This is a genomic window from Rhizobium hidalgonense, assembly GCF_005862185.2.
Lineage (GTDB): Bacteria > Pseudomonadota > Alphaproteobacteria > Rhizobiales > Rhizobiaceae > Rhizobium > Rhizobium hidalgonense.
This window is the reverse complement of the sequence record NZ_CP054027.1, coordinates 4,043,655-4,269,400: the sequence shown is the minus strand read 5'-3', so window position 1 is coordinate 4,269,400 and position 225,746 is coordinate 4,043,655. Positions and strand designations below refer to the sequence as shown.

219 protein-coding genes, 3 tRNA genes, 1 other RNA gene and 1 pseudogene (2 of these 224 cut by a window edge) are annotated in these 225,746 nt (G+C 61.5%); 101 read left to right on the top strand and 123 right to left on the bottom strand.

Annotated elements, in window-relative coordinates; all coding sequences use genetic code 11:
* The 6 genes from FFM81_RS20800 to FFM81_RS20775 form a co-directional block, all read right to left on the bottom strand.
* Window positions 1–682 carry the beginning of a GNAT family N-acetyltransferase gene (locus tag FFM81_RS20800; protein ID WP_138386085.1) on the bottom strand. 971 nt of this gene lie to the left of the window's left edge, so the window shows 682 of its 1,653 coding nt (coding positions 1–682); it begins with the start codon at window positions 680–682; its stop codon lies off the left edge, out of view.
* Between the two features lie 259 nt (window positions 683–941).
* Window positions 942–1,433 (bottom strand): hypothetical protein, encoded by a 492-nt coding sequence (locus FFM81_RS20795; protein WP_003571334.1) that lies wholly within the window; start codon window positions 1,431–1,433, stop codon window positions 942–944.
* A gap of 124 nt (window positions 1,434–1,557) precedes the next feature.
* Window positions 1,558–2,907, bottom strand: a complete 1,350-nt coding sequence (locus FFM81_RS20790; protein ID WP_003571331.1) for an HlyD family type I secretion periplasmic adaptor subunit — start codon at window positions 2,905–2,907, stop codon at window positions 1,558–1,560.
* Between the two features lie 5 nt (window positions 2,908–2,912).
* Window positions 2,913–5,210 (bottom strand): type I secretion system permease/ATPase, encoded by a 2,298-nt coding sequence (locus tag FFM81_RS20785; RefSeq protein ID WP_138386086.1) that lies wholly within the window; start codon window positions 5,208–5,210, stop codon window positions 2,913–2,915.
* A 14-nt stretch (window positions 5,211–5,224) separates the two neighbouring features.
* On the bottom strand, window positions 5,225–7,276 hold the full coding sequence (locus FFM81_RS20780) for a hypothetical protein (RefSeq protein WP_138386087.1): 2,052 nt from the start codon (window positions 7,274–7,276) through the stop codon (window positions 5,225–5,227).
* 143 nt (window positions 7,277–7,419) lie between these two features.
* Window positions 7,420–8,382, bottom strand: a complete 963-nt coding sequence (locus tag FFM81_RS20775; protein WP_025417434.1) for a hypothetical protein — start codon at window positions 8,380–8,382, stop codon at window positions 7,420–7,422.
* Window positions 8,383–9,217: 835 nt separating this feature from the next.
* Between FFM81_RS20775 and FFM81_RS20770 the strand changes: the two genes are divergently transcribed.
* Window positions 9,218–10,000: a helix-turn-helix transcriptional regulator gene (locus FFM81_RS20770; protein ID WP_003571323.1), complete on the top strand. Its 783-nt coding sequence runs from the start codon at window positions 9,218–9,220 to the stop codon at window positions 9,998–10,000.
* Between the two features lie 60 nt (window positions 10,001–10,060).
* On the opposite strand, the gene FFM81_RS20765 is transcribed toward FFM81_RS20770, so the two are convergent.
* Window positions 10,061–10,381 carry a hypothetical protein gene (locus tag FFM81_RS20765; protein ID WP_025417435.1) on the bottom strand — a complete coding sequence of 107 codons (321 nt, stop codon included), beginning with the start codon at window positions 10,379–10,381 and terminating at the stop codon, window positions 10,061–10,063.
* A 389-nt stretch (window positions 10,382–10,770) separates the two neighbouring features.
* Here FFM81_RS20765 and FFM81_RS20760 point away from each other — a divergent pair, with 389 nt between their 5' ends.
* Genes FFM81_RS20760 through FFM81_RS20740 form a run of 5 tightly spaced genes read left to right on the top strand, consistent with a single transcriptional unit; the run spans window position 10,771 to window position 16,180 of the window.
* The gene (locus FFM81_RS20760; RefSeq protein WP_003571320.1) at window positions 10,771–11,793 is read left to right on the top strand and encodes a UDP-glucuronic acid decarboxylase family protein; all 1,023 of its coding nucleotides are present in this window, start codon (window positions 10,771–10,773) and stop codon (window positions 11,791–11,793) included.
* Between the two features lies 1 nt (window position 11,794).
* Entirely contained in the window at window positions 11,795–12,778 is a 984-nt protein-coding gene (gene galE, locus FFM81_RS20755; protein WP_025417436.1) for a UDP-glucose 4-epimerase GalE, read from the top strand.
* On the top strand, window positions 12,775–14,643 hold the full coding sequence (locus FFM81_RS20750) for a glycosyltransferase family 2 protein (protein WP_138386088.1): 1,869 nt from the start codon (window positions 12,775–12,777) through the stop codon (window positions 14,641–14,643). The genes galE and FFM81_RS20750 overlap by 4 nt, the downstream gene beginning before the upstream one ends.
* A 37-nt stretch (window positions 14,644–14,680) precedes the next feature.
* A complete protein-coding gene (locus FFM81_RS20745) occupies window positions 14,681–15,208 on the top strand; it encodes a DUF995 domain-containing protein (RefSeq protein WP_003571314.1) in 528 nt (175 codons plus the stop codon).
* A 3-nt stretch (window positions 15,209–15,211) separates the two neighbouring features.
* Window positions 15,212–16,180, top strand: a complete 969-nt coding sequence (locus FFM81_RS20740; protein ID WP_003571312.1) for a glycoside hydrolase family 26 protein — start codon at window positions 15,212–15,214, stop codon at window positions 16,178–16,180.
* A gap of 64 nt (window positions 16,181–16,244) precedes the next feature.
* On the opposite strand, the gene FFM81_RS20735 is transcribed toward FFM81_RS20740, so the two are convergent.
* The gene (locus FFM81_RS20735; RefSeq protein WP_138386089.1) at window positions 16,245–17,531 is read right to left on the bottom strand and encodes an ABC transporter substrate-binding protein; all 1,287 of its coding nucleotides are present in this window, start codon (window positions 17,529–17,531) and stop codon (window positions 16,245–16,247) included.
* A gap of 144 nt (window positions 17,532–17,675) precedes the next feature.
* Between FFM81_RS20735 and FFM81_RS20730 the strand changes: the two genes are divergently transcribed.
* Genes FFM81_RS20730 through FFM81_RS20720 form a run of 3 tightly spaced genes read left to right on the top strand, consistent with a single transcriptional unit; the run spans window position 17,676 to window position 21,576 of the window.
* A complete protein-coding gene (locus FFM81_RS20730) occupies window positions 17,676–18,707 on the top strand; it encodes a LacI family DNA-binding transcriptional regulator (RefSeq protein WP_097535329.1) in 1,032 nt (343 codons plus the stop codon).
* Window positions 18,708–18,712: 5 nt separating this feature from the next.
* The gene (locus FFM81_RS20725; protein ID WP_138386090.1) at window positions 18,713–20,569 is read left to right on the top strand and encodes a DUF2264 domain-containing protein; all 1,857 of its coding nucleotides are present in this window, start codon (window positions 18,713–18,715) and stop codon (window positions 20,567–20,569) included.
* A complete protein-coding gene (locus FFM81_RS20720) occupies window positions 20,566–21,576 on the top strand; it encodes a hydroxyacid dehydrogenase (protein ID WP_173883806.1) in 1,011 nt (336 codons plus the stop codon). The genes FFM81_RS20725 and FFM81_RS20720 overlap by 4 nt, the downstream gene beginning before the upstream one ends.
* 26 nt (window positions 21,577–21,602) lie before the next feature.
* Here FFM81_RS20720 and FFM81_RS20715 read toward each other — a convergent pair whose 3' ends face one another.
* The 5 genes from FFM81_RS20715 to FFM81_RS20695 form a co-directional block, all read right to left on the bottom strand.
* Window positions 21,603–22,880 carry a Gfo/Idh/MocA family protein gene (locus FFM81_RS20715; RefSeq protein WP_097535325.1) on the bottom strand — a complete coding sequence of 426 codons (1,278 nt, stop codon included), beginning with the start codon at window positions 22,878–22,880 and terminating at the stop codon, window positions 21,603–21,605.
* A gap of 41 nt (window positions 22,881–22,921) precedes the next feature.
* Entirely contained in the window at window positions 22,922–23,752 is an 831-nt protein-coding gene (locus FFM81_RS20710) for a sugar phosphate isomerase/epimerase family protein (RefSeq protein WP_138386092.1), read from the bottom strand.
* A 29-nt stretch (window positions 23,753–23,781) separates the two neighbouring features.
* Complete coding sequence (locus tag FFM81_RS20705; protein ID WP_003571304.1) at window positions 23,782–24,945, bottom strand: dihydrodipicolinate synthase family protein; 1,164 nt, start codon at window positions 24,943–24,945, stop codon at window positions 23,782–23,784.
* A gap of 2 nt (window positions 24,946–24,947) precedes the next feature.
* A complete protein-coding gene (locus tag FFM81_RS20700) occupies window positions 24,948–26,096 on the bottom strand; it encodes a Gfo/Idh/MocA family protein (protein ID WP_003571303.1) in 1,149 nt (382 codons plus the stop codon).
* A 136-nt stretch (window positions 26,097–26,232) separates the two neighbouring features.
* Window positions 26,233–26,910, bottom strand: a complete 678-nt coding sequence (locus FFM81_RS20695) for a TetR/AcrR family transcriptional regulator (protein ID WP_003571302.1) — start codon at window positions 26,908–26,910, stop codon at window positions 26,233–26,235.
* 204 nt (window positions 26,911–27,114) lie between these two features.
* Between FFM81_RS20695 and FFM81_RS20690 the strand changes: the two genes are divergently transcribed.
* The 7 genes from FFM81_RS20690 to FFM81_RS20660 all read left to right on the top strand — a co-directional run bounded on the left by FFM81_RS20690 (window position 27,115) and on the right by FFM81_RS20660 (window position 35,893).
* Window positions 27,115–28,401 (top strand): ABC transporter substrate-binding protein, encoded by a 1,287-nt coding sequence (locus FFM81_RS20690; protein ID WP_025417442.1) that lies wholly within the window; start codon window positions 27,115–27,117, stop codon window positions 28,399–28,401.
* 6 nt (window positions 28,402–28,407) lie between these two features.
* A complete protein-coding gene (locus FFM81_RS20685; protein ID WP_003571300.1) occupies window positions 28,408–29,367 on the top strand; it encodes a carbohydrate ABC transporter permease in 960 nt (319 codons plus the stop codon).
* Complete coding sequence (locus tag FFM81_RS20680) at window positions 29,360–30,247, top strand: carbohydrate ABC transporter permease (protein WP_025417443.1); 888 nt, start codon at window positions 29,360–29,362, stop codon at window positions 30,245–30,247. The genes FFM81_RS20685 and FFM81_RS20680 overlap by 8 nt, the downstream gene beginning before the upstream one ends.
* Complete coding sequence (locus FFM81_RS20675) at window positions 30,247–31,344, top strand: Gfo/Idh/MocA family protein (RefSeq protein WP_173883805.1); 1,098 nt, start codon at window positions 30,247–30,249, stop codon at window positions 31,342–31,344. The genes FFM81_RS20680 and FFM81_RS20675 overlap by 1 nt, the downstream gene beginning before the upstream one ends.
* A gap of 31 nt (window positions 31,345–31,375) precedes the next feature.
* A complete protein-coding gene (locus tag FFM81_RS20670) occupies window positions 31,376–32,452 on the top strand; it encodes an ABC transporter ATP-binding protein (RefSeq protein WP_138386093.1) in 1,077 nt (358 codons plus the stop codon).
* Between the two features lie 114 nt (window positions 32,453–32,566).
* Window positions 32,567–33,442, top strand: a complete 876-nt coding sequence (locus tag FFM81_RS20665) for a choline kinase family protein (RefSeq protein ID WP_138386094.1) — start codon at window positions 32,567–32,569, stop codon at window positions 33,440–33,442.
* Window positions 33,443–35,893 (top strand): GcvT family protein, encoded by a 2,451-nt coding sequence (locus tag FFM81_RS20660; RefSeq protein ID WP_138386095.1) that lies wholly within the window; start codon window positions 33,443–33,445, stop codon window positions 35,891–35,893.
* Window positions 35,894–35,967: 74 nt separating this feature from the next.
* Here FFM81_RS20660 and FFM81_RS20655 read toward each other — a convergent pair whose 3' ends face one another.
* Together FFM81_RS20655 and uxaC are read right to left on the bottom strand one after the other, a co-directional pair.
* Window positions 35,968–37,425, bottom strand: coding sequence for a mannitol dehydrogenase family protein (locus FFM81_RS20655; protein WP_138386096.1), 1,458 nt, complete (start codon window positions 37,423–37,425; stop codon window positions 35,968–35,970).
* Window positions 37,422–38,836 (bottom strand): annotated as a pseudogene (gene uxaC / locus FFM81_RS20650) (glucuronate isomerase). The gene FFM81_RS20655 and the pseudogene uxaC overlap by 4 nt, the downstream one beginning before the upstream one ends.
* Before the next feature lie 444 nt (window positions 38,837–39,280).
* Here uxaC and FFM81_RS20645 point away from each other — a divergent pair.
* Entirely contained in the window at window positions 39,281–39,490 is a 210-nt protein-coding gene (locus FFM81_RS20645; protein ID WP_025417449.1) for a SlyX family protein, read from the top strand.
* A gap of 45 nt (window positions 39,491–39,535) precedes the next feature.
* Here FFM81_RS20645 and FFM81_RS20640 read toward each other — a convergent pair whose 3' ends face one another.
* Both FFM81_RS20640 and FFM81_RS20635 read right to left on the bottom strand, forming a co-directional pair.
* Complete coding sequence (locus FFM81_RS20640; protein ID WP_003571285.1) at window positions 39,536–41,017, bottom strand: NAD-dependent succinate-semialdehyde dehydrogenase; 1,482 nt, start codon at window positions 41,015–41,017, stop codon at window positions 39,536–39,538.
* Window positions 41,018–41,080: 63 nt separating this feature from the next.
* The gene (locus tag FFM81_RS20635) at window positions 41,081–42,361 is read right to left on the bottom strand and encodes a 4-aminobutyrate--2-oxoglutarate transaminase (protein WP_025417450.1); all 1,281 of its coding nucleotides are present in this window, start codon (window positions 42,359–42,361) and stop codon (window positions 41,081–41,083) included.
* A gap of 166 nt (window positions 42,362–42,527) precedes the next feature.
* On the opposite strand from FFM81_RS20635, the gene FFM81_RS20630 reads away from it, so the two are divergent.
* From FFM81_RS20630 to FFM81_RS20620, 3 genes are all read left to right on the top strand, one after another.
* The gene (locus FFM81_RS20630; RefSeq protein WP_138386098.1) at window positions 42,528–43,340 is read left to right on the top strand and encodes a MerR family transcriptional regulator; all 813 of its coding nucleotides are present in this window, start codon (window positions 42,528–42,530) and stop codon (window positions 43,338–43,340) included.
* Window positions 43,341–43,521: 181 nt separating this feature from the next.
* A complete protein-coding gene (locus FFM81_RS20625; RefSeq protein ID WP_003571281.1) occupies window positions 43,522–44,148 on the top strand; it encodes a ribonuclease D in 627 nt (208 codons plus the stop codon).
* A gap of 230 nt (window positions 44,149–44,378) precedes the next feature.
* The gene (locus tag FFM81_RS20620) at window positions 44,379–45,944 is read left to right on the top strand and encodes a hypothetical protein (protein WP_138386099.1); all 1,566 of its coding nucleotides are present in this window, start codon (window positions 44,379–44,381) and stop codon (window positions 45,942–45,944) included.
* 69 nt (window positions 45,945–46,013) lie between these two features.
* On the opposite strand, the gene rpsA is transcribed toward FFM81_RS20620, so the two are convergent.
* Window positions 46,014–47,717, bottom strand: a complete 1,704-nt coding sequence (gene rpsA, locus FFM81_RS20615; protein WP_003571265.1) for a 30S ribosomal protein S1 — start codon at window positions 47,715–47,717, stop codon at window positions 46,014–46,016.
* A gap of 178 nt (window positions 47,718–47,895) precedes the next feature.
* Window positions 47,896–48,543, bottom strand: a complete 648-nt coding sequence (cmk, locus tag FFM81_RS20610; RefSeq protein WP_138386100.1) for a (d)CMP kinase — start codon at window positions 48,541–48,543, stop codon at window positions 47,896–47,898.
* Window positions 48,544–48,880: 337 nt separating this feature from the next.
* Between cmk and FFM81_RS20605 the strand changes: the two genes are divergently transcribed.
* From FFM81_RS20605 to FFM81_RS20585, 5 genes are all read left to right on the top strand, one after another.
* A complete protein-coding gene (locus FFM81_RS20605) occupies window positions 48,881–49,264 on the top strand; it encodes a TIGR02300 family protein (RefSeq protein ID WP_003571261.1) in 384 nt (127 codons plus the stop codon).
* A gap of 152 nt (window positions 49,265–49,416) precedes the next feature.
* Window positions 49,417–49,492, top strand: a tRNA-Ala gene (locus tag FFM81_RS20600).
* Between the two features lie 101 nt (window positions 49,493–49,593).
* Window positions 49,594–49,887, top strand: coding sequence for a GIY-YIG nuclease family protein (locus FFM81_RS20595; RefSeq protein WP_003571259.1), 294 nt, complete (start codon window positions 49,594–49,596; stop codon window positions 49,885–49,887).
* Window positions 49,888–50,047: 160 nt separating this feature from the next.
* On the top strand, window positions 50,048–50,770 hold the full coding sequence (locus FFM81_RS20590) for a YoaK family protein (protein ID WP_003571257.1): 723 nt from the start codon (window positions 50,048–50,050) through the stop codon (window positions 50,768–50,770).
* Between the two features lie 68 nt (window positions 50,771–50,838).
* Window positions 50,839–51,627 (top strand): YdcF family protein, encoded by a 789-nt coding sequence (locus FFM81_RS20585; RefSeq protein WP_025417453.1) that lies wholly within the window; start codon window positions 50,839–50,841, stop codon window positions 51,625–51,627.
* A gap of 3 nt (window positions 51,628–51,630) precedes the next feature.
* Here the strand turns inward: FFM81_RS20585 and FFM81_RS20580 are convergent, their stop codons facing one another.
* Window positions 51,631–52,104 (bottom strand): hypothetical protein, encoded by a 474-nt coding sequence (locus tag FFM81_RS20580; RefSeq protein ID WP_003571253.1) that lies wholly within the window; start codon window positions 52,102–52,104, stop codon window positions 51,631–51,633.
* 111 nt (window positions 52,105–52,215) lie between these two features.
* Here FFM81_RS20580 and FFM81_RS20575 point away from each other — a divergent pair, with 111 nt between their 5' ends.
* Complete coding sequence (locus FFM81_RS20575) at window positions 52,216–52,851, top strand: trimeric intracellular cation channel family protein (protein ID WP_003571250.1); 636 nt, start codon at window positions 52,216–52,218, stop codon at window positions 52,849–52,851.
* Window positions 52,852–52,864: 13 nt separating this feature from the next.
* Here the strand turns inward: FFM81_RS20575 and irrA are convergent, their stop codons facing one another.
* On the bottom strand, window positions 52,865–53,284 hold the full coding sequence (gene irrA, locus FFM81_RS20570; RefSeq protein WP_003571248.1) for an iron response transcriptional regulator IrrA: 420 nt from the start codon (window positions 53,282–53,284) through the stop codon (window positions 52,865–52,867).
* A gap of 300 nt (window positions 53,285–53,584) precedes the next feature.
* On the opposite strand from irrA, the gene fabA reads away from it, so the two are divergent.
* Genes fabA through fabI form a run of 3 tightly spaced genes read left to right on the top strand, consistent with a single transcriptional unit; the run spans window position 53,585 to window position 56,188 of the window.
* On the top strand, window positions 53,585–54,100 hold the full coding sequence (gene fabA, locus FFM81_RS20565; protein ID WP_025417454.1) for a 3-hydroxyacyl-[acyl-carrier-protein] dehydratase FabA: 516 nt from the start codon (window positions 53,585–53,587) through the stop codon (window positions 54,098–54,100).
* Window positions 54,101–54,144: 44 nt separating this feature from the next.
* On the top strand, window positions 54,145–55,377 hold the full coding sequence (gene fabB / locus FFM81_RS20560) for a beta-ketoacyl-ACP synthase I (protein ID WP_003571244.1): 1,233 nt from the start codon (window positions 54,145–54,147) through the stop codon (window positions 55,375–55,377).
* 4 nt (window positions 55,378–55,381) lie between these two features.
* On the top strand, window positions 55,382–56,188 hold the full coding sequence (gene fabI, locus FFM81_RS20555) for an enoyl-ACP reductase FabI (RefSeq protein ID WP_003571243.1): 807 nt from the start codon (window positions 55,382–55,384) through the stop codon (window positions 56,186–56,188).
* Window positions 56,189–56,280: 92 nt separating this feature from the next.
* On the opposite strand, the gene FFM81_RS20550 is transcribed toward fabI, so the two are convergent.
* The 10 genes from FFM81_RS20550 to rimP all read right to left on the bottom strand — a co-directional run bounded on the left by FFM81_RS20550 (window position 56,281) and on the right by rimP (window position 68,615).
* Window positions 56,281–57,297: a class I SAM-dependent methyltransferase gene (locus tag FFM81_RS20550; protein WP_097535303.1), complete on the bottom strand. Its 1,017-nt coding sequence runs from the start codon at window positions 57,295–57,297 to the stop codon at window positions 56,281–56,283.
* 131 nt (window positions 57,298–57,428) lie between these two features.
* Entirely contained in the window at window positions 57,429–59,567 is a 2,139-nt protein-coding gene (pnp, locus tag FFM81_RS20545; protein ID WP_097535301.1) for a polyribonucleotide nucleotidyltransferase, read from the bottom strand.
* A 353-nt stretch (window positions 59,568–59,920) separates the two neighbouring features.
* Window positions 59,921–60,190 (bottom strand): 30S ribosomal protein S15, encoded by a 270-nt coding sequence (gene rpsO / locus FFM81_RS20540; RefSeq protein WP_003571238.1) that lies wholly within the window; start codon window positions 60,188–60,190, stop codon window positions 59,921–59,923.
* A gap of 151 nt (window positions 60,191–60,341) precedes the next feature.
* Window positions 60,342–61,190 (bottom strand): alpha/beta fold hydrolase, encoded by an 849-nt coding sequence (locus tag FFM81_RS20535; protein WP_097535298.1) that lies wholly within the window; start codon window positions 61,188–61,190, stop codon window positions 60,342–60,344.
* 96 nt (window positions 61,191–61,286) lie between these two features.
* Complete coding sequence (gene truB / locus FFM81_RS20530; RefSeq protein ID WP_003571234.1) at window positions 61,287–62,219, bottom strand: tRNA pseudouridine(55) synthase TruB; 933 nt, start codon at window positions 62,217–62,219, stop codon at window positions 61,287–61,289.
* 13 nt (window positions 62,220–62,232) lie between these two features.
* Window positions 62,233–62,637 carry a 30S ribosome-binding factor RbfA gene (gene rbfA, locus FFM81_RS20525; protein WP_003571232.1) on the bottom strand — a complete coding sequence of 135 codons (405 nt, stop codon included), beginning with the start codon at window positions 62,635–62,637 and terminating at the stop codon, window positions 62,233–62,235.
* 154 nt (window positions 62,638–62,791) lie between these two features.
* The gene (gene infB, locus FFM81_RS20520; RefSeq protein WP_138386101.1) at window positions 62,792–65,551 is read right to left on the bottom strand and encodes a translation initiation factor IF-2; all 2,760 of its coding nucleotides are present in this window, start codon (window positions 65,549–65,551) and stop codon (window positions 62,792–62,794) included.
* 102 nt (window positions 65,552–65,653) lie between these two features.
* Entirely contained in the window at window positions 65,654–66,349 is a 696-nt protein-coding gene (locus FFM81_RS20515; RefSeq protein WP_003571226.1) for an RNA-binding protein, read from the bottom strand.
* Entirely contained in the window at window positions 66,346–67,950 is a 1,605-nt protein-coding gene (gene nusA, locus FFM81_RS20510) for a transcription termination factor NusA (RefSeq protein WP_003571224.1), read from the bottom strand. Before nusA ends, FFM81_RS20515 begins: the two co-directional genes overlap by 4 nt.
* A 59-nt stretch (window positions 67,951–68,009) precedes the next feature.
* Window positions 68,010–68,615, bottom strand: a complete 606-nt coding sequence (gene rimP / locus FFM81_RS20505) for a ribosome maturation factor RimP (protein ID WP_003571222.1) — start codon at window positions 68,613–68,615, stop codon at window positions 68,010–68,012.
* Between the two features lie 197 nt (window positions 68,616–68,812).
* On the opposite strand from rimP, the gene FFM81_RS20500 reads away from it, so the two are divergent.
* Window positions 68,813–70,492, top strand: coding sequence for an MFS transporter (locus FFM81_RS20500; protein ID WP_025417460.1), 1,680 nt, complete (start codon window positions 68,813–68,815; stop codon window positions 70,490–70,492).
* Between the two features lie 22 nt (window positions 70,493–70,514).
* Window positions 70,515–70,970 carry a GNAT family N-acetyltransferase gene (locus tag FFM81_RS20495; protein WP_128398455.1) on the top strand — a complete coding sequence of 152 codons (456 nt, stop codon included), beginning with the start codon at window positions 70,515–70,517 and terminating at the stop codon, window positions 70,968–70,970.
* A gap of 6 nt (window positions 70,971–70,976) precedes the next feature.
* On the opposite strand, the gene FFM81_RS20490 is transcribed toward FFM81_RS20495, so the two are convergent.
* Both FFM81_RS20490 and recR read right to left on the bottom strand, forming a co-directional pair.
* Window positions 70,977–72,248 (bottom strand): lytic murein transglycosylase, encoded by a 1,272-nt coding sequence (locus FFM81_RS20490; protein WP_025417462.1) that lies wholly within the window; start codon window positions 72,246–72,248, stop codon window positions 70,977–70,979.
* A 242-nt stretch (window positions 72,249–72,490) separates the two neighbouring features.
* The gene (recR, locus tag FFM81_RS20485; protein WP_003571213.1) at window positions 72,491–73,096 is read right to left on the bottom strand and encodes a recombination mediator RecR; all 606 of its coding nucleotides are present in this window, start codon (window positions 73,094–73,096) and stop codon (window positions 72,491–72,493) included.
* A gap of 57 nt (window positions 73,097–73,153) precedes the next feature.
* On the opposite strand from recR, the gene FFM81_RS20480 reads away from it, so the two are divergent.
* Window positions 73,154–73,771, top strand: coding sequence for an MOSC domain-containing protein (locus tag FFM81_RS20480; RefSeq protein WP_003571211.1), 618 nt, complete (start codon window positions 73,154–73,156; stop codon window positions 73,769–73,771).
* A gap of 50 nt (window positions 73,772–73,821) precedes the next feature.
* On the opposite strand, the gene FFM81_RS20475 is transcribed toward FFM81_RS20480, so the two are convergent.
* The 4 genes from FFM81_RS20475 to ffs all read right to left on the bottom strand — a co-directional run bounded on the left by FFM81_RS20475 (window position 73,822) and on the right by ffs (window position 77,018).
* Window positions 73,822–74,397, bottom strand: a complete 576-nt coding sequence (locus FFM81_RS20475; RefSeq protein ID WP_003571209.1) for a hypothetical protein — start codon at window positions 74,395–74,397, stop codon at window positions 73,822–73,824.
* Between the two features lie 256 nt (window positions 74,398–74,653).
* Window positions 74,654–74,977: a YbaB/EbfC family nucleoid-associated protein gene (locus FFM81_RS20470; protein WP_003571208.1), complete on the bottom strand. Its 324-nt coding sequence runs from the start codon at window positions 74,975–74,977 to the stop codon at window positions 74,654–74,656.
* Between the two features lie 20 nt (window positions 74,978–74,997).
* Window positions 74,998–76,875 (bottom strand): DNA polymerase III subunit gamma/tau, encoded by a 1,878-nt coding sequence (locus FFM81_RS20465; protein WP_003571207.1) that lies wholly within the window; start codon window positions 76,873–76,875, stop codon window positions 74,998–75,000.
* A gap of 46 nt (window positions 76,876–76,921) precedes the next feature.
* Window positions 76,922–77,018: signal recognition particle sRNA small type (gene ffs / locus FFM81_RS20460), an RNA gene on the bottom strand.
* Window positions 77,019–77,107: 89 nt separating this feature from the next.
* On the opposite strand from ffs, the gene FFM81_RS20455 reads away from it, so the two are divergent.
* The 5 genes from FFM81_RS20455 to FFM81_RS20435 all read left to right on the top strand — a co-directional run bounded on the left by FFM81_RS20455 (window position 77,108) and on the right by FFM81_RS20435 (window position 80,084).
* Complete coding sequence (locus FFM81_RS20455; protein ID WP_003571206.1) at window positions 77,108–77,518, top strand: HIT domain-containing protein; 411 nt, start codon at window positions 77,108–77,110, stop codon at window positions 77,516–77,518.
* Window positions 77,515–78,474 (top strand): NAD(+) diphosphatase, encoded by a 960-nt coding sequence (gene nudC / locus FFM81_RS20450; protein WP_003571205.1) that lies wholly within the window; start codon window positions 77,515–77,517, stop codon window positions 78,472–78,474. Before FFM81_RS20455 ends, nudC begins: the two co-directional genes overlap by 4 nt.
* Before the next feature lie 4 nt (window positions 78,475–78,478).
* Window positions 78,479–79,174 (top strand): helix-turn-helix transcriptional regulator, encoded by a 696-nt coding sequence (locus tag FFM81_RS20445; protein ID WP_003571204.1) that lies wholly within the window; start codon window positions 78,479–78,481, stop codon window positions 79,172–79,174.
* Window positions 79,175–79,316: 142 nt separating this feature from the next.
* The gene (locus tag FFM81_RS20440; RefSeq protein ID WP_003571203.1) at window positions 79,317–79,577 is read left to right on the top strand and encodes a hypothetical protein; all 261 of its coding nucleotides are present in this window, start codon (window positions 79,317–79,319) and stop codon (window positions 79,575–79,577) included.
* A gap of 138 nt (window positions 79,578–79,715) precedes the next feature.
* Window positions 79,716–80,084, top strand: coding sequence for a VOC family protein (locus FFM81_RS20435; RefSeq protein WP_003571202.1), 369 nt, complete (start codon window positions 79,716–79,718; stop codon window positions 80,082–80,084).
* Window positions 80,085–80,103: 19 nt separating this feature from the next.
* On the opposite strand, the gene FFM81_RS20430 is transcribed toward FFM81_RS20435, so the two are convergent.
* Window positions 80,104–80,958, bottom strand: a complete 855-nt coding sequence (locus tag FFM81_RS20430; protein ID WP_003571201.1) for a prephenate dehydratase — start codon at window positions 80,956–80,958, stop codon at window positions 80,104–80,106.
* 10 nt (window positions 80,959–80,968) lie between these two features.
* Window positions 80,969–81,724, bottom strand: a complete 756-nt coding sequence (locus tag FFM81_RS20425; RefSeq protein WP_138386102.1) for a 3-deoxy-manno-octulosonate cytidylyltransferase — start codon at window positions 81,722–81,724, stop codon at window positions 80,969–80,971.
* 154 nt (window positions 81,725–81,878) lie between these two features.
* Between FFM81_RS20425 and FFM81_RS20420 the strand changes: the two genes are divergently transcribed.
* Window positions 81,879–82,445 (top strand): c-type cytochrome, encoded by a 567-nt coding sequence (locus FFM81_RS20420; protein WP_003571197.1) that lies wholly within the window; start codon window positions 81,879–81,881, stop codon window positions 82,443–82,445.
* Between the two features lie 72 nt (window positions 82,446–82,517).
* Here the strand turns inward: FFM81_RS20420 and FFM81_RS20415 are convergent, their stop codons facing one another.
* On the bottom strand, window positions 82,518–83,465 hold the full coding sequence (locus tag FFM81_RS20415; RefSeq protein WP_003571195.1) for an AEC family transporter: 948 nt from the start codon (window positions 83,463–83,465) through the stop codon (window positions 82,518–82,520).
* Between the two features lie 416 nt (window positions 83,466–83,881).
* Between FFM81_RS20415 and FFM81_RS20410 the strand changes: the two genes are divergently transcribed.
* Entirely contained in the window at window positions 83,882–84,874 is a 993-nt protein-coding gene (locus tag FFM81_RS20410; RefSeq protein WP_003571192.1) for an adenosine kinase, read from the top strand.
* Here the strand turns inward: FFM81_RS20410 and FFM81_RS20405 are convergent.
* Entirely contained in the window at window positions 84,867–85,406 is a 540-nt protein-coding gene (locus FFM81_RS20405; protein ID WP_003571190.1) for an SH3 domain-containing protein, read from the bottom strand. The two genes, FFM81_RS20410 and FFM81_RS20405, sit on opposite strands and share 8 nt — an antisense overlap.
* 184 nt (window positions 85,407–85,590) lie before the next feature.
* On the opposite strand from FFM81_RS20405, the gene FFM81_RS20400 reads away from it, so the two are divergent.
* On the top strand, window positions 85,591–86,592 hold the full coding sequence (locus tag FFM81_RS20400) for a 2-hydroxyacid dehydrogenase (protein ID WP_003571187.1): 1,002 nt from the start codon (window positions 85,591–85,593) through the stop codon (window positions 86,590–86,592).
* Between the two features lie 12 nt (window positions 86,593–86,604).
* Here FFM81_RS20400 and FFM81_RS20395 read toward each other — a convergent pair whose 3' ends face one another.
* From FFM81_RS20395 to recF, 3 genes are read right to left on the bottom strand one after another with little or no spacing between them, the layout of a single operon-like run.
* The gene (locus tag FFM81_RS20395; protein WP_003571185.1) at window positions 86,605–87,093 is read right to left on the bottom strand and encodes a GNAT family N-acetyltransferase; all 489 of its coding nucleotides are present in this window, start codon (window positions 87,091–87,093) and stop codon (window positions 86,605–86,607) included.
* Complete coding sequence (locus FFM81_RS20390; RefSeq protein ID WP_003571183.1) at window positions 87,090–87,914, bottom strand: molybdopterin-synthase adenylyltransferase MoeB; 825 nt, start codon at window positions 87,912–87,914, stop codon at window positions 87,090–87,092. Before FFM81_RS20390 ends, FFM81_RS20395 begins: the two co-directional genes overlap by 4 nt.
* The gene (gene recF, locus FFM81_RS20385; protein ID WP_003571181.1) at window positions 87,911–89,035 is read right to left on the bottom strand and encodes a DNA replication/repair protein RecF; all 1,125 of its coding nucleotides are present in this window, start codon (window positions 89,033–89,035) and stop codon (window positions 87,911–87,913) included. The genes FFM81_RS20390 and recF overlap by 4 nt, the downstream gene beginning before the upstream one ends.
* Window positions 89,036–89,398: 363 nt before the next feature.
* On the opposite strand from recF, the gene FFM81_RS20380 reads away from it, so the two are divergent.
* Window positions 89,399–89,764, top strand: coding sequence for a helix-turn-helix domain-containing protein (locus FFM81_RS20380; protein ID WP_003571179.1), 366 nt, complete (start codon window positions 89,399–89,401; stop codon window positions 89,762–89,764).
* Window positions 89,765–89,809: 45 nt separating this feature from the next.
* On the opposite strand, the gene FFM81_RS20375 is transcribed toward FFM81_RS20380, so the two are convergent.
* The 7 genes from FFM81_RS20375 to FFM81_RS20345 all read right to left on the bottom strand — a co-directional run bounded on the left by FFM81_RS20375 (window position 89,810) and on the right by FFM81_RS20345 (window position 99,362).
* Window positions 89,810–90,010, bottom strand: coding sequence for a hypothetical protein (locus tag FFM81_RS20375; RefSeq protein ID WP_003544370.1), 201 nt, complete (start codon window positions 90,008–90,010; stop codon window positions 89,810–89,812).
* Between the two features lie 331 nt (window positions 90,011–90,341).
* Window positions 90,342–91,472 carry a molecular chaperone DnaJ gene (gene dnaJ / locus FFM81_RS20370; protein WP_003571177.1) on the bottom strand — a complete coding sequence of 377 codons (1,131 nt, stop codon included), beginning with the start codon at window positions 91,470–91,472 and terminating at the stop codon, window positions 90,342–90,344.
* Window positions 91,473–91,557: 85 nt separating this feature from the next.
* A complete protein-coding gene (gene dnaK, locus FFM81_RS20365) occupies window positions 91,558–93,477 on the bottom strand; it encodes a molecular chaperone DnaK (RefSeq protein ID WP_003571175.1) in 1,920 nt (639 codons plus the stop codon).
* A gap of 281 nt (window positions 93,478–93,758) precedes the next feature.
* On the bottom strand, window positions 93,759–96,095 hold the full coding sequence (locus tag FFM81_RS20360; protein ID WP_173883804.1) for a transglycosylase domain-containing protein: 2,337 nt from the start codon (window positions 96,093–96,095) through the stop codon (window positions 93,759–93,761).
* A 251-nt stretch (window positions 96,096–96,346) separates the two neighbouring features.
* Window positions 96,347–96,568 carry a hypothetical protein gene (locus tag FFM81_RS20355; RefSeq protein WP_003571171.1) on the bottom strand — a complete coding sequence of 74 codons (222 nt, stop codon included), beginning with the start codon at window positions 96,566–96,568 and terminating at the stop codon, window positions 96,347–96,349.
* Between the two features lie 357 nt (window positions 96,569–96,925).
* Window positions 96,926–97,612, bottom strand: coding sequence for an SH3 domain-containing protein (locus tag FFM81_RS20350; protein WP_138386104.1), 687 nt, complete (start codon window positions 97,610–97,612; stop codon window positions 96,926–96,928).
* A gap of 361 nt (window positions 97,613–97,973) precedes the next feature.
* Complete coding sequence (locus FFM81_RS20345; protein WP_003571167.1) at window positions 97,974–99,362, bottom strand: dipeptidase; 1,389 nt, start codon at window positions 99,360–99,362, stop codon at window positions 97,974–97,976.
* Between the two features lie 224 nt (window positions 99,363–99,586).
* Between FFM81_RS20345 and FFM81_RS20340 the strand changes: the two genes are divergently transcribed.
* Complete coding sequence (locus FFM81_RS20340) at window positions 99,587–101,953, top strand: bifunctional diguanylate cyclase/phosphodiesterase (RefSeq protein ID WP_138386105.1); 2,367 nt, start codon at window positions 99,587–99,589, stop codon at window positions 101,951–101,953.
* A gap of 6 nt (window positions 101,954–101,959) precedes the next feature.
* On the opposite strand, the gene FFM81_RS20335 is transcribed toward FFM81_RS20340, so the two are convergent.
* Window positions 101,960–102,376, bottom strand: coding sequence for a MarR family winged helix-turn-helix transcriptional regulator (locus FFM81_RS20335; protein WP_003571163.1), 417 nt, complete (start codon window positions 102,374–102,376; stop codon window positions 101,960–101,962).
* Window positions 102,377–102,802: 426 nt separating this feature from the next.
* On the opposite strand from FFM81_RS20335, the gene polA reads away from it, so the two are divergent.
* Window positions 102,803–105,802, top strand: a complete 3,000-nt coding sequence (polA, locus tag FFM81_RS20330; RefSeq protein ID WP_138386106.1) for a DNA polymerase I — start codon at window positions 102,803–102,805, stop codon at window positions 105,800–105,802.
* Between the two features lie 172 nt (window positions 105,803–105,974).
* The gene (locus FFM81_RS20325) at window positions 105,975–108,323 is read left to right on the top strand and encodes a DNA translocase FtsK (protein WP_138386107.1); all 2,349 of its coding nucleotides are present in this window, start codon (window positions 105,975–105,977) and stop codon (window positions 108,321–108,323) included.
* A gap of 30 nt (window positions 108,324–108,353) precedes the next feature.
* Here FFM81_RS20325 and FFM81_RS20320 read toward each other — a convergent pair whose 3' ends face one another.
* The 15 genes from FFM81_RS20320 to phnG all read right to left on the bottom strand — a co-directional run bounded on the left by FFM81_RS20320 (window position 108,354) and on the right by phnG (window position 120,982).
* The gene (locus FFM81_RS20320; RefSeq protein WP_138386108.1) at window positions 108,354–108,857 is read right to left on the bottom strand and encodes a GrpB family protein; all 504 of its coding nucleotides are present in this window, start codon (window positions 108,855–108,857) and stop codon (window positions 108,354–108,356) included.
* Window positions 108,858–108,877: 20 nt separating this feature from the next.
* Window positions 108,878–109,471: a phosphonate metabolism protein/1,5-bisphosphokinase (PRPP-forming) PhnN gene (phnN, locus tag FFM81_RS20315; protein ID WP_025417475.1), complete on the bottom strand. Its 594-nt coding sequence runs from the start codon at window positions 109,469–109,471 to the stop codon at window positions 108,878–108,880.
* The gene (locus FFM81_RS20310) at window positions 109,468–110,607 is read right to left on the bottom strand and encodes an alpha-D-ribose 1-methylphosphonate 5-triphosphate diphosphatase (protein ID WP_138386109.1); all 1,140 of its coding nucleotides are present in this window, start codon (window positions 110,605–110,607) and stop codon (window positions 109,468–109,470) included. Before FFM81_RS20310 ends, phnN begins: the two co-directional genes overlap by 4 nt.
* A gap of 13 nt (window positions 110,608–110,620) precedes the next feature.
* Window positions 110,621–111,316 (bottom strand): DUF1045 domain-containing protein, encoded by a 696-nt coding sequence (locus FFM81_RS20305; RefSeq protein WP_138386110.1) that lies wholly within the window; start codon window positions 111,314–111,316, stop codon window positions 110,621–110,623.
* 141 nt (window positions 111,317–111,457) lie between these two features.
* Window positions 111,458–112,801 (bottom strand): phosphonate ABC transporter, permease protein PhnE, encoded by a 1,344-nt coding sequence (gene phnE / locus FFM81_RS20300; protein ID WP_138386111.1) that lies wholly within the window; start codon window positions 112,799–112,801, stop codon window positions 111,458–111,460.
* A 7-nt stretch (window positions 112,802–112,808) separates the two neighbouring features.
* Entirely contained in the window at window positions 112,809–113,768 is a 960-nt protein-coding gene (gene phnE / locus FFM81_RS20295) for a phosphonate ABC transporter, permease protein PhnE (protein ID WP_138386112.1), read from the bottom strand.
* Window positions 113,769–113,833: 65 nt separating this feature from the next.
* Window positions 113,834–114,739, bottom strand: coding sequence for a phosphonate ABC transporter substrate-binding protein (gene phnD / locus FFM81_RS20290; protein ID WP_138386113.1), 906 nt, complete (start codon window positions 114,737–114,739; stop codon window positions 113,834–113,836).
* 86 nt (window positions 114,740–114,825) lie between these two features.
* Window positions 114,826–115,671 (bottom strand): phosphonate ABC transporter ATP-binding protein, encoded by an 846-nt coding sequence (phnC, locus tag FFM81_RS20285; protein ID WP_173883827.1) that lies wholly within the window; start codon window positions 115,669–115,671, stop codon window positions 114,826–114,828.
* Between the two features lie 117 nt (window positions 115,672–115,788).
* A complete protein-coding gene (locus tag FFM81_RS20280) occupies window positions 115,789–116,406 on the bottom strand; it encodes a DapH/DapD/GlmU-related protein (RefSeq protein ID WP_138386115.1) in 618 nt (205 codons plus the stop codon).
* On the bottom strand, window positions 116,403–117,110 hold the full coding sequence (gene phnL / locus FFM81_RS20275; protein WP_138386116.1) for a phosphonate C-P lyase system protein PhnL: 708 nt from the start codon (window positions 117,108–117,110) through the stop codon (window positions 116,403–116,405). The genes FFM81_RS20280 and phnL overlap by 4 nt, the downstream gene beginning before the upstream one ends.
* 31 nt (window positions 117,111–117,141) lie before the next feature.
* Window positions 117,142–117,918: a phosphonate C-P lyase system protein PhnK gene (gene phnK, locus FFM81_RS20270; RefSeq protein WP_138386117.1), complete on the bottom strand. Its 777-nt coding sequence runs from the start codon at window positions 117,916–117,918 to the stop codon at window positions 117,142–117,144.
* Window positions 117,915–118,790 (bottom strand): alpha-D-ribose 1-methylphosphonate 5-phosphate C-P-lyase PhnJ, encoded by an 876-nt coding sequence (locus tag FFM81_RS20265; RefSeq protein ID WP_138386118.1) that lies wholly within the window; start codon window positions 118,788–118,790, stop codon window positions 117,915–117,917. The genes phnK and FFM81_RS20265 overlap by 4 nt, the downstream gene beginning before the upstream one ends.
* A complete protein-coding gene (locus FFM81_RS20260) occupies window positions 118,787–119,893 on the bottom strand; it encodes a carbon-phosphorus lyase complex subunit (RefSeq protein WP_138386119.1) in 1,107 nt (368 codons plus the stop codon). Before FFM81_RS20260 ends, FFM81_RS20265 begins: the two co-directional genes overlap by 4 nt.
* 4 nt (window positions 119,894–119,897) lie before the next feature.
* The gene (gene phnH / locus FFM81_RS20255; RefSeq protein ID WP_138386120.1) at window positions 119,898–120,506 is read right to left on the bottom strand and encodes a phosphonate C-P lyase system protein PhnH; all 609 of its coding nucleotides are present in this window, start codon (window positions 120,504–120,506) and stop codon (window positions 119,898–119,900) included.
* A complete protein-coding gene (gene phnG / locus FFM81_RS20250; protein WP_003571132.1) occupies window positions 120,506–120,982 on the bottom strand; it encodes a phosphonate C-P lyase system protein PhnG in 477 nt (158 codons plus the stop codon). Before phnG ends, phnH begins: the two co-directional genes overlap by 1 nt.
* A gap of 118 nt (window positions 120,983–121,100) precedes the next feature.
* On the opposite strand from phnG, the gene phnF reads away from it, so the two are divergent.
* Window positions 121,101–121,838, top strand: coding sequence for a phosphonate metabolism transcriptional regulator PhnF (gene phnF / locus FFM81_RS20245; RefSeq protein ID WP_003571130.1), 738 nt, complete (start codon window positions 121,101–121,103; stop codon window positions 121,836–121,838).
* Between the two features lie 39 nt (window positions 121,839–121,877).
* Here the strand turns inward: phnF and FFM81_RS20240 are convergent, their stop codons facing one another.
* From FFM81_RS20240 to mepA, 6 genes are all read right to left on the bottom strand, one after another.
* Window positions 121,878–122,513, bottom strand: coding sequence for a 2,3-bisphosphoglycerate-dependent phosphoglycerate mutase (locus FFM81_RS20240; RefSeq protein ID WP_003571128.1), 636 nt, complete (start codon window positions 122,511–122,513; stop codon window positions 121,878–121,880).
* Window positions 122,514–122,534: 21 nt separating this feature from the next.
* Window positions 122,535–123,359, bottom strand: coding sequence for a 4-hydroxy-tetrahydrodipicolinate reductase (gene dapB / locus FFM81_RS20235; protein WP_003571126.1), 825 nt, complete (start codon window positions 123,357–123,359; stop codon window positions 122,535–122,537).
* A 16-nt stretch (window positions 123,360–123,375) separates the two neighbouring features.
* The gene (locus FFM81_RS20230) at window positions 123,376–125,163 is read right to left on the bottom strand and encodes an ABC transporter ATP-binding protein (protein ID WP_003571124.1); all 1,788 of its coding nucleotides are present in this window, start codon (window positions 125,161–125,163) and stop codon (window positions 123,376–123,378) included.
* A 150-nt stretch (window positions 125,164–125,313) separates the two neighbouring features.
* Window positions 125,314–126,339: a glucokinase gene (locus FFM81_RS20225; RefSeq protein WP_003571122.1), complete on the bottom strand. Its 1,026-nt coding sequence runs from the start codon at window positions 126,337–126,339 to the stop codon at window positions 125,314–125,316.
* Between the two features lie 17 nt (window positions 126,340–126,356).
* A complete protein-coding gene (locus FFM81_RS20220; RefSeq protein ID WP_003571120.1) occupies window positions 126,357–126,737 on the bottom strand; it encodes a methylglyoxal synthase in 381 nt (126 codons plus the stop codon).
* Window positions 126,738–126,822: 85 nt separating this feature from the next.
* On the bottom strand, window positions 126,823–127,899 hold the full coding sequence (gene mepA / locus FFM81_RS20215) for a penicillin-insensitive murein endopeptidase (RefSeq protein ID WP_003571119.1): 1,077 nt from the start codon (window positions 127,897–127,899) through the stop codon (window positions 126,823–126,825).
* 273 nt (window positions 127,900–128,172) lie between these two features.
* Between mepA and FFM81_RS20210 the strand changes: the two genes are divergently transcribed.
* The 7 genes from FFM81_RS20210 to pncB all read left to right on the top strand — a co-directional run bounded on the left by FFM81_RS20210 (window position 128,173) and on the right by pncB (window position 136,938).
* Entirely contained in the window at window positions 128,173–130,005 is a 1,833-nt protein-coding gene (locus tag FFM81_RS20210) for an extracellular solute-binding protein (protein WP_138386121.1), read from the top strand.
* 150 nt (window positions 130,006–130,155) lie between these two features.
* Window positions 130,156–131,244, top strand: a complete 1,089-nt coding sequence (locus FFM81_RS20205) for a microcin C ABC transporter permease YejB (RefSeq protein ID WP_025417489.1) — start codon at window positions 130,156–130,158, stop codon at window positions 131,242–131,244.
* Window positions 131,244–132,392 (top strand): ABC transporter permease, encoded by a 1,149-nt coding sequence (locus FFM81_RS20200; RefSeq protein ID WP_003571113.1) that lies wholly within the window; start codon window positions 131,244–131,246, stop codon window positions 132,390–132,392. The genes FFM81_RS20205 and FFM81_RS20200 overlap by 1 nt, the downstream gene beginning before the upstream one ends.
* A complete protein-coding gene (locus FFM81_RS20195; RefSeq protein ID WP_138386122.1) occupies window positions 132,389–134,026 on the top strand; it encodes an ABC transporter ATP-binding protein in 1,638 nt (545 codons plus the stop codon). Before FFM81_RS20200 ends, FFM81_RS20195 begins: the two co-directional genes overlap by 4 nt.
* 8 nt (window positions 134,027–134,034) lie before the next feature.
* The gene (locus tag FFM81_RS20190; protein WP_138386123.1) at window positions 134,035–134,994 is read left to right on the top strand and encodes a 2-hydroxyacid dehydrogenase; all 960 of its coding nucleotides are present in this window, start codon (window positions 134,035–134,037) and stop codon (window positions 134,992–134,994) included.
* An 86-nt stretch (window positions 134,995–135,080) separates the two neighbouring features.
* Entirely contained in the window at window positions 135,081–135,446 is a 366-nt protein-coding gene (locus FFM81_RS20185) for a hypothetical protein (RefSeq protein ID WP_172643043.1), read from the top strand.
* A gap of 187 nt (window positions 135,447–135,633) precedes the next feature.
* Window positions 135,634–136,938 carry a nicotinate phosphoribosyltransferase gene (pncB, locus tag FFM81_RS20180; RefSeq protein WP_003571105.1) on the top strand — a complete coding sequence of 435 codons (1,305 nt, stop codon included), beginning with the start codon at window positions 135,634–135,636 and terminating at the stop codon, window positions 136,936–136,938.
* Here the strand turns inward: pncB and FFM81_RS20175 are convergent.
* On the bottom strand, window positions 136,920–137,162 hold the full coding sequence (locus FFM81_RS20175) for a CrpP-related protein (protein WP_003571104.1): 243 nt from the start codon (window positions 137,160–137,162) through the stop codon (window positions 136,920–136,922). The two genes, pncB and FFM81_RS20175, sit on opposite strands and share 19 nt — an antisense overlap.
* 378 nt (window positions 137,163–137,540) lie before the next feature.
* A complete protein-coding gene (locus FFM81_RS20170) occupies window positions 137,541–137,750 on the bottom strand; it encodes a KTSC domain-containing protein (protein WP_003571103.1) in 210 nt (69 codons plus the stop codon).
* Between the two features lie 260 nt (window positions 137,751–138,010).
* On the opposite strand from FFM81_RS20170, the gene FFM81_RS20165 reads away from it, so the two are divergent.
* A complete protein-coding gene (locus FFM81_RS20165; RefSeq protein WP_128398434.1) occupies window positions 138,011–138,769 on the top strand; it encodes a hypothetical protein in 759 nt (252 codons plus the stop codon).
* Between the two features lie 234 nt (window positions 138,770–139,003).
* Here the strand turns inward: FFM81_RS20165 and FFM81_RS20160 are convergent.
* A tRNA-Ser gene (locus FFM81_RS20160) sits at window positions 139,004–139,093 on the bottom strand.
* A 230-nt stretch (window positions 139,094–139,323) separates the two neighbouring features.
* Between FFM81_RS20160 and FFM81_RS20155 the strand changes: the two genes are divergently transcribed.
* The 9 genes from FFM81_RS20155 (at window position 139,324) to deoA (ending at window position 148,025) form a co-directional block, all read left to right on the top strand.
* Complete coding sequence (locus FFM81_RS20155; protein ID WP_003571101.1) at window positions 139,324–139,641, top strand: hypothetical protein; 318 nt, start codon at window positions 139,324–139,326, stop codon at window positions 139,639–139,641.
* A 309-nt stretch (window positions 139,642–139,950) separates the two neighbouring features.
* Window positions 139,951–140,943 (top strand): BMP family lipoprotein, encoded by a 993-nt coding sequence (locus FFM81_RS20150; protein WP_003571100.1) that lies wholly within the window; start codon window positions 139,951–139,953, stop codon window positions 140,941–140,943.
* An 88-nt stretch (window positions 140,944–141,031) separates the two neighbouring features.
* On the top strand, window positions 141,032–142,543 hold the full coding sequence (locus tag FFM81_RS20145) for an ABC transporter ATP-binding protein (RefSeq protein WP_003571099.1): 1,512 nt from the start codon (window positions 141,032–141,034) through the stop codon (window positions 142,541–142,543).
* 7 nt (window positions 142,544–142,550) lie between these two features.
* Complete coding sequence (locus FFM81_RS20140) at window positions 142,551–143,654, top strand: ABC transporter permease (protein ID WP_003571098.1); 1,104 nt, start codon at window positions 142,551–142,553, stop codon at window positions 143,652–143,654.
* 10 nt (window positions 143,655–143,664) lie between these two features.
* Window positions 143,665–144,636, top strand: coding sequence for an ABC transporter permease (locus tag FFM81_RS20135; RefSeq protein ID WP_025417494.1), 972 nt, complete (start codon window positions 143,665–143,667; stop codon window positions 144,634–144,636).
* A 2-nt stretch (window positions 144,637–144,638) separates the two neighbouring features.
* Window positions 144,639–145,028, top strand: a complete 390-nt coding sequence (locus FFM81_RS20130) for a cytidine deaminase (RefSeq protein WP_025417495.1) — start codon at window positions 144,639–144,641, stop codon at window positions 145,026–145,028.
* Entirely contained in the window at window positions 145,025–145,825 is an 801-nt protein-coding gene (locus FFM81_RS20125) for a purine-nucleoside phosphorylase (protein ID WP_003571095.1), read from the top strand. The genes FFM81_RS20130 and FFM81_RS20125 overlap by 4 nt, the downstream gene beginning before the upstream one ends.
* A gap of 114 nt (window positions 145,826–145,939) precedes the next feature.
* Window positions 145,940–146,716 carry a deoxyribose-phosphate aldolase gene (gene deoC / locus FFM81_RS20120; RefSeq protein ID WP_003571094.1) on the top strand — a complete coding sequence of 259 codons (777 nt, stop codon included), beginning with the start codon at window positions 145,940–145,942 and terminating at the stop codon, window positions 146,714–146,716.
* A 1-nt stretch (window position 146,717) separates the two neighbouring features.
* Window positions 146,718–148,025 (top strand): thymidine phosphorylase, encoded by a 1,308-nt coding sequence (gene deoA / locus FFM81_RS20115; RefSeq protein ID WP_003571093.1) that lies wholly within the window; start codon window positions 146,718–146,720, stop codon window positions 148,023–148,025.
* A gap of 6 nt (window positions 148,026–148,031) precedes the next feature.
* On the opposite strand, the gene FFM81_RS20110 is transcribed toward deoA, so the two are convergent.
* The 7 genes from FFM81_RS20110 to FFM81_RS20080 all read right to left on the bottom strand — a co-directional run bounded on the left by FFM81_RS20110 (window position 148,032) and on the right by FFM81_RS20080 (window position 153,509).
* Entirely contained in the window at window positions 148,032–148,601 is a 570-nt protein-coding gene (locus FFM81_RS20110) for a TIGR02281 family clan AA aspartic protease (RefSeq protein ID WP_003571092.1), read from the bottom strand.
* Between the two features lie 126 nt (window positions 148,602–148,727).
* Window positions 148,728–149,357, bottom strand: coding sequence for a uracil phosphoribosyltransferase (gene upp / locus FFM81_RS20105; RefSeq protein ID WP_003571091.1), 630 nt, complete (start codon window positions 149,355–149,357; stop codon window positions 148,728–148,730).
* 117 nt (window positions 149,358–149,474) lie between these two features.
* Window positions 149,475–150,443, bottom strand: a complete 969-nt coding sequence (locus FFM81_RS20100) for an adenosine deaminase (RefSeq protein WP_003571090.1) — start codon at window positions 150,441–150,443, stop codon at window positions 149,475–149,477.
* Complete coding sequence (locus FFM81_RS20095; protein WP_003571089.1) at window positions 150,440–151,660, bottom strand: phosphopentomutase; 1,221 nt, start codon at window positions 151,658–151,660, stop codon at window positions 150,440–150,442. Before FFM81_RS20095 ends, FFM81_RS20100 begins: the two co-directional genes overlap by 4 nt.
* Window positions 151,661–151,767: 107 nt before the next feature.
* A complete protein-coding gene (locus FFM81_RS20090) occupies window positions 151,768–152,349 on the bottom strand; it encodes a TadE/TadG family type IV pilus assembly protein (RefSeq protein WP_003571088.1) in 582 nt (193 codons plus the stop codon).
* Window positions 152,349–152,984, bottom strand: a complete 636-nt coding sequence (locus FFM81_RS20085; RefSeq protein WP_138386124.1) for a TadE/TadG family type IV pilus assembly protein — start codon at window positions 152,982–152,984, stop codon at window positions 152,349–152,351. Before FFM81_RS20085 ends, FFM81_RS20090 begins: the two co-directional genes overlap by 1 nt.
* A gap of 114 nt (window positions 152,985–153,098) precedes the next feature.
* Window positions 153,099–153,509 (bottom strand): pilus assembly protein N-terminal domain-containing protein, encoded by a 411-nt coding sequence (locus FFM81_RS20080; RefSeq protein WP_003571086.1) that lies wholly within the window; start codon window positions 153,507–153,509, stop codon window positions 153,099–153,101.
* A gap of 378 nt (window positions 153,510–153,887) precedes the next feature.
* Between FFM81_RS20080 and FFM81_RS20075 the strand changes: the two genes are divergently transcribed.
* The 10 genes from FFM81_RS20075 (at window position 153,888) to FFM81_RS20030 (ending at window position 163,466) form a co-directional block, all read left to right on the top strand.
* A complete protein-coding gene (locus tag FFM81_RS20075; protein ID WP_003571085.1) occupies window positions 153,888–154,076 on the top strand; it encodes a Flp family type IVb pilin in 189 nt (62 codons plus the stop codon).
* Window positions 154,077–154,189: 113 nt separating this feature from the next.
* Complete coding sequence (locus FFM81_RS20070) at window positions 154,190–154,702, top strand: A24 family peptidase (protein ID WP_003571084.1); 513 nt, start codon at window positions 154,190–154,192, stop codon at window positions 154,700–154,702.
* A gap of 110 nt (window positions 154,703–154,812) precedes the next feature.
* A complete protein-coding gene (gene cpaB, locus FFM81_RS20065) occupies window positions 154,813–155,628 on the top strand; it encodes a Flp pilus assembly protein CpaB (RefSeq protein ID WP_003571083.1) in 816 nt (271 codons plus the stop codon).
* 12 nt (window positions 155,629–155,640) lie between these two features.
* Complete coding sequence (locus tag FFM81_RS20060) at window positions 155,641–157,140, top strand: type II and III secretion system protein family protein (protein ID WP_128398443.1); 1,500 nt, start codon at window positions 155,641–155,643, stop codon at window positions 157,138–157,140.
* Window positions 157,137–157,895 (top strand): CpaD family pilus assembly protein, encoded by a 759-nt coding sequence (locus FFM81_RS20055; RefSeq protein ID WP_138386125.1) that lies wholly within the window; start codon window positions 157,137–157,139, stop codon window positions 157,893–157,895. The genes FFM81_RS20060 and FFM81_RS20055 overlap by 4 nt, the downstream gene beginning before the upstream one ends.
* A gap of 14 nt (window positions 157,896–157,909) precedes the next feature.
* The gene (locus FFM81_RS20050) at window positions 157,910–159,187 is read left to right on the top strand and encodes a CpaE/TadZ family protein (protein ID WP_025417500.1); all 1,278 of its coding nucleotides are present in this window, start codon (window positions 157,910–157,912) and stop codon (window positions 159,185–159,187) included.
* A 77-nt stretch (window positions 159,188–159,264) separates the two neighbouring features.
* Entirely contained in the window at window positions 159,265–160,740 is a 1,476-nt protein-coding gene (locus tag FFM81_RS20045) for a TadA family conjugal transfer-associated ATPase (protein ID WP_003571079.1), read from the top strand.
* Between the two features lie 7 nt (window positions 160,741–160,747).
* Complete coding sequence (locus FFM81_RS20040; protein WP_003571078.1) at window positions 160,748–161,755, top strand: type II secretion system F family protein; 1,008 nt, start codon at window positions 160,748–160,750, stop codon at window positions 161,753–161,755.
* Between the two features lie 15 nt (window positions 161,756–161,770).
* Complete coding sequence (locus tag FFM81_RS20035; protein WP_003571077.1) at window positions 161,771–162,757, top strand: type II secretion system F family protein; 987 nt, start codon at window positions 161,771–161,773, stop codon at window positions 162,755–162,757.
* Between the two features lie 76 nt (window positions 162,758–162,833).
* Window positions 162,834–163,466 (top strand): LysE family translocator, encoded by a 633-nt coding sequence (locus FFM81_RS20030; protein WP_138386126.1) that lies wholly within the window; start codon window positions 162,834–162,836, stop codon window positions 163,464–163,466.
* Window positions 163,467–163,486: 20 nt separating this feature from the next.
* Here the strand turns inward: FFM81_RS20030 and FFM81_RS20025 are convergent, their stop codons facing one another.
* The gene (locus FFM81_RS20025; RefSeq protein WP_138386127.1) at window positions 163,487–164,317 is read right to left on the bottom strand and encodes a tetratricopeptide repeat protein; all 831 of its coding nucleotides are present in this window, start codon (window positions 164,315–164,317) and stop codon (window positions 163,487–163,489) included.
* A 145-nt stretch (window positions 164,318–164,462) separates the two neighbouring features.
* Here FFM81_RS20025 and FFM81_RS20020 point away from each other — a divergent pair, with 145 nt between their 5' ends.
* The 3 genes from FFM81_RS20020 to FFM81_RS20010 all read left to right on the top strand — a co-directional run bounded on the left by FFM81_RS20020 (window position 164,463) and on the right by FFM81_RS20010 (window position 167,248).
* Window positions 164,463–165,854: a leucyl aminopeptidase family protein gene (locus FFM81_RS20020; protein ID WP_025417503.1), complete on the top strand. Its 1,392-nt coding sequence runs from the start codon at window positions 164,463–164,465 to the stop codon at window positions 165,852–165,854.
* A 174-nt stretch (window positions 165,855–166,028) separates the two neighbouring features.
* Window positions 166,029–166,379 (top strand): MarR family transcriptional regulator, encoded by a 351-nt coding sequence (locus tag FFM81_RS20015; RefSeq protein WP_003571073.1) that lies wholly within the window; start codon window positions 166,029–166,031, stop codon window positions 166,377–166,379.
* Window positions 166,380–166,390: 11 nt separating this feature from the next.
* Window positions 166,391–167,248, top strand: coding sequence for a C40 family peptidase (locus tag FFM81_RS20010; protein WP_025417504.1), 858 nt, complete (start codon window positions 166,391–166,393; stop codon window positions 167,246–167,248).
* On the opposite strand, the gene FFM81_RS20005 is transcribed toward FFM81_RS20010, so the two are convergent.
* From FFM81_RS20005 to FFM81_RS19955, 11 genes are all read right to left on the bottom strand, one after another.
* Window positions 167,249–168,112: an ABC transporter permease gene (locus tag FFM81_RS20005; RefSeq protein WP_138386128.1), complete on the bottom strand. Its 864-nt coding sequence runs from the start codon at window positions 168,110–168,112 to the stop codon at window positions 167,249–167,251.
* Between the two features lie 3 nt (window positions 168,113–168,115).
* Window positions 168,116–169,063, bottom strand: coding sequence for an ABC transporter permease (locus FFM81_RS20000; RefSeq protein ID WP_097535243.1), 948 nt, complete (start codon window positions 169,061–169,063; stop codon window positions 168,116–168,118).
* A gap of 313 nt (window positions 169,064–169,376) precedes the next feature.
* Complete coding sequence (locus FFM81_RS19995; RefSeq protein ID WP_138386129.1) at window positions 169,377–170,906, bottom strand: ABC transporter substrate-binding protein; 1,530 nt, start codon at window positions 170,904–170,906, stop codon at window positions 169,377–169,379.
* A gap of 132 nt (window positions 170,907–171,038) precedes the next feature.
* The gene (locus tag FFM81_RS19990) at window positions 171,039–171,959 is read right to left on the bottom strand and encodes a LysR family transcriptional regulator (RefSeq protein ID WP_097535239.1); all 921 of its coding nucleotides are present in this window, start codon (window positions 171,957–171,959) and stop codon (window positions 171,039–171,041) included.
* Between the two features lie 108 nt (window positions 171,960–172,067).
* Window positions 172,068–173,063: a P1 family peptidase gene (locus FFM81_RS19985; RefSeq protein WP_097535237.1), complete on the bottom strand. Its 996-nt coding sequence runs from the start codon at window positions 173,061–173,063 to the stop codon at window positions 172,068–172,070.
* Window positions 173,064–173,191: 128 nt separating this feature from the next.
* Window positions 173,192–173,386 carry a hypothetical protein gene (locus FFM81_RS19980; protein WP_003544544.1) on the bottom strand — a complete coding sequence of 65 codons (195 nt, stop codon included), beginning with the start codon at window positions 173,384–173,386 and terminating at the stop codon, window positions 173,192–173,194.
* Window positions 173,387–173,906: 520 nt separating this feature from the next.
* Window positions 173,907–176,828 carry an aminotransferase gene (locus FFM81_RS19975; RefSeq protein WP_138386130.1) on the bottom strand — a complete coding sequence of 974 codons (2,922 nt, stop codon included), beginning with the start codon at window positions 176,826–176,828 and terminating at the stop codon, window positions 173,907–173,909.
* 123 nt (window positions 176,829–176,951) lie between these two features.
* Window positions 176,952–177,836 carry a formyltetrahydrofolate deformylase gene (gene purU / locus FFM81_RS19970; RefSeq protein WP_003571064.1) on the bottom strand — a complete coding sequence of 295 codons (885 nt, stop codon included), beginning with the start codon at window positions 177,834–177,836 and terminating at the stop codon, window positions 176,952–176,954.
* 308 nt (window positions 177,837–178,144) lie between these two features.
* Window positions 178,145–179,161 (bottom strand): acyltransferase family protein, encoded by a 1,017-nt coding sequence (locus FFM81_RS19965; RefSeq protein WP_138385371.1) that lies wholly within the window; start codon window positions 179,159–179,161, stop codon window positions 178,145–178,147.
* A gap of 46 nt (window positions 179,162–179,207) precedes the next feature.
* Entirely contained in the window at window positions 179,208–180,476 is a 1,269-nt protein-coding gene (locus FFM81_RS19960) for a hypothetical protein (RefSeq protein WP_138385372.1), read from the bottom strand.
* A gap of 2 nt (window positions 180,477–180,478) precedes the next feature.
* Window positions 180,479–181,525: a glycoside hydrolase family 5 protein gene (locus FFM81_RS19955; protein ID WP_138385373.1), complete on the bottom strand. Its 1,047-nt coding sequence runs from the start codon at window positions 181,523–181,525 to the stop codon at window positions 180,479–180,481.
* A gap of 136 nt (window positions 181,526–181,661) precedes the next feature.
* On the opposite strand from FFM81_RS19955, the gene FFM81_RS19950 reads away from it, so the two are divergent.
* Together FFM81_RS19950 and FFM81_RS19945 are read left to right on the top strand one after the other, a co-directional pair.
* Complete coding sequence (locus FFM81_RS19950) at window positions 181,662–183,281, top strand: GumC family protein (RefSeq protein WP_128399779.1); 1,620 nt, start codon at window positions 181,662–181,664, stop codon at window positions 183,279–183,281.
* A gap of 58 nt (window positions 183,282–183,339) precedes the next feature.
* Entirely contained in the window at window positions 183,340–183,672 is a 333-nt protein-coding gene (locus tag FFM81_RS19945) for a hypothetical protein (RefSeq protein WP_138385374.1), read from the top strand.
* 5 nt (window positions 183,673–183,677) lie between these two features.
* Here FFM81_RS19945 and FFM81_RS19940 read toward each other — a convergent pair whose 3' ends face one another.
* From FFM81_RS19940 to rfbF, 8 genes are all read right to left on the bottom strand, one after another.
* Window positions 183,678–184,352: a GNAT family N-acetyltransferase gene (locus FFM81_RS19940; RefSeq protein WP_003571052.1), complete on the bottom strand. Its 675-nt coding sequence runs from the start codon at window positions 184,350–184,352 to the stop codon at window positions 183,678–183,680.
* Between the two features lie 24 nt (window positions 184,353–184,376).
* The gene (locus FFM81_RS19935) at window positions 184,377–185,135 is read right to left on the bottom strand and encodes a cephalosporin hydroxylase family protein (protein WP_025417515.1); all 759 of its coding nucleotides are present in this window, start codon (window positions 185,133–185,135) and stop codon (window positions 184,377–184,379) included.
* Window positions 185,136–185,167: 32 nt separating this feature from the next.
* Window positions 185,168–186,316, bottom strand: a complete 1,149-nt coding sequence (locus FFM81_RS19930) for a DegT/DnrJ/EryC1/StrS family aminotransferase (RefSeq protein ID WP_003571048.1) — start codon at window positions 186,314–186,316, stop codon at window positions 185,168–185,170.
* A 76-nt stretch (window positions 186,317–186,392) separates the two neighbouring features.
* Window positions 186,393–187,631 (bottom strand): glycosyltransferase family 2 protein, encoded by a 1,239-nt coding sequence (locus tag FFM81_RS19925; RefSeq protein ID WP_003571047.1) that lies wholly within the window; start codon window positions 187,629–187,631, stop codon window positions 186,393–186,395.
* Window positions 187,628–188,170 (bottom strand): dTDP-4-dehydrorhamnose 3,5-epimerase, encoded by a 543-nt coding sequence (gene rfbC / locus FFM81_RS19920; RefSeq protein WP_003571044.1) that lies wholly within the window; start codon window positions 188,168–188,170, stop codon window positions 187,628–187,630. The genes FFM81_RS19925 and rfbC overlap by 4 nt, the downstream gene beginning before the upstream one ends.
* The gene (locus FFM81_RS19915; protein ID WP_003571041.1) at window positions 188,167–189,402 is read right to left on the bottom strand and encodes a class I SAM-dependent methyltransferase; all 1,236 of its coding nucleotides are present in this window, start codon (window positions 189,400–189,402) and stop codon (window positions 188,167–188,169) included. Before FFM81_RS19915 ends, rfbC begins: the two co-directional genes overlap by 4 nt.
* A complete protein-coding gene (gene rfbG, locus FFM81_RS19910) occupies window positions 189,399–190,463 on the bottom strand; it encodes a CDP-glucose 4,6-dehydratase (protein ID WP_138385455.1) in 1,065 nt (354 codons plus the stop codon). Before rfbG ends, FFM81_RS19915 begins: the two co-directional genes overlap by 4 nt.
* Entirely contained in the window at window positions 190,454–191,227 is a 774-nt protein-coding gene (gene rfbF / locus FFM81_RS19905; RefSeq protein WP_003571038.1) for a glucose-1-phosphate cytidylyltransferase, read from the bottom strand. The genes rfbG and rfbF overlap by 10 nt, the downstream gene beginning before the upstream one ends.
* Before the next feature lie 330 nt (window positions 191,228–191,557).
* Between rfbF and FFM81_RS19900 the strand changes: the two genes are divergently transcribed.
* Window positions 191,558–191,854 carry a DUF982 domain-containing protein gene (locus tag FFM81_RS19900; RefSeq protein ID WP_003571037.1) on the top strand — a complete coding sequence of 99 codons (297 nt, stop codon included), beginning with the start codon at window positions 191,558–191,560 and terminating at the stop codon, window positions 191,852–191,854.
* A gap of 145 nt (window positions 191,855–191,999) precedes the next feature.
* Here the strand turns inward: FFM81_RS19900 and FFM81_RS19895 are convergent.
* Window positions 192,000–192,086 (bottom strand) — tRNA-Leu (locus FFM81_RS19895).
* Window positions 192,087–192,254: 168 nt separating this feature from the next.
* Between FFM81_RS19895 and FFM81_RS19890 the strand changes: the two genes are divergently transcribed.
* Window positions 192,255–192,671: a BA14K family protein gene (locus FFM81_RS19890; protein WP_003571036.1), complete on the top strand. Its 417-nt coding sequence runs from the start codon at window positions 192,255–192,257 to the stop codon at window positions 192,669–192,671.
* 10 nt (window positions 192,672–192,681) lie between these two features.
* Here the strand turns inward: FFM81_RS19890 and FFM81_RS19885 are convergent, their stop codons facing one another.
* Window positions 192,682–192,975: an Rdx family protein gene (locus FFM81_RS19885; protein ID WP_003571034.1), complete on the bottom strand. Its 294-nt coding sequence runs from the start codon at window positions 192,973–192,975 to the stop codon at window positions 192,682–192,684.
* Window positions 192,976–193,100: 125 nt separating this feature from the next.
* On the opposite strand from FFM81_RS19885, the gene FFM81_RS19880 reads away from it, so the two are divergent.
* The 3 genes from FFM81_RS19880 (at window position 193,101) to FFM81_RS19870 (ending at window position 194,938) form a co-directional block, all read left to right on the top strand.
* Window positions 193,101–193,838, top strand: coding sequence for a type 1 glutamine amidotransferase (locus tag FFM81_RS19880; protein WP_003571031.1), 738 nt, complete (start codon window positions 193,101–193,103; stop codon window positions 193,836–193,838).
* 11 nt (window positions 193,839–193,849) lie between these two features.
* The gene (locus tag FFM81_RS19875; RefSeq protein ID WP_138385375.1) at window positions 193,850–194,398 is read left to right on the top strand and encodes a sugar O-acetyltransferase; all 549 of its coding nucleotides are present in this window, start codon (window positions 193,850–193,852) and stop codon (window positions 194,396–194,398) included.
* Window positions 194,399–194,485: 87 nt separating this feature from the next.
* A complete protein-coding gene (locus FFM81_RS19870; protein ID WP_003571028.1) occupies window positions 194,486–194,938 on the top strand; it encodes a GFA family protein in 453 nt (150 codons plus the stop codon).
* Window positions 194,939–194,940: 2 nt separating this feature from the next.
* On the opposite strand, the gene FFM81_RS19865 is transcribed toward FFM81_RS19870, so the two are convergent.
* The 4 genes from FFM81_RS19865 to tenA form a co-directional block, all read right to left on the bottom strand.
* Window positions 194,941–195,240 carry a CcdB family protein gene (locus FFM81_RS19865; RefSeq protein WP_003571026.1) on the bottom strand — a complete coding sequence of 100 codons (300 nt, stop codon included), beginning with the start codon at window positions 195,238–195,240 and terminating at the stop codon, window positions 194,941–194,943.
* The gene (locus tag FFM81_RS19860) at window positions 195,240–195,470 is read right to left on the bottom strand and encodes a type II toxin-antitoxin system CcdA family antitoxin (RefSeq protein ID WP_003571025.1); all 231 of its coding nucleotides are present in this window, start codon (window positions 195,468–195,470) and stop codon (window positions 195,240–195,242) included. The genes FFM81_RS19865 and FFM81_RS19860 overlap by 1 nt, the downstream gene beginning before the upstream one ends.
* A gap of 58 nt (window positions 195,471–195,528) precedes the next feature.
* Window positions 195,529–197,361: a translation elongation factor 4 gene (gene lepA / locus FFM81_RS19855; protein WP_003571022.1), complete on the bottom strand. Its 1,833-nt coding sequence runs from the start codon at window positions 197,359–197,361 to the stop codon at window positions 195,529–195,531.
* A gap of 77 nt (window positions 197,362–197,438) precedes the next feature.
* The gene (tenA, locus tag FFM81_RS19850; protein WP_138385376.1) at window positions 197,439–198,137 is read right to left on the bottom strand and encodes a thiaminase II; all 699 of its coding nucleotides are present in this window, start codon (window positions 198,135–198,137) and stop codon (window positions 197,439–197,441) included.
* A gap of 137 nt (window positions 198,138–198,274) precedes the next feature.
* Here tenA and FFM81_RS19845 point away from each other — a divergent pair, with 137 nt between their 5' ends.
* The gene (locus FFM81_RS19845; protein ID WP_003571018.1) at window positions 198,275–198,844 is read left to right on the top strand and encodes a helix-turn-helix domain-containing protein; all 570 of its coding nucleotides are present in this window, start codon (window positions 198,275–198,277) and stop codon (window positions 198,842–198,844) included.
* A gap of 23 nt (window positions 198,845–198,867) precedes the next feature.
* Window positions 198,868–199,386, top strand: a complete 519-nt coding sequence (locus FFM81_RS19840) for a GNAT family N-acetyltransferase (protein WP_003571016.1) — start codon at window positions 198,868–198,870, stop codon at window positions 199,384–199,386.
* 15 nt (window positions 199,387–199,401) lie between these two features.
* Here FFM81_RS19840 and FFM81_RS19835 read toward each other — a convergent pair whose 3' ends face one another.
* Window positions 199,402–200,013 (bottom strand): HAD-IA family hydrolase, encoded by a 612-nt coding sequence (locus tag FFM81_RS19835; protein ID WP_003571013.1) that lies wholly within the window; start codon window positions 200,011–200,013, stop codon window positions 199,402–199,404.
* Window positions 200,014–200,146: 133 nt separating this feature from the next.
* Between FFM81_RS19835 and FFM81_RS19830 the strand changes: the two genes are divergently transcribed.
* The 3 genes from FFM81_RS19830 (at window position 200,147) to FFM81_RS19820 (ending at window position 202,721) form a co-directional block, all read left to right on the top strand.
* Window positions 200,147–201,172: a histone deacetylase family protein gene (locus tag FFM81_RS19830; protein WP_003571012.1), complete on the top strand. Its 1,026-nt coding sequence runs from the start codon at window positions 200,147–200,149 to the stop codon at window positions 201,170–201,172.
* 9 nt (window positions 201,173–201,181) lie between these two features.
* On the top strand, window positions 201,182–201,733 hold the full coding sequence (gene recX / locus FFM81_RS19825) for a recombination regulator RecX (protein ID WP_003571010.1): 552 nt from the start codon (window positions 201,182–201,184) through the stop codon (window positions 201,731–201,733).
* 94 nt (window positions 201,734–201,827) lie between these two features.
* Window positions 201,828–202,721, top strand: a complete 894-nt coding sequence (locus FFM81_RS19820) for an EamA family transporter (RefSeq protein ID WP_003571009.1) — start codon at window positions 201,828–201,830, stop codon at window positions 202,719–202,721.
* Between the two features lie 3 nt (window positions 202,722–202,724).
* Here the strand turns inward: FFM81_RS19820 and FFM81_RS19815 are convergent, their stop codons facing one another.
* A complete protein-coding gene (locus FFM81_RS19815; protein WP_003571007.1) occupies window positions 202,725–203,192 on the bottom strand; it encodes a group III truncated hemoglobin in 468 nt (155 codons plus the stop codon).
* Window positions 203,193–203,363: 171 nt separating this feature from the next.
* Between FFM81_RS19815 and mbfA the strand changes: the two genes are divergently transcribed.
* On the top strand, window positions 203,364–204,347 hold the full coding sequence (mbfA, locus tag FFM81_RS19810) for an iron exporter MbfA (RefSeq protein ID WP_003571005.1): 984 nt from the start codon (window positions 203,364–203,366) through the stop codon (window positions 204,345–204,347).
* Window positions 204,348–204,581: 234 nt separating this feature from the next.
* Here mbfA and FFM81_RS19805 read toward each other — a convergent pair whose 3' ends face one another.
* Window positions 204,582–205,151, bottom strand: coding sequence for a transglutaminase-like cysteine peptidase (locus FFM81_RS19805; RefSeq protein ID WP_244597478.1), 570 nt, complete (start codon window positions 205,149–205,151; stop codon window positions 204,582–204,584).
* Here FFM81_RS19805 and FFM81_RS32790 point away from each other — a divergent pair.
* Window positions 205,081–205,227, top strand: a complete 147-nt coding sequence (locus FFM81_RS32790) for a hypothetical protein (RefSeq protein WP_244597479.1) — start codon at window positions 205,081–205,083, stop codon at window positions 205,225–205,227. The two genes, FFM81_RS19805 and FFM81_RS32790, sit on opposite strands and share 71 nt — an antisense overlap.
* Before the next feature lie 107 nt (window positions 205,228–205,334).
* Here the strand turns inward: FFM81_RS32790 and FFM81_RS19800 are convergent, their stop codons facing one another.
* Complete coding sequence (locus FFM81_RS19800) at window positions 205,335–206,159, bottom strand: alpha/beta hydrolase (protein WP_003571001.1); 825 nt, start codon at window positions 206,157–206,159, stop codon at window positions 205,335–205,337.
* Between the two features lie 178 nt (window positions 206,160–206,337).
* Between FFM81_RS19800 and infC the strand changes: the two genes are divergently transcribed.
* From infC to pheT, 5 genes are all read left to right on the top strand, one after another.
* Window positions 206,338–206,874: a translation initiation factor IF-3 gene (gene infC, locus FFM81_RS19795; protein ID WP_012559640.1), complete on the top strand. Its 537-nt coding sequence runs from the start codon at window positions 206,338–206,340 to the stop codon at window positions 206,872–206,874.
* Window positions 206,875–207,198: 324 nt separating this feature from the next.
* Window positions 207,199–207,402: a 50S ribosomal protein L35 gene (gene rpmI, locus FFM81_RS19790; protein WP_003570998.1), complete on the top strand. Its 204-nt coding sequence runs from the start codon at window positions 207,199–207,201 to the stop codon at window positions 207,400–207,402.
* Window positions 207,403–207,440: 38 nt separating this feature from the next.
* Complete coding sequence (gene rplT / locus FFM81_RS19785; protein ID WP_003570995.1) at window positions 207,441–207,845, top strand: 50S ribosomal protein L20; 405 nt, start codon at window positions 207,441–207,443, stop codon at window positions 207,843–207,845.
* 144 nt (window positions 207,846–207,989) lie between these two features.
* Window positions 207,990–209,072 carry a phenylalanine--tRNA ligase subunit alpha gene (pheS, locus tag FFM81_RS19780; protein WP_003570993.1) on the top strand — a complete coding sequence of 361 codons (1,083 nt, stop codon included), beginning with the start codon at window positions 207,990–207,992 and terminating at the stop codon, window positions 209,070–209,072.
* Between the two features lie 16 nt (window positions 209,073–209,088).
* A complete protein-coding gene (gene pheT, locus FFM81_RS19775; protein ID WP_003570992.1) occupies window positions 209,089–211,512 on the top strand; it encodes a phenylalanine--tRNA ligase subunit beta in 2,424 nt (807 codons plus the stop codon).
* 54 nt (window positions 211,513–211,566) lie between these two features.
* Here pheT and FFM81_RS19770 read toward each other — a convergent pair whose 3' ends face one another.
* Both FFM81_RS19770 and FFM81_RS19765 read right to left on the bottom strand, forming a co-directional pair.
* Window positions 211,567–211,926 carry a nuclear transport factor 2 family protein gene (locus tag FFM81_RS19770; RefSeq protein WP_003570990.1) on the bottom strand — a complete coding sequence of 120 codons (360 nt, stop codon included), beginning with the start codon at window positions 211,924–211,926 and terminating at the stop codon, window positions 211,567–211,569.
* A gap of 107 nt (window positions 211,927–212,033) precedes the next feature.
* Window positions 212,034–213,029, bottom strand: coding sequence for an aldo/keto reductase (locus FFM81_RS19765; RefSeq protein ID WP_003570987.1), 996 nt, complete (start codon window positions 213,027–213,029; stop codon window positions 212,034–212,036).
* Between the two features lie 148 nt (window positions 213,030–213,177).
* Here FFM81_RS19765 and FFM81_RS19760 point away from each other — a divergent pair, with 148 nt between their 5' ends.
* The gene (locus FFM81_RS19760) at window positions 213,178–214,065 is read left to right on the top strand and encodes a LysR family transcriptional regulator (RefSeq protein WP_003570986.1); all 888 of its coding nucleotides are present in this window, start codon (window positions 213,178–213,180) and stop codon (window positions 214,063–214,065) included.
* 48 nt (window positions 214,066–214,113) lie between these two features.
* On the opposite strand, the gene FFM81_RS19755 is transcribed toward FFM81_RS19760, so the two are convergent.
* Complete coding sequence (locus FFM81_RS19755; RefSeq protein ID WP_003570984.1) at window positions 214,114–214,611, bottom strand: YciE/YciF ferroxidase family protein; 498 nt, start codon at window positions 214,609–214,611, stop codon at window positions 214,114–214,116.
* A gap of 147 nt (window positions 214,612–214,758) precedes the next feature.
* Between FFM81_RS19755 and FFM81_RS19750 the strand changes: the two genes are divergently transcribed.
* On the top strand, window positions 214,759–215,376 hold the full coding sequence (locus FFM81_RS19750) for a hypothetical protein (RefSeq protein ID WP_003570982.1): 618 nt from the start codon (window positions 214,759–214,761) through the stop codon (window positions 215,374–215,376).
* Here FFM81_RS19750 and FFM81_RS19745 read toward each other — a convergent pair.
* Complete coding sequence (locus FFM81_RS19745; RefSeq protein ID WP_003570980.1) at window positions 215,366–215,809, bottom strand: GNAT family N-acetyltransferase; 444 nt, start codon at window positions 215,807–215,809, stop codon at window positions 215,366–215,368. The two genes, FFM81_RS19750 and FFM81_RS19745, sit on opposite strands and share 11 nt — an antisense overlap.
* A gap of 11 nt (window positions 215,810–215,820) precedes the next feature.
* Window positions 215,821–216,768 (bottom strand): aldo/keto reductase, encoded by a 948-nt coding sequence (locus tag FFM81_RS19740; protein ID WP_138385377.1) that lies wholly within the window; start codon window positions 216,766–216,768, stop codon window positions 215,821–215,823.
* A 178-nt stretch (window positions 216,769–216,946) separates the two neighbouring features.
* On the opposite strand from FFM81_RS19740, the gene FFM81_RS19735 reads away from it, so the two are divergent.
* Entirely contained in the window at window positions 216,947–217,933 is a 987-nt protein-coding gene (locus tag FFM81_RS19735; protein ID WP_025417541.1) for a Gfo/Idh/MocA family protein, read from the top strand.
* Window positions 217,934–218,037: 104 nt separating this feature from the next.
* On the opposite strand, the gene FFM81_RS19730 is transcribed toward FFM81_RS19735, so the two are convergent.
* Both FFM81_RS19730 and FFM81_RS19725 read right to left on the bottom strand, forming a co-directional pair.
* On the bottom strand, window positions 218,038–218,415 hold the full coding sequence (locus FFM81_RS19730) for a GtrA family protein (protein WP_025417542.1): 378 nt from the start codon (window positions 218,413–218,415) through the stop codon (window positions 218,038–218,040).
* A complete protein-coding gene (locus tag FFM81_RS19725; RefSeq protein ID WP_138385378.1) occupies window positions 218,412–219,419 on the bottom strand; it encodes a glycosyltransferase in 1,008 nt (335 codons plus the stop codon). Before FFM81_RS19725 ends, FFM81_RS19730 begins: the two co-directional genes overlap by 4 nt.
* A gap of 161 nt (window positions 219,420–219,580) precedes the next feature.
* Here FFM81_RS19725 and FFM81_RS19720 point away from each other — a divergent pair, with 161 nt between their 5' ends.
* Window positions 219,581–221,422, top strand: coding sequence for a hypothetical protein (locus FFM81_RS19720; protein WP_138385379.1), 1,842 nt, complete (start codon window positions 219,581–219,583; stop codon window positions 221,420–221,422).
* 23 nt (window positions 221,423–221,445) lie between these two features.
* On the opposite strand, the gene FFM81_RS19715 is transcribed toward FFM81_RS19720, so the two are convergent.
* Window positions 221,446–221,694, bottom strand: a complete 249-nt coding sequence (locus FFM81_RS19715) for a hypothetical protein (protein WP_003570968.1) — start codon at window positions 221,692–221,694, stop codon at window positions 221,446–221,448.
* A 319-nt stretch (window positions 221,695–222,013) separates the two neighbouring features.
* On the opposite strand from FFM81_RS19715, the gene xseA reads away from it, so the two are divergent.
* Window positions 222,014–223,594 (top strand): exodeoxyribonuclease VII large subunit, encoded by a 1,581-nt coding sequence (xseA, locus tag FFM81_RS19710; protein WP_128398633.1) that lies wholly within the window; start codon window positions 222,014–222,016, stop codon window positions 223,592–223,594.
* Between the two features lie 2 nt (window positions 223,595–223,596).
* Entirely contained in the window at window positions 223,597–224,190 is a 594-nt protein-coding gene (locus tag FFM81_RS19705) for an NAD(P)H-dependent oxidoreductase (RefSeq protein WP_138385380.1), read from the top strand.
* Here FFM81_RS19705 and FFM81_RS19700 read toward each other — a convergent pair whose 3' ends face one another.
* Window positions 224,191–224,688 (bottom strand): MarR family winged helix-turn-helix transcriptional regulator, encoded by a 498-nt coding sequence (locus tag FFM81_RS19700; RefSeq protein ID WP_025417547.1) that lies wholly within the window; start codon window positions 224,686–224,688, stop codon window positions 224,191–224,193.
* An 81-nt stretch (window positions 224,689–224,769) separates the two neighbouring features.
* Between FFM81_RS19700 and FFM81_RS19695 the strand changes: the two genes are divergently transcribed.
* Window positions 224,770–225,681, top strand: coding sequence for an EamA family transporter (locus FFM81_RS19695; protein WP_003570962.1), 912 nt, complete (start codon window positions 224,770–224,772; stop codon window positions 225,679–225,681).
* On the opposite strand, the gene FFM81_RS19690 is transcribed toward FFM81_RS19695, so the two are convergent.
* On the bottom strand, window positions 225,629–225,746 hold the end of the coding sequence (locus tag FFM81_RS19690; RefSeq protein ID WP_138385381.1) for an aminopeptidase. Its footprint extends 1,136 nt past the window's final position; the window shows 118 of its 1,254 coding nt (coding positions 1,137–1,254); its start codon lies beyond the right edge, outside the window; it ends in the stop codon at window positions 225,629–225,631. The two genes, FFM81_RS19695 and FFM81_RS19690, sit on opposite strands and share 53 nt — an antisense overlap.

Below are 225,746 nucleotides of genomic sequence, written 5' to 3'. Positions count from 1 at the left end.
TGGTCCGCCAGAGATCGAAGAGAATGTCGAGGTCGCGATCAATGGTCACGGGGGTCGCCATCGTGATGCGGTAGATGTCGTCTCCTTCGACCTTGCGCAGGAACCTCCTGAGCTTCTGGCGCGTCTGGCTGCTCATGCGCTGTTCTAGATAATCGTCGAAGCTTGCCGGCAGGGGAACGATCGGGCAGATCGTATTGTCGATGTTCTTACTGTTTCTGGGCGAACTGTCGCGAAACATCACCTTCGGCCCCTTCAGCGCCTCGATCATCTTCTCGCGCCGCCCGGCGGGACCGCTGAAATATTCGAGCTTCAGATCGGTCCAGTTCTGATGTTTGAGAAACGAAGCAAAGCCGGCAATGGCATGATGCTCATAATCCGGCCTGACGATGAAGCCGGTATAATCGGCTGCAAAATTCCCAGCCATGATGATCTCGTCGTAGAAGAGCCCGGTCTTCTCGTTCAGGTGCGTAATGAGGCGCAAGGGAAAAAAAGCAACATAGGGTGCTTCGGGATCGCGTTCGCGGAGCGCCAGTATGAACCAGCGCCGCCGCCGCGAAAGATAATTCTTCAGCCATATCCAGGAGAGGAAATGCTGCGCATCGGGATCTTCCATGAAGACCTGATCCCAGTTGTCGCGCACCGCATCGAACCCGGCAATGGTGTCGATAATATCTATGCGCATGGCCGCCCCCCAATACCCCATACGTTACTCGGGAGCTTTCATTCTAATGGGAAACACCGATCTTCAAATAAACCGTCCGGATGATTTGCTGCGCTTAAATAGGATTAATTGTGAGCCGGCAAATAACCCACAATTGGAAACTGTTTCTGATGAAAATTCAAAGGCATGGATCTAACCGCGCTGCGTGGAGAGCGACGCTTCAATTCATGTCGCGTGAAAGTGTGCAACCGTTGGCAACACCCCATCCATACGGATTAGATCAGAGTTCGCCGGAAATCCGCGGGCTCGCATGGATGAAGGCCCAGAGCGCTCGGCTGATGTCGACGATTTCGGCAATCGACTTCTCCAGAAGGTCGATCTCGCGTGCATCCATCTGCTCGATCTTGCCGTAGCGGATCTCCTTGTCGTCCTCGACCAGCCGCATCAGCTGGGTGCTCGAGATCTCTCCCTTCTCGTCGAAGGAATAGATGCAGTGATTGTATTTGTTGCGGGTCTTCGATTCCTTCTTCAGCCGCGCCATGGCTGAAAGGATCGCCTTCCGGTCGGAAGCCGAGGTCGAGGCGAGTTTTGCAAGCCGTTCGATCAGATCCATCCGTGCGCGGGTCGTGTTGAGTGTCAGGAAGACGACGATTGCCGCCTCCTTTTCGACCCGCAGGAGATGGGCAATGATGTAGATCAGCAGGCTTTCGGTGTTCGTCCAGACATAGTTCAAGCGCCCGACCCGCAGCAGAACATCGGACATCGCCGCCATGCTCACCCTCTTCTTCCCCTAAGGGGATGTTCCATCCCGAAGGAATGATAGATGCCGATATCATATCAGCATAACGCCCAAATATTTTCTCTCCAGCGGACCGCCGTCGTCTGCCGCGCTCCGATCAGCGTTCCTTGAAAGCCCGGGACATGCTGTCGGTGATCGGTTTGCTGATATATTCGAAGAAGGTGCGTTCCGACGTCTGGATCAGCACTTCGGCCGGCATGCCGGGAACGGGATGGAAATTATGCACCCGCGCAATTTCGGAATCCGGTATTTGGACGCGGACGATATAGACGTCCTTGACCGAAACCCCCGAACTTTCCTCGATCGAGTCGGCCGAAACGTAGAAGACCCTGCCCTGCAGGACCGGCGTCGTCCGCCGATTAAGCGCCGTCAGCCGGATCGATGCCGTTTCTCCCTCACGCAACTGGTCGATCGAGGTGCGCAGCACCTGCGCTTCGAGGATCAGTGGCACATGCGCCGGCAGGATTTCCATGATCGGCTTGCCTGTGGTGATGACGCCCCCGGCGGTATGAAAATAGGAGCGTACCACGGTGCCGCTCACCGGTGAGCGGATGGTGGTGCGTTCGAGCACGCCGGCCGCCTCGCGCATTTGTTGGCGCACGCTGTCCAGATCGGATTCGGCGGTCTCGAGCGCATCGAGCGCCGCCTGCTTATTGGAGTTGACGGCGATGATGGCTTCCTGGCGGAATTTGGCAACCTCTGCCTCGCTCTCATTGAGTTCGCCGTTCAGGCGAGAAATGTCGCCCATCGCATCGGCGATCGCCCGCTCGATCGCCAGCAGATCGGTTTTGCGCATATAGCCGACCTTGACCAGCCGGGCCTTGGAATCGCGTTCCTCGGTCAGCAGCGACAATTGCCTTTCAAAGGATTCTCGCTGGCCTTTATAGCCGGCGAAACGGTATTCCAGCGACTTGATGTTCTTCTCGATCAGATTGAGCTGCTCTTCGAGTTTGATCTGCTTGCTGTGGAAGACGACGTTCTGGCTCTGGATGATCGCGTTGATGTCTGGGTCACCTGCCTCTTTCGTCACGATGTCGGGAACGTGGAATTCGCGTAGGCCCTGCGCTTCGGCCCTGAGCCTTGCGACGACGGCTTCCAGGCGCAGGCGGCGAAGCTGCAGCATCCGTTCGTTCGAGCGGGATGCAGTGGGGTCGAGGGTCAGCAGGACATCGCCTTCCTTCACCGTGTCGCCTTCGCTGACGCGCATTTCCCTGATAATGCCGCCTTCCAGATGTTGGACGATCTTGTTGTTGCCCGTTGCAACGAAGCTTGCCTGGGCGATGACGGCGGAGGCAAGCGGTGCGGTCGCTGCCCAAAAACCGAAGCCTCCGAACGAGGTGAAGAGAACCGTCAGGCCGACGATGCTGTGCATCCGGATCGAGCGCGGCACGTCGCTATACCATTCGAGCTGCGCCGGAGCGGATGTCTCCTGATTTTTCCGTCCCATGTCGTTCACCCTTCGATGCGTGGTGCTTGTTGAGCACTATTGCCGTTGCTCTTGGAAAGCGCCTGCAGCACCTCGATCCTTTCTCCGAACATGGCGACAGTGCCGTCCTTGAGGACGAGGATCTTGTCGACGCATTGGAGGAGAGCCGGGCGCTGGGTGATGGTCACGGTGGTGATGCCCTGCTTCTTGGCGTGGATCAGCGCCTTGGCCAGCGCCGCCTCGCCCTGGGTATCGAGGTTCGAATTCGGCTCGTCGAGGACCACGAATTTGGGATTGCCGAAAAAGGCGCGGGCAAGCGCGATGCGTTGCTTCTGGCCGCCCGAAAGCGGAGCACCGTCGGCCGCGACGATGGTTTCGTAGCCCTGCGGGAAGCCCGCGATGAGTTCGTGCACGTCGGCCAGCACCGCGGCCTCGTAGATCTGGCGATCCTCGACGTCGTCGCGCATGCGGCAGATATTGGCCTTGATCGTGCCTGGAAAGAGCTGCACGTCCTGCGGCAGATAGCCGATGCTTTCGCCGAATTGGCGCTGGTCCCAATTGCGCAGATCCATCAGGTCGAGGCGCACATTTCCCGATGTGGGCACGATCGAGCCGACGAGCATCTTGCCGAGCGTCGTCTTGCCGGAGCCGGAATTGCCGATTATCGCCAGCGATTCTCCCTTCTTGAGCGAGAAGGAGATGCCGTTGAGAACGACCTTCTTCTGCGGCGGCGGGACGAAGAGAATGCGTTCGACATCAAGCCGGCCCTCGGGGTTGGGAAGGCGCAGGCGCGGGAAGTTCAACGGCGAGTTCAACAGCAGGCTCTTGATCCGGGAATAGGCGGCTGCCGACCGGTTGAACTGGTGCCAGCCTTCGATGGCGCCTTCGATCGGCGCCAGCGCCCGTCCCGAGATGATCGATGACGCGATCACCATGCCGCCGGTCAGCTCGCCGGAGAGCGAAAGATGCGCGCCCCAGCCGAGCAGAGTGACCTGAGTGATCATGCGGCAGGCTTTCGATATGCCGGAAAAGATGATGTTGCGGTCCTGCGCCTCGACCTGCGATTTTAGCGAACCCGCCGTCTCGCGGCCCCACATCTTCACCGCCTCGGGGATCATCGCCATTGCGTTGATGATCTGCGAATTGCGCGACATGGAATCGAGGTGGAAATTCGCCCGGCTGAGATAGCCGTTGGATTCGGCAAACTGTCGGGCGGTGAATTTCTGGTTGAGATAGGCGATGACGAAAAGCACCGCGCAGCAGGTCATGATGATGATGCCGAGATGCGGATGCACGAAATAGACGACGACGACGAAGAACGGCATCAGCGGCGCATCGAGAAACGCGATCAGCGTGCCTGACGTCAGGAAGCCGCGTAAGAGCTGCAGGTCCTGCAGCGTCTGATAGTCCTTGCCGCTGCCATGCAGCGAAGCCCGCGCCGCTGCGCTGAGGATCGGCGCGCCGAGCTGCACTTCGAGTTCCACCGCGGTGCGCATCAGGATGAAGCGCCGCACCGAATCCATGAAGGCCTGCAGCAGCACCGCGCCGAGCACGACGATCGACAGCATGACGAGCGTGTCGATCGAGCGGCTGGTCAGCACCCGGTCGGATATCTGGAAGAGATAGAGCGGGATCGCCAACAGCAGCACGTTGATGGCAATCGTGAACATCATGACGACCACCATGTTGCGTCGTACGGCCGCCATCCCGCGCGAGAGGCTGGCGGCGAAATTCACAGGCTCGCTGCGCTTGTGAAATCCGCCGCCGCTTCCGCCGCCCCCACCGCCCCCGCCGCCACGGGGATCGGAATCCTTGCCGTTTCCGCCGCCGCCGGTGCGCAGCCGCCGGTCGGTCTCGCTGATCGGGCCACTATCGCCTTCGATGGTCTTGCCGAAGGGTACCGTCGGGCTCGATTTGAGCTCGGTCGTCTCCTTCGGTAATTCGGGCACCGCCCGCGCTTCGGTCTGCGGCTGGGCCGCTGCGACCGGTTTTGCTTCTACCGCCGATGCAGGAGCCGCCGTTTCTGCCTTCAAGACGTTCGGCGAAGCTTCCGGCATCGCTGTCATTTGCGCGAGGGCCTGCACTGTGCCTGCGCGCGCCATCTCGGCAGCTGCAGCTTCGGTCGTCCCGCGGCGATCGGCAGAAGGCGATGCAGACGGAGCCGCGCCGCCGCTGAGCCGGCGAAGGTTCTCGACTGCCTCGTCGATCGCGGAGAGGCGCAGATCGGCCGTCTTTACTTCCGAATGAGCGGCGGCGGGAATATTGCCCGACTTGAGATCGAGGGCGCTGCCGGCTGCAAAGATCTGTTTGGATATCTGGTTCATCGTGATTCCTCCGGTCACGCGACCATGGCTTGCATGACGTCGGGATGCCCCGACGACCATGAAAGGTCATGCCCGGCATTGATGATGCCATCAGCGGAATCGCCGCCCGCGAGATCGTCGTCATCGAGGAAGGCGATGATTTCGTTGGCAAGTCTGTCGCCGGCCGCTTGCGGTTGTGTCGTATCGTGCTCCACCAGCCCGCCCTGAATGAGGATGGCGTCCGAATAGAGCTGGCCTGCCAGATAGGTCGTCGCGCCGAAACTGTCGTAGTCGACGATCTCGGCGATGTTGATGAGCGCATTGCTGCCAGTGTCGATCGTCACCGCTGCATTGGGATTGTTCTCGAGGAGCGTCGATGCCGCGAGGGTCACATCATCGGAATCACCGAGGATGCTCACCTGTTTAATAACAGTCATGTCGTAGAGATTGCCGGTGATGTAGAGCACGTTGAGACCGGCATATCCCTGGAAGTTCGCATCGAAGGACAGCCCTTCCGGCATATTGGGATCGCGGTCTTCGATCCCTTTCTGCGCTTCGACCATATAATCCGGCATCGCCTCGAACGAGATGCCCGTCCCGACATTGTGAATCGAGGCGAAATTCCAGATCAGGTTGTTGCCGGTCTCGATGTCGGCGCCGGGATCGGCGCCGTCCTCCGCCCGCACCCGGTCATTGTCGTAGAGCAGCGAGATCTGCGTGATGCTGTTGATGTCGAGCACATTGCCGCCGATGATCACCAGATCATACTGCATGCCCATGCCGAAAAAGGAGGAGAAGTTGATGGAGGTGTTGCCGCCTGTCAGAATCGTGGTTTCGGATCCCGAGGTGATAACCGTCATCGTGTCGTTGTCGCTGACGAAGTGATACTGCTCGACCCATTGTACGAAGGAAACGTCGCCGTCGATGACACTGACGCGCCAACTGGTGGGAAACGTCGGATCGGCCGCGTCAGGCTCGGCGTGGCTCGATGCTTCGAAGGTGCTTTGCTGGAAGACGGCGATATTTTTGGCGACTGTCCCGGCTTCCTCGGCCGAATAGCCGGAGGAGCGCAGCGCCGAGGCGATCTCGTCATTGTCGCTGTAGACAAAGGATTGGGAAACCGCGTCGACCTGGTGGTAATCGCCCATGACGGCGGTGACCGAGGCGATGACGCCGGTATTGATCACCGAGGCGACGTTGACGACGAAGTTCGCACCGGCGGTCACATCAAGGCTGTTGCCGCTCGGGTCGGTCTGCTCGACGGATGAACTGCTGTCGTCGGGCTCTTCCGGGATCTTGGCGAGACCGCGGTCGGGCAGCAAGTCATGGAGCGCGGGGATATCGGCCTCGACCTTGCCGTTGATGTAGACGGCGCCGTTGACCTCGGGATCGATGCGGATGAAATCATGCGAAGCGTCGGCGCCAGGCGACGTTTCTTCGCTGTCCCCGCTGTTTTCGCTGTCCTCGGTATTCTTGGCATTCCGGATATAGTTTTCGAGATCCTGGGCGATCTTCAGCGCGCCGTCATAGCTATCGGTTCGGTGGAGATCCGCAAAAGGCGTGAAGATCTCGGCCTTGGTGCTGAACTCCGCCAGTCGCTCGATGACGAAGCTCGTGTCCCGGGGAGCATGGATGCCGTCCGTCATGTCGAGATAGTCGTCGTCGTCAAGCACGTTGACCTGGAGGACATGACTGATTGCCGAGCCAGGCCCGGCAAAGACACCCAGTTCAGGCTCATCCGACAGCACGATATCCGTAGCTTCGCCGAAATGCGGTAGCGGGATATCCCTTGCGGCAATCGCCGCCAGCTTCTCCACGCTCTCTTCGAAGATGCGGCCCAAATGACGCGCCGGACCGCTGTCGATCTCGTAACTGCCGCTTTTGTAGGTGATCCCGGGATCGTAGTCCTTGAGCTGCAGATTGGAGGCGAAACCCGCGCTAGAGGCGTCCTGATCGGGCAGAACCGGTCGATCTTCGCCGGGCCCTGCGCCTTCGGTATATTTGGCGCGCGCCCTCATCTCTTCGGTGGTCATCTCGAAGAGACCGATGAAGTGCGCAATGATGTCCGAAATCTTCTCGATATGCATGGTTCGGCCTCCCATTCGAAATGACGATCGGCCTTGAAATCGGCCCCTCCGGGAGCCGTGGTGTGGTCGTCAGATCGTTTTCAAACAGTCAAACTGCACCAGCGCCAGCCGATGCAGTTCGTCTTGGTCGTTGGAGGTCAGTGTCAGGTGCCGGTATCCTCGCCGACGTCGGAGGCATGAGAATTGCCGCCGATGACGCTGGAGTCGACGGTATTGCTGAGCAGGTTCGCGCCCTGAACGAGCTCGAGGTGGAAGCCGGAATTGGCAAGGATCGCCGAAGCATCGGCTGTGCTCGAGCCGCTGGCATCGTCGCCGGCCTTGAGATCCCAGCCCCGGCCGTCCATCTCCATGCCTTCTGCGCTGTCGGCGGTGCCGGCATTGGCATTCAGGTAGTTCTGAGCGCCTTCGTTCTCCATCTTGATGTTCCAGGCGCTATCCTGGTCGGCTAGATGGTTCGCCTGAACGGCGCTGAAGCCGCTGTCGTTGCCCGCACCGCTCAGCGAATTGTTCAGAATGCTGTCGACGTCGAGTGTGAAGGAGAAATCGTCGCCGAGATTGAAGGTGAGGTCGCCGCCGGCAATGCCGAGATTGTCGAAGTCCTTGACGTCTTCGAGCACGGCGAAGTCGGTGTCCGTCTTGTTGAAGCTGTCAGCCGTGTTGTTGCTGTCGGAGACCGTCTTGGTGTCCGTATCGGTAACGGTCTTGATATCGGTGTCGGTGACGGTCTTCGTATCGGTGTCGGTGATCGTCTTGGTGTCGTTGTCGCTGTACGACTTGCTGTCATAGCTCCAGTCGTAATCGTTTCTGGTGTCGGTGATCGTCGTGGTCTTGGTGCTCGTGTCGTCGTCGGACTTGTAGCTCCAGTCGTAGTCGTTGTCGCGATTGTCGCCGTTGTTGGCGGAGAGTTCGGCCGTGATGTCGACGTCGACGCTGTTGTCGGTATTGCCACGATTGTCGCCATTGGCGACGCCGCCGACATAACCGGTCGAGCCGTCGTCGACTTCAGTTGAATTGATGGCGCTGTTGGCAAAGCCGTCGGCCAGTGCGCCGACCTTCGTGATATCGTCGCCCGAAGATTTCGGGTCGTGCTTGTAATCATCAGACATTCCGCGGAAACTCCAGAAAAAAACCGGAGCAGCTTTTCGAAATCCCTCTCATCTCAAATGGGATTTTGCTCGCGCTCGCTCCGATGCGGTTAACATCGGCAGATGTATTCGGTACCAGTCATCTGCGGTTACGTCGCGACTTGTTGGATCAAATCGTTAGTATTGGGAGCGCACGTACTCAGTACAAGGCCGCACATATCCAGCTCATCATCCTGGACGGGATAAGGAGTATTCAGGCGTTGTTTTTGTTGAGTTGCCATGAGTGGAGGCCGTGTATCAAAAACGCACGCCGATACCTGGCTTTTCCATGTCGCCACTTGGCCGACGATCAGAGATTGCTGTAAAAAATGTGGATCCGATAGATGCTAATTCGGGCTAAGGCGGACTGGCCCCGTTTGGGTAGCCCTATCGCTGGAGGGGCGAGACGCCTTGCCTGGGGCGTCGGTGAGCGCAAACAATCCAGAATTTCCAGCATTCGCGGCTAGGTTGAGGGGAGCCTTCCGTCGCTCGCCTGTCTCAAATCAGGCATTTCGCGCAGGCCGAAAATATAACAATCTGTACTTAAATATTACATTTGACTCTTATCTATAGTGAGAGCAAATATAACCTTGAAGTATCCATCCTGCCTAAAATGCAACCAACGCTTTGTAACATATCGCTTTTTGCCCCCGAAAACTAATCACTTTGGGCCATTTCCTTCCTTCTCAATCCGTATTAACATTATTAAGAAATGTCTAAAAAATAAAAGCGGGACATCCGGGGCCGACATTTCATACTATCCAATACCCGCTATCGCTCCACGTTTGAGTAAAGTGTAACGCAAGGGGAGGCGTATATGTTCATGGCAGGCTCAGGAATTGAGAATACCGACCAAGGTACCAAGTTGGGTTCGTCAGGAAATACTATACTGGTAGTGGCCAAACCGGATCTGTTTTCGGAATGCATGGTGGAAGCACTGGCCAAGAAATTTCCGAATTGTGATGTAGCAAGCATAACGAGCACAAAGCCAATGCTGGAAAAAGATACCAGCGATATAAAACTCGTTTTATTCTATCATATACCTGCGCCCGAGCTTCATGAGGCGCTGCAGGCTGCCCGCGAAAACCACCCCGAGACCTCTGTCGGGCTTGTCGTCGAAGCGATCGACATGCTCGAACCCTATGTCAGCCGCCTGGTGGAGGCAAGGATCATCGATGGTGTCCTGCCGCTCAACCTGCGGCTCGATGTCTTCATGGCCGCAGTGGATCTGCTGATGAAGGGCGGCGAGCATTTTCCGTCAGCCCTTCTCAATCGTCTCACCAACAAGAACACCCAGCTGGAGCCTTCGCTCTATCAGACAAAATCGGTCGATGCGGCGCGCACCAATGCGCTGAAGCTGAGACGCGACAGCATCTCCTCTTTGACCACGCGCGAGGTTCAGATCCTGGATCTCATATGCAAGGGCACGCAAAACAAGATCATCGCCGACAAGCTGCATCTGTCCGAAAACACCGTGAAGGTTCACGTCCGCAACATCTACAAGAAGATGAACGTCCGAAACCGCACGGAAGCTGCATCCCGTTTCTTCAACGAGCATCCCGCCGGCGAAGACGACATGTCCGGCCGGTGGCGCAACTGATCCGGCGCGCCGCGCGTCTATTCAGATGCGCAAACAACGCCGTAGCGGTTGATTGCTCCGTCAGATGGGCGGACGTGCAAAGCAGCGCGACTTCTGGCCGAAGCCGCTCGGAGAACAGATATAAGGCGCTGAGCCGTGATAGGCGACGCGAACCGTTGGCGCAGCCGGGCGTTCGGGCCGATTTGCCGGATAGGCAAAGGCTTTCGAGACACGCGGCGCCTCGACCACGACGACGTTCTTTTTCGCGACCAGGGCTAAGTCGTCGTTAACGACGGTACAGGCCGTCGTTCCGATCGCAAGAAACGTCGCCCCCCCGGCAAGCATCGCAAAATGAAATCGACGCCAGCCCTTCGGCCGCGCTCCAGCTTGTTTTTTCAACATGGCCAAAACCCCTCGCATATGGCGCTCCCGGATGCAAGGCCGGTCGCCCCCAGTCCAGCGCGGCCGATCTTCCCCATTACTTCTAGACCAGCTTCATTGAGTGAAGCTTGACCAATATCCGGATACTCGTTCTAAGGGAAAAATAGATAGAAAATGATTAATCATTTGTTATTTTAAAGAATAATTGCGTAGTCATTTTGGATGGTTGCAATTTTTAAAGTTGACCTTGGCTGTTATCATCTTATCATTTAAATATTAATTCTCTTATCCAAAGAATAACTCAAAAGTTATTCGTGTTGTAATGGTCGGAAGACGAATATCAGCAAGGATAAGAAAGGCATGCAGTGCATCAATAAATTAAAAGACTAAAACATGGGAAGGGGTTTGTAATGCGTAGTTTCGTTCCCAGCGAAGGCTATTCTGAAGTATCGGGCAAACCGGTGCCCCAGGGGTTACGCACCGTCCTGGTAAACGGTGGGGCCGGGTTCCTCGGCTCGCATCTCTGCGAAAGGCTTCTACAGCGCGGCGACAGAGTCATCTGCCTCGATAATTTTTCGACCGGCCGGCGCGTCAATGTCGATCACCTTGCATCGAACGCCCGTTTTCACCTCGTCGAGCACGATGTTCGCCAGCCCTTCGATATCGAAGCCTCGCTCATCTTCAACTTCGCCTCGCCCGCCTCTCCGCCCGACTATCAGCGGGATCCTGTGGGAACGCTGCTTACCAACGTGCTTGGCGCCGTCAATACCTTGGATTGCGCCTGCAAGACCGCTGCGGTCGTCGTTCAGTCGTCGACATCGGAAGTCTATGGCGACCCGAACCAGAGCCCGCAGCCCGAATCCTATTGCGGCAATGTCAATCCGATCGGACCGCGCGCCTGTTACGACGAAGGCAAGCGCAGCGCCGAAACCTTGTTCTTCGACTATCACCGGACTTACGGCGTCGACATCAAGGTCGGCCGCATCTTCAACACCTATGGGCCGCGCATGCGTCTGGATGACGGCCGGGTGGTCTCCAATTTCATCGTGCAGGCCTTGCGCAATGCAGATCTGACGATCTATGGCGACGGTCATCAGACCCGCTCCTTCTGCTATGTCGACGATCTCGTCGAGGGCTTCCTGCGTTTCTCGGCCGCCGGCAGTGCCTGCCACGGCCCGATCAACCTCGGCAATCCGGCCGAGATCACCGTTCGCCGCCTGGCGGAGATCGTTCGCGACCTCACCAATTCGCGCTCACGCATCGTTCATCTGCCGGCGGTTATCGATGATCCCCGCCAGCGACGGCCGGATATCTCCAGGGCCATGGCCGAACTGGGCTGGCAACCCCGCATCGGCCTTGAAGCCGGTCTGGCGCGCACCGTCGGTTATTTCGACAGCTTGCTTGCCGGCGCCGAGAAGGCGGAGGCCGTATGAGATGCCCCGCTACATTTTGGTTACCGGCGGCGCCGGTTTCATAGGCAGTCATATCTGCAAAACGCTGGCGCGCGCCGGCATGGTCCCGGTCACCTACGACAATCTCTCGACGGGGCATGCCGACAGCGTCCGCTGGGGACCGCTCATCCGGGCGGACCTCGCCGATGCAGCCACACTGCGCCGGACCCTCGCAGAGTTTTCGCCCGATTGCGTCATCCATTGCGGCGCCAATGCCTATGTCGGCGAATCCGTCGAGATGCCCAGGAAATATTACCGCAACAACGTCGTCGGCAGCCTGACGCTGCTCGAGGCCTGCCTCGACCAGGAGATCGACCGGATCGTCTTCTCGAGCAGCTGCGCCACTTACGGCGTCCCCGCCTCGTTGCCGATACGCGAGGAAACGCCACAGCACCCGGTCAATCCGTACGGCCGCACCAAGCTGATCTTCGAGATGGCGCTCGAGGATTTTGCCGCCGCCTATGGCATCCGCTTCGCCGCGCTACGTTATTTCAACGCGGCCGGCGCCGATCCGGACGGCGAGCTTGCCGAACGCCACCAGCCGGAAACCCATCTTATCCCCCGCGCCCTTCTCGCTGCCGCCGGCAGGCTGGAGCGGCTCGATATCTTCGGCACCGATTATCCCACCGAAGACGGAACCTGCGTGCGTGATTATATTCACGTCAGCGATCTCGCGCAGGCGCATCTTGCCGCCGTCAATCATCTGATCGCCGACGGCGGCTCGCTCAGCGTCAATCTCGGCTCCGGCCGCGGCACCTCGGTGCGCGAGATCCTCGAAGCCATCTATCGCGTGACCGGGCGTGAAGTCCCCGTCCGCTATCGCCCCCGCCGGGCCGGCGATCCGCCGATCCTCTTTGCCGACACGGCAAAAGCGAGGGCGGAACTCTGTTTTGTGCCCGCTCTCTCGGATATCGATACGATCATCCGCACCGCCGGTCCCACTTTCGGGCTGGAGGTGAAGGCATGAGCATTGGTTCGCAAATCGGTCAGCGTGCCAGGACGGCGAAAGCCGCCTCCGCGGAGGCATTCGATCCTGTCTTCGCCGGCTGGAACCGCGTCGTTTACGGCTTCGGCATACTCTGCTGGCTGGCGACACTCGGCAATTTCTGGATCTGGTGGTGCCAGTCGGCGCACATCATTTCCGGGACCGCCTTCGTGCTCATTACCCTCGTGCTGGGCTGGATCACCCTTGTGCCGGCCTATTTCATCCTGATTTTCCTCGACGCTCGGACCGTCAGCCCTCATGTGCGGCTGCCGGAAGGGCGGGTGGCGATGGTGGTCACCAAGGCGCCGTCCGAGCCATTTGCCGTTGTCCGCGCCACGCTGCAGGCGATGCTCGACCAGATCGGCGTCGATTTCGATGTCTGGCTGGCCGACGAAGATCCTTCGCAGGAGACCCGGCGCTGGTGCGCGGAGCACGGCGTGCTGATCTCCACCCGAAAGGGGGTGGCGGATTACCATCGCGCGACCTGGCCGCGCCGGACGCGCTGCAAGGAAGGCAATCTTGCCTATTTCTACGACCATTTCGGCTATGCGCGTTACGATTTCGTCGCCCAGTTCGATGCCGATCACGTGCCGACGCCGACATATCTCCGCGAGGTCCTGCGTCCCTTCGCTGACCCTGGTATCGGTTATGTCTCCGCGCCCAGCATCTGTGATGCGAATGCCGCGACGAGCTGGGCGGCGCGCGGCAGGCTCTATGCCGAGGCCAGCCTGCACGGTTCGCTGCAGACGGGTTACAACAATGGCTGGGCGCCGCTTTGCATCGGCTCGCATTATGCGGTTCGCACATCGGCGCTTCGCGAGATCGGCGGCCTCGGTCCGGAACTCGCCGAAGACCATTCGACGACACTGATGATGAATGCCGGCGGCTGGCGTGGCGTGCATGCCGTCGATGCGATCGCCCATGGCGACGGCCCGGCGAATTTTGCCGATCTCGTCGTCCAGGAATTCCAATGGTCGCGCAGCCTCGTCACTATTCTGCTGCAGCATTCCAGCCGTTACATCGCGCATCTGCCGTGGCGGCTGAAATTTCAATTCGTATTCTCGCAGCTGTGGTATCCGCTGTTTTCCGCCTTCATGGCGGTGATGTTCCTGCTGCCGGTCGCCGCCTTGCTGACGGGCCATGTCTTTATCAACGTCACCTATCCGGATTTCCTGCTGCATTTCTCGCCGATATCGATCGTGCTGACACTGTTTGCCCTCTTCTGGCGGGCAACGGGAACTTTCAGGCCGCATAATGCGAAACTGTTCGGCTGGGAGGGGCTGGCCTTCATCTTCCTGCGCTGGCCGTGGTCGCTCGCCGGAACCCTGGCAGCCTTGCGCGATCATATCTCCGGCTCCTTCGTCGATTTCCGGATCACGCCGAAAGGAAGGCAGCAGCAGCAGTCTCTGCCGCTGCGCGTGGTCGCGCCCTATATCGCGCTCGCCGGGCTTTGCGCCGTCGCCATGGCGCTGGCCAGCGAGGCCGCTGCCGCCCAGGGCTTTTATATTTTCACCGCGATGAACCTCTCGATCTATCTGTCGGTGACGGTGCTGATCGTCGTTCGCCATGCAATCGAGAACGGTCTGCCGATGCTGCCGCAATCGCACGGGCTGCGGCTCGCGACCGCCATGGGGCTAGCGATCTGGGTTACCGGCGGCATGCAGCTCGGCAGCCATGGTCTCCGCAGCCTCGAAGCGCTTTCCCATGGCCAGCCATTCGTCAGCTTCACCGAAACGCAATTCGCCGTGGCCGGCGCCGGCCTCGGCGGCGGCAAGACCAAGATTACGAAATTCCGTCTCAAATGGAATGGGTTCGGCAACATGGGACGGGACCAACAGGGTGTCTGAGCCGGCGCAACCGGCAAGTGTCGAACAGGAGGATGTAATGCGTATCGGACCGAAACTTTATGGAGCGGCGCTTGCTCTCAGCCTGTGTCTGCCAATGGCGGCACATGGCGCGGAGGCAGCCGGCAAGAAAGCGCCGGCGCCGACGCCGCTGAGCGCCTATGAGCTCTATCGCCTCTACGGCGACAAGACCTGGATCTGGAACACCGGCGGCGGCCGTTTCTCGGATGACGGCCGGCGCTTCGTCGCCTGGGTGAACGACAAGGGCAAGCAGTCTTTCGCCGAAGGCAGATGGGTGGTCGACGATCTCGGCCAGCTCTGCATGCGTGCCACCTGGACCAATGCCGAGGGCGCGGCCCGCGCCAGCACCTGTTTCGGCCACCGCAAGATCGGCAGCACGATCTATCAGCGGCGCCAGCCGGACGGCAAATGGTACGTCTTCCGCCATGGATCGGGACGCGAGGATGACGAGGTCAGCAAGCTCGTTCCCATGGATACGGTCAGTGCCAAGGCGCATGACCTGAAACAGATCCTGCTCGGTCAGGAAGTAACCCGAAAAGGAGGGTGAGCCATGAAGAAGCTGGTGAAAAACAAACTCTCGACCGCTGCGATGGCGCTGCTTTTCTTATGCGTCGCGGATCTGCCGGGCCGCAGCGAAGTGCAATATGCCGGCATTGCCCCGAACCCGGCGGCGGGCGTGCGGTCGATCATCGATAAACGCCCGGTCCTTCATGCCGACGGCATCAAGTTCGGCGCCTACGATCCGCATGGCGATTTCGGCGCGCAGGCGAATGTCTCGACCGAAGCCCTGTTTCTGCCCTGGGAGGACGTCGACCTCGAAACCCTGCGTGTTGCCGACGCCTATGCGCTGGCCCGAGGCCGCAACCTGTTGATCTCAGTGGAACCCTGGTCCTGGGACGTCGACTGGCGACTGACCGCCGCCCAGCTTCGCGCAAAGGTTCTGCGCGGCGACTACGATGTCAACATGCGTGCGATCGCACAGATGATATCGCAGCTGAAAAGCCCGGTGATCGTCCGCTGGGGACAGGAGATGGAGGACAAATCGGGGCGGTTTTCCTGGTCCGGCTGGAACCCGCAGGATTATATCACCGCCTATAAGCGGATGATGGACATCATCCGTCAGGAGGCGCCCGGCGCCGAACTCATGTGGTCCCCGAAGGGAGAACCGGGCTTGCAGAACTACTATCCCGGCGACGATTATGTCGACCTAGTCGGGCTCTCAGTCTTCGGCCTACAGCGCTACGACGAACTTGCCTACAATGGGCACCGGACATTCTCGGAAGCATTGAAGCAGGGCTATGATCTCGTCGCCGGCTACGGGAAGCCCATCTGGGTGGCGGAGCTCGGTTATGAAGGCGGCGACGCCTATATCAGGCCGTGGATCGAAACTGCGACGCTGAAACAGGGCGCCTTCCCCAATCTGCAGGAGGTGGTTTATTTCAACGACCGGGATGTGCACGCCTGGCCCTTCGATCTCGGCCGGCCGGACTGGCGCGTGGCCCGGAACCTGGGCAACTGACAGCCTGAAAACGAGAAAGGCCCGCCGGGGTTTGCGGGCCTCTCCTCTCCTGTCAGGCGATCGATCATCCCTTGATCGTCGCCTTACCCTCTTCGATGAGCCGGGTCGCCGCATCAGCGGGCGAAATCCGTTCGAAGGCGAGTTCGTCGCAGATCGGGCGCAGCACGCGTTGGTCGAACTGGGTCGCGCCCATCGGCACCGGCGGCGGATACTCGCCGACCTGATCCTTGAGAAGGTTGACGTATTTGACCGTTTCCTGCTCCGTCGGGTTGAGCTGCGGCAGGATGGCCGCGCGCACCGTCGGCGACATCGGCACGCCGCGCTCGACGCCGAGGATTTTGCCGGCCTCGATATCGTTGACGAAAAAGTCGATGAATTTCGCGGCCGCTTCGCCGTTCTTCGTCGTGGCGCCGAGACTCCAGATCAGCGCCGGACGGTAGTAGTGGCCCGACGGCCCGCCTTTCTTTTCGCGCGGCAGCATGGTGATGCCGAGCTTGTTCTTGATGATCAGCTGATAGCCGATCATCTGGTTGGAATAGGCCATGCCGATCACCGATTTGCCGAGACCGAGGCAATTGGTGTCGATGGTGTTCTGATCGAGCGTCTGCACGTCGGCGGCAACGGTGCCGCCGGCCTTGCGCAGCTTCTCCCAATAGTCGAACCATTCGGTGGCGTCGTCGGCCGTGAAGCCAAGCCCGACGCTTTCCTTTGCAAAAAGGCTCTTGCCGCGCTGGCGCAGCCAGGCGTCGAACACATAGGCGTAGCGGGCCGCATAGGGGCCGCCGCTCTTGCCGGAAGATTTTGTGAGTTCCACGGCGAGCTTGGCGTACTCCTCCCAGGTTAGGTCGGGTGTCGGCAGCGGGATGCCGGCCATTTCGAATTCGACCGTGTCGAAAAACATCGAGAAGGAGTTGAGGCCGAGGCCGACACCATAGAGTTTGCCGTCGATGGTGGTCAGCTTCAGCATGTCGGGGCCGAAGGACTGGACCTTCAGTGCCGAGGGGACGAATTCGTCGAGCGGAAGGCAGGCGCCACGCTTGGAATAGTCGGAGATCGTTCCCGGTTCGAGTTGGAAGACGTCGGCGATCGAGCGGCCGGCCATCTGGGTTGCGAGCTTCGTCCAGTAGCCGTCGCCGGACAGCGATTCACCGACGATCGTGACGCCGGGTGTCTTCGATTGATAGAGTTTGGCGACGTCGAGTGTACGCTTGGCGCGGTCGTTCGACCCCCACCACATGGCACGCAGCGAGGCGTCCTCGGCAAAAGCCGGAATAGCGCTTCCCGCGCCAAGGGCAAGGCCGGCGGCTGCTCCGGCTGATCCCATCAGAAATGAACGGCGGTTGACCTGCATAATATCCTCCTTGTCCCAATATGCCTGCTGCCATCCTCCAACGGCGTTTGCGAGCATTTCGTCACAAAGAGTACGCAAAAAAAAATTTATTGCAAGAAATAATGATTATCTTGCAAATTTGCATAAATTGCATAAACTTTACATATGAACGAACAAAAAAGCAGACGGCCGCGCCAGGCCGATATCGCCACATTGGCCGGCGTCTCCGTTTCCACGGTGTCGCGCGTGCTCGCCAACGAACCCGGCATCAGCGAAACCGTGCGCCGCCAGATCTTGAAGGTGGCTGCCGAGCACGGCTATCCCGTCAAGGCTGCGACTGAAGCCGTTGCTGGCGGGCTGGCGCTGATCGCCAGCGACGGCGTCACCGGCGGCCTCAGTGTCTTCTACGAAGCGATCGTCGAGGGACTGCGCGCCGGCGCTGCCGAAGCGGGCATGCCCTTTGAAATCCGTATGGTTCGCGAGGATCGCACTACGCCGGATGCTGTGCGCGACTATATGCAGGCCGCGGGCGCCGAAGGGCTCTTTCTTGTCGGCCTTGATCCGAACGAGATGCTGCGCGGTTGGCTGCGCGACACCCTGACGCCGGCGGTTCTCGTCAATGGTACCGATCCCATGATGCAGTTCGATGGCGTTTCGCCGGCCAATTTCTTCGGTGCTTATCAGGCCACCAACCGGCTGATGCAGGCTGGCCATCGTCGAATTCTGCATATGAGCGGTTCCCATCGCCAGACGATCCGGGAGCGCATCCGTGGTTTCGAGGCGGCGATTGCTGCCGTTCCCGGCGCCGAGGGCCGTTTCGTCTCGATGACGCTGAAGGGCAGCGCCAGCGGCGAGGCCCACGAACGCACGGCCGCGATCCTTGCCGAGAATGCCGGTTTTACCGCCGCCTTCTGCATGAATGATTTCATCGCGGTCGGTGTGCTCGAGGCGGTCACCGAGGCCGGTCTGCGTGTGCCGGAGGATTTTGCGATCGTCGGCTTCGATGATCTGCCCTGTGCGCTGATGACCAATCCGCAGCTTTCCACCATGCGTGTCGACCGCGCCGCCCTCGGGCGCGAGGCCGTTTCGCTGATGCTGTCCCGTTTCCGCAACAGGACGGCGCCGGCGCGCCACATCTGCCAGGCCGTCGTTCCCGTTCCGGGAGGGACCGTTCCGAATGCTGAAACCCGTGAGTGATGCCGATGACCTATGATCCCGCCAGCGCCAACCCGCTTGCAGGCAATCCGCTGGAAACCCGTGCGGATATGAGCCGTGCCCTGCTTGATCTCTTCGATCCGCTGCTTGCCTGTTTCTCAAAAGGCAATGCCCGCGTCAGGCTGAGCGGCGCCGCCGCCCATTTCGACCGGGCGGCGGCCGATCTCGAGGGCTTTGCCCGCCCGCTCTGGGGCTTGGCGCCGCTTGGCGCCGGCAAGGGCGACTTCGCCCATTGGCATCGCTTCGCCGAGGGCCTTGCAAACGGCACCGATCCCGCCCATCCGGAATATTGGGGTACGGTCAACGGTCGCGATCAGCGCATGGTCGAGCTTGCCGCTGTCGGTTTTGCGCTGGCGCTCGTGCCGGAAAAGATCTGGGAACCGCTTGATACGCGCGCCCGCAGCAATGTCGTCGCCTATCTCAAACATGCCAGGCAATTCGACTATGCCGACAACAACTGGAAATTCTTCCGCATCTTCGTCGACATCGGGCTCGACCGTCTCGGCGCCGATTTCGATCGCAGCCTGACCCGGCAATATCTGCAGGAGCTCGAAGGCTTCTATATCGGCGACGGCTGGTATCGCGATGGAAACGTCCGCCGCATCGACCACTACATTCCCTTCGCCATGCATTTCTATGGCCTGATCTATTCCAAGCTCGTCGACGACGACTACGCCAAACGCTACCGCGAGCGCGCGGTCCTCTTTGCCCAGGATTTCCGCCACTGGTTTGCCGCTGACGGCGCGACCATCCCCTTCGGCCGCAGCCTGACCTATCGTTTCGCCTGCGCCGGCTTCTGGTCGGCGCTTGCCTTTGCCGATCTCGAGGCTTTGCCCTGGGGCGAGGTCAAGCATCTCTGCCTGCAGCACCTGCGCTGGTGGAAGGACAAGCCGATTGCCGATCGCGACGGCGTGCTGTCGATCGGTTTCGGCTATCCGAACCTGCTGATGTCGGAAAGTTACAATTCCGCCGGCTCGCCCTACTGGGCGCTCAAGGCCTTCCTGCCGCTGGCAGTCGCCGAGGATCATCCGTTCTGGACCGCTGAGGAAAAGGCGCCGGAACCGGCGCCCTCTGTCATCCCCCAGCGTCATCCCGGCATGGTGATCATGCGGGCGGGCGGCGATGTCGTGGCGCTGTCATCAGGCCAGGAAAACCTGCAGATGCGTTTCGGCACCGAAAAATATGCGAAATTCGCTTATTCCACCCGCTACGGTTTCAGCGTCGAATCCGACGAACGCGGTTTTGCGCTGGCCGCCTTCGATTCGATGCTGGCCTTCAGCGATGACGGCCTGCACTACCGCGTGCGCGAAACGAATGAGGAAGCCCGGCTCGCGGGCGACGTGCTTCATGCGAGATGGTCGCCCTTCCCCGATGTCGACGTCGAAACTTGGCTCGTGCCCGCTGCCCCCTGGCATATCCGCCTCCACCGGATCACGTCGGGCCGGCCGCTGCGGATTGCCGAAGGCGGCTTTGCTATCGGCCGCCGCGACTTCGAGCAGGATAGGCTGTCGGCCTCGGAGGGGGCAGCCTATGCGATTGGCGAAGGTGATTTTACCGGGATTCTCGATCTCGGCTCTTCGGTCAAACGCGTCGGACTGACCCAGAAGGCACAGCCCAACACCAATGTGATCGTCGCCAAGACTATCGTGCCGCAGCTGCGCGGTCGGATTCCGGTTGGCGAGACGATTCTGGTGACGGCGGTGCTGGCGCTGGATGATCCGGCTGCCGCCTCGTCTGCCTGGACGCGTCCGCCGAAAGCGCCTGATATTGCGGCGCTGCAGGCCTTGGTGCGGGAAAAGGGCGTCACCGTCAGCGCCATCGAAGCGCCGGGACAGATGCCATGAGCCGTCCGGCCATCGTGCTTGCCATGGAGCCGTCGCGTACCGAGCATGTTCTGCCCGATGAGATCCTGGGCCGCCTCGACACGATCGGCCGCCTGCTGGATCCCGAGCCGCTGCAGCGGTTGGACGATGCGCGCGCAAGACGCCTGCTTTCAGAAGCGGAAATCCTGATCACCGGCTGGGGTGCGCCCTATGTCGGACCGGAGATTCCCGCTGCCGCGCCGCGGCTGCGCCTCGTCGTCCATGCGGCGGGCACGGTCAAGGGCATCATCGACGATGCCATTTTCGCAGCGGGGATAGCGGTCAGCCATTCGGCCGAGGCCAATGCCGTGCCGGTTGCCGAATTCACGCTCGCTGCGATCCTCTTCGCCGGCAAACGCGCCTTCCGTTTCCGCGATCTCTACGTCGGCGACCGCAACCGCGATCGGACCTATCCGATGCAGCGGGAAGCGATCGGCAACTATGGACGAACCCTCGGCATCGTCGGCGCCTCGCGCATCGGCAGGCGGGTAATCGAACTCTTGAAACCCTTCGACTACAGGCTGCTGCTGTTCGATCCCATGCTCGATGCCACTGATGCCGCCGGACTCGGAGCGGAAAAGGTCGATCTCGACGAGTTGATGCGGCGAGCCGATATCGTTTCACTGCATGCGCCATCGCTGCCGTCGACACAGCATATGATCGATGCGCGAAGACTATCGCTGATGAAGGACGGGGCGACGCTGATCAACACCGCGCGCGGCATCCTCATCGATGAGGCAGCCCTGCTTTCGGAGCTGAAGACCGGCCGCTTCGACGCGATCATCGACGTGACCGAGCCGGAGATCCCCGAGCCGGACTCTCCGTTTTACGATCTCCCGAATGTCTTTCTGACCCCGCATATCGCCGGCGCGATCGGGCTGGAACGGGCGCGTCTCGGTGCGATGGCGGCCGATGAAGTCGAGCGTTTTGCGGCCGGTCGGCCGCTGCTCTACCAGATCCGCCGGGAGAATCTTGAAAACATTGCCTGACGCGTGCCGCGTCGAGCTGCCGTTTGTCAGCGTGGTGTTCTCAACGAATTGGGCGAACCGTCATTGGCAAGTTCGGGCATCAGATCGGCGATGTCGACGACCTTGCCGGTGCGCGAACTCGTCAGCGCGGCAATGCCGCAAAGCACGGACATGGCGCCCGCCCGCGTGCCGGCGCGCTGGCCAAGCCGGTCTTCCATATCGGGTTTGAAGATCATGTTGCGCATCCGATCGTCGCCGCCGTAATGGCCGCCGGTGAAATGCGGAACGGTGATGCGTTCGACAGCTTCCTTGCCGTTCGGGAAATTGCGGATCAGCAGGATCGTGTCCTGTTTCGGCTCTTCCCAGGGCTGCGCCTCATATTGGCGAAGCTCGATGCGTCCCTTGGTGCCGTTGAAAGCAAGGTGATGGCCTTCGATCGGCTGGAAGGTATTCAGCGAATAGGAGACATGGACATTGTTGCGGTAGCGGAGACTGACCACCATCGTATCGGGAATGTCGATATCCTCGCGGAAGACGCAGCCGTCGCGGAAATAGCCGTCAATCTTCGAAGGGTCTTCGTAGAGCTGATCGAGGAAGGGATCTTTTTCCAGATCGAGATAATAGTCGCATTCCTGCGCATGCGGACAGAGCTTGCAACGCGGCCCGCGGAACGGGCCCTTGCGGCCGTAGTTCTGCAGGTCGGCGAAGGAGGTGACGGCCTCGGGATCGCTGTCGAGATACCAGTTCAGCAGATCGAAATGGTGGGTGGCCTTGTGGACGAACAGGCTGCCCGAATTTTCGGTATAGGCATGCCAGCGGCGGAAATAGTCGGCGCCGTGCTTGGTGTTGAGATACCAGTGAAAATCGACCGAGGTGACCCGGCCGATCTCGCCGGCATTCAGCAATTCCTTGATCTTCGCCGCCGTCGGCGCGTAGCGATAGTTGAAGGAGACGTCGACCCGGCGGCCGGTTCGCTTTTCGGCGTCGAGAATCCGGCGAATTTTCTCGATCGAGGTGGTCATCGGCTTTTCAGTGATGACATCGATGCCGGACTCCAAGGCCCGCACGATGATATCGTCATGCGTATGGTCGGGCGTGCAGACGATGGCGAGATCCGGCTTCTGCTCGGCAAGCATGGAATCGATATTTTCGTAGAGCGGCGCGTTGCTGCCGATCATGTTGCGGGCGCGCTCGCCGCGCAGCGAATTCTTCTCGACGATGGCGGTGAGGTCGACATGTTCGCGCCAGCCGGAAAGCAGATCCTTGCCCCACATGGTGGTGCCGCGGTTTCCGGTGCCGATCAGGGCAAAACGGCGTTTCTCCATCGAAAGATCCTCCTGCATGCGAGATGAAAAAATATTGAAAATCAGATCTGGCAGCAGCTCCGGAAGCGCTCGACGCAGGTGGCGATCACCTCGTCGGCCGGGCGTTTCCACCAGTTTTCGGCCGAAAAGATCTCCACTTCCTGTGCGCCGAAGAAACCGGCAGCCTCGATCATTCGTCTTATGCGTTTGAGGTCGATGACGCCATCGCCCATCATGCCGCGGTCGAGCAGAATGTCCCTGGTCGGCGCCAGCCAGTCGCAGATGTGATGGGCGAAGATGCGGTTCATCCGGCCGGCGCGGGCGATCTGGTTGGCAAGATCGGGGTCCCACCAGACATGATAGACATCGATCGCCACGCCGACATCCTCGCCGAGCGGCTCGCACATGTCGAGCGCCTGGCCGAGCGTGTTCACGCAGGCCCGGTCGGCGGCATACATCGGATGCAGCGGCTCGATAGCAAGCTTCACGCCGGCAGCCTGCGCATGCGGCAGCACGGCGGCAATGCCGTCGAACACCATCTGGCGCGCGGCGACGATATCCTTCGAAGCGCCCGGCAGGCCGCCGACGACGAGCACCAAGCAATCGGCGGAAAACGCCGCCGCCTCGTCGATAGCACGCCGGTTGTCGTCGAGGTTCTTCTGCCAGTCTGCATCGTTTGCCGCCGGAAAGAAGCCGCCGCGGCAAAGACCGGTCAGCTTGATGCCGTTCGATTTGACGATCCGCACCGCCTCGTCGAGGCCGACCTTCGCGACCTGGTCGCGCCAGGGCGCGATCGAGGTGATGCCATGCTTCAGGCAGATATCGACGGCTTCGGCAAAGCCGCATTGTTCGCGGATCGTCGCCAGATTGATCGAAAGTCCTTCGACCTGCATGTCATTCTCCTCCCAAGCCGAGTCGACGCTTAGTGAACGCCGTGGACGGCAAGCACCTGTTTCATCCGCGCTGTTGCGAGTTCCGGATCGGCCAGAACCCGCGCCTTGTCGGCCAGCCGGAAGAGCTCTGCCAGATGCGTCAGCGAGCGGGTGCTCTGCTGGCCGCCGACCATGGTGAAATGGTCCTGCAGGCCGTTGAGATAAGCGAGGAAGACGACGCCGGTCTTGTAGAAGCGGGTCGGCGCTCTGAAGATGTGCCGCGACAGCGGCACGGTCGGCTCGAGCAGATCGAAGAATTCATGGTTGCTCTTGCGGCCGAGCGCGTCGAGGGCCGCCGAAGCTGCCGGCGCGATGGCATCGAAGATGCCGAGCAGCGCGTCGGAATGGCCCTGCTCGTCGCCCGCAATCAGTTCGGCATAGTTGAAGTCGTCGCCGGTATACATGCGCACGGATTTCGGCAGTTTCCGGCGCATGGTCACTTCCTTCTCCTTGGAGAGAAGCGAGATCTTGATGCCGTCGACCTTGCCGGCATTGGCTTCGATCACCTCAAGGCAGGTTTCCATGGCCTTCAGATGGTCGCCATTGCCCCAATATCCCTCGAGCGCCGGGTCGAACATTTCGCCGAGCCAGTGGATGATGACGGGTTCCTTGACCTGACGGAGGATGCGGTCATAGACCCTGACATAGTCGTCAGGTCCTTTGGCAGCGACGGCAAGCGCCCGGCTCGCCATCAGAATGATGCGGCCGCCGGCCGCCTCCACCGTTTCGATCTGCTCTTCATAGGCCCTGAGGATGGTGTCGATCGTCACATCGGGTCCGGGCGTCAGATGGTCGGTGCCGGCGCCGCAGGCGATCAGCGCATCCTTGCGGCTGGACGCCTCAGTGAGCGCCCGGCGGATCAGGTCGCGAGCTTCCGGCCAGCCGAGGCCCATGCCGCGCTGCGCCGTATCCATGGCTTCGGCAACGCCGAGGCCAAGATCCCAGAGCCGGTGGCGGAAGGCGAGCGTCCGCTCCCAGTCGATCGCCGGCGTCAGCCAGGGATCGTTATCGGCGAGCGGATCGGCAACCACATGCGCGGCGGCAAAGGCGATACGCGGGAAGCTTTTAGCCTCGCGCTTCTTCAGCTCGATCGGCGTGCCGGTCAGCATGTAGGGAACGATCTTGCCGTCGAGGGGGAGATTGATCGTCGTCACGGCTAGAACTCCAATGCGGGAACGTCGAGCCAGCGGCGTTCGGCCCAGGATTTCAGGCCGAGTTCGGCAAGCTGCACGCCCTTGGCGCCGGCTTCCAGGCCATAGGGCCACGGCGCATCTTCGACGACATGGCGGATGAACATTTCCCACTGCGCCTTGAAGCCGTTGTCGAAGGCCTGCGTATCGGGAACCTCGTCCCAGGTCTTGTAGAAGTCGATCGTCTGCGGTTGGTCGGGGTTCCAGACCGGCTTCGGCGTATTGACGCGGTGCTGGCTCCAGCATTTCGTCAGGCCGGCGACGGCCGAGCCATGGGTGCCGTCGACCTGGAAAGTGACGAGGTCGTCGCGGCGGACACGAACGGCCCAGGAGGAATTGATCTGCGCGATCGCGCCGCCTTCGAGCTCGAAAGTCGCATAGGCCGCATCGTCAGTGTCGCAATCATAAGGCTTGCCCTGCTCGTCGATGCGCCGCGGAATATGCGTGGCGCCAAGGCAGGAGACGGCCTTCACCTCGCCGAACAGGTTGTCGAGCACATAGCGCCAGTGGCAGAGCATATCGAGGATGATACCGCCGCCGTCGCCCTTGCGGTAATTCCAGGAGGGGCGCTGGGCCGGCACGCCCCAATCGCCCTCGAAAACCCAGTAGCCGAATTCGCCGCGCACCGAGAGGATCTTGCCGAAGAAGCCGGAATCCCTGAGCAGCGCCAGCTTGCGCAGGCCGGGAAGGAAGAGCTTGTCCTGCACGACCCCGTGCTTAAGGCCGGAGCGGCGCGCCTTGCGGGCAAGGTCGAGTGCCACCTGCAGGTCGTCGGAGATCGGCTTTTCGCAATAGACATGTTTGCCGGCATCGAGCGCCTTGGACAGAAGCTCGGCCCGCATCAGCGTCGTGCCGGCATCGAAGAAGATCGTGTCGTCGGGATTGGCGAGAGCGGCGTCGAGATCGGTCGACCAGCGTTTGATGCCATGCTTCTTCGCCAGCTCTTCCATCTTGGCGCCGTTGCGGCCGACGATGATCGGATCGATCTCGAGTTTTTCGCCCGATTTCAGCGTGATGCCGCCCTGGTCGCGGAAGGCGAGGATCGAACGCACCAGGTGCTGATTGTAACCCATGCGTCCGGTAACGCCGTGCAAGATGATCCCCAAGCGTGCCATATTTTCCTCCCTGGAATCTTTTGCGGCGGGGGAGCGGGCATCTGGCCCGGCCCTCCCAAGCCGGTAACTAAACGGTTACTTGATGACAGAAGAGCGGCGAGCCTGTCAAGAGTCAAATCCTGCTTTCAGGATTAGTCTAACGCTTGATCGAAGCGAGCGTGACGTGGACGATATGCTTTTCCCAGGCATTGAGATGGGCCGGCTCGATCAGGTCGCGGCCGAAGATCGTCGAAAGCGTGTATTGGTTGGAAAGATAGAAATAGCCGAGCGAGGCGATCGTCAGGTAGACGTGCAGCGGATCGACCGTCTCGATGAAGACGCCCTGCTTCTTTCCCCGCTCGAGCACATCGGTAAGCTCGCCGATCAGATGCGAATGCAGTTCCTTGAGCCGGACGGACTGGCGCAGCCACCGGGCGCGATGCAGGTTTTCCGTCCCGAGCAGGCTGAGGAATTCCGGGTGCTGAAGAAAATAGCGCCAGGTGAAGAGCGCGAGTTCCCCGATGCCTTCCTCCGGGCTTCGGTCACCGATATGCAGCGCGCGCTCGGCGGTGCGGATGCCGACATAGGCTTCTTCGAGCACGCGGAGATAGAGCTGCTCCTTGTCGCCGAAATAATGGTAGAGCATGCGCTTGTTGGTGCCGGCGCGCGCGGCAATGGCGTCGACGCGGGCTCCACCCATGCCGTTTTCGGCAAACTCCCGGGTGGCCGCTTCCAGGATTGCAGCGCGTGTCCGCTCCGGATCGCGCTGCGCCGTGCGTTCCTGAGATGGGCGCCGGGATTTCTTCTGCTCCCCGTTTTCCTCGCTGTCGTTCATCGTTCCCCTCCGTCTCGCATGTTGCGCTCATAAGCCTTCAGTGCGAAATTGTAAAAACCGGAATTTAGAAGGGCGGTCAGCAAGAACCGATACCCCGCTTGACACGCTTGCCGCTTTGCTCGTAGCTTGTAACCAATTAGTTATTTATGCAAGTGTGACTGGTTCGGAAGCGTGTGGAGGCGCTTCCCTTTGGAGGAGGAAAAAATGAGCCTACGTGTAAGCAGACGTAATTTCGTTGCGGGAGGAGCCACGCTCCTTTCGCTCGCGGCGCTGGGAACCAGCGCTTTTGCACAGGAAGCGCGCCTGCGTCTCCTGTGGTGGGGCTCGCAGCCGCGCGCCGACCGCACCAACAAGGTCTCGCAACTCTATCAGACGAAGAATCCGGGCACGACGATTACCGGCGAATTCCTCGGCTGGGGCGATTATTGGCCGCGCCTTGCGACACAGGTCGCCGGCCGCAATGCGCCCGACGTCATCCAGATGGACTATCGCTATATCGTTCAATATGCGCGGCGCGGCGCACTCGCCCCGCTCGAATCCTATATGCCGGCAAAGCTCAATCTCGATGATTTCGACAAGGCGCAGATCGAAGGCGGCAGTGTCGACGGCCATCTCTATGGCGTCAGCCTCGGGGCGAATTCGGCAGCGACAGTCCTGAACACCACCGCCTTCAAGGAGGCCGGCGTCGATCTTCCGACCCAGGCGACCACCTGGGACGAATTCTCCCGTATGGGTGCGGAGATCACCAAGGCCGGCAAGCGCAAGGGCATGTTCGGCCTCGCCGACGGCAGCGGCGCTGAACCGCTGTTCGAGAACTGGCTGCGTCAGCGCGGCAAAGCGCTTTATACCGCCGACGGCAAGATTGGCTTCGCGGTGGAGGACGCCTCGGAATGGTACGACATGTGGGCGAAGTTCCGTGAGGCCGGCGCCTGCGTTCCCGCCGATATCCAGGCTCTCGATAAGAACGATATCGAAACCAACACCGTCTCGCTCGGCAAGTCGGCCGCCGGTTTTGCCCATTCCAACCAGTTCGTCGCCTATCAGGCCATGAACAAGGACAAGCTGGCGCTCACCAACTACATGCGCGTCAAGCCGGATTCCAAGGGTGGCCACTATCGCAAGCCTTCGATGTTCTTCTCGGTTTCGGCCCAGTCGAAATCGGTGGATCAGGCGGTTGATTACATCAACTTCTTCGTCAAGAACCCTGAGGCGGTGCTGCTCCTGGATGTCGAACGCGGCATTCCGGAATCGGCTGCGATGCGCGAGGTCGTTGCGGCAAAACTCGATGAAAACGGCAAGGTCGCGCTCGCCTATGTCAGCGGCCTTGGCGACCTCGCCGGCAAATTGCCGCCGCCGCCGCCGGCTGGCGCCGGTGAAGGCGAGCTGATGCTACGCAACATCGCCGAACAGGTCGGCTTCGGACAGCTATCTCCTTCCGATGGCGGCAAACAGCTTGTCACGGAAATCACGCAGATTCTCGCAAGAGGCTGATCCCGTATGAGCAATGCGATGCGCACGCCCGCAGGGGCCATATCCGTGGAAAGCTATCAGGGGGCCGTGGCCGAAGGACGCTTCAAACGTCTCTGGAACGCCAATGCTCCCGGCTATCTCTTCCTGCTGCCATGGCTCGTCGGCTTTTTCGGGCTGACGCTCGGGCCGGCCCTGATTTCGCTCTATCTCTCCTTCACCGACTTCGACATGCTCCAGTCGCCGCGGTGGGTGGGTCTCGCGAACTACGTGCGCATCGCCACGGCGGATCCGAAATTCTCGGCCGCCATGCACGTTACCCTGACCTACGTGGTCCTCTCGGTGCCGTTCAAACTGGCATTCGCCTTGCTGGTCGCCATGGCGCTGAACCGCGGCCTGCGTGGGCTGCCGATCTATCGCGCCATATTCTATCTGCCGTCACTGCTGGGCGGCAGCGTGGCGATCGCCGTGCTCTGGCGTCAGCTTTTCGCCAGTGATGGCCTCGTCAACGCGGCGCTCTCCCATTTCGGCATCGAAGGTCCGAGCTGGATCTCGCATCCGAACTACTCGATTTACACGCTTGTGGCGCTGTCCGTCTGGCAGTTCGGCTCGCCGATGATTATTTTCCTGGCCGGTCTGCGCCAGATCCCGCAGGATATGTATGAGGCCGCAAGCCTCGATGGCGCCTCGAAATTCCGGCAATTCTATAAGATCACCCTGCCGCTGCTCACACCCGTCATCTTCTTCAACGCCGTCGTCCAGACGATCGATGCCTTCAAGGCTTTCACGCCGGCCTTCATCATATCAGGCGGCACCGGCGGGCCGATCAATTCGACGTTGTTTTACACGCTCTATCTCTATCAGGAAGCCTTCGGCAATTTCCGCATGGGTTATGCCTCGGCGCTCGCCTGGATCCTGGTGCTGATCATCGCCGTTTTCACCGCTTTCTCCTTCCTGACCTCGCGTTACTGGGTGCACTACGATGACTGAGATGACTGCTTCCGTCACCGCGGCCAGGCCGCCATCCGATATCACCAAACGCAGCCTGCCGGCGTCGCTCGTCATCCACGTCTTGCTGATCGCCGCTTCGCTGCTCATGCTCTATCCGCTGTTGTGGATGGTTTCGGCATCGGTCAGGCCGGAAACCGAAATCTTCTCGTCGACCTCGCTCATCCCGTCGTCGATCGATTTCTCTTCCTATGCGCGCGGCTGGGTCGGCCTCGATGTCAGCTTCGGCCGGTTCTTCTGGAATTCGCTGGTCATCTCGCTGCTGGTGGTGACCGGCAATGTCATCGCCTGTTCGCTGACGGCCTTCGCCTTTGCGCGGCTGCGTTTTGCCGGCCGGAACTTCTGGTTCGCGATCATGCTCGGGACGCTGATGATCCCCTACCATGTGACGCTGATCCCGCAATATGTGCTCTTCCTCGATCTCGGCTGGGTGAACACCATCCTGCCGCTTGTCGTGCCGAAGTTCCTGGCAAGCGATGCCTTCTTCATCTTCCTCATGGTGCAATTCTTCCGCGGCATCCCGCGCGAACTCGACGAGGCGGCGATGATGGATGGCTGCAGCGCCTGGCGCATCTACTGGAAGATCATGTTGCCGCTGTCGCTGCCGGTTCTGGCGACGGCCGCCATCTTTTCCTTCATCTGGACCTGGGACGATTTCTTCGGTCCGCTGATCTACCTCAACGACATGAACACCTATACGATCCAGCTCGGCCTGCGGACCTTCGTGGATTCCACCAGCGCATCGGATTGGGGCGGCCTGTTCGCCATGTCGACCCTAACGCTCGTGCCGGTCTTCTTCTTCTTCCTCTTCTTCCAGCGCTTGCTGATCGAGGGCATCGCCACGACGGGCATGAAGCGTTGATGGCGGCAACGGGAAAGAATGACATGAGCATCAAGACGGTCGCGATCGTCGGCTGCGGTATCGGCCGCTCGCATATCGTCGAGGGTTACCTGCCGCATTCCGACAAGTTCAAGGTCGTGGCGATCTGCGACCTGAACGAGCAGCGCCTGGCTGCAGTCGGCGAGGAGTTCGGCATCGAACGGCGCACCACCTCCTTTGCGGAGTTGCTGGGTGACGATACGATCGACATCATCGATATCTGCACGCCGCCCGGCATTCATCTGGAACAGGTGGTTGCGGCGCTCGCTGCCGGTAAACATGTCGTTTGCGAGAAGCCGCTGACCGGCTCGCTAGCCGCCGTCGATACCATCATGGAAGCGGAAAAAGCCGCTCCTGGCGTGCTGATGCCGATCTTCCAATATCGCTACGGCGACGGTATCCAGAAGGCGAAGCGGATCATCGACGCCGGTATTGCCGGCAAAGCCTATACGGCGTCGGTCGAAACCTTCTGGCTGCGCAAGCCGGAATATTACGCCGTGCCCTGGCGCGGCAAATGGGCCACCGAACTCGGCGGCGTGCTCGTCACCCATGCGCTGCATCTGCACGATATGATGATGCATCTGATGGGGCCGGCGGCAAGGGTGTTTGGCCGTGTCGCCACCCGCGTCAACGATATCGAAGTCGAGGATTGCGCCTCCGCCAGCCTGCTGATGGAAAACGGCGCCTTTGTCTCGCTGTCCTGCACGCTGGGTTCGCAGGAACAATTGAGCCGGCTGAGGTTGCATTTCGAGAATGTCACCTTCGAAAGCAGTCACGAGCCCTACACGCCCGGCAAGGATCCCTGGAAGATCATCGCTGCCAATGACGACGTGCGAGAGGAGATCGACCGGGTGATTGCCGACTGGCAGCCGGTCGCGCCGCGTTTCACCACCCAGATGGGCCAGTTCCACGCCTTCCTCAGCGGCCATGGGCCGCTGCCGGTGACGACGGTGGATGCCCGCCGGGCGCTGGAACTGGTGACCGCCATCTACCAGTCTTCCGACAGCGGCGCCGACGTGCCGCTGCCGGTCGGTCCCGACAGTCCGAAATACGCCGATTGGCGCGCAAGAACCAAGTAACCGATAAATAAAACGAGAGGGTTTTGGGAAGATGGCAACCAGTGTCGTTCTTCAGAAGGTCGAGAAGCGCTACGGCGCGATGGATGTAATCCATGGCATCGACCTGACGATCGATCCCGGCGAATTCGTCGTTTTCGTCGGTCCCTCGGGCTGCGGAAAATCAACCCTGCTGCGGATGATCGCCGGCCTCGAGGAGATCTCTGGCGGCGCGCTGCTGCTCGACAGCGAGCGCATGAACGAGGTGGCGCCGGCCAAGCGCGGCATCGCCATGGTTTTCCAGTCCTATGCGCTCTATCCGCATATGTCGGTCTACAAGAACCTCGCCTTCGGCCTGGAGACGGCCGGTTACAAGAAGGCCGATATCCAGCCAAAGGTGAAGCGCGCCGCCGAGATCCTGCAGATCGAGAAGCTGCTGGAACGCAAGCCGAAGGCGCTCTCCGGCGGCCAGCGCCAGCGTGTCGCCATCGGCCGCGCCATCGTGCGCGAGCCGCGCATCTTCCTGTTCGACGAGCCGCTGTCGAACCTCGATGCCGAACTGCGCGTGCAGATGCGCGTCGAGATCTCCCGCCTGCACCGCAGCCTCGGCAATACGATGATCTATGTCACTCATGACCAGGTCGAAGCCATGACGATGGCCGACAAGATCGTCGTGTTGAACTCCGGCCGTATCGAGCAGGTCGGCGCGCCGCTCGATCTCTATAACAATCCGGCCAACCGTTTCGTCGCCGGCTTCATCGGCAGCCCGAAGATGAATTTCCTGAAGGCCCGCATCGAGCAGGTCGGCGAGACTGAGACCAGCATCCATGTCTGCGGCAATTCCGTCCACCTGCCGCGCCGGCTGAAAGGCGAAGCCGGCCAGGAGGTCACCTTCGGCATCCGTCCGGAGCATCTTTCGCTGGCCGAAGGCGCGATCACGCTCTCGACCGTCAACGTCGACCTTGTCGAAAATCTCGGCGGCGCCACCATGCTCTATACCACGACGCCGGATAACCAGCTCCTGACCGTTGCGCTCGACGGCCAGCAGAAGGTCGAGCGCGGCACCAATGTCACGACCTTCTTCGATCCGGTCCGCTGCCACGTCTTCGATGCTTCGGGCAAGACGATCTAAATAATTCAAAGTCCTACAGCGTCCTTTGCGCGTCTGGAAAAGACGCGCGGTGCTGTAGCTGCTTGACAGCTGATCCTCCTCTGCCCATCATTTCCAGAGGGCAAGGGGGATAGCATGACGCCTGAGGATAGGATTCATGCGCTCGGCATCTGGCAGGGCCCGATCGCAATTTCGCCGATCTCAGGCGGCATCACCAATCGGAACTATCTGGTCAGCGATGCCGTCGCGCGCTGCGTGGTCAGACTCGGCACCGATATCCCGATCCATCACATCAACAGGCAGAACGAGCTTGCCGCCAGCCGTGCGGCGCATGCCGCCGGCCTATCGCCTGCCGTCATCCACCATTCGCCAGGTGTGCTGGTGCTCGACTATATCGAGGCACGGGCGCTCTCACCGGAGGATATCAGGGCGCCTGACATACTCGCCCGGGTCTTGTCACTGGTGCGCGCCTGCCACCACGACATCCCGCGGCATTTCCGCGGCCAGGCGATAATCTTCTGGGTCTTCCACGTCATCCGCGATTACGCCGCCAGTCTGAAGGAGTCCGGCAGCCCCTATCTGCCGCTGCTGCCGGCACTGATCGCCCGGGCCGAAACGTTGGAACAAGCGGCAGGGCCGTTCGAGATCGCCTTCGGCCACAACGATCTGCTGGCCGCCAATTTTCTCGACGACGGCAAACGACTGTGGCTGATCGACTGGGACTATGCCGGCTTCAACACCCCGCTTTTTGATCTCGGCGGATTGGCCTCCAACAACGAGTTCCCGCAAGCGGCTGAGCGCAGCATGCTCGAGAACTATTTCGACCGGCCGCTGACCGACGATCTCAGTCGCCGCTATGCTGCGATGAAATGCGCCTCGCTGCTGCGTGAGACGCTCTGGAGCATGATTTCGGAAGTCCATTCCACCATCGATTTCGATTATGCCGCCTATACGGCCGAAAATCTGGCGCGGCTCGAGCGCGCCTACCAAGCCTTTGAACAGGATCGATAAATGACGAGACAATTACCCAAGACGGCGAAAGCCGTGGTCATCGGCGGCGGCATCATCGGCTGCTCGACAGCCTATCATCTCGGCAAGCTCGGCTGGACCGATACCGTCCTCTTGGAGCGCAAGAAGCTGACCTCGGGTACCACCTTTCATGCCGCCGGCCTGGTCGGCCAGCTGCGCACCAGCGCCAACATCACCCAGCTGCTCGGTTATTCCGTCGATCTCTACAAGCGGCTGGAGGAAGAAACCGGCCTCGGCACCGGCTGGAAGATGAATGGCGGCCTGCGCCTTGCCTGCAACGAGGAGCGCTGGACGGAGGTCAAACGCCAGGCGACCACCGCCCAGTCCTTCGGCCTCGAAATGCAGCTGCTGACGCCGCAGGAGGCTTTCGATCTCTGGCCGCTGATGACAACAGACGATCTCGTCGGCGCCGCTTTCCTTCCGACAGACGGCCAGGCCAACCCTTCCGACATCACCCAGGCGCTCGCCAAAGGCGCCCGTTTGTCCGGCGTTTCGATCTTCGAGGACACCGAGGTTCTCGATCTCGAAATCGACAAGGGAAAGATCCGTGCGGTCGTTACGGCGCAAGGCCGCATCGAATGCGAGCGGGTCGTCGTTTGCGCCGGTCAGTGGACGCGCGCCTTTGCCGCCCGCTTCGGCGTCAACGTGCCGCTGGTCTCGGTCGAGCATCAATATATCATCACGGAATCCTTCGGCGTGCCCTCCAACCTGCCGACGCTGCGCGATCCCGATCGCCTGACCTACTATAAGGAAGAGGTCGGCGGCATCGTCATGGGTGGTTATGAGCCAAACCCGATTGCCTGGGCGGAGAAAGGCATTCCCGAAGGTTTCCACTACACGCTGCTCGACAGCAATTTCGACCATTTCGAGCAGATCATGGAGCAGGCGCTCGGCCGCGTTCCGGCTTTGGAAAATGTCGGCGTCAAGCAACTGCTGAACGGCCCGGAAAGTTTCACGCCAGATGGCAACTTCATTCTCGGCGAGGCGCCGGAGCTGAAGAATTTCTTCGTCGGCGCCGGCTTCAACGCCTTCGGCATCGCATCCGCCGGCGGCGCCGGCATGGCGCTGGCCGAATGGGTGACGAAGGGCGAGCCGCCCTATGATCTCTGGCCGGTCGACATCCGCCGTTTCGGCCGCCCGCATTTCGATACCGACTGGGTGCGCACCCGCACGCTCGAAGCCTACGGCAAACACTACACCATGGCCTGGCCGTTCGAGGAGCATTCGAGCGGACGCCCCTGCCGCAAATCGCCGCTTTACGATCGGCTGAAGGCGCAGGGTGCCTGTTTCGGTGAAAAGCTCGGCTGGGAGCGGCCGAACTGGTTTGCCGATCTCTTCGCCAACGAGGAGCCGAGGGATGTCTATAGCTACAAGAGGCAGAACTGGTTCGAGGCGGTTGGCCGCGAGCACAAGGCAGTGCGCGAGGCGGCGGTCATCTTCGACCAGACCTCATTCGCCAAATTCGTGCTGAGGGGCAGGGATGCCGAGGCAGCCCTCTCCTGGATCGCTTCCAACGATGTCGCAAGGCCGGTGGGATCGCTCATCTACACGCAGATGCTGAACGACAAGGGCGGCATCGAATGCGACCTGACGGTCGCCCGGATCGCCGAGGACGAATATTACATCGTCACCGGCACCAGTTTCGCCACCCATGATTTCAACTGGATTGCACGCAATATTCCGTCAGAGATGCATGCCGAACTGGTCGACGTCACATCAGCCTATTGCGTGCTGTCGCTGATGGGGCCGAATGCGCGCGCCGTGCTGGAAAAAGTGACCGGCAGCGACGTCTCGAATGCGGCCTTCCCCTTCGGCCAGGTCAGAACCATCGGCATAGCGGGCTGCCCGGTGCGGGCACTGCGCATCACCTATGTCGGTGAACTCGGCTACGAACTGCATATTCCCATCGAATATGCGACCACGGTCTATGACCTGCTGATGGTTTCAGGCGGCGAGCTCGGCCTCGTCAATGCCGGCTACCGCGCCATCGAAAGCTGCCGCCTGGAAAAGGGGTATCGCGCCTGGGGTTCCGATATCGGTCCCGACCATACACCTATTGAAGCCGGCCTCGGCTGGGCGGTGAAAATCAGGAAGAACATTTCCTTCCGCGGCCGCGAGGCGATCGAGCGGCAGCTTGCGGGCGGTGTGAAGAAGCGCCTCGCCTGCTTCGTTCCCGACGATCCCGATGCCGTGCTGCTCGGCCGCGAAACCATCTATCGCGACGGTAAACGCGTCGGCTGGCTATCGAGCGGCGGCTTCGGCTACACGCTGGGCAAGCCGATCGGCTACGGCTACGTCCGCAATCCCGACGGCGTGACGGAGGATTTCATCCTCTCCGGCACCTATGAGCTCGATGTCGCCAGGGAGCGCATCCCCTGCAAGGTGTCGCTGGCGCCGCTCTATGATCCCGATATGGCGCGGGTGAAGGGCTGAGCACACAAAGTGACGCAAAGAGAGGGCGTGCCGTGTGGCACCCCCTCTCTTCTACTGAAAAGACCTCACGCTTCTTAAAACAACGGCAACCGATCGTCCTGAATCAAAATCTCCAGCTTGTCCGACACATCCTGCGTCCAAGCCCGATGTCTGGTCAAAGCCGCCGGGAAAAGCCCGGGAAGGGTGAAGAGCGCCGCCGAAATCGCCGGGCCGGTGCGCGGCACATCGGCGATCAGCGCGGCGATCTCCGCCGCACGCGGATCGCGCAGTTCGTAGCGTTCGCCATTGCCGTGTTCGCCGAGCGCATAACGCATCCATGCCGCAACGGCGATCGCATAGGTTTCTGCCCGGTCGCCATGCGCCAGCGCCTCGCAGGCCGGCTCGAGCAGCCGCTGCGGCAGTTTCTGCGTGCCGTCCATGGCGATCTGATAGGTGCGATGGGCGATCGCCTTGTTTGCAAAGCGCGCTATCAATTCACTGGCGTAGGCGTCGAGATCGATGCCGGGGACCGCATCGAGCGTTCTTGCGGCCGCATGCATGTGCCGGTAGGCAAGGGCTGCCAAGGCTTCATCATCCATCACGTCGCGAATGAATTCATAGCCGCCGATATAACCGAGATAGGCGAGAAGCGAATGGGCGCCGTTCAGCATCCGCAGCTTCATCTTTTCATAAGCCGAGACGTCTTCGACCATCAACGCGCCGCGCACCTTTTCCCAGGCCGGCCGTCCATTGGCGAAATGGTCTTCGATGACCCATTGGGTAAAAGGCTCGGTCTCGATCGCCGCCAGATCGGTGCGGCCGGTCAGCCGTTCGGCATCGGCATAGGTCGCGTCGGTGCTGGCCGGCGTGATGCGGTCGACCATCGTCGACGGGAAGGGCACATTCGCTTCGATCCAGCGATGCAGCTCGGCATCGATGCGGGAGGTGAATTCCAGCACGAGACGCTTCAGCACGGCGCCGTTGCTCGGCAGGTTGTCGCAGCTCAGCGGCGTAAAGGGCGCAATGCCCTTCTGCCGGCGGCGCGCTAGGCCTTCGACGAGATAGCCGATGACGCCGCGCGGCGCATGCCGGTTGGCGAGATCGGCGACAATATCGGGATGTTTGAGGTCGAGGCCGCCGGTCGCCGGATCGAAACCATAGGCCTTTTCCGTCACCGTCATGCTGACGATGCGGATATCCGGATCTTCGAGCCGCGCCAGCAGGCCGGCGGGATCGCGCGGCGCCACATGCGCCTTCAGGATCGAGCCGATCACCTCAGCCTTGGTGCCTGAAGTGTCGCGGATCAACGTCGTATAAAGCCCGTTCTGGGCAGTCAGATTGTCGGCAACATCGGCAGTGCGCAGACTTGCCACCTCGATCCCCCAGTCGCCGCCTGCGGCTGCGAGCGCGCCATCCGTAAATGGCGCGAAGTGCGCGCGAAAGAAGGCGCCGGGACCCAGATGCAGGATGCCGCTCTTCAGCCGGCTGCGGTCATAGGCGGGAAGCTTCGCCGTCGGGGCGAGGCCGGAAAGGGTCTGCAGTCGTTCGGTCACAGCTTGTAGGCCTTCTTTGCATTGCCATAGGAGAGTTCGCCCGCCACGATCTCGGCTTCCCTTTGGAAATCCGGTGCTCGGCGGCGAGCCCGGCGAGGAAGCGGCAGACTTCGCGTCGCCAGACGTCATGGCGCGCCGGGATCGAAAGCAGCGCCCGCGTATCGTCGTTGAAACCGGCCATATTGGCGAAGCCCGCGGTTTCCACCACCTGGTCGAGATAACGGCGAATGCCGAGCGGGCTGTCGTGGAACCACCAGGGCGGGCCGATCATCAGGCAGGGCCAATGGCCGGCCATCGGCGCGAGTTCCCGAGCATAGGTCGTCTCGTCGAGCGTGAACAGCAGGATACGCAGACCCGGCGCATGGCCGTACCGGGACAGCAGCGCATTGAGGCCGCCGACCCAGTCCGTGCGCGTCGGGATATCGGCGCCCATATTCGGGCCGCGGGTCGCAAACAGACCGCTGTCGGTATTGCGCCTCGAGCCGGCATGGATCTGCATCACCATGCCGTCCTCGGCCGAAAGCCCGGCCATCTCGGTCATCATCTGACCGCGGAAAAGCTCCGCGTCGGCAGCCGAGAGCGGTCCCTTCAGTGCCTTGTCGAGCAGCGCCTGTTTTTCCGCAAGCGGCAGATCTGATGTAAAGGCAGTCGGCACGCCGTGATCGGTCGCGGTGGCGCCGAACTGGCGGAAATAGGCGCGCCGGCGCCGATGCGCCTCGATCAGCCCGTCCCAGCGCGTCACATCGGCACCGGTGATCTCACCAAACTTGACGAGATTGTCGCGGAAGCCGACGGCGTCCGGATCGGTGACGCTATCCGGCCGGTAGGTGGTCCGCACCTTGCCGATCCAACCGTCGGCCGCCAGCTTCTGGTGATGCGCCAGCGGGTCGAGTGCGCCCTCCGTCGTCGCGATCGTTTCGATGCCGAATCGCTGATGCAGTGCCCGCGGCCGGAATTCTGGAAGGGCGAGCTGGGCATTGATATGGTCGTAGAGCGCATCGGCATTGTCTGCTGTCAGCGGCTCGGTGCAGCCGAGCACGGCCGACATCGCATGGTCGACCCAAAGGCTTGAAGGCGTTCCGCGGAAGAGGTGGTAATGTTTGGCAAAGGTTCGCCAGATCGCGCGGCCCGCCGCCACCGGCTTGCCATCCAGCCTGGGAACGCCGAGTTCGTCCAGCGTCACGCCGACGCTGTGCAGCATCCGGAAGAGATAATGATCGGGAATGACCAGCAGCGAGGCCGCGTCTTCGAAGGGCTTGTCGTCGGCAAACCAGGACGGTTCGGTATGCCCGTGCGGGCTGACGATCGGAAGATTGCGCACCGTCTCGTAGAGGTCTCGCGCGATCGTCCGAGTTGCCGGATCGGCCGGAAAGAGCCGGTCCGGATGAAGAAAGCCGTTGCCTGCATCCATCAGTATTCCTCCCTGATGGATAAGGGCCTACCCCACAACATCAGGCGCGGCAAGGTCTTTCAGTAACCAAACGGTTCAGTTTTGCGCGTGGGTGCCTCTGCCCTCGAAAGCATTGACGCGGTGGCCTATTTCCGCTTTGGGAGAAGCATCTGTTCTGCCGGTTTCGGCATAGGAGGATCTAGAGCTTTTCCGGGTTAGATTGTAGCATTCTGTTGGCTCAAGCGGAGTCGGATGGTCGACCGGCCGGCGCGCGTCGTAGCCAAGCTCTACGGCCAAGCCGGCCGGTGGATCAGGCGGCCCGTTTCAGCCAACCCTCCCGCAGATTTGCCTGGCAAATCTGCAAGACTTAAAAGTTGCCGGACGCACTTATCGCTTCGCCATGGCGAAGCGGTGCGGCCGGTGGGCCGGGCATCTCTAGCTGCAATCTAACCCGGAAAGGCTCTAATGTCCGACGAGACGAACCGCATCACCCGGCTGGAGGAAATGCTGGCCCATCAGGCGAAGACGATCGAAGAGCTTTCCGATCAGCTTACCGAACAATGGAAGAGCGTGGAGCAGATGCGCACCAAGCTCGACCGGCTGACCGAACGCTTCCTGTCGCTCGAGGAACAGTCGCTGGACGCGCCGGCGATTACCCGCCCGCCGCATTATTGACGGCACGCGGCTGATGCCGCGTGCTTGTCCGGTTAAGGCGACGGATCAGACGCCACCGATGCAGAGATATTTCATTTCCAGATAATCGTCAGCGCCGTGGCGCGAGCCCTCGCGGCCGAGGCCGGATTGCTTGATGCCGCCGAAGGGTGCGGTCTCCGACGACATCAGGCCGGTATTGATGCCGATCATGCCGTATTCAAGCGCTTCCGCCACCCGCCAGACCTTCTTCAGGTCGCCGGCATAGAAATAGGCGGCCAGGCCGAATTCCGTGTCGTTGGCTTGAGCAATGACATCCTCGGCCGTCTCGAAGCGGAAGAGCGGCGCCACCGGCCCGAAGGTCTCCTCGCGCGCCACCGTCATGCCGCGGGTCACGCCGGTCAGCACCGTCGGCGCAAAGAAAGTGCCGGCGCCGTCGATACGTTTGCCGCCGGTCAGCACTTTGGCGCCCTTGGCAAGCGCGTCGCCGACATGGTCTTCGACCTTGGCAAGGCCCTGCTCGTCGATCAGCGGCCCGATCTCGACACCCGCCGTGAAGCCGTCGCCGACCGACATTGCGGCGACCCTGGCGGCAAGCTTGGCCGCGAAGGCGTCGTAGACGCTCGACTGGATGTAGAGGCGGTTGGCGCAAACGCAGGTCTGGCCGGCATTGCGGTATTTGGAGGCGATGGCGCCTTCGACGGCGGCGTCGAGATCGGCATCGTCAAAGACAATGAAGGGTGCGTTGCCGCCGAGCTCCAGGCTGACCTTCTTGATCTGGTCGGCGCATTGCCGCATCAGGATGCGGCCGACTTCGGTCGAGCCGGTGAAGCTGATCTTGCGCACCTTTTCATTGCCGCAGAGCTCGCGGCCGATCGCCGGGCCGTCGATGCCGACGATGACGTTGAAGACGCCGGCGGGAATGCCGGCCTGTTCGGCGAGAACGGCAAGGGCGATCGCCGTCAGCGGCGTCTGTTCGGCGGGCTTCGACACGACGGTGCAGCCGACGGCAAGCGCCGGAGCGATCTTTCGGGCAATCATCGCGGCCGGGAAATTCCACGGCGTGATCGTGCCGACGACGCCGACCGGCTGCTTGATGACGATCATGCGTTTATCGTTGGAAGGTGCGGGGATCGTCTCGCCGTAAATACGCTTGGCCTCTTCCGCATACCATTCGATATAGGCGGCGGCATAAAGGATCTCGCCGCGCGCTTCCGCGAACGGCTTGCCCATTTCGGCCGTCAGGATCGCCGCGAGTTCGTCGGCATTGGCGACCATCAGGTCGAACCATTTGCGCAGGATGACGCTGCGCTCCTTGGCCGGGCGGGCAGCCCAGGCCGGCTGGGCGGTATGGGCTGCATCGATCGCCGTCCGCGTCTCGGCAGCACCCATATCGGGCAGCGAGGCGAGCAGCTCTTGGGTTGCCGGGTTGAGCACGTCGAAAGTCCCGGCGGCATCACCTGACGTCCAGACGCCGTTGATATAGCCGGCGTCTCGCAGCAAGGGTGAAGAGAAGGGAACGTGTTTCGTCAGTGCGGTGGTGAAAGCCATGTCATATCCTCATTGGGATGCGGCTGCCGGTGCCGGCAGCCCGTGAATGCGGTTCCGATGCGGTCACTTGGCCGCGCTCGCCTCCAGCATCGAGGCCTCGAGAATGTCGAGCGCCTCGCCAAGCACCGCGTCCTGGATGGTGATCGGCGCGAGGAAACGGATGACGTTGCCGTGGACACCGCAGGTGAGCAGGATCAGGCCCTTGTCGAGCGCGATCAGCCGCACCCGGTTGGCGAAGTCGGCACTCGGCAATCCCGTCTTCCGGTCGTTGAATTCGACGGCGTTCATGAAGCCCGGTCCGCGGATATCGACGATTTCCGGCACCGCCTCGCGCAACGATTCCAGCCGCTGCTTCAGCCGCCCGCCGAGCTGGTTGGCGCGGTTGCAGAGATCCTCATCGGCGATGACGTCGAGGACGGCGTGGGCGGCCGCGATCCCGAGCGGATTGCCGCCATAGGTGCCGCCGAGCCCGCCCGGTCCCGGTGCGTCCATGATGTCGGCGCGGCCGGTGACGGCGGCGAGCGGAAAGCCGCCGGCAAGGCTCTTGGCCATCGTCGTCAGGTCGGCCGCCACCTCGTGATGATCCATCGCGAACATCTTGCCGGTGCGGGCAAACCCGGTCTGCACCTCGTCGGCGATCAGCAGGATACCGTGCTGGTCGCAGAGTTCGCGTAGCGCCTTCATGAAGGCGGCAGGCGCCTGGTAGAAGCCGCCTTCGCCCTGCACCGGCTCGATGATGATCGCCGCGACCCGCTGCGGATCGACATCGGCGGCAAAGAGCTTCTTCAGCGCTGCAAGCGACTGATCGGCGGTGATGCCGTGCAACTCGATCGGGAAAGGGACATGGAAAACATCGCCCGGCATCGCGCCGAAGCCGACCTTGTAGGGGACGACCTTGCCGGTTAGCGCCATGCCCATGAAGGTACGGCCATGGAAACCGCCGCCAAAAGCGATGACGGCCGAGCGGCCGGTTGCGGACCGCGCGATCTTGACGGCGTTCTCGACCGCTTCGGCGCCTGTCGTCACGAAGATCGTCTTCTTCTCGAAGTCACCCGGCAGCAGCGCGTTCAGTCGTTCGGCAAGACTGACATAGTTCTCATAGGGGACCACCTGGTGGCAGGTGTGGGTGAAGCGGTCGAGTTGATCCTTGACCGCGGCGATCACCCGGGGATGGCGATGGCCGGTGTTGAGAACGGCGATGCCGGCGGCGAAATCGATGTAACGGCGGCCTTCCTTGTCCCAAATCTCCGCATTCTCTGCGCGATCGGCATAAATCTGGGTCGTCATGCCGACGCCGCGTGAAATAGCGGCGTTCTTCCGGTCGGTAAGGCTTGTCATGGTCATCGATCCGCTCCTGCGTTGAAGGGTTTAGAATTATCTTGCATAAATTCTGCAAGGCATTTACAAAACTCCTACATTTTTCCTGCAAGAAAACAAGCGGGATTTTTTGCTTCAGACATCACGCGTTTTGATAAATGCTCGCGGCAATTGGAATCGGGGATATCTTCGGATGAACGACGAGAACGGGCCGGTACGCTACAAGGTGGCGGAGGCCGCACGGCTGGCGGGTGTTTCGGCCTCGACGCTGCGGCTCTGGGAAAGCCAGGGTCTGCTTGTTCCCGGCCGTTCGCAAACCGGTCACCGGCAATATAGCGCCGATGATGTGGCGCGCCTGAAGCGCATCTCCTGGTATCGGGTAGAGCGCGGCCTCAATCCGGCGGCCATCCGCGAAGCGCTGGAGGGCGAGGAGCCTTCCGCCGACGGCGCCGAGGCAGGCCAGGGCACCGGCCTCGGCCGCAAGCTGCGCAGCCTGCGCCATGCGAGCGGCAAGACGCTCGATCAGGTGGCCGGCGATATTGGCATCACCGCTTCGACGCTGTCGACGCTGGAGCGCACCTCGCAGGGCGTCAGCTTCAAGACGCTGCACGACCTCGCCGAATATTACGGCACCACCGTCTCCCGCCTTTCCGGCGATGAAAGCGATGAGGTGCCGGCGCTGGTGCGCGCCGGCGAGTGGCGCAGCTGGCCGGAAACGACGCCGGGGGTGACGGTGCAGCTTCTCGCTGAAGGCCGCAGAATGATGGATTGCCATCGTTTCGTGCTGGCGCCGGGTGCGGCCAGTGAGGGCGCCTATCGCCACGACGGCGAGGAATTCATGCATGTCCTCTCCGGCCGGCTCGAACTGGTGCTCGACAGCGATCAGTTCTTCGATCTCGGCCCAGGCGATTCACTCTATTTCGAAAGTCGCCGCTATCATTCCTGGCGCAATCGTCACGATGGCGAAACCATGCTTTTATGGATTAACACGCCGCCGACATTCTGACGGCCCGCATCGGCCCGAAAAATTGGAATTGATTTTCGGAAAGCACGATGCGGAGATTAAAAGAGATAGAGCGCTGTGCGTCCGAGAGGACGCACAGCGCTCTAGCAGCAGGAAGCGGTTTCGCGCTTTGCGCCTTTGCGCTATAGCGCAAGTGGACAGTATCCGAACGAAAGACAATGCGATGGCTGCCACCATACGTTATCACGAAGGCGATATTTCCGCAGCCGATGCCGCGCGCTACACTGGCGCGGTCGCCATCGACACCGAAACGCTCGGCCTGGTGCCGCGCCGGGATCGGCTCTGCCTCGTCCAGCTTTCACCTGGTGACGGCACCGCCGACATCATCCGCATCGCCGCCGGCCAGAAAGAGGCCCCCAATCTGGTTGCTCTGCTCGAAGATCCCACCCATCAGAAAATCTTCCATTATGGTCGCTTCGATATTGCCGTGCTCTTTCACACCTTCGGCGTCACGACCAACCCGGTCTTCTGCACCAAGATCGCCTCGCGCCTGATCCGCACCTATACGGATCGCCACGGGCTCAAGGACAATCTCAAGGAGATGCTCGACGTTGATATCTCCAAGGCGCAGCAATCTTCCGATTGGGCGGCCGAAACGCTGTCTCCGGCCCAGCTCGAATATGCCGCTTCCGATGTGCTTTATCTGCATGCGCTGCGCGACAAGCTGACGGAACGCCTGCTTCGCGACGGCCGCTTCGACCATGCGACGGCCTGCTTCGCATTCCTGCCGACCCGCGCCAAACTCGACCTGCTCGGCTGGGAAGAGGCCGATATTTTCGCCCATAGCTGAGGAAATCGCCCGCGACTTGCGGGGAACAACGGCCGTGGACAGGCTTGGTCGCGGCCGTTAGCGATTCGTTAACGCCTCTTTCCTAAAATTCCCATTAATATTTATGCATTTCGATGACGCCGGTATTGCGTCATGCGGACAGGAGGATCTGCTGGGATGCGAGGGGGCCGGATGAGCGCGGTCCTTTAATAGAGCCTGCTTTCATCGTCACTTTACGAAAGGAGCATGCCATGTTGACTCCCGTTCGTGCAGCGTCCAATGCAAGCTTTTCGTCTCAAGGCCAGACTGCGGCGATCGTCGCCAGCGGCCTCGGCCATTCTGTCATTGCCCCCGCGCCCGTCAACGCCGTCGAGGCCGCTGACCTGAATTCCGCCATTGCCGGCAAGCTCAATATCCTGCTGCTTGCCGCACGCGAGCGCATGGTCGAAGCCCTTTTGGATGCTATCAATTCCGCCGGCGCCGTGATCTCGCTGGATCGCGGCGAGGACGAGACCAATCTTGCCTTCGCCTTCCGGCTTGCCGATGCCATCCAGCGGCTGCCGGCAGCCAGGATCGACGAGTCCGAGCGCCAACTGACGGAGCAAGGCCACAGCCTGCCGCTTCGGATGATCGCCGCAGCCCTGAAGAACCCCGCAGGCCCGGAAGCAGCCCGCATCGTCGCTTATCTGGAAATCGTCCGCTACAAGGATCGCGATCTCGCCGCCCGCGCCGTCGTGCGCTCCTATGGCCAGAACGACGCTTCGCCGATGCGCGCTGAGGTCCGGCCGGAGATCCAGCTGCATGAGGATCATGCGTCTGCCGCCCTGCGCCCGCCGGCAGACAAGCAGTCCGCGCAGGCCAGTCCGCCGATCGAGGCCGCGGCTCTGGCGACCGCCGAGGAAGCCGCGATCGCCGAAACCGTGGACGCTGCCGATCCGGAAACGCCGCAATCTGAAAACCGGGCTCAGGCCGCGTCGGTAACGGCAAGCGAGGTCGCCCCGGAAGAATATGCGCCGCAGGAAATCGACGCCGCGCAGACCCTGCCGGCCAAAGCCACAGCCGCCGAAGACGCGCCGGAAACGCCGGCGATCCAGCCACGCGCTGTGTCGGAAAGGGGCGATCCCGTCATTCCCCGGAACTGGACAGGAATTGTCGCTTCGATGACCGAAGAGGTCTCCGAGATGATCGTCACCATCATCCGCGAGCAGGATATCGAAACCGTGCCGGAGGATGGCCCCGTCGAAGCGGCCGTGGAGATCGATGCGATCCTCGACGATGCCGTCATCAGCGATGCGGCCGAAACCTTGACTCGGCAGCCACCGGAGTTCGCCGCACCCGATGCGCGCCCGGCCGCTGCACCTCGCTCATCGCCGATGGAAACGGACATCGCGGCTGCGGCTGCCCGCCAGCCGAAAGAAACCGCCGCGCCGCCGCCAATGATGCCAATCTCCGAGGTGACGGAGGCTGCCTATGTACCGCTCGCGGCAAGGATGCCGGACGGGCTTGCCTATACCCAGCTGCCTTATCAGTTTGCCAAGGATGTCCCGTCGAACGAGACGGCGGGCGAAACCAGCCACCAGCATCAGCACCACCACGATGGCGCGCCGCCGGATCAACAGCAAGAGGATCAGCAGCAGCAAGATCAGCAGCATGCGCAGTCCGGCGCTGGGGATGCTGCGGCCGGCGCCGAAGCAGCCAATGCGGCGCCTGAGCGCAGGACGCCGAGAATGATCGATTCCGAGCCGACGCCATATCAGCCGGGTGCGGCCGCCGACCCGGTTTATGCGCTTTATCAGCGCATGGTCGGCTGGGAATAAATAAGCTGAAAATGAAGAACCCGCCGGATCGCTCCGGCGGGTTCTTCAATTCAAAGGCGGATGCGAAGCTTATTCGCCGCCGCGGTTCTTCAGGGCTGCGCCCAGGATGTCGCCGAGCGAAGCGCCCGAGTCGGACGAACCGAACTGAGCAACGGCTTCCTTCTCTTCCGCAATCTCCAGAGCCTTGATGGACAGCATGATCTTGCGGTCCTTCTTGGAGAAGTTGGTGACGCGGGCGTCGAACACCTGGCCGACCGAGAAGCGCTCGGGGCGCTGCTCGTCGCGGTCGCGGGCGAGATCGGCGCGACGGATGAAGGAAGTGATGTCCTCGTGGTTGACGAGCTTCACTTCGACACCGCCGTCGTTGACTGCGATGACTTCGCAGGAAACGACTGCATTCTTGCGCAGGTCGCCGGAAGCGGCAGCATCGCCGACCGCATCCTTGCCGAGCTGCTTGATGCCGAGCGAGATGCGTTCCTTCTCGACATCGACGTCGAGAACGACGGCCTTGACGACGTCACCCTTGTTGAACTCCTCGATGACCTGTTCGCCCGGACGGTTCCAGTCGAGGTCGGAGAGGTGAACCATGCCGTCGACATCGCCATCGAGGCCGATGAACAGGCCGAATTCGGTCTTGTTCTTGACTTCGCCTTCGACTTCAGTGCCGGCCGGATGGCTGCGGGCAAATGCTGCCCACGGGTTTTCCAGCGTCTGCTTAAGGCCGAGCGAGATACGGCGCTTGGACGGATCGACTTCAAGAACGACGACTTCGACTTCCTGGCTCGTGGACAGGATCTTGCCGGGGTGAACGTTCTTCTTGGTCCAGGACATTTCCGAGATGTGGATCAGGCCTTCGATGCCCGGTTCCAGCTCGACGAACGCACCGTAGTCGGTGATGTTCGTGACGGTACCGGAAATCTTCTTGCCTTCCGGATACTTGGCCTGGATGCCATCCCACGGATCGCTCTCGAGCTGCTTCATGCCGAGCGAGATGCGGTGGGTTTCCTGGTTGATGCGGATGATCTGAACCTTGACCTGCTGGCCGATGTTCAGGATTTCCGACGGATGGTTCACACGGCGCCATGCCATGTCGGTGACGTGCAGCAGACCGTCGATACCGCCGAGGTCGACGAACGCACCGTAATCGGTGATGTTCTTGACGACGCCGTCGACAACCTGGCCTTCTTCGAGGTTCTGAACGATTTCAGAACGCTGCTCGGCACGGGATTCTTCCAGAACCGTACGGCGCGAAACCACGATGTTGCCGCGGCGCTTGTCCATCTTGAGGATTTCGAAGGGCTGCGGGTTGTGCATGAGGGGGGTAACGTCGCGGATCGGGCGGATATCGACCTGCGAACGCGGCAGGAAGGCGATCGCGCCGTCGAGATCGACCGTGAAGCCGCCCTTGACCTGGTTGAAGATCACACCTTCGACACGCTCGCCGGCTTCGAACTTGGCTTCGAGCTTGACCCAGCTCTCTTCGCGGCGAGCCTTCTCGCGCGACAGAACTGCTTCGCCGAGCGCGTTTTCGATACGCTCAACGTAAACTTCGACTTCATCGCCAACCTTGAGCTGGCCATCCTTGGCGCGGGCGCCGAATTCCTTGAGCGCGATGCGGCCTTCGACCTTCAGGCCGACGTCGACAACGGCGACATCCTTTTCGATGCCCGTGACGATACCCTTGGTAACATAGCCTTCGGCCAGATCGTTCTTGGCAAAGGACTCTTCCAGAAGGGCCGCGAAATCCTCGCGAGAGGGAGTAGCTACTGACATAAAATCTCCTGCGTGTCCTGGATAGGGAAGCGGACACGTATGCGCCGGTTGGTTTGCGTTGAACGGGCCTGAACCCAGTCCGCCCTCTTTCACGAAGGCAATCCGGCGCTTGGACGGAATTTCAGGCTGCTGTATTAAGAAGCGATCCATGCGTCAGCGCATGTAAAATCGCTTGAATTTAGGCATTTCGGCTCAAGGCCGCATCGATGATCGATTGTGCGGCTTGAAACGCGGCTTCTATACTCATTTCCGACGTATCTAGCAAGTGCGCATCATCAGCTGGTTTCAAAGGGCTGTCGGCCCGTCCCATGTCGCGTTCGTCACGCCGCTTGACGTCTTCGAAAATCGCATCGAAATCCGCCGTCGCCCCCTTGCTAAGGATCTCGTCGTAACGGCGTCTTGCGCGCACCTCCGGCGAAGCCGTCACATAGAGTTTGACAGGCGCATCCGGGCAGACGACCGTGCCGATATCGCGCCCGTCGAGCACCGTTCCCGGCGCCTTGCCGGAAAAGCGCCGCTGCGCCTCGACCAGCGCCCGGCGCACCGCCGGCATGACGGCGATCTTCGAGGCGGCTTCGCCAATCTCATGTTGCGAAAGTATATCGCGATTGAGCCCGGCGAGTTCAATTTCCCGCGCGATCTTTTCGGCCACCGCCTCGTCGTTCAGCGGCAGACCGGCGTCGAGCAGCGCCTTGGCCGTGGCGCGATAGGTCAGGCCGGTGTCGAGATGATGGAAGCAGTATCGCTCGGCGATAAGGCGCGAAAGTGTGCCCTTGCCGGCCGCTGCCGGGCCATCGATGGCGATGGTGAAGGTCTTGGTTGTCATGCGATTAATCCTGCGGCAGGGGGATTGCGGGTGGCGGCAGGTTCCTGCGCGGAGCCATGCGTTACGTAGTCCTTTGTAAAGGCGTAGTATTTCCTTCGCAATGCCGTGCGTTCCGGCGACGATCTTCGCCCGCTTGCGCCACCGCCGCGGCTCGTTACCATATCCGCGCCGGCCGGTCATCCGCGGCTACCGGAAAGACCGGCGCTCTGATCATAAAGTTTGGCTTTGACATGGGAAGCCACAGCGATTAAGGGGACCGGCTTATAAATTCCGATGGAACGCCGGCTTGAACGGCATTTGCCGAATCTTGCATTCGGCCATTCTCACGAGGCTTATAGTGGCGAAAGCGGAACTTGGAACCAAGCGTACCGATCCGGAAACCGGGAAGAAGTTTTATGATCTGAACCGGGATCCGATCGTTTCTCCTTATACCGGCAAGTCTTACCCCCTGTCCTTCTTCGAGGAAACTTCGGCAATCGCTGATGTTGCCGAGGAAGACGAGGTTGCGGAAGTCGATACCGAAAACACCGAAGTCGAACTGGTTTCGCTTGAGGATGCCGACGAAGCTGCTTCCGGCGACGACATCCCCGATATGGGCGATGACGATGTCGAAATCGAAGGCGATGACGACGACGATACCTTCCTCACGCCTGACGAAGACGATGACGACGACGACATGAGCGACATCATCGGCGTCACCGGCGACGAAGACGACGTCTGACGACTGCATTTCGGCCCGGTGAGGAAAAAATTCTCCGGGCCGGATTTTTTAGGCTTGCTATCTCCGAAAACCGGAAGTAATAAGCCGCCACTCCGAAGGGCGCACGCCTTGAGGAGCATCCCAGGACCGGCCCTGAGCCGGACCACCTTGATGGGGCTATAGCTCAGCTGGGAGAGCGCTTGCATGGCATGCAAGAGGTCAGCGGTTCGATCCCGCTTAGCTCCACCACGCTTCGCCCTTACGGGCTTCGCGTGGCGCAGCCGCGAGAAACCGTTAGGCCGAAGCAGTGCCCGGCATAGCCCGAAGGGCGACGACGGGCTGAAACGCCGATGTGGTACGTCTATATTCTCCGCAGCATCGATTTTCCCGATCAGGAATACACCGGCTCTACTGCCGATCTGAAACAGCGGCTTGCCGCTCACAACGCCGGAAAATCCATCCATACTTCCAAATTCGCACCATGGACCCTGCTCTGGTATTGCGCTTTTCCCGACAAGCAAAAAGCGTTTGAATTCGAAAAATACCTGAAATCGCATTCCGGCCGAGCTTTTGCCAGCAAGAGACTGGTCCAGCCGAATCTGGATCCCGGTGGCCGCGCCAGCCGGAATATTGATTCCGAATAAGCGCCGGTGCGTAGGAACCCGAACTGCTGGATCGCGGCGAAAATGCCTTGCCATTCAAGGCCAGCTTCATCCCTTTCCAATCGCCTTTGCCAATTCCTCAATGAAGCGGATGTATCCTTGCCGCCGCAACCCCAGTGATTCGGCTCCAGGACCTCGACCCATGACCAGAGCAAGACGCCGCCGCCTCATCCGCACCCGACGAACCCTGATGGGGGTCGCCCTCGTCGGTTCGATCGCGTTTCTGGCCGGCATGACCGACGCGACGGGCTTGCTGCTGACCGGCGATTTCGTTTCCTTCATGACGGGGAATACGACGCGAGCCGCACTCGCCCTGAGCGAGGGCAACCTTTATCACGCGGCGGTGCTGATCTCGGCCATCATGGTTTTCGTGCTCGGCAATGCTGCCGGCATCGTCGTTGCCCATATTTCGCAACGTCGCATTTTCGTCGTGCTCGGCTGCGTCGGCCTCGTCCTAGCGCTCGCCTCGGTCATGACGGTGCAGGACATGCTATTTGCCCGGTTTTATTTGATCGTTTTTTCGATGGGCATGGTGAACGCCGCCGTCGAGCATATCGAGGGCCTGCCGATCGGGCTGACTTATGTCACCGGCGCCCTGTCGCGCTTCGGCCGCGGCATCGGCCGCTGGATCATCGGCGACCGCCGCATCGAATGGACGATCCAGATCGTGCCATGGGGCGGCATGCTGCTCGGCGCCATCGTCGGCGCCGTGCTGACGCGACTGACCGGAGCCTATGCACTGTGGCTGGTCTCCCTCTTTGCCATGGCACTGGCGCTTGCCGCCATGTTCATCCCCCGGCCGCTTCAGCGGCGCTTCAACCAGAAGATCGCGCCGCATCGATCCTCGCTATCGAGGGCGAAATAGAACCGTCGCATTCCTGTCACCGTCGAATCGGATAGGAAGGACCGCCGCCAATCCCCAAGGAGCAGGTCTTGTTCGTCATTTCGAAGCTTGTCTGGATTTTCGCTCAGCCGCTGTCGCTGGCCTTCTTCCTCGTCTTCCTTGCTCTGCTTGCTGGCCTGCTACGCTGGCGTATCTTGAGCGTTCTTGGCGCTGCGGCTGGGGCTCTCATCCTCTTCGTCACGCTCTACACTACGGCCGGCAACCTTATGATGCAGGGTCTCGAGCAGCGTTTCGCAAGGCCGGCCGCCGATCCGCAGAACCTGCAATGCATGATCGTGCTCGGCGGCGCCTTCGAAAACGAGGTGAACACGGCGCGCCATGGCATAGAATTCAACGCCGCGGCGGACCGCTTCGTCGAAGCCCTGCGGCTCGCGCAGAAATTTCCGCAGTCGCGCATTCTTGTCTCGGGCGGCGACGGTTCCCTCTCGGGCATCTATGAAGGCGATGCGGCGGCCTCCGAGCGTTTCTTCCCGCTCTTCGGCGTCGGCAAGGATCGCCTGATCGAGGAGAGGCAATCGCGCACCACCTTCGAAAACGCCGTCAACACCAAGGAATTCCTGGCAAGCCAAGGGCTTTCCAATTGCCTGCTGATCACCTCGGGTTTCCACATGCCGCGTTCCGTCGGCATCTTCCGCAAGCTCGGCATCGATATCGTGCCCTGGCCGACCGATTATCGCACCGATGGCGAGGTGAGGCCGGGTTTGGATTTCACCCAGCCGAACCTCAATGCGCAGAACATGGCGACGGCGATCCGCGAATGGTACGGGCTGGCCGGCTATTATCTCGCCGGCCGCACGTCGGAACTTTATCCGCGGTAAGAGCTATTTCTTTGAGATGGTGACGAATTTCGTGCCGCGCACGCGCGCGGTCACGATGCAGGGATCACCTTCGGTGCGGTCGCAGAAACGCGGATGCATCTTCATCGCCAGCACCATGTTGCCGAAGCGCTGGACGAAGTCGTAGCCGTAGATCTGCGCCGTCGCGATCATGAAATAACCGCCTTCGGCCACCTGCAGATAGAAATTATAGGTGCAGCCGTCGTCATTGCATTGCGGCCCCTTCTGCCCGTCGCAGGTCAGCAGGCCCTCGTTGACCACCGCATCAATCAGCCCGTCATTGTTGATGTCCTGCCGGGTGACGAAGCCGTCGGCGAATTCGGCCGCCTTACACTGCTGCTGGAAATGTTTCTTCTCGTAGATCTCCGGATCGGAGATCAGCGATTGCTGGCCGAAGGCCACAGCCGGCATGATCACCAGCAGGAGAATATTCAGAACGGCGAGCACCAGCGTTTTCACGGCTTTCCTCTTTTGGATAAAGCTCTATCGGCTGGCTTTATGGCCGCACCGCCTTGCGCCGCCCTTGCCGCCGTGGTTTTTGGTGAAATATTCCGCGGTTCCGGGGCTCGCATGTCTCTGCTCGTCTATCTCGATTATGCCGGCATTGCACTGTTTGCCGCAACAGGCGCGCTCGCCGCCTCGCGCAAGCAACTGGACCTGATCGGTTTTCTGTTTTTCGCCATGGTGACGGGAACGGGCGGCGGCACCATGCGCGATATCGTGCTCGGCCGTGTGCCGGTCTTCTGGGTGCTGAACCCCGCCTATATCCTCGTCTGCTGCATCATGGGCGTCGTTGTTTTCTTCACCGCCCACCTGCTGGAATCGCGTTATCGTCTGCTGATCTGGCTGGATGCGATCGGCCTTGCCGCCTATTGCGTCATCGGCGCGGCCAAAGGACTTGCCGCCACCGGCTCACCAACCATCGCGATCGTCACCGGTACGCTCACGGCGACCTTCGGCGGCATCCTGCGCGATCTGATGGCAAACGAGCCGTCGGTGCTGTTGCGCCCGGAAATCTACGTGACCGCAGCGCTTATCGGCGCCGGTGTGTTCACGCTCGCCAATGGTCTGGGAATGCCGCTCTATCTGGCCTCTGCCTGCGGCGTCGTGGCGGCCTTTGCGGTGCGCGGCGGCGCCCTGTGGTTCGGCTGGACCTTCCCGACCTACCGGCACAAGCCCGGCCGGCACCCGGACGACGTCATGTGAAAGAGCGCTGTCGTCAGCCCTGCTTCGCCCGCAGGCGGATCACCACGTCGACATGGGCAATCTCCATGCCTTCGGGCGGCTCCGGCAGATTGGCGATCGTCAGGTTGCTGACGGGAATGTCGAGCACCTCGTTGTCGCCTTCGATGAAGAAATGGTGATGGTCGGAAACATTGGTGTCGAAATAGGTCTTGGCGCTCTCGACAGCGAGAACGCGGATGAGACCGGCTTCGGTGAACTGGTGCAGCGTGTTGTAGACGGTTGCCAGTGACACCGGCACACCGGCGGCAACCGCCTCCTCATGCAATTCCTCAACCGTCAGATGCCGGTCGCCTTTGGCAAACAGGAGGTCGCCGAGCGCGACACGCTGGCGGGTAGGGCGCAGGCCCGCGCCGCGCAGCCTGACCTCTATGGCGATCGGGAGTATACCCGTCATCAACACCAACTCCGGTTATTCCTGCATAAAGCAATCATGTTTCTTCAAGCGGTATAACTTTTGCATCGGAGCCTTTCAATAGTTCAATGGGGACAAGAGCCTGATAAACGCGGCAAAAACGGGCTTTTGGCGTAAATAGGTCTGGTCGCGGCCCTGGCCTTCCTGTATTCGACCACCAAATAATGGCGTAAGCCTGGTCCGGGACGATGAATGGAGCTGCCTTGCTCGTGCTTCATTTTCTGAGGAACTTGGACTAAACGTTGACATCCATCGGCTTCTCGCGGGGGGAAAAGAAACTTTATGACGACCAGACAGTCCAGCTTCTCGTATGACGAACTCATTGCCTGCGCACATGGCGAGCTGTTCGGCCCCGGCAATGCGCAGCTTCCCCTGCCGCCCATGCTGATGGTCCACCGTATCACCGATATTTCCGAAACCGGCGGCACTTTTGACAAGGGCTACCTCAGGGCCGAATACGACGTACGTCCCGACGACTGGTATTTTCCCTGCCATTTCGAAGGAAATCCGATCATGCCGGGCTGCCTTGGCCTCGACGGCATGTGGCAGCTGACCGGCTTCTTCCTCGGCTGGCTCGGCGAGGAAGGCCGCGGCATGGCGCTTTCGACAGGCGAAGTGAAATTCAAGGGCATGGTCAAGCCGCATACCAAGCTGATCGAATATGGCATCGATTTCAAGCGGGTCATGCGCGGCCGTCTGGTCCTCGGCACGGCCGACGGCTGGCTGAAGGCGGACGGCGAGACCATATACCAGGCGGCCGACCTCCGCGTCGGTCTCTCGAAAGACAAGACGGCCTGAAACCGCATCTCAAGCGGTTCACGAAACAAAAAGGGTTTGATCAGATGAGACGGGTAGTTGTCACGGGTCTGGGTGTTGTGTCCTCGATCGGGAACGACGCCGCCGAAGTCACCGAATCATTGCGGCAGGCTAAGTCGGGTATTTCCTTCTCCAACGATTTCGCCGAGCACGGCTTCAAGTGCCAGGTTTGGGGCAGCCCCAAGCTCGGTGCTGCGGAGCTGGCCGAACTGGTGGATCGCCGCGCCATGCGCTTCCTGTCGCAGGGCGGCGCCTGGAACCATGTCGCCATGAAGCAGGCGCTTGCCGATTCCGGCCTGGAAGAGAAGGACTATGCGCAGAATGAGCGCGCCGGCATCATCATGGGGTCCGGCGGCCCGTCCACCCGCACGCTGATCGAGGCGGCCGACATCACCGTGAAGAACAACAGCCCGAAGCGCATCGGCCCTTTTGCCGTGCCGAAGGCGATGTCTTCGACCGCATCGGCCACGCTTGCCACCTGGTTCAAGATCCACGGCGTCAATTACTCGATCTCATCGGCCTGCTCGACATCGGCTCATTGCATCGGCAACGCCGCCGAAATGATCCAGTGGGGCAAGCAGGACGTGATGTTTGCCGGCGGCCACGAAGATCTCGATTGGACGATGTCCAACCTCTTCGACGCCATGGGCGCCATGTCCTCCAAGTATAACGACACGCCGGACAGCGCCTCGCGCGCCTATGATGTCAACCGCGACGGTTTCGTCATCGCCGGCGGCGCAGGCGTGTTGGTGCTCGAGGAACTGGAGCGCGCCAAGGCCCGCGGCGCCAAGATCTACGCCGAAATCGTCGGCTACGGCGCGACCTCGGACGGTTACGATATGGTCGCTCCCTCGGGCGAGGGCGCCATCCGCTGCATGCGCCAGGCGCTCGCCACCGTCAAAGGCGATGTCGACTACGTCAACACCCACGGCACCTCGACGCCGGTCGGCGACAGTAAGGAAATCGGCGCCATCCGCGAGGTATTCGGATCAAAAATCCCGCATATCCAGTCGACCAAGTCGCTGACCGGCCATTCGCTCGGTGCGGCCGGCGTGCAGGAATCGATCTATTCCCTGCTGATGATGCAGCAAGGCTTCATCGGCGAAAGCGCCCACATCACCGAGCTCGATCCCGAATTCGAAGGCGTGCCGATCGTGCGCAAGCGTATCGACAATGCGAAGATCGATATCGCCCTCTCCAACTCCTTCGGCTTCGGCGGGACGAATGCCACGCTCGTCTTCCAGCGCTATAACGGATAATAATATGACTGGAATTATGCAGGGTAAGCGCGGCCTCATCATGGGCGTCGCAAACAACCACTCGATCGCCTGGGGAATTTCAAAAGCTCTTGCCGCACAGGGTGCGGAACTGGCCTTCACCTACCAGGGCGATGCGCTGGGCAAGCGCGTCAAGCCGCTTGCCGCCGAAGTCGGCTCGGATTTCGTGCTGCCCTGCGACGTCGAGGATATCGCATCGGTCGATGCCTTGGTCGATGCGATCGAGCAGCGCTGGGGCAAGCTCGATTTCATCGTCCACGCCATCGGTTTCTCCGACAAGAACGAGCTGAAGGGTCTCTACGCCGATACGACGCGTGAGAATTTCAGCCGTACCATGGTCATTTCCTGTTTCTCCTTCACCGAGATTGCCAAGCGTTGCGCGCCGTTGATGGAAGACGGCGGTGCGATGCTGACGCTGACCTATAATGGTTCGACCCGCGTCATCCCGAATTACAACGTCATGGGCGTCGCCAAGGCGGCGCTCGAGGCTTCGGTGCGTTATCTCGCCGCCGATTACGGTCCGCGCGGCATCCGCGTCAACGCCATCTCGGCCGGCCCGATCCGCACGCTTGCCGGCGCCGGCATCTCGGATGCGCGCGCCATCCTCTCCTGGAACCAGCGCAATGCGCCGCTGCGCAAGACCGTGACCATCGATCAGGTCGGCAACTCGGCGCTCTACCTGCTCTCCGACCTGTCCGCCGGCGTCACCGGCGAAATCCACTTCGTCGACGCCGGCTTCAACATCACCTCGATGCCGACGTTGGACACGCTGCGCAGAGCGGACGTGGAATAAAGGCTGTTCCCATCAAAATAAAAGGCCGTGCGCAGATGATGCGCACGGCCTTTTTATTTTGATCCACGAGAGGGAACGGTTCGAGCCGAACCTTATTTCTTCGCCCACAGCACCTTGAAGCGGGCGTTGCGGCAGGTTTCGCCGCTTTCCCGGAAATTCGCGACCAGGACCGGCTCGTAGGGCAGGCCGCGATTGGCGACCAGCATCAGGCGGCCGCCGCCGCGGAGCGCGGATGCGGCTGTCTTGATCATCGCCTGGCCGAGTGCCGGCTCGGCTGCGTGTCCTTCATGGAAGGGCGGGTTCATGATGACGAGATCGTATTTGTCCTTGACCGGCTCGCCTGCCAGATCGTGCCAGAAGAAGCGCGCAGGCGCGCTCGGGCAGTTTTCCGCCAGATTGTCCCTGGCGGCCTCCAGAGCCGCGTGATCGGCCTCATAGAGGTCGAGACGGGTCAGTGCACGCGATCTCTGGGCCAGTTCAACGGAGAGATAACCCCATCCGGCGCCGAAATCCGCAACGTCGCCGGCAAAATCCTGCGGCAGGCGCGAGGCGAGCAATTCCGATCCGGCATCGATCCGATCATGCGAGAACATGCCGGCGGTGGCATTGAAGCGGCCGTCGACGCGGACCGGCGTCTTTGCCAGCTTGGAAATGATGTCGCCGGCATCGGCCGGCCGGCCGAACCAGAAGGCGACGCCGTGATATTTCGGCATGTGGTCGATCGCGAGACCGAACCCTTCGAGGCGCTTGCGCAGCGGCTGGATGCCGTCTTCCTTGGCGCCGGCAACGACGATCAGGCCGCCGATCTCTGTGCGCGCGATAGCCGCGGCGAGATTGGCCTCGTTCTCGCCCTTGTGCTTGGTGCAAAGCACCAGGGCGGCATCGTAGTCCTCACCGTCGATCTCCGGCTTTGCTTCGATCCGCTGCGCCAGCAGCTGCCGGTAGAGCGGCCGGAAGCCCTGGACGGCGCTGAGCGAGGCGGCAAAACCATCAGGCAGCGCAAAGCCTGCCTCGGCGCCGAGGAAGAGCACGCGCTCGCCCTCACCGGGCGCCTGGACTGTGCCGCTGGCAAAGGGATGGAACAGGGTCTTCAGCGTCTCACGGCTCATGGGTCTCGTCTCGTTAAAGCATGTCGCGCAAAAGTGTGTGAGCGGTTTTGCGGCCACGACATGCGCAAAACCAGGATACAAAAAGGGCGCGGAAGATTCCCGCGCCCGGAATGAAATCTGAAAGACGCGGCTTATTCTGCCGCTTCTTCCTTCTTCTTCTCGTTCGGGATTTCCTGGCCGGTGGCCTGGTCGACGACCTTCATCGACAGGCGAACCTTGCCGCGTTCGTCGAAGCCGAGCAGCTTGACCCAAACCTTGTCGCCTTCCTTGACGACGTCCTGGGTCTTGGCGACACGCTCGGAAGCAAGCTGCGAGATGTGGACGAGGCCGTCGCGGGCGCCGAAGAAGTTGACGAAGGCGCCGAAGTCGGCGGTCTTGACAACCGTGCCTTCGTAGATCTGGCCGATTTCAGGCTCGGCGACGATCGAGTGGATCCACTTGCGGGCCGCTTCGATCTCCTTGCCGGAAGAGGAGGCGATCTTGACGGTGCCGTCGTCCTCGATGTTGATCTTGGCGCCGGTCTTTTCGACGATTTCGCGAATGACCTTGCCGCCGGAGCCGATGACTTCACGGATCTTGTCGACCGGGATGTTCATGACTTCGATGCGCGGAGCGAATTCGCCGAGCTGGCCGCGGCTCTCGGTGATGGCCTTGGCCATTTCGCCGAGAATGTGGGCGCGACCGCCCTGGGCCTGGCCGAGCGCGACCTTCATGATCTCTTCGGTGATGCCGGCGATCTTGATGTCCATCTGCAGCGAGGTGATGCCGTCGGCGGTGCCTGCAACCTTGAAGTCCATGTCGCCGAGGTGATCTTCGTCACCGAGAATGTCGGAGAGGACGGCGAAACGATCGCCTTCGAGGATCAGACCCATGGCGATACCGGCAACCGGCTTTGCCAGCGGAACGCCGGCATCCATCAGAGCAAGCGACGTGCCGCAGACGGTCGCCATCGAGGACGAGCCGTTCGACTCGGTGATCTCGGAGACGACGCGCAGCGTGTAGGGAAACTGCTCTACGGTCGGCAGCATCGGACGGATCGCGCGCCAGGCGAGCTTGCCGTGGCCGATTTCGCGACGGCCCGGGGAGCCCATACGGCCGGTCTCGCCAACCGAGTAGGGAGGGAAGTTGTAATGGAGCAGGAAGCGCTCCTTGTACATGCCCGTCAGGCTGTCGACATACTGCTCGTCTTCGCCGGTGCCGAGCGTGGCAACGACGATCGCCTGGGTTTCACCGCGGGTGAAGAGCGCCGAACCATGGGTGCGCGGCAGAAGGCCGACTTCCGAAACGATCGGACGGACGGTTTCCAGGTCGCGGCCGTCGATGCGGCTCTTGGTGTCGAGGATGTTCCAGCGAACGATCTTCGCCTGCAGGTGCTTGAAGACAGCGCCGATGACTTCGGCGGTGTACTTCGGTTCAACACCTTCAGGGAAGAAGTGAGCCTTGACCTTTGCCTTGACGGCGTCGACGGCGGCGTAGCGATCGGCCTTCTGGGTGATCTTGTAGCCTTCGCGCAGTTCAGCTTCGAAATGCTTCAACATTTCCGCTTCGAGCTCGGAGTAATCCTCCGGCTGAAAATCGCGCGGCTCCTTGGCGGCAACTTCGGCGAGCTTGATGATTGCGTCGAGAACCGGCTGGAAGCCCTTGTGGCCGAACATGACGGCGCCGAGCATGATCTCTTCGTTGAGTTCCTTGGCTTCCGATTCAACCATCAGCACGGCGTCGTAGGTGCCGGCGACGACGAGGTCGAGGCTCGATTCGTCCATCTCGTCGAGATGCGGGTTGAGAACATATTCGCCGTTGATGTAGCCGACGCGCGCACCGCCGACCGGGCCCATGAAGGGAACGCCGGAGAGCGTCAGCGCTGCCGAGGTGGCAACCATCGACAGGATATCGGGGTTGTTTTCAAGGTCGTGCTGGATGACGGTAACGACGACCTGGGTGTCGTTCTTGTAGCCTTCCGGGAAGAGCGGGCGGATCGGGCGGTCGATCAGGCGGGAAACGAGGGTCTCGTTCTCGCTCGGACGTCCCTCGCGCTTGAAATAACCGCCGGGGATCTTGCCGGCTGCGTAGGTCTTTTCCTGGTAGTTGACGGTGAGCGGGAAGAAGTCCTGGCCGGGCTTCGGCGCCTTGGCGGAAACGACGGTAGCGAGAACCACGGTTTCGCCGTAGGTAGCGAGAACGGCGCCGTCGGCCTGACGGGCAATCTTGCCGGTTTCGAGCTTCAGCGGGCGGCCGGCCCACTCGATTTCGACGGTGTGTGTATCAAACATGACTTGTCCTTCAGTGCGGGAGCACGCGCCATCGCCGATATCAGGGCGCAGCGCACAGTCGACCGCAAACAATGTGACGTATCACGGGCAAGACAACGAGAGGCTTTTATCTCAATTTCCTCCAGGGAACCCAGTTCCCGGGAAACTGGGCCAAAGCCTCAAGAAGCCTTGGCCGAAAGCATCCGGCAATCCTGCCCCATGACAGGTCAACGGTTGGTTTGGCAGAACCGGCCCATCCGGGTCCGCCGATCTTTCCACCGCTTGGAGAATAGGGCGCGGCTGGAACATTTCATCGGGAACCGTGTCCCGAAACAGGATCCGGCGGGCGCTCGGAAAGCGCCCGCCGGACAATCTTAGCGGCGGATACCCAGGCTGGAGATCAGCTTGGAATAGCGGCCTTCATCCTTCTTCTTGAGATAATCAAGAAGCGAGCGGCGGCTCGAAACCATCGTCAACAGGCCACGGCGGGAATGGTTATCCTTCTTGTGGTCCTTGAAGTGTTCGGTCAGGTTGTTGATGCGTTCGGTCAGGATCGCGACCTGGACTTCCGGAGAACCGGTATCGCCTTCAACGGTTGCGTATTCCTTGATCAGCGCAGACTTGCGCTCAGCAGTGATCGACATCGGGTGATCCTTTCTAAGAGAGGAAATAAAGGTCGCCAAAAGCCGGGATGCCGTCCAGCTTTGGCCGTGAATGCAAACGGGCGTACCCGATGCTGGCGCTGCCTATAAACCAAATATGGGTCGATGGAAAGAGGGGTCGTCCCTGGCGACTTCAACGACCCGCCATGGCACCCCGGATCATCCCGTCATAGGCTGCAGGATCCTGCAACATGGCGAAATGGCTGACATCTTTCAGGATGACGAGTTTGGCGCCCGGAATCTGCTTTGCCATCATTTCGGTATGGTCGAGCTTGACGGCTTCATCATGATCGCCGATGGCAAGCGTGACCGGCACCGAGATCTTGGTAAGATCGGCGGCCGTCCAGGCCGGCTGGGTCGCCCACATCGCGGAGACCTGCTTGACGAAGGTCTCGTATTCATTCGGCGTCGGCGAAAGCTTGCGATACTGCTCGCCGGAGACGTTGATGTAGTCGTTGAAGGTCTTGTTGTGCGTGATATCTTTGACGCCGTCGGTCGTGACGTTGGCCGCCTGGGCAATGACGCGGGTCAATTTTTCCGGGTGCTTCATCGCCATGTCGATGCCGATGATGCCGCCGTCCGACCATCCCACAAGCGTCACCTTGTCGATCTTCAGATAGTCGAGAAGGGCGACATAATCCGATGTCATCAGGTCATAGCCGAAGGGTTGCTGGCTGCGCGTCGAACGCCCATGGCCGCGGCTGTCGGCAACAATGACCAGGTGGTCTTTGGCGAAATCGGCGACCTGATGACCCCAGACGTCGGCATTTCCAAGCCCGCCATGGATGAAGAGGATCGGTTCGCCTTGACCATATTCGGCGTAATACATCTTGATGTCGTTGACATCGGCCATGCCGCTGGTCTTGGCCGCCGGCATCGGAGGAAAGGCGGGAAGCTCGGCCCAGCGCTCGGCGGATTGAGCGCCGGCAACGGTCAGCAACAGTGCAAAGAACGTCAGGATTCCGATAGCGGTTGTGCGCATATTCTTCCTCTCGGGCGGCACTCGCCCCTCGGGCGGTAATCGCCCGAAAGGAAGATATCGCATCGTTACCGTCTGACAATCGTCAGCTGTACAGACTCAGCCGAAAACCCGCTTCGGGCGAAATTCGCCCTCGCCGATCTCGCCGATCGCGATCAGCCGGCCGCGAGCCGTCGCATAGGCTTCGCTTTCGGCAACCGGCGCATCGCGCCCCCGCACGAGGATCGGGTTGCCCATCTTCAGCCGGTGCGCCTGGTCGTCATTGATGACGAGATGGGGCAGGGCCGATAGCGCCTCGCAGGTATCGATCAGCAGCGCGTCGAGGGCGGCAAGCCGCTCGTCCATATCTTCGAGCGCCTCCAGCGCCACGAGGTTGGCGAGCGGCACCATGGCCTCTTCCGCAAAGGGCGCGACGAAGGTGCGCCGCAACCCGGACACGTGGCCGTAGCAGCCGAGCTCCCGGCCAAAATCGCGCGCCAGCGCCCTGACATAAGTGCCCTTGCCGCATTCCACTTCGAAATGCGCGGTATTGGCATCCGGGCAGGCGAGCAATGTCAGCCGGAAGATTTCGACTTCGCGCGAGGGGATTTCGACGGTTTCGCCTTCACGCGCCAGATCATAGGCGCGTTCACCCGATATTTTGATCGCCGAAAACTGCGGCGGCACCTGGCTGATGGTGCCGATATATCCAGGCAGGATATCGCGGATCTGCTGTTCGCTCGGGCGCTTGTCCGAGCTTTCGGTCACTTCGCCCTCGAGATCGTCCGTGGCGCGCTCCTCGCCCCAGCTGACGGTGAATTCATAGATCTTGCGGCCGTCCATCACATAGGGAACGGTCTTCGTCGCATCGCCGAGCGCGATCGGCAGCATGCCGGAGGCGAGCGGGTCGAGCGTGCCGGCATGGCCGGCCTTTTGCGCCTTGTAGAGCCACTTGATCTTGGAAACGGCTTCCGTCGAGCCGAAATCCACCGGCTTGTCGAGGATCAGCCAGCCGGAAATCGGCCGGCCCTTGGGTTTGCGTGGTTTGGACATGCGTCTCTTCTGGTTATTGGTCGTCATTATCGCCGTCGAGGTCGCGGCTCACCTCGGGCGAACGCAGCAGCTCGTCGATTTTCTTGTAGTTGTCGAAGCTGGTATCATCGCGGAAGCGCACCTCCGGCATGTATTTCATCTGCCGAAGCTGCTGCCCGAGCCTGCCGCGGATATACCGCGCATGACGGTTCAACGCCTCGATGACGATGCTGTGGTCGGAAACGCCGAGCGGCGTCACGTAAGCCGTGGCGATCTTGAGGTCGGGCGACATACGCACTTCCGAGATCGAGATCACGGTCGCCTCGATGACGTCGTCGCGCACTTCGCCGCGCTGCAGGACCTGGGTGATCGCGGCGCGAACCTGTTCGCCAACGCGCAGCATGCGCTGCGAAGGCGCGGAAGAAGTTGCTCTGGTCATAGTTATCTCTATTTGCCGATGCGGCTGGGAATCGAACCCGTCAAAGGAGAGCGTCCATGACTCTTTTGGTCGAAAAGGTCAAGTCGGCAGATACCCGAAAGCCATCCGCCGGCTGGCGAATGGCTTTTGGAACGTCATGCTCAGACGCAGCAGATTAGAGCGTGCGCGTGATATGCTCGACGCGGAAGCACTCGATGACGTCGCCGGCGCGCATATCCTCGTAATTTTCGAAGGCCATGCCGCATTCCTGGCCCATCGGCACTTCGGACACTTCGTCCTTGAAGCGCTTGAGGGTCTTGAGCTTGCCTTCGTGAACGACAACGTCGTTGCGGATGAGGCGGACGCCCGCACCGCGCTCGACCTTGCCTTCGACGACACGGCAGCCTGCGACCTTGCCTACCTTGGTGATGTTGAACACCTCGAGGATTTCGGCATTGCCGATAAAGGTTTCGCGCCGTTCCGGAGACAACAGGCCCGACATCGCTGCCTTCACGTCATCCACCAGGTCGTAGATGATGTTGTAGTAGCGGATTTCGATACCTTCGCGCTCGGCGAACTGGCGTGCTTGCGTATTGGCGCGAACGTTGAAGCCGATGATGGCGGCGTTCGAAGCTTCGGCCAGCGAGATATCCGACTCGGTGATGCCGGCGGCGCCCGAATGGACAATGCGGGCGCGGACTTCGTCGGTGCCGAGCTTTTCCAGTGCGCCGGCAATCGCTTCGATCGAGCCCTGCACGTCGCCCTTGATAACAAGCGGGAACTCCTTGATGCCGGCGCTCTGGCGCTGCATCATCATCTGTTCCAGCGAGCCGCGCTGTCCCGACTGGCGGGCAGCCGCCTTGTCGCGGGCAAGACGCTGACGATATTCCGAGATTTCGCGCGCGCGGCTTTCGCTTTCGACGACGGCGAATTTGTCGCCCGCCTGCGGCGTGCCGGAAAGACCGAGAACCTCGACCGGGGTGGCGGGACCCGCTTCCTTCACATGGTCGCCCTTGTCGGTGACCAGGGCGCGCACGCGGCCCCAGACGTCGCCGGCGACAATGATCTGGCCCGGACGCAGCGTGCCCTTCTGGACGAGCACGGTCGCGACCGAACCGCGGCCACGATCGAGCTGGGCTTCGATGACGGTACCTTCGGCCGTCCGGTTCGGATTGGCCTTGAGGTCGAGAATTTCCGCCTGCAGCAGGATCGCCTCGAGCAGCTTGTCGAGGTTCTTGCCTGTTTTGGCCGAAACTTCGACGTCGAGCACTTCACCGCCCATGGATTCCACGAAGACTTCGTGCTGCAGCAGCTGGTTGCGGACCTTCTGCGGATCGGCCTCGTGCTTGTCGACCTTGTTGATCGCCACGATGATCGGAACACCGGCCGCCTTGGCGTGGTTGATCGATTCGATCGTCTGCGGCATCACGCTGTCGTCGGCTGCGACGACCAGGATCGCGATGTCGGTCGCTTGCGCGCCGCGGGCACGCATGGCCGTGAAGGCGGCGTGGCCGGGCGTGTCGATGAAGGTGATCTTCTGACCGCTCTGCTCCACCTGATAGGCGCCGATATGCTGCGTGATGCCACCGGCTTCGCCGGAGACCACGTTGGCATGGCGGATGGCGTCAAGCAGCGAGGTCTTGCCGTGGTCGACGTGGCCCATGATGGTGACGACAGGCGGACGCGAAACCAGTTCGCCATCCTCGTCGGACACGTTGAAGATGCCAAGCTCGACGTCGGATTCCGAAACACGTCTGACCGTATGGCCGAATTCGCCGGCGATGAGTTCGGCAAGGTCGGCGTCGATGACATCGCCCGGCTTCATCATCTGGCCTTCCTTCATCAGGTACTTGATGACGTCGACGGCGCGTTCTGACATGCGCTGCGACAGTTCCTGAATGGTGATGGTCTCGGGCAGAATCACCTCACGCGAGATCTTCTCACGGGTTTCCTGCATCTGGCCGCGGCGGAACTTCTCCTGCCGGCGGCGCATCGCCGAGAGCGAACGTCCGCGAGCATTGTCCTCGCCGTCGACATTGGCGGTGGAGATCGTCAGCTTGCCGCGACGACGTTCTTCATCGGTCTTCGGACGTGTCGTGACCGGCTTGGCTGGTTCCGGGCGAACGACGCGGCCACGGACAGGACCGCCGCGCGCTGCTGCGCCGCCACGATCATCCTCTTCCTTTTCGTCGCGACGACCGCGAACGGCGCCGGGGGCAGCAGCGCCCGCTGCCGGGCGGACACCAGCCGGTGCTCCGGCGGCATCGGGCCGGCGGGCGGCCGGTGCAGACGATGCAGGTTGCTGCGGCCGCGGGGCGTCGGAGCGCGCTTCGGCCGGAGCCGGTGCTGCGGCTGGTTCAGCAACAGCGGCGGGTGCCTCAGCCTGCCGGATAGCCTCTTCAGCGGCCCTGCGGGCAGCTTCTTCGGCTTCGGCTGCCTTACGGACAATCTCTTCGGCGGCGCGGCGCTTATCTTCCTCGGCGCGGCGGATCGCATCCTGGGCATCACGCGCCTGGGCGTCGGCCAGCGCGCGGCGGCGGGCGTCCATTTCCTCAGGCGACAGATGGTTCAGCACCACCGGGCGCGGACGATCATTCTGGCGCGGGGCCTGATGGGACTGCTGCGGACGCTGGTTCATCTGGCCGTTGTTGCTCTGCTGAACCCGCGGTGCCGGCGTCGGCTGTTGCGGGCGCGCCGGCACGGGTGCGGGCGCCGGCTCGGCTGCACGGATAGGGGCCACCGGAGCGGCTGGCGTGATCGGCTTTTCGTCTTCCGGGCGCATGGGGCGCCGCTTACGGGTCTCGACGACGACCGCTTTGGTGCGACCTCGACCCATATCCTGGCGAACGGTGCCCTGGCTCATCCCCGATGGTTTCAGGGTAAGCGTCTTTTTGCCCGTCACGCTGATTGTCTTGTCGTCGTTACTATCGGTCATTCGTTCCCGTTCCTTCGGACAGGGAGCGATGACTAGATCAGACCCTGTCGTTCAATACTTGTCGATCAATGAGGATGCGACCGGCCGATGCCGGTGACCACCTCATTGTTTTTGCCGGCCAGCGCCGCCCGCTGCCCGGGACTGACCGCCAATACGGTACTGTTCGAGCATCTTTGCGCGCTTCACTACACCCTCACCCGCCTGCCCTGCAAGCACTGCGGCATGGATAAAAGCATTCTGGCCCATCAGGCCTTCCATTTCGCTCTCCGAGAAGAGACGGAAGGAAGGTATCTCCTCCTCGGTCTCCATTCCGAGGTGCCAGGCCTTGCGGGCCTGGTCGATTTTCCGGACACCGTCGTCCGCTGCATCAGTCGCATGGAACACCGCAATGGCTGCTCCGCTTCTGACTGCGGCATCCACTTTCGAGGACCCGCTGACGAACTGGCCGGCTTTCCGCGCCATGTTCATCATCTGCATCAATTGTGCCGAAAGCAGCCGGTCGACGCTCGCGCCGAGATCGTCCGCCGCCTTCACATCCATTTTCAGCGCGCGGGCGAAGAGTTTCTTCGCCACTGCCCTGTCGACCAGCGACCGGTCGATCTTCACCCAGCATCCGCGTCCCGGAAGCTCACGCTTCAGGTCGGCGACGATAGTTCCATCGGGAGCGGCAACGAAGCGGATCAGCTCTTCCGGCGATCCGCTTTCGCGCGTCACGATGCACATGCGTCCGTTCACGTCATAACCTGCAAGATCGTCGTCCTCATCAGGAAGAGCGTCCGGCTCATGCGCGGTCATCATGCTTCTTGTTCGGCTTCGGCTTCAGTGACCTCTTCGGTCCCCTTTGCCAGGTCCTCTTCAGTGATCCAGCCAGCCGAGAGGCGGGCCTGGACGATCATCTGTTCGGCCTCGACGCGCGAGACGTCGAACTTCGAGAACAGGCCTTCGAACTTCTTGGTTTCGCCGTTCTTGCGTTCGCTCCAGCCGACGAGATCGTCGGCGGCGCAACCGGCAAAGTCCTCGATCGTCTTGATGCCGTCTTCGCCGAGCGCCACCATCATCTGGGCGGTCATGCCGTCGATTTCGCGTAGCTCATCCTGAACACCGAGCGCCTTGCGCTTCTCGTCCATCTCGGCTTCGAGACGCTCGAGGAACTCGCGGGCGCGTTGCTGGATTTCCTGCGCCGTCTCTTCGTCGAAACCGTCGATCGAGGAGATCTCGTCGAGATCGACATAGGCCAGTTCTTCGACGGCGGCAAAGCCTTCGGAGGCCAGAACCTGGCCGACCATTTCGTCGACATCGAGCGAATCCATGAACAGGTTGGTGCGCTCGTTGAATTCCTTCTGACGGCGTTCCGATTCCTCGGCCTCCGTCATGATGTCGATGTCCCAGCCGGTCAGCTGCGAGGCGAGGCGGACGTTCTGGCCGCGGCGGCCGATCGCCAGCGACAGCTGCTCGTCGGGAACGACGACTTCGATACGCTCGGCATCCTCGTCGAGAACGACCTTGGCGACTTCGGCCGGCTGCAGGGCGTTGACGACGAAGGTCGCCGGGTCTTGGCTCCACGGAATGATGTCGATCTTCTCGCCCTGGAGTTCGCCGACGACGGCCTGGACGCGTGAGCCGCGCATACCGACGCAGGCGCCGACCGGATCAATCGAACTATCGTTCGAGATCACGGCGATCTTGGCGCGCGAGCCCGGATCGCGGGCGACCGACTTCACCTGGATGATGCCGTCGTAGATTTCAGGCACTTCCATGGTGAACAGCTTCACCATGAACTGCGGATGCGTGCGCGACAGGAAGATCTGCGGGCCGCGCTGCTCGCGACGGACGTCATAGACGTAGGCGCGGACTCGATCGCCATAACGCACATTTTCGCGCGGGATCATTTCGTCGCGGCGGATGATGCCTTCGCCACGGCCGAGATCGACGATGACATTGCCGTATTCGACGCGCTTGACGGTGCCGTTGACGATTTCGCCGGTGCGATCCTTGAATTCGTCGAACTGGCGGTCGCGCTCGGCTTCACGCACCTTCTGCACGATCACCTGCTTGGCGGACTGTGCGGCAATGCGGCCGAAATCCATCGGCGGCAGCGGATCGGCGATGAAATCGCCGAGTGCGGCGTCCGGGTTGCGGTCGCGGGCCAGCTCCAGCGGGATCTGCGTCGAATAATCCTCGGCCTTGTCGACGACTTCGAGCAGGCGCTGCAGACGGATTTCGCCGGTCTTCGGATTGATGTCGGCCCGGATGTTGGACTCGGTGCCGTAACGGGAGCGTGCCGCCTTCTGGATGGCGTCGGCCATTGCGGCCAGCACGATCTCGCGGTCGATGACCTTTTCGCGCGCCACTGCATCTGCGATCTGCAGAAGTTCGAGCCGGTTCGCACTGACTGCCATTGTCTTGTTTCTCCGTCTTAACCCCGGGGTTCCCGTCCCTGGAGCGGTCTGTTGATCGGTTATTCCTGGTCGTCCGCTTCGTTCTGGTTGGCGGCCTGGGCTTTCGCCAGCTTGTCGGCGCGCAACGCGTCGCGGATCAGGTCGTCGGTCAGAATGAGCTTCGCATCGCTAAGCGCCGTGAAGGGAATGGTGACCTTTTGCTCTTCCCCGTAAGCGACCTGGTCACGCTCGAGCGTGAAACCATCTACGCCTGCTTCGACGATCTTGCCGCGGAAGCGCTTGCGATTGTCGATCAGGATCGACGTCTCGCATTTCACAAGGTGGCCCTGCCAGCGGACGAAATCGGATTTCCGAACCATCGGACGGTCGATGCCGGGCGAAGACACTTCGAGATGATACTCTTTATCGATCGGATCTTCCACATCGAGGACTGGAGAAATCGCCATCGAGACTTCTTCGCAGTCCTGAACCGTCATCGTCCCGTCGTTGCGCTCGGCCATGACCTGCATCGTTGCGCCGTTCTGGTTCATCATACGGACGCGGATCAGCCGGAAGCCCAGGCCGACGAGAACGGGTTCGATGATATCGGCAAGACGCTGGTCGAGCCCGGTTTCGGTAATCAGCCGCGGCTCAACTTCGTTGCCTGCGTTTGTCATGTCCGACAAGCGGTGCGCTCCTCGCAATTTCATGCTTTTTAGCGATCGCGCTAATAAAAAAGAGCGGGTCCTTGCGGCCCACTCTTCATCAAGCGATCAAGAATTTGAGAGCCATATAGTCGGGTTTTTCCGAAATTGCAAGGTCTGCGACCGATTCGGTCAATTCGCGCCGGGCGACGTCGGCGGGCCTATGGCCAGCGCCTCTCTTGCGCATATATTGCCGTTCGGGCGCAATAACAAAAGCGGGAGAAATCGTGGCCTACACTTCGTCGACCTTGGCGCCTTTGCGGCACGATACTTACCGTACCATCTGGTTCGCCAGCCTGTCATCGAATTTCGGCGGACTGATCCAAGCGGTCGGTGCTGCCTGGATGATGACGACGATCACCGCCTCGGAGGATATGGTGGCGCTGGTGCAGACCTCGACGGCGCTGCCGATCATGCTGTTTTCCTTGATATCGGGCGCCTTGGCCGACAATTATGACCGCCGCCGGGTCATGCTGACGGCACAATGCATGATGCTGACCGTCTCGGCCCTGCTGACGGCCACAGCCCTACTCGGCTGGATCACCCCCTGGCTGCTGCTCTTCTTCACCTTCCTGATCGGCTGCGGCACCGCGCTCAACAATCCCTCCTGGCAGGCCTCGGTCGGCGACATGGTGCCTCGCGCCGATCTGCCGGGCGCCGTCACCTTAAACAGCATGGGTTTCAACATCACCCGCAGCGTCGGCCCGGCGATCGGCGGCGTCATCGTCGCAGCCGCAGGTGCCGCAGCAGCTTTCGCGGTAAACACCGTGAGCTACTTCGCCCTGATCTATGCCCTCATGCGCTGGCGCCCGAGCACGCCCGTCTCAACGCTGCCGCGGGAAGCGCTGGGCAGCGCCATCTTCGCCGGCCTGCGGTATGTCTCGATGTCGCCCAATCTCGAAAAGGTTCTCGTCAGGGGACTGCTCTTCGGCATCGGCGCCAGTTCCATCCTGGCGCTGCTGCCGGTCGTCGCGCTCGATCTCGTCGGTGGCGGTCCGCTGACCTATGGTTTCATGCTCGGTGCTTTCGGCATCGGCGCGATCGGCGGCGCCGTGCTGAATGCGCGGCTGCGCCAGATGCTCTCAAGCGAGATGATCATCCGCCTATCCTTTACCGGCTTTGCGCTGAGCGCCGTCATCGCCGCCTTCAGCCCAAGCGCCGTCCTCACCTCTGCCGGGCTGCTCGTCTCCGGCGCCTGCTGGGTTTCGGCACTTTCGCTCTTCAACACCATAGTCCAGCTGTCGACGCCGCGCTGGGTGGTCGGCCGGGCGCTGTCGCTCTACCAGACCGTCACCTTCGGCGGCATCGCCGGCGGCAGCTGGTTGTGGGGTATTGCCGCCGATCGTTATGGCGTCGCCGATGCGCTGCTGATGTCATCCGTCGTCATGCTGCTCGGCATCGCCATTGGCCTGCGTTTTTCCATGCCGGCCTTTGCCTCGCTCAACCTCGATCCGCTGAACCGCTTCACCGCGCCGGCCTTGAGCCTCGACATCACGCCGCGCAGCGGCCCGATTGTCATACAGGTCGATTACGACATCGCCGATGCCGACCTTGCCGAGTTCATGGCGCTGATGGTCGAGCGCCGTCGCATCCGCATCCGGGACGGCGCCCGTCACTGGGCGTTGATGCGCGATCTCGAAAACCCCGGCTTGTGGACGGAAAGCTATCATACGCCGACCTGGGTCGAATATATCAGACACAATCAGCGCCGCACGCAGGCCGACGCCGAAAACATCGACAGGCTCCGCGCGCTGCACCGCGGCGAGGGTCCCCCGCATGTCCATCGCATGATCGAGCGCCAGGCCATTCCGCCGGATGACGACGTCTTTCACAAGGCGCCGATCGATCTGCATCATTGAGACGACTATGCATAGATCAGCCATCTATCGCTTCAGGCGCGCCCGCCGATCCGATCTCGCCGCCATCGTCCGGCTGCTCGCCGACGACGATCTCGGCGTTACCAGGGAGATCGTTTCAGACCTCGTCGATGCGCGTTATCTCTCGGCCTTCACTGCGATCGAGGCGGACGCCAATCAGCTGCTGGCCGTCGCAAGCGACGCTTCCGATCGGGTCGTCGGCTGTCTGCAGCTGAGTTTTCTGCCCGGTCTGTCGAGAACGGGCATGTGGCGCGGCCAGATCGAAAGCGTGCGTGTCGCTGGAGATGTTCGCGGCTCGGGCCTCGGCTCCCAGTTTATCGAATGGGCGGTCGCCCAATGCGCCGCGCGCGGCTGCGGCCTCGTGCAGCTGACAACGGACAAGACACGGAAGGACTCGATCCACTTCTATGAGAAGCTCGGTTTCGTGGCGAGCCACGAGGGGATGAAGCGCGCACTCTGAAGCCGCCTACTTCAGCTTGCCCTTCATCGTCGCTTCGGGAAAACAGGTCGGCTTCATGCCGTTCTTGGCCTGCCACTGGCCGATCGAACGCCGCGTCTTGTAGCCGGGCAATCCGTCGGAGCCGCCGACATCGTAGCCCTGCCGTTCCAGTGCCTTCTGCATGGCGGCGACATCCGAGCGCAGCATTTTGCCGACATCGCCCCATCGGCCCGTAAAGGCGCCGCCGTTCGAGCCGATGCGGTCGGCGAGATTGCCGATATAGAGCGCGTAGAGGTCGGAATTATTGTATTCCTTGATAGTGTAAAAATTCGGGGTGACGATGAATTCCGGCCCGTCGCGGCCGGCCGGAACCAGTATCATGCCTTGAGCCTTCATCTCTGCTGACGGAAAGTCCTTGCCGGAGATGCGCTCGATGCCGAGCGAGGCCCAATGCGAAAGCGGTTTCGCCAGATCGGGTCCCTCCTGGGCGCAGGAGACCGCCTGAGGTATCGACACCTCGAAGCCCCAGTCGCGATCGCGCTGCCAGCCTTTCTTGACCAGATAATTGGCGATCGAGGCGAGCGTATCCGGCACCGAGGTCCAGATATTGCGGTGGCCGTCGCCGTCGAAATCGACGGCATATTTCAGATAACTCGTCGGCATGAATTGCGGCTGGCCGAGCGCGCCGGCCCAAGAGCCCTTGAATTCGGCGGGCGTCACATCGCCGCCGTCGAGAATATGCAGGGCCGCCACCAGTTCGGTGCGGAACATCTCCTTGCGCGTCGACATGAACGCCTTGGTCGCCAGCACCTCGACCGCCGAATTCGGGATCTTCGCGGCACCGAAGCCGGTCTCACGACCCCAGATGGCCAGCACGATCGAGCCCGGCACGCCATAGGTCTTTTCGATCCGTTTCAGCGTCGAGCCATATTGCGCGGCAAAACCACGCCCCGTTGCGGCAAGCCGCTTCAGCTGGTCCTCGTTGAAATAGGGACCGGGCGAGGAAAATTCTGCCTGCGTCTGCTTCTGCTCCTTCGGCGGCGGGAAGCCGGGCGGGGCGAGATCGGGCAGGTTCCAGTTCAGCGTGACGCCGGAGAATGCGGCCTGGAAGGTTTTTTCGGAAATACCGCCCGCCTTTGCTTCGGGCCAAAGGTCCTTCTGCACCCAGCTTTCGAACTGCGCCTCGACATCGGCTTTCGATGGGGCTGCGTATGAGGGGAGGGGGAGGAGGGCAGTGATTGCCGCGAATGCGAATATCCGCAGCCGTCGTGGAACACCCCCCTCTGTCCTGCCGGACATCTCCCCCACAAGGGGGGAGATCGGCTGGGGGCGCCGCCTTGCCCAAATGAAGCGTCTGAGATGGTCGAAGCCGCCTGGCGCACGATCAAAATCTTGCGAGGCCTGCACCTCTTGCCGATCTCCACCCTTGTGGGGGGTGAGGCGCGTGCCGGCAAAGCCGGAGCGATCGATCCAGTGGATCGATCGGAGTGCCGAACGCCCGGCAGGGCAGAGGGGGGTGTGGTGCCACATATGAAAACCCTTCATATCACCGTCCGCGCCCGCAATGCCGCGGCAAGTGTGCCCTCGTCGAGATAGTCGAGTTCGCCGCCAACCGGCACACCATGCGCCAGCCGGGTGATCTTCACGTCGAGCCCCTGCAACTGATCAGTAATGTAATGCGCCGTCGTCTGACCCTCGACGGTGGCATTGACCGCGATGATCAGTTCCCGGATGCCGCCTTCGCCGATCCGGTCGATCAGCCCGCGAATATTGAGATCGTCAGGCCCGATCCCGTCGAGCGGCGACAGCGTGCCGCCGAGCACGTGATAGGCGGCGTTCATGGCGCCCGCCCGCTCCAGCGCCCAGAGGTCCGAGACGTCCTCGACGACGATGATGATGGATTGGTCGCGCTGGGTGTCGGTGCAGACGGTGCAGGGGTCGACCGTATCGACATTGCCGCAGCGCGAGCAGATCTTCACCTTGTCATAGGCCTCGCCCATCGCATTCGACAGCGGCCCCAGCAACTGGTCTTTCTTCTTGATCAGATGCAGTGCCGCCCGGCGCGCCGAGCGCGGCCCGAGGCCCGGCACCTTCGCCAGAAGCTGGATGAGTTTTTCGATTTCGGGGCCGGTGACTCGTTTTGCCATGCGCCGTTCTTAACTGATATGGAACGAAAACGGAATCGCGGAAGGATCGGCCATCCCATGAAAATCCTGGCTCTTTGTATGGGCATCCCGGAAAGGCTGGCCGGCAAGAGCTATAAGACCGGCATCTTCAAACGTGCCATTAATGGCGCGGTGATGATCGATGCCGAGGGGCTGGTTGGCGACGCGATCTGCAACCGCAAACATCATGGCGGCGTCGATCAGGCAGTCTATATCGAGGGATCGCTGACGCTCGACTGGTGGAGCAGGGAACTCGGCCGGCCGTATGAGCCCGGCACCTTCGGCGAAAACATGGTCATCTCGGGCATCGACAATCGCAACATCTCCGTCGGCGACCGGTTCATATCAGGCGATCTCATCCTCGAAGTCACATCGTGCCGTATCCCCTGCGCCACCTTCGCCGCCAAGATGAACGACCCGAAATTCGCCAAACGCTACGCCGTCGCCGCTCGCCCCGGCATCTATTGCCGGGTGATCAAAGCGGGTGTGGCCGAGGCCGGAATGCCGGTGGAGCATCAGGCGTTTGTTGGAGAGAAAATCTCAATGCCGGAACTGATGAGAACTGTCGGCGCGCGGCTTTCAGAGCCCGACCAGGCGCGATATCTCGCGTCACCGATCCACCATAAACTGCGAGCGATGTTGGAAGCCGAAACATAAGGGCGGTGGCAGCGACAATGACGACCGCATCGGTACTGGCGGACGGCGATCTACTTCTGGCATGAATCTAGCCGGACAAAAGAAGGCAACATAAATCCATTTTTGCGTTCGTCCTCGGTTAGCAATTCCTTCCGTTTAATATGGACGCCCATGTGCTTGCTGCAGACGATGGACAAAGCGGTCAAATTGCCGAAGGCGATGTAAGGCGTTTGATTGACGGAGAAAATTTCAGTGACGGGGATCGGGAACGGCACCGGTTGATTGGCTGCCGCCGGATCATTGATTTCCTTAAAGCATTCGTAAGCTACGGTTTTATCACTATTTTCTTTTGAAGACTCCAAGTCTAGGCTGCATAGCGGTATAACATCGCTGCATATTACAACGCCGTCGACAGACCAAACCAGTTTGGATTTTCGCCAAGTTTCAAACCTTATCGGTTCCGCATAGAATGGGTGTTCTCCAGCGCGCACCTTATAGAAGATTTTGGTGTCGTCGTCCGGGTCGCCCGGATTAGGCTGATCAAAGACATAAACGCGCTTGCTGCGGTCGCATTGGCCTGCATTGACAACTGTCGGCAAGACCAGAATAGCGGCGACGCAATGGCGAAAAAGGCCGGAGATCTTCATGAAAAATCCTATGAGACCTGTGAAACTACTTGCTGAAAATATGAGAGCAATTCCAGCAAAGCTATGGCATGGTTTGTGTCGGGAATTACTTGAAAACAAATAGTTAATTCGTGTCACCTAGTAAGCAAAGGCTCCGCCATAACGACATGCATCAAAACAAATAAAGCGCATCGCATAATCAAATTTGATGCGACACGCTTTGGAATATCTCCGCAATTCGAAGAAAGCGGAAAGTCTAAGACCGAATTGCCAGCTATCAGAACGGCAGCTTGAAGCCCGGCGGGATCGGCAGGCCGGCGGTCAGCGCCTTGGTCTTTTCGGCAGCAAGCGCCTCGGCCTTGTCCTTGGCGTCCTTGTGGGCGGCGACGATCAGGTCCTCGAGGATCTCGACATCGTCTTCCTTGAACAGCGACGGGTCGATCTTCAGGCTCTTCAACTCGCCTTTGCCGGAGATGATGACGGTAACGAGGCCGCCGCCGGCTTTGCCTTCGGCCGTGAGCTCGGCGATCTCCGCCTGCATCTGCTCCATCTTGGCCTGCATTTCCTTGACTTTGCCCATCATGCCCATGATGTCGCGCATCGTCTCGCTCCTTGTTGAAATCAGAATTCTAGGTCGTCGCCGGGCAGGATATCACCGTCTTCCGATTCGGCGGCGGCTGGCGGTGTCGCCTCTTCCGCTTCCTCCTCCGGCGTCGGCGCCCTGACGCGCACGTCAATGATCTTGGCGCCTGGAAATTGCGCAAGGATCGCCGCGACATCAGGGTCCTGGCGTGCATCGCTGACGCGCTGTTGCTGAGCCTTGGTTTCCGCCTCCACCATCGTCGGCCGGCCTTCCTCGCGGCTGGTGCTGACGATCCAGTGGATGCCCGTCCATTCCTTGAGCTTGACGGCAAGTTCATTCAGCAGCGTGCCTGGCGCGCCCTCGGTGAGGTTCACATCAAGCCGGCCGGGTTCGATGCGCACGGGCCGCACGAAGTTGCGCACCAGCGCCTTCAGCTTGACGTCCCGCTTCTCGGCGGCAAGATCGACGATATCGCCGATCGAATTGACCGATACGAGCGGCTTCGGTGCTTCGGCCGGCTTCGTCTCGATCCGCCCGACAGGCATCGTCTCGGGCTGGCTGCTCGGCACGGCGCGCAGCATCGTTACGGGCGCCGAAGGCTGCGGCTTGCTCGTCGCGATTTCAGGCGCGCGCGCCGCGACACTGCTTTGATAGGGAACACGCGTGCCGCCGCCGCCATTGCCGGAAGGCGGCGAGGAGGGCCGCGAGCCGGCATTGTCGCCGGAAAATTCGGCAAGCCGCCGTGCCGCGTCCTCAGGCGCCGGCAGATGCGCCGCATGCGCAAGCCGGATCAGCACCATTTCGGCAGCACCCGCCGTCCGCGACGAGCCTTCCGTTTCCGGAATGCCCTTCAGCAGCATCTGCCAGATGCGCGACAGCGTCGTGACCGCGACGCCCTTGGCGAATTCCGCCGCCTTGGTGCGCTCGACTTCGCTGAGCGAAGGGTCGCTTGCCGCATCCGGCACATATTTCAGCCGTGTCACCAGATGGGTGAAATCGGCGAGATCGGTCAGCACCACCACCGGATTGGCGCCGGCCTCGTACTGGTTCTGGAATTCGCCGAGGGCAGCGGCGACATCGCCCTTGATGACATGCTGGAAGAGATCGACGATCCGGGCGCGGTCGGCCAGGCCGAGCATGCCTCGCACGGCCTCAGCCTGCACGGCGCCTGCGCCATGGGCGATCGCCTGGTCGAGCAGCGACAGGCCGTCGCGTGCCGATCCTTCGGCGGCGCGCGCGATCATCGCCAGCGCGTCGCCTTCCGCCTCGATGCCTTCCTTGGCGGCGATCGTCGAAAACAGCCCGACGAGATCCGACGCGCTGATGCGGCGCAGATCGAAGCGCTGGCAGCGCGACAGCACGGTGATCGGCACCTTGCGAATTTCGGTGGTGGCGAAGATGAACTTCACATGCTCCGGCGGCTCTTCCAGCGTCTTCAGCAGGCCGTTGAAGGCCTGCGTCGACAGCATGTGCACTTCGTCGATGATATAGACCTTGTAGCGCGCCGAAACCGGGCGGTAGCGCACCTGCTCGATGATCTCTCTTATATCGTCGATGCCGGTATGGGAGGCGGCATCCATCTCGATCACGTCGACATGGCGGCCTTCCATGATCGCCTGGCAGTGCTCGCCGGGCACGCGCAGATCGATCGTCGGCTTGTCGATATCTGATGTCTTGTAGTTAAGTGCCCGCGCCAGGATGCGCGCCGTCGTCGTCTTGCCGACGCCGCGTACGCCGGTCAGCATATAGGCCTGGGCGATGCGGCCGGTCTCGAAGGCATTGGTGAGGGTGCGGACCATCGGCTCCTGGCCGACCATCAGGTCCGTGAAATCCTTGGGGCGGTATTTGCGAGCCAGCACCCGGTATCCGGTGCCCGTCGAGGCGGCATCTTTTGACTGTCGCTCGGTGTCGCTCATCGCCCTGCTTGTCGCCCGGGATCGTCGGGCATTTCGTGGAGAGAAGGTGGGAGGCTGGCACGATGACCCGTGCCGGGCTCGTTAGGGCTGCTTCCTTCCGGACCTGACCCGGTTGGCGAGTGGCTCGTCCACCACCAACCTCCCGAATGCACATATCGGCAATATCGTCATCAAAAGCAAGCCAACATCCAAAAAAACTGCTAGTCGTAGGAAAAGACAGGAGGAATGCCCTTTGAAAGGTTTCGCGCTCGATCCCCGGCTGGAAAACGACAGCACCAGCATCATGGTCACCGGTCTCTGCGATCTGAGATTGTCGAAGGATGCCCGCTGGCCCTGGCTCATTCTCGTGCCGCGCCGGGCTGAAATTACCGAAATCTTCGAGCTGACGCCGCTCGACCAGGTGCTGCTTGCCTTCGAGACGGAGCTCGTCGCCAATGCATTGAAGAAGATCACCGACGCGACAAAAATCAATATCGGGGCTCTTGGCAATATCGTCCGCCAGCTTCATGTTCATGTCATTGCCCGCTTCGAAGGCGATGCCAACTGGCCGGGTCCCGTCTGGGGCTTCGGGCGCGCGGAGCCATACGAAGACGGAAAGAGAGACGAATTCATAGCGAAGCTGCGGGAAGCCCTTTCATCATGAGTCATTCGCTTTTCGATTCGGACGTGCCGCATCCCGAACCCAGCAATCTCACGGCCTTTGCCGCCAACGATCTCAATCGCGATTCCGAGCATCGCGACGAACACTCCGTCGAAAAGGCGCTGGCGAGGGAAGGCACCCATATCTTCGCCTTCGCCAGAGACAAGCTGGTGTTGAAGCATGACGGCCAGGTGCTCGATCCGCTTTTTGCCCGCTACGAACTCAAGGAGTTGCAGCCGGATTGGGACGAGACCGTGCTTCTCGGCTACCGCAAATCAGGCGAACCGCGCCTTGCCGTTCCCGTCGCCATCGACGTCGATGATCTGACCAGCCACTACAAGCCCGCTGACGGTCGTACGCTGTTTCGTGAAATGCTGATCGACGAGGTGCTGCTCGGCGAATTCGCCCAGGCCGCAAGCCTCATTCGCTGGAATGGCGACAACCGCTTCTGCGGCCGCTGCGGCTCAGCGATGGAGATCCACATCGGCGGCTACAAACGTGTCTGCACCGCCTGCGAACACATGATCTTTCCCCGCACCGATCCGGTTGTCATTATGTTGACGATCGATGAACAGCGCGACCTCTGCCTCCTCGGCCGCAGCCCGCATTTCGCGCCCGGCATGTATTCCTGCCTTGCCGGCTTCGTCGAACCCGGCGAGACCATCGAGAATGCCGTGCGCCGCGAAACGCTGGAGGAATCCGGCATCCGCACCGGCCGCATCCGCTATCACGCCTCACAGCCCTGGCCGATGCCGCATTCGCTGATGATCGGCTGTTATGCCGAGGCCAAATCCACCGAAATTACCCGCGACGAGACCGAGTTGGAGGATTGCCGCTGGTTCACCCGCGAGGAAACCATCGAAATGCTGGAACGCCCGAGCGCGACAGGCAAGGCCTCGCCGCCGAAAGGGGCGATCGCCCACCGCCTGATGCGCGACTGGGTGGAGTGGAAGCGGTAACGCCATGCCGGTCGCGCGCTCGGAACGGCTGCTGACGCTGCTCCAGACGCTCCGGCGCTACCGGCGCCCGGTGACAGGCATCGTGCTTGCAGAGGAAACCGGCGTCAGCCTGCGCACGCTCTATCGCGATATTGCCAGCCTGCAGGCCCAGGGGGCGATGATCGAGGGCGAAGCCGGCATCGGCTACGTGTTGAAGCCGGGCTTCATGCTGCCGCCGATGATGTTTTCCGAAGAGGAACTGGAGGCACTGGTGCTCGGCTCGCGCTGGGTCGCCCGCGCCGCCGAACCGCGTCTTGCCGGCGCCGGCGCCGATGCGCTGGCCAAGATTGCCGCCGTGCTGCCGGCCGATATGCGCGAGATGATCGATTCAGCCGCCCTCTTCGTCGGCCCCAAACGCCGGGACGAGGACAGCGCAGATGTCTCGGCCATCCGCAGGGCGATCCGCCTCGAGCGTATCCTCGAACTGCACTACGGCGACGAGCAGGGCCGGATCTCGCGCCGCCGCGTCTGGCCTTTCGCGCTCGGTTATTTCGAACATGTGCGGGTCGTCATGGCCTGGTGCGAACTGCGCCAGGATTTCCGCCATTTCCGCACCGACCGCATCATCGACATGGCGCTGCACGAAGTGCGTTATCCGCGCCGCCGCACCGTGCTCCTCAAGGAATGGCGCGAAACGCAGGACGTGCCCGTCGAGAGCTAATGCTGCTGCCATAAATTGTCAGCAGGTGGGGTTATTATCAGTACCAATCCACTACAGCGCCGCGCGTCTTTGGACGCGTAAAGGACGCTGTAGCACTAAGTTTCGCGCATCGTGCCGATGCGCTGGGAAAGGAGTACTGATCATGGCAACGTCTCTAGTCTTCCATCAAGACAGCGACCGTTTTGCAGTTGACACCTTTGCCGATGTAATTTCGGCCGAAACTTTTGCCGATGTCGGGCAGTCCGGGCACCGCGGTCTTCTGCGCCGGGTCATGGGCGTCTTTCGGATTCGCAGTGCAAACCACACCAGCCTCGATATCGAGGCGGCACCAGATTGCCGGAAGCGCGACCTCGGCTTCATGGATGGGCGCGGCCCGCGCCGCGAAGACCGTTTCCCACTCTAATCCACTTCATCACCATCGACATTCCGCCAGACGAAACAGGGGCGTTGCTTTGGCAACGCCCGCTGCATCCTGCTGCCATGAATTGGCAGCAGATGATCACTCGTCCCGGCTTCATTGACAGCAAAAGGGAGAGCCGAAATGACCAGCCCCAATCTGATAATTCTCTACGTCAAGGACCCGGCAGAAAGCGCCAGCTTCTATCGGAACCTGCTAAATCGCGAGCCGGCCGTGGAGGCGCCGAATTTCGTCGCCTTCCCACTCGAGGGCGGCTTCACCCTCGGCCTCTGGCGGCGCAGCAAGGTCGAGCCGCAGCCTTCCGCCATCGGCAACCGCGGCGAAGTGGCCTTCATGGTCGCCGGTGAAAATGCCGTCGCACGGCACTATGACGATTGGCGCGGCCGCGGCCTGCCGATCGCCCAGGAGCTGACCGAACTGGACTTCGGCCCGACCTTCGTCGTGCTCGATCCGGACGGCCATCGCCTGCGGGTTTGTGAACCGGACAAATAATGCCGGAGGGCGAGGCCTGTTATAGCAGGCCTCGCATCGCATGCCCTTTGTAGACGCCGAGGATGCGGACTTTCTCCGAGAAGAACCGTAGTTCCTCCAATGCCCGGCGCACATTCGGATCGTTCGGATGGCCTTCGATATCGGCATAGAACTGCGTCGCCACGAATTTTCCGCCGAGCTGGTAGCTTTCCAGCTTCGTCATGTTGATGTTGTTGGTGGCAAAGCCGCCGAGCGCCTTGTAGAGCGCGGCCGGAATGTTGCGGACGTTGAAGACGAAGGTGGTAACGACTTTTTCCTCAGCCGAATTGCGTTGCGCCCATTCCTCGTCGCGGGAGAGGATGACGAAACGGGTGACGTTGTTTTCGGTATCCTCGACATTTTCGGCGATGATCTCGAGCCCGTAGAGATCGGCGGCAAGGCGTGGCGCCAAGGCGGCCATCGAGCGGTCGCCGGTTTCCTTCACGAGCTTGGCCGCGCCTGCCGTATCGCCGGCAATCACAGGCTTCCAACCATTGGCGCGAACGATCTTGCGGCACTGGCCGAGCGCGTGGATATGGCTGTGCACCGTGCGGATTTCGTCCTTGGTCACCCCCGGCAGAACCATCAGCTGGAAGCGGATCGGCATGAAATACTCGCCGATGATGTGGAGACGCGATTCCGGCAGCAGATGGTGGATATCGGCGACGCGCCCGGCGATCGTATTCTCGATCGGGATCATCGCGATATCGGCGTCGCCGTTGTCGACCGCCGTGAATGCATCCTCGAAAGTCTGGCAGGGCAGCGGCTCCATGGTCGGGAACATGTCCCGGCTGGCCATGTCGGAATTGGCGCCGAATTCGCCCTGAAAGGCGATCCTGTTGGTCTTGATGTTCATGATGGTTCCGTCAGTTCGACTTTGCGGAGAGGATGCGCCGCGCTATTTCGAGATCGGCGGGAGTATCGACACCGAGCGGAACCGTGTCAACGATCTCGGCGTCGATGCGCATGCCGGCCTCCAGTGCCCTCAGCTGCTCCAGCGATTCGCGCCTTTCGAGCGTCGATGGCCCGAGCGAGACGAACCGTTCGAGCGCGGCGCGCCGATAGGCGTAAAGGCCGATATGATGGTAGAGCGGACCCTTGCCGTAAGGCGCGGTGGCACGGGTGAAATAGAGCCCGCGCAGTCGGGTGTCGGAAACGTGCGAACCGACGACCTTGACGATGTGCGGCGCTGTTTTGTCTGCCTCATTGTCGATTTCGGTTGTCAGCGTGCCGATATCGACCGCCTCGTTCTCCAGAGGGCGCAAAGCCGCGCGCACGGTTTCCGGATCGATCGTTGGCAGATCGCCCTGGACGTTGACGATGAATTTCGCCTTCCCGTCCGGATCGACCTTGGTCAGCGCTTCGAAGATCCGATCGGAACCCGATTGATGATCGCTGCTGGTCATGACGACTTCAAAGCCGGCGGCAGAAACCGCATCGAACACCCGGTCGTCGTCGACGGCGACGACGACGCGGCCGATGGCTGCCTCTTTGGCGCGCAACGCCACCTGGACGATCATCGGCAGCCCGCAAATATCGGCGAGCGGCTTGCCCGGCAGCCGGGTGGAGGCCATCCGCGCCGGGATCAATACGAGCACGCCGTCTAAATTTGAATCACTCATGGGTCGGGCCTTCTATTCCGGGCTGAAAAGTGTCAAAAAGTCTCACGCTCAAGACCATTTAGACAGTTGCAACGATCAGCCAAAAGACATAGGTTCCGCGCGATTTCAAGATGGTCCGGTTTATGGTCTGCCGGCTGCAAGGGGAGCATTGCAGATGAATTCATACGTCAATACGGCCGTGGGGGCACTGCTCGGGACGATTTTCGTTCTGATGTCGGTCTCCATCGCGTCCGAGGGGATCTTCCATTCCGAAGCACCGGAAAAGGAAGGTTTCGCGATCGTTGCCGAAGAGGCGCCCGCCGCTGGTGGCGAAGCTGCGCCTGCCGCTGCTGCCGTTCCGATCGCGCAATTGCTCGCTTCTGCCGATGCCAAGGCCGGTGAAACGGTCTTCAAGAAGTGTCAGGCCTGTCATGACGGCACCAAAGGGGGACCGAACAAGGTCGGTCCCAACCTCTTTGGTGTCGTAGATCGCCCGATCGCCTCGCATGAGGGCTTCGCCTATTCCGCTGCCATGAAGGATTTCTCCAAGGGCAGCAGCGAGAAGTGGACCTTCGAATTTCTGAACAAGTTCCTGCTGGCGCCGAAGAAGGATGTTCCCGGCACCGCCATGGGCTTTGCCGGTCTGGCGAAGGATCAGGACCGCGCCAACGTCATCCTCTACCTGCACACGCTGTCTGATTCGCCGGTGCCGCTGCCGGATCCGAAGACGGCGACGCAGTAACGCGGACGGAATAATCGCACGTGATAGAGAGCCCGGCCCGCGAAGCCGGGCTTTTTGTTGTGCGGAGCCTGTTCAGGCACCCAGGAAATAGGCCCAGAGCGAGACCGTGATGGCGCCGAGCGCCGTCGTCACCGTGATCGTCGAGGCAGCAATGCTGTGGCCGACGCCGAATCGGTTGGCGATCAGCCAGGCGTTGACGCCCGTGGGTACCGAGGATGTCAGCACGATCGCCGCCGTCCATTCCGGACTGAGGCCGAGGAGATGGCTCGCCGCCCATACGCAGCCGGGCAGCAATAGCAGCTTCAGGCTCGAGGTGACGCTGGCGATGCCGAGATTGCCTGAGATGCCGTATTTCTCCAGCGCCATGCCGAGCGAGATCAGCGCTGCCGGGCCGGCAATGCCGGCAATCTGCTTGACGACGGTTGCCAGGGTTACCGGCATGGTGAGGCCGGAAAGGTGCATGGCCATACCGGCCGCAAGCCCGATCACCAGCGGATTGCGCACGAGATTGACGGCGATCTGGCGAAGCACGAGCACCATGCTGCGATCGCTTTTGCCGGCGATCTTGCGCTCGGCATGCTCCATCAGCACCGTGCCGGCGACCATCATGACAGGCAGATGCACGGCAAGCAGGATCGACAGCGCCACCAGCCCCTCGTCGCCGACGGTGCGCTCGACGAGCGGCAGGCCGATGAAGATATTATTGGCGAAAGCCGAGGAAACGCCGGCCAGCACGCCGATCCGCTCGTCGCGGCCGAAGAGGCGTGTCGCGGCGATATGGCCGGTCGCCCAGGTAATGGCAACGCCTGAGAAATAGACGATCCACAGTCGGAAGGGCGAGGCGCCGTGAAAATCCGCCTCGGCGATGGTGCGGAAGAGCAGCAGCGGCACGGCGATCTTGAAGACGAATTCGCTGAGCGCTTCGCCGACATTCGATGCCATCAAGCCGCTGCGGACGATCACCCAGCCGATGAGGATCAGGATGAAGATGGGAAGAACGTCGAGAATGATGGCTGACATGAGGAGGACTGCTCTGCGCGGGGGAGTATCCGACCTCTAACAGCAAACCGTCTGGATTGAAAAGGCAAACCAGCCTGATCCGGCAGCCGTGGTATCCGAGAAACAAAAAAAGCGGGCATCGCCCGCTTTTCCGCTCCGGCCTTGCCGGAGCAATCGCGAAGCTGCCAGTTCATCCGTGGTCAGCATCGCGCCGTCAAGATCGAGGGGATCATCCCTCGTACGCCCGGCTGCAACTGAAAGCTGCTCATGCCGGTCTTCTTGCGACTATTTCTAGATTTCGAAAATGACAGGGGCATGACGAAGAGACGGCAGTTTTGCGAAGAAATAGAGGTGCCATCCACCATTTATCCTTCCAAACCGCGGAAATTTCGCTAAGACCGAACCCCGGCTATCACTAATCCGGGACTCCCCTTTTCATGACAAGATTCGACGTTCTGACAGTCGGCAACGCAATCGTGGACATCATTGCCCGTTGCGACGACCAGTTCCTCATTGATAACAAGATCACCAAGGCGGCGATGAACCTCATCGATGCCGAGCGTGCCGAACTCTTGTATTCGCGCATGGGGCCGGCGCTCGAAGCCTCCGGCGGCAGCGCCGGCAACACGGCGGCCGGCGTTGCCAGCCTCGGCGGCAAGGCCGCCTATTTCGGCAACGTCGCCACCGATCAGCTGGGCGACATCTTCACCCACGACATCCGCGCCCAGGGTGTGCACTACCAGACAAAGCCCAAGGGCACCTTCCCGCCGACGGCGCGCTCGATGATTTTCGTCACCGAGGACGGCGAGCGTTCGATGAACACCTATCTCGGCGCCTGCGTCGAGCTCGGCCCTGAAGACGTCGAACCCGACGTCGTAGCCGACGCCAAGGTCACCTATTTCGAGGGTTATCTCTGGGATCCGCCGCGCGCCAAGGAAGCCATCCTCGATTGCGCCCGCATCGCCCATGAAAACGGCCGCGAAATGTCGATGACGCTGTCCGACAGCTTCTGCGTCGGCCGCTATCGCGGCGAGTTCCTCGATCTGATGCGCTCCGGCAAGGTCGATATCGTGTTCGCCAATCGCCAGGAAGCGCTGTCGCTCTACGAAACCGACGATTTCGAAGAGGCGCTGAACAGGATCGCCGCCGATTGCAAGATCGCCGCCGTGACCATGAGCGAGGATGGCGCCGTCATCCTGAAGGGCCGTGAGCGTTATTACGTCGATGCGATCAGGATCAGGGAAGTCGTCGACACGACGGGCGCCGGCGATCTCTTCGCCTCCGGCTTCCTCTACGGCTATACGCAGGGACGCTCTCTGGAGGATTGCGGCAAGCTGGGCTGCCTGGCTGCCGGCATCGTTATCCAGCAGATCGGCCCGCGTCCGATGACCTCGCTTTCCGAGGCCGCCAAACAGGCTGGGCTTATTTGAAGGCTTCGCCGGGATAGGCGCCCCAGATCTCCGACTGCGCCACCCAACCGGCGGCGCCGTCGGTTTCGGCGCGGCACCAGTCGCCGTTGCATTCGCCGATCGTCAGCATCACGCCGGGTTCCAGCTTGGCAACGACCGACGCGGAGGGCTGCGCCTCGCGGCGCAGATTGACGAAGACGCCCTTGGCCTTCGTCTTCATCCACGGAGCGGCGATCGCCGCGCGCTGGCCTGAGAGCAGCGACTGGTTGACCCAGCCTTCGGTGCCGTCGGCATCGCGGATGCGGCGCCAGTTGTCATATTCCTGGATGATCTCCACCGGCAGGCCGGATTTCAGATACATCCACGACACCGCATAATCCGTTCCCGGGCCGATGCGCAGGTTGACGCGCTTGGATTTCAGCGTGACAAAACGCGGCAATGGCAGTCCGCTTGGTCCCTTGGCAGCCTGCGCATGGGCAAATTCGACGGTTCCCAGGGATGCGGCCAGAGCGATGGCAAGGGCAAGGCAGGACTTCAGGACTTTGCTGCGCATGGAAGTTTCCGTTTGCTCGAATTCGCGGGCAGGCCCGGCCTGTTCGCGGTCCGGGCTCTGACATTCCCCACCTGCAGCGCGAGTTTTGTTTGTCTTCGCGTGCGGGTCTGGTAGAAAATGCCCGGATGGGAAAATTATCACCCCTCTTGGTTAAAGACCTCTGAACAAGGCACCACAGCCAGCCATGACAGCGAAGAAAAAACCGAAGGTCTATATCACCCGCAAGCTGCCCGATGCCGTCGAAACTCGCATGCGCGAGCTGTTCGACGCCGAGCTCAACATCGACGACGCGCCGCGTTCCGTTCCCGAGCTTGTCGCCGCGGTCAGGACCGCCGACGTGCTGGTCCCGACCGTCACCGATCGAATCGACGCGGCGCTGATCGATCAGGCCGGGCCGCAGATGAAGCTGATCGCCAGCTTCTCCAACGGCACCGACCATATCGATGTCGAGGCGGCGGCGCGCAGGGGCATCACCGTCACCAATACGCCGAACGTCCTGACCGAGGATACGGCCGATATGACGATGGCGCTCATTCTCGCGGTTCCGAGACGGCTCGGCGAGGGTGCCCGCGTGCTGACCGACAATCCCGGCGAATGGGCCGGCTGGTCTCCGACCTGGATGCTCGGCCGGCGCATTCACGGCAAGCGCATCGGCATCGTCGGCATGGGCCGCATCGGCACGGCGGTCGCCCGCCGCGCCAAGGCTTTCGGCCTGTCGATCCACTACCACAACCGCAAGCGCGTCAATCCCGCTGTCGAAGACGAACTGGAAGCGACCTATTGGGAAAGCCTCGACCAGATGCTCGCCCGCGTCGACATCGTTTCAGTCAATTGCCCGTCGACGCCGGCGACCTTCCACCTGATCTCGGCACGCCGGCTGGCGCTGCTGCAGCCGACCGCCTATCTCGTCAACACCGCGCGCGGCGACGTGGTCGATGAAGCTGCGCTGATCAAGGCTCTGAGGGAGGGCCGGATCGCCGGCGCCGGCCTCGACGTCTTCGAAAACGAGCCTGCCGTCAACCCGAAGCTCGTCAAGCTCGCCAATGATGGTAAGGTCGTTCTGCTGCCGCATATGAGTTCGGCGACGATCGAAGGCCGCATCGACATGGGTGACAAGGTCATCATCAATATCCGCGCCTTCATCGACGGCCACAGGCCGCCGAACCGGGTGCTGCCGGGGCGCTGAAGCCGGGCTGGTTCAGACGACCGGGATCTGAGGCGGAAGGGCCTTGCGCATCTCGACGAAGGTCGTCCTGGAAAAGCCGGGATGCGCCTTTTCGGCGGTTCTCGAAAAACCCCAGGCGGCGAAGACGGCGTGATTGTCGGTGAGCTCGATGCGTGTTTCCAGCCGCAAAACCGGAAGTCCGAGCCTTGCTGCCGTCTGTTCGGCAATCGCCAGCAGCCGTTTGCCGAGGCCCTTGCCCTGCACCTCCGGCAGAACGGCAAGCTTGCCGACATAGAGACAATCGGCCTCCGGCCGCAGGAAGAGGCAGCCGATCAACCTTTCGCCGTCGAGGGCGACATGGCCGATCTCCGCCCTGGCCTTTTCTGCCAGCGACTCCGCCGTCAGCTTGAGCGCCGAGGAGGGCGGATCGATCCTGCCGTTCATCGAAGCGAAGGAGGCGAGGATCAGTGCGAGCAGTTCGTCCCAGCGCGTGAAACTATGATCGAGAGGAATAATCGTCATCCGGCCTGTCTTTGTGTTGTGCGGCTTCGTCTGTAGCGGACCGTGTCGAAGCGGGCCTTCAGTGCGTCGTAGAGCAGCAGCCGTCCGACCAGCGGTTCGCCGGTGCCGGTGACGAGTTTGATCGCCTCCATCGCCATCATTGTGCCGATGACGCCGGTGAGCGCGCCGATGACGCCGGCCTCGGCGCAGGCGGGAATGAGCCCCGCCGGCGGCGCTTCCGGAAACAGATCGCGATATCTGGGGTTGGGCGTCCCGTCCGCGGCACTTTCATAGGGTTTGAGAACCGTCAGCGAGCCGTCGAACCGCCCGACAGCGCCGGTGACGAGCGGAATGCGCGCTTCCTCCGCCGCATCGGCGGCGGTATAACGCGTGTCGAAATTGTCGGAACCGTCGATCAAGAGATCGAAGCCGGACAGTTGCCGGCGGGCGCTCTCCTGGGAAAAGCGTTCCTCGAAGCGGATCAGCCGGACATGCGGATTGAGCCTGGCGATGGCGGACGCGGCACTTTCCGTCTTCAACTCGCCGATCGTGCCGGAATCATGGATCACCTGACGCTGCAGGTTCGACAGCGACACCCGGTCGTCGTCGACGATACCGAGCGTGCCGATACCGGCTGCGGCGAGATACTGCAGGATCGGCGCACCGAGGCCGCCGGCGCCGATCACCAGCACCCGGGCGGCCTTCAACCTCTGCTGGCCGGCGCCGCCGATCTCGGGAAGCAGGATGTGGCGGTGATAACGGGCGATTTCGTCGGGGCTGAGCGGTTCCATGGCGCCGATCTTATCATGGCGCCCGACATCGGGAAAAGCCGCCTCCGTCATTCGAACACCCTTCCGTCGGCCACCGTGAAGAACTGCGCCCTGTCGCCGAGCGCCGAAAACATCACGCGATCCGTGCCGGTCATGAAGGCCTGGCCGCCGAGCCCGTCGATCAGGTCGAACAGCGCGGCGCGTCTGTTCTCGTCGAGATGCGCCGCGATCTCGTCGAGCAGCAGGATCGGTGCATGGCCGGTGAGATTGCCGACCAGGCGTGCATGCGCAAGCACCAGGCCCACAAGCAGCGCTTTCTGCTCGCCGGTGGAGCAGCGCTCCGCCTCCATCGCCTTTTCCCGGTGATGGACGATCAGATCGGCCCGGTGCGGCCCTTCGAGCGTACGCCCGGCACCCGCGTCGCGGTAGCGGCTCTCGGCCAGCATCGCCGCATAATCGTCCTCGAGGTCGACCGAGGGGCGCGAAAACTGACCGTCCATGAAGCCCGAGAGCTGCAGCGACGCTGAAGGAAAAGGCGAGTTCTCGCGAGTTTCCTCGATCAGCCGGGTCAGCAGGCCGAGCATTTCCTGCCGGGCGAGCGCCATGGCGATGCCGAGGCTGGCCATCTGTTGCTCGATGCCGGCAAGCCAGGAGGGGTCGAAGCGACCTTCATCCAGCAATTTGTTACGGCTGCGCATGGCACGCTCGAAATCGCTGGCGCGGCGCCCATGGGCGGGATCGAGCGACAGCACTAGCCGGTCAAGAAAGCGACGCCGGTCGGAGGAGGCGCCGGTAAACAGGCCGTCCATCGCCGGTGTCAGCCAGAGGAGGCGCAGATGGTCGGTGAGTTCGTCGGCTGTTTTGGCCGGGGTACCGTTGATCCGCAGCCTGCGGGCGGTGGCCTCCTCGCTTGTTTCGATACCGGTGCCGATTTCGACTTCGCCTTCCATGCCGTCGAGCGCGGCGAAGATCGAAAAACCGCCGGCTGCACCGACGCGGGTGATGTCGCCATAGGCGGCGCGGCGCAGCCCTCGGCCCGGCGAAAGCAGTGACACCGCCTCCATGAGATTGGTCTTGCCGGCGCCGTTGTCGCCCGTCAGCACGGCGTGCCGGCCGTCTAGGGCAAGGGCCGCCGCCGCATAGTTGCGGAAGTCTGTCAGCCTCAAACGGGAAAGAGAAACCTTGTGCGGCATCGAATGTCCGGATTCGTGAAGCGTGACAGCTAAGCCTAAGCGGCGTTGATGGCAAGGCTCGCAGCTTCGCGGGCGTGGATGGCTGCTGCTGCCGGTCGCGCATCAGGCACGATGCCGCAAGGAACAGAATGTTTAGTAAAAATACAACCTGAAGACGGATGTCGCGACGTCATCGGCGCGCGATGGAGACCAGCATGTTCAGTGACTGCGAGGCCATACAATCGGCTTATTGCGACAATATTTCACGCCGCTGACGTAACGTAAGGCCCAAAAAAAGTCGGTTGAATTTTGCAACTGCAGGGTTGAGTTATCTGATGAAATCGATATGGTTAACGGACTGTTTATGTATCAGAGAGTGATGAAGTGCCAGATCCGGTTGATATTATCGTTGGTCGCAACGTAAGACAGTTTCGCGCCCTTCGCCGTGTTTCCCAGCTCGAGCTTGGCGAAGCACTCGGACTGACATTCCAGCAGATTCAGAAATACGAAAAAGGCGCGAACCGCGTTTCCGCCAGCAAGCTGCATCAGATAGCAGTTTTTCTCGATGTCGATATCGCTGCTCTTTTCGAGGGAGCCGGCATTTCGCAATTCAGCGGCCGTATCGAACTCAGCCCCGACGCCTATGCGCTTGCATTGAGCTACGACAGACTGAATTCACCGGCAGGCAAGGAAGCGGTCAAAACCATCGTTACGATCATGAGTGGCGAAACGACCGAAAGCGCCGCCTGATCTCGCCGGGATAGCGTACTTGCTCGTGGTCTCAACGCTGACATTTTAGTGGATCTCGCATTCGTGCAGTGCCATCAGCAGATCATCCTGCGTCTGGTGGCCGGCGTGATAGAGGTCGATCGCGATACTGGCGATGGAAAGCCCCTGCTGACTGCGAAGCTTGATGTTGCGTTCGGCGCACCATGTATAGATGGCGCCGGCGAGAACGTCGACGTCTTCGGACTGAGAGGAAAAGGCTGGCGCCATGGCAGATACCCTTGGTTTGGTTGTCCCGCGCGTCTGAGGACGCTCTATCATTTTGAATCCGCATAGTCCTTGCCGGATATCGGTTCCGATTTCGGGTTATGCGCTGACGGCAGAGACTGAATTCATTTCGAAAACTTGCAAGCGGCATCATCTGGCGGCGTTAACGCAAGTCTTGTTCCGCCTGGGCGACGTGCCAAATCCGGACATGTCGCCCAGCATGAACGGCCGATGTTGCAGATCGGGACAATTCCAGAAGCGTCGGGCGCGCGGAAACAAAAAAGCCGGAGACGTTTCCGCCCCCGGCTTTCGAGATGGACCTGTCGAACGCGGCTCAGCCTTCGAAGAATTCCTTCATCCGGGCAAAGAAGCCCGTCGATTCGGGATTGTTCTCCTTGGAGGACAGCTGTTCGAATTCCTGCAGCAACTCGCGCTGGCGCTTGGTGAGCTTTTGCGGCGTCTCGATCTGGATCTGGATGTAGAGGTCGCCCGTCTGCGCCGAACGCAGCACCGGCATGCCCTTGCTCTTGAGGCGGAACTGTTTGCCGGCCTGCGTGCCCTCGGGCACGCTGACGCGCGATTTGGTGCCGTCGAGCGTCGCCACGTCGAAAGTGCCGCCCAGGGCGGCCGTCGTCATTGAGATCGGCACGGCGCAATAGAGATCGGCCCCGTCGCGCTGATAGAATTCATGCGGCTTCACCGACAGGAAGATATAGAGGTCGCCTGCCGGCCCGCCACGGGCGCCGGCTTCGCCTTCGCCCTGCAGGCGGATGCGTGTGCCGTCCTCGATGCCAGCGGGGATATTGACCGAGAGCGAACGCTCTTCCGTTACCCGGCCCTGGCCGTGGCACTTCGGGCAGGGATCGGGAATGATCTGGCCGCGGCCGTGGCAGGTCGGGCAGGTCCGCTCGATCGAGAAGAAGCCCTGTGCCGCGCGCACGCGCCCCGATCCCTGGCAGGTGCCGCAATTCTTCGGCTGGGTGCCGGGCTTGGCGCCCGAACCCGAACAGACATCGCAAGTGATCGAAGTGGGAACGCGGATCTGCGCCGTCTTGCCGGAGAACGCCTCTTCCAGCGTAATTTCCATATTGTAGCGAAGATCGGCGCCGCGTTCGCGGCCGCCCGACGAGCGCTGGCGCGCCCGCCCGCCACCCATCATCTCACCGAAGATATCCTCGAAGATGTCGGAGAAGCCGCCGCCGGCAAAGCCGCCGCCGCCACCGCCGCCCATGCCGCCATGCTCGAAGGCCGCATGGCCGTAGCGATCATAGGCCGCCCGTTTCTGCGGGTCCTTGAGCATCTCGTAGGCTTCGTTGATTTCCTTGAACTTGCGTTCGGCGTCCTTGTCATCCGGGTTCTTGTCCGGATGGTATTTCATTGCCAGTTTGCGGAAGGCGCTTTTCAGCTCTTTCTCGTCCGCCGTCTTGGCTACACCCAGAGTTTCGTAAAAGTCCGCTTTTGCCATTAAGGATTAAACCCCGGAAATGGATTTCCGGCTGCCATGGTGAGCAGCCGGATCAGATGTTGAAGCATAACCACGCCGTCGCGGATTACGCGGACTTTTTGCGGTCGTCGTCCTTGATTTCCTCGTAGTCGGCATCGACGACATTGTCGCCGCCTTCCGCGGAGGCATCGCCGGCCGCAGCGCCGCCTTCGGCTTGCTGCGCTTCATAGATCGCCTGGCCGAGCTTCATCGACACTTCCATCAGGGTCTGGGTCTTGGCCTTGATGTCTTCGGCATCGGCTTCAGTTGCCTCGGTCGCCGACTTCAGCGCGGCAATCGCATCGGAAATCGCGGTACGGTCGGCTTCGGAAACCTTGTCGCCATAATCCTTGAGCGACTTTTCCGTGGAGTGGATCAGGCTTTCGGCCTGGTTCTTGGCCTCCACGCCTTCGCGGCGCTTCTTGTCCTCGGTGGCATGGGCTTCGGCATCCTTGACCATCTTTTCGATGTCGGCGTCGGAAAGACCGCCGGAAGCCTGGATGCGGATCTGCTGCTCCTTGCCGGTGCCCTTGTCCTTGGCCGAAACCTGCACGATGCCGTTGGCGTCGATGTCGAAGGTGACTTCGATCTGCGGCATGCCGCGCGGCGACGGCGGCAGGCCGACGAGATCGAACTGGCCGAGCAGCTTGTTGTCGGCAGCCATTTCACGCTCGCCCTGCGAAACGCGGATGGTGACGGCCTGCTGGTTGTCTTCGGCAGTCGAGAAGGTCTGGCTCTTCTTCGTCGGGATCGTCGTGTTGCGTTCGATCAGGCGGGTGAAGACGCCACCGAGCGTCTCGATGCCGAGCGACAGCGGCGTCACGTCGAGCAGCAGCACGTCCTTGACGTCGCCCTGCAGAACGCCGGCCTGGATAGCGGCGCCGAGTGCAACGACTTCATCCGGGTTGACGCCCTTGTGCGGCTCCTTGCCGAACAACTGCTTGACGACTTCCTGGACCTTCGGCATGCGGCTCATGCCGCCGACGAGAACGACTTCGTCGATTTCGGCCGCGGTAACGCCGGCATCCTTGAGAGCGGCCTTGCAGGGTGCGATCGTACGCTGGACGAGATCGTCGACCAAGCTCTCGAGCTTGGCGCGGGTCAGCTTCAGCGTCAGATGCTTCGGGCCGGAGGCATCGGCGGTGATGAACGGCAGGTTGATTTCGGTCTGCTGCGAGGAGGAAAGTTCGATCTTCGCCTTCTCCGCAGCTTCCTTGAGGCGCTGCAGGGCAAGCTTGTCGTTCTTCAGGTCGATGCCGTTGTCGCGCTTGAATTCGCCGACGAGATATTCGACGAGACGCATGTCGAAGTCTTCACCGCCGAGGAAAGTATCGCCGTTGGTGGACTTCACTTCGAAGACGCCGTCGCCGATCTCGAGGATCGAGATATCGAAGGTACCGCCGCCAAGGTCGTAGACGGCAATCGTCTTGCCTTCTTTTTTGTCGAGGCCGTAGGCCAGTGCGGCCGCGGTCGGCTCGTTGATGATGCGCAGAACTTCAAGGCCGGCGATGCGGCCGGCATCCTTGGTTGCCTGGCGCTGCGCGTCGTTGAAGTAGGCGGGAACGGTAATGACGGCCTTCTCGACCTTTTCGCCGAGATAGGATTCGGCGGTTTCCTTCATCTTCTGAAGGATCATCGCGGAAATCTGAGCGGGCGAATAGCCCTTGCCATTGGCTTCGACCCAGGCGTCGCCATTGTCGCCCTTGACGATGGTGAAGGGAACGAGGTGCTTGTCCTTCTCGACGGTCGGATCTTCATAGCGGCGGCCGATCAGGCGCTTGACTGCAAAGAGCGTATTCGTCGGGTTAGTGACCGCCTGGCGCTTGGCCGGCTGGCCGACGAGGCGTTCGCCATCATCGGAAAAAGCCACCATGGAAGGGGTGGTGCGTGCACCTTCCGCATTCTCGATAACCTTCGCGTCCTTGCCGTCCATGACTGCGACGCAGGAATTCGTCGTTCCAAGGTCGATACCAATTACTTTTGCCATGTCATTCTCTCCTTGAAGCAAGCTGTCTGAACCCCGGGAAGGCATTCCGTGACAGCCCCTTACGGGATGGGTCTACTTAAGATTACGCAATCGTGATTGCGGTGATGCGGCGTATATAAGGAGCGGTTTTCTGGACTGCAAGGCGAGAAATGGCCCGGAATCCAGCAAAACGAATGTGTTGCATTCAATTTTTGCAGTCATCACGAAAGCTGCCGCCCGCCGTCCGCAAAGCGTCCGATTTCTAAGCCCTCCGGCTTGTGCCGGCCATGCAGCAAAAGATCTCACTGGCCCATGATCAGATCGAGCAGGGTGGTGCGCCGCGGCTGGACTGAGGACGTCGACTGTGGCGCCCCGACATCGCCGGGCGGCACCATGCCGTCGTAGCCGGAGCCACCGCCTTCGGCAACGTCGGCGGGAGGAACCGGCCCGTTGCCGGAGCTCACATTCTGTTGCCGAACGGGCGCCTGCGGATAGCGGTTGGCACTGTCGTCGCCGCCGAAGACGCCGGAAATGATGCCGCCGATCGTCGAAGGCGGCGCCTCGGCCGTCATCGGTTGCCCGCTGCTCGCTTGTCCATTACCAGAAGCTGTCTGCGCCATCGGCTGACCATTGTTCGGATCGCCGATCAACTGGCCGTTGCCGAACAGCGGCGCCGGCGAAAGACCCTTGTGGGCGGCGATCATGAATTCTTTCCAGGCTTTGGCCGGAAGGCCGCCGCCGGTGACCTTCTTCATCGGCTTGCCGTCGTCATTGCCGAACCAGACGCCGGTGGTGAGGTTGCTGGTGAAACCGACGAACAGCGCGTCGCGGGAATTCTGCGTCGTGCCGGTCTTTCCGGCCGCCTGCCAGCCGGGGAGCTTGGCGCTCTTGCCGGTGCCGTTGTCGATGACGCCCATCATCATAGTGTCCATCTCGGCGGCGATCTGCTCGGACAGCACGCGTGGCGGGCTGTCATAGGTATTTTCGTAGAGAACCTTGCCTTCGGCGGTCGTCACCCGCCGAATGACGTGCGGCGTCGCCTTATAGCCGCCATTCATGAAGGCGGCATAGGAGGCGGTGAGTTCCATCAGCGACACTTCCGAAGTGCCGAGCGCAATCGAGGCGTTCGGCTGCAGCTCGCTTTCGATGCCGAGCCGGTGGGCAAGTTTGATCACCTGATCCGGCCCGTCATACATCACCAACTGGGCGGCCACCGTGTTCAGCGATTTGGCAAGCGCGGTCGCCAGCGTCACTTCGCCATTGTATTTCTTCTCGTAATTTTCGGGCGTCCAGTCGCCGATCCGGATCGGCGCGTCATTGAACACCGAAAAAGGCGTCAGCCCCCTTTCGAGGGCTGCCGCATAGACAAAGGGCTTGAAAGAGGAGCCTGGCTGGCGTTTGGCCTTGACGGCGCGGTTGAACTGGCTCGTCGCATAATCCCTGCCGCCGACGAGCGCCCGGATCGCACCGGTACCGTCGATCGAGACGAGGGCGGCCTGCGAGGCATCGAGCTTTCCGCCCTCCTTGTCGAGCACGTCGACCAGCGATTGCTCGGCCTTCTTTTCCAGCGATTTGTCGATGGTCGTATCGACGATGACGTCTTCCTTGACATCACCGATCAGGCCCGGCAGCTCGTCCATCACCATGTCGGCGACATAGTGCCCGGCGCCGGACCAATAGCTCTTGGCCGAAGCCGGGGTGTGCGACATCGCGGTCTTGACCTCGGAATCGGTGATGAAGCCCTGCTCGCGCATAGCCGCAAGCACGAGCTGGGCGCGCGCATTGGCGGCGTCGGCGTCGCGGGCCGGCGAAAGCCGCGACGGCGCCTTGAGCAGGCCGGCCAGCACCGCGGCTTCGCCAAGGTTCACGTCACGCGCCGATTTGTTGAAATAGCGACGTGACGCCGCCTCGACGCCATAGGCGTTCGACCCGAAGAACACCCGGTTGAGGTACATCGCAAGGATCTGGTCCTTGGTGTATTTCTGCTCCAGCCACAGCGAGAGCAGCACCTCCTGCACCTTGCGTTCCAGCGTTCGTTCGGGAGAGAGAAAGAGGTTCTTGGCAAGCTGCTGCGTCAATGTCGAGCCACCTTGCACCATGTGGCCAGCCGTGAAGTTGGTCACCACAGCCCGGCCGAGGCCGAGCGGATCGACGCCGAAATGCGAATAGAAACGCCGATCCTCGATGGCGATGACGGCTTCCGGAATATAGGGCGACATATTTTCGAGCGACAACGCCTCGCCGCCGGTGGCGCCGCGATTGGCAATGACGCTGCCGTCGACGGCGGTGATCTTGACGTTCGGCGGCCGTTCCGGGATTGCCCATGTGCTGGCGCTCGGCATGCGTGAGCCATAATAGACCACGAGCCCGGCAATGCCGATGCCGGCCCAGATGAACAGTACGACGCACCAGTAGATCACGCGGCGGAGAAAACCGAAAAGGCCGCCGCCTTCGCGCTCTCGCGGCTCGCGCCGCCGCCGGGGGGCGGGGCGCGGCGGCGGTTTTGAGCCGCCGCGCAGCGTGGATCGGCTTCCGGCAATGCGGTCATCGGCATCGAGGGAAAACGCGCCATCGTCGCGCGCCGGGCGGCCGCTGAAGGACGGTTCGATTCTGTCGCCTGATCTGCCTCTGCCTGCCATCGCCGACCGGTCACACCCCATGTTCGATCGCGAAGCCCGGCTTCGCCCAACTGCGCTTCTACAGTGTCGCGCTTCTTTAAGACGCGCAAAGGACGCTGTAGCTCATTGGACTGCTGCACAATTTCATCCTTAAACCGATTCCGGTCTAGGGAATTGTGCAGCAGGCGCGCCGTGATCACCCGACTGAACTGTAAATGCGGCGATTTAACGGGGTGTTAACAATGGAAAGCATAGCGGCGCGCCGGGTGCGCTCAGAACTGGCGGGCCTCGTAATCGTCGAGCGTTTCCGGGTCCTGCTTATATTCCCACTCGCCCAGATGAAAGCGGCGCCAGATCTGGCCGGAAGGATTGAGGCGCGCCCCATCGGTAAGCCGCACGGGAAGGAATGAATTGTGTTTATGCCAGACGGTAACATCGATAGTGACTGACCGAGCGCCGAAAAGCCTTGGGAAAGCCAGGTAGTCTTGCGTCATTTGGGGTCCAGCCTCGAACGGATAAAATCGATCCGCAACGTCACGAAAGTGCAATAAAGAATCCCGCAGCACAAGGGCATCACGATGCTTTCACATCAAATTGTCGAGGATCGCATTTTAGGGCGGAAACCGGCGCCGCGCATCTTCTGTCCGACCGACGGAACCAATAAGCTTCACGATTGTTTATAATGAAGCGGGACAACCCCTCACGTCTCGCGCAAGATCGGCCGTCTCCCCTCAACACGCGCCGATCGACATCAGGCCCGGTGCATCCCTCATGGGAGCGCCGGGCTTTTTCTTGGCTGTCCGCCGGTGGCAGTCAGGCCCCGGAAGGGGAAGGCGCCGCCACCTTATAGCTCATTGGTTGCAGGAGGGATCGCCGGGCCGGCAATCGAAATCCCTTCGATCAGGCCTGCGATCCCCATCTCTCCGGTCGTCTCGTCGATTGTCGTTGCGCCCGTCCTGGTCGCGATCCCGATTGCGCCAGTCGCGATCCCGATTGCGCGAATCTCTGTCGCCGTCCCGGTTGCGATCCCTGTCGCGCCAGTTCCGATCGAGGTCCCGGCCGTCTTGATCGCGATCCCGCCAATCCCGATCGCGATTGTCACGGTCCCGATTGTCGCGGTCGCGATAATAGTAGTCCGGGCCGCGGCTCCAGCGATCGCGCTCGCGATAGAAATCGCGGTTGCGGTAGTAACGATCCCAGTAATTGTCGACGCTGAAGCGAATGACCGGAATGCCGAGCGGACGGTAATATTGCGGACCGACATAGATGCGGCGCTGCTGATAGAGGACCTGCACATATTGGCCGGAGACCCAGCCGCGGCCACCGTAGAACTCTACGTCGCACCAATTGAGGTCGGAAAGGCACCCGCGGATCTCGACGGAAGAGCCTGCAGGTATGACCGCGACGGCGGGATATCGGGTGCTTGGGCCGGCGCGCATGTTGACGTTCGCCGTCGAATAGCCTTCGGCAGCCTGCGCGATCACAGGCGCCAGCATGAAGAGGCCGGCGGCGGCGATTTTAGCAAACAGATTTTTCACGCTTTCTCACTCCTCGTAGGCGCATTTCGAGGCAGCGCCAGGCTGCACTTGCCCGGCATCTGCGGTCTGAAAGGAAAGGTGAAACGACCGCCCGCCCTCGCGAGAGCGTTATCATTCACCTTGTCTTTCAATGGCTTATACGCAGCCCGCCATGAACGTAGCTTGAACGGGGAAATTTCTGCCGAAGTGGTGCTACGCTTTGGATATCAGGTAAGCCCGTGCGCTCCGAGTGCCGTTAACGATTCGTTAACCTTTCGGAGGCAGTCTGACTGCAATATCCGCTTCTCCTTGACCACGGATGAACTGGCACTGAGCGAGCGGATGACGAAAGGCCGGTTTCAACCGGCCTTTTTGTTGCACTTCAGCCGGCAAGCGCCTGCAGAATCCGCACCCAGGAGCGGATACCCTTGTGATAGGAGACAAGCTCGTATTTCTCGTTCGGCGAATGGATGCGGTCGTCGGCGAGGCCGAAGCCGACGAGCAGCGATTCCATGCCGAGCATCTTCTGGAAATCGCCGACGATCGGGATCGAGCCACCCATGCCGATGACGATCGCGGGTTTCGGCCACTCGTCGGAAAGCGCGGTCTTCGCCTTGGTCAGAACCGGCGAATCATAGGAGAGGTGGATCGCCGGCGAGCCGCCATGCGGATGGAACTCGACCGAGCAATCGGCAGGAATTCTCGCGCTGATATAGCTGCGGAAAGCCTCGCGAATGGCGGCCGGATCCTGGGTGCCGACAAGCCGGAACGAAACCTTCGCCGAAGCCTTGGCGGCGATCACCGTCTTGAAGCCTTCGCCGGTATATCCGCCCCAGATGCCGTTGACCTCGGCGGTCGGCCGCGCCCAGGTGAGTTCCAGCACCGAGCGGCCCTTTTCGCCGGAGGGAATGGACAGGCCGACGTCGCCGAGGAAACTCTCGGCGGTCTTCCCCAACGTCTCCCATGACGCCTTGATATTGTCGGGAGTTTCCTCAACGCCGTTGTAGAAGCCGTCGAGCGTGACGCGGCCGGTCTCGTCATGCAGGCCGGCGAGAGCCTCGACGAGGATGTGGATCGGATTGGCCGCAGCTCCTCCGAAGAGGCCGGAATGCAGGTCGCGGTCGGCGGCGGTCACGGTGACTTCTTCACCGACGAGGCCGCGCAGCGCTGCGGCGATCGCTGGCGTGTCGCGGTCCCACATGCCGGTATCGCAGACCAGCGCATAATCGGCCTTGAGCTCGGCGGCATTGGCTTCGAGGAAGGGCTTCAGCGACGGCGAGCCGGATTCCTCCTCGCCCTCGAAAAGGATGGTGATCCGGCAGGGAAGCGCGCCATTGATTTCCTTATAGGCGCGGCAGGCTTCGACGAAGGTCATCAACTGGCCCTTATCGTCGGAGGTGCCGCGGCCGGTCAGGATCTTGCGGCCGTCGCCGACATCCTTGATCGACGGCTCGAAGGGGTCGTTTTCCCAAAGCTCGATCGGGTCGACCGGCTGGACGTCGTAATGGCCATAGAACAGAACGTGCGGCGCTTCAACGGACGCGCCGGCATGGTGGGCGACGACCATCGGATGGCCTGGCGTGTCGCGAACGGAGGCTTCGAAGCCGAGCGTCTGGAGATAGGCGACGAGCCATTCGGCGGCCTTGCGGCATTCGGCTTTGTAGGCGGGATCGGTGGAAATCGACTGGATGCGCAGCAGTTCGAACAGTTTTTCGAGGCTCGATGAAAGATTCTCGTCCGCACGCGAAAGAACCGGTTGTATGTCGGCCATTTTCGACTCCTTTTCGAAATTTTGCGGGACGATAGACCAAACCGGGAAAGCAGGCGAGGCGGAAAAAGTAAAAATCGCCGGCGCGCAAGCATGCTGAAACAACGCAATTCGGTTTTTGTGTAAGGGCGTGTCGCGATAATAAAGAAAGACCTAATTCAATTTACCGTTAATTAGCATAACCTAAATAGCATCGGCCGAAAATAAGCTGTTCGGGGGGCGCGCAGATGTTTTCGGTCATTGCATGTATTCGCGACAATCACGATTGGCGCCTGGTTATCGTGGCGGCCGCAGTCTGCCTGGTTGGCGCCATTGCGGCGATGCTGCTGCTTTCCCGTGCCCAGGAGTGCGACGCCGGGCAGCGCAAGGTCTGGATCGGCGCGTCGGGCTTTGCTTTCGGCACCGGCGTATGGGCAACGCATTTCATCGCGATGCTTGCTTATGACGGTGGCACGCCGATCACTTACGCGCTCGACCTGACGCTGCTTTCCTTTCTCCTGTCGGTCGCAGGCTCGTGGCTGGCGATGCTCGCCGGTTCGCAACGTGACGGAAGGTTTTCCAATATCCGCGGCGGCGTCCTGATGGCGATCGGCATCGCTTCCATGCACCTGACCGGCATGCAGGCAATCGAGACACAGGCGGTCATCCTCTACGATCCCGCAATGACACTGACGGCAGTCGTTGCCGGAATGCTTCTGTCAAGCGCCGCCTTCCATATTTTTTTCAATCTGAAGGGCATGAGGCGTCTCCTCAGCTCATCGCTGGTCTTCGTTCTCGCCATCTGCACCCTTCACTTCATTTCGATGGGCAGCATTACGCTCGTGCCGGACCCCGGCAAGGCGGTTCCCACATTGGTGCTCGACACCCGGGTTCTCGCCGCGATCGTCGTGGTCGCGGCAACGGCTCTTATCCTGGTCGCACTTGCCGTGGTCTTCGTCCAAAGCCACTTGACGGATTTGCGCGGGCTTGCCAATGCCTCGCAGGAGGGATTGCTGATCCTGCGCGAAGGCCGGATCATCGATGTCAACGAGCGGTTCCAGGCCTTGTCCGGCTGGAAGCTCGCCGATCTCTCGGGCAAGGCGCCCACCGATGTGCTGACGGTCGTTCAGGCGCCCCGGGAGAACAGGCCCGGAGAGACGCTGCTGAATACCCGCACCGGCAGTGAGATTGCCGTAGAAGCAAACTCCAGCAAGATTGTTTATCGTGGCCGCAATTGCGAGGTGCTGGCGGTGCGCGATCTCACCGAGCGCAAGCAGGCCGAGGAGATGATCGAGCATCTCGCCCACCATGACGTGCTCACCGATCTGCCGAACAGGTCGCTGTTCGACACCCGCATCCGGCAGGCGCTGCAAGTGGCGGAACGCAAGAACACCGAGATCGCGCTGTTCTGTCTCGATCTCGATCGATTCAAGGCCGTCAATGACATCTTCGGCCACGCCGAAGGCGACCGGATCCTCCGCAAGGTTGCCGCTATCCTGCGCCGCGTGGCCGGTGAAAACGATACGATCGCCCGGCTCGGCGGCGACGAATTCGCCATCATCCAATCCGCTGGGCAGCAGCCGGCGTCGGCGCAAAAACTGGCGGCTGATATCATCGACGAATTCGCCGCCGAGATGGACACCGCCCGTGACCCCACCGCCGTCGGAGTCAGCCTCGGCATCGCGCTCTATCCAAGAGATGGGCGCACGGCCGAAGAACTCTGCAACAACGCCGATACCGCGCTCTACCGCGTCAAGCATGATGGCCGCGGCAGGGCCTGTTTCTTCGACGCGGAAATGGACGAAGCGGCGCGGAACCGCCGCCAGATCGAAAGCGACCTGCGCCACGCGATCATCCGCAACCAACTCCATGTCAGCTATCAGCCGATCCTCAACGCGCAGAACGGCGAGATCAGCGGCTACGAGGCCTTGATGCGCTGGCACCGGCCGGGCCACGGCATGACCGAGCCCGAGATTTTCATCCCGATCGCCGAGGAAAGCGGTTCGATTGTTCCGCTCGGCGAATGGATATTGCGGCAGGCCTGCATGGAGGCGGCGCGCTGGCCGCAGCCGCTGACGATTGCCGTCAATGTGTCGCCGGTGCAGTTCATGCTGCCCAACCTGTGTGAGCGGGTCGAGGCGATCCTCACTGAGACAGGGCTTGCAGCCGATCGGCTGGAACTTGAGATCACCGAGTCAGCCCTGATCCGCGATCGCGACCGGGTGCTGGCAACGCTGCAGCGCCTGTGCAAGCTAGGGGTGCACATCGTCATGGACGATTTTGGCACCGGCTACTCCTCACTCTCGAATCTGCGCTCGTTTCCCTTCGACAAGATCAAGGTCGATCGCAGTTTCACTGGCGTGCTGGAGCATGACGCAGCGGCGCGATCGATCGTGCGCGCTATTATCGGTCTCGGCCACAGCCTCGGCATGCCAGTGGTCACCGAGGGGGTGGAAACGGAGATGCAGCGCCGGATCGTCGTCGAGGAAGGCTGCGCGCAGGTGCAGGGCCTGCTGCTTGGCAAGCCGGATATCGAGCCGAGCTTGAAGCCGGCTGCGCTTGAAAACGTCCTTTCGGGGCCGCCGCGACGGCGCACACGCCTTGCCAGCGAATGATCCCGGTCAGAGCGCCTTGGCGTTTTCCACAAGCCGGCGGATATATTCGAGCGTCAGTTCGCGCTCGAAAACCCGAAACCCTTTAAACAGCGCAAGGTCGGCCTCGCGTGCCGTCTCGATCGCCTCGGCCTCCATGGCCCGGGCCTTCGGCGTCAGGAACAGCAGTTGCGCCCGCTTGTCGGATGGATGCGGGCGGCGTTCGATCAGCCCGTCGCGAACCATGCGCGACAGCGTATTGGCCATGGTCGCCTGCTCGATATCGACCCGCTCGAGAAGCTGTTTCTGGGTCAGCCCGTCCTCGGCCCAGAGTTCCAGCAGAATGGGGAACTGGCCCGGAGAAAAACCGAGCCCGACCGCGCGCTGGTGCAGCGAGCGGGCAAAACCCTTCGCCAACTGGCTGGCTAGGTAGGCTCCCGAATCCATGCGGTTAAATCCCATGATTGCAAGTTAGGCTCAAAACCATGCCGGAGACAATGCAGCAAATCGCATGCGATGCTTCAAAATATGCGAGCAGCAATGATAATTTCGAGTGCCCTGGAAAAACAAAAGTCGCCATGGCCTGGAGGTTGGCCATGGCGACCTTAAAGTGGGGACAAAGGCCCGGAGAGGGGGATAAGGCCTTTGTCCAAGCCTGACGCGGCGGGGGACAAGCCGGTGATCAGACCCACGGCGCGATCAAGCGCCGGTGACATCGATTTGTGTCTGCAAATGTGGTTTTTCAAGGGAGGATGATCGTTACAAATCGGTAACAGTTTGGTGAGCGGACTGCTGAACGCCGCAGGCCAGAATCGGTTTGGCGCGCTGAACTTTATATGGACCTCGTCCCGAGCCCGCGCTATCCATGCAGCCATGAAAAAAGGCGATCACCTCTTCCTAGTCGACGGTTCCGGATTCATCTTCCGGGCGTTTCATGCACTGCCACCGCTGACCCGCAAGACCGACGGCCTGCCGATCGGCGCTGTTTCCGGTTTCTGCAACATGCTGTGGAAATTGTTGCGGGATGCGCGCAATACCGATGTCGGCGTGACGCCGACACACCTTGCCGTCATCTTCGACTATTCCGCCAAGACTTTCCGCAAGGATCTCTATGACGCCTATAAGGCGAACCGCTCCGCCCCGCCGGAAGAGCTCATTCCGCAATTCGGCCTGATCCGCGAGGCGACCCGCGCCTTCAATCTGCCCTGCATAGAGACCGAAGGCTTCGAGGCCGACGATATCATCGCCACCTACGCCCGCCAGGCCGAGGCGACGGGCGCCGATGTCACCATCGTCTCTTCCGACAAGGACCTGATGCAGCTCGTCAGCCCGAATGTCCATATGTATGACAGCATGAAGGACAAGCAGATCGGCATTCCCGATGTCATCGAGAAATGGGGCGTGCCGCCGGAAAAGATGATCGACCTGCAGGCGATGACCGGCGATTCCGTCGACAATGTTCCCGGCATTCCCGGCATCGGCCCGAAAACCGCCGCCCAGCTGCTCGAAGAATATGGCGATCTCGACACGCTGCTCGAACGCGCCACCGAGATCAAGCAGGTCAAGCGCCGCGAAACGATCCTCGCCAATATCGATATGGCAAAACTCTCGCGCGACCTCGTTCGGCTGCGCACCGACGTGCCGCTCGATCTCGATCTCGACGCACTGGTGCTGGAGCCGCAGAACGGCCCGAAGCTGATCGGCTTCTTGAAGACGATGGAATTCACGTCGCTGACCCGCCGTGTCGCCGAAGTCTGCGATTGCGATGCAAACGCCATCGAACCGGCGATCGTCCAGATCGAATGGGGCAAGAGTGCCCACGGCCCTGATCTCGATGCGGCCGAGCCGGCCCCGGTTGCCGGCGGCATCCCCGAGGTCTCTGGCGCCTCGGTGCCGGTGCCGCAGCGTGCGAAGGCCAAGGCCGCCGTCGAAGGCGCCTTTTCTCCCGCCGATCTGGCCAAGGCGCGAGCTGAGGCCTTTGCGGCGCTGCCCTTCGATCATTCGGCCTATGTAACGATCCGCGATCTGGCCACACTCGACCGCTGGATCGCCGATGCGCGCGCTACCGGCCTCGTTGCTTTCGACACCGAAACCACATCACTGGATGCGATGCAGGCCGAGCTTGTCGGCTTCTCGATGGCGATCGCCGACAATACGGCCGACCCGACAGGCACGAAAATCCGCGCCGCCTATATACCGCTCGCGCACAAGAACGGCGTCGGCGATCTGCTCGGCGGCGGCCTTGCCGACAACCAGATCCCGATGCGCGATGCCTTGCCGCGGCTGAAGGCCTTGCTGGAGGACGCGGCTGTTCTCAAGGTCGCCCAGAACCTCAAATACGACTACCTGCTGATGAAGCGCTACGGCGTCGAAACCAGGAGTTTCGACGACACGATGCTGATTTCCTACGTGCTCGACGCCGGCACTGGCGCCCACGGCATGGACCCGCTCTCGGAAAAATTCCTCGGCCATACGCCGATCCCCTACAAGGAGGTGGCGGGCAGCGGCAAGGCGAACGTCACCTTCGATCTGGTCGATGTCGACCGCGCCACCCATTATGCCGCCGAAGATGCCGACGTGACGCTGCGGCTGTGGCTGGTCCTGAAACCGCGGCTGGCGGCGGCAGGGCTGACCAGCGTCTATGAACGGCTGGAGCGGCCGCTGCTGCCGGTGCTGGCGCGAATGGAAGCGCGCGGCATCACCGTCGACCGGCAGATCCTGTCGCGCCTGTCGGGCGAGCTGGCCCAGGGCGCCGCCAGGCTGGAAGACGAGATCTATGTGCTCGCCGGCGAACGGTTCAATATCGGCTCACCGAAGCAGCTCGGCGATATCCTGTTCGGCAAGATGGGCCTTGCCGGCGGCAGCAAGACGAAAACCGGGCAATGGTCGACCTCCGCGCAGGTGCTTGAGGATCTGGCCGCCGCCGGTTTCGAGCTGCCCCGCAAGATCGTCGACTGGCGCCAGCTCACCAAACTGAAATCCACCTATACCGACGCGCTTCCCGGCTATGTCCATGCGGAGACCAAGCGGGTCCATACCTCCTATTCACTGGCATCGACGACGACGGGGCGCCTGTCCTCCTCCGAGCCGAACCTGCAGAACATTCCGGTGCGCACCGCCGAAGGCCGCAAGATCCGCACCGCCTTCATCTCGACGCCTGGCCATAAGCTGATTTCTGCAGATTACAGCCAGATCGAATTGCGCGTGCTTGCCCATGTGGCCGAGATCCCGCAACTGACCAAGGCCTTCGAGGATGGTGTCGACATTCACGCCATGACAGCGTCGGAAATGTTCGGCGTGCCTGTCGAAGGCATGCCGGGCGAAGTGCGCCGCCGCGCCAAGGCGATCAATTTCGGGATTATCTACGGCATCTCGGCCTTCGGCCTTGCCAACCAGCTGTCGATCGAGCGTTCGGAAGCCGGTGACTACATCAAGAAGTATTTCGAGCGTTTTCCGGGCATCCGCGACTATATGGAAAGCCGCAAGGCCATGGCGCGCGACAAGGGTTATGTCGAGACGATCTTCGGACGGCGAATCAACTATCCGGAAATCCGCTCGTCCAACCCATCCGTGCGCGCCTTCAACGAGCGTGCGGCGATCAACGCGCCGATCCAGGGCTCGGCCGCCGACGTCATTCGCCGGGCGATGATCAAGATGGAGCCGGCACTGGCTGAAGTCGGTCTTGGCGATCGCGTCCGCATGCTGCTGCAGGTGCATGACGAACTCATCTTCGAAGTCGAGGACGAGGATGTCGAGAAGGCAATGCCGGTTATCGTTTCGGTCATGGAAAACGCCACCATGCCGGCGCTCGAAATGCGCGTGCCGCTCAGGGTCGACGCGCGCGCCGCCAGCAATTGGGACGAGGCGCATTAACGGCTTCCCCGAAAAATGAGAAAGATTTTTCCGCCGAACACAACTCATTGAAATAGCGGCAACTTACGTCCGGGAGCCGTATCGGAACGGTACGGCGGGAAGGAACTTATTAACCTTCCTTTTCTATCCCGATAGGGTCGTAATTTGTTAGGCATGAGTGAGTAGCGGACGCATGCGTTTTCCCAGAACCAATTTGACGGACGCCGGGGACTTTTCCAGCGGGATTGAAACGGACCTTCCGGAGGTACATCCAGGAGAAAAGCCGGCGGCGCCGATCTGGCAGAGCAATTTTTCCCTCGCGCCGAATGTCCGTTTCACCCGCACGCCGGAAACGCTGATCAGCAAGCGGCGGGCGCCGGATGAGCCCGCGCGCGATGATTCGCAGATTGGGCAGCAGGCGATACGGATCGAGCCGGTCGCCGTCGACGTGCCCTTCGATATCTATCTGCCGGAGCCGGACGAACTTGCCGCAGCACAGCAGATCGAACTGCAGGCGTCACTCGTTCCGGACGAGCCGGCCTTCCGCGCCACCGCCGAGCTTGCTTCCATTTCGGATTTCGCCTTCTGGGAAGTCATGGCCTTCGAAGAGGCCGTGCCGGTTCGTGCGCCGGCCCTGATCTCGTTCCCGAAGGCCGAGATCGCGCCCGAATCGATCACGTCGCTGTTCCGCATCATGGAATGGCGCCCCGGCCGGCCGGCCGCAGCTCCCGTCGCCTCCCGCCCGGTTTCGCCGGCCGCCACGATCTCCGCAAAGCCCGCCGTGCGCCCTCCCGCGGCCATATCTCTGGAACGGCCCCGGCGCATTGCCGTCCAGGCGGCGGTCGCACCAGCCCCCCAGGCTGCGCCGGCCCCTCAGATTGCGCCCGCGCCTCACGTGGCGCCAGCTCCCGCAGCATCAGTCACTCAGGCCGCGCCGGAGCCTCAGCGCACGCCGCCTGTCGCCGCGGTCCTGCCGTCGCCGCGCCGCGTCGCAAAGCCCGAAAGGATCGACGCCTCCGGCTATGAATTCCCGCCGCGTGCCCTGCTGCAGGAGCCGCCGGAACGCCTGGGCGAGATCATGTCGCAGGAGACGCTGGAGCAGAATGCCGGCCTTCTGGAAAGTGTGCTCGAGGATTTCGGCATCAAGGGCGAGATCATCCATGTCCGCCCTGGCCCGGTCGTCACCCTTTATGAATTCGAGCCGGCACCGGGCGTGAAATCGTCGCGCGTCATCGGCCTTGCCGACGATATCGCCCGCTCGATGTCGGCGCTTTCGGCCCGCGTCGCCGTGGTGCCCGGCCGCAACGTCATCGGCATCGAATTGCCGAATGTCACCCGGGAAACCGTCTATTTCCGCGAGATGATCGAGAGCCAGGATTTCGAGAAGAGCGGTTACAAGCTGGCGCTCGGTCTCGGCAAAACGATCGGCGGCGAGCCCGTCATTGCCGAACTCGCCAAGATGCCGCATCTGCTCGTTGCCGGCACCACCGGCTCAGGCAAGTCGGTTGCCATCAACACGATGATCCTGTCGCTGCTCTACCGCATGACGCCGGAACAGTGCCGTCTGATCATGGTCGACCCGAAGATGCTCGAGCTCTCCGTCTATGACGGTATCCCGCATCTGCTGACGCCCGTCGTCACCGACCCGAAGAAGGCGGTGATGGCGCTGAAATGGGCCGTGCGCGAGATGGAGGAGCGTTACCGCAAGATGTCGCGCCTCGGCGTGCGCAATATCGACGGCTACAATGGCCGCGTCAGCGAGGCCCGCGAAAAGGGCGAGACCATCCACATCATGGTCCAGGTTGGCTTCGACCGGCAGACCGGTGCACCGATCGAGGAGAGCCAGGAGCTGGATCTTGCGCCGATGCCTTACATCGTCGTCATCGTCGATGAGATGGCCGACCTGATGATGGTCGCCGGCAAGGAAATCGAAGGCGCGATCCAGCGTCTCGCCCAGATGGCCCGCGCCGCCGGCATCCATTTGATCATGGCGACACAACGCCCGTCGGTCGACGTCATCACCGGCACGATCAAGGCGAATTTCCCGACCCGCATCTCCTTCCAGGTGACCTCGAAGATCGACAGCCGCACGATTCTCGGCGAACAGGGTGCCGAGCAGCTGCTCGGCCAGGGCGACATGCTGCATATGCAGGGCGGCGGTCGGATTTCCCGCGTCCACGGCCCCTTCGTCTCGGATGCCGAGGTCGAAAAGGTCGTTGCCCATCTGAAAACGCAAGGGCGCCCCGAATATCTCGACACCGTCACCGCCGACGAGGAGGAAGAGACGGAAGAGGAAGAAGCCGGCGCCGTCTTCGACAAGAGCGCGATGGCCTCCGAGGATGGCAACGAGCTCTACGAACAGGCGGTCAAGGTCGTCATGCGCGACAAGAAATGCTCGACCTCCTACATCCAGCGCCGCCTCGGCATCGGTTACAACAGGGCCGCGTCCCTCGTCGAGCGCATGGAGAAGGAAGGCCTCGTCGGCCCGGCCAACCACGTCGGCAAGCGCGAGATCGTCTCCGGGCGGGGCGACGGCGATTGATCGGGCACGGCGTGCGCTACGCACTCCGATTCATGTCCTCAAGCTTGCCAGCCGCACCGTCTCGCTGACGAACCCGGTCTTTCCGCCGGTGTAGAAATCCCAATCGCCGCCTGCCTCCACAGCCAGGCGGCGTTTCAGCTCAGCATAGGCCTGGGCTCTTGCCGGGTGATTTCGGAGATAGTCGCGAAACAGGATGCGCTCGCGATGCGCATGATTGTCGGGTCCGCAGAGATAGAGCTTGAATCCGTAACCCTGGTGATCCCGGGTGAAGGCCCAGCGTTTCACTCCCCGATCGCCGTGGAAGACGAAATCGGCAGAGCGCACCGCATCGATCGCCGTCGGCAGAACGTCGTCGGAGATCGTGACGATATCGAGGTCGATCTTCGGCTTTGCGGCCAGGCCGGGCACCGACGTACTGCCGATATGATCGATGGACAGCACGAGGTCGCCGAGCAGGGTCCAGAGCTCGGCGCTGATTTCGGCAAAGAGCCGCAGCCAGGAGGGATCGTAGTCGACCACTTTGATGGCGCGCATGCCCTTCCTCTCGATTGCGCTCAGCGCGCCTCGGCCAGCAACCCCTCGAGGATCGCGATCATCTTCTGTTCGGCCTCTTCGAGCGAGCCGCTATTGTCGAGTTCAGTCACGTCATAGTCGCCGCGCACCGTCAGCGGTCCGCGGGCGAGCCGTGCCATGATATCCTCATGCGTTTCGCGTCCGCGCGCCTCCAGCCGGCCGGCAAGCACTTCGGCGCTGGCGGTGACGTTGATGACCTTCAGCCGTGGGAAGGCGGCCTGGAAACGGTAAAGCGCCGAGCGCGAGCCGTTGGCGACGACGACATGGCCCTTGGAAAGGGCGACGGAGACCTCGGCCGGAATGCCGTATTTCAAGCCGTGCGCTTCCCACCAGACCGCGAAGGAGCCTGACTGCTCCATGGCCGCAAAGCCTTCGAGAGAGACCGAAAGATGATTTTCGCCACCGGCATCGCGGTGGCGGGTAATGACGCGGCGGATGAAATGCACGTTGTCACGCCCGGAAAAACGCCGGGCAGCGAGGTTCATCAGCGTGTCCTTGCCGGCGCCGCTCGGTCCGACGACGACGACCATGATTCCGCGCTCGGCGCCAGCTCCCGGATGAGGTTCATGCGTCATGCGACACGGCGTCCCTGGCGCCAGACGGAGCGTGTCACCGGCACGCCATGCGAACGGTGGACGCGGACGAGATCAGCGCGCAGCCCGGTGGCGATCCGGCCGCGATCGTCGAGGCTGACGGTTCGGGCGGGCGTCGACGTCACCATGGCGATCGCCTTCGGCAGTGTAATGCTTTCGACTTCATCGGCAAGGATGAAGGGCGCATGCAGCAGGCTGAGCGGCACGTAATCGGAGGACAGCACGTCGAGCACGCCCATCTCGGCAAGGTCGCGGGCGGCGATATTGCCGGAGTGGGATTTGCCGCGCACGATATTCGGTGCACCCATCAGCACGCTCATCCCATGTCCGTGCGAGGCCCGCGCTGCGTCGAAGCTGGTCGGGAATTCGGCGAGGCGGACGCCGTTGTCGATCGCCTCGTCGACATGAGAGAGCGTCGCATCGTCATGGCTCGCGACGGTAATGCCGCGCTCGGCGCAGACCTTGGCGATGGCGTTGCGATGCGGCGTCGAATTGCGCGCCGATTCTGCCTGGCGCTTGGCGACGAAACGGGCGAAGACCTCGTCGCTCAGGCCGCGCTTCTTCTGATAGTAGAAGATATATTGATCCATCGTTTGGAACTGCCGCTGGCCGGGCGCATGATCCATCAGCGAGACTAGCCGGACATGCCGGTCGTGTTCGAAATCGGCGAAATGTTCGAGCACATTGTCGGCCGAGACCTCACAGCGCAGATGCAGCAGGTGTTCGGCGCGCAGCCGGCCTTCATTCTCGGCCGACTGGATGGCGTCGGCCATGTCGCGCATCTCGCCATGCTCGAAGCCGCCGTCCTCATCCGCACCCATGCGCAGGCAGTCGAACACCGTGGTGATGCCCGAGGTAACGATCTGGGCATCATGCGCCTGGACTGCGGCGGTCTTGTTCCAGCGAATGCCGGGGCGCGGCTGATAATGGCCTTCGAGATGATCGGTATGCAGCTCGACGAGGCCGGGAATGACATAGTCGCCTTCGAAATCTTCACAGGCTACCGAATTGCCCTCGGAAATATCGGCGATCTTGCCGTCGCGAATGAGGATCGAGCCGGAGAGGATATCATCCTCGAGAACGATGCGGGCGTTGGAAAACACGGTCTCTTTGCTCATGTCGTCAGGTCTTTCAGCTTTTGGCGCCGGTAAGCGGCAGCCAGGAATGAACTTTGAACGGGGCGCCGCGCGTCTCCTCGGTGAAGACCGCAAGGCCGGTAATCGAAAGCGGCCGGCCGATGAAATCGGCAAAACGCTCGGTCAGAATGGTTTTCATCACTTCGGCGCGTGTCCCGGGCACCTGGCCGGTGAGCGTCATGTGGAAGCCGAAATCCTCCATCACATAAGGATAACCCCAGCGCTGCAGATTGGCGCGCTGGCTGTCGCTGAGTTTCTCCGGGTTGCGCCGCGCCATATCGGCCGGAGACAGCGCTGCGCGGAACGGTTCGAATGACTTTACCACCTTCGCGGCAAAATCTTGAAGCGGTTGATGAAGAGAACCGGGAACGAGGGCAAAAAAACGGCCGAGCTGGCCGAGCACCAGTTCCGGGATTTCGAAGGCCTGCGTGCGCGCCGCAAAATCCTCGACGACGGTCATGAAATCCTGTTCGGTGACGGAGGCGGCGAGCGAAAACGGCGCCTTGATCGTCGCGTGAAAGCCGTAGCGGCGCGGATCGGCGGTCAGCTCGAACTGCTCTGCCGCCCCGAGTGTCTCATGGTCGGGTGCCGGATAGGTTTCGCCGGTAAACGCATCGCGGCCGAGCCAGAGCGAGGCCGCGCCGGTCAGGGGATCATCCTTCGACGGCGTGAAATAGAGAGCGTAGCGCAAGGCTTTTATCCTGGGGATCGTCGAAACGGGGAGCGCAATGTGCAGTGATTTGGCGGTGAACCGCAAGCAGGTTCCCGGCTAAAAGATTTCCGTGACAGAATGATGATGACGGCAGCGCCACCATCATCTTCGACCGGGGGGTCAGTGTGCCTTCGTGCCCATCAGCCGGTGGCGCAGCGCGTTCGAGGCGGCGTCGAAAATGAAGACGACGATCAGGATCAGGATGACCATGTAGGCGACGTTTTCCCAGTTGGCGTTGGTGCGCATCGCCTCCCACAGTTTGAGGCCGATGCCGCCGGCGCCGACGGCGCCGATGATGGTCGCGCCGCGCACGTTCGATTCCCACTGGTAGAGTGTCTGGCTGACGATGACGGGAACGATCTGCGGCATAATGCCGTAACGATGGACGAGCACGGTCTGGGCGCCGGTCGATTGGATGCCTTCCCGCGGCTTGTTGTCGATATTCTCCAGCCCTTCGGAATAGAGTTTGCCGAGCGTGCCGGTCTCGGTGAGGAAGATCGCGCCGCTGCCGGCAAGCGGGCCGGGGCCGAAGGCGCGCGTCAGGAACAGTGCCCAGATCAGCATGTCGACCGAGCGCAGGAAATCGAAGAAGCGCTTGAGGATCTGGTTCAGGAAGCGGTTCGGCGTGATGTTGCGCGCCGCCATGAAGGCCAGCGGAAAGGCGGCGAGCGAGCCGAGCAAAGTTCCGAGGAAGGCCATGACGATCGTCTGGAAAAGCTTGGTCCAGACATCGCCGTGCTGCCATTCGCTGTTGTTCCAGACGTCGTCGAAGGCGAGCGACAGGTTGGACTGCTCGGGCTTGATGCGCGGCCCGGAGACGATGAGGCCGATGACCTCGCCGGCGGGCTTGTCGAAGAAGGAGGATTGCGTGTCGAAGATGAAATTCGCCCAGCCGATGAAACGCTTGCGGATTTTCACCCGGTCGACGGAAATGTTGACATTGCCGGCAAAACCGAGATCGGCGAGCACGTTGTCGTCATAAACGGTCATCCAGCCGGGCACCGGCCCGACGACCTCAGGCGCGCCGCTCGAAACCTCGACGGGAACGCTGACGCCATGGGCGGTGACGATCGTCTCGTTCTTCGAGACGGTGACGCTGCGGCTCGTGCCGCTGATCGAAACGGTGATGCTGCCGTCGGGATTGTTGACCAGCCAGTCCGGATGCGGATTGTCGCCGAGCGGCGAGAAACGTGGATAGCGGATGTCGATCGAGCCGTCGTCCCCGATGCGGAATTCCGGCTGCACGTCGTAGCTCACCCATTGGCTGAGATAGATGCCGACGCGCTCCCAGTGGGCCTCGGCAAAGAGCTTCGGCAGATCGAAGAACCAGACGGCATAGAGGCTGTAGAGCAGCGTCGCGATGAGGATCATCAGTCCGCCGAAACGCTGGCGGAACGATCGGTGGAAATATTCCGGATAGCGCGTCTCTATCTCATGCATGCGGTTGGCGTCGATCACCGTCATGGCGGCCTCAATGTTGCAGGAGGAAGGCGTGATCGCCGACGAGTCGGCGGCGCAGCCATGCGGAGAACTGGTCGACGGCGACGATCGTCACGAACAGCAGCAGAACGAGTGCCATCGTCTTGGCGCCGAAGCCGCGCGAGATCGACAGTTTCAGCTCCTCGCCGATGCCGCCGCCGCCCACAGCGCCGATGATGGTCGAGGCGCGCACGTTGATCTCGAGGCGTAAGAGCGCATAGGAGGTAAAATTCGGCAGCACCTGCGGCAGGGCGGCGAAGCGCACACGCTCGCACCAGTTGGCGCCAACGGCCTTCATGCCTTCATGCGGCTTCATGTCGATATTCTCGGCCACCTCGTAGAAAAGTTTACCGAGCGCGCCGATCGTATGCAGGGTGATGGCGATGATGGCGGCGACCGGTCCGATCGACAGGATCGCCGAAAACAGGCCGGCGATGACGATCTCGGGAAAGGCGCGTAGGAATTCCATCAGGCGCTTGGCGAAGATGCGCAGCAGCCAGGAATTCGTCAGGTTGCGGGCGGCAAAGAAGCTCAAAGGCACTGCAAAGACAAAGGCGATGATCGTCGAGATCAGCGCCACGTTGATGGTGACGATCATCAGCTCGAAATATTCGGGAATGTAGAAAGCGCCCCAGACGTAGGCGCGGCCCTTGTCGAAATTGAATTCCTCGCCGCCTCTGTCGTTGACGCTCGTTATGTCGAACAGTGCGCGCCAGACGTCGTTCCAGTCCTTGGGGATGAGCCAGCTGAGGAAATCGAAAAGATGCGGCAGGCGCTCGAAGAAATGGCCGGCATTGCTCTCATCGGCGAAGCGGACGGAACTGACGAAAGCCGCAACAAGGATGACGAGGCCGAGCACGGTGTAGAAGCGGCGCTTGGCGACCATCCGGTCCCAGGCGGTGCCGATCTCCTGGGTGCTTTGCATGTGCGGCTGTGTATCGGCAACAGTCATGAACGCCTCGCCTGGTCACTAAGAAAAGGGCGGCCGTTGCCGGCCGCCCCGTATTCGAAAGACGATCAGCCGCCGATGGCAGCCTTGCGGACTTCGACGACGGCCTTGTAGAAGTCGTGCTTGACCGGGGCGTAGCCCTTGTAATCGCCGCCTTCGACAGCTGCGAAGCACTTGTGATCCTTTTCCGGCAGAGCCGTGAAGAAGGCTGCAAGCTTCGTCTGCCAGTCTTCGCCAAGCGCGTTGCGCACGACGAGCGGGCCGTTCGGGATCAGCGGCGAACGCCAGACTTCGACGAGCTTGTTCGGATCGACGGCGCCCTTGTCGACTTCCTTGCGGAATGTGCCGGAGGTGTAGCCGTCCTTGAAATCGCCGATGCCGGAGCTGTCGTCGACGGCAACGTCGACTTTGCCGTCGTAAGCGGCGAGCAGGTTGTTCTCGTGGCCGCCGTTGAACTGCGTCGAGGCGAAGAACTTGTCGTTCGGCATGCCCGTATCCTTCGGGATCTGCGTCAGCGGAACGAGGTAGCCGGAGGTAGAGTCCGGATCGGCATAGCCGAGCTTTTTGCCCTTGGCGTCCTTGATGTTCTTGATGCCGGAGGACTTCAGCGCCAGGCCGATCGCGTAATAGCCCGTCGAACCATCCTTCTGCTGCGTCGTCAGGATCGGTGTAACGGCCTTCGGGTCCTTGATGTAGACGGAGGCGTAGCCGGAAGCGCCGAGTTCGGCGAAGTCGAGCGTGCCGCCGAGCAGGCCCTGGATGACGCCGTCATAATCGGCGGCCGGGAACAGCGAGACCTTCTCGAAGCCGAATTCCTGCTTCAGATGGTCGGCAAGGCAGGCATAGTTGCGCAGGCGGTCGGTCTCGTTTTCGCCGCCGAGGATGCCGATGCGGAATTCCTTGAGGTCTGCAGCATGCGCGCCGCCGGCGAGCGCGAAGAGCGCCGTTGCCGCAAAGAGTGCTTTCTTCAACATGTGTCTCTCCTATTGACCGGTGTCCCCGGCCTCCCGTTACGAAGAAGTGTGCCCTTGACGCGGGCGCTCGATCGCGGCCGCCTCTCTCAGAGGCCGGCCAGCGCCAGCGGTTGGGTGCCGGCGGATTGATTGTCTGCCCGCTCGGGAGCGATAGTGATGGAGGTCGAGGTCATCGTTTCGTCGATGCCGGCGCCATCCTTGTCGGTCCCGTAAATCGCCTTCACCGCCTCGGCGGTCAGCTCCGAGGGCTTGCCGTCGAAAACGATGCGGCCGCCGGCCATGCCGACGATGCGCTCACAATAATTACGGGCGGTGTCGAGCGTGTGGAGGTTGGTGATGACGGTAATGCCCTCGCGCTCGTTGATATCGCGCAGCGCATCCATGACGATCTTGGCGTTCAGCGGATCGAGCGAGGCGATCGGTTCGTCGGCGAGAACCATCTTCGGGTTCTGCATCAGCGCGCGGGCGATCGCCACGCGCTGCTGCTGGCCGCCGGAAAGCGTGCCGGCCGCCTGCAGCGCCGTCTGCTCGATGCCGAGGCGTTCCAGCGCTGCGATCGCATGCACACGTTCCTCGCGGGTGAAGATATTGAGCAGGCTCATCAGCGTCGAGCGGTGGTTGAGGCGGCCGAGCATGACATTGGTGAGAACATCGAGGCGCGGCACCAGGTTGAACTGCTGGAAGATCATCGCGCAATCGCGCTGCCAGTTACGCAGCGCCCGGCCGCGAAGCCCGGAGACCTCGACGTCGGCGAAATGGATGGAGCCGGAACTCGGCTCCTGCAGCCGGTTGATCATGCGCAGCAGCGTCGACTTGCCGGCGCCGGAGCGGCCGATGATGCCGACCATCTGGCCCTGCGGAATGTCGAGCGTGACGGAATCGACAGCGAGCTTTTTTCCGAAGCGACGTGTGACATTCTTCAGCTCGAACATCATGCTTTCCCCCTGCACTCCAGGCCTTGGTCAGCATCGCATTAGTCCCGCTTGATGAACCTCAAATGTCATATTTGTGTAAGTCGTGTCACAATTCTCCGAGCCTATATCGGAGGTTTAATCGTCGTAGCGGGCCAAGAAATCTTCCGCGCTCAGGTTGCGAAAATCCTCCAGCGCCAGGCGCAGCCGGTCGTGTCCCCAATCCCACCAGGCGAGCCTGTCCATGCGTTCGCCGACCGCTTTCGAAAACCGCTCGCGGATGAGCTTGGCCGGCACCCCGCCGACGACCGAATAAGCAGCGACGTCCTTCGACACCACGGCGCCGGCGCCGATGACCGCGCCGTTGCCGACGTTGACGCCGGGCAGGATGGTGGCCCCGTGACCGATCCAGACGTCGTTGCCGATCGTCACGCGGTTTGCGCGCCGCCAGGCGAAGAAATCCGTCTCCATGTCGCCGTCCGGCCAGTAGTCGGCGGCGCGATAGGTGAAATGATGCAGAGTCGCCCGCCAGGTCGGATGGTTGGTGGCGTTGATGCGCACGGCGGCAGCGACGTTGACGAACTTGCCGATCGTCGCGCACCAGACGGAGCCATCCTGCATGATATAGGAATAGTCGCCGAAAGTGGCTTCGCTGATGCGGCAGCGTTCGGAGACCTCGGTATAGCGCCCGAAGGTGGAGTCGCTGATATCAGCCGTCTGATGGATATAGGGCTCGATGCCTAGCTTGCGGCTCATGCGGCGATCTTTCGAGGAGAAAACTGCTGGACGTCGAGGATGCGGTCGGCGGCCGCCTCGCGCACTTCCTCGTCGTGGAAGATGCCGAGAAGGGCGACACCGGCCCCCTTCTTTTCCGCAATCATGCTGGCGACGACGGCACGATTCCTGGCGTCGAGCGAGGCTGTGGGTTCGTCGAGAAGCAGGATCGTGTGTTCGGTGATGAAGCCGCGGGCGATGTTGACGCGCTGCTGCTCGCCGCCGGAGAAGGTGACGGGCGGAAGCTGCCACAGCGCTTCCGGCAGATTGAGCTTGGCCAGCAGCGCGCCGGCCTTTTCCCGCGCGGCGCCGGCGTCTTCGCCGCGGGCCACCAGCGGTTCGGCAACCACGTCGATCGCTGCCACACGCGGCACGGTGCGCAGGAACTGACTGACATAGCCGAGCGTATTGCGCCGCACATCGAGCACGGTGCGCGGATCGGCGGCGGCCAGATCGACGACGCGGCCGTCGTGGCGGACGAGGATCTGGCCGGTGTCGACCGCATAATTGCCGTAGATCATCTTGAGCAGCGAGCTCTTGCCGATGCCCGAGGGGCCGCCGAGCACGACGCATTCGCCTGATGCAACGGAAAAAGCGACATCGGAGACGACGGGCAGTTTGATGCCGTCGCGCAGGTGCATGGTAAAGCTCTTCGAGACTTCGGAAACGACGAGAGGCGTTGGCATGATGTCTTCTTCCTGATTGGGGACCCTACGTTCAGACCTGCAGGATCGAGGAGACGAGCAGCTGCGTGTAGGGTTCTCTGGGATCGTCGAGCACCCGGTCGGTGAGCCCGTGTTCGATGACGTAGCCATCCTTCATCACCATCATCCGGTGCGACAGAAGGCGGGCGACGGCGAGATCATGGGTGACGATGATGGCGGACAGGCCGAGATCATTGACGAGGCCGCGCACCAGATCGAGCAGGCGCGCCTGCACCGAAACGTCGAGGCCGCCAGTCGGTTCGTCCATGAAGACCAGGCGCGGGCCGGTGACGAGATTGCGGGCGATCTGCAGGCGCTGGCGCATGCCGCCGGAAAAGGCGCGCGGCTGGTCGTCGATGCGGTCGGTATCGATCTCGACGCGTTCGAGCCAGTCGATCGCCGAGGCGCGGATCTTGCCGTAATGCCGGTCGCCGATCGCCATCAGCCTTTCGCCGACATTGGCGCCGGCCGAGACCGCCATACGCAGGCCGTCGGCCGGGTTCTGATGCACGAAGCCCCAGTCGGTGCGCATCAGGAAGCGCCGCTCGGCCTCGTTCATGCGGTAAAGGTCGCGGTAAGTGCCGTCGCGCATGTGATATTCGACGCTGCCGGTGCTCGGCAGCAGCCGGGTGGAAAGGCAGTTCAGCAGCGTCGTCTTGCCGGAGCCGGATTCGCCGACGACGGCGAGCACTTCGCCGGGCCAGAGCTCGAAGGAAACGTCGCGGCAGCCGATACGGTTGCCATAGAATTTCGAAACGTCATGGACTTTGAGAAGCGGGATATCGCTCATTCTGCAGCCTCCCGGGCCAGCATGTCGCCGGCATGCCCCTGCGCGCGGCGGTCTTCGCAATGATCGGTGTCGGAGCAGACGAACATGCGCCCGCCCTTGTCGTCGAGGATCACCTCATCGAGGTAGACCTCCCCTGCGCCGCAGAGCGCGCAGGGCTTGCCGAAGCGCTGGATCTCAAAGGGATGGTCTTCAAAATCGAGGCTGACGACGTCGGTATAGGGCGGCACCGCATAAATGCGTTTCTCGCGTCCGGCGCCGAAGAGCTGCAGCGCATCCGACATGTGCATCTTCGGATTGTCGAATTTCGGCGTCGGCGACGGATCCATGACATAGCGGCCATGCACCTTGACCGGGTAGGCATAGGTCGTGGCGATGCGGCCGTTGCGGGCGATGTCCTCGTAGAGCTTCACATGCATGAGGCCGTATTCCTCGAGCGCATGCATCTTGCGCGTCTCGGTTTCGCGCGGTTCGAGAAACCGCAGCGGCTCGGGGATCGGCACCTGGTAGACGAGTACCTGGCCCGGCCCGAGCTTTTCCTCGGGGATGCGGTGGCGGGTCTGGATGATGGTCGCTTCGCCGGTATGCGTCGTCACCGCGACATTGGCGACCTTCTGGAAGAAGGCGCGGATCGAAACCGCGTTGGTCGTGTCGTCGGCGCCCTGGTCGATCACCTTCAGCACGTCATCCGGCCCGATGATCGAGGCCGTCACCTGCACGCCGCCGGTGCCCCAGCCGTAAGGCATCGGCATCTCTCTGCTGGCGAAGGGCACCTGGTAGCCGGGAATAGCGATTGCCTTCAGGATGGCGCGGCGGATCATCCGCTTGGTCTGTTCGTCGAGATAGGCGAAGTTGTAGCTGGCCAGATCGCTCATTCGGCGGCTTCCTTCATGTCTTCGCCACCGTTGCGGGCGGCTTCGAATTCGCGGCGCATGCGGCGGACGAGATCGAGTTCGGCCTGGAAGTCCACGTAATGCGGAAGCTTCAGGTGCTCGACGAAGCCGGTCGCCTGAACATTGTCGGAGTGCGAGATGACGAATTCTTCGTCCTGGGCCGGCGCGGTAATATCCTCGCCGAGCTCTTCAGCCCGCAATGCGCGATCCACCAGCGACATCGCCATCGCCTTGCGCTCGCTCTGGCCGAACACCAGGCCATAGCCGCGGGTGAATTGCGGCGGCGCCTTGGCCGAACCCTTGAACTGGTTGACCATCTGGCATTCGGTAACCTGGATGACGCCGAGCGAGACGGCGAAACCGAGCTCCCGTACGTCGAATTCAACCTCGACCTCGCCGATGCGGATTTCGCCGGTGAAGGGATGGTTGCGGCCGTAACCGCGCTGGGTGGAATAACCGAGCGCCAGCAGGAAGCCTTCGTCACCGCGGGCAAGCGCCTGCAGGCGCAGATCGCGGGTCATCGGAAATTCCATCGGCTCGCGTGTGAGGTCGCCGATCTCGTGATCTTCCGGCATGTCGCCGTCGGCCTCGATCAGCCCCTCCTCGCCGAGAATCTCGGAGACGCGCATGACGCGGCCGGTCTCGGCCTCGCGCTGGGCGGGTTCCTCGACCGCCTCGTCGGATAGCAGCGAGGGATCGAGCAGCCGATGGGTATAGTCAAAGGTGGGCCCAAGCAGCTGGCCGCCAGGCAGATCCTTGTAGGTCGCCGAGATGCGGCGTTCGATCGTCATAGCAGCCGTGTCGAGCGGCTTGGAATAACCGAAGCGCGGCAGCGTCGTACGATAGGCGCGCAACAGGAAGATCGCCTCGATCATGTCGCCGCGCGATTGGCGCACGGCCAGCGCTGCGAGCCTGCGGTCGAAAAGCGAGGCCTCGGCCATGACGCGGTCGACGGCGAGGGCAAGTTGTTCGACGATCTGCTCGATGCCGATCGCCGGCAGCGAACGGTCGCCGCGGCGGCGGTCGGCAAGCAGCCGGTGGGCATTGGCGATGGCGGCCTCGCCACCTTTGACGGCAACATACATGAGCTCAGATCTCCGTTGCTGTGATCTTGGTGGTGCGCGGCAGGCAGATGAAGCGTCTGCCCGAGGTCAGCACGATGTCGATGCCGCGCGGAAAGAGAGCGCGGTTCTCGGTCCAGAGCCGCAGAAAGGTCTCGGGCAGGCCGACAGGCGCAATCTTCGCGACAGTCTGGATGCCTGGGCCCATCAGCGCCAGCCTGCGCCCGCTCTCCAGTTCGGCAAGCTCGATGATCAAGGTCGTCGAACGGTCGGGATATTCCTGCGTGCCCGATGCAAACAGCCCGAAGGGGCAAAGTGCGGTGCCGGCTTCCGTAAAGGCGAAACGCGCCTCGGCCTTTTCGGTGGTCAGCGGCGCGCCGGTGTGGAAGCCGAGCCATTCCGGCACGGCGGATTTCGCCAGCCCCTGGGAAAGCCAGACTGATGTGTCGTGGTCGCAAAGCGTCAGCGCGATCGCGCCGGCGGCGATGCCGAGCGGTGCCGGCGGCGCGGCATCGGGCTGAACCGTCTGGATCGTGCCGGGCCGGGCCATGCCGTCCATCAGCATTTTGAAGACACTCTGGGCGTGGAAGACCGGTTCGGCAAAGCCGCCGGTCAGAGCTTCCGTCTTCAGAACCATCAGTTGTCTCCCCGCACCATGGTGAAGAAATCGACGCGGGTGGCGGCCGTCTCGTCGGCCTTGCGGCGCTCAGTAGCGGCGATCCGCTCGGCGATCGGCAAAAGCAGCGCCTGCTCGACGAAATCCTGCGTCGCCTCCTCTTGCCAAAGGGCGTCGAAGATCGCCGCAAGCCGGGCCTTCTCGCGGTCGGTGCCGAGCGCCTGCGCATGGCCGATCGAGCCGGAGTCGAGCCGGACGGTCGCCCGTGTCACCGTCACCTCGCCGAGATTGAAGGACGCTCCGCCGCCGCCGATGCGGCCGCGGACCATCACCAGCCCTGTCTCCGGTCCGCGCACCGCATGCGCCGCAGGCTTTTGCGGCAATGCATCCCAGACCGCCTGGAGTTCGCTGCGTTCCGCGCGCGCCAGCAGATCGGCGGCGCGTTTGCGCCCGGATGCCGTCTGTGACGCAGCGTTTTTCCTGTCCACTGAGATCATCGCCGCTTTCCTTTAAATGTCTATTGATATAGACAACCATACAAGCTATGTTTAGTCCTAAATCGATGTCATGACAAGCGTGTGACGCCGTCGGTTGAAATGACGGGGCAGGGGTGGAATGGCAGGATTGAAGCAGGTGCAAAGACAGACCGGCGTGGCGCTCTGGCGCCAGATCGCCGACCGGATTCGCGAGGCGATCAGCACCGGAACCTATGACGAGGCGGGAATGGTGCCGCCGGAAACGATCCTGGCGCAGCAATTCGGCGTCAACCGGCATACGGTGCGCAGCGCTTTGGCGGCCTTGGCGCAGGAGGGAATCGTGCGTGCGGTACAAGGTCGCGGCACGCTGATCGAGCGTAAGGAGCGGCTGAATTTTCCGATCACCAAGCGCACGCGCTTCACCGCCGGCATCGGCGATCAAGCGCGCGAAATGCGCGGCCTTCTGCTTGATGATGTCACGGAGGAGGCGAGCGCCGAGATCGCCCGCTGGCTCGGCCTGAAGCAGGGAGCGCAAGTCATCCGCCTGGAAACATTGCGCCAGGCAGACAAGCGCCCGGTTTCAAAGGCGACGAGCTGGTTTCCTGCCGCACGCTTCGCCGGCATCGGTGAGGCCTACCGCAAGCACGAATCGATCACCAAGGCCTTTGCCGACCTTGGCCTGCCGGACTATGTGAGGGCGACGACAGAAGTGACGGCCGCCCATGCGAATACATCAGACTTGGCCGACCTGGAGCTCACCCCCGGTGCGATCCTGCTGATCGCCAAGGCGATGAACACCGATCTCGACGGTGTGCCGGTGCAGTATTCGATCAGCCGCTTCGCAGCCGACCGGGTTCAGTTCACCATCGAGAATTGAGGGCAGCCTTCCCCGTCGGGACAGGGAAGGCCACTGGATTCAATGTGCGCCGGACATATCGCCGAGCACTTCCTTGGAAGCCACGGTGGAATCAGCCTTCAGCTTGTAAACCATCGGGACGCCGGTCGCGAGGTTGAGGGCGAGCACGCCTTCCTTGGTCAGCTTGTCGAGCACCATGACCAGCGAGCGCAGCGAATTGCCGTGTGCGGCAACCAGAACCTTCTCGCCGCGCAGCACGCGCGGCAGAATCTCGGTGAGGTAATAGGGCCAGACGCGGGCGCCGGTGTCGCGCAGGCTTTCGCCACCCGGAGGCGGCACGTCGTAGGAGCGGCGCCAGATATGCACCTGCTCCTCGCCCCATTTGGCGCGCGCATCGTCCTTGTTGAGGCCGGAGAGATCGCCATAGTCGCGCTCGTTCAGCGCCTGGTCGCAAATCGTCTCGAGATCGGGCTGACCGACCTTGTCGAGGATGAGCTTCAGCGTGTGCTGGGCCCGCACCAGAGCCGAAGTATAGGCGACGTCGAATTTGATCCCGTATTCGGCCAGCGCCTTACCACCGGCATTGGCTTCCTCGATGCCGAGCTCGGTCAGATCGGGATCCTTCCAGCCGGTGAAGAGATTCTTCAGGTTCCAGTCGCTCTGGCCGTGGCGAACGAGGACGAGGGTACCGCTCATGAATTAGCCTCCGTGATATCGTTATGAAGAAGAGAGCCCGAGCACGTCGAGCATGGAATAGAGACCCGGCTTCTTGTCGCGCGCCCAGAGTGCGGCCTTGATGGCGCCGCGCGCAAAGATCGAGCGGTCGGCTGCGCTGTGCGACAGGGTGACGATTTCGCCTTCGCCGGCGAAGAGCACCGAATGTTCGCCGATGACGGAGCCGCCGCGCAGCGTCGCAAAGCCGATCGTGCCGGCCTCGCGGGCGCCGGTATGGCCGTCGCGCACCCGGACCGATTTCGAGGTCAGATCGATGCCGCGGCCCCGTGCGGCGGCATTGCCGAGAAGAAGCGCGGTGCCGGAAGGCGCATCCACCTTGTGCTTGTGGTGCATTTCCAGGATCTCGATATCCCAGTCGGCGGGCTCGAGCGCCCGTGCGGCCTGCGCGGCGAGCACGCCGAGCAGATTGACCCCGAGGCTCATATTGCCTGACTTGACGATGCGGGCATGGCGGGCGGCCGCCGCGATCCTGGCATCGTCGTCGGCCGAACACCCGGTCGTGCCGACGACATGGACGATGCGGGCCTGCGCGGCCAGCCCCGAGAATTCCACGGTCGCGGCGGGCGAGGTGAAGTCGAGCACGCCTTCGGCATGCAGAAAGGCGTTGAGCGGATCGTCTCCAATGATGACGCCACTGGGGCCGAGGCCGGCAATCTCGCCGGCATCCTTGCCGATAAAGGGCGAGCCGGCGCGCTCGACTGCGGCATGCAGTGTGGCGCCCTCGATGGAATCGATGAGGCGGATCAGCGTTTGGCCCATGCGCCCGGCTGCGCCAACCACCACCAGTTTCATCGCAGCATCGCTCATCTCAGGTCTCACCAGGTCAGTTTGAATCGGAGGCTGAAGGCCTCTGCAGATTGTTGAGGCGAGCGTAAAGACCGTCGCTGACCTTCGCAAGCGTCTCGTGATTGCCTTGCTCGACGACGCGGCCCTGCTGCATGACGACGATCTTGTCGGCGCGCACCACGGTCGAAAGCCGGTGGGCGATGACGACGACGGTGCGGCCGGTCATCGCCTCGTCGAGCGCCTTCTGCACCGCCGCCTCGGATTCGGTGTCGAGGGCCGACGTCGCCTCGTCGAGCAGCAGGATGGGCGCATTGCGCACCAAGGCGCGCGCAATCGACAGTCGTTGGCGCTGACCGCCCGACAGCGTCACGCCGTTTTCGCCGACTGCCGTGTCGTAACCCTGCGGCTGTGCCGAGATGAAGTCATGCGCATAGGCAAGCCGCGCCGCTTCTTCCACCTCGGCGTCCGTCGCTTCCGGCCGGCCGTAGCGGATATTGTCGCGGATCGTGCCCTCGAACAGGTAGGGCTGTTGCGAGACATAGGCGAGCTGCTGGCGCAGCGACTTCTTGGTGATGTGGGCGATATCCTGTCCGTCGATCAGGATTTCGCCTTCACGTGGATCGTAGAAGCGCGGAATGAGGCTGATGACGGTGGATTTGCCGGCGCCGGAAGGACCGACCAGCGCGGTGGTGGCGCCGCCCTCGGCGATGAAGCTCACGCCGCTCAGCACGCTCTCATTGCCGTAGCCGAAGGAAACATTGCGGAATTCGATTCTTGCTTGCGTCACCGTCAGCGGCTTTGCATCCGGCAGGTCGCGCTGGCGCGGTTCCATGTCGAGCAATTCGTAGATCATCCGCGCATTGACGACGGCACGCTCCATCTGGACCTGCAGGCGGGCAAGCCGGCGGGCCGGGTCATAGGCCAGCAGCAGCGCCGTGACGAAGGAGAAGAAGGCGCCCGGCGGCACATTGAAGTAGATCGAGCGGTAGGCGGCATAGGCGAGCACGCTGGCGACCGCAAAACCTGCAAAACTCTCTGTCAGCGGGGAGGTGCGTTCGGAAAGCCGGGCAATCCGGTTCGCCCGGCTTTCGGCGCCGGTGATGAGTTTGTTGACCTTGCGCTCCAGTTCGTCTTCCATCGTGAAGGCTTTGACGATGGCGATGCCCTGGATCGTCTCTTGCATGGCGCCGAGCACGTGGCTGTTCAAATGCACCGCCTCGCGGGTCGCCGAGCGCAGCCGCTTGGAAACATAGCGCAGCGCATAGAGCAGCGGCGGCGCCATGATGAACACCGCAAGGCTGAGCAATGGATCCTGGAGGATCATCACGCCGAGCAGCGAGATGAAGGTCAGAAGGTCGCGTACCGTCGAAGTGATCGTCAGGTTGAGCACGTCGCGGATGCCGCTGACGTTCTGGCTCACCTGCGCGGCGATATGGGCGGAGCGCGCCTCGCTGAAGAAGCCGACCGAAAGCGTCATCAGATGCGAATAGAGCCGGCGCTGGTAACGCGCGACGATATTGTTGCCGACCTTGGAAAGCGCCACCGCCTGGCCGTAGCTCGCAAAACCGCGCAGCACGAAAGCGATGAAGATCGAAAGGCAGATGATCCAGACGACGTCGGCGCGGCGGTTGGCGAAGGCCTCGTCGATGATCGCCCGCATGATCCAGGCGGTAAACGCCGTCGAAAGCGCCACCACGATGAGACAGACAATCGCAAAGACATAGCCCCAGAGATGGTCGCGGCCGTTTTCAGCGATGATGCGTTTCAGGATGCCGGTTACGGTATCGCTGCTGACGCTCTGCGTTCTGCTTTCCGCCGCTTCCAAAAATGAGGTTTCCTGTCTCGGACCAGCGCCCCGCGAAGGCGAGGCGCACTTTTGCCCGGGTCTATAAAGAGTTGGGACCGGTTTGGCTAGAGCGCCGCGCGTCCGGACAGGACGCGCTTAGGGACGCTCTGTTTGCCGTGCGCGCCGCGCCTAACGCCGCCAGCGGCGCCCCTCCGTCGAGACGCCGAAATTGGCGGGCATGCGGGCATAGGAGGAAAGCCCGGCAAGCGCCGCCAAAGGATGCGTAACCACATAGGTCGGGATGGTGCGAAGGAGGCCGGTATGCGGCGCCTTGTCCTCGAAGGCCATGCGGAATTCCGGTCTCTTCAGCGCCGGCAGGATCTTCTGGGAGATGCCGCCGGAGAGATAGACGCCGCCGCGCGCCATGAACACCATCGCCATGTCGCCCGCCACGCGGCCGAGATAGGTGGCAAACAGCGCGACGGTCTCGACGGCCGCCTTGTCGCTGCCGGCTAGCGCGTGCGAGGTGATGTCGGCCGGATCCTTCATCGTCGGCTGGATGCCGTCGACGACGCAGATGGCGTTATAAAGATTGACGATACCGCGTCCGCAAAGGATCTGCTCGGCCGAAACACGGCCTTCGATCGTTTCGATATGCGGGAAGAGCTGATAGTCGCGTTTGCTGCGCGGTCCGAGATCGATATGGCCGCCTTCGCCGGGGACCGGGATCCAGCTGTGCTGGGCATGCACCAGCCCGCCGACACCGAGTCCGGTGCCTGGTCCGAGCACGACGCGGGAAGCGATCATGTCGCCGGTGGCCTCGCCGATGCGTTCGCGGTGCTCGTCCGAAAGGGCGGCGACTGCCAGCGCCTGTGCCTCGAAATCATTGACGACGAGCACGTCCTCCATGCCGAGGCCCTCGATCATCGTCTTTGGCCGCACCACCCAGTCGCAATTGGTTAGCGGGATCTCGTCGTCGTTGATCGGGCCGGCGACAGCAAGGATCGCCGAGCGCGGCTGCACGGCGGTCTTGTCGAGCACGCCCTTTTGGATCGCTTCGTCGATCGTGGCAAAATCCGCCGTGCGCACGTTCGGAAACTGCTTCGGCTCGGCATAGGCATCGGTCAGGATGGAGAAGCGGGCATTGGTGCCGCCGATATCGCCGATCAGGATCGGGAAAGGCAGCGGAGCGGTGCTGTGGTTCGGTTTTGGCATGGCCGGTTCCGTGCTGATCAGGCTTCGAGTGTGGGAAGAAGTTTTATAGCGGTCGCGTGGTTGAGCGCCATCGGAATATCGTAAACGATCGCCAGCCGCATCAGCGCCTTGACGTCGACATCGTGCGGCATCGGCGTCAGGGGGTCGACGAAGAAGATCAGGGCGCCGACCTCACCGGTCGAAATCAGCGCGCCGATCTGCTGGTCACCGCCGAGCGGTCCGCTTTTCAATCTGGTGACGTCGAGATCCGGGGCCGCGTCAAGGACGCGCCCGCCAGTGGTGCCGGTGGCGACGATCTTCCAGCGGGAGAGCAGGTCCCTGTTGGCGCGGGCGAAGTCCGCCATGTCGTCTTTTTTCTGGTCATGCGCAATCAATGCTAGGCATTTGCCGCCGGCCATCAAGCCCTCCGCCCGAACAATTCAATCGATTTGACCGCTTCTATACCAACAGTTTGCGATTTGAAAGACAAGGCACCGGCGCTCCTTACTGGATCGCCGGCTTGTCGTTCGGGACTGGGCCGACATCGGGCAGTTCTCCGTCGGCATCGGCGGCGGGTTCCGCAGCTGGAGCTGCGGTGAGCGCGCTTGCAGCGGAAGGCCCACCATAGGTGGCGGCTTGCATCGAGGCGACGGAAGCGGCATCGAGCACGGCGGCGCAGGCCTTCGGCAGGTCGGAGACCATCATCTCGCGCGGCGGCTTCGGCGGCTTGGCGCCGGGCTTAGGCGGCTTCGGTGGCGCCCAAGGGGCCGGCGTAAACCAATAGGCAAGCGACTTGTCGCAGCCGTCTCCTGAGGCGACAGGCGCTTGCGGCGTGCATCCGGCAGCACCGGGCGGACATTTGATGCGGATATGGAAATGCGAGTCGTGGCCGTATATCGGCCGGAGCTTACCAAGGTTGGTGCGGTCGCCGGTCCAGGTGTCGCACATCTTCTTCTTGATCGCCGGATTGACGAAGATGCGCTCCACTTCAGGATAGCTCGCCGCCAGCATCAGGAGCCGCGCCCGCGATTGCGTCCACACCTTGGGATCGACGGTCAGGAACTTGTCCTTCTGCAGCATGCTGGTGAAGGGCATGTCCTCGCGCTCCTGGGCCGTCATGCGGCGCGCCGGCATCGGCGTGAACCAGATATCTGCGTCGAGGCCGATCTGATGTGAGGAATGGCCGTTAAGCATCGGGCCGCCGCGCGGCTGCGCGATATCGCCGACGAGGATGCCCGGCCAGCCGGCATATTTGACCGCATCCTGCGAAAACCGTTCCAGGAGCGCGATCATCGCCGGGTTGCCCCAGCGACGATTGCGCGAAAGCCGCATCGCCTCCCAGGTCGGCCCGTCGGCCGGTAATGCCACCGCGCCGGTCATGCAGCCCTTGGCATAAAAGCCGATCGGCTGCGCCGGTCCCTGCGTCGGCAGCCCGACGGCGCCGAACTGGCCCTTGGCACTGCCGGGGCTCGGCGTCTTCTGCTCGGCGCCGACATCGCCGGCGGCAAGGCTTGCACCGATTGCGCCGGCAAGCGTCAATTTGCCGAATGTCCTGAAAGCCTGAGCGAAGCCGAAAGCCATACTGTTTCCTTGAAGCGCTGCCGAAGTGATTTGCCGCGAATCTACCGTGAAAAGCAATTTTGGTGAATCGATGTTTTGGCTGGCGGCGATAGGCGGCGGCGGTGACGGATCGCCGCAGCGTTGCGGCCGCCTGCAATTCCGATGAGGTCTTCAACCTTGGCGCGGCCCAGCAAGGTCAAAATTTCGCGAGCCCGGCAAAAACCAAACTCTCTCCTGTTTTTCGCCCGTATTTTTCGTATTGTCGAACCCACCAATAATTAGGGGAAAGCGTGAATGACGGCTTTGTGGTCGAAGATCGGTTTGGTTCTGACGCTTGCGGGAGCCTTAGCGCCCATGACGGCAACAGCTCAGGACCAGCCCTTTCAGATTGGCAGCTCGGTCATCAGCGAGATGAAGTACGAGCCGGGCTTTGCGCATTTCGACTACGTCAATCCCGATGCTCCAAAAGGTGGAGATCTGCGTCTTTCCGCAAGCGGCGCCTTCGACACCTTCAACCCTCTACTGGCAAAAGGCCAAACGGCGATAGGCCTGTCTCTTGCTTACGACACGCTGATGAAGCCGGCCGATGACGAACTTCTCGTCTCCTACGGCCTGCTTGCCGAGGGGCTATCCTATCCCAATGACGTCTCCAGCGCGACCTTTCGCCTGCGCAAGGAAGCAAAATGGGCGGACGGTCAGCCGGTAACTCCGGAAGATGTCATTTTCAGCCTGGACAAGACGAAGGAATTGAACCCCGTCGCCGGGAACTATTACCATCACGTCGTCAAAGCGGAAAAGACCGGCGATCGGGATGTCACCTTCACCTTTGATGAGAAGAACAATCGCGAATTGCCCAACATTCTCGGCCAGTTGATGATTGTGCCGAAACATTGGTGGGAAGCGCCCGGAGCGGATGGCAAGCCGCGTGAAATTACCAAAACAACGCTGGAGCCCGTAATGGGCTCCGGGCCTTACAAGATTGCTTCCTTCTCGCCTGGCGCAACCATCCGTTATGAACTGCGCGACGACTACTGGGGCAAGAATCTCAATGTGAATGTCGGCCAGAACAATTTCCGCAATGTCATCTACACCTATTTCGGTGACCGCGATGTTGAGTTCGAAGCCTTTCGCGCCGGCAATAGCGACTATTGGCAGGAGACAACGGCTGCCCGCTGGGCAACTGGATATGATTTTCCTGCAGTGAAGGAAGGACGCGTCAAGAAGGAAGAGGTTGCAAATCCCCTGCGCTCCACTGGCATTCTGCAGGCTCTTGTCCCGAATATGCGGCGTGACCTCTTCAAGGATATCAGGGTCCGCGAGGCGCTGAACTACGGCCTCGATTTCGAGGAGTTGAACCGCACCGTTGCCTTTAACAGTTACAAGCGCATCGACAGCTATTTCTGGAATACCGAGCTCGCCTCCTCCGGTCTGCCGCAGGGGCGGGAGCTGGAAATACTGCAAGACCTGAAGGACAAGATTCCACCGGAGGTCTTCACAACGCCTTACACCAATCCCGTCGGCGGCGATCCGCAGAAGAGCCGGGACAACCTCCGAAAGGCGATTGCGCTTCTGAAAGAAGCCGGTTGGGAGCTGAAGGGCAATCGCATGGTCAATACCAAGACCGGCCAGCCGATGAGTTTCGAGATATTATTGTCGAGCCCCATGTTGGAGCGCTGGGCAGTGCCTTATGCCAGCAATCTCAAGAAAATCGGCATCGATGCGCGAGTTCGGACAGTCGACGCTTCCCAAGCTGTCAACCGCGAACGCAGCTTCGACTTCGATATGATCTGGAATGTCTGGGCGGAGACAATGAATCCGGGCAACGAGCAAGCCGACTATTGGGGATCCGGCTCGGTCAACCAGCAGGGTTCTCGCAACTACGCCGGCATTGCCAACCCAGCCGTCGATGAGCTCATCCGCATGATTATCTTCGCGCCGAACCGCGATGAACAGGTCGCTGCGATCAAGGCAATGGACCGGGTATTGCTGGCAAATCACTACGTCATCCCGCTATTCTACCGCGATACCGTTAATCTCGCCTATTGGAACACTGTCACGCATCCTGCCGAGTTTCCGGCCTACAGCCTGGGCTTCCCCGATGCCTGGTGGTCGACCTCGGCAAAATGAGCGGGCTTGCAATACAGGGGCCCTCGGCTCCAAATGGCACGGGCGAATCACGACAAGCCGGCAGCGCCGGCAAGGAAAGGCTGGCGGATTGAGCGGCATTGGACTGGACGGCAGGCAGGCAAGAAGAAGATTTCCGGAGGCTGAGGGCTGATGGGTGCTTATGTCCTTCGCCGGCTGCTTTTAATGATCCCGACCATCATCGGCATCATGGCGATTTCCTTCACGGTCATTCAGTTCGCGCCCGGCGGCCCGGTCGAACAGGTGATCGCCCAATTGACCGGCCAGGCCGATAGCGCCGATCAGCGCCTGTCCGGCGGCGGCGATCTCCTCGGCGGCGGCGGCAGCGACGAAGGCTCTAAATATCGCGGCGCCCAGGGGCTCGATCCGGAACTGATCGCCAAGCTGGAAAAGCAATTCGGCTTCGACAAGCCGCCACTGACCCGTTTCGGCGAGATGATGTGGAATTACATCCGTTTCGATTTCGGCGAGAGCTTCTTCCGCAACACCTCGGTGCTTGAACTCATCAAGGAGAAGCTGCCGGTGTCGATCTCGCTCGGCATCTGGATCCTGATCTTCTCCTATGCCATCTCCATCCCACTCGGCATCCGCAAGGCGGTCAAGGATGGATCGACCTTCGATGTCTGGACATCGGGCGTCATCGTCGTCGGCTACGCCGTGCCGAGCTTCCTCTTCGGCATTCTCTTGATCGTGCTGTTCGCCGGTGGCTCATTCTATGACTGGTTTCCGCTGCGCGGCCTCGTCTCCGACAATTTCGACCAGCTGGCCTGGTGGCAGAAGCCGCTCGATTATTTCTGGCACCTGACCTTGCCGTTGATTTCTCTGTCGCTCGCCGCCTTCGCCACGACGACCCTGCTCACCAAGAATTCCTTCATCGAGGAGATCAAGAAGCAATATGTCGTCACCGCTCGCGCCAAGGGGCTGAACCAGCGGCAGGTGCTCTACGGCCATGTCTTCCGCAACGCCATGCTGATCATCATCGCCGGTTTTCCCGGCGCCTTCATTTCCGCTTTCTTCACCGGCTCGCTGCTCATCGAGAACATTTTCTCGCTGGATGGCCTCGGCCGCCTTGGTTACCTCTCGGTCGTCAACCGGGATTATCCGATCGTCTTCGCGACCCTCTACATCTTCTCGCTGCTCGGCCTCGCCGTCAGCCTGATCTCTGATCTGATCTACACCTGGATCGATCCGCGCATCGATTTCGAGCGGAGGGATGTCTGATGGACGCCGCCGCAAATCCTGCCGTCGCAACTCCCGTCAAGCCGCCGCGCAAGGGGCTGTTGTCGCCGACCAACATCCGCCGCTGGCAGAATTTCCGGGCAAATGGCCGTGGTTACTGGTCGTTGTGGCTGTTCCTGCTGCTTTTCGTGCTCAGCCTGTTTGCTGAATTGCTCGCCAACGACCGACCGATCATCGCCTCCTACAAGGGCGAAATCCTTTTTCCCGTGTTGATCAATTATCCCGAGGAGAAGTTCGGCGGCTTCCTTGCCGAAACCGACTATCGCTCCTCGGTGATATCGGACGAGATCAACGCCAATGGCTGGATGATCTGGCCGCCGGTGCGCTATTCCTACCGCTCGGTCAATTCAAATATTCCGCATTCGGCGCCGACCGCTCCCTTCTGGCTGATGACCAAGGAGGAGCGCTGCTCCGGTTATCCGCAAGGGGTGAACGATCCCGGCTGCACCTTCGGTAATCTCAACTGGCTCGGCACCGACGACCAGGCCCGCGACGTGCTGGCGCGCGTCATCTACGGCTTCCGCATATCGGTGCTCTTCGGCCTGGCGCTGACCATCTGCTCGGCGGTCATCGGCGTGACGGCAGGGGCCGTGCAGGGTTATTTCGGCGGCTTGACCGATCTGCTGCTGCAGCGCTTCATCGAGATCTGGTCGTCGATGCCGGTGCTTTACATCCTGCTGATCATTGCCGCCATCCTGCCGCCCGGCTTTTTCGTGCTGCTCGGCATCATGCTGCTCTTCTCCTGGGTCAGCTTCGTCGGCGTCGTACGCGCCGAATTCCTGCGCGCCCGCAATTTCGAATATGTTCGCGCCGCCCGCGCCCTCGGCGTCAACAACCGCACCATCATGTGGCGCCACCTGCTGCCGAACGCCATGGTCGCGACGCTGACCTTCCTGCCCTTCATCCTCTCCGGCTCGATCACGACGCTGACCTCGCTCGATTTCCTCGGCTTCGGCATGCCGCCGGGCTCCCCCTCGCTCGGCGAGATGATCGCCCAGGGCAAGTCCAACCTGCAGGCGCCATGGCTTGGGCTGACCGCCTTCTTTGCCATGTCGATCATGCTGTCCCTGCTGATCTTCATCGGCGAAGCCGTGCGCGATGCCTTCGATCCGAGGAAGACGTTTCAATGAGTGACATGACAGCACCGCTCCTTTCCGTCCGCGATCTCTCCGTTGCCTTTCATCAGGGCGGCGAGACGTCGCTTGCCGTCGATCATATCTCCTTCGATATCGCCAAGGGCGAAGTCGTGGCGCTGGTCGGCGAATCCGGCTCCGGCAAGTCGGTGTCGGCGAATTCGATCCTGCGGCTTTTGCCCTATCCCTCGGCAAGCCATCCTTCCGGCGAGATCCTATTCAAGGGCGAGGACCTCTTGAAGGCATCGGAGCGGGCGCTGCGCGAGGTCCGCGGCAACGACATCACCATGATCTTCCAGGAGCCGATGACCTCGCTCAATCCGCTTCATACGATCGAGAAGCAGATCGCCGAGATCCTGGCGCTGCATCAGGGTCTCAGCGGCCAGGCGGCGCGTGAGCGGGTACTGGAATTGTTGAACCAGGTCGGCATCCGCGAGCCGGAAAAGCGATTGAAGGCCTATCCGCACGAACTGTCAGGTGGCCAGCGCCAGCGCGTCATGATCGCCATGGCGCTTGCCAACCGGCCCGAACTGTTGATTGCCGACGAGCCGACCACCGCGCTCGACGTCACCGTGCAGGCGCAGATCCTCGAATTGCTGCGGCAGCTGAAGACCGTGCACGGCATGTCGATGCTGTTCATCACCCATGATCTCGGCATTGTCCGCAAATTCGCCGATCGCGTCTGCGTCATGACCAAGGGCAGGATCGTCGAAACCGGAACGGTTGACGAGGTCTTCGCCAATCCCAAGCACGAATATACCCGCCATCTCCTTGCTTCCGAACCGCGCGGCGAGCCGCCGCTTGCCGATCCGTCGAAACCGGTGGTGATGGAAGGTTCGGACATTCGCGTCTGGTTCCCGATCAAATCAGGGCTGATGCGCCGCGTCGTCGACCACGTGAAGGCGGTCGACGGCATCGACCTTTCGCTGCGCGCCGGCCAGACCCTCGGCGTCGTCGGCGAGTCCGGTTCCGGCAAGACCACGCTCGGGCTGGCGCTCACCCGGCTGATCTCCTCGCAAGGCCGGGTTGCCTTTGTCGGCAAGGATATAGCCGGCTATTCGTTCAATGAAATGCGGCCGCTGCGCAATCAGCTGCAAATCGTCTTCCAGGATCCCTACGGCTCGCTCAGCCCCCGCATGTCGGTCGGCGATATCATTGCCGAAGGCCTGAAGGTGCATGAGCGCTCGTTGACCTCGGAAGAACGCGACCAGCGCGTCTGCTGGGCGCTGGAGGAAGTCGGTCTTGATCCGCTGACCCGCTGGCGATATCCGCATGAATTCTCCGGCGGCCAGCGCCAGCGTATCGCCATTGCCCGCGCCATGGTGCTGAAGCCGCGTTTCGTCATGCTCGACGAGCCGACCTCGGCGCTCGACATGAGCGTGCAGGCCCAGGTGGTCGATCTGCTGCGCGATCTGCAGCAGAAGCACGATCTCGCCTACCTCTTCATCAGCCATGACTTGAAAGTGGTGAAGGCACTGGCCAACGACGTCATCGTCATGCGTTTCGGCAAGGTGGTGGAGCAGGGGCCGTCAGCGGAAATCTTCCGCGCGCCGAAGGACGATTATACCAAGGCGCTGTTGGCGGCCGCCTTCAACATCGAGGCGGTGCCGACGCCCGCCGTGCAGCAGTGAAGATGATCATGCCCAAACCTCCTCCCGTTCTCGTCGATATCAAGTTCAATCCCGAAGGCGTCGCCCGGGTGCTGAAGACGGCCTTTGCCGATCGCGGCAGCATCAATCTCGCCGATCCGACCGATCGGACGCGCGATCTCCGCGAGGCCGAATATGCGCTGCTCTGGAAGCCGGACGCCGACCTCTTTACGCGGGCGCCGAACCTCAAGGTAATCTTCTCTGGCGGCGCCGGCGTCGACCATATTATCGGGATGGATGGCCTGCCGGAGATCCCGATCGTCCGTTTCGTCGACCGCAGTCTGACGACCCGCATGAGCGAATGGGTGGTCATGCAATGCCTGATGCATCTGCGGGGGCAATATGCCCATGACAGCCACCAGCGGCAGCGCCAATGGGCCAAGCTGATCGCGCCTGAAGCGGCGGAGGTAACGGTCGGCGTCATGGGCCTCGGCATTCTCGGGCTGGATGCGGTCGCCAAGCTGAAGGTCATGGGTTTTAACGTCATCGGCTGGTCGCGCACCCGCAAAGAGATCGCCGGCGTCGAAACCTTCGATGCCGGCGAGATGGACAGCTTCCTCGGAAAGACCGACATCCTCGTCGGCCTGCTGCCGCTGACGCCGGAGACGACAGGGTTCTATGATAGCGGGCTATTCAAAAAGCTGCGCAGCAACGGCGCGCTCGGGCGGCCGGTCTTCATCAATGCCGGCCGCGGCAAGAGCCAGGTCGAGGCCGATATCGCTTCCGCCATCCTGAACGGCATCCTCGGCGGTGCTTCCCTCGACGTCTTCGAGGTGGAGCCGCTTGGCCCCGACAACACGTTGTGGGAATTGGAGAATGTCTTCATCACGCCGCACGACGCGGCGGTCTCCGAAGAAAACGCGCTGTTCCGTCATGTCGAGATGCAGATCGCCCGTTTCGAGCGCGGCGAACCGCTGGAATTCGTGGTCGACCGCGCTGTCGGCTATTAAGCCTCCCGGAACCTTCCAGACGGCCACCCGTTTCCTCTGCTGAGTTCTTCATGGCTGGATGGCCGTCAAGACGGCGGAAGGAGACGATGATGGCGCATCAGACGGAAACACGCTGGGAAAAGTCCGACGGCAAGCTTCACAAGGAAGAGCAAATCGCGCCGGTGAAGGCAAGACAGGGTCGCACGGGTTATCGTATCCTGCTGGTGCTGCTGGCCGCACTGGTGCTCGCTTTCGTGGTCTGGATCCCGGTCGAGATCTGGGGCAAACGCGAAGCGGATCAGGTGGCTCCACAGCAGCCCGGTCAGCAGCTTCAGTCGCAGCAGCCTGGCGCCGCACCTGCGCCGACGCTTGAGAACGGCAAAGCCATTCCGACCGAGACTGAGAATACGACGCCGGCCGCTCCGAACGTCGCTCCTGCAGCACCGGCCCAACCCGCAGCGCCAGCGCAATAAGTGTTGGGCAGGTGACTTTCGCATCTCGCCGCCGTGCGACGGCGGGGTGCCTATTGTTTTGTCTGGACTTTCTCTGCCGATTTTTCGATAAGAAGGCGCACGAGCCGGTTTCGTGCGCCGGCCCCGCACTTGGCAGCACTCGGGAACTGGGCAGCACCTGACCGGAGTGGACAGGGGCGGGAATTTCATGGCCAGGACCGATATCGCAAGACGCGTCTACAATCACGCTTGGAAGCTCGATCCGATCGTCCGCAGCCTGATCGATACCGACTTCTACAAGCTGCTGATGCTGCAGATGATCTGGAAGCTCTATCCCGAGGTGAACGCGTCCTTTACCCTCATCAACCGCACCAAGCGCGTGCGCCTCGCCGATGAGATCGACGAAGGCGAATTGCGCGAGCAGCTCGATCATGCCCGCACGCTGAAACTCTCCAAGAAGGAGATGATCTGGCTGGCGGGTAACAGCTTCTACGGCCGCGCCCAGATCTTCGAGCCGGAATTCCTCGCCTGGCTCTCCAACTTCCAGCTCCCCGAATACGAGCTGTCGAAAAAGGACGGGCAATATGTGCTGGATTTCCATGGGTCCTGGAAGGAAACCACCATGTGGGAGATCCCGGCGCTCGCCATCGTCAACGAGCTGCGGTCGCGCTCGGCGATGAAGGCGCTCGGCCCCTTCACCCTCGACGTGCTCTATGCCCGCGCCAAGGCGAAGATGTGGTCGAAGGTCGAACGGTTGAAGGAACTGCCGGGTCTGCGCATCTCCGATTTCGGCACCCGCCGCCGCCATAGTTTCCTCTGGCAGCGCTGGTGCGTCGAGGCGCTGAAGGAAGGCATCGGCCCGGCCTTTACCGGCACCAGCAACGTCTTGCTGGCGATGGATTCCGATCTCGAAGCCGTCGGCACCAATGCCCACGAATTGCCGATGGTGGCTGCCGCCCTTGCGCAGACCGACGAGCAGTTGCGCAATGCGCCCTACAAGATCCTGCGCGACTGGAACAAGCTCTATGGCGGCAATCTTCTGATCGTCCTGCCGGATGCCTTCGGCACCGCCGCTTTCCTGCGCGACGCGCCGGAATGGGTCGCCGACTGGACCGGCTTTCGCCCGGACAGCGCGCCCCCGATCGAAGGCGGTGAAAAGATCATCGAATGGTGGAAGAAGATGGGCCGCGATCCGCGCCAGAAGCTCTTGATCTTCTCCGACGGTCTCGATGTCGACGCCATCATCGACACCTACCGGCATTTCGAAGGCCGTGTGCGCATGAGTTTTGGCTGGGGCACCAATCTGACCAACGATTTTTCCGGTTGCGCGCCGACCGAAATCTCCGGCCTCAACCCGATCTCGGTCGTCTGCAAGGTCAGCGACGCCAACGGCCGCCCGGCGGTAAAACTCTCCGACAATCCGCAGAAGGCGACCGGCGAACCGGCGGAGGTCGAGCGCTACCTGAAATTCTTCGGCGCAGAAGACAGGATCGATCAGACCGTTCTGGTGTAGCTCCGCGACAAGGCAGCGCCGCCATCGCGTGGCGCATTGCCATGGCCGGCCATTGCATCCTCGATCGACCAACCGAAGCGCCAGGCGTCGAACATCGAATACCATTCCTGGAAATCGGTGATCGGCAGGATATCCGGCTTCGACATCGGATTGTCGGCCAGGCTGCGGCCGCGTGCACGATCCCGTACACCACGCTCCTGCATCTCAAGCAGAGTCTCGAACATCATCACCCTCCGATCCTATTCGAATACTTTATGCAAGCATCCTAATAAAGCATTGTCGAGTCCGGATGTGATGATTCCGGTTTTTCACAGGATTAGCCCCAATGCGCTAGTACAGGAAATAATGAAGACCGGAATGGCTAGGTATCATGCGATTACGATTAACAACAGCGTGACGGGGAGGCTCGGCTTCCTGGCTGGGGTCCGCCGCCAAGCCTCCCGGCTGGCCGACCTTGAACAAGCCGGTAGCGTCGACACGTTGCCGCCTTCCGGCCGTTGCGATCCAACCAAGATGATAGCGAAGGTTAAAGGACCGTTAATATCCACCGGACCCGTCCCGATCCCGCACACTACCGTGGGCCGGCGGCATTCTCCGGCTGGTCAGGCAGCCAGTCTCCGAAACCGGGTTCTGATCCGGTCGAGGTAATAATGGCCGGGAGACGGCGCCACTGTCATCGCATGGGCTTCCGAGGACGGCACGCCGTCGAACAGACGTTCCTCGCCATTCTTGAAACAAATCCTGAGCCGCCCGTCTTCCTGGCTGAAATAGACGGATTTGATGATCTTCGACTTCACGGAAAGTTCTTCCACCTGTTTAGTCTCCGTTTTTTAGTTTGGCAGAAGATAAACCAAAACGTGCAAAGACGCGGTGAAGCGGCATGGTAAAAATTCTGGAATCCTGCCCAGGTTATGGGGACGTCAATCGCCACCGTCGCCACACTCGACACTACCGATTGCCGGCTTCTGCGGGGGTTCGGTGGGAACTTGCTGAAAAAGAAAGATCGACGTTTGACAGCACCATGTTTTAATGACGATATCTTCCATCCAGAGGTGAGGTATGGCAGGGTGCAATGTTAGGTGAAGCGATTTCCTTTGTAAGACGTAATCTGTCGTTTGTGTGTGTTGTTGTCGCAGCCAATTGCGCACTGGTTGCTTTTGATGACTACAGCGGTGGAAACAAAAGTAATTCAGCGCAATTTTTCGTTGCTTTGTCTTTTGGATTCTTCATTCAGAAAGCAATATTAAATGGAGATGAGAAAGTTTCAAACCTGACCGACAAGCGTGGGTTTGGCGGCTACATCTGGAAGAACTTGCTTATCATGCTGGTCGTCATTGGAATCGGGATTGGTGCCCCTGTCGCATTCGGCGCCGCTTCCCTGTCAAAGAACGTATTTCTACTCTTATGCCTTGCGGTGATCGCAATCATCCTTCCGCTGCTGCTTGCGCTTGTCGGAACCTGGCCTATTGCCGGAATTGCGGGCTCTAATAGCGGACTTTCAGCCGCCTTCAGCCGAGGGAAACGCGGTTTGGCTCCCACCTTTTTGCGGCTGTTTGCCGGACTTTTTCTTCCCTTCATCGGTGCTTTGATATTGATGACGGCAGCAACATCGATGTCATACGAAGCCGATAGCATCTTCTCGGACGGAAAACTGAACCTCATCGCTTTGGCAATACTGGTGATTTGTCAATGGGCGTCGATATTCGGTCTGTGCTACGTTTCGATCGTCTTGGCTCGCAAACTGCTGAGTTCCGAGGCTCCGCGGCCTCCATTCGGAGGACGTCAAGGGAATGCGATCGCAGCGACGAGCGTCTCGGAAGTTTTCGAATAGGACCTACAGCGCCGCACGTCTTTTTAGACGCGCAAAGGACGTTGTAACACTCTGAATCTACGCGTCGGCCCGAATCGATTCCGATTTTTGGGCCGACTCGCTGGTCGCGATTATGCTGAGCCGCTGACAGGCTTCCAATATCTGCAAGAATCAGGGGCGTTGAGCTGCTGCCACACGCAATGGATAAGGCTGGTACAGCCCTGCGAAGGAAAGAAGCGGAGGTTTTAACGAATATGGCGGACAGGGTGGGATTCGAACCCACGGTACGCTTTCACGTACACACGCGTTCCAGGCGTGCGCCTTAAACCACTCGGCCACCTGTCCTTCTTGGGCGTTCGCGCCTGGATAGGAGCAAATCGTCGGAACGGCGCGATATATACCGATGAATTTTTGTCGATCAACCGAAATCTAACAGTTTTTTGACTTCTTCAGATAAAACTCGCCTCCGCCCGTCCATTGTGCTTCACATCATCGACGACTATGTAATTCTCAAGGTGAGGAATGGCGCGGGTTCGCCGGAATTGTCCCGGCATATCGAAGCGTCGGAGGAGTTGATGCGTTTCCTGTTGCGTCTGGCCAGCCTTGTCGCGCTTGCGGCGGCCGTTATTGCCGGGACCATCGATTCGATCCAATCGGTTGCGGCGTCAGCAGTGGTGGTGACGCCCATTTCCGATGCCTGGCAGGATGTCAGCCCGACAACCCTGACGTCGCTGCAAACCTCCCTTTCCTATTATATTCACCCACGTTTCTACGCTTTCATCTTCCAGTGGCTGATGCTGCAGCCGGCCTTTGCCGTTTTCCTGGTGATCGCGCTGCTTCTCTGGATGATCGGCTACAAGAAGCCGCCGATAGCCGGTCGCTTCACCGCATAGGCAAGCGGGTCCCGCCGCCACGGCCCGGCCGGGATCTGGCCGGCCGCCGTATGGCCTCGACACGACTGTCGGATTGCCGTGAAATTTTGCATCCCGGCAGCGGAAATGTCTAAAAATCAGCCCCAGGGAATGGATTTTCAGCAATCGCTGCAAATCTTTACCGCCTGAAAAATTTCTGGTGAATTTTTCCGTGAGCCATGCAAGGATGCGCGCAGCCAGGCCTCCGGGGGGAGGTCGGTGGTTCCGCAGACATGTCCGAAAAGGGCTTGCGGGAGGACCCCTAACGAATAGCAACAACAGGGCTGCACAATGAAAAAATCCCTTCTCACTCTCCTTGCCGTGGCTGCCATGTCGACGACGGCGCTTGCCGCCGATGTCAAGCCGGCGCTGGTTTACGGCACCGGCGGGAAGTTCGATAAGTCTTTCAACGAAGCGGCCTATAACGGCGCTGAGAAGTTCAAGGCCGAGACCGGCATCGCCTATCGCGACTTCGAGCCGACCGGCGACACCCAGGGCGAACAGGCCATCCGCAACTTCGCAAGCCGCGGTTTCAATCCGGTGGTTGCCGTTTCCTTCGCCTGGACCTCGGCGATCGAGAAGGTTGCAGCCGAATTCCCTGATACCAAGTTCATCATCGTCGACTCCGTCGTCGACAAGCCGAACGTCCGCTCGGTGGTCTACAAGGAAGAAGAAGGCTCCTACCTCGTCGGCATTCTCGCTGGCATGGCATCGAAAACAGGCAAGGTCGGCTTCGTCGGCGGCATGGATATTCCGCTGATCCGCAAGTTCGAATGCGGTTACGAACAGGGTGCGCGCGCCGCCAAGGCCGATGTCGAAGTTTTCCAGAACATGACCGGCACCACGGGTGCAGCCTGGAATGACCCGGTTCGTGGCGGCGAGCTCACCAAGAACCAGATCGATCAGGGCGCCGACGTTATTTACGCGGCAGCCGGCGCCACCGGCCTCGGCGTTCTGCAGACCGCTGCCGACAACAAGAAGCTGTCGATCGGCGTCGATTCCAACCAGAACCATCTGCATCCGGGCTCGGTGCTGACCTCGATGGTCAAGCGCGTCGACCTCGCCGTCTACAACGCCTATAGCGACACCAAGAACGACAAGTTCACCGGTGGCGTCCAGGCGCTCGGCGTCAAGGAAGATGGTGTTGGCGCCGCGATCGACGACAACAACAAGTCGCTGATCACGCCGGAAATGCAGGCGGCCGTCGACAAGGCAAAGGCCGATATCATTGCGGGGACCATCAAGGTTCACGATTATACCTCGGACAATGCTTGCCCGAAGTGATCCGCGCCCTGATGTAATCGACGATTGAGATCGGGCGTATGGCGGAGGGGATTTTCGCCATACGCCCTTATCTTATTTGGAGCCTGCCGTGACAGATAAGCCCGCTATCGAGCTTGTCGGCATCGATAAGAAATTCGGTGCCGTCCATGCCAACAAGGACATCAACCTCACCGTTGCCAAGGGGACGATCCACGGCATCATCGGCGAAAATGGCGCCGGCAAATCGACGCTGATGTCGATCATCTATGGTTTTTACCACGCCGACAGCGGTGAGATCCGCGTCAACGGCAATCCCGTCACCATCCGCGACAGCCAGGCAGCGATCGCCACCGGCATCGGCATGGTGCACCAGCATTTCATGCTGGTCGACAATTTTACGGTGCTCGAGAATATCATGCTCGGCGCCGAAGGCGGCATGCTGCTGGCGAGAGGCGTTGCATCGGCCCGCGCCGAACTCAAGCGGCTGGAAACGGAATACGGCCTCGAGGTCGATCCGGACGCGCTGATCGAAGAACTCCCGGTCGGTCTGCAACAGCGCGTCGAAATCCTGAAAGCCATGTATCGCGGCGCCGAGATCCTGATTCTCGATGAGCCGACGGGCGTGTTGACGCCGGCTGAAGCCGATCACCTTTTCCGTATCCTCAAGGTGCTGCGCGACCAGGGCAAGACGATCATCCTCATCACCCACAAGCTGCGCGAGATCATGGCGATCACCGATACGGTCTCGGTCATGCGACGCGGCGAGATGGTCGCCACCCGCAAGACAGCGGAAACGACGGTGGAAGAGCTTGCCGAACTGATGGTCGGCCGCCGCGTGCTGTTGCGCGTGCAAAAGGGCGAGGCGAATCCAGGCGCCGCCGTGCTCTCCGTCCGCAATCTCTCGGTCAAGGACAATCGCGGCGTCACCATGGTCGATAACGTCTCCTTCGAGGTGCGCGCCGGCGAAATCGTCGGCATTGCCGGTGTCGCCGGCAATGGCCAGTCCGAATTGCTGGAGGCAATTGCCGGCATTCGCAAGCCCGCCTCCGGCGAAATCCTTCTCGACGGCCAGACGATCGACAAGGCCGATCCCGCCCGGCTGCGCGAACTCGGCCTCGCCCATATTCCCGAGGACCGCCATCATATGGGCCTGGTCCTGAAATTCGAGGAATACGAAAATTCCGTGCTCGGCTATCACCGCCGCCCGGGCTACAGCCGCGGCCCGCTGCTCGATCTCGAAGCGATCCGCAGGGATGCGATGGAGAAGATCGAGAAATACGACATCCGCCCGCCGAACCCGCGGCTGAAGACGGCGAATTTCTCCGGCGGCAACCAGCAGAAGATCGTCGTCGCCCGCGAGATCGAACGTGATCCGAAGATGCTGATCATCGGCCAGCCGACGCGCGGCGTCGATATCGGTGCCATCGAATTCATCCATCGCCGGATCATCGAAATGCGCGATGCGGGTAAGGCGATCCTGCTCGTCTCCGTCGAACTCGATGAAATCCGCTCCCTTTCAGACCGTATCCTTGTCATGTTTGCCGGCCATGTCGTCGGCGAGAAGACGCCCGATGCCGGTGAACAGACCCTCGGCCTGATGATGGCCGGCATTGCCGCGTGAGGCCTTTATGAGCACTGCTTCCGTTCCGCTGCCAAACTGGATCAATTACGGTCTGATCCCACTCTTGAACCTCATTGTCGCCTTCCTGATCTCAGGCTTCGTCGTCTGGCTAATCGGCGAGAGTCCGCTCGGTGCGCTGTCGCTGCTGATCGAAGGCGCCTTCGGCAGCGGTGAGGGCATCGGCTTCACGCTGTACTACGCAACGAGTTTCATTTTCACCGGCCTCTCCGTGGCTGTCGCCATCCATGCTGGCCTGTTCAACATCGGCTCGGAAGGCCAGGCCTATGTCGGTGGGCTGGGCTGCGCACTGGTGGCACTGGCGCTCGATCGTTACGTGCCGTGGTATGTGACGATGCCGATCGCCGTTGTCGGAGCCGGCCTCTTTGGCGCCGCCTGGGCCTTTATCCCTGCTTTCCTGCAGGCCAAGCGCGGCAGCCATATCGTCATCACCACGATCATGTTCAACTATATCGCCGCCGCCCTGATGGTGTATCTGCTGGTGCACGTGCTGATCGTGCCGGGTAAGATGGCGCCGGAAACCCGCACTTTTCTCGAAGGCGGGCAATTGCCGAAGCTTGGTTGGATCATGCAGATGTTCGGCGCCAAGCTGGGTGCTGCGCCGTTCAATGTTTCCTTCATCATCGCCCTTCTTGCCGCCTGGTTTGTCTGGGTACTCATCTGGCGCACCAAGCTTGGATTCGAGATGCGCACGCTGGGCGTGAGTTCGACGGCGGCAGCCTATGCCGGCATTCCCTATGCGCGTATCGTTATCATTGCCATGCTCATTTCCGGCGCGCTCGCCGGCATGATGGCGCTCAATCCCGTCATGGGTTCTTCTGCCCGCTTGCAGGTGGAGTTCGTCGGCGGCGCCGGCTTCGTCGGTATCGCGGTCTCGCTGATGGGCCGCAACCATCCGCTCGGCATCATCTTCTCCGCCATCCTTTTCGGCATTCTTTATCAGGGCGGCGACTGGATCTCCTTCGAGATGCCGAACATCACCCGTGAGATGATCCTGGTCATCCAGGGTCTGGTGATCCTGTTTGCCGGCGCTCTGGAATACATGTTCCGGCCAGCCATGGTGCGCATCTATCAACAGTTCAAGCGAGCCTGAGGAGCGGACGATGGATTATTATGACATCTTCATCAGCGTTCTGAGCTCGACGATCCGCCTGTCGATCCCGCTGATCTTCACCGCCCTTGCCGGCCTGTTTTCAGAACGCGCCGGCATCTTCGACATCGGTCTCGAGGGCAAGATGCTGGGCTCGGCCTTCGCCGCCGCCTGTATTGCCTATCTCACCGATTCGGCCTGGCTGGGTCTCGGCGCCGGCATCGTCTGCTCGGTGGCCCTCAGCCTGGTGCATGGCTTCGCCTCGATCACCAACCGCGGCAACCAGATCGTCTCGGGCGTGGCCATCAACTTCTTCATCGCCGGCATCACCATCGTCCTTGGCCAGGCCTGGTTCGGCCAGGGCGGGCGCACGCCGCAGCTCTCGCCGGATGCTCGCTTCGCGCCGATCATTCTGCCGGGCGCCGATGCCATCCGCGACATACCGATCCTCGGCCCGCTCTATGCCAATGTCATTTCAGGCAACAATATCCTCACCTATCTCGCTTTCCTCGCCGTGCCCTTCTCCTGGTGGGTGCTTTACCGCACGCGCTTCGGCCTCAGGCTGCGCGCCGTCGGCGAAAATCCGGGCGCTGTCGATACGGCTGGCATCTCGGTCGCCTGGCTGCGTTATCGAGCCGTCATGTGCGCCGGCATCCTCTGCGGTTTCTCCGGCACGTATCTAGCGATCGCTCAGTCCGCTGCCTTCATCAAGGACATGTCGGCCGGCAAGGGCTATATCGCGCTCGCCGCCCTCGTCTTCGCCAAGTGGAAGCCGGTGCCGGTGATGTTTGCCTGCCTGCTCTTCGGCTTCCTCGATGCGCTGGCGAATTTCATGCAGGGCAAACAGGTGCCGCTGATCGGCGAGGTGCCGGTTCAGGTCTTCCAGGCGCTGCCCTATATTCTGACCTGTATCCTGCTTGCCGGCTTCATCGGCGTCGCCATCCCGCCGAAGGCCGGCGGCGTGCCCTACACGAAGGAACGTTGATCATGTCCCACGACCTGTTCGAAGCCGCCCGCGGCGCCATGGCTTTTGCCCATGCGCCCTATTCGAAATTTCCCGTCGGTGCCGCGATCCGCGCCGAGGATGGCAAGGTCTATAGCGGCGCCAACATCGAAAACCTCTCCTTTCCGCAAGGATGGTGCGCCGAACCGACGGCAATCAGCGCCATGATCATGGGCGGCGCCAGGAAGATCGTCGAGATGGCCGTTATCGCCGAGAAGCTGCCGCTCTGCCCGCCCTGCGGCGGCTGCCGCCAGAAGATCTCGGAATTCGCCTCGAAGGACACGAAGATCTATCTCTGCGATGAGGCGGGCGTGAAGAAGACCATGACGATGGAAGAGCTGCTTCCCTTCAGCTTCGAGACCGAACTCGGATGAAGGCGACGGTCAGCCTGCTCGCCGCATTGCTCGGCGGCATCAAGCCGCGCCATGGCATCGTGCTCGGCTCTGGTCTCGGCTCGCTCGTCGGAGCGGTGGACGGTGCCGTCCGCGTTCCCTATCGCGACCTGCCGGGCTTTCCCGTCAGCGCCGTCTCTGGCCATGCGGGCGAAGTCGTCGCCGGCCGTCTCGGCGGCGAACCCGTGATCATGCTCTCCGGCCGGGTGCATTATTACGAGAAGGGCGATGCCAATGCCATGCGACTGCCGCTCGAGGTACTGAAGGCGCTCGGTGTCGAAGCGTTGATCCTGACCAACTCGGCCGGATCGCTGCGCGACGACATACCGCCCGGTTCGGTGATGCAGATTACCGATCACATCAATTATTCCGGTATGAATCCGCTGATCGGCGAGGAAAGCGATCATCGTTTCGTCGGCATGACCAATGCCTATGATGCCGGCCTGGCCGCGGCAATGCAGAAGGCAGCGGCAAAGCTCAAGATCGAGCTGGCGCAAGGGGTCTATATGTGGTTTTCCGGTCCGAGCTTCGAAACGCCGGCCGAAATCCGCATGGCGCGCATCCTCGGCGCCGATGCCGTCGGCATGTCGACGGTGCCGGAGGTCATCATTGCAAGAATGCTGGGTCTGAGGGTTGCCGCCGCTTCCGTTATCACCAACTATGGGGCGGGCATGACCGGCAACGAACTCAGCCATGAAGAAACCAAGGACATGGCGCCCGTCGGCGGCGCCCGTCTCGCCGCCATATTGAAAGAGATGATTGCGGCCAGTACAGGATGATTTTAGGCCGGGTCGGCCTAAAATCTGAATCCTGTTCTACATCAAACAGCGAGAGCATGATGTCGTGAGAAAACCGCCCACACTTTTCGGCATGATGCTCTAGAGGAAGTGAAGATGAATAGCCATTCCATCCGGGAAACGGCGGCGGTCGCCCTTTCCCTACTCGATCTCACCAATTTGAAAGATGATTGCACTGCGGCGCAGATCGACGTGCTTTGCGCCCGCGCGCAGACCCCCTATGGCAATAGTGCGGCGATCTGCATCTGGCCGCGCTTCGTCGCTCAAGCCCGCAACATCCTCGGCACCGACCATGCCGTGCGGATCGCCACCGTCGTCAACTTCCCCTCGGGTGACATGGAAGTGGCCGATGTCGCCGCCGAAACCCGCGAGGCGATTGCCGACGGCGCCGACGAGATCGATCTGGTTATCCCCTACCGCAAGCTCATAGCCGGCAATGAAAAGGCCGTGACCGATATGGTCAAGGCGGTGCGCGCCGAATGCGCCGGACCCGTCCTGCTGAAAGTCATCATCGAGACCGGCGAGTTGAAGGAGGCGGCATTGATCCGCCGCGCCTCCGAGCTTGCCATCGACGCCGGCGCCGATTTCATCAAGACCTCCACCGGCAAGGTCGCCGTCAACGCGACGCTCGAAGCCGCCGACATCATGATCCGCGCCATTCGCGAAAGCGGACGCAAGGTCGGCTTCAAGCCGGCCGGCGGTATCGGCTCGGTGGCCGATGCCGCCCTCTATCTGAGCTTGGCCGAAACCATCATGGCGCCGGACTGGGCGATGCCGTCGACCTTTCGCTTCGGCGCGTCCGGCCTGCTTGACGATATCCTGGCGGTTCTGAGCGGAGCACAGTCTGCATCAGCCGTGGCGTCGAGCTATTGAGATGATTCCGCAGGAAATCATCCGGCGTAAACGCGATGGCGAGGAATTAGGTCTCGCCGATATCAACACCTTCATCGCGGCGCTCGCTGCCGGCCATCTGTCGGAAGGCCAGATCGGCGCATTCGCCATGGCCGTCTGGTTCAAGGGCATGTCGCGGGCCGAAACCGTCGCCCTGACGCTGGCGATGGCCAATTCCGGCGATCGGCTGAAATGGGCTGACATCGACCGCCCGATCGCCGACAAACATTCGACCGGCGGTGTCGGCGACAATGTTTCGCTGATGCTGGCCCCGATCACTGCCGCCTGCGGCCTTGCCGTACCGATGATATCGGGGCGCGGCCTCGGCCATACCGGCGGCACGCTGGATAAGCTCGAATCCATTCCAGGCTATAGGATCACCCCGGATGCGGACCTGTTCCACAAAGTCGTGAAGCAGGCGGGATGCGCCATCATCGGCCAGACCGGGACCCTGGCGCCAGCCGACGGCAGGCTTTATGCCGTGCGCGATGTGACCGCCACCGTTGATTCCATTCCCCTCATCACCGCCTCGATCCTCTCGAAGAAGCTTGCTGCCGGGCTTCAGACGCTGGTGCTCGACGTCAAGGTCGGCAACGGCGCCATCATGGCCGACCGCGCCCAGGCCGAGAGCCTGGCGCGATCGCTGGTCGAGGTTGCCAATGGCGCCGGCATCAAGACCTCGGCGCTGATCACCGACATGAACCAGCCGCTCGCCGATAGCGCCGGCAATGCCGTTGAAATGCGCAACTGCCTGGATTTCCTGGCGGGTGGGAAGGCGGACACCCGGCTTCAGACCGTCGTACTTGCCTTCGCCGCCGAAATGCTGGTGAAATCAGGCATTGCCACTTCACCTGACGAAGCTCAAGGGATGGCGCGTCGGGCCCTGTCATCGGGAAAGGCGGCGGAGGTCTTCGGGCGCATGGTCTCCATGCTCGGCGGTCCGGCCGATCTCGTCGAAAATCCCGACAAATATCTGGCCAGAGCGCCGGTGGAAAAACCTGTCCTGGCCGGCCGGCCCGGCTGGCTTTCCGCCTGCGATGCCCGCGGTATCGGCGTCAGTGTCATCGATCTCGGCGGCGGAAGGCGTCATCCCCAGGACCGGATTGATCACCGCGTCGGCTTCTCCGGATTGCTGCCGCTTGGCACCCGCGTAGAGGCCGGCGAGCCGATCGCGGTGGTTCACGCCGCCGATGAAGCGGCGGCGGAAAAGGCAGCAGCCGCGATTGCAGCGCACTACCGCATCACCGAGGACAAGCCGCAGCAGTCGCCGGTAATTTCGGCCAGGATCTGATGTGGTTTACTGCTTGAGGCTGAGCGAACCGTCGGCGACGGAATAGGAGGCGAGTTTCCGCAGGAAGCTCATGCCGACCAGCGTCGTCGTCAGCGCATCGTCCTTGAGGACAAAGGCCTCGACCTCGCGCACGCGGATGCCGCCGATTTCGACCCGGTCGAGCATCACATGCGCCGCCTTCGTCTGGCCGTTGGCGGTGTTCACCCCATAGTGGAAATCGAGCTGGTTGCCAGTGTAGCCGAGCCGGCGGGCAAGCGTCTCGTTGAGTGCGACATACGTGGCGCCGGTATCGATCAGGCCCTGCACCGGCTTGCCGTTGATCTTGAAGCTGCCGGTATAGTGACCCTGCGCATCTGCCTGCAGACGGATGGCATTGCTGGCGGAGACCGGCGCGGTGGCGGCGGGCTTGTCGCTTTCGGTCGATAGGTAATTGGCGGAGAGGGCGTCGGCAGGCTGCTGGCCGGTGTTCTCGAAGAAGGAAGGCGCCTGTGTGGCCAGCACCGCGGCGATGCTGGCGAATATGACGGTACGCACGAGCATGAAACAGAAATCCTTCCTGTATAAACCCGGCTTCATGCAGGGCCTCATGCTTCCAGCTTGCTAAGCCTCAAATCCTGATAAGTCGCTAAGATCGATAGAAAAAAGGCCCGGACGAACGATCCGGGCCCTAAACTCTTTCGATTTGGTAAAGGAAGGCTGAAACTATTTGGTGCCGTACATGCGGTCGCCGGCATCGCCGAGGCCGGGCATGATATAACCCTTCTCGTTGAGGTGGCTGTCGATCGAGGCGGTGAAGACCGGAACATCGGGATGCGCGGCGCGGAAGTTGCGGATCCCTTCCGGGGCGGCGAGCAGGCAAAGGAAGCGGATATTGTGAGCGCCGCGCTCCTTGAGTTTGTCGATCGCCGCAATCGACGAATTTCCGGTTGCCAGCATCGGGTCGACGACGATGATCAGGCGCTCGGCCACATCCTCCGGCGCCTTGAAGTAATATTCGACCGGCTGCAGTGTCTCGTGGTCGCGATAGACGCCGATATGCGAGACCCGGGCGGAGGGCACGAGATCGAGCATGCCTTCGAGCAGTCCGTTGCCGGCGCGCAAGATCGAGGCGAAGACCAGCTTTTTGCCCTCGAGGATCGGCGATTCCATCGTCTGCAGCGGCGTCTCGATCGTTGCCATCGTCAGTTCGAGATCGCGGGTCACCTCGTAACAGAGCAGCGTCGAGATTTCGCGCAGCAATCGCCGGAAACTTCCCGTCGATGTCTCCTTGCGCCGCATGATGGTGAGTTTGTGCTGCACCAGCGGGTGATCGATGACTGTAACGCCGTCCATGGGGAAGCCTTTCATTCTTTCTATCGAATGTTTCTCCACGGAAATCGGCCCGACTGCAAGAGTGGAGGCCAATTTGCGTCGATCATCCCCAGCCTCTTAGGGCCCCACATTTAGCCCTTAAAGCCGGGCGAGCAGGGCCTTGCGCGTGTCTTCGTCGACGAAGGCCGCCTCGATCGCCGTGCGCGTCATGGCATCGATCTCGGTGTTGCTGAAGCCGAAGGCCCCCGCGGCGAGTTCATATTCCCGCGCGAGCGAGGTGTGGAAGAATGGCGGGTCGTCCGAGCTGATCGTCACCCGGACGCCTGATTCCTTCAGCCGGCGCAGCGGATGCGAAACGAAATCGGGAAAGACCTTAAGCGCAATATTGGAGCCCGGGCAGACCTCGAGCACGGTGCCGAGATCGGCAAGCCGCTTCACCAGATCCAAATCCTCGATGGCGCGCACGCCATGACCGATACGCTGGGGGCGCACGGCATCGAGCGCGTCGGCGACACTGAAAGCCCCGCAGACCTCGCCCGCATGGATGGTGAGCCCCAGGCCGGCATCCCGGGCGATATCGAAGGCCCTGATATAGTCGGCGACACGCCCCATGCGCTCCTCGCCGGCAAGGTTGAAGCCGGTTATCAAAGGATTGCCGGCCTTGGCCGCGTATTCGGCCGCACCGATGACACTCTCCGGACCAAAGTGCCGCTCGCCGGTGACGATCAGCCGGGCCTCGATGCCGCTCTTTTCCCTGGCTCGCCGGATACCTTCGCAGATGCCTGAGATATAGGCATCGGCACCGAGCCCGATGCGTTTGCCATGGTCGGGGGAAACGATGAGTTCACTGTAGATCGTATTGATGCCGGCAAGTTCGTCGAGATAGGTTTCGGTCAGAAGCGCATAATCCTCCTCGGTCCTGTAGACCTCGGAAACCTTGTCGTAACATTCGAGGAAGCTCGCGAAATCATGCCAGACATAGGCGCCATCGCGAAGCTCGCCGCTGATGTCGACGCCGTATTTGCGTGCCTGGGCGTCGGTCAGAGCTGGAGGAGCCGCACCCTCCAGATGGCAGTGCAGCTCGACCTTCTTCAAATGCGATGTCACAGAAAACTCCTTCCATGCGGTCCGGCCGGAATGCCGAGATGACGCGCGATGCTCTCGCCGATATCGGCATAGCTGCGGCGCACGCCGATCGACCGCGACCGGATGCCGGGGCCATAGGCGATGACCGGTACGCGCTCGCGCGTATGGTCCGTGCCGCGCCAGGTCGGGTCGCAGCCGTGGTCGGCGGTGAGCACGACGAGATCGCCCGGCTTGAGTTTCTTGTGGACTTCGCCCAGGCGTGCATCGAAGGCTTCGAGTGCCGCGGCATAACCCGGCACATCGCGACGATGGCCGTAAATCATGTCGAAATCGACGAAATTGGTGAAGACGAGATCGCCGTCCTCGGCCTCGTCGATGGTGGAAAGCGTCGCATCCATCAGCGCCTCGTTGCCGGTCGCCTTGATGACCCTGGAGATGCCCTGATGCGCGAAGATGTCGCTGATTTTTCCCACAGCATGCACGTGCCGGCCGCGCTCGATCAGCCGATCGAGCAAGGTCGGTTCCGGCGGCAGCACGGAAAAGTCGCGCCGGTTTCCGGTGCGGTGGAAGGTCGAGCTGGACAGACCGACGAAGGGCCGGGCGATTACGCGGCCGATATTGTAGCGATCGAGCATCCCGCGAGCCAAACGGCAGAAGGCGAGCAGGCGATCGAGGCCGAAATGCAGCTCATGCGCCGCCACCTGGAAGACCGAATCCGAGGAGGTGTAGCAGATGGGCTTGCCGGTGCGGATATGCTCCTCGCCGAGCCGGGCGATGATCTCCGTTCCCGAGGCATGGCAGTTTCCGAGAATGCCGGGCACGCCGGCCTCTTTACACAAAGCCTCCAGCAGCTCCGGCGGAAAGGCGTCGCCCTCCGTCGGGAAATAACCCCAATCGAAACTGACGGGTGTTCCCGCGATTTCCCAATGGCCTGACGGCGTATCCTTGCCGCGGGAGATTTCGCTGGCGGCGCCATAAATGCCGTAGATCTTCTCGGGAACGGGCATGCCGGCCGGGAACCGGCCCGAGGCGGAGCGCGCGATCTGCATCAGCCCGAGTTCCGACAGGTTGGGCAGGCAAAGCGGCCCGCTGCGCAATCCAGCGCGATCTCCCGCCCCGGCCGCGCAGAACTCGGCGATATGGCCGAGTGTATCGGCACCCTCGTCGCCATAGGCCGCCGCATCCGGGGCTCCGCCAACGCCGAAAGAATCCAGAACGAAAAGAAAGGCACGCGCCATTTTGCACCCGAAAAGCCAGTCGCCAGCCTCTGGAATGTCAGAGGTGATGAAGATTCAGCCATATAATGCTGCGGCCGGCTTGGCAAATTCGAGTTGGGGAACAGGTGTCAGCAGTCGCCGCAGGCTATCGATTCGCCTTGCCGCTGGCGGTAGAAGAAACTGCGGCTGATGGTAATCGTGCGCATGCCATCCGGCATGAAGTTCGGCGCAAACAGGAACATCGTATAGGGGATGCTGAGCTCGGTGCGAACGAGGAAGCTGTCCGCCGTCTTCATATCAGCCGGCACATTGCTCACGACGGTGTTTTTGGCGTAGGGCACCGTCCCGTCCTGCGCCCAGGACCACAGCACCTTGGCATTAGTGCCGGCGTCGATGGTAATGCCGGTGATCTTCAATGTCAGCGATGTCGTGTTATAGGGCACGAAAATCGAGTTTGCGACCGACGGCATCTGCGCGAGCACGCTCTTCGTGACGGATTGCTGCTGGGTGACGAGGTCGGCGATCGAACCTGCGGCGCGTGTCACCCGCTTGCTGACGCTGAGGCCGACCGTGATCTCGAAAGCGCCGATATAGAGCATGACGAGCACGGGAAAGAGGATGGCGAATTCGATCGCGCCGGCGCCCTTGCGCTCTCGGATGAGCCGCCGCGCCGTCAATACCAGCCTGGTGAACGGGTTGAGAAGCGCCATTATGGATACTGCTCGTTCTGGAAGGCCGCGGTGGCGACGATCAGATAATCCTTCGGCATCGAACCGTCGGAGGGCCGTATCGTCGTAATATAGGGCCGGACCAGATCGGTGATGATTTCCCAGCGGTAGTAGGCGCGGACCATGTTGATGGTGCCGGCGCCGCCCGGTGCGTATTTGAACGCCGCCGTATTGAGGTCAGCATATCTGGCGGTGGAAAGCTTGGGGATCGTCGCCGGAATGGCCGAGAAGGTACTGAACGTCTGCACGTCGACGTAGAGCTTGCTCGGCGTAGCCACTTCGCTCGTCGAGCAGCGGACCAGTATCGAGATCTCATTGCAGAAAGCCTGGCGGAACTGCGTCTGGGTCATATCGGTCGTGCGGCCGAGATTATAGGTAATCTGCCCGGTGCGCATCTTGCGGCTCATCGTATCGACGGCGTTGGAGACGAGTTCCTCGGCAGCAAAGGCGACGAAGGTTTCGAGGATTGCGAAAATCACCAGGAAATAGGGAATGGCGAGTAAGGCGAATTCGATCGCCGCAGCCCCCTCACGTGAGCGGGCGAGAGCGCGAAACCGCAAGAAACGGAACGGCGCTGCGGAGTGCGCCTTTTCCGTTTTCTGATCAATTACCGTCATTGCCTGGACCCGAGCGACATTCTCTGTCCGCCACACTAGGATCCGTTCGTTGATTTTCCGTTTCAGTCTGACGCGACGATTTTAACGAATGGCCCAAGAAGTGCGAGAATCCGATCAGGGCGAGGTGGTGCCGGTCGCCGCCTGCTGCGCATGCTGCTCGCAGTTCGGCGTGCAGGACAGCACGGAGCGTTCGGTCTGCCGGTAGACGCGCACCGTATTGCCCTCATCGATCGACACCAGGATACGCTCGTCGAGGATCGCATTGCCGTCGGCATCGAGCAGCACCAGATTGGTGGTGCCGAAGCTGCGCCCTGTGAGGACGATGGTCTTGGCATCGGCGACGGTCGCATCGGCGACCTTGGCATTGCCGACGATGACCTTGCTGACGGGGCGGTCGAGCTTCAATACGCGCGCGTGATCCATATAGACGCGCAGCATGTCATCGTCTGCGGCCGCGGAAATTCCCGATATACCGAAAACGGCGATCATGCCGGCAAAGAAAATTGTTTTGCCGCTCGATGACATTTGGTCCTCTTTCACGATCACAGCGCAATATCGCCATAGAATGGAAAAAAATGGTGAACGAAGCCTTAAGCCAGCAACTTTGTTCCGGAATGAAGCGCGATGATCCGATTTGGTACGACCTTTGGAAGTGCGCGCGACGGTTGGAGGTCAGGCCTGTGCTATTTCTAGATGAATGCAGCTGATATAGCAGGAATATTGTTAAATATTGAGGTAAGCCCGTAAGAAAATACTTACTCTACAGAGGCATGTTGTCTCGTTCAAATCTCGTTAACTCTTTTCCTTAAGTAGATGGAAACGCCCATTCGCTAGGTTGCAGTCATCCGATCAACGGCAACAGTTGGCGGACGTGCTGAACATCAACTGGAGTTAGGAGTAACCATGACCAAGCTTTTTAGCCGTTTTCTGAAGGACGAATCCGGCGCGACCGCCATCGAATACGGCCTGATCGCCGCTCTCATTTCCGTAGCGCTCATCACCGGCGCAACGGCGCTCGGCGGCAAGATCGGCAACACGTTTAACGGCTTGAGCACCAAGATGGATGGCGCTCAGACCGCAAGTGGCGGCTAATAAGCTGCCCTGTAACGGGATACTGACCGGATTTGCTTCGGTCGTATATCGAGCGGGCTCACAGGCTGAACGGCCGTGAGCCTTTTCGTATCTTACTATGATCGGGTATGCTCATGATCGCAGCTGCAGTCTTCGTGATACTGCCACTCTGCCTAGCCATGGCCGCCTTCTCGGATCTGTTCACCATGACGATCCCGAATCGGGTTTCCCTGATCCTAGCCGTCTCCTTTCTCGTCCTCGCGCCGCTGTCCGGTCTTGCAATTCAAACGATCGGCATGCATCTCGCCGCCGCTGCCATCGTCTTTTCCGCCTGTTTCGCTCTTTTTGCCTTAAATGTGATGGGCGGCGGTGACGCCAAGCTGTTGAGCGCCACCGCACTCTGGTTCGGCCTGAACCAGTCCCTTCTTTTCCTGATGACCGACGTCGCCATGATCGGCGGCCTGATCACCTTGCTGATCCTGATGGCGAGGGCGCAATCGGATACCATCCTCGCCTTTGGCTTGCCGGTGCCGAACTCGATCCTCATCGCCAAGAAGATTCCCTACGGCATTGCGATCGCGATCGGCGGTTTCATGGCCTTCCCTTCCTCGCCGCTGTTCATCGCGGCGCTGGAAAGCCTGAAATAACGGCATTTTAAATGCCCGTTAACTTAAAATGTAAGCGTTCCATTAACCATAATTATACCAATTGCTGAGCATTCTGCAGGGCGAACATATCGTGCCCTGGGGAATGATCGATGAAACCGGCCCGCCTTATAATCCTAGCTGTCGCCCTGGTGGCAGCCGGCCTCGCCGGCTTCCTGGCGATGCAAATGGCGGGCAGTGGCGGTGTCGTCACCCAGGTTCAGTCGGTCATCGAGAAGGAACCGACCGTCAACATCCTCGTCTCCAGCACCAACCTGGCTGTTGGCGAGAGGCTGAGCGACCAGTCGGTTCATTGGATAGCCTGGCCGCAGGGCGGCGTCGTCGCCGGCCTGATCACCGAAGCCGACAAGCCGGATGCAATCAAGGATCTGCAGGGTGCCGTCGTGCGTCTGCCGATCTTCGAAGGTGAACCGATCCGGCCGGAAAAGATCGCCGATTCCAACAGCCGCATCCTTTCCTCGCTGTTGCCGGCGGGCAAGCGCGCCGTCGCGACCGAGATATCGGTGGCAACCGGTGCCGGCGGTTTCATCCTGCCGAACGACCGCGTCGACGTCATCATGGTCCGCAAGGGCACCGAGGCCAATAAGCTCATCACCGAAACCGTGCTGAGCAACGTCCGTGTCCTCGCTATCGACCAGCAGATCCAGGAAAAGGACGATGGCTCGAAGTCGGTGGTCGGCACGACCGCCACGCTCGAACTCACGCCCGATCAGACGAAGGTGCTCGCTGTCGCCCAGCAGATGGCGGACCGGCTGTCGCTGGCGCTGCGCTCGGTTGCCGATGCGCAGGAGCAGGATACCAGCGCCGCCGACTATCTGCTGAGCGGCGATAACGGCAGTGCGATCATCCAGGTCATCAAATCCGGCGCCATCGTTACCGATGCCGGCGTAGCGCCGAAGGCGGAGTAAGAGGACGTGCACATGGGCAATTCAAAGCGGCGCGCCGGGCTTCTCCTGACAGGTTGCCTCTCACTGGCCGTCGGCGTCTCGGGTATTGCGCCGGCCTCTTTCGCGCCGCTTTTAGGATCAGGCGAGGCGCGTGCCGATTCCGACAATCTCATCCGCATCTCACAGACCGGCCGTGATGCCCACCGCCGGCTGAAGCTCGGGCTGAACAAGGCCGTTGTCGTCGATCTGCCGGAGGATGCGCATGATATCCTCGTCTCCGATCCGACCATGGCCGATGCCGTCACCCGCACCTCGCGGCGCATTTACCTGTTCGGCAAGAAGGTCGGACAGACGAACATCTTCGTCTTCGGCGCCGGTGGGCAGGAGATCGTCAATCTCGACATCGAGATCGAGCGCGACGTTTCCGGCCTCGAAGTCAATCTCCGCCGTTTCATTCCAGACTCCAACATCAACGTCGAAATCGTCTCCGACAACATCGTGCTGACCGGCACCGTGCGCACCCCGCAGGATGCCACCCAGGCGGCCGATCTGGCGCAGGTCTTCCTGAAGGGCGGCGAGGCGACGACCAGAACCGAGACCGCGTCAGGTACCGGCGGCGACAGCTCGGTGGCGCTCTTTGCCGAAGGCCGACAGGCCTCGCAGGTCGTCAACCTGCTGCAGATCGAGGGTGAGGACCAGGTCACCCTCAAGGTGACGATCGCCGAGGTCCGCCGCGAGGTGCTGAAGCAGCTCGGCTTCGACAATCTGGTGTCCAATACTTCCGGCATGACGGTTGCCCAGCTCGGCAGTCCCAATGCCGACAGCGCCACAGCGACGGTCGGCGGCGGCCTGGCGGCGCTCTTCAAGAGCTCGATCGGCAAATACGACATTTCCACCTACCTCAACGCGCTGGAGCAGGCCAAGGTGGTCAAGACGCTGGCCGAGCCGACGCTGACGGCAATATCGGGCCAGGCCGCGACCTTTAATTCCGGCGGCCAGCAGCTTTATTCGACGACCGATAATAACGGCAACGTCACCGTCGTGCCGTTCAATTACGGCATCAACCTCGCCTTCAAGCCGGTGGTACTGTCATCGGGACGCATCAGCCTGGAGATCAAGACCAACGTCTCCGAACCAGTGGCCGGCAGCGGCAACGCCACTTATCAGCGCCGCTCGGCGGAGACTTCGGTGGAACTGCCCTCGGGCGGCTCGATCGCGCTGGCCGGTCTGATCCGCGATAACGTCTCGCAGACGATGGGCGGCACGCCCGGTGTTTCGAAAATCCCGCTGCTCGGTACCCTCTTCCGTCAGAAGGGTTTCGAACGTCAGGAAACCGAGCTTGTCATCATCGCGACGCCCTATCTGGTGCGCCCGGTTGCGCGCAATCAGCTCAATCGACCGGACGATAATTTCAGCCCCGAGAACGACGGTGCGACCTTCTTCCTCAACCGTGTCAACAAGGTCTATGGCCGCCGCGAGGCGCCGGTCGCCGATGCGCAGTTCCACGGCTCGATCGGGTTCATCTACAAATGAGCGGAGCAGGATCGGCAGCAATGGACGAGAACAGAGATCAGGCGATGGCCCATATGAAATCGACGACACCCCGCCGCGGAATCTCAAAGGCCTTCCTGGCCGCCGCCGGCGTTTCGGCGGTGATCCTTTCGGGATGCGCCGGCCCGCACGACCAGCTGACAACAGGCGGTATTCCGGACGACTATCGCGCCCGCCACCCGATCATCGTCACCGAAGCGGAACAGACGGTCGATATACCCGTGGCTTCCACCGATCGCCGCCTCACCATCGCCCAGCGCGACCTCATCCGCGGTTTTGCCGCAAACTACATGGCCCGCGCCTCGGGTCCGGTTTACGTGCTGTCGCCGCAAGGCTCGCCGAATTCGGCGGCGGCCTATCAGCTGCGCAATCAGGTCCGTGCCGAGCTGGCGTCAAGGGGAATCGCGAGCTCGAAAATCGTCAACACCTCCTATGCCGCGGTAGGCCCCGGCGATGCGGCGCCGATCCGGCTGAGCTTTACCGGCACCACCGCAATCACCACCCAATGCGGTCAGTGGCCGAAAGACATCTCGAACGATTTCACCAACCAGAATTATTATAATTTCGGCTGTGCCTCGCAGAACAACCTCGCCGCCCAGATCGCCAATCCGGAGGATCTGGTGGCGCCCCGCGGCATGACGCCGATCGACGCGCAGCGGCGCAACAACGCGATCCAGGAATACCGGACGACGACATCGACGATCGAGGGTGTCGGCGGCACCGACAGCAGCTTCTGAGACGGAACGGGACGATGAGCGCCATCGAATACGAAATCAAAAATCCGAGCGAGCTTCGCCACGCCGAGGAGGCGGTGCGCATGGCCGATCTGGAGAACATGCGGCCGCTGCCACGCATTTCCGTGCATGCCTTCTGCGAGAGCGAAGCGCTGCAGCAGGTCATGGAACGTTGCGCCAATGATCGGCGGATGGCCAAGGTCAGCTTGCGCATTACCAGCGGTGGCATCGCCGCCGCCGCCAATATGTTTTCGGGCGCCCCGACGCCGAACCTGATCATCTTGGAGACCAAAGCGAATTCCGGGAGCCTCCTCGGTGAACTGGCGCCGCTGGCCGCCGTCTGCGACCCGACGACCAAGGTCGTCATCGTCGGCTATTACAATGATATCGGGCTCTATCGCGAACTCATCCGTAACGGCATTTCCGAATATATGGTCCAACCGATCGCCATGCCCGATGTTCTGACGGCAATGGCTTCGATCTTCGTCGATCCGGAAGCAGAACCGCTCGGCCGCAGCGTCGCCTTTATCGGCTCGAAAGGCGGCACCGGCGCTTCCACAATCGCGCATAACTGCGCCTTCGGCATTTCCAATCTCTTCTCCACCGAGACGATCCTGGCCGATCTCGACCTGCCCTATGGCACGGCGAACATCGATTTCGACCAGGACCCGGCCATGGGCATCGCCGAAGCGGTCTTCGCGCCCGATCGTCTCGACGAGGTTTTTCTCGACCGCCTGCTGACGAAATGCTCCGAGCATCTTTCCCTGCTTGCTGCACCCTCGCTGCTCGACCGCGCCTACGACTTCGACGGCCAGGCTTTCCAGCCGGTGCTCGATGTCCTGCAGCGCAGCGCGCCCGTTACCGTGCTCGACGTTCCGCATGCATGGTCGGAATGGACGCGCTCGGTGCTGTCGAGCGTCGACGAAGTGGTCATCACCGCGGTTCCCGATCTCGCCAACCTGCGCAATGCCAAGAACATGCTGGACGCGCTGCGCAAGATGCGACCGAACGACAAGCCGCCGCATCTGATCCTCAATCAGGTCGGCATGCCGAAACGCCCGGAGATTTCACCGTCGGATTTCTGTCAGCCGCTGGAGATCGATCCGATCGCGATCATCCCCTTCGACATCAACCTTTTCGGCAACGCTGCCAATAGCGGCCGGATGATCTCGGAAGTCGACCCGAAATCGCCGACGGCGGAGACCTTTTCGCAGATATCGCACATCGTCACCGGCCGTGTTGCGATCAGGAAGGCGAAGAAGGGCGGCCTGCTGGGCCTCCTGAAGCGCAAGTAGACGATGAGCAATTCCAGCACGTTTTACGTCCGGAATTGCGTGAAAACAAAAGAATAGACCAGATTGGATTAGGCGGCATGTTTGGAAAACGCGGAAATGAAGGATCCGGAAAGGTCGGAGGTGCGATTGCTCCCCCGCCGCCGGCTCCTGCTGCCGCCCCTGCGGCCTCTTCTCCCTCCATTCTGGTCGAACCCTCTCGCGAGCCCGCACGCCAGCAGGTGACGCCGCCGCCGATGCAGACGCCGCAGCGCAAGCGCCCTGTTCGCACCGATGAATATTACGACACCAAGGCGCAGGTCTTTTCCGCGCTGATCGATACGATCGATCTCTCGCAGCTTTCCAAGCTCGACGGCGAAAGCGCGCGCGAGGAAATCCGCGACATCGTCAACGACATCATCACCATCAAGAACTTTGCGATGTCGATCTCCGAGCAGGAAGAACTGCTCGAGGATATCTGCAACGATGTCCTCGGCTACGGTCCGCTGGAGCCGTTGCTGGCGCGTGACGATATCGCCGACATCATGGTCAATGGTGCCGGCCAGACCTTCATCGAAGTCGGCGGCAAGACGATCGAATCGGAGATCCGCTTCCGCGACAATGCGCAGCTTCTCTCGATCTGCCAGCGCATCGTCAGCCAGGTCGGCCGCCGCGTCGACGAATCGAGCCCGATCTGCGACGCCCGCCTGCCTGATGGCTCGCGCGTCAACGTTATCGCGCCGCCGCTGTCGATCGACGGGCCGGCGCTCACCATCCGCAAATTCAAAAAGGACAAGCTGACGCTCGATCAGCTCGTCCGTTTCGGTGCAATCACGGCGGAAGGCGCGACCGTGCTGCAGGTCATCGGCCGGGTGCGCTGCAATGTCGTCATTTCGGGTGGTACCGGCTCGGGCAAGACGACGCTGCTGAACTGCCTGACCAACTATATCGACAGGGATGAACGCGTCATCACCTGTGAGGATACGGCTGAACTGCAGCTGCAGCAGCCGCATGTCGTGCGTTTGGAAACGCGCCCGCCGAATATCGAAGGCGAGGGCGAGATCACCATGCGCGATCTCGTCAAGAACTGCCTGCGTATGCGTCCCGAGCGCATCATCGTCGGCGAAGTGCGCGGACCCGAAGTATTCGATCTGCTGCAGGCGATGAACACCGGTCACGACGGCTCGATGGGCACCATCCACGCCAACACGCCGCGCGAATGCCTGAGCCGTATTGAATCGATGATCGCCATGGGTGGCTTCACCCTGCCGGCAAAAACGGTGCGTGAGATCATCTCAAGCTCGGTGGACGTGATCATACAGGCGGCGCGCCTTCGCGACGGTTCGCGACGCATCACCCAGATCACCGAGGTGATCGGCATGGAAGGCGACGTCATCATCACCCAGGACCTGATGCGTTACGAGATCGAAGGCGAGGATGCCGGCGGCCGCCTGATTGGCCGGCATATGTCGACCGGCGTCGGCAAGCCGCATTTCTGGGATCGTGCCCGCTACTTCAACGAGGAAAAGCGTCTTGCCGCCGCCCTCGACGCCATGGAAGCGAAAACGAAGGACTAGGCGATAGATGTTCGGGTTTGATCCGATAGTGCTGGCAATCGTCGTCCTCGCCTCCGTCTCGGCGGCGGCGGTCGCCTATGCCTTGATGTATTCCCGGATCGAAGCCGACAAGAAATCGGCAAGCCGCATCGACCGCGTCAAATCGGCCGAAAGCGACCGGGTCAAAGTCAAGGCTGCCCGTGACCGGGTGCAGGAAATGTCGAAGCGCCGGAAATCGGTGCAGGACAATCTCAAGGATCTGGAAAAGCGCCAGCACGAAAAGACCAAGAAGACCCTGTCGATGAAATCCCGGCTGGTGCAGGCCGGCCTGCCGATCACGATCGGGAGATTCTATTTGGTCAGCGCCATCTTCGCCTGCGTGCTGCTGCTCATGGCTTTCATCGTCGGCGTATCGTTGATGGTGATGATCGGTATCGCCGTCGTCGCCGGTCTCGGCCTGCCGCGCTGGGTCGTGGGCTTCCTGATCAAACGCCGTCAGAGCAAGTTTCTCAACGAGCTTCCGAATGCGCTTGATGTGATCACGCGGTCGATCAAATCGGGCCTGCCGCTCAACGACGCGATCCGTCTGATCGCCACCGAAGGCACCGAGCCTGTGAAGAGCGAGTTCCGGCGGGTGATCGAGGCGCAGCAGGTGGGCCTCAGCATCCCCGACGCCTGCGCCCGCATGACCCTCCATATGCCGCTCCAGGAAGTCAACTTCTTCGCCATCGTCATCGCTATCCAATCGCAGGCCGGCGGCAATTTGTCGGAAGCGATCGGCAACCTCTCCAAGGTATTGCGCGAGCGCAGGAAGATGAAGGCCAAGGTCCAGGCGCTGTCGATGGAGGCCAAGGCGTCGGCGGTCATTATCGGTGCGCTGCCCTTCATCGTCGCGACCCTCGTCTATCTCACCTCGCCGAACTATATGATGATCCTCTTCACCGATCCGCGCGGCCATTTCATCATGGGTGTTTCGGCGATCTGGATGTCGATCGGCATCTTCGTCATGCGCAACATGGTCAATTTTGACATTTAGCCGGAAGGACGCCCCATGTCGCAGGACCTTGCCGCCACCCTGACCAATCCGAGCATGTTGATCGCGCTCCTTGTCGCGATCGCGGTATTCGCTACGTTTTATACGATCGCCGTCCCCTTCTTCGAACGCGGCGATCTCAACAAGCGCATGAAGGCCGTTTCGACCGAGCGCGAGCAGATCCGCGCGCGCGAACGCGCCCGCATGAACGCTGAACCCGGCGCCGGCAAGGCCTCGCTCAGGAACCAGAATAATCGTTCGGTCCGCCAGATCGTCGAGCGCTTCAACCTGCGCAAGGCGCTCGTCGACGAGAATACCGTCAACAAGCTGCGTGCCGCCGGTTTTCGCTCGGAGAATGCGCTGAATACCTTCCTCGTGGCGCGTTTCCTGCTGCCGTTCCTCTTCCTGGCGCTTGCCGCCGTCTGGGTCTTCGGCCTCGGCAATCTCGCCGAGAGGGGCATGCCCATCCGCCTGTTTGCCGTCATCGGCATCGGCTATCTCGGCTTCTACGCACCGAACATCTATATTTCGAACCGCATGGGCAAGCGTCAGCATTCGATCAAGCGTGCCTGGCCGGATGCGCTCGATCTGATGCTGATCTGCGTCGAATCCGGCATCTCGATCGAAGCGGCGATGCGTCGTGTGTCGGAAGAACTCGGCGAGCAGTCGCCGCCGCTGGCCGAGGAGATGGTGCTGACCACGGCCGAGCTCTCCTTTCTGCCTGATCGCCGCGTGGCGCTGGACAATCTTGCCACGCGCACGCAGATCGAGCTGGTACGCTCGGTCACGCAAGCGCTGATCCAGGCCGACCGCTATGGCACGCCGGTGGCGCAGGCGTTGCGCGTCCTCGCTCAGGAAGGACGCGACGAGCGTATGAACGAAGCTGAAAAGAAGGCGGCCGCCCTGCCGCCGAAACTGACGGTGCCGATGATCCTGTTCTTTCTGCCGGTACTGATCGCCGTCATTCTCGGCCCGGCCGGCATCCAGGTGTCCGACAAGTTCTGATTCTCGGCCGCCGTCTAAATCGGTTCCGATTTCAGGAATAATCCAGTAACCTTCGATCTCAAACGAGGGTTCTTGAATGTCTTCTGCAGGCGTTTTCATCAGCATCATGGCAGCCCTGGCGGTCGGCGCGATGAGCCCGGGCCCGAGCTTCGTCGTCGTCTCCAGGATTGCCATTTCGCGGTCACGGCTGGACGGTCTTGCGGCCGCACTCGGCATGGGCGCCGGCGGTGTGATTTTTGCCGTGCTGGCGCTTGCCGGTCTGACGGCGCTGCTGTCGCAGTTCGAATGGCTCTATATCCTGCTCAAAGTCGCAGGCGGCGCCTATCTCATCTATATCGCCGTCAATATCTGGAGAGGTGCTGCGCAGCCGCTGGAGGTTTCCGACGCCGGCGATAGTCACCGCGCGCCGAGGCGCAGCTTCACCACCGCGCTCCTGACCCAGCTCAGCAACCCGAAGACCATCATCGTCTATGCCAGCCTCTTTGCCGCGCTTCTGCCAAGGACGGTACCGCTCGATCTCATGATAGTGCTGCCGCTCGGCGTCTTTGCGGTGGAAGCGGGGTGGTATTCGATCGTGGCGCTGGCCTTTTCGGCCCGCCATCCGCGGCGGCTTTATCTCGCGGCGAAGAGCTGGATCGACCGGGCCGCCGGTGCCGTCATGGGCAGCCTCGGACTTCGTCTCATTCTTTCAGGCCTGAGCGCCCGCTAAGACCCCCGTTAAGACTATTGTCAGTTGGTGTTGCCGCCGCCTGCGGCACCCTTGTCCTTGGCGGCAAGCTTCTGCCAGGAATTCTGCTGCGAGAGCATGCCGCGGAGATAGGCGACATTGGCGTCGGCCTGCTGCGGCGAGAGTTCGCGCCGCGCGATCTGCTCGGCTTCCGGGAAACGTCCCTGCAGGCCGACGACGAGGGCAAGGTTCTGTCTGACGCGGCTGTCGGCGGTCGGCTGGCCGGCGGCGGAGCGCAGATAGGTTTCGGCCGTGCGCAGATCGCCGGTCAGCACATAGGACATTCCGAGGTTGGAAAGGATGGAGGGCTCGTTCGGCTGAATGTCGAGCGCGTCGCGGTAGCGCTGTCGGGCGTCGCTTGCCCGGCCCATCTGATCGAGGATCGCGCCTTCCGCCGAGATCAGCTTCCAGTCCGGACGATCAGGTGTCTGAGCGCGGCCGATCGTGTCGAGCGCCTGCTGGAACTGGCCGGCCGCTGCCTGCGCCTTGCCGTAGGCGGCCAGCACGTTGCGGTCGGCGGGGTTGCTGATCGCCACCTGCTGCATGACGGCGAGCGCCTGCGCGTCACGGCCGTTCATCCGCAGCAGATTGGCATAGCTGACGCCGGTGACCGGATCGCGCGGGTTCTTTTCATAGGCCTGACCGAGCCGGTCGGTTGCCGAGCGCAGCTCGGTCGCGTCCATCTCCTCAACCGGCTTGGTGAGCTTCGGCACCGAGCCTGTCGTTATCCGATCCTTGGTCGTCGAGCAGCCGGCGAGTGCCAGGACGATCAGCGATGCGGCAGCGCCCTGCAGGATACGGTTGGTGAATGTGGTGGTGAGCGAGGCCGGCATGACGCGTTTCCCTGGATTCCGAAATCGGCGCCTGACCTCGAAGCGGAACAGGGAAAGGTTTGACGCAATCTTCGCTCCAGCAATAGTCTGTTAACCCTAACAGACCGTTAAGGAACGATTCCCTGACGATCGCCGAAGGACAATCATGGCCCCCTATCAGTTTATCGAGAGACCGACCCCTTTCAACACGAAGGGCGGCTCGACGCTGCCGATCTTTGCCGTCACTCCTGCCCATATCGAGACCGGCACGATCGATCCGATCGCGCTCGATTGGGCGCGCAGGGCTGGCTACAAGGCCGAAAGCGGGTCGCTGCTGCTGATCCCGACGGCCGAAGGCCATCTCGGCGGCGCGCTTTTTGGCCTCGGCACCAATCCGTCCGAACAGCCTTATATCACTGGCAGGCTCGCCCGGGCGCTGCCAGCCGGCGATTGGCACATCGAGACCGCGCCGCTGACGGCAAACCGCCTGGCGCTCGGCTTTGGTCTTGGCAGCTATCGTTTCGATCGCTACAAATCTGAAAAATCGCCGGCGGCGACGCTGATGATCCCCCGCGATGCCGACAGCGCCGACATCAAGCGCCAGCTCGCCGGCGTCTTCCTCGCCCGCGACCTCATCAATACGCCGACGAACGACATGGGGCCGAACCAGCTCGAAACCGTTTTTCGCGGCCTGGCCGCGCATTACAAGGCGGACGTATCGGTTATTACGGGCGACGAACTGCTCGAGCAGAATTTCCCACTGGTCCATACTGTCGGCCGCGCCAGCGCGGATGCGCCGCGCCTTCTCGAGCTGCGCTGGGGCAAGAAGGGCCATCGCAAGGTGACGCTCGTCGGCAAGGGCGTCTGCTTCGATACCGGCGGTCTCGATATCAAGCCCGCCGCCTCCATGCTGCTGATGAAGAAGGACATGGGTGGTGCTGCGAATGTCATGGGGCTTGCCCTGATGATCATGGACGCCAAGCTGAAGGTCGATCTGCGTGTTATCGTCCCGGTCGTCGAAAACGCCATCTCGTCCAATGCCTTCCGCCCCGGCGATATCTATCAGAGCCGCAAGGGCCTGACCGTCCAGATCGACAATACCGACGCCGAGGGCCGTCTGATTCTTGCCGATGCGCTTGCCTATGCCGACGAGGAAGAGCCCGATCTCCTGATCGACATGGCGACGCTGACGGGTGCCGCGCGTGTCGCTCTCGGTCCGGACCTCCCGCCCTTCTTCACCGATGACGCCAATCTGGCGCATGACCTGACCGAGGCGAGCCTGGAAACGGACGATCCGATCTGGCGCTTGCCGCTCTATTCCGGTTACGAGAAGGATATCCGCGCCAAATTTGCCGACCTGACAAATGCGCCGGCCGGCGGCATGGCGGGGGCGATCACCGCGGCCCTCTTCCTCAAGCGTTTCGTCGGCAAGGCGAAGAGCTGGGCGCATTTCGACATTTACGGCTGGGCTCAGTCCGAGCGGCCGCATTCGCCGGGCGGCGGCGAGGCACAGACGATCCGCGCGCTCTTTCATCATATCCGCGAGAGCCTGCGCTGAACGCTGCAACAGGGCATGAGGGACGATCGCATGATCCCGGTTCAGGCATTGCCCCTCGCTGCCGATCGTTAAAATTTTATTCACCCTGCCGGGCGGCAATTCCTGCCGCCTCTTGCATGTCAATGCCAACTGCCGGAAAATGAAACGTTAGCGTAACGATTTTCCGGAGGGGCCGTGCCGATCGAACTGACCGCCTCGCAGGCGCTGGGGCTCTGGCACGGCGTGGCGCTCGATCAGGTCCGCCACGATGACCGCGATTTGACGTTGCGCCAAATGGCGATCCTGCTGCATATTTATCTGGTGCCGCCGCCGCATACGGTGCGCGGGCTTGCCGCGACACTCGATGTCACCAAGCCGGTCATTACCCGCGCCTTGGACACGATGGGCGAGATGGGCCTAGTCGATCGTGTGCGCGACGATACCGACCGGCGCAGCGTGATCATCAAGCGGACCGTCGGCGGCGCGCTGTACCTGGAAAAGCTCGGCGACCTCGTCCGTGATCAGGCCCGCCGGCTACCGCTCTGAAAGGAATCCCAATGACGATGCTCGACCGCCGCCTGCATGCCTATCGGCCCGATCTCGCCGAAGCGGGACTCGAAGGCAAGGTAGAGGCGTCGCGCTTCGTCGAGGGCGCCCCGGCCCGCATTGCCGTTCCGGTCGCCGGCTTGCGCCCAGAACCGAACCTTGCGCGCGGCATCGATACCGAACTGCTTCTTGGCGAGGATGTGACGGTGTTCGATCGCGCCGATGGCTGGTGTTGGGTGAAAGCCGCTTCGGACGGCTATGTCGGTTATCTCCCCGCAGAAGCGCTTTCGCAAGGCGGGCCGGCGCCGACTCATATCGTCGCCGTGCAGCGGACCTTCCTTTATCCGGAACCGGAGCTGCGCAAACCCCACCAGGCCATCCTGTCGATGGGAAGCCGCATCCATGTGGCCGGCGAGGCGGAAGCGCGCGGCAATCGCTATGTCATGCTGGAGGATGGAACCGCGATCTTCGCCAGGCATGTCCAGCCCATCGGCGGGCTTGACGGCGCCGATTACGTCGAGATCGCCGCCCGTTTCCTGGAGACGCCCTATCTCTGGGGTGGACGGTCCGGCCTTGGCATCGATTGTTCCGGCCTCGTCCAGCTGGCGATGCTAATGACCGGCAGAGCTGCGCCACGTGATACCGACATGCAGGCAGCCGGCCTTGGCCGGCCGATCGACCGCTCTGAAATCTGCCGCGGCGACCTGGTGTTCTGGAAGGGCCATGTTGCCGTGTTCGAGGATCCGGAAACCATCCTGCATGCCAACGGCCACAGCATGACGGTGGCGCGCGAGAATTTCGAGGCGGCCGTCAAACGCATCGGCTGGCTCTACGAGCAGCCGACCGGCTACCGCCGCCCGACCGGCTGATCAGCGTCGCGTCTCGCGCGGGTCGAGAAGATCGCGCAAACCGTCGCCGAGCATGTTGAAACCGAAGACGGCGAGCGCGATGGCAAGGCCGGGCAGGATCGCCAGCCAGGGGGCGAGCGCCAGATAGGTTTGCGCATCGGCCAGCATCCGCCCCCAGCTCGGCGCCGGCGGCGCCAAGCCGAGCCCGAGGAAGCTGAGACCAGCTTCGGTCAGGATCGCCAGCCCCAGCTGAATGGCGCCATGCACGATGATCTGGCTGATGATATTCGGCAGCACATGGTGCAGCGAAATGGTCATGCGCGTATTGCCGATCGCGCGCGCCGCCATAACATAGTCGCGGCTCCAGGCCTGCAGCGAAGTGGCAAGCGTCACTCGGGCAAAGACCGGGATCATGAAGACGGCGATCGCGGTGATTGCGGTAAAACGGCCGGGCCCGAGAAAGGCGCCGAGCACCATGGCGGACAGGATCGGCGGCAGCGCGAAAATGACGTCGCAGATACGCATCAGCAGCGTTTCGAAAAGGCCGCGGATCGCCGCCGCCGAAATGCCGGCGATCGAGCCGAGCGTCCCGCCGATCGCAACCGCGGTGATGGCCACCGACAGCGAATTCCAGCATCCCGCCATCAGCATCGACAGCACGTCTCGGCCGAATTGATCGGTGCCGAGCAGGCCGAAGGCGAGCGGCGGCTGCAGCTTGTGGATGATCTGCATTTTTGCCGGCGGCAGCGGCGTCCAGACGAGCGACAGCAGCGCCACGGCAACCAGCAGGCCGACAACCACCGCTCCGAAAACCAGGTTCATTCGCCGGCTAAGTTTGAAGACACGGCGGCGGCTTGCAAATGAGGCGGATACCAGGGGTGCCATGCTTCAGGCCACCTTTCTCATCCGCGGATCGATCGCCAGATAGGAGAGGTCGACGATGAAATTCACCACGATGACCATGGCTGCGAAGAACAGCACGACATCCTGCATGACGACGATGTCGCGCTGGGAAAGTGCCTGGAGCGCGAGCCGCCCGAGGCCGGGTAGGTTGAAGACGTTTTCCACCAGCACCGCGCCGGCGACCAGAAAGGTGAATTGCAGGCCGACCATGGTGAGGATCGGGATCAGCGCATTCGGCACCACATGCCGCCACAGCACCGCGTTGCGTGAGAGACCTTTGGCGACGGCGGTACGGGCAAAATCCTCATGCAGCGTCTCCAGCACCGCTGACCGCGTCACCCGCGTCAACACCCCCGCCTGCGGCATCGCCAGCGCGACGGCCGGCATGAGCAGCGCCTGCAATGCCGGCAACAGACCGGCGCTCCAGCCGGGGAAACCACCGGCCGGCATCAGTCCGAGCATTGTCGAAAATAGGATGATCAACAGCAGTGCCACCCAGAAGGCGGGCACGGCAATGCTGATCTGCGAAAACAGCGTCGCGATGATGTCGAAGACACCGCCGCGGCGTGCGGCGGCCAGCACCCCGAGCGGCAGGGCCATCGCCACCGAAAGCACGACCGCCATCAATGCCAGCGGCAGCGTCACCGCCAGCCGCTCGACGATCAATCCCGCGACCGGGACGCCATAGGTCAGGGAATTGCCGAGATCGCCGGAGAGTACCCCGGCCAGCCATTGGCCGTAACGCAGGATGAGTGGCTGATCGAGCCCGAGATCGTGACGTAGCGCCGCTATGGTCTCCGGGCTTGCCGAGGTGCCGAGCATGATCGAGGCGGCATCGCCCGGCAGGAGATCCATGACGGTGAAGATCAGCAGCGAGACGATGAAAAGGGTGAGCAGGAGACCGGCGAAGCGGCGGGCGAGGAGGTTGATCATGGGCGACGGCCTTTCGACGCCGTATCGCAGTCCTCCCGTTCGCTGGCGAGGGGGTTGGCTAGAAAGCCAACCCCGCTCTCCGTCATCCTCGGCCTTGCTGTAGATAGGTGCGGCGTGGATGCTCGACTCAAGGCCGAGCATGACGGAGGGTGGGGCGGGCAGAAAGAGTCATTCAAGGCGCCCGCGTCAGGCACCAAGTAATGTCGGCCGAGGCTGAACCGACTTGACGAGGCTTGAAGCGGGATGCGCACTAAATCGGCCAAATTCATGTCAGGTCTCACAAGGCCATCACGTCATAGCATCCAGGCCCGCCTCAATCCCCCCAAGAAACCCCAGACAGCACATTCGACGGAATCGGCTCGCTCTCCCACAGCCCCTTCAGCTTCTTGTCCCAGACGCCGAGTTTCGGCATGACGAAGAGGTAGAGCGCCGGCACGTCCTCGGCGAGAATCTTCTGCGCCTCGCCATAGATCGCGTTCTGCGCGGCGGGGTCGGCAGTTTCCTGGACCTTCTTCATCAGTGCGTTGAAGGTCGGGTTCTTGTAGTTGAAATAATAGGGATCCCTGGCGTAGATGTCGATGTCGAGCGGCTCGGCATGGGCGACGACCGTCATGTCGAAGTTGCGGTCCTTCATGATGTCCTGAACCCATTTGGCCGGAAACTCGGTCGGTTCGATATTCATCGTCACGCCGATCTCGGCAAACATCGCCTGCATGACCTCAGCACTGCGCGGAGCATAGGCCATTTGCGGTGATTTAATCGTGAAGGTGAAGCCGTTGGGATAGCCGGCTTCGGCAAGCAGCGCCTTCGCCTTCTCGACGTCATAGGGCAGCACATCAGTCATATCCTGATAGCCCGGATCGTTCGGCGTGTAATGGCTGCCGATCGGCGTGCCGAGGCCGGACCATGCGCCGTCGATCACCGTCTTGCGGTCGATCGCCATCATCAGCGCCTGGCGCACGCGTTTGTCGTCGAACGGCTTCCTGGCATTATTCATGCCGGCGACGACCTTGAGCTCGGTATTGCCGATCCTGGTGACGAGCCTTGCATCGCCGTCGAAAGAATTCATCAGCTCCGGTGCGGCAAATTCCGGAAAGGCATCGAGATCGCCGGATTTCAGCGCCGCCGCCTGCGCCTGCGGATCGGCGATGAAGCGGAAGGTCACCTTGTCGAGCTTGGCGGCCGCAGCCTTGTTCCAATAATCGGCATTCTTTTCCAGTTCGACCTTGGTACCCTTCGACCAGCCGGCAAATTTGAACGGGCCGGTGCCGATCGGCGTCACCTTGTCGTCGGCGGCTGTCTTGGGCGCGACCATAACCGACGCCGGCCAGCCGAGCCAATAGATCAGGCTGCCGGTCGGCGCCGAAAGATGCAGCACCAGCGTTTCGGCGTCGGGCGTGTCGATCGAGGCCATCGAGGCGAAGAAGCGTTTCTGCGGATTGACCGAATCGGCTCCGCGGGCCCGGTCGAGCGAATATTTGGCGCTGGCGGCATCGAAAGCCTCGCCGTCGTGGAACGTGACGCCGGCCTGCAGCTTGAACGTATAGGTGAGGCCATCGGGCGAAATTTCCCAGCTCTTCGCAAGCTGCGGCCGGATCTTGCCGGCCTGGTCGATCGTCACCAGTCCCTCGAACACGTTCTGCCAGGTCACCTGGCCGATCGCCACCGGTGCCGCGATCGTCGGATCGAGACCGGTCGGCTCGACGCTCATGCCGAGAACGAGGGTAGTCTTCGCTGCCTCGGCCGGCACCATCGCCGCCATGATGAGTCCTCCCGCAAGCGCAGCCGTGAGAGAGAGCTGCCGGGCGAAGCGCGCCGAAGGCACAAAGGAAACCTTGATCATCCTGTCCCTGTCTGGCCGCGCTTTAAAGCGAAGGCCTCTGTGAATAGGGCTGCACACATTTTAGCGATTTTTCGCGCTAGGTGTAGCCGAAATAGATACACAGCAAATCCGTTGCAAATTCAAGCGCCGGCGTTAGCCTATGGCCTCCGGCCGGCGGCCCGTTCTTTCGCGCATGAAGTTCTCGATGAAATCGACCAATGTCGCCGCAGCAAAAGACAGCTGTCGGTCCGGCGAGACGCAGAGGTCGACATGGGTGCGGATGCCGGTCTTGCCGGCAAGCGGGATGGCTCGCAACTGGTCTGCTTCGATCTCGCGGCGAACGGCAAGCGCCGGCAGCAACGTGGCCGCAGCCCCGCTGAGAACGAGCTCCTTCAGCATCTCGATCGAACTGGTGACGAAAACGGGATCGAGATCCAGCCCCTCTTTTTCGATCAGCGCGTCGAAGGCCTGACGGAAGCCAAAGGAATGCTCCGGCAATGCCAATGGGTAGTCGGCAAGGTTCCTCAAGGAAATATCAGTCTGCGCGGCGGCCGGATGCTGCGGCGTGACGATGAGATCATAAGCGATCTCGGAGCGCAGCCGTATCTTCGTACCCGAGATCGGCGGTGAAAACAGCGTCACGGCGATATCCGCTGCGGCGCTGCTGACGGCGTCGACTGCCTGCCGCGCGCTGCTGATCGTCACCGTAAAGCGCAGCTTTGGATATTTCAGGCTGAATTCTGCAAGCACCGGCGCCAGCAGACTGGTTAGTGTGGCGCCATTGGCATAGATGCTGACATGGCCGTGTTGCAGACCCTTGAGGTCGTCGATGAGTTGCTGCACGTGATCGAGTTCGCGCAGCGTACGGCCGGCGCGGGCGGCAAGCAGCTCGCCTGCGGCCGTCAGCCTGACGCCTCGGGAGCTGCGCTCGACGAGCGATGCGCCGAAATGAGATTCGAGGTTTTCGATCTGCCGGCTGATCGCCGTCGGTGCGACATTGAGGTTCTCGGCCGCCTGGCGCATCGAATTGGTCTTGACCAACTCGTCGAAATACATCAGCGCCCGGATCTGCATTCACGTCTCTCCGCCATTCGGCATGTTCGATCTGTCCATCCATGTCGCCCGGTTGCGGGATAACGACATGCATGAAAACAACGAGCTTCAGGTTGCGACCCTATTCAATCAATGACCATTGGGATAGCGGTCGCGCCATGCCATTTGCGCCCCCTCGACCGGAAGGGCGCTCGCCATGTAGACGCCGCGGGCGATCGCCCGCGCCATGACGATGGTGGCAAGGTGGCAAAGCTCCATCAGGCTCGCCATGTCGTCACGTCGATGCCTGGCCGTCGAAGCGGCAAAGATCGTGTCGCCGTCGAGCGGCAGGTGCGCCGGCAGCAGCGCTCGGGCCAGACCGTCATGGCCGGCGAGCGAAAGTCGGTGCGCCTCGGCCTTGGTCAGCTGCGCGTCGGTCACCACCGCGCCGATCGTCGTCGCCGGCGTGTCCATCCCTTTCAGCCGCATCCGGTGGTCGGCCACCGCAGGCATGCCGAGCCCGCCGAATTCTGCGTCTTGTTCGAAGGGTGCCGCCCAGAAATGCGGCCCGTCAGCGATCGTTGCCGAGCCGAGCGCATTGACGGCGACGATGGCCGCGACACGATGGCCGGCGCTGCTGACGGCGCTGGCTGAGCCGAGCCCGCCCTTGGAAGTGGCCGTCGTCGCCCCGGTCCCGGCGCCGGCGGTGCCGAGTTCAAATGCGCCCTTGGCGGCCGCCTTCACAGCCGCATAACCCATGTCGCGATAGGGCGAGTGCAGGCCCCAATCCTTGTCGCCGCCGTTCAGCAGATCCATCAGGATCGCCTGCGGCACGATCGGTATGCGCACCGGCCCGACGGCGAAGCCACGGCCGAGTTCGCGCAATCCCGCCTGCACGCCGCCGGCGGCATCGAGCCCGAAAGCCGAGCCGCCGGAGAGCACGAAGGCATCGACGGCGTTGACGGTCATCGACGGGTCGAGCAGGCCGGTGTCTCGCCCGCCCGGCGCACCGCCGAGCACCGTGCCGGACGCAACGGCCGGTTCGTCGAAGACGATGACCGTGACGCCGGAACCAAGCACGAGGTCGGTCGCGTGCCCGACGGAAACGCCGTCGATATCGGTGAGCAGATTGAGAAGGTCGGGCAAGGGCGGATCCTTATGCGGAAAGGCCGCCGATAGGACTGCAATTGCCCTCAAAAAACAAGACCGGCCCCAAATGGCGGGACCGGTCGGACAGCGGGAAAGGCCGTGAATGCGATGCCGGCCGCATGCCGTCAGGCATGAAGCGGCTTCGGATGACGGCGGGTCATCAGATCGTGGATGGCCAGCCGCACCTCATCGGGCGAGCCGAAACGCTGCTCGTCGAGGTCGTGGACATGAAATTTCACGGCGATGAATTTCAGCCGGTCTTCATCGGGAATGACGATCCCGACGGGAACGCCTGCATATTCGATAACTTGCTTCTTCATAGATAGAACTCCTGCCGCGCGAGATGCACAGCCATGGCGAATTGACTTGTCTGGTACCGTTGAAAGGAGGACGAACGTCACATTCGACAGTTCGGGCGGGAGAGGGCGCCCGGACGGTCATTGCCAAGCGCTGATCGCCCAAGGAGATCGGCGAGAATATCGATGTCTATCATGCTCGTTCCTTGCGTTGGCGTTGCGCTTGAGTGGTCCCGGAAGAGCCCGGGGCCGGTGATGGCTGCCTTTGATAATCTACTAACTTGATAGAGATTACCCGATAGCCTGCCAGAAACATATTCCGAAACGTGTCAAAATATCGGCGATCCGAAAAAATTCATTCCGCCGAAGTTTGAACTTACAGAAAGAAACATATCAGCTCTTCGTAAAATTCACATGACAGAATCAGAGTTTCATCGATCACCGCGGCAGACATAGGAAGCCTTGCTGTCTCCGGCAATGGGCCATTTCGTTAAAATCGAAATGCCTCGAAATGACCGATTTGGTTAATGCCGAAAGACCCGTGTCACCAGCCCTCGTCGAGCACCTTTTCCAGCATGTCCGCGAAGAAATCGGCGCTTTCGATACTGAGGCAGAGCGGCGGCTTGATCTTCAGCACATTTTGGTGATCGCCGGTCGGCTGCATGATGACGCCGAGATTGAGCAGCCGGTCGCAGATGGCAGCCGTCTCTTCCGTCGCCGGCTCCAGCGTCGTTCTGTCGCGGACGAATTCGAGGCCGAGATAAAGGCCCATGCCGTGCACGGCGCCGGCGATCGGATAACGGTCGATCAGCGCCGCAAGCCGCGCCTTGAGATGATCGCCGACCGTCCGGGCATTTTCCTGCAGCGCCTCCTCGGCCATGATGTCGAGCACCGTCATGCCGGCGATGCAGCTGACCGGGCTGCCGCCGGTGGAGGAAAAGAAAGTGCCTTCCTTCTCCAGCGACTGCGCGATCTCCCGCCTGGTGATGACGGCGCCGAGCGGATGGCCGTTGCCCATGCCCTTGGCGACGGTGATGATATCGGGCACCACCCTTTGCTGCTCGAAACCCCAGAAATAATGGCCGAGCCTGGAATAACCGACCTGCACCTCATCGGCGATGCAGAGGCCGCCGCGGGCGCGCACCTCTGAATAGACCTGGCTTAGATAATTGTCCGGCAGCGGAATGCCGCCGGCATTGCCGTAGACCGATTCGCAGATGAAGCCGGCAAGGCCCTCGCCGCGGGCATCGATCGCCTCCAGCACGGGCGTTATGGCGCCGAGATAGCTGGCCGCCGTATCGGGACCGCGGAATGCGCCGCGATAGGTATTCGGCGACAACACGGCATGCACCCAGTCCGGTCGGGTGGTCAGCGCCTGCGGGTTGTCGGCGATCGAAGTGGAGACGGCGTCGCTCGCCGCCGACCAGCCATGATAGGCTTCGAGCAGGCAGAGCATGTTGCGCGCGCCGCTGTGAGCCTGCGCCAGCCGGATCGCCAGATCATTCGCCTCCGAGCCGCTATTGACCAGGAAGACCGTATCGAGCCCATCCGGGGCCAGTGCGGCAAGGCGTTCCGAAAATTCGGTGATCGCGGCATAATGGAAGCGCGAATTGGAGTTGAGCCGCAGCCATTGGGCGCTGATCGCCGCCGCGACCTTTGGATGGCCGTGGCCGAGAATGGAGACGTTGTTGACCATATCGAGATAGGCCCGGCCCTCGACGTCGAACAAATGCTCCCGCCAGCCGCGCTCGATTTGCGGCGGCGCCGCGTAATAATTCTTCTGCGCTCCTGCAAGATGCGCCTGCCGCCTGGCGAGCAGCTCGGCGGCTTCCGGTCTCGGGGCATCGGCTTGCCTGTCGAGAAGCAGCGCGGCAGAAGGGCAGAGCACCGACCAGGCCGGCGCCTCGCGCGGTGTGGCAAAGAGCGGCGGCTCGAGCCCGGCGACGCAGCAAAGCTGCACGCGCAGCCCGCCGAGCGACGAAGCCTCGCCGACAACCGTGCCGAGCGGGTCGCCGGCGGCGATCTCGGCCTCATCCTCGACCGAGAGGTCGAGCCCGTCGAGGTGAAGGGTCATGCTGTCGCTGGTCAGCGTCAGATGCTGGTCCTTCCAGCCGACGCGGCCGGCAAAGGGCGCGGCGATCGCGCTGCCTGCGGCAAGGCAGATGTCGACATGCAGGGCACAGGTCGCCTGTCTCCTGGCGGTTCCCGCCCGAGAAAGCCGATATTCGCCATAGCGCGTCGCTGCCGTCCCGTTTTCGGTCGCAGCGCGAGCAAGCAGCCGCCAGTCCATGTCGGAATTCAGCCAGTTGCCGGCAGAAAAATACGGGCTGCGCACCCCAAGGTCGACATAGGCGATCCCGGCAGGATCGATGTCGGGCAGCAACGGCAGCCATTCCGACGTTTCCGGGGCGGCAATGTTAGCACCGGCCGCCTTGATGATCGCCGCTTCCATCAGCTCGAAGGGAACGGACATCGCCGTATCGAAGATCGCCCATTCGCGGTCGAGATTGCCGCGGACATAGTCATTATCCGGATCGACCGAAATCTGCTGCTCGCCGCTGGCGACAAGAATAACCGCGCGCGCCACCACCAATGGCCAGAGCGCCTTCAGCTCCTCTTCGGTCAGCGGATAGATCGCCTGATAGGCGGTGACGGCAGGCAGGATATGAAAAGGGTCGCCCTCTGCCTGATGCAGCAATGAAGCGCAGGTGACGGCGAGGTCGCCGACCAGCCAGCCGCGGATGATGTCGCCGAAATCGATCACCCCGTCGGGGATGGTGTGGCCATGGACATTGCGGTGACCGACGACATTGTCACCGGTGACGTCGTGATGCACCGCCTGCAGCCGGAGCGACGGCGCCAGCGGCTGGATGCGGCGAACCGCCATCACCATGGTCTTGGCGATCCGGTCGCGCGCGGCGCTGTCGGTGATGGCGGTAAGCAGCTGCACCGCGACCGGCCCGGCCCGCCTCAAATCCCATTGCAGGCTGCGGTCGAGGCCGGGATGATTGAAATCGGCAAGCGCCTGCGCCAGTCTTGCGCAGAGGGCGCCGAGTGCGGCGACGGAAGCCGGCGCCACATAATTCAGCTCCGTCAGCCCCTGGCCTTCCAGATATTCCAGCAGCCGGACCTGGTAGCCCTGTCCGCGCACGGTCAGCACGACGATCTCCCGCCCGTCATCGGTGGCGATCAGGTTGGGAACGCGTGGCGCATCCTGCCTGCTCTTGAGGTGATGGATCGCGGCATTCTGCGCCTCGAGTTCGCGGGTCTCGTAGGCGGCATGGCAGATCTTCAGGACGTAGCGACCGCGATCGCTATCGACGCGGTAGTTCCGATCCTGCTGGCTGCCGAGTTCGGCAAGGATGCCGGACAGGCTGTAATGGGCGAGAAGAATCTCTTCCGCGTCGGCAACGGTCACGTCCGGACGCGGCAGCGCCATGCGATCAACAAGCGCCTCGTCGGTCATGACACCCACCCCTCCCACAGCATGATTCGATTACCTATTGAAAGCGATAATCAAATACTTGCCGCTGGCAGGCAACGGGAGATTGTCGTTTGCCAGCAAAAGAGATGTGGGTCTCGGCCGCGCTCAACCCATGCGTTCGGAAGCGTAGCTGCCGGGGCTGGCCGGGAAGACCACGGTTCTATTGCCGTTGATGAAGGTGCGGTGGTGGATATGGGCGTGGATGGCGCGCGCCAGCACCTGGCTTTCGACATCGCGGCCGATCGAGACATAGTCATCCGGCGACTGCGCATGGGTGATGCGCGCCGTGTCCTGCTCGATGATCGGGCCTTCGTCGAGATCGGCGGTGACGTAATGGGCGGTCGCGCCGATCAGCTTGACGCCTCGGCCGTAGGCCTGCTTGTAAGGATTGGCGCCCTTGAAGCTCGGCAGGAAGGAGTGGTGGATGTTGATGATCTTACCCGACATCTTCTGGCACATCTCATCCGACAGGATCTGCATGTAGCGGGCGAGCACGATCAGTTCGGTGCCGGTCTGCTCGGCCACATCCATGATACGGGCTTCGGCCTGCACCTTGTTGGCCTTGGTGACCGGGATATGGTGGAAGGGGATGTCGTGGTTGACCACGACCTTCTGGTAGTCGAAATGGTTGGAGACGACGCCGACGATATCGATCGGCAGCGCGCCGATCTTCCAGCGGTAGAGCAGGTCGTTGAGGCAATGGCCGAAGCGCGACACCATCAAGAGCACCTTCATGCGCTTCTCGCTGTCGTGGAATTCGTAGTCCATCTCGAAGGGCGCGGCGACCGCTGAAAAATCGGCGCCGATTTCGGTACCCGACAGCCCCTCTTCGGAAATAAAGGAGACGCGCATGAAGAACTTGCCGGTATCAAGATCGTCGAACTGCGAGCTGTCGATGATGTTGCAGCCCTTGTCGGCCAGATAGCTGGAGATCGCCGCCACGATGCCGCGCGTCGATTTGCAGGATACCGTCAATACATAGCTTCTCATGTCTTTCCCTCTTCCCTCTCCAAGACCGCCGCCGTGCTTAGATCAAAGCCTGGGCCGCGAATAGGCCGGCGCGCTTTCATTCCTGCGACAAATTGCAAGACAAACCATCACGTTCCTGCAAGTTCTCTCATCGCTAGTGCCAGCTTAGGAGAAGTTGCGCGAAACGCTGTGCCGCCAGCGCCGCCGGGATGCGTATTCTCGCCTCAGGGGCTGAAATAAAGCATGTCGCGCAAAGCTGTTGAGCAATTTGCGACATCGAGATGCGGGAATGAAGCGCGGTCAGCGAATCCAGGGGATCGCGACATGTTTTAGGCCGGCGGGCGGCTGGCGACCGCCACCTTCCGGCGCGGCGTGGTGATTTCATGGATGATGGCGCCGCCGATCGACGAGAGCACCAGCGCCAGGATCACGAAGAGCACCGGCTGCTGCAGGATGCCGACCGGCAGGCGGTCGGCGACGACCCTCAGGAACGCCAGCGTGAAGGCGTGGGTAATATAGATGCTGTAGGAGCAGTCGCCGAGATAGTTCAGCCATCCCAGAACCGGCAGCCTGGAAAAGTCGATGGAAACAGCGCCGTAGACGATGAAGATCGCCGGGATGCCCCATGCGTAGAACCGGCTTTCCGGCCGCATCAGCGCCTCGTTGATGAAGAGGAACGCAAAGCCCAGGGCGAACACCACCCATGCCCAGCGGTTCGGCAGAAGCAGCTTCTGCCCGTAGAGCCAGCCGAGCACGGTGCCGGCGAGAAACTCCAATATGATCGGCTCGCCGTAAAACCGGGTGGCCGTCGTTTCCGGCGAGAGCCGGCAGACGATCAGGATGACGGCAAAAACGGCAAACATCGCCGGGATGCGACGGACTTCCGAGAGCGGCAGCAGCAGCGCGAAGACGAAGTAGAAGAACATTTCGTAATTCAGCGTCCAGCCCGGAACGACCACCGGAGTGATCGTGCCGGGATCGGCGGGATTGCTCCACGGCAGGAAGAACAGCGAGGCGATGAGATGCGGCAGGTCGAACACCGTCGATTTCAGCAGTGACGGGGCCACCAGCGCCACGGCAGCCGAAAACAGCGTTGCCAGCCAATAGAGCGGAACGATCCGTTTGATGCGCCGGCGGGCGAAATCGACCGAGCTCATCGCCCGCCCGCTCGTCGTCAGCCACATGACGAAACCGCTGAGCACGAAGAAAATGTCGACACCGGTTTCACCATAGACGAAGGCGGTGGCGTCGACCGCCGGATTGACCTTGGCAAGCTGCAATATCGCGTGGAAATAGACGACCATCAGCGCCGCGACGGCGCGCAGATATTGAAGCTGGACAAGCATCTGGTGTCTTGCTCCCTCGGGCGTCGGCCTCAACCGGCCGCTGCGGTCAACTCTCTACATCTGCCGCACCACCCTGCCGGATGCGCGGGCTGTCGTGGAAGCGCATATATCCGACGACGAACCAGAGGAGACCGGCGATCTTCATCGAGAAAACGGCGGTTCCCCCGATCATCATATTCAGAAAAATGAAAAGAGAAAGTGAATGGGCGCAGCGTCGCTGCGCCGCCGTGCGCCCGGCGGGAAAGAGGCAGACGAACAGCCAGAGGGCGATGACGCCAAAGATCGTCGCCGCGTAGATCAGGTAGACATAGCCGCTGTCGGCGAATTCGGCGACCCGGTCGACCGAAAGCCCGAGGATGGCGAGCGGATCGAGTTCCATGATCTTCTTCATCGTCAGGTTGATGCGGCCGGTGAAATTGTCGCCGGTCGCATTGGGTTTCAAGGTGTAGACGACAAAACCCGCGGCGACGATCAGCGGCATCAGCGCCAGATTGAAATTCTTCGGAATCTTCGGAAAGACGAAATAGCCGGCGATGCAGGCAAAACAGAAGATCAGCATCGTGCGGGTGTCGTTCGTCACCAGGATTAGCACGGCCGTGGCGATGAACAGCAGCCGGTCCCAGCGGCCTATTCTTTCCCACATTGAAATCAGGTAGATCGCAATCACGCCGCAGAAATTGGCGAGCGACACCTGTTCGAGGAAGATCGACGAGGAGCGGTGGTCGATGATGCCGAAGGAGAAGCGCTCGGGAAAACCGAGCGCGTTCTGAAACAGGCCGGTCGTGTTGTAGCTGAGCGGCAACAGCCCGCGTGTATTGGCGAAATAATCGGACGGATGCACGATGCTGACATAGAACGGCACGCTGATGATCTCGAAGATCAGGAAGATCAGCACGGCAAGGCTTGCGCAACGAAAGGCGAGCTTCATCGTCTTTTCGTTGCTCCAGCCCCCGAGCCCGGAGAAGCAGAAGATGATCAGAATGTTGCGGAAATGATCGATGAACAGCATGCGGTTGAGAACGCTGACATAGATGGTCACGACAAGCGTGAACAGCAGGAACAGGAAAGCCGGCAGATCGGTCTCGTAAATCCCCTTGTGCAGGATGTAGATGATGGCGCTCGCCATGATCAGCCCTTCGCTGGCGGCGACATGCGTCATCGAGAGCGGCACGATGTTGTGATTGATGAAGGCGAGAATGCCGTTGTAGAGCACCGACAGCAGGCCGAGCCAGAGCAAGGTATGATCGATCCGCGCCGCTTTTCCGGCTACAGTGCGGGCTTCGGGGAAAGCTGCAGTCTGGTCGAGGACCGACATTTTCATTTCCTCGCCGGCTTGACGGCGGAACAATTGCCGGCGTCAACCTTTGCCGCCTCGGCCAGAAGCCGCATCTGCAGCCGCTCGGGGCTCTTTCGCGGCTGGACGTTGAAAGGCTCGTTGGCCGGCCACCATTCGCCCGCTGCCCAATAGGACCAGCCGAGCCAGGCGTCGCCATTGCCGGTCAAGGTAGCGTAGATCTGGGTCAGCCCCCTCATGCAGTCCTTGTCGGCGGCGGCGCCGAATTCGCCGAGAAAGCCGCGCTTGTGGTTCCGCTTCAGCCAGGCGGTGACGCCGGCGATCGCTTCGACCGCGGCGTCTGCCCCTTCGCAGGTCGGGTGGGTTCCGGAGGAATCGACGTCGAGATACTGGTGGACCTCATAGGCGTAGAAATCGAGCGGATCGCGCACGCCGAGCATGACAGTACCGTTGGCGCCGCCGATCACGTCCTTCTCCCAGCTGTGAGCGCCGCTCCACGCCGTACCCGGCACCAGAATGAGATTGCGAGCGCCGACGGCGCGGATGCTGCGGATCGCCGCATTGGCGGCATCGAGCCAGTCTGTCGCTTTGATGTCGTGCGGCTCGTTCATCAGGCCGAAAAGAATACCATCCTGATTGGCGAATTCGACCGCGAGCCTTGCCCAGAAATCAGCGAAGGTTGCATCCGTCGCCGGCGCCGTGCCGACCTGGGTCTTGTCGTAGTAGCCGAAATTATGTGGGTCGAGCAGCACGGCCATGCGGTGCTTGCGGATCAGGCCGACAGTATCCTTGATCCGCTTGAGCTCGTCCTCGTCGAGCCGTCCGCCGAGCGCTGGCTGCAGCCGCTCCCAGCGAAAGGGGAGCCGAATGATCGTCATGCCCTTTTTGGCGAAATAGCTGACCGTCTCTTCGCTGGGATAGGTGTAGTTGGTATCGTAGGTGCCGCCGCGCTCCCCATATTCGCCGCCGGAAAGATTGACGCCGCGGTAACAGGGTGCGTCGGCCGCAAGGGCCGGGGAGGGGACGAGCGCGGCGGCAAGCAGCGCTGTCAGATGTCGTCTCGCCCTCATCGCTACCTCTCGCAATCGCGTCAAATCGCAACATTGATGTCGCTGAGATCATTTTAACGGTCCGTTAGCTAAGAATTTCTAAAGTCTCGGTACCTCGGCTTCAGTCTTTCACGCTGGGCGGGACACGAGTGCGCGTATGAACCAGTATGACAGGAACAGGGTAAGCCGGCTCCCTGGCTGGCGCAGTTTTGAGCCGTCTCAGACTGCACCTGAAGGCGTGCGTTTGCGCAGTCCTGTCGTCCGTCCGGACGATTTCGTCCCCCCGCTGCCTGAACCCGCCCCTCCTGCCCCCCCTGCCTTTGCGCCGCCGCCGGCAAGGGTTGCGCAAACCCGGCAATCCGAGCGTCCGGCGCCGCCGCCCGTAAAACAGCCTGTCGTCGACGCGCCGTCGAACGCTGCATCCGCGCCTGACGCGCCCCTTCTCGATCTCCGCTCCAGTATCGCCGCGATCTGGAGCCGACGGCTGGTCGTGCTCGCTCTGGCGCTTCTCGGCGCCGTTGCCGGCGGGGCGGTGGCGCCCACCATCGGGCAGAAATTCACCGCCGTCAGCAGCCTCTATTTCGATCCGCGCCAGATCGGCCTTGCCGATCCGGGTGCGCAATCTTCGGGACCCTCGCCGGAAATGATCTCGACGCTGATCGACAGCCAGGTGCAGATCCTGACCTCGGGCAATGTGCTGCGCCGCGTCGTCCAGGCCATGAAGCTCGACCAGGATCCGGAATTCACCGGCGGCCGCGCCGATGGCGCCGCCGTGATCGGTACGTTGCAGAAGGCGCTTGTTATCACCCGCGAGGCCACCACCTACGTCGTCTCGCTTGCCGCGACGACAAATGATCCGGAAAAATCCGCAAGGCTTGCCAACCAGGTCGTCACCTCCTTCACCGAGGAAGAAAACAGCGCCTCGAACGGCATCTACGAAAACACCTCCGCGACGCTCGACGAACGCCTCGACGATCTGCGCCGGAAGGTACTGGAGGCCGAGCAGGCTGTCGAAACCTTCCGCGCCGACAATGACATGGCCGCGACCGAGGGCAATTTGATCTCCGATCAGCGGCTCGTCTCGCTGAACACGCTGCTGGTGACGGCGCAGGAAAAGACCATCCGGGCGAAGGCGCGCGCCGATGCCGTCGCCAATCTCCGCGTCGAGGACATCGTCGCCGGCAATCAGGCGGAAGGCGGCGTCACCTCGCCGCTAGTCAGTCTGCGCCAGCAATATGCCACCCAGGCCGCCGCCGTCGGCAGCCTTGAAAGCCAGATGGGCACGCGCCATCCGCGCCTGCAAGCGGCCCGCTCCTCGCTGCAGAGCATATCAGGCGAAATCAAGGGCGAGTTGCAGCGCCTCGCCACCTCGGCAAGGGGCGAGTACGAGCAGGCCAAGGCCGCCGAAGACAGCGTCGCCAAGGAATTGGCCGTGCAGAAGGCGCTGCAGGCGAGCACCTCCGACAAGCAGGTTGAATTGAACGAATTGCAGCGCAAGGCGACGGCGGCACGCGATATTTACGAGACGGTTCTGAAGCGCTCCAGCCAGACGAGCGAGGAGCAGAACCTCAACCGGAGTAACATTCGCGTCATCTCGCCGGCCGACCCGCCGGTCAAGGCCGATGGTCCGGGCAAGAAAATCCTGCTGGTCGCCGGCATCATCGGCGGTTTTCTTGCCGGTTTCGTCGTGGGCGCCGGTTTTGCGATCCTCGCAGGCCTCTTCGGCCACCCCGTTGTCAGAAGTTATTTCAGGAAGCCGCCCGCTGCGGCCGCTTGATGCCGGCTTTTGCTTTCCCTACATCAGCAGAGCGGCCTGTTGCCGGCAGGAGAGTGCCATGCGGCTTGTAATGACGCTTCTGATATTGCTCGTTGCCGCATCCGGCCTTGTCCCCTCGTCCGCCCTTGCCGTCGACTGGACGAAATCACTCGATTCCGGTGTTCAACCCCTCTATCCCTACAAGGGCCTTCCCGGCGTCAAGGCGCAGCCGGACAAGAAAGAAGAAGAATCCTATAATTGCCGCACCGAAACCGTCCAGATCCGCCGCCGTTACGACGAGATCTTCCGCTCCGGCGGCATGCCGACGCTGATGTATGTCTGCGAACGCGACGGTTTTGTCACCACGGGCGGCAAGGTGCCGCTACGCGGACATTATCAGCCGGTGCGGTAGGCGCTTCAGGCGGTTGGAAAACGCCCAGGCGACGACTGCCGGAAACGTTCGACTGGAAGCTCCATCTTCAGATAGTCGAAGCCGGCATTTGCTTCGGACCGGTCGACGATCGAATATTTGATCATACCCTCTTCTTGGGCGCGCCGCAGCGGTAGGCTTTCGGTCGTCGCAAAGCCCAGCCGCTTGTAAAGACCGATCGCTTTTTCATTGTGGGAGAAGACCTGTAGCTCGGCAGTTTTGACCTTAAGCTCGGAAAACATCCATTCCAGCAACGCCATGCCGCAATGGAACATCAGGTTGCCGATATCGCTCGGCCGGCCGCGGATGACGTTGTCGAACTCAGCCGAGCCGGGCCGAATGTTGCAGATGCCGAAATTGCCGAACCGGTTTCCATGGGGATCGCAAATGACGAATAGGATTCGGTCGGCTGCGGGCAGCGAGATGGTTTCGAACCACCGCCGCGTGCGTTCCTCGGTGGCGGTGAACTGGGTGAGGAAAAACGGCATCGACTGGTTGCGCCACGTCGTCAGGTCGTCGATCAGGCCGGGCTCGTCGAGCAGCGACCTGTCGATGCATTGCAGGTCGCCCACATGCCTGCCGCTAGCGTCCCTGATCGGCAGCCGGAGCTGTCTGGCCGGATCCGCATTATCCTTGAGGCTGACGATATCGACCTGCGCCATGAACGACGATCCCTGATTGTCTGCTCACGCCTTACGGCAGACGCAGTAACCGCCCGGCGAGGAAGACAGCACGAGTTTGCCGTTCAGAACCGGGTCGACTTCGAAACGGTCGGTTTCAGTCAAATAGTCAGTGACGGCCTTCAGCGGTTCATTGCCGCGCAGCCAGACTTTGGAGCGCTTAGTGAAGGCCTGTTCCTCGGTCAGGTGGCCGATGAGCGTGTCGGCGACGACGAGGTAGCAGCCTTCCGTTACCAACGGACCGTAAGCGCGGCATTCGGCCAGAACGTGCTCGTAGGAATGGTCGCTGTCGAGCACCACCATCACCCGGGCGCCCGGCGGAATTTCGGCCTTCACGGCGGCAAGCACGTCGTCGTCAACCGAACCGCCCTGGATCATCTTGATCCGGCCCGACATCGGATGAGATTCGATCGACTCGCGATTATGGGCGCGGATGTCGATGTCGACGCCGACAACTTTGGCCTTGTCGTTACCCATGGCGGCGAGGATTGATGCCATGAAGATCAGCGAACCGCCGCGCGCGATGCCGGTTTCGATGATGACATCGGGCTTGGTCGCCCAGATGACTTCCTGGGTCGCCAGTATATCGACCGGAAGCTGGATGATCGGCACGCCCATCCACGACCAGAGATAGAAGTAGTCGAATTTGTCGAGCCCGATCAGCGTGTTCAGCGATTGTTGGAAACTTGCCTCGTCCTTGCCGAGCGCAAGCGACATTTCGCGCTTGTGGGCTTCGAATTCGAGACGATCGTCCTTTATGGTCATGACTGTTCTTTGTCCTTCGCTGTAGGGCTGTCTTAGACCGACTGCCGCAATGCCGTGCTGTTGTGATAGATTCGCCCATCGGCCACATCGAGCAGCGTTGCTGCCACGCGGTCGATATCGGCTTCGCTCATGTCGTGATAGCTGGGCAGGTTGATTGCGCGGCCCGGAATGCTCCAGGCGTTCTCATTCTCGGGTCGATCCTCGAACATGGAAAGGCTGGAGAGGGGATGAAAGAAGACGCGCGCGTCGATATTAGCGGTCTCGAACGCCTGCTGCATCATCTCGCGGGTAATACCCGTCGACGGATGAAAGACCGCGGTTGGCATCCACGCGCCGTTGATGGTGCCGTTGTATTCGGGGTTCATCGAGATGCCGGGCAGGGCGGAAAGACGGATCATATAGGCGGCGAGGATTTCCCGCTTGCGGGCGACGAGCTCTTCGATGCGATCGAGCTGTGCGCAGCCGATGGCCGCCTGAATGTTGGACATCTTGTACTTGAAGCCGATCGCGTCAGGCCAGAACTGCTTGGTCTGGCCGCGGGCGCGGCCGTGGTTGCTGAGCGTCAGCACCCGTTCGTAAAGCGCGGCGTCGTTGGTGACGAACATGCCGCCTTCGCCCGTCGTTAACGTCTTCGTGCCGTGGAAGGAGAAAGTGCCGAAGGTGCCCATCGAGCCGGCGCGGCCGCCATGCGAGACGGAGCCGATCGCTTCGGCCGCATCCTCGATCACCGGAATGCCCGTGCGCTTACTGATCTTGAGCAGCGCATTCATGTCGCAAAGATTGCCGTAGATGTGGGTCGCGATGATCGCCTTGGTCTTCGGGGAGATGTGCCGCTCGACCTCGCCTGGATCGATGCACCAGGAATCCGGGAGCACGTCGACGAAGACCGGCTTGGCGCCGAGATGGACGATCGGCGAAACGGTGGCGACCCAATTGGTATCAGCGAGGATGACTTCGTCGCCCTCGCCGATGCCGAGCGCAGCCAGGCCCATGTGCATGGCGCCCGTGCAGCTCGATGTCGCGATGGCGAAGTCGCTACCGAGATAGGTCTTGAAGTCGCGTTCGAAGCGGTTGATGTAGTCGTAGCAGCGTGCGCCCCAGCCTGTCGCCGCCGCATCCGTGGCATAATCGGTCTCAAGCTGGGTGATGGAAGGCTTGGTGTAGAAGATCCTGTTTGTCATGCCGCTAATTTCTGTTGAATTGAAATCAAGACGCAGGCGCCCGCCACGACGCTAGTTTCCGAAACTGGCGCGAGGCTCACATGATGATGTTCCGGGCAAGATCGTGCTCGTGGAAGACGAGATTGGGCAGGTAGCCGACTGCCACAAAATAATCCCGGTCGCTTGCGATGCTGACGAAGACAGCGGTGCTTTCCAGCGGGCTGTCTGTGAGCTCCTTTGTCACTTTCACCTTTTCGCTCAACCCGAGTTCGCGCATCAGATTTTCGAGGGCCGCCACCTCTGTGAAACCAGCGAGAAGCAGCGTATCGATGCCGATTGCCGAATTCACCTCGCTGACCAGTGTCTGAATCGAGACCATCAGCGGCAGCCTTTCGCGGAAAGGACGGATTTCCGGGTGGTCGAGCATCCCGCCCCACATGATGCGGGTATAGAGCTCATAGGCCTTGATGAAATTCTTGCGGACCGCCCAGAAGCGGAAGGCGACCGCCATGCGATTGAGCGTGAAGATCCTGCACATCTCGTCATATTTGAGACGCGTCTCGGGCGTGAGGATCAGCGCCCCGCGCTTGACGGCCGTATAGAGGAAATATTCAAGCCCGCCGCGATAGCGATCCCAACTCGTCATGACGTCGTTGGTACCTTCCTGCGGGCGGTCACGGGCGATCGCCGAATTGGCGATAGAGCGGTAGAAGGGCCGCTGCAGAAAAGTCACCGCGCCCTGATCGAGAAAATGCGCAAGGAACGCGAACGGGTAGAAGCAGAATTCCCGCGGGATCCAGGCCGACCGCAGGGTCGACGAGCGGTAGATCGCGATTTCCGGAAAAATGTGGCGTTCGCAGATATATTGGAAGACGTCGCCGAAGGCGCCGTGCGGAAACTTCCGATCCTCGTCGACATTGTAGAACTTCGCGATGTCGGTTTTGGCGACCTCATCGTAGAGGAACCACGGCGCATGGGCGCAGGTCACTTCCCGATTATAATCGAGATATCTGATGGTTTCGGCCACCGCATCGGCGATCAGGATGTCGTCGTCGGCGAGGTAGATCAGGTATTCGCCCTTGCCGAGGCGCAGCGCGCTCGTGACGTTTGCTCCGGCGCCGGCGTTGGTTTCACGCTTGTAGTAGCGGATAGGCAGACCGCGACCGATGAATTCCTCGACCACCTGCTGCGTGCCGTCCGTGGAGGCATTGTCGCAGATGACAATCTCGAACGGAAAGTCGAACTTGTATTCGTTCTCGCAGTAGGTGAGGGAGTTTCTGAGATAGGCTTCGCGATTATATGTCGGGATGCAGATGCTGAGTTTGATGCCGCTCAAAGGCCTGTCTCCTGGCCGTAGCTATCAAGCGCGGCGTCGCGTTCGCTGATGACGCTCGGCGTGAACGGCCAGGCGATGGAAAAGGCGGGATCGTCCCAGCGGACGCCACGGGCAAGTTCCGGTGTATAGGTTTCGGACATCTGGTAGAAGAGTTCGCAGTCATCCTCGAGCGTCAGGAAGCCGTGTGCGCATCCGGCAGGTATATAGAAGGCGTTGTGACTGCTAGCATCGAGCTCCACCGCGGCCCATTCGAGATAACTCGGCGAATCTGGCCTGAGATCGAGCGCCACGTCGAATACTCTGCCGCGTGTAGCGCGCACCAGCTTCACCTCCGGCCGCGGCTCGGCCTGGTAGTGCATGCCGCGCAGCGTCCCGCGTCTATGGTTCTGGGAGACGTTGCACTGGGGGTAGACGGGCACGAGACCATACGCCGCGAAGGTCTGGGCGTCGAAGGTTCGTGCGAACATTCCCCGGTCGTCGCAGCGCGCGTCGACTTCCACGACAAAGGCGCCCGAAACCGCGGTCGGAAGCAATTTCATCCGAGCACCGTCAATTCCGGCACGGCAACTGCGAAGCGCCCGCCCCAGGCGCTGATCCTGCTGTTGGCTGCAACGACTTCGTTCTTGATGTTCCAGGGCAGGATCAGCACGTAATCTGGCTGCGTCTCTTCCATTTTCTCCGGCGCGTAGATCGGCAGCTTGCTCCCCGGCAGGAAATGCCCCTGCTTGTGCGGGTTGCGGTCGACGACATATTCGATGAGATCCGTGCCGACGCCGCAGAAATTCAGCAGCGTGTTGCCCTTGGCGGCAGCGCCATAGGCGGCGACCTTCTTGCCGCTGCGTTTAGCTTGATCGAGGAAGGCGAGCAGGCCATCCTTGATCGGGGCTACGCGGTTCTGGAAGGCCTCGTAGATCTCGACCTTGTCGAAGCCGGCCGCTGCCTCATCGGCGCGCAATTTGGCAAGGCCGCGCCCGATTGCGTAAATGCTGGACGTTGCACGGCAAGCCAGAACCCGGAGGCTGCCGCCATGGGTCGGCAGTTCTTCTACGTCGAACACCTTGAGGCCGTGCGCCGCGAAGATTTTTTCGACGGCCAGCAGCGAAAGATAGTAGAAATGCTCGTGGTAGACAGTGTCGAACTGGATGTTTTCCATCAGCCGCAGCAGGTGCGGGAATTCGACACTGACGACACCGTCGGGCTTCACCAAGGCCGAAAGCCCGCCGACGAAGTCGTTGATATCGGGCACGTGGGCCAACACGTTGTTGCCGATGACGACGTCGGCGGCGTGCCCGCGCGACACCAGATCCGCAGCCGTTGCCTTGCCGAAGAAGCGCGCCTCTGTCGGTACGCCGATGTCACGCGCGACCTCGGCGACGTTTTCGGCCGGTTCGATGCCGAGCACCGGCACTCCGGCCTCGACGAAGTGTTTCAGCAGATAGCCGTCATTGCTGGCCACCTCGATGACCTGTGATGTCGGGCCGAGGCCAAAACGCTCGCGGGCCATGAGGGTGAACTGGCGGGCATGCTCCACCCAGCTGTCGCTGTAGGAGGAGAAATAGGCATAGTGACTGAAGATGTCCTCGGGCGGGACGAAGGCATCGGCCTGCACCAGCCAGCACTGCGAGCAGACGAAGGCGCGCAGCGGATAGGATGGCTCCGGCTGCATGAGCTGCTCTTCCGTCAGATAGGCATTGGCGAGCGGCGTCGAGCCGAGGTCGACAAAACGATGCTTCAACGGAGCGTCGCAAAACCGGCAATTGTGAGCTGTCATGATACTGTTTCCTCATATGCCGCGATCTGGCCGAGCGAGAAGGCGCGCATGTCTTCGCCCTCGCGGTTGGCCTTGTACCAGGCGGCAGTCCAATCGATGGTCTGTTGCAGGCTGAGGCGCGGGCGCCAGCCGATGGTGTCGAGCGCCAGCGCCGAGCTCAGCGTCAGTGCTGGCGCTTCCGGCAGATGTTCGCCCGGCGCCGGGCGCCATACATCTTCGACGCGGTGCGCGCGTCCGAGCGCCTCGGCAAGCTCGGAAACGGTGGCGAAGCTCTCGGGGTGCGGACCGAAATTCAAGGCGTCCGGCAAATTGCGGCCACGGTCCTCAGTCAGCGCTTGTGCGAAGCGGAGATAACCGCCGAGCGGTTCCAGCACATGCTGCCAGGGGCGGATCGCTTCGGGATAGCGCAGCATGATCGGTTCGCCGCCTTCGAAGGCGCGGATGAAATCCGGGATCAGCCGGTCTCTGGACCAGTCGCCGCCGCCGATGACATTGCCGGCGCGCACCGTGGCGAGCCTGAGATCGCGTCCCTTGAAGAAGCTGTCACGGTAACTTTGGCAGACCAGCTCGGTGCAGGCCTTGGAATTGCTGTAGGGATCCTTGCCGCCGAGTATATCGGTCTCGACGAACGGGATTCCGCTGCCGTTATTGGCATAGACCTTGTCCGAAGTGATGACGAGCACGGTCTTGACGGTGGGCGCCTGCCTGACGGCATCGAGGACATTTGCCGTTCCCATGACGTTGGTCGAGAAGGTCTCGGCCGGGTTCTCGTAGGAGCGCCGCACCAGCGCCTGCGCGGCCATATGGATGACGATTTCCGGCTCGAAGCGGCTGGAGAGAGCAAGAAGCGCCTCGCCATCGCGGATATCGACGATATGATGACGGCGATCGTCCCAGGGAGCGAGTTTGCGGTAGAGCGACGGTTCGGTCTCGGGCGCCAGCGACACCGCGGTGACCTCTGCGCCGAGCCGCTCCAGCCACAGGGAAAGCCAGGAACCCTTGAAGCCGGTGTGCCCCGTGAGAAAAACCCGCCGCCCCTTCCAGAAGTCCGTCAGGCCCATAGCTTCCACGGCGCCTTTCCGGAATTCCAGAGTTCTTCCAGATGGGTGCGCTCGCGCAACGTGTCCATCGGCTGCCAGAAGCCGTCATGCTTGAAGGCGGCAAGCTGGTTGTTGGCGGCAAGCCACTCCAGCGGCCCGGCTTCCCAAATCGTGTCGTCGCTTGGGATGAGATCGACCACGGAAGGGTCGAGCACGAAGAAGCCGCCGTTGATACGCTGGCCGTCGCCCCTCGGTTTCTCCACGAAGGAGGTGATGTACTGGCCTTCGATGTTCGTGGCGCCGTAACGTCCAGGGGGGGTTACCGCACACATCGTCGCCTTCAGGCCGTGATCGCGATGGAAGGCGACTTCGGCGGCAATGTCGATGTCGCCGACGCCGTCGCCATAAGTCATGCAAAAGGGTTCGCCGGGTGTCAGATGGTCGCGAATGCGCCCGAGACGGCCGCCAGTCATTGAATGCATGCCGGTATCGACCACGGTCACGCGCCAGTTCGGTCGTTTGCCGCCATGATAGTTGATGCTGTTGGCGCCGAGATCGACGGTGATGTCGCTGTGGTGCAGAACAAGGTTTACGAAATATTCCTTGATCATATAGCCCTTGTAGCCGGCGCAGATAATGAAATCGTCGAGGCCGTGATGGGCATAGATGTTCATGATGTGCCAGAGGATCGGCATGCCGCCGATTTCGACCAGAGGCTTGGGGCGGATACTGGTTTCCTCGGCAAGACGAGAGCCAAGGCCACCGGCGAGAATTACGACTTTCATCCCAAGCGAACTCCAGAGTGTCTAGCCAAGCTTTCCGTCCATCTTTGAGCCGCCCGGGCTCTTTTCAGACGGAACGGCGGTATTTCATCCTTCTCCCGGTATCCGATTTCGTTCTTGTGCGAGGCTTGCAGCACTGGAACGGGCCTGCGGATTCATGGATGCCGGCTCGCGCTGGCGGCAACGCCGTGACCGGCATCAGGAACAGCGTCGAGGGTTTCCGGAGCGGCCGAAGTTAACATGAGCGTTGTGAAGGCCGCTTCGCGAGAGGACCGGTTGACGGCACGCTTCTTGCATTGTTACTAATATTCTAACCCTTGGGGAGAAAGTGCCATGCAATGGAACACATCGGCGGATTTTGCGCCTCTTGTTCTCTTTCTCGGCGGCCGGCAAAAGCGCAGGATCGTCAGGACGCTGCGCGACGCCGCCGAAGTGCTGATGGTGGACTGGCCGTTTGAAGACGGAGAGGAATATGTGGTCGCCGTGAAGGCTTGTGCCGATGCCATCATCGGCCAGATCGGCATGGACGAACTCCGGGAATTGCTTCTCAGCGCCGCCAGAGAAGCCGGCATGGGGGTTCTAACCGTTATTCCCGATAGCCGGAAGCCGGCGCCCCATATGGCCGCGTGAGCGAACATCGACGGACCGCTTCGATGCTGCCAACAAAGTGTCTGGATGGTAGGGGACGTCATTTAGACATCAGGCAATAAAAAACCCGGTAAACCGGGCTTCTTTGGGTTGTTTCTGGACCGCTTTTAGCGGCCTGAAACGGGAATGGTGCCCAGAAGAGGACTCGAACCTCCACACCCTTTCGGGTACCAGCACCTGAAGCTGGCGCGTCTACCAATTCCGCCATCTGGGCGACGGAGAGCGATGTAAGGGGGCGGCTTCTGACTGTCAACTGGGTTTTTGAAGTTTTTCTGACAGTTGACGAAAAAGCAGCCGGCCGCCCGCGGGGGAGCGGCCGGGCGCAGGCATAGCGCTCCGGTCGCCACGCCCTATATAAAGGAAATATCGAAAGGAATGCTTCATGCACTCTTCCCGCACACTTCTGCTTGCCGGTCTTTTAGCCCTTCTCGCGCCAGCTATGGCCGGTGCTGATTCGCTGAAGCTGGGCAAGCCCGGGGTCGGGTCGCTCAACACCGGATCGACGCTTTGCGATTTTCGCGGCTGCTTCGGTTTCGGGCCGCAGCAATGGCATCGCCCGGCCTATGTTCAGCCGAATTACCGGCCGCGTGGCGCGACGGGACCGACCTATTACCAGCCGGGCGCCGCCGGGCGGCCGCAGCTGACCTATGATCCGCCGCCGGTTCGCCGGGTGCAGCCGAACGCTCCGAACAAGCATATAGCCTGGTGCACCAATGAATACCGCTCCTACAATCCGAGGACGGATCATTTTCTCACCTATGAAGGCGTCTACAGGGTCTGCCGCTCGCCCTATCGCTGAGCGGGTCCGCTCAGCTTTCCAGCGAGGCGCGGTCGACATGGCCGAGATCGCGGCCGGGCTCGACGATGTCGCGGACGCGCTGCTTCAGCTCCTTCGGCCCGGGAAAGCCGCCGTCGCGCTTGCGTTCCCAGATGAGATCGCCGTTGACGCGGATCTCGAAATTGCCGCCGGTGCCGGGGATCAGCGCCACCTCGCCGAGACTGTCGGAAAAAGTGTGCAGCAGCTCCTGCGCCATCCAGGCGGCGCGCAGCAGCCAGTTGCACTGGGTGCAGTAGAGGATCGAGACGCGGACTTTTTCGGTCATGGCAATTCCTTTCGTTCAGCTTTGATGTAAGCCCAGTCGCAGGGCTGCGCAATTGCCCCCACACGTGTCTTGCAAGCCGCCTTCCGGCATGGTCTTTTCCCGTTGTCATCAGTTCGGGGAAGCTTATGCGAGTCGCAGTCGTCGAAAATATGAGGAATACCAGCCTCGGCGCGCTGGCCACGGCGCTCGACGAGGCGGGAGCTGAGATCGAATGGTTTCGCGTGTGGCGGGACGGCATCCGGCCGCAGGATATGGAGGCCCACGACGCGCTGATCGTTCTCGGCGGCGAGCAGAGCGCGCTGGATGACGAGACACATCCCTACCTGCCGGAGCTCGCCCGGCTTTCACGCCGCTTCGGCGATGCCGGCAAGGCCGTGCTCGGTATCTGCCTCGGCAGCCAGATCCTCGCCCGCGCCTATGGCGCCGACAATCTGTTGGGCGCCGCCCGCGAGTTCGGCTGGCATAACATCGGCGTCACCGGCGAGGGGCGGGCCGACCCGCTGCTACAGGCGCTCGGCGGCGAATTCACCATCTTCGAATGGCATGCCGATAGCTTCACCCTGCCGGAGGGCGCCGTCCGTCTCGCCACCAGTCCCGTCGCCGAGAATCAGGCCTTCCGCATCGGCCGCGCCGTCTACGGCACCCAGTTCCATTTCGAGGCCAACACAAGCGTCGTCGAGGAGTGGAAGGCCGATTTCCCCGATACGATCGAGCGCATCGCCCCCGGCTGGCTGGAAAACCATGCCGAACTGGCGGCAAGGCATGGCGGTGCCGCCGATGCCGCCGGCCTTGCCATCGCCCGTGCCTGGGTCAGCCTGATCGAACCGCAGGAGATCGTGATGCTGTCGCAGGCCTCGGCGTGAGGGGCGACGCGATGCCGGCAAGCGAACGCGAGAAGATGGCCGCGGGCGAATGGTATTGCTGCCTCGACGACGCGCTCGATCTCTTGCGCCGGCAGGCGCGCCGAGCCGTCCATGCGCACAATACGATGCCGCCGGACGAGCGCGGCGCGATGGCGCCCGCCCTGAGGGCGCTCTTTGCGCAGGCGGCGCTGGATGTCTTCATCGAGGCGCCGTTTCACTGCTCCTACGGCATCAATATCCTTCTCGGCGAACGCGTCTATTTCAATGCCGGCTGCACCATCCTCGATTCCGGCCGGGTGACCATCGGCGACCGCAGCATGTTCGGCCCCGGCGTGCAGATCTATTGCGCCGAACACCATAGGGATGCGGCACTTCGCAGCCGGGGCATCGAGATCGCCCGGCCGGTCACGATCGGCAACGACGTGTGGATCGGCGGCGGCGCCATCATTCTCGGTGGCGTGACGATCGGCGATGGCGCGATCGTCGGCGCCGGTGCCGTGGTGACGAAGGATGTGCCGGTGGGCGCGACGGTCGTCGGTAACCCGGCCCGCATCCGTTAAGCCGGTGTGCCGCCTGTCCCGCAATAACCTTCCCATCTCGACAGTCAGAATCACTCCGCTAGATGAGAAAGCGAAACGGAGGGAACCATGCGCAAAATGAATCTACCCATGGAAGGCGGCTGCCGCTGCGGCCGGGTGCGGCTGAAGGTCAGTGCGCCGCCGCTGCTCACCATGGCCTGCCATTGCACCGGCTGCCAGAAGATGACGGCGAGCGCCTATTCGCTGAGCGCCGCCATCCCGAGTGAGGGCTTCGAGGTCACCAAAGGCGAGCCGGTCATTGGCGGCCTGCATGGCGTCACCAAACATTATTTCTGCCCGCATTGCATGAGCTGGATGTTCACCCGGCCGGAAGGCATGGACTGGTTCGTCAACCTGCGCGTGACCATGCTCGACGATATCAGCTGGTTCACGCCCTTCATCGAGACATGGACAAGCGAGAAGCTGGCCTTTGCCGAGACCGGCGCGGTGCACAGCTACGCTGCGCTGCCTGAGATGCAGGCCTTTGAGGGGTTGGTGAAGGAATATATGGCGGGGAGCTGATCTCAGAAGCCTTGGAAAAGAAAATCCAGGGCGCCCGTGATGGCATCGCTCTTGCCCGATAGATCTGCGATCGCTCTTGCTATTTCGGTGGTCGGGATCGACGCCATGCGCTGAGTTGCCATGACATAGATTTCATCCTCGATAGCAAAGCGTGGGTTCAGTCGTGAGATCGACCAGCTCAGTTCTTGCACCGGATGCAGCGGAACCATGACTCGCGAAGGCAGGTCGTCAAGGAGATTGGCTTGAAGATCGATGGCCAGGACATTCCCGGTTTTGAGGCGATAGACGTGAAAGCGTGCCATTAAAACTGACGGTACTTGGCGAACGGCAAGCCGTGCTTTTCAACATATTCGTTTTCCAGCCGGATAGCCTCAGCATTCTCGATACGCCACAGCCGCTCGCGTTCCGCCTTTATGGCCTTGGCGATTCCATCTTCCGCCGCCCTGGATATGTTGATCTTGAGTTCGCGTGCCTGAGAGACCAGACCCTCGTCAAGGGAAAGGTTTGCTGCTTTTCTTGCCTGCAGAGCCATGACGATCTCCTCGATCTTATGCGCAAATCATATGCGCATAAGACATTGCTGAGAAGTCTTATTCGTCGCCCATCTTCAATGCCGCGATGAAGGCTTCCTGCGGAATCTCCACCTTGCCGAACTGGCGCATGCGCTTCTTGCCGGCCTTCTGCTTGTCGAGCAGCTTGCGCTTGCGGGTGGCGTCGCCGCCGTAGCATTTCGCCGTCACGTCCTTGCGCAGGGCCGAGATCGTCTCGCGGGCGATGACGTTGCCGCCGATCGCGGCCTGGATCGGGATCTTGAACATGTGCTTCGGGATCAGCTCCTTGAGCTTCTCGCACATGTCACGGCCGCGCTTTTCGGCGGCGGTGCGGTGCACCATCATCGAGAGAGCATCGACCGGCTCGCCGTTGACGAGGATCGACATCTTCACGAGGTTGCCTTCGCGGTGGTCGGTGAGGGTGTAATCGAAGGAGGCATAACCCTTCGAGATCGACTTCAGCCGGTCGTAGAAATCGAAGACGACTTCGTTGAGCGGCAGGTCGTAGGTCAGCATGGCGCGCGTGCCGACATAGGTCAGCTCGATCTGGATGCCGCGCCGATCCTGGCAGAGCTTCAGGATGCCGCCGAGATAATCGTCGGGCGTCAGGATCGTCGCGCGGATCCACGGCTCGTGGATTTCGGAGATTTTCACGACATCGGGCATGTCAGCCGGGTTGTGCAGCTCGCGCTCCGACCCGTCGGTCATGAACATCTTGTAGACGACCGAGGGGGCGGTGGCGATCAGGTCGAGGTCGAACTCGCGCTCCAGCCGTTCCTGGATAATTTCGAGATGAAGCAGGCCGAGGAAGCCGCAGCGGAAGCCGAAGCCGAGCGCAGCCGAGGATTCCATCTCGAAGGAGAAGGAGGCGTCGTTGAGGCGAAGCTTGCCCATGGCGGCGCGCAGATCCTCGAAATCGGCGGCATCGACCGGGAAGAGACCACAGAAGACGACCGGCTGCGCCGGCTTGAAGCCCGGCAGCGCTTGCGCCGTCGGCCGCTTGTCCTCGGTGATCGTATCGCCGACGCGGGTATCGGCCACTTCCTTGATCGAGGCGGTGATGAAGCCGATCTCGCCGGGGCCGAGGCTGTCGACATTGACCATCTTCGGCGTCAGCACCCCGACGCGCTCCACCTGGTATTTGGCATCCGTGCCCATCATGCGGATCGTCTGGCCCTTGGTCAGCACGCCGTCGATGATGCGCACGAGAACCATGACGCCGAGGTAGGTGTCGTACCAGCTGTCGACGAGCAGCGCCTTCAGCGGCGCTTTGTCGCCGCCCGGGCTCTTCGGCGCCGGCAGCTTGTTGACGATCGCCTCCAGCACATCGGGAATGCCGAGGCCTGTTTTGGCCGAGATCAGCACGGCCTCCGAAGCGTCGATGCCGATCACTTCCTCGATCTGCTCCTTGATCCGGTCGGGTTCGGCGGCCGGCAGGTCGATCTTGTTGAGGACGGTGACGATCTCGTGATTGTTGTCGATCGCCTGATAAACGTTGGCCAGCGTCTGCGCTTCCACGCCTTGTGAGGCGTCGACGACGAGCAGCGAGCCCTCGCAGGCCGACAGCGAGCGCGAAACTTCATAGGCAAAGTCGACGTGGCCGGGCGTGTCGATCAGGTTGAGAATGTATTTCTCGCCGCTGTTCGCCTGGTAATGCAGGCGCACGGTCTGGGCCTTGATGGTGATGCCGCGCTCGCGCTCGATATCCATATTGTCGAGCACCTGCTCGGACATTTCGCGCTCGGCCAGGCCGCCGGTCGTTTGGATCAGCCGGTCGGCCAGCGTCGATTTGCCGTGGTCGATGTGGGCCACGATCGAAAAGTTGCGGATATGGGATAGCGGAGTGGTCGAATTGGTGCTCATGCGCGCCATATAGCAGCGCCGCCCCCTGCCGCAAAGCGGTAATTATCCTGCTGTTTACGCTATTTTGCGGGCCGGTCGCACGCCTGTCAGACCGGCCACGCGTCCAGCCGCCAGGCCGAATCCCAGAACATCCATTCATATTGCGAGGCGCGCACGAAAACATCCATCATCTCTATGCGCTCCGTCGGCGAGGCGGCGCGGGCGGCGATGTCGGTCAGCGCGATCACTTCGCGGGCGCCGGCTGCAAATTGCGGGTCGCCATAGGTGTTGATCCAGGCCTGGAAGGCATTGCCCTCGACAACAGGCCGGTTTTTGATCGCCTCGCCGACGTGCCAATAGATCCAGAAACAGGGGAGGATGGAAGAAAGCGCCACCGCGTAGGAGCTGTGATAGGCGGTGGCAAGCAGGAAATTCGTATAGGCAAAACAAGCGGGCGAGGGTTCGGCTGATGTCACATCCTCGGAGGAGATGCCGAACTGGGTGAGGAAGCCGGCATGCAGGCCCTGCTCGACGGTGATCGCCTTCTGGGCCGAGCCGAGGAAGCGCAGCACCTGTGCATTGTCGGGCGCCTTGGCCGCGACGATGGCGAGGCATCGGGCATAGTGCTTCAGGTAGAGTGCATCCTGCAGGATGTAGTGCCGGAAAACCTCCGGCGGCAACGTTCCGTCCGAAAGCCGTGTCAGCAGCGGTAGCACCTCGATCTCGGCCATCACAGGCGCGATCCGGTCCCAGGCCGCGGCCGTGAAGCTTCCCGTCGCGTCCATGCTCTGCGTGCTGGCGTCCATCATTCTCTCCTCGGATTTCGCTGTCATATATCGATGCCGGAGTGGTGAAAGCAAGGCACGACCTGCCCCATGGAAACCGACTTGATTCCATCGTCGGATAATGTATTTCTCTTATAGTAGAATTGGGGGAGCAGAAGATGGAACGCGAACTCGATCTGGCGATCGGCATCCGCATCCGCAAGCTCCGGCTGCAAAAGGCTTTGACGCTGGATGATCTTGCCGTGGCCTCCGGCGTCAGCCGGGCGATGATCTCGCGCATCGAGCGGGCGGAGGCGAGCCCGACTGCCTCGCTGCTGGCAAGGATTTGCGCCGCGCTTGGCCTGTCGCTGTCGGCCTTCTTCGCCGAAGAGGGAGAGCAGGCCTCGCCGCTGGCCCGCCGCCAGGAACAGCAGGTCTGGCGTGATCCGGAGACCGGTTATCTCAGGCGCTCGGTTTCGGCTCCAGGCACCGCCTCCGATGTCGATATCGTCGAAGTCGAATTCCCTCCCGGCGCCCGCGTCAGCTTTCCCCCGCATGCCGCATCCCATGGCATGACGCAGCATATCTGGCTGTTCGACGGCGAACTGGAGATGACGGCGGGCGAGGTGGTCTACCGGCTGCGTCCCGGCGATTGCCTCTTTATGCCCGTTGGCGAGGGTCATGTCTTCCATAATCCCGGCAACGCGCCGGCGCGCTATTGCGTCGTGCTCGATCGCGGCGGCCGATGACAGCTTCATTTCAGGAGAACAGCATGCCGGACATTCGTACCCTTTCCGCCGAAGAGGCGCGCGCCGCCGTTCCTGCTCTGTCGGCGGTGCTGGCCGATTGCGTCGCCGGCGGCGCCTCCGTCGGCTTCATGCAGCCCTATGGGCCTGATGATGCCGAGCCCTATTGGCGCGATGTCGCCGACGCGGTCGCCGCCGGCGCCAGCCTGCTGCTGGTCGCCGAACTGGAGGGCCGGATCGTCGGCACGGTGCAGGTGGGGGCCGCGCAGATGCCGAACCAGCCGCATCGCGGCGATCTGAAGAAGCTGCTGGTGCATCGTTCCGCCCGCGGGCGCGGCTTTGCCCGGCTGCTGATGGAGGCCGCCGAACGCGAGGCGGTCAGATGCGGCAAAACCCTGCTCGTGCTCGACACCGCAACTGGCAGCGAGGCCGAGGCGATCTACCCGCGCCTGGGCTGGCAGCGCGTCGGCGTCATCCCCGATTATGCGCTGTGGCCGGAGGGTGGCTTCTGCGACACCACCCTGTTCTACAAACGGCTCGCCTGAATGCGCCCGCGCCGCCTATACCCACTTTGCGAAGATGGGAAGCGTTCCGGCGAGCGTCGCGCCCGCCGTCCATTGCGCCGCATTCCAACCGAACTGCCGCGCCGCTTCGACATTCGCCGCCATGTCGTCGATGAAGGCGATTTCCCCAGGCGGCACGCCGGCACGTTCGGTCGCCAGCCGGAAGAAGTCGGGCGAAGGCTTGCTGTGTCCGAGCGCTGCCGAATAGAGGATGTCGTCGAAATGTTCGCCAAGGCCCAGCTGCTCCATCAGGTAGCGCGCCCGCCTGTGCTCCTGGTTGGTCGCCAGGAAGAGTGTGACGCCGCTTTGCCTGAGCACGGCGAGATCCGCCAGCAGATTGCGGTCGAGGCGGGAATCGTTCTCGAACCAGTAGTCGATCAGGACAGCGGCGCCGAGATGCGGCGCGATTTTTGCGAGCACCTCGGCGAGCCTTGGTTCCAGCGGCTCGCGGCCGATGATGATGTCACCCCAGCACGTCTGGAAGAATTCCTGTTGCAGCAGGTCGGGCCGCAATCCGAGATCGCGCTCGAGATAGGTGAAGTGGGGCAGCCCGTCGGCCCGACGACCATGAATGAGCACACCGTCGACATCGACCATCAGCACCGTCATGCGGAAATTTCCTTCGGTCTTCAAACATCGGGAAGGTGAAGTCATCCCCGGTGTCGATCAAGGGCGACGCGCCGGCTTTTTTGTCGCGGCCGAGCCATGTAAGTCTAGAATTTAAATCGAGGACGAATCCGAAATGCGCGTCATCTATTCCGAGGACCATAAGCTGCGCGATGCCAGGACCGAGCTCCATGCCGGCCAACTGGTGACGCCTTTCGAGGCGCCGTTCCGGGCCGAATGGATCCTGGCAGCGGTGAAGGAAGCGGGTTTCTGGGATATTGTGGCGCCGGATGCGCATCGGCTGGAGACGGCCCGGAAAGTGCACGATCCCGCCTATCTCGATTTCCTCGCCACCGTCTGGGATCGCTGGGTGGCGGCTGGCTTCACCGGCGAAGCGATCGCCAATTCCTTCCCGGTCCGCCGCACCAGCCAGCGCGTGCCCGACAATATCGTCGGCGCGATCGGCCATTATGCCAATGCCGCCGATACCTCCATCACCAATGGCTCCTACGAAGCGGCGATCGCCTCGATGCGCTGCGCTGTGACGGGCGCCGATTGGCTGAATGCCGGCAACCGTTTCGCCTTCGCACTCTGCCGCCCGCCCGGCCATCATGCCGGCATCGATCTCTTCGGCGGCTATTGCTTCATCAATAATTCCGGCGTCGCGGCCCAGCGTCTGCTCGATCACGGCGCGAAGAAGGTCGCCGTATTGGATGTCGATTTCCATCACGGCAACGGTACGCAGGATCTCTTCTATCACCGAGGCGATGTCTTCACCGCGTCGCTGCATGGCGATCCCATGCATGCATTCCCCTATTTCCTCGGCCATGCCGACGAGGAAGGCGAGGGGGAGGGCACTGGGGCCAACCGCAACTATCCGATGCCACCTCACACGCCCTGGCAGGTCTGGTCTGCGGCGCTTGCCGATGCTCTTGCCCGTATCAAGACCTTCGGCGCAGAAGCGATCGTCGTGGCCCTCGGCGTCGATACTTTCGAGCGTGATCCGATCTCCTTCTTCCAGCTGAAATCGGAAGACTTCATTCGCATGGGAGAGATGATCTCCGCCGCCGGCCTGCCCGTCGTCACCTGCATGGAGGGCGGCTATGGCGTGCCGGAGATCGGCCTCAACGTCGCCAATGTCCTCAAAGGTCTGGAAGCCTGATTGCTTGATATGACCGACGAGACCGTTCCATCCGACATTCCGACGCCTCGCATGCTGAGCTGGGCCCGCAACTCCGCCATCTATCAGCTCGAGCGGCGGATGATGACGGAAAAGCAGCTGTTTGACGCCATCACCCGCAAGGCAAAGGAGAAGTTCGAGGATATCGGTGCGGCGCAACTCAAGGCCATTGCCGATTTCGCCGTCAAATTTGCCTATGACAGCAAGGTGCTCGACGATAACGCCTATGCCGAGATCAGCACGCGCTCTGCGGTGCGCGGCGGCAAATCGAAGCGCGCCATCGCCCAGAAGCTTGCCGCCAAGGGTGTCGCGAGTGACAAGGTCGAGGCTGCGCTTGGAGAGGCCGACGATCTATATGCCGCAGCGATATTCGCCCGCAAACGCGCCTTCGGCCCGTTCCGCCGGGTCGAGCTTGACGAAAAACGGAAGGCCAAGGAGCTTTCGGCTTTTGCCCGCAACGGCTTCGGCTTCGACATCGGCAGGAAGGTCTTCGAGATGAGTTTCGAAGATGCCGAAGAGGTCATTCTTGCCGGCCGTCGCTGATGTCGCATCAAGGCTCTTTCTGACTGGATCAGAAGTTTGAATTTGTCGCTCGCAAGCCGTCTTCGTAAAGAAGAGCGCACAATCGGGGGCGAGCATGGAAGAAAAAGTAAATGGCGGAGCGGGCACGCTGACCGCGGAGGCATCGACAGCATTCGGCGGCGTGGCGGCCGGCGGGCTGATGTGCCTCATGTCCATGTCGTCGATCCAGTTCGGCGCGGCATTGTCCTCCTCGGCCATCACAACCTATGGACCGGCCGGCGCCAGCTGGCTGCGGCTCGCCTTTGCCGCCATCATTCTCGCCGTCTTCGTGCGGCCGCGCATCGTCAGCTACACCAGGGCGCAATGGACGAGCGCTCTGGTTCTCGGCACGACGACCGCGCTGATGACCATGAGCTTCTTTGCGGCGATCGAGCGCATTCCGCTCGGTCTTGCCGTGGCGATCGATTTTCTCGGGCCGCTTTCCGTGGCGACCATCGGCTACGGCCTCGGCCGGCGTCTGATCTGGCCCCTCCTTGCCGGGCTTGGCGTTCTGGCTCTCGCCCATAACGGCGACGGCTGGGTTGGCAATCTCGAGGGTATTCTTTTTGCGCTCGGCGCGGGAACCGGTTGGGCGATCTATATCGTCCTGACGAAAAAGATCGGTGCGAGCTTCAAGGGGCTGGAAGGGCTCTCGATGTCGCTGATGGTTGCCGCACTGGTCGCGACACCCTTCGGCTTTGCCGGCGCCGTGCCGGCGCTCGATGGCTATGGTCTGATTGAAATGGCGGGTCTTGCCATTCTGGTGCCGCTGCTGCCCTACACGCTGGAACTGATCGCCTTGCGGCGGATGCCGACGGCCGCCTTCGGCATTCTGATGAGCCTGGAACCGGCCATTGCCGCGCTGGCGGGCTTCGTCATCCTGGCCCAGCCGATGACGCTTCTGCAGATGGCCGGAACGGCGCTGGTCGTCGCCGCAAGCGCCGGCGCGACCTTTTCTGCCAGGCAATAAAGATCAGCCCGTCTTCTTCGCGGGATCGTCGAGCGCGGGATTGTAAAACAGCGAGAGCGTCAGGCTTTTGGCGATGCGTTCCGCCGTCGCCATGAACCATTCCTTGGCCTCCTGTGAGGGCGCGACATCGTCGAGCGTTGCGGTAAACAGCGCCAGCCATTTCGGAAAGAGATCGGGCGTCAGCTTCGAAACGCCGGTGTGGGCCTGCACCGGCTTGCCCCCATAGGCGCCGCTGCGGAAGGCGACGGCCGACCAGAAGCTCTTCATCTTCTCCATATGCTCCGGCCAACGGCCGGAGAGCCTGGCATCGAACACCGGCCCGAGATCGGGGTGCTCCAGCACGCGCCCGTAGAAAGTCTCGACCAGCCTGTCGATGAAGGCCTCATCGACGCCCATCGCCCGCATTTCGGCCTCCGCCCTTTCGCGGATCGCCGCGACATGGGCAGGGCGGCCCTGAATCTCATTGTCCATCATAAACCCCGGCGCCGCGTGATGCGGCAGTCCTCATATAGGTGTTTGTGGCGGCGAGCCAAAGTCGCCTGTGCCGCTTGCGGCAATCTGTCAGCAGGCCTGCGGCATGCCCTTGACCGTCACCGCCGCCTTCTTTAGATTTAGAATTATTCTAAATCATTGGAGAAAGTTATGCTGGCGCGGTTTTTCAGATCCTCGAAACGGTCTTTCGAGTCGCTCTCCGAACAGGAAATCCTCGCCCTTGCGATCGCCTCCGAGGAAGACGATGCCCGCATCTATCTCGCCTATGCCGACAGGCTGCGCCGCGAATTCCCGGCCTCGGCCAAGGTCTTCGAGGATATGGCCGAGGTCGAGGACACGCATCGCAAGTCGTTGTTCGAGATCCATCGTCAGCGCTTCGGCGAGCGCATTCCGCTGATCCGCCGCGAGCATGTGCACGGCTTTTATGAACGCAAACCCGATTGGCTCAGGGCAAACCTGTCGCTGGATGCGATGCGGCAGGAGACCGAAGCCATGGAGGAGCAGGCCTACCGTTTCTATGTCGAGGCGGCAAAACGGACTTCGGACGCCTCGACGCGCGAACTTCTCGGTGATCTCGCGCTTGCCGAACAGGGGCATGAAGATATCGCCCGCATGCTGGGCGACAAACACACGCCCGAGGATGTCAAGCGCGACGAGAACGAGGCGGTGCATCGGCAATTCGTGCTGACCTATGTGCAGCCGGGTCTTGCCGGGCTGATGGACGGCTCGGTCTCGACACTGGCGCCGATCTTCGCCGCCGCCTTCGCCACGCAGGATACCTGGCAGACCTTCCTCGTCGGTCTTTCGGCCTCCGTCGGCGCCGGTATCTCCATGGGCTTCACCGAGGCCGCCCATGACGATGGCAAGATTTCCGGCCGCGGCTCACCGGTCAAGCGCGGCCTTGCCTGCGGCATCATGACGGCGCTCGGCGGCCTCGGCCACGCACTGCCTTACCTCATCCCGCACTTCTGGACCGCAACGATCACCGCCGCAATCATCGTCTTCTTCGAACTCTGGGCCATCGCCTTCATCCAGAACCGCTACATGGAAACCCCCTTCCTGCGCGCTGCCTTCCAGGTCGTGCTCGGCGGCGGCCTGGTGCTCGGCGCCGGCATTTTGATTGGGAATGGGTGAGTTGCGGTCGGGCGAAGCCCGAGCAATCGATCCAGTGAATCGATTGCAGCAACGAACGCCCTGAGCCTAAAGCGAAGGGCCGGGAAACGGTGGGGCAACCAATACCTTATCTCATACGATGGTGCGGCATAGCGATCAGCCCTCATCGGGACTGGAAAGAGCGCATCTGCATCTCCGAAAAGCAGAAGACCGGCTTTCGCCGGCCTTCTTTCCCCACATTCCCCCCGGAAATCCCTACCGCAGCGCGCCGACCAGAACGTCGCGGCCGTTCTCGATCGTAACCCAGCGGCCGGCATTGTAGCTCGACTGGCGCTTGACGAACGAATAGGGCGTGCCGAACCACGGCTTGACGTCGGAGGCGAGGTTGTCGAGCACGAAATCGCCCTCGGCGGTGCGCAGCGTCAGCACGGCATGACCTTCGCCGTCGGGCTTGCGCACGACAGTCATCAGCAGGTCGGCTGCCGAAAAGCCGCGCTGGATCAGCATGCGGCGCTTCAACAGCGCGAAATCCTCGCAGTCGCCGGCGGTGGTCGGGTAGGCCCAGACCTCGTCCTTGCCGTAGATTTCCTTGTCGGTCATCGGCGTGATGGTGCGGTTGACGGTGGCGTTGACCGAACGCACCAGCGACCACTTCGCCGAGGTCATCTCGACCGGGCCGGAATTGCGGTTTGCACCGCACTCACTGCGGTGAATCTGACAGAAATCATAGTGTCCGATCGGCTGGGAGGTGGCATTGCCCGTCACCATGGAAGCATTTCTGCTGGGGGCCGGTATTGCGGCCGTCGCCATCGCAAACATGGCCATCATGGCCACAAAAATACCCTTCATCCGCACGCCCGATCTTTCTCGCATCGCCCCTTATTTATTAACAAAGTGTTAATGGAGAGGCCCGAGAAGAGTCAATCGTTACTTCTTGGGAGCGCCTTGCGACTCGCCGATATGGTTAAAATGCAACAAGTTCGGGAGCGTATTTGGGGTCGCTACTCTTCAGGCGGGCATCTTCCTGTCAGCCGATGAAGCGAGGATGCCTTTGACGGCGCTGAGGAGAAGCGCGATATCGCCGGGGCGGGAAAGGCGGTGGTCGCCGTCGCGGATGAAGGTCAGCACCACGTCGTCGGCGGGAAGATGTTCGACCAGTTTCATCGCATGCGCATGCGGCACGTCGGCATCTTTCATGCCTTGGAGGATATGCACCGGGCAGCCCGTTTCGATGATGCCGTCGAGCACCCGGTTTTCGTGGCCGTCCTCGATCAGCGCCTTGGTATAGATATTCGGCTCCGGGCTATATTGCGAGCGCTCTTCGAAATAGCCGCGCTCGGCAAGCGATTTGCGCTCCTTGGCCTTGAGGTTCGGCTCGATCAGTTCTGAGGTGAAATCCGGCGCCGGCGCGATGAGCACCATGCCCACCAGCTTCGGGCCGCCCTGCCGCGCAAGTTCCTGCGCCAGCCTGAGCGCGATCCAGCCACCCATCGAGGAGCCGACGAGGATCACCCGTTCAGGCGAGACATGACGGATGACGGCCAGCGCCTCCTCCAGCCAGCGCGAGATCGTGCCGTCGCTGAAGCTGCCGCCGGAAAGCCCGTGGCCGGAATAGTCGAGGCGGATGCAGGCAAGCCCAAGCTCCGCCGCCAGCCCGTCGAGTTCGACTGCCTTGGTGCCGCTCATGTCGGAGCGATAGCCGGATAACCAGACGAGCGCCGGTGCGTCGCCACCGGCTTGGGCCGAACGGACGATGATAGCGATATCACGCGCCGCCTCGCCCTCGCCGACCGTCAGGAACTGCGGCTGGGCATTCGGCATCTGATCGGACATCGGCGAAACTCCTGTTGTTTTGGCCTATAAAACAGATTCTTGGCAGGCTGACAGCGGGTGATTTTTCCGCTAAAGGATGATATTGACTCCGTTGCAGCAATGACGCGACACGTTTGTGCACCCAGATCGGGAGCGCGAGGCTGCAACATTCCGAAAACAACGCGAGGAGAATACGACCATTCGCAGACCTTTTAAAACCGACGCGCCCGTGAAGGACGGACCGCGCTCGAACCGTGAAATCCGCATTCCCAAAGTTCAGCTGATCGGAGCTGACGGCGAGAATATGGGCGTCGTGCCTACCGACCAGGCCTTGAGAATGGCAGAGGAAGCCGGCCTCGATCTCGTCGAAATTTCCCCTAATGTCGAACCGCCTGTGTGCAAAATCCTCGATCTGGGCAAGCTGAAATATGCCAACCAGAAGAAGGCTGCCGAGGCGCGCAAGAAGCAGAAGATCGTCGAAGTCAAAGAAATCAAGATGCGCCCGAACATCGACACCCATGATTATGAGGTGAAGATGAAGGCGATGGGTCGCTTCTTCGATGAAGGCGACAAGGTCAAGGTGACGCTGAAGTTCCGTGGCCGTGAAATGGCCCACCAGGAACTCGGCATGAAGCTTCTGCAGCAGGTCAAGGCTGATACGACCGAGTTCGCCAAGGTCGAAGCCGAGCCCAAGCTCGAAGGCCGCCAGATGATGATGGTACTGGCGCCGAAGTAAGCGCCAGGCACCTTTTCGCCCCAAGGCCGTCCGCAAGGGCGGCTTTTGTGCTTTCGGCGCTTGTACTTTCGGTCCTAGTACTGGAGGGCGAAGATTCCTCCGCAGCCCCCGTTGCACTTTCAGGACGCTGCGGTTATAAGCGCGCGTCCGAACTGACCGGCAGGGCATGCCGTGGCAGTTTCGAATGCTTGCGGAACGGTTCGTCGCCGATGCCGCAGATCAACAACAAACGCTCCCGCACCTTGTTGCGACGGCCGGAGAACCGGACTTCGCGAGAGGGCTTTTTTGATAAAGCGCGCAGGGAGGACAGCAAGGAGTAGCAAAATGCCCAAGATGAAGACGAAGTCCTCTGCCAAGAAGCGGTTCAAGATCACCGCAACCGGCAAGGTCAAGGCTGCCGCTGCCGGCAAGCGCCATGGCATGATCAAGCGTACCAACAAGTTCATTCGCGATGCACGTGGCACCATGGTTCTCGCAGAACCGGATGGCCGCAAGGTTATCAAGAATTACCTGCCGAACGGTCTCTGAGACTCGTCCGCGAACGCTAGATTTAAGGAGATCATGATATGGCACGTGTAAAAAGGGGCGTCGCTGCCCATGCCAAGCATAAGAAGGTTCTGAAGGCCGCGAAGGGCTTTTACGGCCGCCGTAAGAACACCATTCGTACAGCCAAGGCTGCTGTCGATCGTTCGAAGCAGTACGCCTACCGCGACCGCAAGGTCAACAAGCGCAACTTCCGTGCGCTCTGGATCCAGCGCATTAACGCTGCTGTGCGCGAATTCGGCCTGACCTACGGCCGCTTCATCGACGGCCTGAACAAGGCTGGTATCGAAGTCGACCGCAAGGTTCTCTCCGATATGGCGATCCACGAGCCGGAAGCATTCGGCGCGCTGGTTAGCGCTGCCAAGAAGGCTCTTGAGTACCTCAAGGAAGCCGGCACGGCGAACGAGTTTGAAGGCGCGGTCAAGTAACCAGCGCTTCCCAAGCTTTGAATTTATGATTTGGGAAACCCGCGCTGGTTTGGGCTAGCGCGGGTTTTTCTTTCTCTGTACTCCTTGCGCCGGCCACTCCAGCCCGCCTTTCGAACGCCGCCTGATCTGGACGGAAAGAAGACAATGTCAGATATCGACCAGCTTAAATCGCCTTTGCTTGCCGAAATTGCCGCCGCTGGCGATGAGCCCGCGCTCGAAGCTGTGCGCGTGTCCGCGCTCGGCAAGAAGGGCTCGGTCTCCGAACTCCTGAAGACGCTGGGCGCTATGACGCCGGAGGAACGCCAGACCCGGGGTGCTGCGATCAACGCCCTGAAGAACGAGGTGACGGACGCGATCGCCGAACGCAAATCGGTGCTGAAAATGGCCGCGGTCAACGCTCGCCTGAAGGCCGAAACGGTCGATGTCAGCCTGCCGGTGCGCTCCTCGCCCGCCGAGCGCGGCCGCATCCATCCAATCAGCCAGATCGTCGACGAGATCACCGCGATCTTCGCGGACATGGGCTTCTCGATCGCCGAAGGTCCTGACGTCGAAACGGATTATTACAATTTCACCGCGCTGAATTTCCCCGAAGGCCATCCGGCCCGCGAGATGCACGACACCTTTTTCTTCAACCCGGATGAGAATGGCGAGCGCAAGGTGCTGCGCACCCATACCTCACCGGTGCAGATCCGCACCATGGAAACGCAGAAGCCGCCGATCCGCATCATCATTCCCGGCAAGACTTACCGTCAGGACTCGGACGCCACGCATTCTCCGATGTTCCATCAAGTCGAAGGCCTTGTTATCGACAGGAAGGCTAATGTCGCCAACCTACGCTGGGTGCTCGAGGAGTTCTGCAAGACCTTCTTCGAGGTCGACGGCGTGACGATGCGTTTTCGTCCGTCCTTCTTCCCCTTCACCGAGCCCTCTTTCGAGGTCGATATCCAGTGCGATCGCTCCGGCCCGATCGTCAAGTTCGGCGAAGGCACCGATTGGATGGAGATCCTCGGCTGCGGCATGGTCCATCCGAACGTGCTGCGTTATGGCGGGCTCGATCCGGACGAATATCAGGGTTTTGCCTGGGGCATGGGCCTCGATCGCATCGCCATGCTGAAATACGGCATGCCCGACCTGCGTGACTTCTTCAACGCCGACGTCCGCTGGATGACGCATTACGGCTTCCGCCCGCTCGACATGCCGACGCTGTTCGGCGGCCTCAGCGCTTGAACGGAGAATTGGGACGATGAAATTCACGCTCTCCTGGCTGAAGGAACATCTGGAAACGGATGCCGGCCTCGATGAAATCTGCACGCGCCTCACCCAGATCGGGCTGGAGGTCGAGGATGTCGACGACAAGGCGGCGTTCAAGCCTTTCGTCATCGCCAAAATTCTCTCGGCTGAAAAACACCCGCAGGCCGACCGCCTCAAGGTGCTGATGGTCGATACCGGCGCTGGTGCGCCGGTCCAGGTCGTCTGCGGTGCCCCGAATGCGCGCGCCGGTCTCGTCGGTGCCTTTGCAGCCCCGGGAACCTACGTTCCCGGTATCGACGTGACGCTTGCCGTCGGCAATATCCGCGGCGTCGAAAGCCACGGCATGATGTGCTCCGAGAAGGAGTTGCAGATCTCCGACAGTCACGACGGTATCATCGACCTGCCCGAGGACGCGCCGGTCGGAAGGAGTTATGCCGCCTATGCGCATCTGGACGACCCGGTCATCGAGATCAATCTGACGCCCAACCGGCCGGACTGCACCTCGATCCACGGCATCGCCCGCGATCTCGCCGCTTCCGGCCTTGGCACCCTGAAGAGCCGGCCGGCGCCGTCTTTCGCCGTCGACGGCGAGACGCCGGTGAAGCTGACGCTCGATCTCGACGATCCCAGGCTTTGCCCGGGCTTTTCGCTGCGTCTGGTGCGCGGCGTCAAAAATGGTCCGAGCCCGCGCTGGATGCAGCAGCGGCTCACCGCCATCGGCCTGCGCCCGATCAATGCGCTTGTTGATATCACCAACTACATGACCTTCGATCAGGGCCGGCCGATGCACGTCTTCGACGCCGCCAAAGTCAACGGCAATCTCACCGTCCGCCGCGCCGTGGAGGGCGAGACCTTGCTGGCCCTCGACCAGCGCGAATACAAACTCGGCCCGAACAGCGTCGTGATAGCAGATGAAGACGGTATCGAATCGATCGGCGGGATCATGGGCGGCGAACATTCCGGCTGCGACGAGAACACCGTTGACGTGCTGATCGAATCGGCCCTCTGGGACCCGATGAACATCGCCAAATCGGGCCGCAGCCTCGGCATCATCACCGACGCCCGCTACCGCTTCGAACGTGGCGTCGATCCGGAATACATGGTTCCCGGCCTCGAACGCACCACGGAACTGGTGCTGGAACTCTGCGGCGGCACCGCCGCCAAGGCCGAGGTCGTCGGCTATAAGGGTTACGAACCGAAGATCGTCGATTTCCCCTATTCCGAGGTCAAGCGCCTGACCGGCCTCGAAGTTTCGAATGAGGAAAGCGACACGATCCTGACGCGCCTCGGCTTCAAGGTCTCCGGTTCCGGCGAACGCGTTTCCGTCGCCGTTCCCTCCTGGCGTCCCGATGTCGACGGCAAGGCCGATCTCGTCGAGGAGATCATGCGCATCCACGGCGTCGATAATATCAAGCCGGCGCCGCTCGAAAGCCATGCCGCCGTCAACGGCAGGATCCTGACGACGCTGCAGATCCGCACCCGCATCGCCAAGCGGGCGCTGGCTTCGCGCGGCATGCTCGAAGCCGTCACGTGGTCGTTCATTCCGGAGGATCAGGCAAAGCTCTTCGGCGGCGGTTCGCCTGCCCTCAAGCTCGCCAACCCGATCGCCGCCGAAATGTCGGATATGCGCCCCTCGCTGCTGCCGGGCCTGCTGACCGCCGCCCAGCGCAATGCCGACAAGGGCTATGGCGACGTGGCGATCTTCGAGGTCTCCGGCACCTATGAGAATGACAGGCCGGAGGGTCAGCGCCGCGTTGCCGGCGGCATCCGCCGCGGGACGGCCTCACTATCAGGCGCCGGCCGCATGTGGTCGAACGCCGCAACGGGCGGCGGCAAGCCGGTCGATGTCTTCGATGCCAAGGCCGATGCGCTCGCCGTCATCGAAGCCTGCGGCCTACCGATGGGCAATATCCAGATCGAGCAGGGCGGCCCGGAATGGTATCATCCCGGCCGCTCCGGCACGATCAAGATGGGTCCGAAGGTGGTGCTCGGCTATTTCGGCGAATTCCATCCGCTGACGCTCGAAGCGCTCGATGTCTCTGGCGCGCTTTGCGGCTTCGAGGTCTATGTCGACGCCATGCCGGAAGCCAAGCGCAAGGCGACGCGCACCAAGCCGGCGCTCGAACTGTCGCCCTTCCAGATGGTCAAGCGCGACTTCGCCTTCGTCGTCGACAAAACGGTCGAAGCCGGCGCTATCGTCAAGGCTGCCACCGGCGCCGACCGCAAGCTGGTGACCGGCGTCAATGTCTTCGACATTTTCGAGGGCGCATCGGTTGGCGAGGGCAAGAAGTCGGTGGCGATCGAGGTTCAGATCCAGCCGGTCGAGCGCACGCTGACGGATGAGGATTTCGAGGCGCTGACGCAGAAGATCGTCGCCAGCGTCACGAAATTCACCGGCGGCGTTCTCAGAAGCTGATCCTGCCGTCGTCCCACAAAACAATGGACCGGTCGCCGAAAGCGGCCGGTCTTCTTATGTGTGGAGATGATAGAGTTTGCTGACGATCGTCCATCGGCCTTCGATCTTCAGCAATGAGAGATAATCGGTAAAGCGCATTCCCGCGAAATCGTCGGTGACTTTGACGCTGGCCGCATCGCCTTCGACATCGACGCTCTGGATATCCATGAACGGTTGCGTGCCGGGCGGGGCCGGCTCCTCCGCCAGGATGGCGGCGATGAATTCGTCCCGTGTCAGCCATTCCACCGCGTTCTGGTAATGGCCGATGATCGAGCTTTTCGGGTGAAAGGCCTTTTTCAAGGCTGCTTCATTGGCGAAGGCCATGCCTTCGACATAGAGGTGAACCGTCTGTTCGACTGCCTGCCTGTCCGACATGTTTTTATCCCGTTTTCCGAGATGGCGTTAGATAGTTTCGCCTGGCGCGAAGGCAAGCCCGGCCGACAGCATCAGGCCGGGCTTTCGCTCTTTGTTTCGGTCGGAGTTCAGAGGTTGGTCATGGAAAGCAAGGAGTCGGAATAGCGCTTGCCGGCCACCTCGCCGAGGGGGATTATCCGGCCGAGCTGTTCGAGCTCCGCCGCGCTAAGGGTGATATTGGCCGCAGCGGCGTTCTGTTCGAGATGGTGACGCTTGCGCGCCCCGGGGATGGGCACGATGTCGTCGCCCTGGCCCAGCACCCAGGCTAGCGCCAGCTGCGCTGCCGTCACGCCTTTTTCGGCGGCAAGCTCTCCGAGCGTGGCGACGAGAGCGGCGTTGGCGTCAATATTTTCCGCTTGGAAACGCGGCACCTGCCGGCGGAAATCGTCGGCGGCAAGATCCTCCGGCTTGCGGATCGTTCCGGTGAGGAAACCGCGGCCGAGCGGGCTGTAGGGCACGAAGCCAATGCCGAGTTCGCGGCAGGTCGCAAGCACATCCTCTTCGGGATCGCGCGTCCAGAGCGAATATTCGCTCTGCAGCGCTGTGATCGGGTGGACCGCATGGGCGCGGCGGATGGTGGCGCTGCCCGCTTCCGAGAGGCCGAGGGTGCGGACCTTGCCTTCCCTGACCAACTCGGCCATGACGCCGACCGTTTCTTCGATCGGCACGTTGGGATCGACGCGGTGCTGGTAGAAGAGGTCGATGGTCTCGATGCCGAGCCGTTTCAGCGAGGCCTCGGCGACCTCCCGCACGTGCTCGGGGCGGCTGTCGACGCCAGCGATGGCGGCAGCACCCGCCTGGCTGGTATCGATCTTGAATCCGAATTTGGTGGCGATCACCACGCGGTCGCGGAATGGCTTCAGCACCTTTCCGATAAGGGCCTCGTTGGTAAAGGGGCCATAGACTTCGGCGGTGTCGAAGAAGGTGACGCCGAGGTCGATGGCGCGATGAAGCGTCCTCACCGATTCCGCCTCATCGCTGGCGCCATAGGCAAAGCTCATGCCCATGCAGCCGAGGCCGACGGCAGAGACGGTGAGATCGGTTCCGAGTTTCCGGGTTTTCATCATGTGCTCCTTTTCTGAGCTGATTTTGAACCGCTTGAGCATGGTCATGCTCTCAGAGAGGTCGTTGCGGTACGGACAAACCATATCGCTGTCGCATCGATCAGAAAATACGTGCAGTATTTAACGGGCTGTTCTATATTTTAGATCAATGAACAGAACACAGCTCTCACAACTTGCCGTGCTCGCCGCGGTCTCGGAGCATCGCAGCTTCCGCGCCGCGGCCAAGGAACTGCTCGTCGCACCTTCGGCCATCAGCCATGCGATCGCCAATCTGGAGGAAAGCCTGGGTGTCAGGCTTCTGGCGCGCACCACCCGCAGTGTCGCGCCGACGGAAGAGGGCCGCCTGCTTCTCGAACGGCTGCGTCCGGCGCTGGAGGAGATCGATATTGCCCTTGAGGCCGTCCGCGATACCCGCAGCAAACCGGCCGGAAACCTGCGCATCACGGCGCCGCGCTTTGCCTCCGATCTGCTGCTTGCCCCACGCCTCGGCGACTTTCTCAATCTCTATCCCGATATCACCCTTGAGATCGCCAATGAGGACGGTTTCACCGATATCGTCAAGGAAGGTTTCGACGCCGGCCTAAGACTGGAAGAGAGTCTGGAAGCCGATATGATCGCGGTGAGGTTCTCACCCAGTCTGACGACGGTGATCGCTGCCTCGCCTGCATATTTCGAGCGCTATCCGAAACCGCAGCACCCCCGCGATCTCGTCCATCACCGTTGCATCAAACGGCGCTTCACCAACGGCTCGATCTATCGCTGGGAATTCGAAAAGGAGGGGCAGGAATTGGTCGTTGCGGTCGACGGGCCGCTCGTTGTCAGCGAAGACCGGCTGGCCTTGCTGGCGGCGCTGAACGGCGCCGGCCTTGCCTATCTCTTTGATATGCGGGTGCATGCGGAACTGGCGGCAAGCAGGCTCGTGCGGGTGCTGGAAGATTGGTGCGCACCCTATCCCGGGCCGTTTCTCTATTATCCCACCCGGCGGCAGATGCGGCCGGCGCTGCGCGCCTTCATCGATTTCTTCAAATATGTTTAGAAAAATGCGGGCGGCTGGTCAGGCCTGCCGCCCGTTTTCTTCATTCCGTCAGGCAGCTTTGGCCTTCTGGTTTGCCGCTGTGGTGGCAAGCTGGGAAAGCGTCTTGTCGGTCGCCGTTTCTTCCTGCAGCGTCTGGTCGAGCAGGCGAACGGCATCCTTGAGGCCGAGCGTCGCGGCCCAGGTCTTCAGCGTGCCATAGCGGGCGATTTCATAATGCTCGACGGCTTGGGCTGCCGAAATCAGGCCGGCATCGAGCGCCGCCGTGCCCTTGAACTCCTCCATGATTTCCTCGCCCTCGGCGATAATGCCCTGGATCGCCTCGCAGGTCTTTCCCTGGGCGCGTTTGCCCATCAGTTCGAAAACCTGCTGCAGGCGCTCAACCTGGCCTTCGGTTTCCTCGCGGTGCTTTTCAAAACCTGCCTTCAGTTCGGGAGATTGGGCGGCGCGCGCCATCTTCGGTAGGGCGCGCAAGATCTGCCGTTCGGCAAAATAGATGTCCTTCAGCGTATCGTAGAAGAGATCTTCCAACGTCTTTTCCTTGGCCATGTTCTCGATCCTTGTTCCGGGGAAGGCCGCGAATGCGGCGACACATTAAGAAGCGAGGATTGCGCAAATTGTTCCCGATCGATTTCGGGTGGACTGGAAATCTGCGGCGGGCGATGATTCCTGCCGTCGATGCGAAGGAGGAGAGGCATGCGAAAGCCGGGTTCGATGAAGGGGCTGGAAGAACTTGGCCGGGTGCGGCTATCGCAAAACTTCTTCTTGCGCGACTTCCTGCATTCCGAAATCGCCGATTTCTACCGCATCCCCAATATCCCCGAGGACCCCGATCTGGCGATCGAGGCGGGCAGGAGGCTTTGCCAGGAATTGCTGGAGCCGCTGGAGGCGACCTTCGGCCGCCTGCATATCCGCTCCGGCTATCGCTCACCCGCCGTCAACAGGTTCGGCAACGAGAACAATCTCAACTGTTCGACCAACGCCGCCACATCAGCCCATCACATCTGGGACATGCGGGACTTCGACGGCTGCATGGGCGCGGCAGTCTGCGTCGCCGTGCCGTGGATGCTCGACCATTTCCGCGAGGAAAGCGACTGGCAGCGGCTTGCCTGGTGGATCCACGACCACCTGCCCTATGCTTCGCTCTGCTTCTTCCCCAAGCTCTGGGCCTTCAATATCCAGTGGCACGAACGGCCGAAGCGGGTGATCCAGAGTTATATCAGCCCACGCGGCATCCTCACCAAACCGGGCATGGCGAATTGGGAGGGGCAGCATTCCGAGTGGTACGAGGGTTTTCCCGCGTTCAAAAGCTGATGCGGTAGCGGATGTGCCCGTCGCTTTCGACATAGCTGTCGTAGAGCGCCCGCGCCGTCTTGTTCTGCTCACTCGTATGCCAATAGAGCCGCGACCATCCATTTGCCTTGCCGAGGGCGACGAGATCATCCATCAGCGCCCGCCCGACACCCTGGCCGCGTGCCTCTCGATCGACGAACAGGTCTTCGAGATAGCAGTCCCTGCCGCGGATCCACGTGCCCTCATGGGTGAGATAAAGCGCAAAGCCCATCGGTCTGCCATCGACGACGGCGACACGCATGGCAATCGCCGACGCCGGATCGAAGATCCGGCGCCATGTCAGATCGCTGATATCGGCATCGACCGTGACCTCGTAAAAGGCGAGATAGTCAGCCCAAAGTTCGCGCCAGCGTGCTTCGTCTTCCGGCCGGGCATCGCGGATTGTCACGGTCATGGGAGTTCCTTTCAGGCGCCGGCTTCGTCGAGCAGCGACATCGCCTCTTGGGAAAGCTGGAGTGTCGCCGATTTCACCAGGCTTTCAAGCTGCGAAAGGCTGGTGGCGCTGGCAATCGGCGCCGTCACGCCCTTCTTGCGCAACAGCCAGGCGAGCGAAATTTCCGCGGGCTTGGCGCCGGTCTCGGCCGAAACCGTGTCGAGTGCCGCCAGGATGCGCAGACCCTTGTCATCGAGATATTGCGAGACGCGACCCTCGCGGGCGCGGCCTTGCGTATCGGCCTTGCTGCGGTATTTTCCGGTGAGGAAACCGGCGGCGAGACTGAAATAGGTGATGACGCCGATATCTTGGCCGACGCAGAGATCGGCAAGCTGCCACTCGAAGCTTGCGCGCTCATAGAGATTATACTCCGGCTGAACCACGTCGTAACGCGGCAGGCCGGCCTTTTCGGCCGCGTCGAACGAGGCCTGCAGCAGCGTCGCATCGTAGTTCGAGCAGCCGATGGCGCGGATCTTGCCCTGCTGTTTCAGCTTGGCGAAGGCGCTGAGCGTTTCCTCGTGCGGCGTATCGGCATCCGGCCAGTGCGAGAGATAGAGATCGATATAATCAGTTTGCAGCCGGCTGAGTGAATCCTCGACCGCCTTCAGGATATAGCTCTCCTTGAGCGTCTTCCCTTGTCCCATGTCCGAACCGACCTTGGTGACGATGACGGCTCTATCGCGGGAAACTTTGCGCTGCTTCAGCCAGCGCCCGATGATCTCCTCGGAATCGCCGCCCTTATTGCCGGGAACCCAGGCCGAATAGACATCTGCCGTATCGATCGTATTCAGGCCGGCATCGAAGAAGGCATCGAGAATGGCGAAGGATGTTTTCTCGTCGGCCGTCCAGCCGAAGACATTGCCGCCGATGACGATCGGCGCGACTGAAAGACCTGTTTTTCCAAGCCGGCGCATTTCCATGACGCTCTCCAAAATGACTGAAATGTTTGAAATCGCAGTTAGGGCAGAACGCCGCCTGAACTAACCTAGCGCGATCCCGGGATCAGGGAAACCAAACTTCCGTGATTTCCAGTCGCGCCATTGCGCTGCAGCTAGGGCCTGAATAAGGTTCGCGGACATCAGCTTTGGGAGATTGATCATGTTGCGCTTCGGTATCCTTTCAACGGCGAAGATCGGCCGCGACAATGTCGTTCCCGCAATCCAGGACGCCGAAAACTGCGTCGTCACGGCGATTGCAAGCCGTGATCTCTCACGCGCCAGGGAGATGGCGGACCGCTTCTCCGTGCCGCATGCCTTCGGTTCCTACGAGGAGATGCTGGCCTCCGACGTCATCGACGCCGTCTATATCCCGCTGCCGACCTCGCAGCATATAGAATGGACGATCAAAGCAGCCGATGCCGGCAAGCACGTGCTCTGCGAAAAACCGATTGCGTTGAAATCAGGCGATATCGACGATGTGATCGCCGCCCGCGATCGCAACCGCGTGGTGGTCACCGAAGCCTACATGATCACCTATTCACCGGTCTGGCTGAAGGTGCGCGCGCTGATCGACCAGGGTGCAATCGGTTCGCTCCGGCATGTGCAGGGCGCCTTCACCTATTTCAACCGCGATGCCGCCAACATGCGCAACATTCCCGAGCTCGGCGGCGGCGGCCTTCCCGATATCGGCGTCTATCCTGTCATGAGCACCCGATTTTCTACCGGCAAGGAACCGTTGCGGATCCAGGCGATCACCGAACGCGATTTGGATTTTGGCACGGATATCTATTCGAGCGTCAAGGCCGATTTCGGCGATTTCGAGCTGAGCTTCTATATCTCGACGCAAATGGCCAACCGCCAGATGATGGTCTTTCACGGCACCGACGGCTATATCGAGGTCAAATCGCCTTTCAACGCCAATCGCTGGGGGCCTGAGGAGATCGAGCTCGCCGACCGCAGCCACAATGAATCGCGTATCTTCCGCTTCCAGGACAGCCGCCAGTACAAGCGTGAGGTCGAGGCCTTCGCGCGGGCGGTCAAGGACGGCAAGGAAGAGATCGTCACGCTGGAAAATTCGAAGCTGAACCAGAAGGTGATCGACGCGATCTACCGGGCGAGCGAGAAGGACGGCTGGGAGGCGGTCTAGCGCATAACCCCGAAAATCGGAATCGATTTTCGGAAAGGATTATCGGCAGATTCAAGGTGTGACAGCGTCCTTTGCGCGTCCGAAAAAGGCGCGCGGCGCTATAATTATTCGGCGCGGAAGACGAAGCGCGAATAGCCGAAGAAGCTGAAGACCATCGAGGCGATGCTGGCGATCACCATGGCTGCAAGCGGCTGTAGTGCCGGCAGCGACAGCAGAAGCGCCGAATAGAGCCCGTAATTGACCAGCGCTGCCGTTACCCCCACCGAACCGTAGCGAAAGCCTTCAGCGGCAAGAGAACGACTGGTGCGCTCGAAGGTGAAGCTCCGGTTGAAAGCCCAGGTCGCCGCCATTGCGAGGGCGATCGCGACGAGCCGTGCCAGAAAAGGCCCGAGCGGCGTCAGATGGAGCAGCCCCGACAGGACGCCGGCATCGACGAGGAAGCCGATGCCGCCGGCGATAGTGAAGCGGATGAGCTTTCTCATGCCGCATCCGCCTTGCCGGGACGCGCGCGCGATACGGGCGCTGTTTGGCTGAGAGGCGCCTTGACCGCGCTCGGCGTCTCCAGGCTCATATAGTGGATACGAAGCTGTTCGGCGCGGGCGCGGGCCACCGAATCCAGGATGACGCCGGCGGTAAACAGCATGAAGGAGATCATCATCAGCGCCATCGACAGCACCCAGGTCGGCATGCGGCTGACGAGGCCCGTTGCGAAATATTCCGCCAGCACCGGCGCCATGAAGCCGAGGCTTGCCAGCATGAAGGTGGCGCTGATCGTGCTGAAGAAGGCGAAAGGCCGGGTTTCCTTCATCAGCATGGCGAACATCCAGAGGATCTTGCCGCCGTCGCGGAAGGTCGAAAGCTTGGAATGCGAGCCTTCCGGCCGGCGGCCGTAATCGAGTTCCAGTTCGCTGACCGGCAGCTTCAGCCGGGAGGCGTGCACGGACATTTCGGTTTCGATCTCGAAACCGCCTGACACCGCTGGGAAGCTCTTGACGAAGCGGCGCGAGAAAGCGCGGTAGCCGGAAAAGATATCGGTGAAGTCGGGGCCGAAGATCGTCCGGTAGAGCAGGTTGAAAAGCCGGTTGCCGAGCGCATGGCCCTGACGGCCGGCATCTGCGTGAACGCCGCGTCGGGTTCCAACCACCATGTCGGCGCGCTCGGTCAGCAGTGTCCGCACCAGCTCTTCGGCATCGCCTGGCGCGTAAGTGCCGTCGCCGTCGGCAATGATGTATATGTCGGCGTCGATATCGGCGAACATACGGCGCACGACGTGGCCCTTGCCCTGCCGCCGTTCGCGTGCGACTTGCGCGCCGGCAAGCATCGCCTGCAGCGCGGTGCCGTCGGTGGAATTATTGTCATAGACGTGGATCGCTGCCTCCGGCAGCGTCGCGCGGAAGCCTCGCACTACGGGACCGATTGTCGCTGCCTCGTTATAACAGGGAAGCAGAACGGCAATGTTCGGGTTATCGGTACGCGATCGGGCCATGACTCTACTCGTTACACTTAAAGCCGCACGCAGCCTAAATCACGCGCCGTTAATAAGACCCTATGACGAGCGCAAAATCGGCCGCTGCCGCAATCGGCTTTACACTTTCTTGATCGGCGACGGCTAAGCTTCGGCCATCTGGAAACGAAGCGCTAACCACGATGAACGCCGTGCAGCCGATCGCCAATGCCGCATCCGTGACCGCCGCCCGAAGGGGCGGGTTGGGGAGGCTGATGATGCGCCTGTGGCCAACCGTCATTGCCTATAGCGTTATTGTCGCCACCATCCTCCTCGTCGCCAAGCTTTCCACCGCGACCGATTATGTCGGTCCCGACAATGACGACGGAATGCGTCTCATCGAGGTCCGCGATTTTCTCGCCGGGCAGGGATGGTTCGATCTGATGCAATATCGCCTCGGCCTCGGTGGCGGCACGCTGATGCACTGGTCGCGGCTGATCGATCTGCCGATCGCTTCGCTGGTCTGGTTCTTCGGCCTGTTTGCGCGCCACGAGACAGCCGAGGCCCTGGCGCTCGCCATCTGGCCGGTTTCGCTCGTCCTGCCCGCCATGCTTGCCATGGCCGTTGCCGGGCGGCGTATCGGCGGTATTGCCGGCATGCATATCTGTCTCGGCATGACCGGTCTTGCGATCTACACCGGCAACCGTTTCGCGCCGGGCGCCATCGATCATCACAATGCGCAGCTGGCGCTGGTTGCGACGATGGTGGCGATGTTGTTGGATCCACATCGGCGCGGTTGGAGTTATGCGATTGCCGGTGTGGCGGCCGCGGTTGCCATCGCCATCGGCGCCGAGACGACGCCGTTCGTCGCTGCCGTCTGTCTGACCATCGCTTTACTCTGGGCGTGGGAAGGGGAAGAATTCGCCGCCGCCGCGAAGGCCTTCGGCTTGGCGCTGGCAATTGCGATCAGCATTCTCTTTGTCGCAACGGTTCCGCCCCGGCTCTATTCGACGGTCACCTGCGACAATCTCTCCCTCGGTTACTACAGCCTGGCGGCAATCGGCGGCGGGTTGCTGCTGTTCTCGGCGGTCGTCACGAGCCACTTGCATCGGCTGTTGCGCTTTGCGGCGCTTGGCCTGGTCGGTGCCGGTGTTTTCGGTTCGGCGATAGTGATTGCGCCGCAATGCCTGAGCGATCCGCTCGCCGGTCTTGATCCGATGCTGGTCGAACTCTGGCTGAGGAATGTGTCGGAAGCACAGTCGGCCTTCGTTCTTGCTCGCACCGATCCCTTCTCCATCGGTGGCTTCTATGCGGCCGGCCTGTTCGGCATCGCGGTCTGCATCTTCCGCATCGTTCGGCGCGACCGCATGCAGGTCCATCTGGTCCTGCTTTTCCTGCTGGCCACGAGCTGGGCGATTGCGCTGGTCCAGGTGCGCGGCTCGACTTTCTCGAACCTACTCTCCATTCTGCCACTTGCCCTGCTGATCATCGATATCCGGCGGATCTCCAATAGCGACAGCGAGAACGTTGCCGCCGCCTTCGTTTATATCGTGACTGTCCTCGCAAGCGTGCCGGCCGCCTGGGCTCTCGGCGGCGGACTTGTCTCGCTGCAGATGGGCAATGGCGCGCAGAAGCAGGCGGCGGAAAAGGTGCTTTCCTGCACATCGAGGCAGGCACTGGCGCCGATTGCCGGTCTTCCGGCCGGGTTGGTTTCCGCACCCTCGGAAATGGGCGTGCCGATCCTCCGTTTTACGCAAAACCGGGTTCTTTCCGCGCCCTACCACCGCAATCAGCGCGGCATGCTGACGGAACTGCACATCGGGCTGGCGGAGCCGCAGGAGGCAGAAGCCTTCCTGAAGGGGGCTGATGTGACGGTGCTTGGCTTCTGTCCCGGTGATCTACAGACGCGAGAGATTGCCAAGTTGAAACCGGATGGGCTCTATGCCGAACTCGGCAAGGGAAATATACCGCCCTATCTGGCGCCGCTTCCGAAGGCGGCGAACGTCGGCGTTCAGTTCTTTCGCTATCGGCCGGCGGCGAATTGACGCCGGCAGTTTTGGCCAATCCTTTAGTGGGAAACGCGCGTCGTCATGCGGCGAAGGCGCGTATTGGCATAGAGCCCGAGCACGAAGAGCATGAGGCCGCCATTATAGCCGAGGACGGCGTAGACGAAGGCCAGGATTGAGACCGGGCCGGGCGAGGTTATCGCCGCCAACGCGAAGGTTATTCCAATGAGCGCGGCGATCAACGCGATCGCGGCAGCCGAGCGCGTTTGCCCGGCGCTGATGCCCAATGCTGCTGCTGTGAGAGTAATCATTTCAGCACCTTCCCAGAGATAACGAGGGGAAGCATAGGAAGCGCCAGCTAACAAAGACTTACCGGCAATGCCCGCCGAAAAGCCTTTGAATTGCGGTGGTTAGCAATCCCTTTCGTCTATAACGCGCATTGTAACTATGCGTTCCGCAACCAAACGGATTTACCCGATTTCACTGTTCATCCGCCAAGCTCCGCGACCGCATCCAGACGATGAGTAGCGCAGACTGCGGCCGCCGCCAACGAGCTCGACAGCCGGGAAAACAGGCTTCGTCGGCGGACGCGACCTTCCAGTTTCCTGCCGATCGACATAGAAAGAAGGGATGAGCAACGTCTTCGACAGCGATTCGCCGACCAACCTTGCCGAATATTCGGTTTCGGAGCTTTCCGGCTCGATCAAGCGCACCGTCGAAACGGCCTTCGATCAGGTTCGCGTGCGCGGCGAAATATCAGGCTATCGTGGCCCGCACTCCTCGGGCCATGCCTATTTCTCGCTGAAGGACGATCGTGCGCGCATCGACGCCGTCATCTGGAAGGGCACCTTCTCGCGGCTGAAGTTCCGTCCGGAAGAGGGCATGGAAGTGATTGCCACCGGCAAGGTGACGACCTTTCCCGGCTCCTCGAAATATCAGATCGTCATCGAGACGCTGGAACCGGCCGGCGCCGGCGCGCTGATGGCGCTGATCGAGGAGCGCAAGCGCAAGCTCGGCGCCGAAGGCATGTTCGATGCCGCCCGCAAGAAGCGGCTGCCCTTCATGCCTCGTGTGATCGGCGTCGTCACCTCGCCGACCGGCGCGGTCATCCGCGATATCCTTCACCGTATCTCGGATCGTTTTCCAGTGCATGTCCTCGTCTGGCCGGTGAAGGTCCAGGGCGAGGGCTCCGGCGAGGAGGTGGCGAATGCCATCCGCGGTTTCAACGCGCTGGAACCTTCAGGCGCCATCCCGCGTCCGGACGTGCTGATCGTCGCACGCGGCGGCGGCAGCCTGGAAGATCTCTGGAGTTTCAACGACGAAATAGTCGTGCGTGCTGCGGCCGAAAGCCGGATACCGCTGATCTCGGCCGTCGGCCACGAAACCGACTGGACGCTGATCGACTATGCCGCCGATGTCCGTGCGCCCACGCCGACAGGGGCTGCGGAAATGGCAGTGCCGGTCAAGGCGGAGCTCGAGGCGCAGGCCGCCACCCTTGCCGCGCGGCTGCAGGGCTGCATGAACCGGCAGATGGATCAGCGCCGCCAGTCGGTGCGCGCCCTGATGCGGGCTCTGCCGTCGCTCGATCAGCTGCTCGCCTTGCCGCGCCGGCGTTTCGACGAGGCGGCGGCCGGCCTTGGCCGCGGACTGGAACTCAACACCATCAACAAACGCCGCGGCTTCGAGCGTGTCGCCTCGCATCTGCGCCCTGATGTGCTGTCCAATCGCATCGCCGAGCGCCGCCAGACGCTCAACGAGCGCATGGTGCGGGCCGAACGCATGGTCGAACGGCTGATCGATCGCTCGACATCCCGTGTCGACCGCGCCGAGGCCATCCTCGCCTCGTTGCCGGTGCGGTTGAAGGCGCAAACCGACCGCTCCCGCGAGCGTCTCGGCAATCTTTCTCGCCATGCCGATACGGCCATTCGCCACCAACTGACTCGTGCCCGTGCCGAGCTTTTTGCGCAGGACCGCGTGCTGCAGTCACTCTCTTACAAGAACGTGCTGAAGCGCGGCTACGCCGTCATTCGCGATGAGGATAACAGGCCTGTCTCGCAGGCGGCGGCACTCTCCGCCGGCATGGGAATCGCCATCGAATTCGCCGATGGCCGTGTCGGCGCGATGACCACGGAAGGCGGCGTTCCGCCCGCTGGCGCCAAAAAGCGCGGCGCAAAATCTGCCAATGCACCCAAACAGGGAAGTCTGTTCTGAGAATGCGGATCCTGCTGGTGCTTGCTCATCCTTTGCCGGACAGCTTTGCCGCCTCAGTGGCGCGCACGGCTCGCGAAGCGCTGGAAGCCTCCGGCCATGTTGTCGATTTCATCGACCTCTATGCTGAGGATTTCGATCCGCGCCTTTCGGAAGCCGAACGCCGCGGTTACTTCGATACGCCTTACGACACCTCTGATGTGGCCGATATCGTTGCCCGGCTGAAGGCGGCTGAAGGTCTCATTCTCGTCTTTCCGCAATGGTGGTTCAATTTTCCGGCCATCCTCAAAGGGTTCTTCGATCGAATCTTCGCGCCAGGTGTGGCCTTCACGCATGACGCCGACGGTGGTCGGATCGTGCCGCAGCTGATCAATATCCGGCTGCTCTATGCGCTGACCACGACGGGCTCACCCTGGTGGTTGGTGCATCTCTATATGGGCAATCCCGTTCGCCGCCTGCTGAAACGCGGCATCGCCAATTTCTGCTCGAAGAAGCTCGTCTTCCGCATGCTGAGCCTGCACGACATGGACCGCACGAAGGAAGCCAGGCGCAGGGCGCATCTGGAACGCGTCCGCAAAACCCTCGCCGCCGTCTGGTAACTATTCGAAATCCGACAGGAATTTCTTCAGCAGCCGGTCGAGTTCCGCCTTGTCGGCAGCGCTCAGATTTGCCGTCAGCCGTTGCTGGTTGGCGGCATGGGCGTCGACCGCCTCTTCGACAGTGGCGAACCCCTTGTCCGTTAGCGCAATCAGCACGCTGCGCCTGTCTTCCGGGTTGAGGATGCGCTGGACGAAGCCCGCCTTCTCCAACTGGTCGATCCGGTTCGTCATCGTCCCGGAACTGACCATCGTCATCTCCAGAAGCTCGCCCGGCGAAAGCCGGTGAGGCGCGCCGGAGCGGCGAAGGGTGGCAAGCACATCGAAGGCCGAGGTGGAAAGTCCGTGTTTCAGCAGCACGACTTCGACCTCGCGGCCGAGATGAGTGCCAAGGCGCTTCAGACGCCCGAGGATGCCCATCGGTTCGACATCGAGATCCGGCCGCTCACGCCGCCATTGCGCCAGGATCCTGTCGACGTGATCTTGCTTCTCTTTGGCCATTCCCTATCGATATCAGTGGACATCTTGACGTCAAGATAAAATACGCTATCCTGAATTTATCTTGAACTAGAGATTCTTGATATGAAGACAAATCCGCGATACCTCGGCGACGTGCTGACCACCGCTGTGGCGCCGGCCATCTGGGGCAGCACCTATTTCGTCACCACATCCTTCCTGCCCCAGGGCTATCCGCTGACGGTCGCCCTGCTGCGCGCCCTGCCGGCGGGCCTGCTGCTGCTGCTGATTGTTCGGAAGCTGCCGACCGGCCTCTGGTGGGGAAGGGCCTTCATTCTCGGCGCCCTGAACTTCTCGTTCTTTTGGGCCATGCTCTTCGTCTCGGCCTACCGGCTGCCCGGCGGGGTTGCTGCAACGGTCGGTGCCGTGCAGCCGCTGATCGTCATCGCGCTATCGCGGCTTTTTCTCGGCAATCCGATCCGGCCGCTTGCCGTGCTGGCGGGTCTTGCCGGCATGGCCGGCGTCGGCTTGCTGGTGCTGACGCCGAAGGCTGGGCTCGATCCTGTGGGTGTTGCCGCCGGGCTTGCCGGCGCCGTCTCGATGGCCTTCGGCACGGTGCTGACGCGGCGCTGGGCGCCGCCGGTGTCAAACCTCACCTTCACCGCCTGGCAATTGACCGCAGGCGGCATCCTGCTGCTGCCCTTCGCGCTTTTGCTCGAACCGTCGCTGCCGGCACCGAGCGCCGCAAACATTGCCGGCATCGCCTATCTGGGCCTGATCGGCGCGGCTTTCACCTATCTGCTCTGGTTTCGCGGCCTGTCGCGCATCGAGCCCTCGGCGGTCGCCTCGCTCGGTTTTCTCAGCCCTGTTGTCGCGACCCTGCTCGGCTGGCTGGCGCTCGGCCAGAGCCTGGCGCCGGCGCAGATCGCCGGCTTCGCCATGGTGCTTGCCGGCGTCTGGTTCAGTCAGCGCGCGACGATGCCGGTCAGGCCCATTCGCCCTGCCGCATCACCGGAACCCGCGAACCATCCGGTGTGATGCCGTCGATATCGACCTTGTTTGAACCGATCATCCAGTCGATATGGATCAGGCTGGAATTGCCG

Bases quoted from the DNA above. Each gene is read 5' to 3' on its own strand.
- FFM81_RS20625 (WP_003571281.1), top strand. From the start codon at position 43,522: ATGGCTGCCACCATACGTTATCACGAAGGCGATATTTCCGCAGCCGAT.
- FFM81_RS20395 (WP_003571185.1), bottom strand. From the start codon at position 87,093: ATGACGATTATTCCTCTCGATCATAGTTTCACGCGCTGGGACGAACTG.
- FFM81_RS20165 (WP_128398434.1), top strand. From the start codon at position 138,011: ATGTTAGGTGAAGCGATTTCCTTTGTAAGACGTAATCTGTCGTTTGTG.
- FFM81_RS19735 (WP_025417541.1), top strand. From the start codon at position 216,947: ATGTTGCGCTTCGGTATCCTTTCAACGGCGAAGATCGGCCGCGACAAT.
- FFM81_RS20595 (WP_003571259.1), top strand. From the start codon at position 49,594: ATGTGGTACGTCTATATTCTCCGCAGCATCGATTTTCCCGATCAGGAA.
- FFM81_RS19760 (WP_003570986.1), top strand. From the start codon at position 213,178: ATGAACAGAACACAGCTCTCACAACTTGCCGTGCTCGCCGCGGTCTCG.
- FFM81_RS20135 (WP_025417494.1), top strand. From the start codon at position 143,665: ATGGATTATTATGACATCTTCATCAGCGTTCTGAGCTCGACGATCCGC.
- FFM81_RS20070 (WP_003571084.1), top strand. From the start codon at position 154,190: ATGATCGCAGCTGCAGTCTTCGTGATACTGCCACTCTGCCTAGCCATG.
- FFM81_RS20400 (WP_003571187.1), top strand. From the start codon at position 85,591: ATGACAGCGAAGAAAAAACCGAAGGTCTATATCACCCGCAAGCTGCCC.
- FFM81_RS19940 (WP_003571052.1), bottom strand. From the start codon at position 184,352: ATGGCGCAGGTCGATATCGTCAGCCTCAAGGATAATGCGGATCCGGCC.
- FFM81_RS20035 (WP_003571077.1), top strand. From the start codon at position 161,771: ATGTCGCAGGACCTTGCCGCCACCCTGACCAATCCGAGCATGTTGATC.
- FFM81_RS20550 (WP_097535303.1), bottom strand. From the start codon at position 57,297: ATGAGCCGTGAGACGCTGAAGACCCTGTTCCATCCCTTTGCCAGCGGC.
- FFM81_RS20590 (WP_003571257.1), top strand. From the start codon at position 50,048: ATGACCAGAGCAAGACGCCGCCGCCTCATCCGCACCCGACGAACCCTG.
- FFM81_RS19990 (WP_097535239.1), bottom strand. From the start codon at position 171,959: ATGCAGATCCGGGCGCTGATGTATTTCGACGAGTTGGTCAAGACCAAT.
- fabI (WP_003571243.1), top strand. From the start codon at position 55,382: ATGACTGGAATTATGCAGGGTAAGCGCGGCCTCATCATGGGCGTCGCA.
- FFM81_RS20080 (WP_003571086.1), bottom strand. From the start codon at position 153,509: ATGTCATCGAGCGGCAAAACAATTTTCTTTGCCGGCATGATCGCCGTT.
- FFM81_RS19885 (WP_003571034.1), bottom strand. From the start codon at position 192,975: ATGACCGAAAAAGTCCGCGTCTCGATCCTCTACTGCACCCAGTGCAAC.
- FFM81_RS20440 (WP_003571203.1), top strand. From the start codon at position 79,317: ATGGCAACGTCTCTAGTCTTCCATCAAGACAGCGACCGTTTTGCAGTT.
- FFM81_RS20405 (WP_003571190.1), bottom strand. From the start codon at position 85,406: ATGCGCAGCAAAGTCCTGAAGTCCTGCCTTGCCCTTGCCATCGCTCTG.
- pheT (WP_003570992.1), top strand. From the start codon at position 209,089: ATGAAATTCACGCTCTCCTGGCTGAAGGAACATCTGGAAACGGATGCC.
- FFM81_RS19765 (WP_003570987.1), bottom strand. From the start codon at position 213,029: ATGAAAACCCGGAAACTCGGAACCGATCTCACCGTCTCTGCCGTCGGC.
- FFM81_RS20110 (WP_003571092.1), bottom strand. From the start codon at position 148,601: ATGAAGCCGGGTTTATACAGGAAGGATTTCTGTTTCATGCTCGTGCGT.
- FFM81_RS20130 (WP_025417495.1), top strand. From the start codon at position 144,639: ATGTCCCACGACCTGTTCGAAGCCGCCCGCGGCGCCATGGCTTTTGCC.
- FFM81_RS20005 (WP_138386128.1), bottom strand. From the start codon at position 168,112: ATGGCACCCCTGGTATCCGCCTCATTTGCAAGCCGCCGCCGTGTCTTC.
- FFM81_RS20415 (WP_003571195.1), bottom strand. From the start codon at position 83,465: ATGTCAGCCATCATTCTCGACGTTCTTCCCATCTTCATCCTGATCCTC.
- FFM81_RS19935 (WP_025417515.1), bottom strand. From the start codon at position 185,135: ATGACCATAAAGGACGATCGTCTCGAATTCGAAGCCCACAAGCGCGAA.
- FFM81_RS20155 (WP_003571101.1), top strand. From the start codon at position 139,324: ATGCGTTTCCTGTTGCGTCTGGCCAGCCTTGTCGCGCTTGCGGCGGCC.
- FFM81_RS20700 (WP_003571303.1), bottom strand. From the start codon at position 26,096: ATGGCACGCTTGGGGATCATCTTGCACGGCGTTACCGGACGCATGGGT.
- FFM81_RS20085 (WP_138386124.1), bottom strand. From the start codon at position 152,984: ATGACGGTAATTGATCAGAAAACGGAAAAGGCGCACTCCGCAGCGCCG.
- mbfA (WP_003571005.1), top strand. From the start codon at position 203,364: ATGCTGGCGCGGTTTTTCAGATCCTCGAAACGGTCTTTCGAGTCGCTC.
- infB (WP_138386101.1), bottom strand. From the start codon at position 65,551: ATGACCGATAGTAACGACGACAAGACAATCAGCGTGACGGGCAAAAAG.
- FFM81_RS19755 (WP_003570984.1), bottom strand. From the start codon at position 214,611: ATGGCCAAGGAAAAGACGTTGGAAGATCTCTTCTACGATACGCTGAAG.
- deoC (WP_003571094.1), top strand. From the start codon at position 145,940: ATGAATAGCCATTCCATCCGGGAAACGGCGGCGGTCGCCCTTTCCCTA.
- rfbC (WP_003571044.1), bottom strand. From the start codon at position 188,170: ATGAAATTGCTTCCGACCGCGGTTTCGGGCGCCTTTGTCGTGGAAGTC.
- FFM81_RS20490 (WP_025417462.1), bottom strand. From the start codon at position 72,248: ATGTCCGGCAGGACAGAGGGGGGTGTTCCACGACGGCTGCGGATATTC.
- FFM81_RS19865 (WP_003571026.1), bottom strand. From the start codon at position 195,240: ATGGCACGCTTTCACGTCTATCGCCTCAAAACCGGGAATGTCCTGGCC.
- FFM81_RS20685 (WP_003571300.1), top strand. From the start codon at position 28,408: ATGAGCAATGCGATGCGCACGCCCGCAGGGGCCATATCCGTGGAAAGC.
- FFM81_RS20045 (WP_003571079.1), top strand. From the start codon at position 159,265: ATGTTTGGAAAACGCGGAAATGAAGGATCCGGAAAGGTCGGAGGTGCG.
- FFM81_RS20200 (WP_003571113.1), top strand. From the start codon at position 131,244: ATGGACGCCGCCGCAAATCCTGCCGTCGCAACTCCCGTCAAGCCGCCG.
- FFM81_RS20665 (WP_138386094.1), top strand. From the start codon at position 32,567: ATGACGCCTGAGGATAGGATTCATGCGCTCGGCATCTGGCAGGGCCCG.
- FFM81_RS20195 (WP_138386122.1), top strand. From the start codon at position 132,389: ATGAGTGACATGACAGCACCGCTCCTTTCCGTCCGCGATCTCTCCGTT.
- FFM81_RS20710 (WP_138386092.1), bottom strand. From the start codon at position 23,752: ATGCAGGTCGAAGGACTTTCGATCAATCTGGCGACGATCCGCGAACAA.
- FFM81_RS20125 (WP_003571095.1), top strand. From the start codon at position 145,025: ATGAAGGCGACGGTCAGCCTGCTCGCCGCATTGCTCGGCGGCATCAAG.
- FFM81_RS19900 (WP_003571037.1), top strand. From the start codon at position 191,558: ATGCAATGGAACACATCGGCGGATTTTGCGCCTCTTGTTCTCTTTCTC.
- FFM81_RS20375 (WP_003544370.1), bottom strand. From the start codon at position 90,010: ATGGCGCCAGCCTTTTCCTCTCAGTCCGAAGACGTCGACGTTCTCGCC.
- FFM81_RS19960 (WP_138385372.1), bottom strand. From the start codon at position 180,476: ATGTCGGTCCTCGACCAGACTGCAGCTTTCCCCGAAGCCCGCACTGTA.
- FFM81_RS20695 (WP_003571302.1), bottom strand. From the start codon at position 26,910: ATGAACGACAGCGAGGAAAACGGGGAGCAGAAGAAATCCCGGCGCCCA.
- phnD (WP_138386113.1), bottom strand. From the start codon at position 114,739: ATGTTGAAGAAAGCACTCTTTGCGGCAACGGCGCTCTTCGCGCTCGCC.
- FFM81_RS20515 (WP_003571226.1), bottom strand. From the start codon at position 66,349: ATGATGACCGCGCATGAGCCGGACGCTCTTCCTGATGAGGACGACGAT.
- FFM81_RS20090 (WP_003571088.1), bottom strand. From the start codon at position 152,349: ATGGCGCTTCTCAACCCGTTCACCAGGCTGGTATTGACGGCGCGGCGG.
- FFM81_RS20055 (WP_138386125.1), top strand. From the start codon at position 157,137: ATGAGCGGAGCAGGATCGGCAGCAATGGACGAGAACAGAGATCAGGCG.
- rbfA (WP_003571232.1), bottom strand. From the start codon at position 62,637: ATGACCAGAGCAACTTCTTCCGCGCCTTCGCAGCGCATGCTGCGCGTT.
- purU (WP_003571064.1), bottom strand. From the start codon at position 177,836: ATGAGAAGCTATGTATTGACGGTATCCTGCAAATCGACGCGCGGCATC.
- FFM81_RS19705 (WP_138385380.1), top strand. From the start codon at position 223,597: ATGCGGATCCTGCTGGTGCTTGCTCATCCTTTGCCGGACAGCTTTGCC.
- FFM81_RS20635 (WP_025417450.1), bottom strand. From the start codon at position 42,361: ATGACCATGACAAGCCTTACCGACCGGAAGAACGCCGCTATTTCACGC.
- FFM81_RS20640 (WP_003571285.1), bottom strand. From the start codon at position 41,017: ATGGCTTTCACCACCGCACTGACGAAACACGTTCCCTTCTCTTCACCC.
- rpmI (WP_003570998.1), top strand. From the start codon at position 207,199: ATGCCCAAGATGAAGACGAAGTCCTCTGCCAAGAAGCGGTTCAAGATC.
- FFM81_RS20750 (WP_138386088.1), top strand. From the start codon at position 12,775: ATGAGCATTGGTTCGCAAATCGGTCAGCGTGCCAGGACGGCGAAAGCC.
- pnp (WP_097535301.1), bottom strand. From the start codon at position 59,567: ATGTTTGATACACACACCGTCGAAATCGAGTGGGCCGGCCGCCCGCTG.
- FFM81_RS20465 (WP_003571207.1), bottom strand. From the start codon at position 76,875: ATGAGCGACACCGAGCGACAGTCAAAAGATGCCGCCTCGACGGGCACC.
- FFM81_RS20735 (WP_138386089.1), bottom strand. From the start codon at position 17,531: ATGCAGGTCAACCGCCGTTCATTTCTGATGGGATCAGCCGGAGCAGCC.
- dnaJ (WP_003571177.1), bottom strand. From the start codon at position 91,472: ATGGCAAAAGCGGACTTTTACGAAACTCTGGGTGTAGCCAAGACGGCG.
- FFM81_RS20445 (WP_003571204.1), top strand. From the start codon at position 78,479: ATGCCGGTCGCGCGCTCGGAACGGCTGCTGACGCTGCTCCAGACGCTC.
- FFM81_RS19700 (WP_025417547.1), bottom strand. From the start codon at position 224,688: ATGGCCAAAGAGAAGCAAGATCACGTCGACAGGATCCTGGCGCAATGG.
- FFM81_RS20620 (WP_138386099.1), top strand. From the start codon at position 44,379: ATGTTGACTCCCGTTCGTGCAGCGTCCAATGCAAGCTTTTCGTCTCAA.
- FFM81_RS20175 (WP_003571104.1), bottom strand. From the start codon at position 137,162: ATGTTCGAGACTCTGCTTGAGATGCAGGAGCGTGGTGTACGGGATCGT.
- FFM81_RS20020 (WP_025417503.1), top strand. From the start codon at position 164,463: ATGGCCCCCTATCAGTTTATCGAGAGACCGACCCCTTTCAACACGAAG.
- FFM81_RS19930 (WP_003571048.1), bottom strand. From the start codon at position 186,316: ATGACAAACAGGATCTTCTACACCAAGCCTTCCATCACCCAGCTTGAG.
- FFM81_RS20740 (WP_003571312.1), top strand. From the start codon at position 15,212: ATGAAGAAGCTGGTGAAAAACAAACTCTCGACCGCTGCGATGGCGCTG.
- FFM81_RS20795 (WP_003571334.1), bottom strand. From the start codon at position 1,433: ATGGCGGCGATGTCCGATGTTCTGCTGCGGGTCGGGCGCTTGAACTAT.
- rpsA (WP_003571265.1), bottom strand. From the start codon at position 47,717: ATGTCAGTAGCTACTCCCTCTCGCGAGGATTTCGCGGCCCTTCTGGAA.
- FFM81_RS19945 (WP_138385374.1), top strand. From the start codon at position 183,340: ATGCGGCTTGTAATGACGCTTCTGATATTGCTCGTTGCCGCATCCGGC.
- FFM81_RS20470 (WP_003571208.1), bottom strand. From the start codon at position 74,977: ATGCGCGACATCATGGGCATGATGGGCAAAGTCAAGGAAATGCAGGCC.
- FFM81_RS20000 (WP_097535243.1), bottom strand. From the start codon at position 169,063: ATGATCAACCTCCTCGCCCGCCGCTTCGCCGGTCTCCTGCTCACCCTT.
- FFM81_RS20785 (WP_138386086.1), bottom strand. From the start codon at position 5,210: ATGAACCAGATATCCAAACAGATCTTTGCAGCCGGCAGCGCCCTCGAT.
- tenA (WP_138385376.1), bottom strand. From the start codon at position 198,137: ATGGACGCCAGCACGCAGAGCATGGACGCGACGGGAAGCTTCACGGCC.
- FFM81_RS20730 (WP_097535329.1), top strand. From the start codon at position 17,676: ATGAACGAACAAAAAAGCAGACGGCCGCGCCAGGCCGATATCGCCACA.
- FFM81_RS19740 (WP_138385377.1), bottom strand. From the start codon at position 216,768: ATGGAAATGCGCCGGCTTGGAAAAACAGGTCTTTCAGTCGCGCCGATC.
- FFM81_RS19820 (WP_003571009.1), top strand. From the start codon at position 201,828: ATGGAAGAAAAAGTAAATGGCGGAGCGGGCACGCTGACCGCGGAGGCA.
- FFM81_RS20280 (WP_138386115.1), bottom strand. From the start codon at position 116,406: ATGAGCCGCAAGCTAGGCATCGAGCCCTATATCCATCAGACGGCTGAT.
- FFM81_RS19860 (WP_003571025.1), bottom strand. From the start codon at position 195,470: ATGGCTCTGCAGGCAAGAAAAGCAGCAAACCTTTCCCTTGACGAGGGT.
- nusA (WP_003571224.1), bottom strand. From the start codon at position 67,950: ATGGCAGTCAGTGCGAACCGGCTCGAACTTCTGCAGATCGCAGATGCA.
- FFM81_RS20205 (WP_025417489.1), top strand. From the start codon at position 130,156: ATGGGTGCTTATGTCCTTCGCCGGCTGCTTTTAATGATCCCGACCATC.
- FFM81_RS20060 (WP_128398443.1), top strand. From the start codon at position 155,641: ATGGGCAATTCAAAGCGGCGCGCCGGGCTTCTCCTGACAGGTTGCCTC.
- nudC (WP_003571205.1), top strand. From the start codon at position 77,515: ATGAGTCATTCGCTTTTCGATTCGGACGTGCCGCATCCCGAACCCAGC.
- FFM81_RS20265 (WP_138386118.1), bottom strand. From the start codon at position 118,790: ATGAGCGATCTGGCCAGCTACAACTTCGCCTATCTCGACGAACAGACC.
- FFM81_RS19950 (WP_128399779.1), top strand. From the start codon at position 181,662: ATGAACCAGTATGACAGGAACAGGGTAAGCCGGCTCCCTGGCTGGCGC.
- FFM81_RS20630 (WP_138386098.1), top strand. From the start codon at position 42,528: ATGAACGACGAGAACGGGCCGGTACGCTACAAGGTGGCGGAGGCCGCA.
- FFM81_RS19745 (WP_003570980.1), bottom strand. From the start codon at position 215,809: ATGACCGTGACAATCCGCGATGCCCGGCCGGAAGACGAAGCACGCTGG.
- FFM81_RS19880 (WP_003571031.1), top strand. From the start codon at position 193,101: ATGCGAGTCGCAGTCGTCGAAAATATGAGGAATACCAGCCTCGGCGCG.
- FFM81_RS20260 (WP_138386119.1), bottom strand. From the start codon at position 119,893: ATGTATGTTGCCGTCAAAGGTGGCGAGGCCGCCATCGCCAATGCCCAC.
- FFM81_RS20310 (WP_138386109.1), bottom strand. From the start codon at position 110,607: ATGAGCAAAGAGACCGTGTTTTCCAACGCCCGCATCGTTCTCGAGGAT.
- pncB (WP_003571105.1), top strand. From the start codon at position 135,634: ATGGCCAGGACCGATATCGCAAGACGCGTCTACAATCACGCTTGGAAG.
- cpaB (WP_003571083.1), top strand. From the start codon at position 154,813: ATGAAACCGGCCCGCCTTATAATCCTAGCTGTCGCCCTGGTGGCAGCC.
- FFM81_RS19805 (WP_244597478.1), bottom strand. From the start codon at position 205,151: ATGGCCATGTTTGCGATGGCGACGGCCGCAATACCGGCCCCCAGCAGA.
- FFM81_RS19980 (WP_003544544.1), bottom strand. From the start codon at position 173,386: ATGAAGAAGCAAGTTATCGAATATGCAGGCGTTCCCGTCGGGATCGTC.
- FFM81_RS20575 (WP_003571250.1), top strand. From the start codon at position 52,216: ATGTCTCTGCTCGTCTATCTCGATTATGCCGGCATTGCACTGTTTGCC.
- FFM81_RS20425 (WP_138386102.1), bottom strand. From the start codon at position 81,724: ATGAGTGATTCAAATTTAGACGGCGTGCTCGTATTGATCCCGGCGCGG.
- FFM81_RS20210 (WP_138386121.1), top strand. From the start codon at position 128,173: ATGACGGCTTTGTGGTCGAAGATCGGTTTGGTTCTGACGCTTGCGGGA.
- FFM81_RS20690 (WP_025417442.1), top strand. From the start codon at position 27,115: ATGAGCCTACGTGTAAGCAGACGTAATTTCGTTGCGGGAGGAGCCACG.
- FFM81_RS20240 (WP_003571128.1), bottom strand. From the start codon at position 122,513: ATGAGCGGTACCCTCGTCCTCGTTCGCCACGGCCAGAGCGACTGGAAC.
- recF (WP_003571181.1), bottom strand. From the start codon at position 89,035: ATGCCGCACAAGGTTTCTCTTTCCCGTTTGAGGCTGACAGACTTCCGC.
- FFM81_RS20430 (WP_003571201.1), bottom strand. From the start codon at position 80,958: ATGAACATCAAGACCAACAGGATCGCCTTTCAGGGCGAATTCGGCGCC.
- FFM81_RS20420 (WP_003571197.1), top strand. From the start codon at position 81,879: ATGAATTCATACGTCAATACGGCCGTGGGGGCACTGCTCGGGACGATT.
- FFM81_RS19750 (WP_003570982.1), top strand. From the start codon at position 214,759: ATGCGAAAGCCGGGTTCGATGAAGGGGCTGGAAGAACTTGGCCGGGTG.
- xseA (WP_128398633.1), top strand. From the start codon at position 222,014: ATGAGCAACGTCTTCGACAGCGATTCGCCGACCAACCTTGCCGAATAT.
- FFM81_RS20770 (WP_003571323.1), top strand. From the start codon at position 9,218: ATGTTCATGGCAGGCTCAGGAATTGAGAATACCGACCAAGGTACCAAG.
- FFM81_RS20040 (WP_003571078.1), top strand. From the start codon at position 160,748: ATGTTCGGGTTTGATCCGATAGTGCTGGCAATCGTCGTCCTCGCCTCC.
- FFM81_RS20335 (WP_003571163.1), bottom strand. From the start codon at position 102,376: ATGGATTCGGGAGCCTACCTAGCCAGCCAGTTGGCGAAGGGTTTTGCC.
- FFM81_RS20660 (WP_138386095.1), top strand. From the start codon at position 33,443: ATGACGAGACAATTACCCAAGACGGCGAAAGCCGTGGTCATCGGCGGC.
- FFM81_RS20360 (WP_173883804.1), bottom strand. From the start codon at position 96,095: ATGGCAGGCAGAGGCAGATCAGGCGACAGAATCGAACCGTCCTTCAGC.
- FFM81_RS19725 (WP_138385378.1), bottom strand. From the start codon at position 219,419: ATGGCCCGATCGCGTACCGATAACCCGAACATTGCCGTTCTGCTTCCC.
- lepA (WP_003571022.1), bottom strand. From the start codon at position 197,361: ATGGCGCGCATGAGCACCAATTCGACCACTCCGCTATCCCATATCCGC.
- irrA (WP_003571248.1), bottom strand. From the start codon at position 53,284: ATGACGGGTATACTCCCGATCGCCATAGAGGTCAGGCTGCGCGGCGCG.
- FFM81_RS20220 (WP_003571120.1), bottom strand. From the start codon at position 126,737: ATGGCCGGCGGCAAATGCCTAGCATTGATTGCGCATGACCAGAAAAAA.
- phnN (WP_025417475.1), bottom strand. From the start codon at position 109,471: ATGACGCATGAACCTCATCCGGGAGCTGGCGCCGAGCGCGGAATCATG.
- FFM81_RS19975 (WP_138386130.1), bottom strand. From the start codon at position 176,828: ATGACCGACGAGGCGCTTGTTGATCGCATGGCGCTGCCGCGTCCGGAC.
- fabB (WP_003571244.1), top strand. From the start codon at position 54,145: ATGAGACGGGTAGTTGTCACGGGTCTGGGTGTTGTGTCCTCGATCGGG.
- rplT (WP_003570995.1), top strand. From the start codon at position 207,441: ATGGCACGTGTAAAAAGGGGCGTCGCTGCCCATGCCAAGCATAAGAAG.
- FFM81_RS20475 (WP_003571209.1), bottom strand. From the start codon at position 74,397: ATGAAGATCTCCGGCCTTTTTCGCCATTGCGTCGCCGCTATTCTGGTC.
- FFM81_RS20050 (WP_025417500.1), top strand. From the start codon at position 157,910: ATGAGCGCCATCGAATACGAAATCAAAAATCCGAGCGAGCTTCGCCAC.
- FFM81_RS20225 (WP_003571122.1), bottom strand. From the start codon at position 126,339: ATGCCAAAACCGAACCACAGCACCGCTCCGCTGCCTTTCCCGATCCTG.
- rfbG (WP_138385455.1), bottom strand. From the start codon at position 190,463: ATGGGCCTGACGGACTTCTGGAAGGGGCGGCGGGTTTTTCTCACGGGG.
- cmk (WP_138386100.1), bottom strand. From the start codon at position 48,543: ATGACAACCAAGACCTTCACCATCGCCATCGATGGCCCGGCAGCGGCC.
- FFM81_RS20355 (WP_003571171.1), bottom strand. From the start codon at position 96,568: ATGACGCAAGACTACCTGGCTTTCCCAAGGCTTTTCGGCGCTCGGTCA.
- FFM81_RS20010 (WP_025417504.1), top strand. From the start codon at position 166,391: ATGACGATGCTCGACCGCCGCCTGCATGCCTATCGGCCCGATCTCGCC.
- FFM81_RS20780 (WP_138386087.1), bottom strand. From the start codon at position 7,276: ATGCATATCGAGAAGATTTCGGACATCATTGCGCACTTCATCGGTCTC.
- FFM81_RS20390 (WP_003571183.1), bottom strand. From the start codon at position 87,914: ATGACGGAGGCGGCTTTTCCCGATGTCGGGCGCCATGATAAGATCGGC.
- phnK (WP_138386117.1), bottom strand. From the start codon at position 117,918: ATGAGCGATATCCCGCTTCTCAAAGTCCATGACGTTTCGAAATTCTAT.
- phnH (WP_138386120.1), bottom strand. From the start codon at position 120,506: ATGGTTCTGAAGACGGAAGCTCTGACCGGCGGCTTTGCCGAACCGGTC.
- FFM81_RS20030 (WP_138386126.1), top strand. From the start codon at position 162,834: ATGTCTTCTGCAGGCGTTTTCATCAGCATCATGGCAGCCCTGGCGGTC.
- FFM81_RS19730 (WP_025417542.1), bottom strand. From the start codon at position 218,415: ATGAGAAAGCTCATCCGCTTCACTATCGCCGGCGGCATCGGCTTCCTC.
- mepA (WP_003571119.1), bottom strand. From the start codon at position 127,899: ATGGCTTTCGGCTTCGCTCAGGCTTTCAGGACATTCGGCAAATTGACG.
- FFM81_RS19815 (WP_003571007.1), bottom strand. From the start codon at position 203,192: ATGGACAATGAGATTCAGGGCCGCCCTGCCCATGTCGCGGCGATCCGC.
- FFM81_RS19870 (WP_003571028.1), top strand. From the start codon at position 194,486: ATGCGCAAAATGAATCTACCCATGGAAGGCGGCTGCCGCTGCGGCCGG.
- FFM81_RS19875 (WP_138385375.1), top strand. From the start codon at position 193,850: ATGCCGGCAAGCGAACGCGAGAAGATGGCCGCGGGCGAATGGTATTGC.
- FFM81_RS20150 (WP_003571100.1), top strand. From the start codon at position 139,951: ATGAAAAAATCCCTTCTCACTCTCCTTGCCGTGGCTGCCATGTCGACG.
- recR (WP_003571213.1), bottom strand. From the start codon at position 73,096: ATGGCAAAACGAGTCACCGGCCCCGAAATCGAAAAACTCATCCAGCTT.
- FFM81_RS20190 (WP_138386123.1), top strand. From the start codon at position 134,035: ATGCCCAAACCTCCTCCCGTTCTCGTCGATATCAAGTTCAATCCCGAA.
- dapB (WP_003571126.1), bottom strand. From the start codon at position 123,359: ATGAGCGATGCTGCGATGAAACTGGTGGTGGTTGGCGCAGCCGGGCGC.
- FFM81_RS20720 (WP_173883806.1), top strand. From the start codon at position 20,566: ATGAGCCGTCCGGCCATCGTGCTTGCCATGGAGCCGTCGCGTACCGAG.
- FFM81_RS19915 (WP_003571041.1), bottom strand. From the start codon at position 189,402: ATGACAGCTCACAATTGCCGGTTTTGCGACGCTCCGTTGAAGCATCGT.
- FFM81_RS19720 (WP_138385379.1), top strand. From the start codon at position 219,581: ATGAACGCCGTGCAGCCGATCGCCAATGCCGCATCCGTGACCGCCGCC.
- FFM81_RS20745 (WP_003571314.1), top strand. From the start codon at position 14,681: ATGCGTATCGGACCGAAACTTTATGGAGCGGCGCTTGCTCTCAGCCTG.
- phnF (WP_003571130.1), top strand. From the start codon at position 121,101: ATGGCAGGATTGAAGCAGGTGCAAAGACAGACCGGCGTGGCGCTCTGG.
- FFM81_RS20140 (WP_003571098.1), top strand. From the start codon at position 142,551: ATGAGCACTGCTTCCGTTCCGCTGCCAAACTGGATCAATTACGGTCTG.
- upp (WP_003571091.1), bottom strand. From the start codon at position 149,357: ATGGACGGCGTTACAGTCATCGATCACCCGCTGGTGCAGCACAAACTC.
- FFM81_RS20680 (WP_025417443.1), top strand. From the start codon at position 29,360: ATGACTGAGATGACTGCTTCCGTCACCGCGGCCAGGCCGCCATCCGAT.
- fabA (WP_025417454.1), top strand. From the start codon at position 53,585: ATGACGACCAGACAGTCCAGCTTCTCGTATGACGAACTCATTGCCTGC.
- FFM81_RS20765 (WP_025417435.1), bottom strand. From the start codon at position 10,381: ATGTTGAAAAAACAAGCTGGAGCGCGGCCGAAGGGCTGGCGTCGATTT.
- FFM81_RS19800 (WP_003571001.1), bottom strand. From the start codon at position 206,159: ATGTCCGATCAGATGCCGAATGCCCAGCCGCAGTTCCTGACGGTCGGC.
- phnG (WP_003571132.1), bottom strand. From the start codon at position 120,982: ATGATCTCAGTGGACAGGAAAAACGCTGCGTCACAGACGGCATCCGGG.
- pheS (WP_003570993.1), top strand. From the start codon at position 207,990: ATGTCAGATATCGACCAGCTTAAATCGCCTTTGCTTGCCGAAATTGCC.
- FFM81_RS20345 (WP_003571167.1), bottom strand. From the start codon at position 99,362: ATGGCCGACATACAACCGGTTCTTTCGCGTGCGGACGAGAATCTTTCA.
- deoA (WP_003571093.1), top strand. From the start codon at position 146,718: ATGATTCCGCAGGAAATCATCCGGCGTAAACGCGATGGCGAGGAATTA.
- FFM81_RS20095 (WP_003571089.1), bottom strand. From the start codon at position 151,660: ATGGCGCGTGCCTTTCTTTTCGTTCTGGATTCTTTCGGCGTTGGCGGA.
- FFM81_RS19695 (WP_003570962.1), top strand. From the start codon at position 224,770: ATGAAGACAAATCCGCGATACCTCGGCGACGTGCTGACCACCGCTGTG.
- FFM81_RS20535 (WP_097535298.1), bottom strand. From the start codon at position 61,190: ATGCGCACAACCGCTATCGGAATCCTGACGTTCTTTGCACTGTTGCTG.
- FFM81_RS20025 (WP_138386127.1), bottom strand. From the start codon at position 164,317: ATGCCGGCCTCGCTCACCACCACATTCACCAACCGTATCCTGCAGGGC.
- recX (WP_003571010.1), top strand. From the start codon at position 201,182: ATGACCGACGAGACCGTTCCATCCGACATTCCGACGCCTCGCATGCTG.
- polA (WP_138386106.1), top strand. From the start codon at position 102,803: ATGAAAAAAGGCGATCACCTCTTCCTAGTCGACGGTTCCGGATTCATC.
- FFM81_RS20075 (WP_003571085.1), top strand. From the start codon at position 153,888: ATGACCAAGCTTTTTAGCCGTTTTCTGAAGGACGAATCCGGCGCGACC.
- FFM81_RS19840 (WP_003571016.1), top strand. From the start codon at position 198,868: ATGCCGGACATTCGTACCCTTTCCGCCGAAGAGGCGCGCGCCGCCGTT.
- FFM81_RS20670 (WP_138386093.1), top strand. From the start codon at position 31,376: ATGGCAACCAGTGTCGTTCTTCAGAAGGTCGAGAAGCGCTACGGCGCG.
- FFM81_RS20715 (WP_097535325.1), bottom strand. From the start codon at position 22,880: ATGGAGAAACGCCGTTTTGCCCTGATCGGCACCGGAAACCGCGGCACC.
- FFM81_RS20480 (WP_003571211.1), top strand. From the start codon at position 73,154: ATGAAAATCCTGGCTCTTTGTATGGGCATCCCGGAAAGGCTGGCCGGC.
- FFM81_RS19845 (WP_003571018.1), top strand. From the start codon at position 198,275: ATGGAACGCGAACTCGATCTGGCGATCGGCATCCGCATCCGCAAGCTC.
- dnaK (WP_003571175.1), bottom strand. From the start codon at position 93,477: ATGGCAAAAGTAATTGGTATCGACCTTGGAACGACGAATTCCTGCGTC.
- FFM81_RS19770 (WP_003570990.1), bottom strand. From the start codon at position 211,926: ATGTCGGACAGGCAGGCAGTCGAACAGACGGTTCACCTCTATGTCGAA.
- FFM81_RS19835 (WP_003571013.1), bottom strand. From the start codon at position 200,013: ATGACGGTGCTGATGGTCGATGTCGACGGTGTGCTCATTCATGGTCGT.
- FFM81_RS20645 (WP_025417449.1), top strand. From the start codon at position 39,281: ATGTCCGACGAGACGAACCGCATCACCCGGCTGGAGGAAATGCTGGCC.
- FFM81_RS20325 (WP_138386107.1), top strand. From the start codon at position 105,975: ATGCGTTTTCCCAGAACCAATTTGACGGACGCCGGGGACTTTTCCAGC.
- FFM81_RS20340 (WP_138386105.1), top strand. From the start codon at position 99,587: ATGTTTTCGGTCATTGCATGTATTCGCGACAATCACGATTGGCGCCTG.
- rfbF (WP_003571038.1), bottom strand. From the start codon at position 191,227: ATGAAAGTCGTAATTCTCGCCGGTGGCCTTGGCTCTCGTCTTGCCGAG.
- FFM81_RS20775 (WP_025417434.1), bottom strand. From the start codon at position 8,382: ATGTCTGATGATTACAAGCACGACCCGAAATCTTCGGGCGACGATATC.
- FFM81_RS19830 (WP_003571012.1), top strand. From the start codon at position 200,147: ATGCGCGTCATCTATTCCGAGGACCATAAGCTGCGCGATGCCAGGACC.
- FFM81_RS19715 (WP_003570968.1), bottom strand. From the start codon at position 221,694: ATGATTACTCTCACAGCAGCAGCATTGGGCATCAGCGCCGGGCAAACG.
- FFM81_RS19965 (WP_138385371.1), bottom strand. From the start codon at position 179,161: ATGCTTGTCCAGCTTCAATATCTGCGCGCCGTCGCGGCGCTGATGGTC.
- rpsO (WP_003571238.1), bottom strand. From the start codon at position 60,190: ATGTCGATCACTGCTGAGCGCAAGTCTGCGCTGATCAAGGAATACGCA.
- phnE (WP_138386112.1), bottom strand. From the start codon at position 113,768: ATGACTGTTGCCGATACACAGCCGCACATGCAAAGCACCCAGGAGATC.
- FFM81_RS20675 (WP_173883805.1), top strand. From the start codon at position 30,247: ATGGCGGCAACGGGAAAGAATGACATGAGCATCAAGACGGTCGCGATC.
- FFM81_RS20790 (WP_003571331.1), bottom strand. From the start codon at position 2,907: ATGGGACGGAAAAATCAGGAGACATCCGCTCCGGCGCAGCTCGAATGG.
- galE (WP_025417436.1), top strand. From the start codon at position 11,795: ATGCCCCGCTACATTTTGGTTACCGGCGGCGCCGGTTTCATAGGCAGT.
- FFM81_RS20725 (WP_138386090.1), top strand. From the start codon at position 18,713: ATGACCTATGATCCCGCCAGCGCCAACCCGCTTGCAGGCAATCCGCTG.
- FFM81_RS20435 (WP_003571202.1), top strand. From the start codon at position 79,716: ATGACCAGCCCCAATCTGATAATTCTCTACGTCAAGGACCCGGCAGAA.
- FFM81_RS20185 (WP_172643043.1), top strand. From the start codon at position 135,081: ATGATGGCGCATCAGACGGAAACACGCTGGGAAAAGTCCGACGGCAAG.
- FFM81_RS20760 (WP_003571320.1), top strand. From the start codon at position 10,771: ATGCGTAGTTTCGTTCCCAGCGAAGGCTATTCTGAAGTATCGGGCAAA.
- truB (WP_003571234.1), bottom strand. From the start codon at position 62,219: ATGTCCAAACCACGCAAACCCAAGGGCCGGCCGATTTCCGGCTGGCTG.
- phnL (WP_138386116.1), bottom strand. From the start codon at position 117,110: ATGCCAACGCCTCTCGTCGTTTCCGAAGTCTCGAAGAGCTTTACCATG.
- FFM81_RS19955 (WP_138385373.1), bottom strand. From the start codon at position 181,525: ATGAGGGCGAGACGACATCTGACAGCGCTGCTTGCCGCCGCGCTCGTC.
- FFM81_RS19890 (WP_003571036.1), top strand. From the start codon at position 192,255: ATGCACTCTTCCCGCACACTTCTGCTTGCCGGTCTTTTAGCCCTTCTC.
- FFM81_RS20320 (WP_138386108.1), bottom strand. From the start codon at position 108,857: ATGCGCGCCATCAAAGTGGTCGACTACGATCCCTCCTGGCTGCGGCTC.
- phnE (WP_138386111.1), bottom strand. From the start codon at position 112,801: ATGACGGTGATCGACGCCAACCGCATGCATGAGATAGAGACGCGCTAT.
- phnC (WP_173883827.1), bottom strand. From the start codon at position 115,671: ATGTTCGAGCTGAAGAATGTCACACGTCGCTTCGGAAAAAAGCTCGCT.
- FFM81_RS20410 (WP_003571192.1), top strand. From the start codon at position 83,882: ATGACAAGATTCGACGTTCTGACAGTCGGCAACGCAATCGTGGACATC.
- FFM81_RS19995 (WP_138386129.1), bottom strand. From the start codon at position 170,906: ATGATCAAGGTTTCCTTTGTGCCTTCGGCGCGCTTCGCCCGGCAGCTC.